The following is a 225,049-nucleotide window of genomic DNA, read 5'->3' on the forward strand; positions in this document are numbered from 1 at the left end:
CGCCGTCATGCGAAACATCATCGTCATCCTAAATGCAAAACTCAGAGACGGACTCGCAAAACAGAGTTGATGACGCCTGTGTGTATGGAACGGCAGGCATTTCAACCTGCAAACCCCATCACTCCGGCGTCGGCAGCTTCAGGTCCGGGGCCTTTTCGATCACCTGGGTGATCGCCATTTCGAAGTTCGGTGCCTTGGTGTCGTAGGCCGCCTTGACGATGAAGCCGTCGTCGGGCCGGACCCAGTATTTGTAGTGGTTTTCCGTCACCATGCCCTGGGACACGGTGAGATCCGCCTCCAGCGTGTCATGGGCGACACCGTCGATCTCCTCCGTGCCGCAGGCGGCGTTACGGATGGTCTTTGCGTTTTCCGCCTTGGCGGCGATGGCGCCTTCCGCATTCTGGCTCGCGTCGAGATCGCGCACCTTCGCCCAGCTCTTGCCCTCGTCCGACGACTGATACATGACGTTCCGATAGGTCAGCACCCAGGCCTGGGGCGGGTCGATCGGCACGCTCATGTGATGATCGTGATTGAGATAGAGAAAATCGTTGGTCATGGGCGGGGCGCCCTTGAACGCGGTCGTGACGAAGGTCTTCGTCGGCACGCCCTGATCGAGCTGCTTGTAGAGTTCGACGAACCGGTCGTGGCACGGATCCGCCATACCGGCCTGAACGGTACCAAGCAGAAGGCCCACGGCTGCAACGGCTGATTTCATCGACAGCCCCTCTTTGAAAAGCGCTTTGTTCAAATCCAACGAACCGGAGAATACCGACTTCTCGTCGGCAAACATCACACAAACGTCGTATGCGCAGATCGCGAGCCGCCGAAACTTAGCCCAGCACGACAACCTTGGCGCCGACGTTCACCCGATCGTAGAGATCGATCACGTCCTGCTGCCACATGCGGATGCATCCGCTGGACGCATTGGTGCCGATGCTGCTTGGCGCATTGGTGCCGTGGATGCGGTAGAGCGTGTCCTTGTTGCCCTGCCAGAGATAAAGGCCGCGGGCGCCGATCGGATTGCTCGGGCCGCCCGGCTGACCGTCCCGGTATTTTTCCAGCTGGGGATCCCGGTCGATCATTTCATCCGGCGGGAACCACTTGGGCCACTCCCGCTTGAACCCGATCCGCGCCTCGCCGCTCCAGGCAAAACCGGCGCGCCCGACACCGATGCCGTAACGGATCGCCCGCCCGCCGGGCTGGACCAGATAGAGGAACTTCTTCTTCGGATCGACGACGATCGTGCCGGCCGGATAGCGCGAGGAATAGGAAACGGTCTGGCGCAGGTATTGCGGATCGAAATTCTGATACTGGATGGCGGGTAACGAGAATCCGCCGTCGCGGATCGGCGCATAGGCCGCGGCATAATCCGGCGTCCCGTCGGCGCGCAGGTCGAGCCCCGCCTGGCGGATCCCGCTTTCCTTGCTCTGGCACGCGGCCAGAAAGCAGGACAATCCCACCACGAAATTCCGGCGGCTCACCTTCAACGCCATGATTGCTTTCCTCGTTCCCGGCCCGACCGGCCGCGTCAGATCCATGATCCGACAGATGCACTGGTTCAGGTTGAAAGCAACATGATTATGGTAAACGGATGGTGAATTTTTGACCTAGAGGCAGGTTATTCGGTGCATAGCTCCGGGGAATTGACCCAGCCTTCAGCAGCTAGCAAAAAGGGCCGCCCGAACGAACGGCCCTTTCGTGTTTTCAGGGTCGGGAATAGGAAGAACCCACTCCCGAGTCCCCTTAGCTGTTGACCAGGTTGCGCAGCACGTAGTGCAGGATGCCGCCGGCCTTGATGTAGTCCAGTTCGTCCACCGTATCGACGCGGCACAGGCACTCGATGGTCTTGGTCGTGCCGTCCTCGTAGGTCACTTCCACGTCCATCATCTGGCGCGGCTGGATGTCGGCGATGCCCTTGATGGTCACGCGTTCCTTGCCGGTGATGCCGTGGCTCTGCCAGCTCTCGCCTTCCTTGAAGGTGAGCGGGATGACGCCCATGCCGACCAGGTTGGAGCGGTGGATACGCTCGAACGACTGGGCGATCACGGCGCGCACGCCGAGCAGCTTGGTGCCCTTCGCAGCCCAGTCGCGGGACGAGCCGGTGCCGTATTCCTTGCCGGCGAAGACGACCAGCGGGGTGCCTTCGGCCTGGTATTCCATGCAGGCGTCGTAGATCCACTCCTGTTTGCCGTCCTTCATGGTGACGCCGCCTTCGACGCCCGGAACCATCTGGTTCTTGATGCGGATGTTGGCGAAGGTGCCGCGCATCATGACCTGGTGGTTGCCGCGCCGCGCGCCGTAGGAGTTGAAGTCCTTCGTGGCGACCTGGTGCTCGGAGAGGTAGGTCCCCGCCGGGCTGTCGGCCTTGATGTTGCCGGCGGGCGAAATGTGGTCGGTGGTGATGCTGTCCAGGAACAGGCCCATGACGGCGGCGCCCTCGATATCCTCGAGCGGCTTCGGCTCCATGGTCATGCCTTCGAAGTAGGGCGGGTTCTGGACATAGGTCGAGGAAACCGGCCAGCCGTAGGTCATGCCGCCTTCCACCTTGATGCCCTGCCAGTGCTCGTCGCCCTTGAAGACGTCGCCGTAGCGTTCGCGGAACATTTCGTCGGTGATGGAGGAGCGGATGAGATCGGTGATCTCCTTCGTCGACGGCCAGATGTCCTTCAGATAGACCGGGTTGCCGTCCTGGTCTTCACCGAGCGGATCTTCGGTGATGTTGACGTTCAGGTTGCCGGCGATGGCGTAAGCAACGACCAGCGGCGGGGACGCCAGGTAGTTGGCGCGCACGTCCGGGTTGACGCGGCCTTCGAAGTTGCGGTTGCCGGACAGAACCGAGCAGGCAATCAGGTCGTTGTCGTTGATGGCCTTTGAAATGGCCGGATCGAGCGGTCCGGAGTTGCCGATACAGGTGGTGCAGCCGTAGCCGGCAAGGGTGAAGCCCAGCGCATCAAGATCGTCCTGGACGCCGGCCTTGTTGAGGTAGTCAGTGACGACCTGGGAACCTGGTGCCAGAGAGGTCTTGACCCACGGCTTGACCTTCAGGCCCTTGGCGAGCGCGTTGCGGGCAACGAGGCCGGCGCCGATCAGCACGGACGGGTTGGAGGTGTTGGTGCACGAGGTGATCGCGGCGATGACAACGTCGCCGTTGCCGAGATCATGATCCTTGCCCTCGACGGCAACCCGCTTGACAATTTCCGCCCCCTTCTTGAACTCGTCTTCCATGGTCCTGGCAAAGCCGGCGGCCGCATCGGACAGGTTGATGCGATCCTGCGGGCGCTTCGGACCGGAGATAGCCGGAACGACCGTGGAGATGTCCAGTTCGAGCGTGTCGGTGAAGACCGGCTCTTCGCCGGAGTAGCGGAACATGCCCTGCGCCTTGGCATAGGCTTCGACCAGGGCAACGCGGTCCGCATCGCGGCCGGTCGCTTTCAGATAGCCGAGGGTCTCGTTGTCGACGGGGAAGAAACCGCAGGTCGCACCGTATTCCGGCGCCATGTTGGCGATGGTGGCGGCGTCTTCGAGCGACAGATTGTCGAGGCCCGGGCCGTAGAATTCCACGAACTTGCCGACCACGCCCTTCTGGCGAAGCATTTCGACCACGCGCAGCACCAGGTCGGTCGCGGTGATGCCTTCATTGAGCTTACCCGTAAGCTTGAAGCCGACGACTTCCGGGATCAGCATGGAGATCGGCTGACCGAGCATGGCGGCTTCCGCCTCGATACCGCCGACGCCCCAGCCGAGAACGGCAAGACCGTTGACCATGGTGGTGTGCGAATCGGTGCCGACCAGCGTGTCCGGATAGGCGACGGTTTCGCCGTCTTCTTCCTTGGTCCATACGGTCTGAGCCAGGTATTCCAGGTTCACCTGGTGGCAGATACCGGTTCCCGGCGGCACGGCGCGGAAGTTGTCGAAGGCCGACTGGCCCCAGCGCAGGAACTCGTAGCGTTCGCCGTTGCGCTCGTATTCCAGCTCGACGTTCTTCCTGAACGCATCCTGGGTGCCGAAATAGTCGATCATGACCGAGTGGTCGATGACGAGGTCGACCGGAACCAGCGGATTGACCTTCTTCGGGTCGCCGCCGAGCTTCACGGCGGCATCGCGCATGGCGGCAAGATCGACCACGGCCGGGACGCCGGTGAAGTCCTGCATCAGCACACGGGCCGGACGGTAGGAGATCTCATGGGTGGACTTGCGGGTCGTCAGCCACGTGGCGACAGCGCGGATATCGTCTGCGGTCACCGTGCGGCCGTCTTCGAAGCGCAGCAGGTTTTCCAGAACGACCTTCAGCGAAAACGGCAGCTTGGAAACGCCGTTCAGGCCGTTCTTCTCCGCGTCGGGAATGGAAAAGTAGGTGTAGGTCTTGTCACCGACGGTCAGTGTTTTCTTGGCTTTAAAGCTATCGAGGGACTGTGGCACGACTGGCGATCTCCTTCAGGGTCCGTAGCCGCCTCCCGCATTCGGGCCGCGGCCGGTCATGAAAATCTCTGGATGGTCCGTCAAGACAACGGACGGGAGCCCGTTCGGTTTCCTTGATTTGAAACTCTGCTTTATCACGGCTGCGACGAACCTAACGTTTTCTCTTTATATTTAAAAATAAATCTCCAAAAACAACCGCCGCGGCCGGAATGGCCGGTTCGACGGAGCATCCATGTGTAGACGCTCTCGGATTGTTGCCGGAAAGCAGCTGGGGACGACTGCCGTTTTCCACGGCTGTGATACAATCAGGCCCGGAAAAGCAGGTCCATCGATATGCGCGGGCCCGCGCATCGCAATCCATCCTTCATCAAGTGGCGGAAAATTTATTGCATACCATTGTATACTCAACTAATACACCCTCAGCCAGCTTGACCCGGCTCGCCAGAACCGTATGAGACCGGATGTTCAAGACACACATTACACCAGGACGCGGGATCATCATGAGTTTGTACACAGACTACCTGAACGAGATTGAAAGCCGCAAAGGCCAGGGCTTGCATCCGAAGCCCATCGATGACGGCGCGCTTCTGAGCGAGATCATCGCCCAGATCAAGGATCCCGCGAACGAGCACCGGAAAGCCTCCCTCGAGTTCTTCATCTACAACACCCTGCCGGGCACGACGAATGCCGCGGGTGTGAAAGCGAAGTTTCTGAAAGAAATCATTCTGGGCGAAGTGGCCGTCGAGGAAATTACTCCGGCTTTCGCCTTTGAACTCCTGTCTCACATGAAGGGCGGACCGTCCGTCGAAGTCCTGCTCGATCTGGCCCTCGGGGACGACGCGGCGATTGCCAGGGACGCCGGCGAAGTCCTGAAGACCCAGGTGTTCCTGTACGACGCGGATATGTTCCGGCTGCGCGATGCCTTCAAGGCCGGCAACGAAGTCGCCAAGGACGTGCTGGAAAGCTACGCCAAGGCAGAATTTTTCACCAAGCTTCCGGACGTAGAGGACGAGATCAAGGTCGTGACCTACGTCGCCGCGGAGGGCGACATCTCGACCGATTTGCTGTCTCCCGGCAACCAGGCACACTCCCGCTCCGACCGCGAGTTGCACGGCAAGTGCATGATCTCGCCCGAAGCACAGCAGGAAATCGTCGCGCTGCAGAAGCAGCACCCGGACAAGCGCGTCATGATGATCGCCGAAAAGGGCACGATGGGCGTCGGCTCGTCGCGTATGTCCGGCGTCAACAACGTCGCCCTGTGGACCGGCAAGCAGGCCAGTCCTTACGTCCCGTTCGTCAACTTCGCGCCGGTCGTTGCCGGCACCAACGGCATCTCCCCGATCTTCGGCACCACCGTCGACGTGACCGGCGGCATCGGCCTCAACCTGAAGAACTGGGTCAAGAAGCTGGACGCCGACGGCAAGCCGATCCTCAACAATGACGGCAATCCGGTCCTGGAGCAGAAATACTCCGTGGAGACCGGCACCGTTTTGACCATCAACACCAGGAGCAAGAAGCTCTTGAGCGAAGATGGCAGCGAAGAGCTGACCGATATCGCCGCCGCCTTCACGCCGCAAAAGATGGAATTCATGAAGGCCGGCGGCTCCTACGCCATCGTGTTCGGCAAGAAGCTGCAGACCTTCGCCGCCGAAACGATTGGCGTCGAGGCGCCGCTCGTGTTCGCCCCGTCCAAGGAAATTTCCAATCCGGACCAGGGCCTGACCGCTGTTGAGAAGATCTTCAACCGCAACGCCGTTGGCGTGACCCCGGGCAAGGTTCTGCACGCCGGCTCCGACGTCCGCGTCAAGGTCAACATCGTCGGCTCGCAGGACACCACCGGCCTGATGACCGCCCAGGAACTGGAAGCCATGGCGGCAACCGTCATTTCGCCGCTTGTCGACGGCGCCTACCAGTCCGGCTGTCACACCGCGTCCGTCTGGGATCTGAAGGCGCAGGCCAACATCCCGAAACTCATGAGCTTCATGAACAAGTTCGGCCTGATCACCGCGCGCGATCCGAAGGGCGAATATCACCCCATGACCGACGTGATCCACAAGGTGCTGAACGACATCACCGTGGACGACTGGGACATCATCATCGGCGGCGACAGCCATACCCGCATGTCCAAGGGCGTCGCCTTCGGCGCCGACTCCGGCACCGTGGCTCTGGCTCTGGCGACCGGCGAGGCGACCATGCCGATCCCGCAATCCGTGAAGGTGACCTTCAAGGGCGCCATGAAGGACTACATGGACTTCCGCGATGTGGTCCACGCCACCCAGGCGCAGATGCTCCAGCAGCATGGCGACAACGTCTTCCAGGGCCGGGTGATCGAAGTGCATATCGGCACGCTGCTTGCCGACCAGGCCTTCACGTTCACCGACTGGACCGCGGAGATGAAGGCCAAGGCCTCGATCTGTATCTCCAATGACGAGACCCTGATCGGCTCCCTTGAGCTGGCCAAGTCCCGCATCCAGGTGATGATCGACAAGGGTATGGACAACGCTGCCGGCACCCTGGCGGGTCTGATCGCCAAGGCGGACAAACGGATCGCCGAGATCAAGTCCGGAGAAAAACCCGCCCTGACCCCGGACGACAACGCCGAGTATTTCGCCGAAGTCGTGGTCGATCTGGACGAGATCTCCGAGCCGATGATCGCCGACCCCGACGTGAACAACACCGATCCGTCGCGCCGCTACACCCACGACACCATCCGCCCCGTGTCCTACTACGGCGGCGAAAAGAAAGTGGATCTTGGCTTCGTCGGCTCCTGCATGGTGCACAAGGGCGACATGAAGATCGTCGCCCAGATGCTGAAGAACCTCGAGAAAGCAACCGGCAAGGTGGAGTTCAAGGCTCCGCTGGTCGTCGCCGCACCGACCTACAACATCATCGACGAGCTGAAGGAAGAGGGCGACTGGAGCATTCTTGAGAAGTACTCCGGCTTCGAATTCGACGACAACGCTCCGAAGAACACGGCCCGTACGGAGTACGAAAACATCCTTTATCTGGAACGCCCCGGCTGTAACCTTTGCATGGGTAACCAGGAAAAGGCCGAGAAGGGCGACACCGTTCTGGCCACGTCCACACGCCTCTTCCAGGGCCGCGTCGTGGAAGATTCCACCGAGAAGAAGGGCGAATCCCTGCTCGCCTCGACCCCGGTCGTCGTCCTCTCCGCGATCCTCGGCCGTACGCCGAGCATCGACGAGTACAAGACCGCCGTGGAAGGGATCGACCTGACCAAGTTCTCCCCGCCGCTCGAAAAGACCGCCACCGCCCGTTCGGTTCACTTCTAAGGGTCTCTTTAGAGCATCGGGCGATAAGCGCTGAAATCTGCGGCCGCTGACCGGTCATCTGCCTTGCAACAAACGCAGGCTGGTGACGGTCAGCGGCCGTTGACTTGGGGACAGGACAATCCCCGTCCTTTCCCTCTCCGGCCGGGCCGCACAAGCTGCGGTGGCACCGCTGTCTATTGCGTCCTTCCGGGCTTCCAATTAATAAAATTCGGTATGCGCCCGTATTTTCTGCTCATTGTCTTTTTTAGTTTCTTTGGAGTGTCTGCCCCGTCCTACGGGCAGGAAGCCGTCCGGGAACCGCTGGAAGTCGGAGACGCCGGCAACGCCTATCTTCGCTCGATCCGGTTGCGCGGCATCGACGCCGACGTCGCCTATTTCGATCCGTCCGCACCGCCTCCCGACCTGGACACCGAGCAGGAACCGGCCAAACCGAAACCGGAGGAAAACGGCTCCCGGACCAGGATCGACTGGCCGACCGGCCTCATCGCCGGCGCCATATTGGCCATCATTGCCTATGTTTTCCTGCGCTATGGCGGAGGCATCGCCGTTTCGCTCAAGCGGGATGCGCAAAATCCCGACCGGAAACACGGAAGATCCCAGGTCGCGACGCCCGCCTGGGCCGAACGGCTGGGCTCCTACCAGGAAATCGTCGGCATGAAGGACCGCAGGCGGGCGCTGGTCCTTCTGACCCAGAAGGTGCTGGCCTCGGTGGTGGCCGCAAATGGCGTACTGATGCAGCGCAGCTGGACCGGACGGGAGGCCCTGCAGCATATCCCCGCCACCTGGACGCAGCGCGACACCTTGCGCGCGCTCATCATGACGAGCGAACGCGTCCAGTTCGGCGGCTACGATGTCAGTGACCACGAATTCCGCGAACATGTTTTCGCCTGCAGGCAAATACTGGGGCCGGCAGCCTCATGAGCGATACCAGGGCCACGTCCTCGCCCAGCGGGCCCGCCTTTCAGGGACTGCGTCTCGAAACAATCGTCATTGCCGCGGTCTGCGTGATTGTGCTGGCTGCCGGATGGTATCTTCTGGCGCAGCGGCAGCAGACCTTGCGCCGGTCCCCGTCCGGACTGGACGGATTGCAGATCTGGCTGGCGTCGAACGGTGTCGGCGCCCAGAACTTTTCCGGCGGCTGGCTCATGGACCAGACCTCTGTCGGGCTCCTGATCGTGCCTGTCTATGACACGGCGCTCAATGAGGACCGAAAGGCGCCCACGACCAAGGAAGAGCTTCTGGCGCAGCAGGACGAGTACGACCTCACCACATCCGTGATCTCGATCAAGGCAAAGAAGGTCCCGACCCTCCTCGTCCTGCCGAAATGGCGCACCGGCATGCGCCTGACCGGCCTCGCCCATCCGATCCTGAACGTGGAGACGAAGCGGCTGAAGGCGACCGTTCAGAAGCTGACCGGGGACGGCAGTTTCACACCCGTCTTTGCACGGACGCCCTTCACCCGGTTCCCGTACCGATCGGATGACGACAAGAACCTGAGCGCCGAGATCTATGCCGCCCAAATGTTCCGCAGTAAGCTCTGCGCACCGTTGCTTGGAACCAAAGACGCCATGATCCTCGCCGAATGCCCCCTTGACGGAGGCGCGGACCCAAAGGCCAGAACGGTTCTCGTCCTGTCCGACCCGGATCTTGTGAACAATCACGGCCTGCGCCTTGGCGACAACGCGACCATCGCACTGGACTTTCTGCGCTCGAAAGCGGGCAAGAAGAACATCGTGATCGACTACAGCCAGTCCGACTGGCTGCGCGATCCGTCCGCCGAACCGAAGCGCGAACGCAGCTGGGACGACCTTCGCCGGTTTTTTGGCCCGCCCTTCCTGACGCTCTGGATCGGCGCAGCGCTGGTGCTGGGTCTGTTTCTCTGGCGCTCCGCGCTGAGATATGGCCCGATCCGGTCCGACGCAGCAGCCCCGGGAGCGTCCAAGAACCTCGCGGTGCGCGCCCGGGCAAGGCTCATGCGGATGTCGGGCCAGGACGGCGCCCTGGTGGGCGATTATGCCGCCGCACGGCTTTCGGCCACTGCGGATGCGCTGTTCGGCCGCGTCAACGCACATGACTACGCCAGCGAGGACGGCTTCCTGAAATTCGCGGACCGGCGGCATCCGGAACAGGCAGTCCGCCTGCGCGCGGTCCTGTCCAGGATCAGGCAGTTCCCCGCACGCCTTCCGGCCTCGGAGGCCATCCAGCTAATCGACGAATTGGAACAGGTTTTGGAGCAAATAACCAATGACGCTTGAAGCCCTGCGCGAACGTACAGACGCCCTGCGGACAGAGATCGGCCGAACCGTTCTTGGTCAGGACGAAGTTGTCGAACTCCTGCTGGTCGCGCTGTTCGCGCGCGGCCACGTCCTTCTGGAAGGCCCTCCGGGCACCGCGAAAACCCTGCTCGCCCGCAGTTTCGCCGCGGCCCTCGACCTCGATTTCGGCCGCATCCAGTTCACCCCGGACCTGATGCCTGGAGACGTGCTCGGCACCTCGATCTTCGATTTCCGGACCAACAAGTTCGTCCTCACCAAGGGACCGGTCTTCTCCCAGGTCCTGCTCGCCGACGAGATCAACCGGGCGCCGCCGAAAACCCAGGCGGCTCTTCTTCAGGCGATGAGCGAGCGCACCGTCAGCATCGACGGCACCGATCACCCGCTCGGCCGCGAATTCATCGTGGTGGCCACCCAGAACCCGATCGAGCAGCAGGGAACCTATCCGCTTCCCGAGGCGCAGCTTGACCGTTTCCTGTTCAAGCTGGTGATCGACTTCCCGCCGGAAGACATCGAGATGGCGATCCTTCGCCAGCACGCCGCCGCACCCCTGGAAGCCGGTCTGGAGACGACCGCCCTTTCAAAGGTTCTGGATGCGGCCGCACTGGCCGAAACGCGCGCCCTGGTCGACGGAATCACCCTGAAAGACGATATCCTGGCCTATATCCTCCGCCTGATCCGGGCGACCCGCGAAAGCTCCGAGATCGCCTTTGGGGCCTCGACCCGCGCGGCCGACGCTCTTGCCAGCGCGACCCGGGCCAGCGCGGCGCTGAGCGGCCGGGATTTCGCCATACCCGACGACGTCAAGCGGCTGTTCATTCCCACCCTGCGCCACCGGATCGTGCTCGGCCCGGCGGCGGAGATCGAGGGCCGCAGTCCGGCGCAGGTTCTGGAAAACATTCTCAACCAGATCGAGGCCCCACGCTGATCCGACCATCGAAAAGATTGCTGGCCTTCGGCGCGGCGGCCCTGGTCCTTTCGGTTTTCGCCGTAGTGGCCGGGGGCGCGGGACGGGAAATCGCGTTCCTGCCCTGGGTGGTGCTTGCGGCCCTGACCGGCCTGGATCTGGCACTCTCTTTCCGGCGTCCGAAGTCCCTGGCCTTTGACGTGCCGCCGGAAGTCTTCGTCGGAGAAACGGCCACCTTGCGCCTGACGATCGAGGGGGCCAGGCAGGATCTTCGAGCGAAGCTGGACTGGCCCGCCGGATTGAGCGGTGAAGGGGAAATCACCCTTCGGACCGGACCCGGCAACATCGCGGAAGCCGACGTCAGGTGCCTGGCAGTGCGCCGGGGGCTCTGGCATTTCGATCACCTCTGGCTGCTCTGGGGGTCCCGTCTCGGGCTCCTGGAATTCGTGCCGCGCCTGGATCTCGGGGCGGAACTCCGCGTCGTTCCCAACATCCGACTGGTTCAATCCGGCCAGATCACGACAACGGTCCTGTCCACCCTTTACGGGGTGAAGGAAAACCGGGCCATCGGCGAAGGCTCGGAATTCCAGCAGCTGCGCGACTTCGTTCCGGGCATGGACATCAAGACCGTCGACTGGAAACGCTCCGCCCGCCGCCGGTCGCTGGTCGCAAAGGAACTCAGGGCGGAGCGCAACCACCACGTGATCGTCGCCCTCGACAACGGCTACCTGATGCGCGAGGAGATCGGCGGTCTGCCGAAGATCGATCATGCCATCACGGCAGCGCTCGCGACAGCATGGGCCGCAGCCATCGGCGGCGATCTGGTCGGCTACTATTCCTACGACGTGCGGCCGCGCACCTTTGCCGCCCCCGCGCCCGGCCGCAATGCCTTCGCCCGTCTGCGTCACTGGACCGCCGAACTCTCCTATGTCAATCGCGAGACCAACCACACCCTGGCGCTCACGGAGCTTAACGCCCGCACCCCGAAGCGCAGCCTGATCATCATCTTCACCGATTTCATCGACACCACCTCGGCCGAGCTCCTGATCGAGAACATCGGCATTCTCGCCAAGCGTCATCTGCTGATCTTCGTCGCCATCCGCGATCCGGATCTGGAGACACTGGTGGAAACCGCCCCCGACAATCTGGACGGGGCCGCCACGCTGGTGGCTGCGAACCAGTCGATCAACGAGCGCCGCCTGGTCCTCGAACGCCTCACCCGCATGGGGGTTACCATTGTCGATGCCAAGCCGAGTGCCGTCACCGCGCGGCTGATTTCGACCTATCTGGAAATCAAGGCACGGGAGCTGATCTGATGGACAATCAGGATCTCATGCGCTCGGCGCGTTTCCGGAAAGAGAGAGAGGCCGATTGGCGTCGCCTGGAGGGCCTCGTACTCCAGGCCGAAGGCAAGGGCCTGCAGCGGATGGACTTCGCCGATGCGCGAGATCTCGCCTCTCTCTACCGTCAGGCAACGACATCCCTGGCGATTGCCCGCGAGATCTCCCTCGACAAGGCGCTTCTGGGCTATCTGGAGGCCTTGACCGCTCGCGCCTATCTTTGTGTCTATGCGCCCCAGGAACGGGTCGGCGGACTGGTCGAGCGGTTCTTTACCTTCAGCGCGCCCCAGGCGATGCGGCGCAGCTGGCCCTATATCCTGCTGGGTTTCGTCTGCATGGCGCTCGGCGCCCTGACCGGCTACCTGCTCTATTTCGAAAACAATGACTGGTTCTACGTCTTCACCCCGTCCGGCCTCGGCGGCGGCCGCGGGCCGGATGCCACGACGGAATCCTTGCGGTCGGTGATCTACGGAGGCAGCGGAAAGAGCGGTTTCGGAGCCTTCGCGACCTACCTCTTTTCCCACAACACCCGGATTGCGATCTTCGTCTTCGGCCTCGGCGTTTTCGCCTGCGCACCGGCGATCCTTCTCACCTTCTACAACGGCCTCATTCTCGGGGCCTTCCTGGCGCTCCACGTCGACCGCGGCCTGGGTCTGGATCTCGCCGGCTGGCTCTCCATTCACGGGGTGACCGAGATCTCCGCGATCTGCATTGCCTGCGGCGGCGGACTGCAACTCGGGATGGCCGTTCTTTTTCCCGGCGACAGATCCCGGTCGGACGCGCTTCACCATACCGGCCGCGACGCGGTGAAACTCGCCCTCGTCGCAGCGATCATGCTGGTTGCCGCCGCCTTTCTGGAAGCCTTTGCCCGGCAGATGGTTCAGGATCTGACCGCACGCTTCGTGATCGGCTGGGGCGTCGGCGCGCTCTGGTTGGCCTGGTTCGTCTTCACCGGACGGAGGCGGCCATGATCTCCCGCCGGAAAATCTCACTTCTTCGGCGCAAGAAGAAGGACAGGCCTTCGCCCGACATCCTGATGCCGCCCGAAGGGGTGCCGCTGACCCTGCCGGTCGCGGGCGTGGGCGTCCGTATCGCCGCGCAGATCACCGATGTCTTGATCACCTCGATCGGGGCCATTTGCCTGCTGGTCCTGCTTTCCGCCCTCAACCTGACGACCCCGCGAACGGTTTTCGCCATCGGCGCCCTGCTCTTCTTCGTGATCCGGGTTCCCTATTACGTGATTGCCGAACTCGGCTGGAACGGCCAAACGCTGGGCAAGCGGCTCATGAAGATCAAGGTCGTCTCCCATGACGGTGGACCGCTGACCGCCCATGCGCTGGTCCTGCGCAATCTGATGAAGGAAGCGGAAATCTTTCTGCCGGCCACGCTTCTCCTGACCCTGGATATGGCCTCCCCTCTGGCATCGATCGCCTCCCTGGCCTGGATCACGATGGGTCTCATGGTGCCGATTCTCAATCGCTACCGCCGCCGTCTCGGCGATATCATGGCCGGCACCCACGTGATCCACCTGCCCGTGCCGGTACTGCTGAAGGACCTGGCAACCGAAACCCCGGTCTTGACGGAAGACCGGAAAAAAATTGTCTTCCTGTCCCATCAGCTCGATCACTACGGCGCCTTCGAACTGCAGACGCTTGAAACCCTCCTGCGCGCCCAAAGCGTGCGTCCTTCGGCCGGCGCCGAACAGCAGCGACAAGCGACCATCGAGACAATCGTGGAAAAAATCCGCAAGAAGATCGGCTATGCGGACCCCGTTCCGCCCGCTGACCGCCTGCGGTTCCTGCAGGCCTTCTACAACGCCCAGCGCAAGCATCTCGAACAGCGCCAGCTGTTCGGCGACAGGCGCGAGAACAAGCACTACGCTCAGGCAGACGAGGATAACCAGGCCGGGAAATAGTCAACGCCACCCGCCCTGCTTGCAGCGTTATGGAAATCTGTCTATCGTCAGAAATGTCAATGAGATAAAACTTTTAGGACGATTCTTAGAATATGCGAGAAAGTGACAATACATCCGCCGAGAACGTTCTTCCCAAACACGGAAATCAAAAAAAAGACCCTTCATCCCAGCAAGAAAAATTACCGCTTGGCGTTAATTCAATCATCAACGGCACTATTTCGATCCTTTTCAGGCACATCGGCCGGGTATTTTTGATCGGTTTGCTGCCACTTTTCCTCAGTCAGTTAGCGTATGAATTTCTGCCGACACCAAATTTTGCGTATTTATCCAGCAGAGAGCTATTTTCTCCCAACACAGCCACCACAATCACAATATTGAATGCTGTTTTTCAGATTGCCATCCATGCGGTCACGTTCGCTTTCCTTGTACAGCTGGCTTACGATGCCAACCTTGAGCGCTCGGTGAAAATCAGACGGTACATACAGCCGGCTTTGACCTCGGTTTTCTTCCTGTCGGTGCTGACTATTGTCCTTGGCGTTATCTTTCTAGGTTCAGTGATTGCCATTACAATTCTTACTCAAAAACTGGGTCAGGTTATCTTTCTCGCAATTCCGGCATGCTTCGCACTTCTTCTATGGATCATGGCAGTGTTTTCGGTAACGGCATCGGTCGTGGTCATCGAACAGGTCAGTTTCCGCGGATTAGGTCGCAGCCTGGCGCTGACAAGGAACTATCGATGGGCGATCGCCGGTACGCTGTTTCTGACATTCGTCATCGTATCGCTCTTACAATACGTTTTCACGTTTCTGTTCAAGTTAGTCGGAGAGGCAGGTAGCTTGATTCCGGCATCGATATTCTTCTCGGCATTCGGCAGCCTCAGCCTGAGTTTTGTCAGTATCCTCATAACGCTTTTTTATTCGCGCCTGCGCGAGATCAAGGAAGGCATCGGCGTCGGCCGGATCGACACCGTGTTCGACTGAGAATGACGCGAGGCATCGCCCCACCGAGGAGGGTGGAATACAGACACCCGCCGCCTCGCTCTCCGCTTGAGCCTGCCACCTAAAATACATACGGTGAAAAATTACGATAAGGGCGCGAAACGAGGACAAATCCTGTGCTTATTGGAATTCAGGAAAACCTCTCATTTGAAAACTTTTTCTCGGAGCAACAAGAATGACCGACACGACCCTGGGCCAACCGAAACCCCCTCTCGGAGTTGGCGAAATCATTAGCGACAGCTTTTCGATCCTCTTTGGAAAATTCATTCCGGTCATCATCGTCGCCTTCGTGCCGAGCCTGATCGGGTTGCTGCTTTCCGGCATGCTTGTCGGCTTCGGAGCCGTCCTTGGAACCGAGACACCGCAATACACCGGCCCGGGAATGGCGGTGGCCAACGTGCTGTCGGGAATCATCGATATCGTTGTCTATTCCATTTCGGCCGCCCTGCTGGTGCAGCTGGCCTATGACGCCAAACTCGGTCGCCCCGTGCAACTCGGGCGCTATTTCGGCCCGGCCTTATCCGCCTTGTTTCCGCTTGTCGTTTTGAGTCTCGTTGCAGGTATCCTGGCCGGCCTCGCCACGATTGTGTTCATCATTCCGGGTCTCTGGGTCTATGCGGTGTTTTCCGTCATGGTACCGGCGATCGTTATCGATCGCGTCGGGTTCGGTGGTCTGGGCCGCAGCGCATCCCTGACAAAGGAATACAGATGGCCGATCGTCGGCGCCATGATCCTGATCGTGATCTGTGCCGTCCTCATCACCTTGGCAGCCGCGTTCATCATTGGCCTTATCGTCAACATCGTCCCCTTCGGCATGGTCCTGGGCATTCCGCTTTTCGCGGCCCTTTCCGCCATCGGAGCCGGCATCTTGGGTATCTTCGTCGCCCTGCTCTATGCCCGGCTCCGGGAAATCAAGGAAGGCGTCACCGTCGATCAGATCGCGTCCGTGTTCGACTGATCTGACAGTCCCCGACAAAGCAAGCGGGTGCATCAGGCACCCGCTCGACAATCCTCTGAGGCGGCATTACGGGCGCTCTTTGCCAACATTTGCAGATAACGCAGTGCAGCTCGAACGGAAGCCGCGTAACCACAACAGACTCCCGCCCTGCCAAGTTTTCTCGGAGCAGCACGAATGCCTGACACCAACACGGGACGGCCCAAAGCCGCACTTGGCGTCGGGTCTTTGATTGGCGAAAGCTTTTCGATCTTTTTCGCACATTTCCTGCAAGTCATGGCTGTTGCCTTCGTACCGATCGTTCTCGGCAGCGTGATCTCGGGCCTATTGATTGGCTTTGATGTCTCTATCGGCATAAAGTCCGCCGATTTCACCAGCGTCGGCAGCTCGGCTGTCTATTTATTTTCGACGGTCATAGAAATGGCAGTCGGTAACATCGCGGCCGCCCTTCTTGTTCAGCTGGCATATGACGCAAAGCTCCGGCGGCCCGTACGGCTTGGCCGTTATGTCGTCACGGTTTTGAACATGATCGTGCCATTGGCCGTCCTGAGTTTCGTGGCAAACGCTCTTATGGGCATCGGACTGGTTCTGCTGATCATTCCGGGCCTCTGGATCAATGCGGTCTTCTACGTCATGGTGCCCGCCGTCGTTATCGAACGAAAGGGTTTCTACGGACTGGGCCGCAGTGCCTCCCTGACGAAGGATTACGTCTTGCCGGTCATGGGATTGGTCATTCTGGGTATTGCCTATTTCCTGACCGTCGGCACCACCTCAGGAATTTTCATCGAACCCCTCCTAAACACGGTCGGCACTGTTTTCACCTTCATCCTGCTCTCGGTGCTTGCGTCCATCGAGGCCGGTCTGGCCGGCATACTCGTCGCCCTGACATACGCCCGCCTGCGCGAGATCAAGGAAGGCGTCAGCGTCAATCAGATCGCTTCCGTGTTCGATTGACGATGGTGGCAGGTGCTATTTCGCGGGAACAATACAAATGACTGACACGACCTTGGGCCTGCCCAAAGCCGCACTTGGTGTCGGCTCACTGATCGGCGAAACCTGTTCGATCTATGCCAGATACTTCATTCCAATCACCATTGTGGCTTTCGTGTTTGGCGCAATCGGCCTCGTAATTTCGATCCCGATCGTGGGTTTCGATACCGCTATCGGCATCGAACGCCCCCCGGTCACAGATTTCGACGCCACGATCTTTTCCTATGCGTCGACCGTCGTGAAAATAGCGATAGGCTCCTTCGCAACCGCCCTGCTTCTTCAGCTGGCGTATGACGCGAAACTTGGCCGGCCTATACAGTTTGGCCGTTATTTCGGTCCGGCTCTGAGCGCCATTGTCCCATTGGTGATTTTGAGTCTTGTTCAATCGATCTGCTTCACGATCGGGCTCGTTTTTCTGATTGTACCCGGTCTTTGGATCTTCGCGGTCTTTTCCGTCATGGATCCAGCGGTCGTTATCGAACGCGCCGGATTTCGCGGTCTGCATCGCAGTGCTTCCCTGACCAAGAACTATCGCTGGCTGCTCGTCGGCCTGTTCGCTCTGATGCTGATCCTCATTTTCTCTCTCGGCTTCGCGGCAACATTTCTTGCCAAAATCATCGTTCCCGCGGCCGGAATGGCCACAGGCCTCATCCTCACCGCGGCGCTGAACGCCCTGGGAAAAGGCTTCGCCATTGTTCTCACTACACTGATCTACGCTCGGCTGTGGGAGATCAAGGAAGGCGTCAGCGTCCACCAGATTACCTCCGTGTTTGATTGACGAAGGTGGTAGGTGCCAATCTGCGGGAGCCGGCCGAATGACTGGTTCAACTTTTCGCCCGCCCAAGATCTCGCTCGGGGTCGGCTCATTGATCACCGAGAGTTTTTCGCTCTTGTTCAGGAATTTCGTCCTGATTGTCGCGATTGCTTTTGCACAAAACCTGCTCGGCAACCTGATTTCGGGACTTTTGGTTGGTTATGAAGTGGCAATCGAGGTGAAGGCGCCGAACATAACCACGACCGGCGAGGCGGTCGCCTATGTGCTGTCCTTTCTCTCCAAAACAATAGCCGATTGCCTTGGGACCATTTTACTCGTCCAACTGGTCTATGAAATCAAACTCCGCCAACCGGTCCGGCTTGTCCGCCTTTTCGATCGGGTGCCGAGCGTGATTTTGCCAATGTTTGGCCTGAACCTCGCCTTTAGCCTCCTGGCGATCGAGGTTCTCCTGGAAAATATCACTAGGCTGTCCCTGGGGAGCGTAGGGTACCTCCTGCTTTGCATTCCGCAGTTCTGGCTCTATTCGGTATTTTTCGTCATGGCTCCCGCCATCGTCATCGAACACTTGGGCGTTAACGGCCTTGGCCGCAGCGCAGGCCTGACCAAGGGTTATCGCTGGCCAATTATGGGATTGGTCACGCTGATAAACGTCGTTTTCTTGGCAGTAGCCATCGGCATGATTTATGTGATCGACGTTGTCATAAACCTGGGAGGCAGTGCTGCAGGCATGATCCTGTACTCGATGGTTCTAGCGCTCGATTCGGGTTTTGTCTGTGTCCTATTCGTGCTGACCTACGTTCGCCTGCGCGAAATCAAGGAAGGCGTCAACGTTAACCAGATCGCGTCGGTATTCGATTGAAACCAAACCGGAATGAGGCTCCGGGACTTAAGGCCAAGGATACCCTTTGACACACCTTTCGACCCGGATTTTCCTTGCATGATGTCCGCCTTGCCAACTAACAAGGCGGACGTTCATTTTCCTCCGGAGTCTGTTCCCTGAAGCTGATTGCCGAAAATCTTGCCGTGGACCGCGGAGACCGACGGGTTTTCTCGGATCTGGCCTTCTCCCTGGAAAGCGGCACCGCTCTTGTGGTGACCGGGGCCAACGGTGTCGGAAAATCCTCGCTTTTGAGGACGCTTGCGGGCCTGGTCGCGTTGAAGGAAGGCGTCATTTCCCTTGAGGGCGGAGAGGACGACCGGACCGCCTTCGAGCATTCCCATTATTTCGGCCATCAGGATGCGGTCAAATCCGCGCTCACCGTGCTGGAAAACCTGACCTTCTGGCAGGCCTTCACCGCGCCGATCTCCACCGAAGTGTTTCAGACCGCAATCCACGAACCGGCCGAGGCGCTGGAGTTTTTAGGCATCGGACATACCGCCCGGCTCCCAGCCGCCTATCTGTCGGCCGGCCAGAGACGCCGCCTGTCCCTTGCCCGCCTCATGGTCTCCTCCCGCCCGATCTGGCTCATGGACGAGCCGACATCGGCGCTCGACCGCCATTCGGAGGCGCAATTGCTGGGGCTCATGAACGCCCATCTGGACCGGGGCGGCATGATCGTGACCGCGACCCACACGGACCTTGCCCTCAAGTCCGTGCGCACGCTCCATCTGGAAGCACCGCAGGACGTACGGATCGTGGAGGAACTGTCATGACCGGCTGGGCACTTGCCCTCTTCCGCCGCGAACTCCGCCTGGCGGTCCGCGTCGGCGGCAGCGCCATGGTCGGCGTGCTGTTCTTCCTGGCGGTCGTCACCGTCATTCCCTTCGGCGTCGGCCCGGATCTGAACCTTCTTGGCCGCATCGGTCCCGCCATCCTGTGGATCGGCGCGCTGCTGGCAACGCTGCTGGGCCTCGACCGGCTGTTCCAGGCCGACCGGGAAGACGGTGCGCTGGATCTCTTTCTCATGTCCGGCCGCTCGCTGGAGCTGCTCGTCCTGATAAAATGCCTGGCCCATTGGATGGCGACCGGACTGCCGCTGGTGATCGCGGCCCCCGTGCTTGCCATCTTCCTCAACCTGGAACCGCTCGCCATCGGCGCGGTCACCCTGACACTGCTTGTCGGCACGCCGGCGCTGACCCTGATCGGCGCCGTCGGCGCGTCGCTGACCGTATCGCTGCGCCGAGGCGGCCTGCTGCTGGCCGTCCTCGTCATTCCGCTTGCCATCCCGGTGCTGATTTTCGGCGTCAGTTCGGCGGATGCCGCAATTCACGATCCGGTGCCCTTCATGACGCCGTTCCTGATCCTGTGCGCGCTCACCCTGATCACCGCCGTGGTCGGACCGCTGGCCTCCGCGGCCGCCCTCCGGTTTTCGTCGGACTGACGATCTGGTATTTTCCCTCTCAGGAAACCATGCGGCACTGTTGGCCATTGAAGGTTGAACGGCTCTACATTAGAACGGTTCCATGGCTATCTGGGATTATGCAAATCCGACACGGTTTCTGAGGCTGGTGCAGATCATTCTGCCCTGGCTCATCGGCTTGTGCGTCATCGCCTTCGCCGTCGGCCTCTACATGACCTTCTTCACGACCCCGGACGACTACCAGCAGGGCGCCACGGTCAAGATCATGTACATCCATGTGCCGGCCGCCTGGCTTGCCATGATGTGCTACTCCGTCATGGCGCTTTCCTCGCTTGGCACGCTGGTATGGAAACATCCGCTTGCCGACGTGTCCGCCAAGGCCGCAGCCCCCATCGGGGCCGCCTTCACCTTCATGTCGCTGGTGACCGGCTCGCTCTGGGGCAAGCCCATGTGGGGCACCTACTGGGTCTGGGACGCGCGCCTGACCTCCGTCCTGGTGCTGTTCATCATGTATCTCGGCCTGATCGCCCTGTGGCGGACCATGGAAGACCCGATCAAGGCCGGCAAGGCCGCCGCGATCCTGACCCTGGTCGGGGCGCTCAACCTGCCGATCATCAAGTTTTCAGTGGAGTGGTGGAACACCCTGCACCAGCCGGCCAGCGTGATGCGCATGGATGGTCCGACCATCGATGCCTCCATGCTGATCCCGCTGTTCGTGATGGCGATCGCCTTCACGCTCCTGTTCTTCGTGCTGCACCTGATGGCCATGCGCAATGAAATCCTGCGCCGCCGGGTGCGCGCCATGCGCCTGAAGGCGGCCGCCACCGCGCGTCCCGCCGCCATTGCGGCCACAGCCCAGCCGGCGGAGTAAGTTTCATGGATCTGGGAACCCACGCCGGTTTCATCGTCGCCTCCTACGCGGTCTGCCTCGTTGTCGTTATCGGCCTGATCCTCTGGGTCGTCATCGACCGGAAGCGGCAGGAAGCGGACCTAGAGGAGTTGGCGGATCAGGGGATCACCCGCTCTGCAGCGGCCGAGGAAAATTCACGGCCGGCAGGACACAAAGCGTCAAAGGCCGCCAAAGCATGAGTGAGCAGACAGAGACATCGCAAAAGCGCCGCATCCCCGTGCTGGTGCTGCTTCCGGTCGTGATTTTCGCGGCCCTGGCCGCGCTCTTCCTGTTCCAGCTTACCTTCGGCGAGGATCCGCACACGATTCCCTCCGCCCTGATCGGCAAGAAAGCTCCCGAAACCGACCTTCCTCCCGTCGCCGGTCTGACCGACAACGGCACGCCCGTCCCCGGCGTTTCCAGCGCGGATCTCATGGGCAAGGTCTCCGTGGTCAATGTCTTCGCCTCGTGGTGCGTGCCCTGCCGCCAGGAACACCCGCTCCTGGAAGAGCTTGCCAAGGTGGACGGCATCCAGATGATCGGCATCAACTACAAGGACAAGCCTGAAAACGCCCGCCGCTTCCTCGGCAGCCTCGGCAATCCTTACGACCGCGTCGGCGCCGATGAAAAAGGCCGGGTTTCCATCGATTGGGGCGTCTACGGCGTTCCCGAAACCTATATCGTCGACCCTGAAGGCACCATCCGCTACAAGTTCATCGGCCCGCTGACGCCGAAGGCCTATCAGGAAGTTTTCCTGCCTCAGCTCGAGAAGGTGAAGTCCGGCAAGGACTGATCCTGATCCGCGCCAATCTCTTTGCAAATTCTGGCCGGTCACCGCCTCGTGACTCGCTCTTTATCCGGCATGTGCCTATTTTGGCGGCATCGCAAAAGCCATAAGGACGAGCGCCCATGGGCAAGCTCAAAGGATCGGCAAGCGCCCTGCTTCGCCGCACGATTTTCGTTTCCTCGATTGTTACAGCTCTGACGGCCGCCGGACCGGTATCGGCCGAACCCCAGGCGGTTGCGGAACTCTTCACCAGCCAGGGATGCTCCTCCTGTCCACCGGCCGACCGGTTGGTCGAGAAAATGGTGAACACTCAGGATGACGTCCTCGCCCTGGTTCTGCCTGTCGACTACTGGGACTATCTCGGCTGGAAAGACACGCTGGCCCGGCCCGCCTACTCGGCCCGGCAACGTGCCTATGCCGCCCGGCGCGGCGACCGCTCGGTTTATACGCCCCAGATCGTGGTCAACGGTGACGAACATGTCGTCGGCAGCAACAAGACCGCCGTCGGCAGCGCGCTGAAACGTGCCGCGCCCTTCACGGCCCATGTCAGCCTGAAAACCAACGACATGGCGATCGAGGCCACGGTGGACGGCGCCCTGCCGGAAGGCGCGCATATGGCCACAGTCCTGTTTCTCAGGATCAAGGATCATAAGGAAGTCGCCATCGGAAGGGGAGAAAACGCCGGCGCGACAGTCAACTACGTCAATGTGGTGCGCAGCCTGCAGCCGATCGGCATGTGGGACGGCAAGACACAAACCTTCCGCATGCCGAAAAGCGAGTTGACACGATCGGGTGACGAGCGCTGCGCCGTCCTGATCCAGCTCGAGGACGACGACGGACCCGGCCAGATCATCGGCGCCGCCGTCATGGATATACCGCCCCATTCGTGAGTTTTCGCGAGCACCCTCTCTCCAAGTCCTGAGGACGAGCGAAACTCCAGGGTTGTTTCCGGGCTGAAAACTGCTACCCCTTGCCGCGTTCACGGCGCTTCTCAGGCGCATCCGGCTAGACGGGGACAAATCATGAGTCTCAGACTGCGCATTGCTTTTGCCAGCATAGGCGTCGGCGTGATCGTGCTCGGTCTGAAGTTCGCAGCCTACTGGCTGACCGGGTCGGTCGCCTTGTATTCCGATGCGCTTGAAACGGTGATCAACGTCGCATCCTCCATCGCGGCCGTCTTCGCCGTCTGGTTTGCCTCCAAACCGGCCGATTCCAATCACCCCTACGGACACGACAAGGCGGAATATTTCGCCGCCGTTCTGGTGGGCGTGATGATCGTTCTGGCCGCCATCTCGATCTTCCAGTCCGCCTGGCACGGCTTCATCGCCAATGAGCCGGCCAACTATTCTCCGCTGGGTCTTGGAGTGAATGCGGCCGCGGGGGTCATCAACGGCGGCTGGGCCTGGTATCTGATCCGGTTCGGCAAGAAGCACCGGTCGCCGGCTCTGGTCGCCGACGGCCGTCACCTGAGAACCGACGTGGTCACGTCCGTCGGTGTCCTGGTCGGCGTGGTCCTCGTCGCCCTGACCGGCTGGACCCGTCTCGATCCGATCCTGGCCGGCCTGGTAGGCCTGAACGTGATGTGGACCGGATGGGAAATCATGAAGGAATCCATCAGCGGCCTGATGGACGAAGCCGCCTCCGCCGACACCCTGGACAAGATCCGCGCCCTCATCTCCGAGCAGGGCGAAGGCGCGCTGGAAGCCCACGACCTCAGAACCCGGATCGCCGGCCGGACGACCTTCATCGATTTTCATCTGGTCGTACCGGGGGAAATGACGGTGGATACGGCCCACGAAATCTGCGACCGGATCGAGCAGGCCATCGGAAAGGGCCTGCCGGGCTCTCACGTGACCATTCACGTGGAACCGGAACACAAGGCCAAGCATTCCGGCATCGTCGTCCTGTAGTCAGCCACCGGGCCGTCCGTCCCGAACATCGGCAGCATGAAATCAGGGAACTTGAGCTCCGGTTTCTGCGCAGGTTCATCAAAGGCCTGTACGACGGCATGCATCAGTTACGACCTTGCCGGGGGTGGGCATGCATTTTTCCGCGATTCTTTTCGACTGCGACGGCGTGCTCGTCGATTCTGAAATCATCTACATCGACGTCGAGCGCGAACATTTGAGCAGGCTCGGCCTGAACTACAGCCTCCGGGATTACCAGGAGCGCTTTGTCGGACTGACCAGCACCGATTTCTACAAGGCCATCGAAGACGACTATGCCGCGCTCGGAAAGGGGCCATTACCGATAGGCTTCGCTGACGGGCTGGACAGGGCAACCAGGGAGCATATGGACCGGGATCTGGTAGCCGTCGACGGGATCAAACCTCTTCTGGAGGGGTATCGGGGCCGAAAAGCCGTCGCCTCTTCGACACGCCTCAGTCGGTTGAACGAAAAATTGCGGCAAACCGGACTGCATCCCTATTTCGACCCGCATATCTATTCCGGCGAGCAGGTCCGGAACGGCAAGCCCGCACCGGATCTTTTTCTCTTCGCCGCGGTCAAATTGCAGGCCACCGCAAATGAATGTCTGGTCATAGAGGACAGTGTCAACGGCGTCCGGGCCGGCTGCGCGGCAGGCATGACCGTCTGGGGGTTTACCGGCGGCAGTCACGGCGACGATGCGTTGAAGGACCGCCTGCTTGAAGCCGGCGCGTCCGAAGTCTTTGCCGGCCACAACGACCTGGCAAAGCGCCTTCGATCATAATGGAACACCCGGGCCATTCACCCGGGAGTTCTCCAATCCAAGGAAAGGATGCCGGATTTCAACGGCCCAGATCGTGCTCCGGATTGGCGCTGATCTTGTGGATGGCAAGGTCGGCCCCGAGGTGTTCGTTTTCGGCCGACAGACGAATGCCGACGAAACGCTTCAGCACGCCGTAAACGACAAATCCGACGACAAGGGCATAGGCCACGCCGGCAAGCGTACCGGCAATCTGGGACAGCGGGGACACCCCGCCGAGACCGCCGAGGCTTTCCAGACCGAACACCCCCGCGGCGAGACCGCCCCAGGCACCACAGATGCCATGGAGCGGCCAGACGCCGAGCACATCGTCGATCTTCAGCCGGTTCTGGCAGAACTCGAAGCCCTTGACGAAGATCACGCCGGCAATACCGCCGACGATCAGGCTGCCGATCGGGTGCATGATATCGGACCCGGCGCAGACGGCGACGAGACCGGCCAGTGCGCCGTTATGGACGAAGCCCGGATCGTTCCGGCCCGCGATCAGGGCAGTCAGAATCCCGCCGACCATGGCCATCAGAGAGTTGATGGCAACCAGACCGGAGATCCCCGACAACGACTGCGCGCTCATCACGTTGAATCCGAACCAGCCGACACACAGCATCCAGGAGCCCATGGCAAGCCAGGGAAGCGAGGATGGCGGAATCCCGATCGGTTTGCCGCGGCTGTCATACCGCCCCCTGCGGGCGCCGAGGAGCACAACGGCGCCGAGCGCGATCCAGCCGCCGACCGCATGAACGACGACGGATCCTGCAAAGTCATGGAAAGGGACGCCGAAGCTCGCTTCCAGCCAACCTTGAAATCCGAAGTTCGAATTCCAGACGATCCCCTCGAAGATCGGATAGACAATACCGACCAGAACCGCGGTGGCCAGGCACTGCGGCAGGAATTTCATCCGCTCGGCGATGCCTCCCGAAATGATGGCCGGGATCGCGGCGGCGAACGTGGTCAGGAAGAAGAATTTCACCAGGGTCAGGCCCTGCAGCTCGAAGCCACCGCCTCCGCCGGACAAGGTTGCCGCATTCACGAAGAAGCTGGTCCCGTAGGCGACGGCGAACCCGACGAAGAAATAGGCGACGGTCGAGATCGCGAAATCGACCAGAATTTTCACCAGGGCATTCACCTGGTTCTTCTGGCGGACGGTGCCGACCTCCAGAAACGCGAAACCGCCATGCATCGCAAAGACGAGAATGGCACCCATAAGGACAAAGAAAACATCCCCGCCCACGTTCGTGTCGGTCATTACCTGGCTCCCAATTATGCAGATGCCCATTATCTGGGCGTATTTTTGGAAGCTATTGCTTACAAGCTGCATGCCAAACAGGCATGTGCGCTAAAAACAGATCATTCTGCGGGAAAATTGATTGAAGCCTCCGCCCAAAGCATCGATCAGTCTAATAATTAGGCATATTTGATAGGCAATCTGATTATTTTCTAATCAATTTCGGATTTATTCGACCTTGAGCATCAACCGGAACTGATTTGACCTGACCCTGTCGACTTGGCATGGTACCGGCATGATCCGCGGCATCCTGATCGACCTGTCAGGGGTGATTTACATCGGCGAAGGACCTGTTGCCGATGCCCGGGACGCTTTGTCCCGGATACGAGAATCCGGCCTTCCCGTCCGCTTTCTGACCAACACCACGCGCACGCCGAAACGAAGTCTGCTGGAACGCCTGTCGAGAATGGGCTTCGACATCGCGGCCGAAGACATCTTCACGCCGGCACAGGCCGCGCGTGAACGATTGATCGAACGAAGGCTGACGCCTCACCTTCTGATCCATCCCGCCCTGGAAGAGGATTTCCGTAATCTGCCATCCTCGACAGACGGGGACCGTGCCGTGGTTGTCGGAGACGCGGGCGACGGCTTCACCTACAAGGCCCTGAATGCGGCCTTCCGGGAATTGGCGAAGGGCGCGGACTTTCTGGCCCTCGCCCGAAACCGGACGTTCCTCGATGCGGATGGAGAACTCAGCCTCGATACCGGCGCCTTCATTGCCGCCCTCGAATATGCCTGCGGCCGCACCGCCACCGTCCTCGGCAAGCCATCGGCCGACTTTTACGCTGAAGCCGCCCGGGACATGGACGTTCAGTTGGACGACCTGGTGATGATCGGCGACGACGTGGAAAGCGACGTGTCCGGAGCGCTTGCCACCGGCGTGGGGCAGGCGCTTCTGGTCAGGACGGGGAAATACACCCCCGGCGCGGAAGCCGCCGCCGACCCGGAACCGACTGCGGTGGTGGATGATATCGGCGCCGCTGCCGACTGGATCCTGGCTCGCCTCTGACCTGTACGGTTCACTGCACGAAACACGCACTTTTCGAAAGCCATGAAAAAAGCCCGGGGCGTGAGCCCCGGGCCTCAAGTTTGCGGTCTGAGCCAGTTAGACCGCTTTGGGAGATGTTAGGGTCAGACCCGCTGGGAGCCCGTACCGAACTCCGGATAGGCTTCGACACCGATCTCGGCCTTGTCGAGACCCATGGCTTCTTCCTCTTCGGACACCCGGATACCGATGGTGTACTTCAGGATGAGCCAGACGATCGCGCTGACGACCACAACGAACGCGCCGTAAGCCACGATACCGATCAGCTGGGTGCCGTAAGAAGTGTCGCCGTTGGAGAACGGAACGATGAAGGTGCCCCAGATACCGGCCAGCAGGTGGACCGGGATGGCGCCGACAACGTCGTCGATCTTCAGCTTGTCAAGCAGCGGAACCGCGAACACCACGATGGCTGCACCGACGCCGCCGACGATGACCGACTGCAGGACGGTCGGAGCAAGCGGTTCGGCCGTAATGGAAACCAGACCTGCAAGCGCACCGTTGAGCGCCATGGTGACGTCGACCTTCTTGTAGAGGATCTGGGTCAGGGCCATCGCGACAACCACACCGGCAGCCGCAGCCATGTTGGTGTTGGCGAAGATACGGGACACGTCGGTAACGTCGCCAATGGTGCCCATGGCGAGCTGGGAAGCGCCGTTGAAGCCGAACCAGCCGAGCCACAGGATGAACGTACCGAGCGTTGCCAGCGGCATGGAGGAACCCGGCATTGCGTGAACGCTGCCGCCTGCACCGTACTTGCCTTTACGCGCCCCCAGGATCAGGGCACCGGTCAGAGCTGCCCAGCCACCGACGGAGTGAACCAGGGTGGAACCTGCGAAATCGGAGAAGCCCATTCCATCGAGCCAGCCTGCGCCCCACTTCCAGGAGCCGGCGATCGGGTAGATGAAGCCGGTCAGGACGATCGTGAAGATCATGAACGGCCACAGCTTGATGCGCTCGGCCAGCGTACCGGACACGATCGAAGCCGTGGTGGCACAGAACACCATCTGGAAGAACCAGTCGGAAGCCGTCGAATAGCCGGTGTCGAGGGCGTTACCGCCGACGGCATCGAACGCATAAGGTCCGAACGAACCGATGTAGCCACCGTCAACGCCGGTGTACATCAGGTTGTAACCGGTGATCCAGAACATAAGGCCGGCGACCGAGTAGAGCGCAATGTTCTTCAGGCACTGCATGGACACGTTCTTGGAACGAACGAGACCGGCTTCCAGCATGGCAAAGCCCGCGGCCATCCACATGACGAGGAAGCCGCCGATCAGGAAGAGCAGGGTGTTGAAGATATACTGGGTTTCCGGCGAAACCGCCGGAGCAGCATCCTGGGCCAATGCCGGCACGGCCATCAGGCCGAGGGCGCCGAGGGAAGCCGCGCTTTTAGCGACAAGTTTGTTCATCTTGGTTTTCCTCACAACAATCAAAGAGCTTCGGCGTCGGTTTCGCCGGTACGGATACGCACGACCTGGTCGATCGAGTAGACGAAGATCTTGCCGTCGCCGATCTGACCCGTCTTTGCCGCTGAGGAGATAACTTCGACGACTTTGTCGACAGCATCGCTTGCGACAGCGACTTCGATTTTCAACTTGGGCAGGAAGCTCACTGCATATTCAGTGCCGCGGTAGATCTCGGTGTGCCCTTTCTGGCGGCCATAGCCCTTCACCTCGGTCACCGTCAGGCCCTGAATGCCGATGCCCGTCAGCGCGTCACGCACTTCATCGAGCTTGAACGGCTTGATAATGGCCATCACGATTTTCATTGCTCGTTCCCATTCCTCTTTTTTGCCTCTTCCCGGCGAAGAGGCTCGCTTGACCGTCCCGTCTGGCACCCCCCTCAAGGTTCCACCCTGCCGAGAACCCTTCGGTTCAAATCAGAGCCCGCAAACGCAAGAAGCCGGGTCGGTTTCACGCCCTTACAAACAAGGACCGTGCCAACTTTGAAAATAGAGTCTGGGAATGGCAGTATTCTGCGGGTTTCAAGGGATTGGAACACCAGCCCGGCCGTCAATTCCAATGAAGCGCCCGAAATTGAGTCACTGCACAGGCCTATTTTTTGTGCAAAATTCAAATTTTGCACAAAAAATGTGCGTAAATCCTAAGCGAAGCTTAATCCCGATCAATAAAGAGGCAAAAAATCGGATGAAAACCCATTGTTGACGCTCGGAAGGAGAGCTTGCCGGCTCCCCTCTTCACCCTACAACACCCGATTTTCATCCGCAGCGCCCTGCAAACGCAGCGTCATGCGGAAAATCCGCCATCGTCCAGAAACGCCTGTTCCTCCGGCGTGGTTTCCCGTCCAAGAACCGCGTTGCGATGGGGGAAGCGGCCGAAACGGCGGATCACGTCCAGATGGATCAGGGCATAGAGATGGTATTCCCGATCGCCTGTCTTGCGGAAAAGATCGACGCTTTCCTGCTGCGCATCCATGTCTTCGGCATGTTCGAACGGGAGATAGAAGAAGGCCCGGGCATCCTTTGGAAAGGCCTTGTCATAACCGGCGGCAACCGCCCGCCTGGCATGGTCCAGCGCCCGTGCGTCCGCCTCGAAGGCGCGCGCGTCGTTGCGAAACACATTTCTTGTAAACTGATCAAGCAGCAGGATCAGGGCTAGGGATCCGTGGGCAGTGTCGGCCCAGGCATCGAGTTCGCCTTTTTGCGCGGCCTCGATCGTCGTCAGGAAACGCTCCCGGATTTTCCGGTCGAAATTGTCATCACGGGCAAACCACTTGGAAGCCCCCGCCTGCCACCAGAAATCGAGAACATCGATCGGATTTGCCAAAGTCTCGGACATGGTGGACCCTTCCTGAGTTGAAGACAGATGCAGCGTATTGCGTCTATATATGACCTAGGGTACGGAAACCCGATCAGACAAGGAACCCGTTTTAAGTGAGCGACGACATCCTGCTGGACTTGAAGGGGCTGAAATGCCCGCTGCCGGTTCTGAAAACCCGCAGGGCCATGGCTACCCTGGAAACCGGGACCCTGGTCACGGTGCTGACGACCGATCCCATGGCCGCGATCGACATTCCCCACTACTGCCAGGAAAACGGCCACCGTCTTGTGAGCGCCGAAATGGCCGGGGAGGCCGGGCGTTTCGTTCTGGAAAAGGGCTGAGCCCGATTTCCACGCCCTGCGTCAGGATCCCGCGAACTGATCCATTTTCCTTGCCAGCTTGATATCCAGCTCCGTCAACCCACCCGCGTCATGGGTTGCCAGCGTGACGTCGACCTGCCCGTACACATTCGACCACTCCGGATGATGGTTCATCTTTTCGGCAACCAGCGCCACACGGGTCATGAAGCCGAAGGCCTCGTTGAAGTCACGAAACCGGAAACTGCGGGTGATCGCTTCGCGCCCGTCCACCAGGCGCCATAGCGGCAGGCTCTCCAGTTCCCGTGCCCGTTCCACGTCCGTCAACCGTTCAGCCATCTGCTGGCCCCTCCTCTCCTGCTGGTGTCTCCGGTCCATCCTCGACACTGTCCTTCTCGCCCACGAGGAACGCCGTCTTCATCCAGCCAACGCCCTTGACCTCGATCGGTTCACGCTCCTGAAACGAAAACACATGCTGAGTCCGGCTTCGGAATGCTTCCGTCACCTGGATACGGCCGGCTTCCGAGTGCGATTCCATACGGCTCGCCACATTGACCGCATCGCCCCACACATCATACGAATAACGCCGTTTGCCGATCACCCCGGCAATGGCCGGGCCGGTATGGATACCGATACGCAGATTGAGCCGCACCCCGTTCAATGGCGCGCAGTCCTCGATCGCGTGCAGCATGGCAAGCGCCAGCCGGCCGACGGCAACCGCGGCTTCATCCGTCCCGCCTTCGAGGCCGCCGACGACCATATAGGCATCGCCGATGGTCTTGATCTTTTCCGCCCCCGCCTGTTCGACCAGACGGTCGAAGGACCGGAACAGGCCGTCGAGATAACCGACGACCTCATCGGGAGAAAGAAGCCGTGCCGCAGGCGTGAAACCGACCAGATCGGCAAAGAGCACGCTGACATCCTCATGGCGATCGGCGATGCGTTCCTGGGGATCGGTCTTCAGCCGGTCGGCAATCGGGCGCGGCATGATCGTCTCCAGGAGGGTTTCCGACCGTTCATGCTCGGCCTGCAAGGCGGTTTCCGCCCGATGCAGGGCCGTCAGCGCATAGACGATCAGGACCGTGGAAATGATCAGCACATTGACCATCACCTGCGCCGCGAGATGTCTTCTGAATTCCATGTCATGCGGCATGACCGGTCCGACCTCCGGCGCAAACTGGTAGGAAACAAGCAGGAGCAGGAGCGCCACCATGAAGACGCCCATATAAATGCGCCAGTGATGAACGCCGAAAAAGATGAAGGCGGCTCCACCAAGCGCGAAATAGGCCTGGGTTCCGCTTTCGAGGCCAAGTGCCCAGACAACGAAGAGATTTCCGATCGCTGTGACCGGAATGAAATAGAGAGCCGCCGCATTGTCGCCGAAACGATGAAATCGAGACGTCAGCGAAAACAGGACGATCATCACCATGCCGTAGATACTGATCGGCATCAGCTCGAAAAACGAATGGAGGAGGTTCTGGGCCGTGTGGAGGATATTGTCGGCCACGCCGACCAGCGCGGACACATTGACCACCATCTGACGGCGGCGGACATATCTGTCCTTGGAATGAATCCCGGCCGCCGCAAGACGGCGCAGCCAGGATGGAGGACGAATCCCCCCGGCAATCCCGAGCAAGCCCGATGTGGACCGGTCCTTCATGAATTGCATGCCTCCGAACCGGCGGACGACCCTGCCTCTCCAGAATCCGCGAATGTCCGCTTCCTACAGCAAAAGCCGCCCGCGCCCATTTATCAAGGCCGGATAGTGGTAACGCCATGCCTGAGCCGGACCGGATCTCCGCCGACCCGTTGACAGGGTCGCAGCAAACCGCTTTTTCTACCCGATGACCTCCGTTCTGTTCGTCTGCCTTGGAAACATCTGCCGCTCGCCCCTTGCCGAAGGCGTCTTCCGGCAGACCGTGGAACAAACGGGACATTCGGACAGGGTCCTGATCGATTCCGCCGGAACCGGGAACTGGCATCGCGGCAATCCGCCCGATCCCCGTTCTGTCAGCGTAGCCGCCGCAAATGGCATCGATATTTCGGGCCTCAAGGCGCGGCAGGTGGAAAAAAACGATTTCGACCGGTTCGACCTCATTCTTGCGATGGACCGCGACAACCTGGCTTTCCTGCGGAGAATGGGCGCAGCGGAGCAGACATCCAGGATCCGCCTTTTTCTCCAAGGTCCGGAGCGGGATGTCCCCGATCCCTACTATGGCGGCAAAGACGGCTTTCAAAACGTATACGAATTGGTGAAGCGCGGCTGCCTAGACCTGCTGGACGACCTGAAGCTCGCCTGAACCGCATTGCCGGCAAATTCACACGCACGTCTTGATCGCGATGCTATCCGGAAGGAATCCACGTTCCGGAGACCATGTCATGAAGCTTTTTTGGTGGATGCTCGCGGCTGTTCTGATTGTCCTGGGGCTTGCCACCGTCTGGATGCCGATACCCACCGGTGTTCCGCTCCTGGCCCTCGGCGGCATTATCATCATCGGCAGCAGCCGCAGTGCAGCCCGCATGATCCGCAAACATCGCAGAAGCCGCGAAACCCTGGACAGGGTCTTCCTTTTTTTGGAGGAGCGCGCGCCCCTGAACCTCGCACGAATCCTCAGGCGCACGCGGCCAAGAAAAAGCAGCGCCGGAAATCCGGAGACGCCGCGAACTTGATCCGCCTCAAAGCAGCCCCAGATAGAAACTGTTTCTCTTTGAGCAACAACACACCGGACTGAAGAGGAGTTCACTATGGCCGGGATTCAAATCGCTCATGACGCGTGGGTACTGGTTGGCGATGGTGAGAAGGCGTTGGTGTTCCGAAACGAAGGCGATGAGAAGTTTCCGAATCTCCAGGTCATTCAGATCATGGAAAACGAAAATCCGCTGACGAAGGATCAGGGCACGGACGAACCGGGACGCCGCAATGACGGTCCGGGACCGCAGAAAAGCGCCATGGAACCGACGGACTGGCACATGATCGAAAAGCACCGGTTTGCCAAGGAAATGGCCGCCGCGCTTTACAAGGCCGCCCACAAGGGCCGGTTCTCCCAGCTGGTCGTCGTCGCGCCGCCGATGACGCTTGGCGATCTGCGCAAGGAATTCCACAAGGAGGTCAAGGACAGGGTCGTCGCGGAATTCGACAAGACCCTGACCGGCCACCCGCCGGCGCAAATCGAAAAAATCCTGACGAAGGCCGGTTGAGCCGGCAGCCCGATCAACTGTGATCGTGGAACATCTTCTGGAACCGGCGCGCGGACGCACGTATCCGCGTCCCGGTTTTTTTTACGACCACATGCAGGAGACGGCCTTTCCGCGTGAACGCTTCATCCAGGGCCCTGTCCCTCAGGAATGCCGGAGGGCGGACATAGAACAGCTGATACGTCGCGAGGATGACAAGCAGCGTCAGGCCCCAGGAAATCATCGTATCGGACAGAAAATGCCCGCCGAAGGCGATCCGGTTGACGGACAGGACAAAGGCAAGCGGCAGCACGAAACACAACATCGCGAACCGCCAGGCAACCGGCACCAGAAAGACGACCGCCAGCAGCCATATGCCGGCCGACGCCTCGCCGGACACGAACGAGCAGTTCGTATCGCACAGGTTCGTCGGCCACCACACGGGCTGGTAGGGCAGATCTCCGCCGAACTGATCGACCATGACCGGCCTCGGCCGGCCCCAGTTGTTCTTCAGGATGAGATTGACCAGAACGCCCGGTCCCAGGATCAGCGTTGTCAGCAGGAACAGCGGCGCCCGCAAAGGCACCAGCGGCCGGCGACCCGGCGCCAGGATCTTCAGGAGCAACACCGCACAGCTTGCGATCGCAATGATCCTGACGAGATAGGGCCCGAGATACCGAAGACGGCGCAGGAACGGGTCGGACTGCGCCCAAAAGCCGGTGTCATCGGCATAAAACAGGGCACTGACCCACAGATCTACGGAAGGGAACACCAGAAAGAATGCCGATACCAGGACGACATAGACCGTGACGGCAGCGATCGGGTGCCGTTTCGCCCAGTCGATGGCCTTGCGCCACATGCCATGCAGCGTATTGTGTCGGTAACGTCGGGCGCTCATGCCCTGCTGTTTATACCATTCATTTCGCGCGGCCAATGCTTCAACCCTGAAGCATAAGGCTTTCGCCCGGGTCCGGCTGCCGTATCACCAAAAAACCCATGACCGATCATCCCTCCGACCCCACACACTCCGAGCCGGCCCGGCCCCTGCTTCATTTCTGGTTCGAATTCGGCTCCACCTACAGTTATCTGTCGGCAATGCGTGTCGAAACGGTCGCCCGCGACCGCGGTGTCCAGCTTGTCTGGCATCCGTTTCTGCTCGGACCGATCTTCAAGAAACAGGGCTGGGACACGTCGCCCTTCAATCTTTACCCTGCCAAGGGCCGGCACATGTGGCAGGACATGGAACGGCAATGCGACAAGCTTGGCCTTCCGCTGATGGTGCCGGATCCGTTTCCCCAAAACAGCCTGATGGCCGCCCGCATCGCCCATGCCGGCCGGCAGTCGCCCTGGATCGGCGCTTTCGTGCGGGCCGTCTTCGACGCCGAATTCGGTCAGGGACAGGATATTTCCGATCCCGCCCTTCTGGCCGGACTGCTGCAGGAAGCAGGCGCGGATGCAAAGGCCGTCATGGAGGAGGCCGAGTCCATCGACGTCAAGATCGGTCTACGCGCCGCCGTTTCCGAAGCGGAAGCCCTCGGCATCTTCGGGGCGCCCAGCTTCGTGACCGTCAACGGCGACCTTTACTGGGGCCACGACCGGCTGGAAGACGCGCTTGACGACGCCTTGTTGCTCACGCGTTAGGCCATTCCTTCATAAGACAGGCGCATCCGGCGTCATATTGCTCTCCCGATAGTCCCGGGCATGTTCCAGCGCCTGGAACAGAAGGGACGGCGACAGGGGTTTTGTCAGCACTTCGAGAAAGCCGGCATCCTTCAGTCTTTTGTCTCCGACCGATTCCATGGCGGCGGTCACGGCAATCAGCGCAAGCTTCTCGCCCGCCCGCACTTCCAGAAGTTTTTCCGCAACCTCCAGCCCGCTCATGCCGGGCATATGCAGGTCCATCAACACGGCATCGAAGGGGGCAGCCTTAAGCATCTCAAGAGCCGCCGGACCGCTCTCCGCCTCTTCGCAGGTCATGCCGAAGGATTCCAGGAGAGCAGACAGGAGCCGCCGGTTGGTTTCATTGTCATCGACAATCAGGACATGCTGTTCGCCAAGCGGAAGGTTTATGGGCTCTTCCCCGTCCTCCAGGCCGGAGGCCGGTTCCAGCGTCTTTGCCGGCGGCGCCGTGATCTCAAAACGGCAACCTCCCGACTTCGGGCTCACCAGGCGGAGCTTGCCGCCAAGACGCCGGATCAGGCGAGCCGCACCCCAAAGACCGAGCCCGGAGCCTTCCCCCGACGCCCGGCCGGTCTTGCCGCGAACGAAAGGCGCGAACAGCCGATCCCGCTCGACCGGGTCGATCCCCGGTCCGGTATCCGCAACGCTGATGAATATGTCTGCGCCATCCCGCTCCGCCGAAGGGGCGGACCGCACGGCAATCGTAATGCTGCCTTCGGCGGTATATTTGATGGCGTTGTCGACCAGCGTCGTCACCACCCTGCGCAAGGACGCCCCTCGCGCTGCCTCGATCGGCATGCCGGCTGCCTCGGACACCAGCTCGAAGCGAAGTCCTTTCTGTTCGGCCAGAGGGCGGAACAGATCGAAGACCTCGCGCACCAGCGCCGGTGCATCCTTTGGAGCTTTTACGCGCCGCCGGTCGGGAAAATCCGGCCGGATCAGGTCTTCAGTCAAATCGCTAAGCGCATCGATGGACTGTAGAAGAATGGAAAGATATTCGCTTTGCTCCCGGCTCAGCTTACCCTTCGCGATCAACTCCGCCGTGGTCTTCATGGCAGCCAGCGGTGTTCGCAGGTCATGCGCGAGCAAGGCGGTTTCATTGCCGTTTTCAGCCTTCATATCGGCCAGGACCTGTCTGTTCGTTGCGAGTGCGCATTCGGCCCTTGCCAAGATCTAGAGCATCGGACGATAACTTTGAAGCATTTGATGTCTGAAAGCAGTTCATTCGGCCAGGCGCGTCGCGAAGTGCGATGCGGTGCATCGTGCAAGCGGCGCAACGCAGCCGATGGGCTGCTTTCAGACACCCGAAGGGCCGGGCTCTTTTGCCCGCTGACTGCGTTGGCCCCCGTGTTTTTGGGGCTCGCGCTTGTGGTGGGAAACACCATCGCGCGCGACCCGCCTTGTCAGCAGACAAAAGCGCACCGGTCAAATGGTTCAAAGTTATCGCCCGATGCTCTAGCCCTGTCGTCATGCTGCAGTCTTCATTTCCCACCCTCACCGACCTAAGGCTACCTCTCAAGACCCGCTTGAGGTGTTTTCGTCGCCCGGCGAGCTTTACCCGGACACCATCATGCCCGAAGAAGGGTTAGCAAACCTGAAAATCTGCCTGAGCGAAAAAGTAGAATAAGTCATGACTGGCCAAGTTCTGAGCATCGTCCTCCCGGTCTTCATCCTGATCGGGGTCGGCTATCTTGTCGCCAGGGTCGGACTGATGTCGCAAACCGTCGGCGAGGCGCTCGGTCAATACGTCTACGTGATCGCCATTCCGGTCCTGGTCTTCAAGACACTGGCCGTCGTCAATCTGGACGGCCAGAGCCCGTGGGCGATCTGGGCCGCCTATTTCAGCGGCATGGCGGCCACCTGGATCGCCGGCAATCTGATGATCCGCAAGGTGTTCGGGCGTGAAGCCAGGGCCGGCGTCATCGGCGGCATTTCGGCCGCCTTTGCCAATACGGTCATGGTCGGCCTGCCGCTGGTGTCCCAGGTCTACGGCGATGCCGGCCTGGTGCCGCTGCTTCTGATCATTTCCGTCCATCTTCCGGCCATGACCGCGGCAACCGCCGTCCTGATGGAACGGGCAGCGGCGCTCGACGGGGTCAGCACGCCGCCGCCGATGCCCGAACTCCTGAAACGCATCGGCCGCAACCTGATCGTCAATCCGATTGTCGTCGCGATCACCTGTTCCCTGATCTGGCGCGGCACCGGCCTGCCGATCGAGGGGCTGTTCCAGGATATTCTGAACCGGATTTCGGCGACCGCCCTGCCGGTCGCCCTCCTGTCCCTGGGCATGAGCATGGTGACTTACGGTATTCGCGGAAACGTGTTGCCCGGATTCCTGCTGAGCGTCCTGAAGCTCGGCTTCATGCCGGCCGCCGTCTTTGTCATGTCCGCCTATGTGGTCCATCTGCCGCCGCTGTGGACGGCGGTGGCGACCTTGACCGCAACCTGCCCCACGGGCGTCAACGCCTATATTTTCGCAAACCGCTACGGCACGGGCCACGCCATGTCGACCAACGCGATCACCCTGACGACGGCAGCCGCCGTCGTCACCAGCGGGCTCTGGTACGCCTTTCTGGAAACCTGGCGGGCCTTTTGAACACGGATACGCGGTAATCGTTACGCGGTCGCATCCATCGTCGCGGCAGGGTTCAAACCGTTGCGGACCATCCCGGCGAATGCCGCATATTCCACAGGCGGGCTCCACAGGTAACCCTGGGCGTAGGATGCGCCCCAGGTACGCAACTGGTCGAACTGGAGCGGTGTCTCGATGCCTTCGGCGACCGTTTTCATCTTCAGCTGCCGGGCCATCATCAGGATCAGCTGCACGATGGCGCGCTGGTTTTCGTCCGCGGCCATATCGCGGATGAAGGACCTGTCGATCTTGATCGTGTCGAACGGCATGGTCGCGAGCGTGTTCAGGCTGGAATAACCGGTGCCGAAATCGTCGATCGCCAGGAGAACGCCTTCCTCCTTGATGGGCATGATCTGGTCCATGACTCGAGCGGGATCGTCCATCACGCTGGACTCCGTGATTTCCAGTTCCAGGCGGTCCAGCGGGAACCCGCTTTCACCAAGGATACCGAGCGTCCGGTCGGTGAAATAGACGGACTGGAACTGCACCGGTGCCACGTTGACGGCGATCTTCAGATCATGCCCCTCCGCCAGCAGGCGGTTCATGTCTTCCAGAGACTGGCGCAGCACGAATTCACCGATCGGGGTCATCAGTCCGCACTCCTCCGCGATCGGTACGAACTTGAAGGGCGGAACGTTGCCCAGTTCCGGATTGGTCCACCGAAGGAGCGCCTCGGAACCGATGATGTTTCCCGAAACCAGATCGATTTTCGGCTGATAGAACACCCTCAGTTCATTATTATCGAGCGCGCTCATCAGGTGGCGTTCTATTTTCTGCCGCTCCAGCGCTTGTTCCCGGATCTTTTCATTGAAGATCGTCGCCTGGTCCCGCCCGTCTTCCTTGGAACGATACATGGCCATGTCGGCACAGCGCAGAACGTCATCCGCCACCTGCCCGTCTTGCGGGTAGAGGGCGATACCCATGCTGGCGCGCACGATCAGGCTCAACGGGTCGACGCGGACCGGCCGGCCGATCTTCTCGATCACAATTTCCGAGAGTTCCACCAGCTTTCCGGCGTCGGTCATGCCGGGCAGGACGGCGACGAATTCATCGCCGGCAAACCGGGCGACAAACGGCGCCGATGTCGTATGCGGTTCGAAATACTCGGCGACGAGAGACCTGATCCGCTCTGCGACATGCTTGAGCAGTTCATCGCCAACCGCATGGCCATGCATGTCGTTGATCATCTTGAACCGGTCGAGATCGATGAAGAGCACGGCCCCTTCCGCCCGCGGCGACAGGTCGATCAGCTGTATGGCCGTGTTTTCGAATTTCAGCCGGTTGGGAAGCCCGGTCACGCCGTCGACGTGGGCAAGATACTCGATGTGCTTGATGGTCTTGCGCAGGTTGACGGCCATGGCCTTGAAAGCTTCCTGAAGCTCTCCGACCTCGCCGTTCGCATCGACGACCATGTTTGGATCGAGGAACCCTTGCGCGGCCTCGTTTGCAGCCTGCGTCACCCGGCTTATTCCCCGTGTCGACCGGTACATCATGTATGTCCCCAGCGGCACGACGGCGACGATCAGGATTCCGAACAAGACGAGCACCTGAAGCAGCACATCGCCCCGGACGGCCTGAAGCTCTCCATTCGACATTTTCACGAGAACGGCACCGACCGCCTCGCCCTCGCGCAGGACCGGCAGGTAATAGTCCGTGAAATCCGCATTCCTGCGTGAGACCGGCTCCCTGGATCCGACGACCCGGCGTGCTATCGGATCCGAAGCCGGCGACACCCCGGTTTCACGCGAGCTGCTGTCGAAAGCAATCATATTCCCCGACGCGGAAAAGATCTTTGCCGCAACCACTTCGGGCTCGGAGGCAAGCGCATTCAGGAGGGGTTGGAGCGGCGCGAAATCATTTTGTTCGATCTTGTCGGCCGTTAAAGCTGCAATCAGCTTCGCATGCCCCCTCGCTGCGCGTTCGATCCCGTCTTCGACGGCCTGCATTTCATCCCGGTAATTGATGAAAGCCATGATCAGCGAAAAGGAAATCATTAAAACAGTCAGGTATGCCGTGGAACGGATAAACACCCTCCCATATGCGGCCTGCATCCGGCGGAAAAATGCCCCGATTTTCTTCAAGCAAAACCCCCGCAATCCTGCGAAAACAACATCTGTCCGAATGAGCGGCCTTACATCCGCCTGCTCCCGCGTTTCAATGGCAGGAAAATTCTGTTCGTAACACGCAAAGGCTGACTTTCACGCTACCGGAACGCCTGCCGCGAGTAGAGCAAAGAAACATGGAACGCGTATATAAAGTTATAACTCCCAGATACGGTCGCTTTATTTCATGTATTTCAATGATGTTTTCTTAAAGAGAATTTTTATTTAAGTTTTTATAAATGATATTTTTAACTAGTTACTTCATGATTTAACGTCACGCCAGATACCAATCCGCTCATGGATGCTCATTGCCGTTGCTCCTGCCAGGCGTAATTCCCTCAGGCTGGTGCTCCGGTCGGATTTCGCAAGCTTGCGGCCGGTATCATCCAGTATCAGGCGATGGTGCCGGTATCGCGGTTCCGGCAACCCGAGCAGGATCTGCAGGACCCGGTGCACCGACGTCGCCTGATAAAGGTCCCGTCCCCGCATGACGTCGGTCACGCCCTGCCCGGCATCGTCGACGACGACAGACAGATGGTAGCTCGTCGGCGTATCCTTTCGCGCCAGGATCACATCGCCCCAGGCAGCCGGGTCAGCGGTGATCTCATTTGGCTCGAACCATTCGGGACCGGCCGGGCTTGAGGGTATTTCAGCGCTGCATTCGCGCCAGGTCACCGGCTCCCGGACCAGATCCAGGGCGCGGCGCATATCAAGGCGCACGGCGAATGGCGCATCGGATGCCCTCCGCTGACGGCATTTTTCGTCACTCAGAACGGCACGGTCGCCCGGATAATGCGGCGCGCCGTCAGGGTCCCGCGGCCACGAAGCGCCGCCAGCCTCCTTCTCCGCAACGAACCGCTTGATCTCGGCACGCGTCAGATAGGCGCGATAGGTAAGACCCATGCGCTCCAGCTTCTGAAGCGCATCCTCGTAAGCGGAGAAATTCTCCGACTGCCGCAAAACCGGCGTTTCCCATGTGAGACCGAGCCAGGCGAGGTCTTCCAGCATATCCCGTTCCAGCTCCGGCGTGCACCGCACCGTGTCGATATCCTCGACCCTGAGCAGGAACCGGCCGCCGGTCGCAAGGGCCGAGCGGTAATTCAGAAGCGCGGAATAGGCGTGCCCGAGATGCAGATGGCCATTGGGCGACGGGGCAAATCGGAAAACCGGAACTGTCATCGGCAGGGATCTTATAGCAATGTGCTCGGGTTTGGCTCATCCAGTGGATTTGAGCCATAGCAGGTGGACCGGAGCAGACAAGGAATTTTCATGAAGGCGATTGAAAGCCTGGACGATATCGCGGAAGGCGTGGCGGCCCTGCAGCGACTGGACCGGCGGCTGGTCCCGGTCATCGCGGTGTCGGGGGACATTCCCCTGCGCCGGCGTGCGGCCGATTTCGCAGGACTGGCCCAGATCGTCACCGGCCAGCAGGTCTCCGTCGCCAGCGCCGCGGCCATCTTCGCGCGGCTCGAGGAGCGTGTCCGGCCGCTGAATGAACACGGACTGGCTACCGTGAGCGACGAGGATCTCGCAGCCGTCGGCCTCTCCCGCCCCAAGATCCGGACCCTGAGGGCAATCGAGGACGCCTGCCGCAACGGACTGGACCTCTCGCACCTTGCCGAACGACCCGGCGCGGAAGCCCATGCGGAACTGTGCGCGATCAAGGGCATCGGCCGCTGGACGGCGGATATCTTCCTGCTCTTTTGTGCCGGACATCCGGATGTCTTTCCAAGCGGCGACCTGGCGCTTCAGGTTGCCGTTCAGGGCGCCCTCGGACTGGAGGGCAGGCCGAAACCCGGCGTCCTCGACGAGATTGCCGAGGCCTGGGCCCCCTGGCGCGGTGTCGCGGCCCGCGTCTTCTGGGCCTGGTACCGGGTCCAGAAACAGGGCCGCGAAACCATGCCGCTCTAAAACAATGCGGCGACCGATTTCAGCAGCAATGCGATGTCCTGCGGCCGGGACAGCCGGTGGTCGCCGTCCGGAACAAGCGTCAGCGTGACATCGTCTTCCGGCAAGGCCTCCGCCAGGCGCTCCGCATGGCGCCAGGGGACGTCCGGATCCTGGACCCCTTGCAGGATCGTCACCGGACAGCCGGTCGCTATTCGTTTGTCGAGGAGGAGATGCTTACGCCCGTCCTCGATCAGCTTGGCGGTAATCACATAAGGATCGTCCGAATAGGCGGACGGCTGCTGCCAGCGCCCCTCGCTCAGGATCGCTTCGCGGATCTCATCGGTGAACCGCTGCTTCCACATCAGTTCCTCGGTGAAATCCGTCGCCGGCGCGATCAGCACCATGCCCTTGATGAGCCCGATCTCCCGCCGCGCCAAAGCCAGAAGCAGAGCAATCCAGCCCCCCATGGAAGACCCGATCACGACGGTCGGCCCATCGCAGAAGCGGTCGAAAACAGCAAGAGCTTCCTCCAGCCAGTCGGACACGCAGGCGTCTTCGAACGCACCTTCGGAAATCCCGTGGCCGGAATAATCGAACCGGGTACAGGCAAGGCCTTGCTTCCTGGCCCATTCGTCAAGTTCCACGGCCTTCGTGCCGCTCATGTCCGACTTGAAGCCGGAAAGCCAGAACAGGCCGGGGCCTTGTCCCGCGCGATGACGCACGGCGATCCGGCGGCTCCCGCCCGTCTTTACGCCCGCTTTTCCAATCTCGATGAATTGCGGTTCGGCGGCGTTCATATTAAGGCTCTGCCCAGTTTCATGGTTTCAGGTCCCCTTTGGCACAGACGGGGACAAATGAGAAGCCTCACCGCCGGAGCCCTCCTTGGCCATCAAAGCGAACGTCATCCTGCAAGTCATCCCGGACCTCGTGACCGGCGGCGCGGAACGCACCACCGTCGACGTTGCAGCAGCCATCGTCCGGGCCGACGGCACCGCTCTGGTAGCAAGCGAAGGCGGACAGATGGTGGCGGAGCTTGAAGCCGTCGGCGCAAGGCACATCATGCTGCCGGTCAAGTCGAAGAACCCGGTCACGATCTGGAAAAACGCGGCAAGACTGCAAAAGATCATCGTGGCGGAAGGCGTCGGCCTGATCCATGCCCGCAGCCGGGCCCCGGCCTGGTCCGCGCTCCTGGCCGCGCGCCGTTGCAACATTCCCTTCGTGACCACCTATCACGGCATCTACAATCAAAAGGGTCCGCTGAAGGCGCTTTATAATTCCGTGATGGCCCGCGGCGACGCGGTGATCGCCAACTCCGCCTATACCGCCCGGCTGATTGCCGGGCGCCATCCGTTTGCCAAAGACCGGATCGACGTCATTCACCGGGGTTCGGACCTGTCCGCTCTGGCGCCCGGCGCCGTGACCGACGACCGCAAAGCGGCACTAACCGCCGCATGGGGCCTGGAACCCGGACGCCCGGTGATCCTCCAGCTTGCCAGGGTCACGGGATGGAAAGGCCAAAGGGTCGTCATCGATGCCATGGCCGAGCTGAAAAACGCAGGGCTGACGGCGCCGGTCGCGATCCTTGCCGGCGACGCTCAGGGCCGTGACGACTACGCCGCAGAGCTGAAAAGCAAGATCGCCGATCACGGCCTGGAAAATCAGGTCAGGATCGTCGGCCACTGCGCCGATGTCCCGGCGGCCCTGGCCCTGGCGGATCTGTCCGTCGTCGCCTCGACAGCCGCGGAAGCCTTCGGCCGGGCGGCTGTGGAAGCACAGGCCGCATGTGTGCCCGTCATCGTCTCCGATCTCGGCGCCGTTCCCGAAACCGTGCTCGCACCGCCGGAATTCCCCGAAGCGGACCGCACCGGCTGGCGCGTGCCGCCGGGCGATCCGCAGGCCCTTGCCGAGGCGATCAAGCATGCGCTGGACATGTCGGAAGACGAACGAAATGCCCTGATCAGCCGCGCAAGGGCCCATGTGACAGAGAAATTCTCGGTCGAGGCCATGTGCGCAAAAACGCTGGCTGTTTATGAGCGGCTTCTGACCGCGAAAGACTAGGGCAAATCACGCGGCAAGCGGATAGGCTTCTTCCACCAGATAAGGCCCGCCTCCGACGCTCGCCTTGGCGGAAAACAGGACGAAGCGCCCGGCGACGAAGGGTGGCGCCTGGAAGTTCCCTCGTTCCGACAGCCATTTGGCCACGTCCTCGTTGGACGAGGTCCGGCAGCGGGCAATGGTGACGTGAGGCATATACTTGCGCCGCTCCGGCGGCAGGTTGAGACGCTGGATAATCCGTTCCTGCTCGGCCTGAAGCTCGTTGAGCTCCGGTGTCGGTTCGACCCGAGCCCAGACCGCATGCGGCTTGCCGTTGCCGAAGGACCCGAGGCCCGTCAGCCGGATCTCCACCGGCTTGCGGCGGACACGGTCGAGCGCATCGGCAATCTCGTCGGCGGTCCGATCGTCGATATCGCCGATAAATCTCAAGGTGATGTGATAGTTTTCAGGGTCGATCCAGCGGGCGCCCCGAAGGCCTCCCCTGAGCATGGAAAGCATGAGACCTGTCTGGGACGGGATCTCGAGACCTGTAAACAATCGCGGCATGGGGCACCCCTCCGCTGACGCTGATGGGTCCATGAGGAATCAACTTTGCCGCTGGTGCAAGAAGAAATCGTAACCTATTGAAATAGCGAAATAAATCAGATATGAAGCAAATTAATGACTTCTATTTTATCGTACTGGTATTTAGCTTAGACACACTAGATGATTCGATTGGATAGACGGCAAGCTAATTCAACTGCAACAACGCTTCTTATGCGAACTGTCGAAATTTATCTAATTTGGCGCACTTTTGAATGTCAAAATATGGGGGAGAATTATGAAATTCTACATATTAGGAATTATTATTTCTGGGATAATACTATCCTTTTCGATATATCTCTCACTTGAATATTCGCCAGAATATAAAGAATATTCAACTTCTATTATTATACTTTGTGCGGGATTCCTACTATCACTTATAGCAATATTAATTGCAGATAAGCTCTCCACTACAAATATGATTTCCGAGGCGGCAGAAAGCGCGAAAATTGATTTTCAATCGATGCTGCCAAAGGTTTCCAGTTTAAGACGCTTCGAGAACGCCGACGACGCCTTAACTCAGATTGAACAGCAGTTATCCAGGGCAAAAATAGCGTGGAATACGCGTATATCACCAAATCTCAGCCCTGAAAAAAGTAATAAACTAGTTAAATTTGAAGAATCAATTTTAAAGGCAACAAAAATTGGTCTTATATACTATGATGTTGTAAGTGAAAATCATATGCTCTATGCAAAAAGACTGAAGGAAAACACCGAAGATAACAAAGGTAGATATATTCCTTCTATACTCCCAGAGTGCCCACCTACGATAAATTTTATAGCAATTAAATTTAACGACGATGAATATGATTTATATTTTGGCTGGCCTGTGAGCAACATCTCTGGGCAAGAACGCCCCGTATTCCTCACAAGAGACCGCAGGATTGTAGAATACTTTATTGAGTTCCATGGAATACTCCAGCATAATGGATCAAAAATATGAATTTTGGTGCATATTATAATTTTTTCTCCCAATTTATACATGTTTACGAGAAGCACACTAACTTAATAAAAGAATCTATTGAAAACAAATACGATACGGTTATAGATCTATGCTGCGGCCCAGGAATAAATACATTAATATATCAAAAATCGTTAGAATTTGATAATTTTATCTGCATTGACAGCAATACTGAATATTTGGAAGTGGCAAAAAAATTAAATTCAGGAATTAATAATATAAAATACTACAATATTTTGGCGGAAGAATATTTAAATCAAAATAATAATATTAGAAATTCGCTAATTATAATTAGAGGATCGTATCATTTTATTGAAAATGCAATAAGCTTAGATGTATTTCAAAAACAAAAAAGATTATATAATAATTCAACTATAATTATAGAAAGATCAAATCTTTCTGCTGAAATGTATCCATTGAAGGGAGAGGCGAAGGAAAATTTATTAGGTCTAACATCTCCAATTCGACAGAGAAAATTTATCCAAGAAGGTAATAAATGGAAAGATTTTAAAGTCGTTTCTTATGGAGAGACGGAAAATACTGATAAAATAAAATTCTATGAAGCCGTAAAAAGTAGATCAATGTCGTATTTAAACGACATTGAAGATATTGATCTCAATGTATGTATCTCTGAATACGAAGGTTCAATTATCCCTATTTATGAGGAGTACGTAGCATATATTTATGAGTAAATAAAATTCCTAATTAACTCGAGAAATAAGGTCTTCGACCGCAGGTAACATATTCTGCACGATGATGGAAACGCCCTCGCCGGTCGGGTGCATGCCGTCGGCCAGATTGAGCTCCGGCTTCATGGCAACTCCCTGCAGAAAGAACGGATAGAGCAGCGCGCCGTGGATCCGCGACACATCGGCGAAGATCGGATCGAAGCTGGACGCGTAGTCGTCTCCCAGATTGCGGGGCGCCAGCATGCCGGCAACTAGGACCTTCACGTTGCGCTCCGTCAGCCGGCTGACGATCTCGCTCAGGTTCTCACGGGTCTTTTCCGGCGGCAGGCCGCGCAAGGCGTCATTGGCGCCGAGTTCGACGATCACCGCGTTCGCATCCGGTCCCACCGACCAGTCGAGCCTTGCCAGTCCGTCGGCGGTCGTATCCCCGGAAACCCCGGCATTGACCACTTCAACGTCATGCCCGCGCTTTTGAAGCGCGGCCTGCAGCTGCGCCGGGAAAGCCTCGTCAGCCGGAAGCTGATAGCCGGCCGACAGGCTGTCGCCCAGGACGACCAGCTTCAAAGGCTCGGCCGAAACCACAGGACTGAAACCAAGCACCAGAACCGCTGCGGCGAGAAGTTGATACATTTTTGACCACATAAGAAGACTAGCCTACTCCGTGCTTGAGCCCCATATGAGCAGACGTCGCGTCCGCAGGGGCGTCGTGAAACCAGTTTGGGCCGAGGCTCGGTCCGAACCCTTATATAGGACTGAAGATGACGAACGGACCAGTGATCGCCCTGAAAGATGTTCATCTTGCCCTCGGCGAAGGCGCTGGCCGGGTTCATATCCTGAAAGGGATCGATCTCGATATTCAGCCGGGAACCTCCGTCGGGCTGGTCGGTCCCTCCGGATCCGGAAAATCCACATTGCTGATGGTCATGGCCGGTCTGGAACGGGCCGATACGGGTACGGTGAAGGTGGCCGGTTCAGATCTCGGGCCCCTGTCGGAAGACCAGCTGGCCCAGTTCCGCGGACGCAATGTAGGCATCATTTTTCAGTCGTTTCACCTCGTGCCGAACATGACAGCGCTCGAAAACGTCGCCGTTCCGCTGGAACTGGCCGGCGACGGGCAGGCTTTCGACAAGGCCCGCCAGGAACTCGATGCGGTCGGCCTCGGCCATCGCCTGCATCACTATCCCGCGCAGATGTCCGGCGGCGAACAGCAAAGGGTGGCCGTTGCCCGCGCCCTGGTGGTCCGGCCTGAAATCCTGATTGCCGACGAGCCGACCGGAAACCTGGACGATGCGACCGGGACCCAGATTGTCGACCTGATGTTTTCCGCCCAGAAGGAGCGGCACACGACACTCGTTCTCGTGACCCACGATCCCGCCCTGGCGGAGCGATGCGACCGGGTCATCCGGGTCCGCTCCGGAGAGGTTGACGAAAAAGCGCCCGAACCTGTCACGGTCGGCAACGAGGCCAGTACCGGGGCAAGCGCATGAGCGGCTTCGTGGCCAATCCGTCGGGGAGCGGTCTGCGTCTGGCGATCCGTTTCGCCCTGCGCGAACTGCGCGGCGGCCTTCGGGGATTTTACATCTTCATCGCCTGCATCGCGCTCGGCGTCGCCGCCATTGCCGGCGTGACCTCCGTTTCCCGCGCGCTGACGGAGGGCATTTCCGCCGAAGGCCAGTCCATTCTCGGCGGTGATCTGTCCTTCTCCCTGATCCACCGTCAGGCCGACGAAGCGGAAAAGGCCTATCTGAATTCACTCGGCAAAGTCTCCGGCGTTGCCACCATGCGTGCCATGGCGCGGCTTCCCGACGGCAGCGATCAGGCACTTGTCGAACTCAAGGCGGTTGACGGCAATTTCCCCCTGTACGGCCGGATGCAGCTGCAGGACGGTCGGGACCTCGCCGAAGCCCTGTCCCGCAAGGACGGCATCTGGGGCGCTGTCGCGGATCTGTCCCTGCTGGCCCGGCTGAACATCTCGGTCGGAGACGTGCTCGACCTGGGTCGGACCAGGATCCGGATCAACGCCGTCATTGAAAACGAGCCGGACAAGCTGGCCGGCGGCCTGGAATTCGGGCCCCGGCTGATGATTTCCGAGGCCGCGATCGGCGACACGAAACTGGTGCAGCCGGGAAGCCTGGTGCGCTGGCACTACCGCATTCGGCTGCCGAGCGATCCCTCCGATGCAACCCTGGAACGGGTGATCGCTTCCGCCGAAGCCGACATGCCCAAATCCGGCTGGCGGATCCGCTCGCGGGCGAATGCGGCGCCGGGCCTGCAACGCAACATCGACAGGTTCGCCCAGTTCCTGACCCTGGTCGGACTGACCGCACTTGTCGTCGGCGGGGTCGGGGTCGCCAATGCGATCCGCGCCTACCTGGAAACCAAGCGCAACGTGATCGCCAGCTTCAAATGCCTGGGCGCGACCGGCGGCTTCGCCTTTCAGGTCTATCTGGTGCAGATGCTCATCCTGGCCCTGATCGGCATTGCGATCGGTCTGGTCATCGGGGCTATCATTCCCTTCGCGGCCGGCGCGGCCCTGTCCGGTGTCCTGCCGGTTAAACTGGTGACATCGATCTATCCCATGGAGCTGGGTCTCGGCCTCGTCTATGGGCTTCTGACCGCGCTCGCCTTCGCGCTCTGGCCGCTCGGACGCGCCCATGACGTGCCGCCCAGGGCCCTTTTTCGCGACATCGTCTCCGGCAAAGCCCGGCTGCCGCGCAAGCGCTATCTCTTCGCCACCGCCGTCACGGTTCTTCTGCTGGCGGCAATTGCCGTGACCCTTGCCCACGACAAGCGCATCGCCACCATCTACATCGGCGCCTCCGCCGGCGCCTTCATCCTCCTGGTGCTGGTCGCCAGGGGCATCATGGCCATTGCCAGACGGCTGCCCTCGGTCCGCTCCACCGAACTGAGACTCGCCATAGCCAATATCCACCGGCCCGGAGCCCTGACGCCGTCGGTGGTCCTGTCCCTCGGCCTGGGGCTCAGCCTGCTGGTCGCCCTTGCCCTGATCGATGGCAATCTGCGCCGGGAATTGACCGCGACCATCGCCGACCAGGCGCCGAGTTTCTTCTTCATCGACATCCAGGGCTCCGAGCGCGACGCCTTCCAGGCGCTGCTGGAGCGCGAAACCAGGGACGCCGACCTGCAGAGCGTTCCCATGCTGCGCGGCAGACTGGTCGCCCTGAAAGGCGTACCCGTCGATCAGATCGAGGCTCCGCCCTCGGCCGCATGGATTCTGCGCGGCGACCGGGGCATCACTTATGAAGCCCAGCCGCCGAAGAATTCAAAACTCGTCGAGGGCGATTGGTGGCCGGAGAATTATTCCGGAAAACCACTCGTCTCCTTCGAGGCCGAGGCCGCCCGTGACCTCGGCCTGACCATAGGCGACGAGGTCACCGTCAATGTGCTCGGCCGGGAAATCAGCGCCGAGATCGCCAATCTCCGCGAGGTTGAATGGCAGTCGCTTGCCATCAATTTCGTCATGGTCTTCTCCCCCAACACCTTCGCCGGCGCGCCCCACGCCTTCCTCATGACCCTTGGCTGGGACAAGGAGGTCGGCACGGACGAAGAGCTTGGTCTATTGCACTCCGTGGCAAATACCTTCCCGACCGTGACCGCCATCCGGGTCAAGGACGCCATTTCCCAGGTCAACGATCTCGTCGCCCAACTGGCGTGGGCCATTCGCGGCGCGTCCTCCGTCACTCTGATCGCCAGCGTTCTGGTGCTCGCCGGCGCGCTGGCCGCCGGGCACCGCAACCGGATCTACGACGCGGTCATTCTGAAAACCCTCGGCGCCACGAGAACCCGGCTGATGGTCGCCTACGGCCTTGAATATGCCCTGCTTGGCCTGGCCACAGCCGTCTTCGCTTTGATCGCCGGCGGACTGGCCGCCTGGTTCGTGATTTCGGAAATCATGAATGCAAGTTTCACGCTGCTGCCCGTCACCGCTGTGAGCGCGGCCCTGATCGCCCTGGTCCTGACCGTGGGCTTCGGCCTGATCGGCACATGGAAAGTTCTGGGTGAAAAACCGGCTCCGGTTTTGCGTAATCTGTAATCAGCTTGAGACAAGCTGCGAAGTACAGTTATCCTGACGCCTCGCAAGAAGACGATCAATCGGGATGGAAACTGGAGACCGATGCTTAGAAAGACCTTGAGCGCAATCGCCGCAGGAGTGGCCATTGTTGCCGCCACCGCAATCACCACACCGGGTTACGCGGAATCGCCGTTCCATACCGGTGTCTGGCAGCTGAATACGCCGGACGGGCCAAAGGGACTGGTCGTCAGCGACTGGCTGGTGTTCGAAGACGGCCTGCCCAAGCGCTGGCTTTACCGCAGGGCCGGCACCAACGATGCCAACCAGTTCGATTTCTTTACCCGGACCATGGGCACCTCCGAATATGCCCCTTATGGAATCCGGGTCTATCGCACCGGCGAACACGAGATGAAATACACCATCGCCGAAACAGGCAAGGACCCGATCGAGGTCAGCGCCGTGCGCCTGTCGATCCCGAATTTCGAGAATTCCTGCCTGTCCGTGGAGAACAAGGGCGAACGCCTGTTCGGCACCTGGAACGGTACCAAGGCCTCCAATCTCAAGAAACTGCGCCTGACAAAGACCGGCCTGACCATCGACGGCAAGACCATGAAGGTGACGATCGAGCCGGTTCGCACCGGGCGCCTGGGTATCGTCCAGGATGGTAAGGCATTGGCATTTCTGACCGACGCGGGCGGCGATTACGCGGTTCTGCAATGGTTCAACGATGGCATCACGCCGGACCACATGCGCGACCCGAAGCGGGAAATCCTGGACTTCAAGGCTGAGGAGATTGTCCGGACCCCGGGCGGCACATGCGACGGTCAGATCAAGTCGCGTCTCAAGGCCATGAAGAAATAATCCGGGCCATGAAGAATTTATTGGGGCCGGAAACCGGAAATTAAGGCGAACATTGCCAAAATTTCATAATTGCTGTCTTGTCCTGACATCAGGCTTTTCCCATATAGAAAGGGAAAACCGCCGACGGGCCGAAATCCGCGGTAAACTGTAATTGAGAGGATTTTCGAATGTCGACCTTCGACCGGAACACTCAGGCTTCTTATTCGGTGGCCGGCGCTCGTGCCGAAGCTGGCATCGATGAGGGCCTGCGCGCCTACATGCTGGGCGTCTACAACTACATGACCTTCGGCCTGGCCCTGACGGGACTGTTCGCCCTGGGCACCGTATACCTGGCTGTCGACCAAAGCGCTGGCGGAATGGCTCTGACCCAGTTCGGCATGGCCCTTTACGGCAGCCCGCTGAAATGGCTCGTGATGCTCGCGCCGCTCGGCTTCGTCATGTTCCTGTCCTTCCGCATCCAGTCGATGAGCGCATCGACGGCGCGGACGACCTTCCTGGTCTATGCCGCGATCATGGGCATTTCCCTGTCCTCGATCTTCCTGGTTTATACCGGCGGATCGATCGCCCGCGTGTTCTTCATCACGGCTGGTGCCTTCGGTGCGCTGAGCCTCTTCGGCTACACCACCAAGAAGGACCTGTCGGGCTGGGGCTCGTTCCTGTTCATGGGCCTGATCGGCATCGTGATCGCGTCTCTGGTGAACATCTTCCTGGCCTCCAGCGCCCTGCAGTTCGCCATTTCCGTGATCGGCGTCCTGGTCTTCGCCGGCCTGACCGCCTACGACACCCAGCAGATCAAGGAAATGTACTACGAAGGCGACGGCCACGAGGTCGCCACCAAGAAGTCGGTCATGGGCGCCCTTCGCCTCTACCTCGACTTCATCAACATGTTCCTGATGCTGCTGCAGCTGTTCGGCAACCGCAACTAAGCGGTACGCATCCAGACAAACGAAAGCCCGGCCATCGTGCCGGGCTTTTTTGTGCCGATCTCATTAAGAACTGCGAAGTTCGGAATGCAGCCGGAAAGGTCGCATAAGAATGCGCTGCCTCCCGACGTCAGGCGTCGACCAGCCTCAGGTGCTTTTTCTTTTCCAGAACCTTCAGGACCTGCGCAAGATCGTGGCCGCGCTTCAGGATCATGCCGCCGGTCGCGATGACGGAATAGGCGCCCTGCTTGCGAGCGAGCTTCGGATCCTTTTCGATCCGGTACAGCGGCATTTCGGAGCTGCGGCGAAAGACGGAAAAGACCGCCCGGTCTTTCAGGAGATCCATCGCATAGTCGCGCCATTCACCATCGGCAACCATGCGGCCATAGAGCCGCAGAATTGTATCCAGTTCGCGCCTATTGAAGGAAACAACCGGTTTGACCGGAGCCTGGGATGTCTGAGCATTGGGAGAATGCGCGGCAGCCGGCCCCTGGCCGGATCCGCGCAACGACGCGCTGTCTTCGGTTTCGTTCATTCCGCCTCCTGTTCTCCACCAAGGACACCGTCATCGGCCTTGAAGGCAGGATGAGGCCGGTGCGCCTTCGTTCCCACGTCATCTGTTTGTCATGATGCACCCCACGTCGAAGTCTTGGCAAGCCCGGGAAAGAGCAAGCCTGCCTGCGACACCCTGTCTACCGCTCCAAAATCGGGCATATCCAATTCAAAAATCACGTTTTTGCCGCAATCCAGCCCTTGGCAAGCCATTTTGGCCTACCATATTTCACTCATACCCTGATGGGTCGAACGACTTGGGTCTCGGAACGCATTAGCCCCCCAGCCCCCCGATATCCGGGTTTGTTCGAACCAGAGTTTCAGTATCAAACATCAGGGCAACTGAAGGGCCGGCGATCAGCCGGCCCTTTTCATATTCGGGCCCGCGAACTTCAAAACCGGCCCGAAGCAGGGCATTTTCAGACTTCCCCAAACCGCCCGGTATAGTATCCTGTCTTCATGACAACCGCGCTTATAGACCTGCGTCCGGCGACGCCGGAGGATTGCGACGCTCTGGCCGATATACACAGCACGGCCTGGCTCGGGGCCTATCGCGGCCTGCTCAACGGTGTCGAACTCCAAAGGCTCGTCTCCCGGCGAACCGCGCCCTGGTGGCGCGCGGCTCTGTCTCGCGGCGTGCAGATCAAACTGCTGCAGGTCGCCGACGAGCCGGCAGGATATGCCACCTTCGGCACCTGCCGCATCCGGGATCTTGCCAGCGAAGGCGAGATCTACGAACTCTATCTGAAACCGGAATACCAGGGCCTTGGCTTCGGCCGCAGCCTGTTCGAGTCCGTCAGGGCGGAACTCGCCGCCCGCAACCTGTCCGGACTGGCCGTGCAGGTCCTCAGCGACAATGACCCGGCCTGCACGTTCTACAAGGCCCTGGGAGGCAAGTTTGCCGCAAAATCCTGGTACCGCAGCGCCGGCAAGCGCATGGGCTTGTCGGTCTATACCTGGCCGGCGCTGACATGAGCCGGATTGGGCCGGAGCTTCAGTTGAAGTTTCCCGGCCGACCGATGACCAACGGCGCCTGGCTGCAGTCGAAACCGGGGGCGAGTTCGTCGGCGGCCTGACGCGCCAGGACATTGGCATTCGCATTGACCTGCGCATCGACCCGCGCGACCTGACAGGTGGCCCCCGGTGCGATCCGGGTGACGATCAGGATATTGCCTTGCTTGCCGCCGCTGCCCTCGCTCGGGAACCAGCGCAGGATGGTAGCGAAGGGCCGGCCGTCGCGCAGGCGCCATTCGAGCGTGTCGTTGACGGTGTTGAAATTGGGCAGGGTCTGACGGGCGGCCGGTTCGTTTTCCGCATCCGCTCCGAAGGAGACGAACATGCGCAAGTCACCCTCGGTGACATAGACCGGGATACCGGCATAGCCCGGACAGTCCGCTTTGCCGCCGTCGACGCCCTCCTGCTCCTCGCCCGTCGGCTGGCGCCACTGGCAGGCGTCCAGATTGAGCTTGGTGTAGGCGCTGGTGATGTCGGCGGCCCCGGAAACGGCGGGCAAGGCCAGCGAAAGCAAAGCCGCGAGAATCGGTCTTGTAAAAATCATGTTCACCTCAACGCGGCAAACCCGCCTGAAATCGAAGACCCGGGCGCCGTTCGGGCCTATCGGGATTCATCATATCGTTGCAATGCAACAAATTGGGGCTTGCGCTTGCCCGGTCAGGCTGCAATAGACCCATCAACAGCGAACAGGAGTCAAGCAGCATGCGTATCGATGCGGTGCCGATCGGCAAGAACCCGCCCGAAGACATCAATGTGATCGTCGAAGTCTCCGTCGGCGGCGAGCCGATCAAATACGAAATGGACAAGGAAGCCGGCGCCATGTACGTCGACCGCTTCCTCTACACTCCTATGCGCTATCCCGGAAACTACGGCTTCGTCCCGCATACACTGTGCGGCGACGGCGACCCGATCGACGTCGTGGTGGTCAACCAGCGCCCGATCGTACCGGGCGCCATCATGAACTGCCGGCCGATTGGCGTTCTGATCATGGAAGACGAATCCGGCCAGGATGAGAAAATCATTGCCGTTCCGAGCCACAAGCTGACCAAGCGCTACGACAAGGTTCACAGCGTTGCGGATCTGCCGGAAATCACGATCAGCCAGGTCAAGCATTTCTTCGAGCACTACAAGGATCTGGAACCGGGCAAGTGGGTCAAGGTCAAGACCGTCGAAAGCGCCGAAACGGCAAAGCGCATGATCATGGAATCGATCGAGCGCGCCAACAAGCAGGCTGCCGAATAACAGGCACCGGCACTTCGCAGGTCTGACGGATTTATCGGGGCCGCGGCGGATCTTCAGAGGTCGGCCGCGGCCTCGATGCCTTCCATATCCTCGTCCGACAGGCCGAAGTGATGGCCGATCTCATGGACGAGAACGTGTGAAATGATATCGCCGAGACTGTCCTCGCCGCCGGCCCAGTAGTCGAGAATCGGCCGCCGGAACAGCCAGATCCGGTTCGGCCCCTGCCCGGTCCGCAATTCGCCGCCGCCCTGGGCAAGACCGATCCCCTCGAACAATCCGAGAAGACCGTAGAAATCATCGACGCCGACGCTGTCCAGCATCTCCTCGCTGGCCCAGTCCTCAACGGTGATGACCAGATCCCGGCACCTGTCGCGGAATTCATCCGGGAGCGCATCGAACGCGTCCGTCGCGATCTGTTGGAAAACCTTCAGGCCGGGAGGCTGGCGGAGATGCCAGTTGTCCGGGCTTTTCATCGTCCGGGCATTTTCCAGGCCGTCCTTCACCCAATCTTCCATACACCTCTCCTGATGCCGGCCCGCACCGGATCCGACGCCGGGCCTCTAAAGGAGATAGGTCGTGATCAGATAAATGACGAGGCCTATGGCGAATAGAAGCCCGGCGGTCCGGCCGATCCGTGTGCCCCAGACCTCGATCCGATCGGTCTCGTCCGCATCGGCGCCGGCCATATGGTGCTGCGCCCGCTTCGCCATGCGCGCGAGCGTGGAGCCGGTGATCGTCTCGCTTTCGGCGTCCGCGCGATCGATGGCCCGCAAGGCCTCTTCCCGCTTCGCTTCCTGCCGATCCCGATGACTGGTCACGCTTGGCTCTCCCTGACGGCCCCTTTCAGCGAGATTGCCCCGATCAACGCCAGAAGCGCAAGACCGGCCGATGCCACCGCGTTCCAGCCGGCAAAGGAGAGACCGAGAATGCGCAACGCCGCCTCGGTGCAGCTGACGAGCCGGTAACCGTCCAGGTCTCCCAGCAGCGACACTGCCGATGAGGGCGCACCTCCGGTGCCGCCGCAATCGGTCGGACCGGTCCAGAAGTTCCATTCTGCCCCGGCCTGATAGACCCCGAGACCGGAGCCGTAAGCAAAGACAACGACGGTCACAAGCATAACAAGCGCGGCCACCCCGCGACGCCCGGTGGATCCCAGAACCAGGGCCAGTGCCGTCAGCGGCAGTCCGACATAATAAGGCACGCGCTGTTCAAGGCAGAGCTTGCAGGGATCATAGCCACCGATGAGCTGGAAGCCCCAGGCCGTCGCGATGACGGCCAGCCCGCCCAGAAGAAGCACGATCATGGCGGCTTTCGCGGTCGTCTTATTCGTCATTGGTCAATTCACCCCGTCCAGAAGCGGCTTGCTCACGGCAACCTGCCTAAAGCAGCTTTATTGCCGCAAACCCGCCGACCAGCAATACAACAAATACGGTGAACATGAGGCCGAGGCGTTTTTCGATAAAGTCGCGGATCGGCGGCCCGAAGAAGTAAAGCAGCGCCGAGACCACGAAAAACCGGATCCCGCGTGACACCACGCTCGCCAGCATGAAGATCGGCAGGCTGAGACCGGTAACGCCGCTGGCGATCGTGATCACCTTGTAGGGGAACGGCGTCAGGCCGGCGAAGAAAACGAACCACCAGCCCCATTCGTTGAAGAGCCGGCTGAACTCGTCGAACTTGTCGAGATAGCCATAGAAGGACAGGATCGGTTCCGCGATCTCGTAAAACAGGACCGAGCCGATGAAATAACCGAGCAGGCCGCCGATCACCGAGGTGACGGTGCACAGGAACGCCAGATACCAGGCCTTTTCCCGTTTCGCGATCACCATCGGGATCAGCAGCAGGTCCGGCGGGATCGGAAAGACCGAACTCTCTATGAAGGATACGGTTCCAAGCGCGAAATTCGCTCTCGGCCCCGCGGCAAGAGACAGGGTCCAGTCGTAAAGGCGTCTCAACATTCCGGTTACCTCAGCCCGCAATTCCCGCAATCGCTGCGCCCTGCGTCGATTGCGGGCGGGCCGGATGCGCGTGGAAAACGCCTAGAGCCAGATGGGGCCTCGGTCAAGCGGCTTTCGGCCATCCGCATAAATGCGACTGCGTGGACGAAGCCCCATCACAAAATGATCATAATCGAGTCCTAAGCAAACCGCCTCTCGCACTTTCTGCGTCACGAAAATTGGCATCGCAACCGTCATGGCATCGTCGAACAAACCCGGCAAACCGGGATCGAACATGACCAAAGTCCGTTTTCGGCCCGCGTTCAAATTTCCCGGCGCAGTCCTCCTGTGTTTTGTCTTTCTGGCCGCCTCGGCCTTTGCCTTGCCGGCTTCCGCGCAAGGCACTCCGCGCGACGGAGCAATCTCCTCTTCCCGGCTCGAACATTCCGACGCCTCCGCTGCGCGGAACACCGCCCCCGCCGATGATGACGGAACCTTAGATACCGGTGACCGGGGCCTGCTCGATTCCGAGGCCCGGGCTCCCGCCGATTGCAGTGACGGTTTCGATGATGTCGCTGCCACTGCTTTCTCACAGGCTGGCGGCACGGATTTCATCCGAAGCCTGAGCCTGCTCGAAGACAATCGCATTCGTGCCATCTGGCTCGGCCACCGGAGCCCGGTCGCATGGATCGATGACGGATCCCCGCGCATCTACGCCCGACCGCCTCCGGTCATCTCTTAAGGCGCTCCGCGGACGGCGGGTTTGCAATCCATCAGGCGATCATCCCAGGTCGTCACCCGCACCAGTCGCAAGCCTGCCGCTCCCGGCGCTCTTCTTCCTGTGAAACCGAACGGCAAGCCGTCGTCCACACTTCCGGGTCCACCGGCCGTGAGACCGGCGAAGCTTCAGCGTGAACGAGACCGAAGGCCCTCCCGCCGGGCAATCCGGTCGGGCAGATCCCGGCATTTCAGGTTGACTTAAGAGAACATCGAACATGAACCGCATTTCTCACCTCAAGTTACCGGCTAAGTCACCGGCCAAGTCACTGGCCAAGTCCCCAGTCAAATCCTTTGCCAGGGCGCTGGCCGTCATGCTGCCGATATCGGCGGCAGTGCAGCTTGCGACGGGCGCCCCGTCCCTTGCCCAGGACATGCAGACCCGGGACCTCAAGGGGTTCTGGCTGACCACCCCATATCCGGAACTCGCGCTTCGCCCGGGCGAAAAGGAAAACATCCAGCTCACCCTGAAAAACGCCGACATGCCGCCACAGCGCGCGGAACTCGACGTCTCCGGCATTCCCGACGGCTGGGACTGGGCGCTTGAAGGCGGCGGGCGCGAAGTAACCGCGGCCATAGTTCAGCCGAACGGCAGCGAGCGGCTGATGCTCAAGGTAACCCCGCCGGCATCGAGCGCCGACAAGTCCTTCCCGATCAAGGTCACCGCCCATTACGGCAACGCGGTCGCCACCCTGCCGATGACCCTCAAGGTGTCCTCGGCCGCGGCCGGTGGCGTGAAGCTCACCCCGCAGCTGCCCGCCCTGCGCGGCACTGCCAAATCCACCTTCACCTACAAGCTCAAGGTGGCCAACAACGGTGCCGAGGATGCCCTGTTCAACCTGGCCGCCCAGGTTCCGGACGGCTTCCAGACCCGCTTCAAGCAGGGCTACGGCTCCGAGGAAATCACCGGTCTGCCGGTCAAGGCCGGCGCCACCGCCGATCTGACGGTGGAAGTCGTGCCGCCCCATGCCGTCGAGGCCGGGCGCTACCCGATCAAGGTTGCCGTCGCCGACGGCGAAAATGTCGCCAACACCGACCTGAGCCTTGAGGTCACCGGCCAGCCGGAGATCAGCATGGAAGGCCCCCAGGGCCGGCTCAGCGGATCGGCGGTCGCAGGCAAGGACACCAACTTCAGCTTCACCGTCACCAATACCGGAAGCGCGCCGGTCAGCGACATCGCCTTGAGGGCGTCGACGCCCCAGGGCTGGAAGGTGAGCTACGAACCCAAGTCGATCCCCATGCTGGCGCCTGACGCCAAGCAGGAGGTCAATGTCTCGATCCACCCGTCGGAAAAGGCCATTGCCGGCGACTACATGCTCAACCTGACGGCGTCCTCCGGCGCTGCCTCCGACACGGAAAAGTTCCGCGTGACCGTGGAAACCTCGACCATCTGGGGCCTTGCCGGGCTCGGCGTGATCGCGGCCTCGGTGATTGTCCTCGGCGTCTCTGTCACAAGGTACGGCCGGCGATGAGCGACACAGTCATTGAAGCCAGGGGGCTGACCAAGCGCTACGGCAGCAACGTGGCCGTCGCCGGCATCGACTTTTCGGTCGAGGCCGGGGAAGTCATCGGACTGCTTGGGCCCAACGGCGCCGGCAAGACCACCACGATCCTGATGCTGCTCGGCCTGACCGAGGCGGACGGCGGCGATGTCGTCATTCTCGGCAAGGACCCGGTGCGCCAGCCCCTGCAGGTCAAGAGCGACGTCGGCTACCTGCCGGATTCGATCGGGTTCTACAACAACATGACCGGCCGGGAGAACCTTGCCTATACGGCGCGGCTTTCCGGCCAATCGCAAGCCCAAGCGGCGGAGAATATCGCCGCCGCCGTGGAAAAGGTCCGGTTGACGGACGTGGCCGACAAGCGGGTCTCGACCTATTCCCACGGCATGCGCAAGCGGCTCGGCATCGCCGAACTGCTCATGCGCAAGTGCCGCATCGCGATCCTGGATGAGCCGACCTCCGGCCTCGACCCGCAATCGACCCGGGAACTGCTCGACCTGATCCGCAGCCTCAGCAGGGACGGCATGACCATCCTGTTGTCCTCGCACATCCTGGATGCGGTCCAGTCGGTCTGCCACCGCATCGCGTTGTTCAACAAGGGCCGGATCGGGTTCCTCGGCACCACCGAGGAACTGGCCGGCAAACTCGGCGGCGGCGCCTTTGTCGTCGATGTCGAGGCCGATGGCATCGATCTCGTCAAGGCGGCGAAAGCCGCGGACGGGGTCAAGTCGATCACCCCGGACGGAGACGGGCAGTGGCATATCGAGGCGGTACAGGACATCCGCCCCGACCTCGGCCGCCTGATCGTCCAAGCCGGCGGCGACCTGCGCAACATGGACCTGCGCCGGACCCGGCTCGACGAAGCCTACGACCGTTTTTTCAAGGAGTACGGCCATGAAGCGTGAAGGTTCTCCCTTCAAGGGGGTGATGACCGTCGCCTTGAAAGAGGCGGCCGACCACATGACCAGCGCGCGCATGCATCTGATCATGCTGCTCGTGCTGCTGACAGCGATCGGCGCCGTCTACGGCGCCATCACCCACATCCGCGACACCACGTCGGAAGATCCGTTCCTGTTCCTGAAGCTGTTCACCACCGCCCAGCAACCCCTACCGTCTTTCGCCTCCTTCCTCGGCTTTCTGTTGCCGCTGGTGGCGATCGCACTCGGGTTCGATGCGATCAACGGTGAATACGGCAGGCGAACCATGAGCCGGCTTCTGGCCCAGCCGATCTACCGGGACGCGCTCCTGTTCGGGAAGTTTCTCGGCGCGCTTCTGGTGATCGCGATCGCGCTTCTGACGCTGTGGCTTTTGATGACCGGGCTCGGGATCCTGTTCCTCGGCCTGCCGCCATCTGGGCCCGAGCTGGTGCGCGGCATCGCCTATCTGGCGGCGACCCTGGTCTATGCCGGGGTGTGGCTGGCGCTGGCGATGGCGTTCTCGACGCTGATCCGCTCGGCGGCGACAGCGGCCCTTGCCGCCCTTGCCCTGTGGCTGATCCTGAGCGTGTTCTGGAGCATGATCGCCCCGCTTGTCGCAGGCGTCCTCTCGCCGGTCGATCCGTATAACCCGATGACCCTGCTCTCCAATTTCGAGACCCAGCAGGTGATCGCGCGGATCTCGCCGCAGACGCTCTACGGCGAGGTGTCCAGCATGCTGCTCGACCCGGCCAACCGCTCGGTGGGGCCGATCTTCATGAGCCAGCTCCAGGGCGCGCTGATCAACGCCCCGCTGCCGACCATGCAGAGCCTGGTCATCATCTGGCCGCAGATCTCCGGGCTGTTCGCGGCGATGGTGCTCCTGTTCACCCTCGCCTACACCGTCTTCCAGCGTCAGGAAGTCCGAGCCTGACCCTGGCGGAGCGGCGCGCTTTCCGAGGGCGCGCCGCTCCACTTCTAGCAAGCAGAAGAATTTAGAAGCTCGGACCGGCATTAGCCAAGTCTGGACTGTATTCTCTGACGCATTCCGATCAGGAATCGTGATAACGAAAAGAAAACAGGTAATAGTACAAGATTTTCGCCCTGAATCAACCCGTAGTCCGAGAGCGTAGAATAAGAAAATATACTCATTAGGACCATTAAAATTAAATACAATCTGATGCTCATCAGAATTTTAAGCAGAAAATTGCCCCGATATTTCAAATATTCTTGCGTATTAATTCCCCACCGTTTCAGCTGATCGCAAAAGCGGCCAATTTAACTTCGGAACAGTGGACACAATTTTGCGTTGATGATACCGGATAGCATTTCAGATCGAAGGCAAAAAACTCGCCGTGCCCAATCGCTTTCTATTCAGAATGACGTACTTTCAAAATCTGCGGAGATATCTGGCAGATGGTCGAGTCTATGCCAAAAATCATCGGAACATGCAGCCCGGCTTTAGGATTTCATTCAGCGATATTGTGCAGCGTCGCGGAACAGCACAGTTCACAACACCTTGCGGTTCGAACGTGAATGATTTTGTGCCTTTCTATTTTTCACCAATTACAAAAATGGCCTACACGATTCATGTGGGCAATGTTCGCGCAATTAGCCCAACCAATGCCGATCTTGGCATTGCTCAGATGGAAGATGTTGCCTATCTGGTCGTTGAACCGAGCGCACTTTTTGGTAGTGGTCGCGACTGCTGGTTCACCGACTTAGCTTGTAACTCTGCAATCCCACCTTCTTACCAAAATCAGCCGGCCCAGCTCGCCAGCCATGTGAATTGGGCATTATTCGATGAAGCGCCACTAACAGCGACCATTAATGAAATAGGCTACGCTGGTGTCTGCCGTTGGCAGCACGACCGCGATCAACCTGTTCGATATCAAATGCGCAGTAAACAGCGTATGGCCGAATTCATGGTGAAGGACTATTTGAGTATGGACGAGGTTTTGTGCATCATACTGAAAAACGACGCACACCTTGCAACAGTTCAAGGGTGGGTGAACGAGTCAGGCGCAAGCATACCTGTTTATGTCAAACCCAGATGTTATTTTTGAATGATGACAATCGAATACAAAAACGGCGACATGTTCGATGAGCCTACAGAGGCAATCGTAAACACTGTCAATTGCGTCGGTGTCATGGGCAAAGGCGTAGCGCTAGAATTCAAACGACGCTGGCCTGAAAATTTCAAGGCATACAAGAAGCTCTGCGATGCGAAAAAAATCTCACCGGGGAGCATGTTTATTTTTGAGAACCACGACATCCTCAGCAACGGAAAACATCGATACCTAATCAATTTTCCGACCAAACAGCACTGGCGAGCAAAGTCTAAAATCGAATACGTCCGCGAAGGTTTGAGCGACTTTGTAAATCAAGTCAGAGAACTCGGCATTAAATCCGTCGCGCTCCCTCCTCTAGGGTGCGGCAACGGTGGCTTGGATTGGTTAGAGGTGAGGCCGCTCATCGAGAAAAGCCTTTCTGAATTACCGGACGTAAAATTCGTTGTTTTTGCCCCAGTGGCAGAGACAATGAAGCCCGAGCAAGTTTCAGTCCCCAACGATTTGACAGTGGAACGTGCCACAATGATGGTAGCGTTTGCTGAGCTAGAAAAATATTTTGGTGGTCATCTTACGCGCCTGACCGCGCAAAAACTTGCGTACTTCCTTCAAGTCCTAGGAACCGAATTTGGACTAAAATTCTCAAAACAAAAATTCGGACCTTATTCCGAAGCTTTGCATCACGCCTTCAAAGCCATGGAGCTAAAGCATTATATCTACGGCTATAGCAGTGAAGAAAAAACCGTTGTTGTTACACCAGCAACTTATGCTGCGGCAGATGAGTTTTTGAAATCAAGAGACATAGATACTGCCGAATTAATATCAAAGCTTTCACTTTTAATCGATGGTTATGAAACGCCGTATGGAATGGAACTTTTATCTAGCGTTCATTTCCTATCCGTTTCAGAGGGCATAAAGACCCAACCTGAAATGTCGGAAGCTCTGGAAGCATGGAACGACCATAAACGGGACAGCTTCCCTAGAGCAGCAGTGACAGCGGCTATGGATCGACTGAGAGCCGATGACTTGATCAACTAGCCTTCAGGATGTCCGAGCCTGACCCTGGCGGAGCGGCGCGCTTTCCGAGGGCGCGCCGCTCCACTCCGATCCGCTCCCCGCGAACAGGTCCCTCGGCCCTTCCGCAATTTAATTTTCCGGCACACGACGAACTCCGCCCCATCGCCCTTCGCGAGTTCAATCGCGGGCCGACCCGTTTTCGGATGCCTGACACCGCAAACATCAGCGAAGCCGACACGGGACCTTCATGACACATCGACTACATTTGTGTGATGCCCTAGGCTGGCGTGATCAGACCTACTCGTGACCGGCCGTGAAGCGCCGGGAACTGCGGAAACGATGCAAGACCTTGTCGTCAACAACCTCGTCCTGCTGTCTGCGGCAGCCATTATCGTGCTCGGCATCCTGTCGAGCATTGCCGCCGTTCGTTTCGGCGCCCCCCTGCTTCTGGTCTTTCTGGGCATCGGCATGCTGCTCGGCGAGGACGGACCGGTCGGACTGAGTTTCGACAGTTACATCATTGCCTATCTGATCGGCTCGGCCGCACTGGCCGTGATCCTGTTCGATGGCGGCATGCGTACCCGCCTTTCCACGATTCGCTCGGTTGCCGCGCCCGCCCTGGCGCTTTCCACGGTAGGCGTCCTTGTCACGGCCTTTCTCACCGGTGTGTTCGCCCACTATGTCATCGGGTTCGGCTGGATCGTCAGTTTCCTGCTCGGATCCATTGTCGCATCGACCGATGCCGCCGCCGTGTTCTTCCTGCTGAAGGCCGGAGGTCTCAAACTCCGGGGCAGGGTCGGGCCGGTGCTGGAAACGGAATCCGCCACCAACGACCCCATGGCCCTGTTTCTCACGCTCGCCCTGCTGGAATTCGCCCTGGTGAGCGCCGCGCCCAATGCCGCCAATCCCCTTGCCGGAACCCTGGTTCTGTTTTTCCAGCAGTTTGCCCTCGGGGCCCTGATCGGGATCGCCGGAGGGTTCGCCCTGGTCTGGATCCTGTCCCGAATGCCGTTGTCGGGAGGACTGCTGCCGCTTTTCGTTCTTGCGGCCGCAATCGTGATCTTCACCGTCTCCGCGTTGCTCAATGCCAGCGGGTTCCTGGCCGTTTACCTGGCAGGCCTCGTCCTCGGCAACCGGCCTGTTCGGGCATTTCCTTCCTTGTTGAACTTCATGGACAGTTCCACGTGGATGGCACAACTGGTCATGTTCGTGATGCTCGGTTTGCTGGTGACGCCAAGCAAAATGGCCGACTACGCCTTCACGGCGGTCCTGATCGCCGTGTTTCTGATGCTGGTGGCACGGCCCCTTGGCGTGCTGGCCTCGCTGGCGCCGTTCCGCTTCACAAAGTCGGAAACCATTTACGTGTCATGGGTCGGCCTGCGCGGTGCAGTGTCCATTTTTCTGGCCACCTTGCCGGTTCTGGCGCATTTGCCGGGCGCACAGCTGTTTTTCAACCTGGCGTTCGTCGTGGTCCTGGTTTCGCTGATTGCGCAAGGAGCGTCTCTGGGCTGGACCGCGCGGCTCCTCAAACTGGCCTTGCCGGATACGGCGCCCGCCGTGAAGCGTTTCGAGATCGATCTGCCGGGTCAGCAGCAGCTGGAACTGGTCGCCTATCCCGTGGAGGAAGGGTGCTCCTACCTAACAGCATCCTATACGCCCGTCTGGCTCAAGCCGGTTTTCGTCGTCAGGGGCGACGAGGTCGTATCGACGGAACAGGCCGGCCCGCTGACCCCCGGCGACTATGGCTACTTCCTGGTTCCGCCCAAAAGAATCACACGCCTCGATGCGCTGTTCGACACATCCGCCACGGCCCTGAAAACCGCCGATTTCCAGGGCTTCGCATTCAACAGCACCGTCGCCCTCAACGCGCTCGCGGAAGAGTACAAATTCGAGCTTCCCGACCAATACCGGGAATTGACCATTGCCCAGGCCTTCGCGGAGCGGTTCGGCGAGGTTCTTCGTGTCGGAGACCGGCTTGAACTGGACAATCTTGATCTGGTCGCGGTGGACCTCGAAGGCGACACTGTTTCCCGGGTTATTCTGGAATTGCCGGAGGAACCGGAATGGCCGGATCGTGCCAAGGTTCACCTGGCCAGAATTGCAGCTTTTCTGCGTATCGGGCTCAGCAAATGGCGGACGGCGAAGGAGCAGCCCCAGTCCCCCGATTGAAATAGCGAAAGCAGCGCAAGAACTACGCGCTCAAGCAGGCGAAGCCGATAGCGCAAGAAAACTGCGCTCAAGCAGGCTGAAGGCCGGTAGCGGAATAACAACGCGCTCAAGTAGCCCAAAGGGCGGTAGCGCATATAAGGATGGTGCCCCCCGCCGGAATCGAACCGGCACTCCCGAAGGAACGGGATTTTGAATCCCGCGCGTCTACCAGTTCCGCCAGAGGGGCAACTGACACCGAAATCGGTCTCTATCACGCCCTTGAGGTTTTGCGCAAGAACGACCGCACCGGTTCTCACGGGGTTTCTTGGCCCGAAATTACACGCCTGCCGGTTGGCCGGAAAGCCGACAGGGCGCCTGTTGGTGAGGATCTGTTTACCGCGTCTGGAAAATGTGCCCCGCGAAAGCCGGAAAACGCCCCTGAAGACCCCGATCGTAAGGAGGCTTTCAATGAATTGCGTGGCAGGTTCCGGCAATTGTTTACGACCGAATTTTTCAGGGGGACATACCATGGGAACTGTTCATTCGGGAGGCACCGGCCTCAGAGCGATCGCCAGAAACCTGGGATTTGTGGCACCGGTCCCTGACATCGACCGGCGCAGCGCGCCGGGAAAATTCACCCAGGCCGTCCTCGATGTCAGCAGACTGGAGCCGCGTCCGATCCGGCCGGAATGGGTCCTCGAGGGTCAGCCGGAAGCCCGTTGCGCAAATCTTTCCATCGGCACCCGTGGCTGGGGCAGCACCGATCATTGGTCCTGCACCGCCGGCAAGTTCCGCTGGCATTTTGGGTGGGACGAAACCGTTTTGTTTCTGGAAGGCGAAGTCCGGATCACCGACGAGACCGGAAAGGTCTATCTGGGCCAGCCCGGCGTCAGCGTTTTCTTCCCGGCAGGCACATCGTCGGTCTGGGAAGTGCCGACTTATATCCGGAAAATCGCCTTCAACCATCGCCCGGTTCCCCGTTACGCCCATCTGGCGGATCGCATCGTGAACAAGCTGCAGCGCATGACCGGGCTGGTTCCGGCGGCAAAGGGCGGCCTCGGCTAGGCTCCTGCGACAAAGGCGCAAATTGTGCGCTTCATCTGGACAGCGATTTTGCTCTTGGGTAAGTAGAATTCATGAGCAAATCGCCCAAGGAAATCGAGCTGAAGCTCGAAGTGTCACCAGACGTTCTCGATCAGCTGAAACGCGGCGGAGCATTGCAACGCTTCGCCGGCGGCCGGGCCGTCACCAAACCCTTGCTGTCGATCTATTTCGACACCCCCGACCAGGCGCTGCGCAAGGCGAAAATCTCGTTGCGCGTCCGCAAGGTCGGGCGGTCCTGGGTGCAGACCGCGAAGCTTGGAACCGGGGTAAGGGGGGGGCTTTCCAGTGCCGTGGAAGCGGAACATCCGGTGCGCGGACGGGCGATCGACTTTTCGGTCATCGAGGACGCCGGCGTTCTCAAGACCCTCACCGATGTCATCGGTGACAAGCCGCTTACCGAGTGCTTCGAAACCGACATCCGCCGCACGACCCGCCTGCTGACCTCAAAGGAAGACGGCAGCGAGATCGAGGTTGCCTTCGATCTGGGCGAGGTCAAGGCCGGCGAGCGGACCCAAACCCTGGCCGAGGTCGAATTCGAACTGAAAACCGGTTCCGGCGCCCGCCTGCTCGAAGCGGCGCGCGAGATTGTGGGCGCGGCCCCGTTCCGCCTGTCGCCCTGGTCCAAGGCCGAACGCGGCTTTCGTCTTGCCGAAGGCGCGGCGGAAACCGGCATCCGGCCGAAAAGCGCCGGGGATATCGCCTTGCCGCCGGATGAAACCGTCGAGCTGGCCTTCCGGGAAATCCTGCGTTCCTGCCTGACGCAGATCGCGGACAATCGGGTCGCCATTCTGGAAAGCGACGATCCGGAGGGTCCGCACCAGTTTCGGATCGGACTGCGCCGGCTGCGCAGCGCCTTCCGCTTGTTCAAGCCGGTCCTCAATCCGCAGACCCTCAAGGACCTCGACGCCCAGGCCCGCGTCCTGGCAACGGAAGCCGGCAAGGTGCGCGACCTTGACGTGCTGACGGATGAAATCGTTTCGCCGCTGGCAAAGGTTGCCCCGCAAGGCATCGGCCTTGAGCCGCTTCTTGAGCATCTTCGCACCATTCGCGAGGAAAGCCGCGCCGCCCTGCACGCCCATCTGAGCGCGCCGGACGTCAACGCCTTCCTGTTCGATCTGGCCGCCTACACGGAAGGCCGGGGCTGGCTCGACATCGACAATTTCGATCAGACCGCCCGGCTCGCCCAGACGATCCGCGTCTATTCGCGCAAAGCGCTCGACAAGCAGTGGAAGAAGGTTTCCAGCTACGGCTCCAGGATCGACGATCTGACGATCCCCGAACGCCATGAAATGCGCAAGGCGCTCAAGAAGCTGCGCTACGGCGTCGAATTCTTCGGCAGCCTATATCCGAAGTCGGACCTCAAGCCGTTCCTGAAACGCATGAAACGGCTGCAGGACATCTTCGGCTATCTGAACGATGTCGCCATGGCGGAAAAACTCGCTGCCCTGCCCGATATCGACGGCAAGTCCTCACGACAGGTGCTGCTGGCGATCGGCTTCGTCATCGGCTGGCACGAGGCGCAGTCCTCCGGCACATGGCCGCACGCCAAGGGCTACTGGCAGGACACGAAAAAGGTGCCGAAGTTCTGGCTCTGACGAGGTCTCAGCTTTCCACGACGAGCTGGATCCGGTCCGCAGCCATGCGGGTCCGCGTGTACTGCATGGGCTCGCCCTCCGCGTCGAGGTTCAGGCTTTCCACGACCAGGACCGGCTGGCCCGATGCGACATTGAGGACCGCGACGTCCTGCGGGTCGACCAGTTCCGCCGTCACCCGGCTTTCCTTGCGCCGGTAGTCTTCGACACCCGCCTTTGCCAGCGCCTTGGTAATCGATCCGGTTTCCGCGTAGTCGGCGACCAGATTCGGGAACCGGCTCTGTTCGAACCAGCTGGTGCCGATCATCACCGGTATCCCGTCGGCGACCCGCAGGTTTTCGATCCGGATCAGCAACGTTCCGATGGGCACCTTCAACCAGTTCGCCAGCAAGGCATCGGCTTCTTCCGTTCCCGAGCCGATCAGCCGGCCGCTCGGCGCCTTGTCCTGGCCGGAAACAATTTCGGAAAACCGCGTGCGTGACGTGATCGGATAGCTGATCGGGGCGGCCGCGACGAACGTGCCCCGGCCCTGGTCGGCGCGCAAAATCCCTTCCGCCGTCAGCGCGGCGATGGCCCGGCGCACCGTATGGCGATTGACGCCGAAGCGGGCGGCAATCTCCGATTCCGGCGGCAGGCGACTGCCTTTCTCGAAGGCGCCGCTGGCGATTTCCGCTTTCAGCCATTCCATGATCTGACGCCAGATGGCGATTCCCGCGCCCCGATCAAGTGTCGTTCGTATTGTCATCTGTCCGTCATCAAAGGTCTGTAGTCAGGAAGCAACCGAAAAATTCGTCTATACAAATAGACAAATTCGTTCTAACAAACAACCCATCAGACACAGGCGCCCCACCTCCAACCAAGGCGACCCCCTATGACCGATACACCTGCTTCCCCCTCCGCATCCGACCAGCCACCCGGTCTCGACCGCAAGGCGGTCATGTCCGTCCTGGCCTCCGCCTCGGCAGAAGATCTCGAGACGGTCTATGCCCGCATCGGCACGCCGCCGGCCTTCGAGATGGTCCGCCAGCCGGAAACCGGCCTCGTCATGGTCCGTGGTCGCATGGGCGGCACCGGCAGCCCCTTCAACCTCGGCGAAGTCACGGTGACACGCTGCGTGGTCCGCCTTGAGAGCGGCGAGGCCGGCAGTTCCTATTGTCTCGGCCGGCACAAGCAGAAAGCCTTGCAGGCCGCCGTCATCGACGCTCTTTGGCAGCGCCCGGACGACCGCGAGCGGGTCGAGACGGAAATCGTCGCCCCGCTCGCGCGGATCCGCTCAAAGGCCGATGAGGACCTGAAAGCGGAGACCGCAGCCACCAAAGTCGATTTTTTCACCATGGTGCGGGGAGACAACTGATGACCGCCCTCAACCAGACTTCCGGCCCGAACGGCAAGACCGCGCCCCTGGCCGCCGGTTTTGCCGACCCGGTTCACGATGCCCAGCGCTGCTTCCGCACGATCATGAATGCCATGGCCCGTCCGGGCAGCCTGCAGGCAATCGACACCGGCGGGCTGAACCCGCCCGCGCCGCTCTCGGCCGTCGCCGCCGCCATCGCGCTGACCCTGTTCGACTACGACACGCCGGTGTGGCTGGACAAACCGTTTGCCCGGTCCGAAGCGGTGAAGACCTTTCTGCGCTTCCACACCGGCGCGCCCATCGTCAGCGAGCCGGTTGAGGCCGCTTTCGCGCTGATCGCCGACCCGGCCCATCTGAGCAGCCTGGGCAAGTTCCATCAGGGCACGCTGGAATATCCGGACCGTTCGGCCACCCTGATCCTGACAGGGCAGACCCTCACCAACGACGGCCCCGTCCAACTCTCCGGTCCGGGGATCGAAACCGAAACCGCGTTCTCCGCTGGTCCGGTTTCCCCCGCCTTCTGGGATCAGGTGAAGGCCAACAATGCGCAGTTTCCGCGCGGCGTCGACCTGATCTTCACGGGATCCGCAGAGATCGCGGCCCTGCCCCGTTCCACGACCGTCACCATTCGGGAGGCCTGAGCCATGTATGTTGCAGTCAAGGGCGGTGAGAAGGCGATCCGCAACGCGCACCAGCTTCTGGCCAAACGCCGCCGGGGCGACACCAGCATCCCCGCCCTCACCCTGGACCAGATTGCCGAACAGCTGGCGATCTCCGTCGCCCGGGTCATGGGCGAAGGCTCGCTCTATGACGAACAGCTCGCAGCCCTTGCCATCAAGCAGGCGCGCGGCGATCTGATCGAGGCGGCGTTCCTGATCCGCGCCTACCGCACCACCCTGCCGCGCTTCGGCTACAGCCAGCCGATCGATACGGCGGCAATGCTGGTCGAGCGCCGTATCTCGGCAACCTACAAGGATCTGCCGGGCGGCCAGCTTCTCGGGCCCACCTTCGATTACAGCCATCGCCTGCTGGATTTTGCGCTGGCCGCCGAAGCCGAAGGCGAGATCGAAGCGCCCGTGCGCCGGGAGCCCGCTGATGAGGCCATGCCGCGCGTGACCGATCTTCTGGACGAGGAAGGCCTGATGGAGGCCGATCCGGTTTCCAGCGAAGGCTCGCCGGTCGGCGACCTCACCCGCGAACCGCTGTCCTTCCCGGCGGACCGGGATCTGCGCCTGCAGAACCTTGCGCGCGGCGACGAGGGTTTCCTCCTCAGCCTCGCCTATTCCTCCCAGCGCGGCTACGGACGCACCCACCCTTTCACCGGAGAGATCCGCTACGGCGCCGTCGAAGTGGAGTTCTTTGCAGAAGAACTGGGCTTCGCCGTCAGCCTCGGCACCATCAAGGTGACCGAGTGCCAGATGGTCAACCAGTTCCAGGGAACGGCCAAGTCCTCGCCGAAATTCACCCGCGGCTACGGCCTCGTCTTCGGCCAGGTGGAACGCAAGGCCATGGCCATGTCGATGGTCGACCGGGCGCTGCGATGGGAAGAACTCGGCGAGGAGCAGGTCGCGCCCGTCCAGGATACGGAATTCGTCATGTCCCATTCCGATAACATCCAGGCGACCGGCTTCGTGGAGCACCTGAAGCTTCCCCACTATGTCGATTTCCAGGCCGAACTCGATCTCGTCCGCCGCATGCGCGACGAGTGGTTCGCCGCACGCGAGGCGGAAGAAAAGGCCTCCAGAGACCAGAAGGAGGCCGCGGAATGACCGCTCAGCCCAAGCCCCTCGACGAGGGCGAATACAACTTCGCCTATCTCGACGAACAGACCAAGCGCATGATCCGCCGGGCAATCCTGAAGGGCATTGCCGTACCCGGCTACCAGGTGCCGTTTGCCTCCCGCGAGATGCCCATGCCTTATGGCTGGGGCACCGGCGGGGTCCAGGTCACCGCCTCCATTCTCGGCGCCGACGACTGCCTGAAGGTGATCGACCAGGGCTCCGACGACACCACCAACGCGGTCGCCATTCGCGGCTTCTTCGAAAAGACAGCCGGGGTCGAAACCACCTTCGAGACCTCGAAGGCGTCGATCATCCAGACCCGCCACCGGATCCCGGAAAAGGATCTGCGCGAGGACCAGATCATCGTCTTCCAGGTGCCGATCCCGGAACCCCTGCGCTTCCTGGAGCCCCGTGAAACGGAAACCCGGAAGATGCATGCGCTGGAGGAATACGGCCTCATGCATGTGAAGCTCTATGAGGACATCGCCAAGAACGGCCACATCGCCACCACCTATGCCTATCCGGTGCTGGTCAACAACCGCTATGTGATGGACCCCTCGCCGACGCCGAAATTCGACAATCCGAAGATCGACAGAATGGCAGCCCTTCAGCTCTACGGCGCGGGGCGCGAGAAACGGATCTACGCGATCCCGCCCTACACCGAGGTCAAGAGCCTCGACTTCGAGGATTATCCCTTCGAAGTCCAGAAATTCGACAAGCCCTGCGGGTTGTGCGGCGCGGAGAACGTCTATCTCGACGAGGTCATCCTCGACGACAGGGGCGGGCGCATGTTCGTCTGCTCCGACAGCGACTTTTGCGAGGAACGCCGCGAGGCCGGGCACCTCGGCCCCATGGCCGCCGATCCGAATGCCATGACCCTTGCCGGCGGCACGTCCGCCGACCGCACCGAGGAGCCGGCCCGATGACCGATTTTTTCAGCAATGACCCGCTGCTTCAGGTCAACGGCGTCACGCGCTACTACGGCGACCGCATCGGCTGCCGGAACGTGTCCTTCCAGCTCTGGCCGGGCGAAGTTCTCGCCATCGTCGGCGAGAGCGGATCCGGCAAGACCACTCTGCTCAACTGCCTGTCGACCCGGTTGGCTCCGACCGCCGGCGCCATCGAATACCGCATGCGCGACGGCGCCATGCGCAACCTCTATCAGCTCGGCGAGGCTGAACGCCGCCTGCTGATGCGTACCGACTGGGGCTTCGTTCATCAGAATGCTGCCGATGGTCTGCGCATGACCGTCTCCGCCGGCGCCAATGTCGGCGAACGGCTGATGGCGGTTGGCGACCGCCACTACGGCCATATCCGTGAAACCGCGACCGACTGGCTCGGCCGGGTGGAAATCGAGTCCGATCGGATCGACGACGACCCCCGCTCCTTCTCCGGCGGCATGCGCCAGAGGCTCCAGATCGCCCGGAACCTGGTGACCCATCCCCGTCTCGTGTTCATGGACGAACCGACCGGCGGTCTCGATGTCTCCGTTCAGGCCCGGCTTCTGGATTTGCTCCGGCGCCTGGTGGCGGACCTGGGTCTGTCCGTGATCATCGTGACCCACGACCTCGCCGTCGCCCGGCTCCTGTCGCACCGGATCATGGTCATGCGCCACGGAGAAGTCATTGAAACCGGGCTGACCGATCAGGTACTCGACGATCCGCGCGAGCCCTATACCCAGCTTCTCGTATCTTCCATCCTCCAGGTCTGAGGCCGAACCATGCCAGTGCGTCTTTATCTCAGCCATGTCGGCAAGTCCTTCACCATGCACCTGCAGGGCGGAACGACCATTCCGGTCGTCTCCGGCGTCGACTTCTCCGTCGGTGCGGGTGAGTGCGTGGTTCTCGGCGGACCGTCCGGGGCCGGCAAGAGCTCGATCCTCAAGATGATCTACGGCAACTACCGCTGCGATCAGGGTCAGATCCTGGTGACCGTGGGCGACGAGATCGTCAACGTGGCGGATGCCGAGCCGCGCAAGATCCTGCAATTGCGCAAGGATGTGATCGGCTACGTCAGCCAGTTCCTGCGGGTGATCCCGCGCGTGCCGGCGGTGGAAGTCGTCGCCGAGCCGCTGATCCTGCAGGGCACGGACGAAGGAAAAGCGCTTGCGAAGGCGCGCGATCTCCTGACCCGGCTCAATGTGCCGGAGCGGCTCTGGGGCCTGCCGCCGGCTACGTTTTCCGGCGGCGAACAGCAGCGCGTGAACATCGCCCGCGGTTTCATCGCTCATTACCCGCTGCTGCTGCTCGATGAGCCGACAGCCTCGCTCGACGCCGCGAACCGGTCCGTCGTGGTCGAGCTGGTTGCGGAAAAAAAGCAGGACGGCGTTGCCATGGTCGGCATTCTGCACGACCAGGATGTGCGCGACAGAATTTCCGACCGGATCGTAGACGTCACCGCCTTCCGGGCGGAGGCAGCCTGATCCGATGAACACATGCAGGGGATAGCGTCACAGGATCGACATGGAATAAGACTAGGCGAATATTTCGTTTCGTTCCCGCGACCCTTCCCCATCCGATGACTTTGAAGATCTGACATGCGCTATGCGGTTTATTACGCGGCTCCGGCCGATGATCCCCTGATGGAGCTTGGGGGCACCTGGCTCGGACGAGACCCGTTTTCAGGCCACGACCTGACCCAGCCGGCCATTCCCGGTCTGGAGGCAGAGACGGTCCGCACCCTGACTGCGGACCCGCGCCGCTACGGATTTCACGGCACGCTGAAGGCGCCATTTTCCCTGAAGAGCGACGCCAGTGAAGCGGATCTCGTCGAGGCTTGCGAAAGTTTCGCCGCGCAAGTGGCCCCCTTCTTCGTGAACGAATTGTCGGTCAACCGGCTGGGCAAGTTCCTGGCGCTCACCCCAACGGGGCCGGAAGCGGAATTGTCCGCCTTCGCCGGCCTCTGCGTGCGCGCGTTCGAGCCTTTGCGCGCGCCTCTGTCTGACGCCGATATCGAGCGCCGCCGCAAGAGCGGGTTGACGCCGAAACAGGACGGCTATCTGACCGGCTGGGGCTATCCTTACATTTTCGACGAATTCCGCTTCCACATGACCTTGAGCAACAAGCTCGAGGACGAAGCGCAGGCCGCGGGCCTGAAAGACGCCGCCGAAACCTTTTTCGCGCCTGTGACCGGTGCCCCCCGGCAGATCGCCTCATTCGGTCTCTATACCGAGGCCGAACGCGGCGCGCCCTTCACCATCAGGAAAATCTATCATCTGACCGGCGACGTGCTGCCTACGGCAGCCTCCGCCCTCGAGGAAGTCCAATGAGCGCCGAACCGACCGTTTTCAAGAACGCCCGACTGATCCTGCCCGACAGCGTGATCGACGGCAGCCTGACCTGCGATCGTGGCAGGATCGCCGATATCGACGGCGCAACCTCCGTCGCCGGCCACGACTGCGAGGGCGACTACCTTCTGCCCGGCCTGATCGAACTGCACACCGATCACCTGGAGGTCCACTATGCGCCGCGCCCGAAGGTGCGTTGGAATCCGGTGTCCGCCGTGCAGGCCCATGATGCCCAGATCGCCTGTGCCGGCATCACCACCGTGTTCGATGCGCTGCGTGTCGGCATGGACGAGGATGCGGACCTACGCGCGCCGGACATGCGCCAGCTCGCCGATGCCATCGAGCAGGGCCAGGACGAAAACCGCCTGCGCGCGGACCACTTCATCCACTTGCGTTGCGAGGTTTCCGCGCCCGACGTTCTCGAAGCCTACAAGTTCTTCGAAACCGACAGCCGCGTGCGCCTGATTTCGCTGATGGATCACACGCCAGGCCAGCGCCAGTTCGTGTCGCTGGATGCCTACAAGATCTACTACCAGGGCAAGAAGGGCTTTTCCGATGCGGAGATGGAGGCCTTCATCAAGGACCGCCAGTCCCGCGCCGGCGACATTGCGCCGAACAACCGCAAAGCCATTGCGGCCGATGCCCGTGAGCGCGGCATTTCGATCGCCAGCCACGACGATGCGACCCCAGAACATGTGGTGGAAGCCGTCGACCTCGGCACCCGCATTGCCGAATTCCCGACGACCATCGAGGCGGCCCGCGCTTCGCGCCAGGCGGGCATGAGCGTGCTGATGGGCGCGCCCAACGTGGTGCGCGGCGGCTCGCACTCGGGCAACATCTCCGCCCGGGAACTGGCCGAAGCCGGCTGCCTCGACGTGCTGTCCTCCGACTATGTGCCTGTCTCCCTGGTCCAGGCCGCCTTCCAGCTGGCCGACGAGGTCGACAGCATCAGCCTGCCGCAGGCGATCGCAACCGTGACCGCGACCCCGGCCAGGGCAATCGGCCTCGACGATCGCGGAACCCTGGAAACGGCTAAGCGTGCCGACCTGGTTCAGGTCAAGCTCGTCGGCAATGTCCCGATCGTGCGCGGCGTATGGCGCGAAGGCCGCAGGGTTGCCTGAGGAACGAACACGGAAAATCGAGACAGTGATGACCGGAACCGGCATTCAGGCGGACAACGATAGGAAACTCGGACCGGGCAAGATGGTCCTGGTCGTCGGGCCGAGCGGTGCCGGCAAGGACACGCTGCTGAATGCGCTTAAGGAGCGCCTGGCGGATGATCCCGGCTTCCGCTTCGCCACCCGGCAGATCACCCGCCCTGCGGATGGTGCCACCGAAACCCATATTCCGATCTCCGAGGCCGACTACGATGAGGCCGTGACGGCCGGTCGCTACGCGCTCGCATGGCGCGCCCACGGCCTCGGCTACATCCTGCCTGCGGAGCTGGACGACGTTATAAAAGCAGGCGGCACAGTCGTCGCCAACGGCTCCCGTCACGCCCTTCCCGACGCGCTGCGCAAATATGAAAACCCTCTGGTCCTGCTGATTACCGCGCCGAAGGCCGTTCTGGCCGAAAGGCTTGCGGCCCGCGGACGTGAAAGCCGTGCGGAGATCGAAAGGCGTCTGGAGCGGACGCAATTGGACATGCAGGACATTCCGAACCTGGCCCGGATCGAGAACACGGGAACGGTCGAAGAGGCGTTGGAAAAGATACTTGGAAAATTAGCCTAGCCTCGTAAGGCTTTACAAACCGAGTTGCTTAATCGGAAATTGAGCAGACTGTGCCATTCTCCCCCGACATGCATTTGTATTTGGGGGCACTTACAATGTTTCAGGCAGCTGATACTGTTCTTTCGAATTACTTCACATTTTCCGGTCGCGCCAACCGGGCCGAATACTGGTGGTGGATGCTTTTCATGTTTCTCACCGCCGTGGTCATGGTGCTGGTAGACGCTTTCTTCATCGCCCCGTCCTTCAGCCAGAGTCCGATCGCCCTGGACGGTAAAAGTCCCGCAAGCCTCGTCACCAATCTTCTGCTGTTCTTTCCAAGCCTCACCGTCAGCGTGCGCCGGTTGCACGACATCGACAGGTCCGGCCTGTGGATCCTCATTGTGCTGGTGCCGCTGATCGGCGCGCTGCTGCTGTTCATCTGGTCCCTGCAGGGCGGAACCCGGGGCTCGAATTCCTACGGCCCCGCGCCCTATTGAGGATGCTTTCTACTCGTCCTTCTTTTTCTTGCCGAAGGATCCCAGCAGACCGGAGGGCAGTCCGAAGCCTTCTTCGACCGCCTTCAGCACGTCCTGATCGTTGACGTCGCCTTCGATGACTTTCTGAATGTCGATCTGTGTCTTGCCGCCGGTCGCCCGCTTGATCGCCTCATTGGCGACGTCCGCCAGCGCATCGTCGGGTTTCTTGTCCTTGAGCGCCTTCACCAGATCGCCGCCCATGCTCTGCAGCTGTTTGTAGGCAGCTTCCGGGTTTTCCAGGATACCAGCGACATCGGGATAGATCCGCGGATTGTCCCAGGGTCCCTTGGCGATCACGGGCACACCCAGGCCGGCCAGTTTTTTGTCTTCGCCCTTCGCCCGCGGCGCCGGCGCCTGGCCTTCCAGGGTCGGTACAATTCTCGGTTCCACGCGCCAGTCGAGCGTGCGATCCGGCATGTTCGTCGTTCCGCCGCCGCTCACCCGGACCAGCGGTCCGACGAGCGAGAAGTCGTCCGTGACGGCTATGCCGTTTGCAATCTTGAAATTCGCCGACATGGAACTGAAATCGGTCTTTTCTTCCGAGCCTCCCGCCCAGCCGAGCAGCGTTTTGACCGAAAGACCGCGTACGATCTGCGGAATATTGATGCCCCGGAGCGACCCGTCGGCGAATTCGACGCGTGCCGTGCCGTTGAGATTTTCAACCAGTTGGCGCTCGGAGCCCCCGACGGCCGCCAGGTCCAGATCCATGAAGGCCCGTCCGTGCAGCCAGCGTGTGTCCGCCGCATCGCGCAGGAACGGATGGGCGTCGAGATTTTCAAGATGGAACGAGGCCTTGACGCCTGCCGCCGTTCCCGCACCGTTCAGGGTCAGATTGCCGGATGCATTGCCTCCGTAAAGGCTGAGCTTCTGCAGATCCGCGGTGAGAACACCGTTCTGGATCTTCGCTTTGAGCACGCTGCTTCCGATTTTAAGCGCGTCCCAGACGATTTCCTTGCTTGTCACCGAGAAGTCGGCGTTGACGGTCCTGAGCCCGGAAAAATCGATCGGCGCCGTGCTCCAGCTCCCGCTGGCGCCGGAAGATCCGCCATTGCCGCCAGTATTGCCGGACGCCTTCCCGCCGCCTGAAGACGATGATCCGCTCCTGCCTCCGGAACTGCCGCCCAGATAGGGATCGAGAACCAGCGTACCGAGATCGAGGCGGGCAGTCACCGTTGGCGTCTTGCCGAAGGTCACGCGACCGGTCGCCTTGCCGGAGGTCTGGTCCAGAACGAAGCTCGTTTCCTCGAACCCGACCGCATTTTCCTGCGCAGAGAACAATCCGGAAACTTTGAACGTCTTCAGACCGCTGCCCGCCGAGACCGGCTGGCCGACCCAGGCGAGCAGGGACCGCAGATCCGCGGTTTCCAGCGACAATGCCCCTTCCAGATCGCCCCTGCTTTGAAACCGGCCGTCGAAACCGGCCGAAAAACGTTGTCCCTTGATCTGTGCGGAAACCGGTGCAGCGATACCGGCCAGAAGCGGCGCGGGCGTTGCCTTGCCGGTGACCGTAAAGCCTTCGCCGCGCCAGGACATGCCGCCGTTCAGGGCAAGCGGACCGTCCAGACCGTCGATGTTGAGGGACAGGGATATATTCTTGATCGTATCCGCCGCCGGATCGCCGCCGGCAACCGAGGCGAGGCCAAGGCCCGAAACTTCGCCGGCATCCAGATGGGCATTCCCCTTGAGGTTCAGACTGGCGAGCAATTCAGGCGTGTCCACCCCGCTCGCGGTAAACGCCAGATCCGCCTTCAGATTGCCCGAGGCGGCCAGATCCTGGCCGGCAAGCGCGAGAAGATCTGCAAGCGACCCCTTGTCGAGCACCATGCGTCCGGAAAGCGCCGGAACCTGGCCGGCCAGATCCGCATCGAAGGATCCGCCGAGACCAAAGCTGCCCATGGTCGCCTTGAGATCGTTCAGGACGATCGCTGTCTCATTGCCCGCGAGATGTCCTTCCACGGCGAAACTGCCCGGATCCCGGGGAAGCGGCTTTCCGAACAGGGCGGCCAATTGGCTGACCGACGGCCCGGACGCCGAAATCGTCACATCGGCCTGTGCGGGGTTGAGACCTGCCTTGCCGGCTACCGCAAAAGACGCATCGCCGCTGGAAACCTCCAGGGATACCGGCACTTCCTCGCCGCCGATGAATGACAGCGGCGCGGACATGGAACCGGCGACGGCAACCGGATTGTCCTGCCAGTCGAACCGGCCTTCCAGATCGACATCTCCTGCCAGATCCGGAGCGGAAACGGTCAGATCAAGCGCTTTGATCTCCACCCTTTCACCGGTTTGGCGGTTCGAATAGACCAGGTTGCCCTGGGAGATCCCGAACCGGTCGACGCCGATCTTCCTGATGAACCCGGCTTCGCGGGTGGCGGCGGGTTCGCCGCTTTCAGGTGTTGAGGGCGCCGGTGTTTCCGCGGTTTGTCCGGAGGACGGATCCGGGCTTTCCGCTTCCCCGAACCGGCGGCGCGGCTGCCAGCTCGTCGTGCCGGAGGGTCCGATTTCCAGAAAGATATCGGGTTTCGTGAGGTCAATCCCGGTCAACCGGATCTCTCCGCCGAACAGGCCTTCCCAGGCCAGTCCGAAATTGACCGCCTCAGCCTTGGCGAACTCGATCCCGTCAGCGCCCGCCTCGCCGGAGAGGCCGACGTTTTCCGCGGTCAGCGAAAACCCGGGCAACAGGGACAGGCTGACCGGTCCGTCGAGACGAAGACGCCAGCCGAGCTGGTTCTCCACCGCCGAAACGACCTGCTGCTTGATGGCGTCCTTCGGCAGGAAGAACGGTAATACCAGCAGGACTGTTACCAGCAGAAAGAAAAACGCCCCTAGTCCGATCAGTAGCCGCCGCATACCTTTCCCCATCACGATTCGAGGCCGTGTGGCGGAATTGAAACACGCCTCATTTCAACGGCGGATGCCGGGGCGCATTTCAAATCCAAAAACCACATTAAAAACAAATACTTGCTAGTCACCCCTTTGAATCTGAAGTTCGTTCAGATCAGGCCAAACAATCAGACGAACGCCAGATTCGGGTGACCAGTCTATGACAAGCCCGCAATAAGTGTGAGGCTTCATTTTGGCAAGAACGCGACGGGAAGCTTGTGTGGACCTTACAAGGCCACCATGTGGTTGTCCCAGGAGACGCCAGGAGGCCGAGCCAGGATTTCAGGCAAAGACTGCGGATCTTCCGCATAGCGCAGCCCGCCCGTGCCATCGGAAATCAGGAAGCCCGACGCATCGAGCGGTGCCAGACCGCAACCGTCGACCACCTGATCGGCTCCCAGAAAGGCTCCGGTGTCCGCTGCCCAGAACAGGACCTGCCCGCCGCGCGGAGCCGATGTGGCGATCACATCGCCAGAGGCATTGGCAACGACCGAACCGATATAACTCTGCAACCCGGACGCCAGTGTCAGGGGGATCTCCGTGAATTCAGGTCCGCTGTCGCGGGTCATGCGCGCCACCAGAGGCGGTGTCAGGCTCTTGTCGCCCTCGAACTGACCGCCAACCCAGACCTTGCCCTCTCCGTCCATCGCCATATGGCGCAGGGACAACTGATGCAGATCCCGGCTCAGGCTGTGCCCGGCAAGCAGATCGCCGCTCTCCCTGTCCAGAAAGACGACCGACGGCTGCATGGTGTCGAGATTGAGCTTTTCGCGCGGGCGCGACGGATGGGTCTCGATGCCGCCATTGGCAACGACCAGAACCTTGCCGCCTTCGGCAAGGAGAATGTCGTGCGGACCGATCCCGCCCGTCTCGATCTCGCCGATCCGCCGGATCTGCCGGCCGCTGACGTCATAAACGCCCAGCACGCCGCGCACGGCGTCGTAGTCATTCTCCACCGCATAGACCAGACGGCCGTCCGGCGAGAAACAGCCATGGCCGTAGAAGTGCCGGCCCTCGATGGAAGTCAGCACCTGCGGCTCGGTTCGCTCGAACGGATCGATCAGGAGGGCAAAGGTACCCGGGCGCCGGGCAAAGGCCATGACCCGCCGCCCGTCCGGAGAGACCGCGATACCGTGACCGCGGCCCGGCAGCGCGACACGGGCAAGCTCCTGACCGGCGTCATCGATGATCGCAATTCCGTAACTGCCGTCGGCTTCCCGGCGTGCGCTGGCAAAGAGCGGAGTGTCGAGCGCGCTTTCGTCAATCAAACCCGCACCGCCGGCGAAGGCGGGAAAAGGACCGGCGCTGATCGCTGCGATCCCGCCAAGGCCTGCCAGCAAGGCGCGCCGGCTGATGGTTACACGGTCAGTCCCCATCCAGCGCATTGAAGCCTCCTGATAAGGAAAGAGCCCCGGCAAGCTCTCCTGCCATCGTATCCCGCAGGCTGTTGACGGTCAGGGTCAAAACCTTGAGCCGTTGATAATTGTCGCCGTCCTCGAGGGACTGTCGGATCGGCGGCGCGATGCCCGCCAGAAGGGTCTGGGCATTGCCGAACTCGAAATAGATCGAATCCGGGATCCAGGCATAATCCTCGCTCAACAGCGGCTCAAAATCCGCCGCCCGCAATGCCTCTTCGATCCCCTTGAGTTCCGCGCCCAAATAGGCAAGTCCGTTGCCGGAACGGGAAAAGGGAACCCGGTTCGCTTTCGCGCTGTCCGGACCCTTGCCGAGCGCCGGCAGAACATCCTGATCCTTGGCAATGATCAGCCCGGTGACCAGCGCGTTGAAGATCACTTCGATCGCATCCTTGCTGGTCCGCACGTGGTCGTTCCTGGTGCCCGGCATCAGCAGGTCCGAACTGTAACCGTCCGGATCCTCCCAGGCCGCGGCGACCTCGCCGGCAACCTGGGCCACATTGACGGCAATCGCCTTCGCATAACCGCAGATGAACTCCCGCAACTTGCCCGGTTCGCCGAGCACCACCCGGCCGTCCTTGTCGAAGGCGATAAGCTGCAGGGCCGCCAGCCCCTGGACCGCGACGCTCTTGTCCTTGAGGGCCACGGCATCCGTTGCCGTGACGTCCTTCTGGGCAAGGATCTTTCGGATCTGCCTTTGAGCAATCCCGCGCGGATCGGGCATGAACGCCAGCCGGTTCAGGCGATCCTCCTCAAGCAGCGGCCCGTAGCGGAGAAAGGAAATCCTCGCGAAGGCGGCGACCGCCTCAGCATATTGGCTCGCAAACGCCGCCCTGGTTTCGGCGGTCGCGTCCCTGCAAACCGTATCGATGACGGGCGCGAGCTCATCCGCCGTTCCGGCAAATCCCTCCGCCACCGGACGAATATAGTCCTCGATACTGTTCTTGATATTGGCCGAAAAGTCCTGCGCCGTCGCCGGTCCGGCCATGATGCACAAACAGGCGGCGTAAATCAGAAAACGCATCAAAGCGACTCCAGGAAACGAATGAGGGCTGCCCGGTCGTCCGGATCAAGTTCGACGACCTGATCGCGCGCCGGCTGGGCCTCTCCGCCATGCCATAACACGGCTTCGAGCAAATTGCGCGCCCGCCCGTCATGCAGGAAACGGGTGTGATCGTTGACGGTTTCCGTCAGCCCGATCCCCCACAGCGGAGGCGTCCGCCATTCGCTGCCCGAGGCATCGCCGACGGGACGGTGATCGGAGAGGCCTTCGCCCATGTCATGCAGCAGCATGTCCGAATAGGGCCAGATCAGCTGGAACCGGTGCGCCTTGTTTTCCGCCTTCCGGCTGGTGACGAATTTCGGATTATGGCAGGAGATGCAGCCGATCTGGTGAAACAGTTCCTTGCCGCGCAGAACGACCGGATCGTCGAAATCGCGCCGGGCCGGAACCGCAAGATTTTCCGAATAGAAAGTAACCAGCTCCAGGACCGGATCGGGGGCTTCGGTATCGCCAAGCTGGGCCTGCTCTCCGGTCGGCAATTCCCGGCAGGCCGTCTGCGCTCCGGTGCAGTCCCCGTAAGGGTCGGGCCGGTCCGGCGTGCCGATCCCGATATCGCCGGAAAAGGCATCCCCCGACTGCGCCCGCACGGTCGGGTTTGACGCCTTCCAGCCGAAGCGGCCGATCGTCAATTCACCGGCCCGATGGTCCCGCACCCGGCTCACCTTGCCGGAAATACCGTCGCCGTCTTCGTCATCCGGATCGGCAAGAGCCTCGATGTCACCCGGATGAATGGCCTGCAGCAGCCCCATGCCGATCATCGGCGGCGCCACGCGCGGCGAGATCATCGCGTCCGGGTGCATCGGGCCGAAGCCGAGATCGCGGATCCTGTAGGTCGGCTTTTGCAGGACAGCCACCTCACCGCCGTTGAGCGGCACCTCGATCTCTTCCAGCTCGATATCGAACCGACCTTCGCCGGGCAGTCCGGGCACCGCAAAGGTCTGGAACTGACCGCCGTAGGTCGGCTCCGGGATGCGCAACTCCGCCTTGGAGGCAAGGGCTGCTTCCTGTTCGGCAGTCTGCGGCGGGATCGACAGGCGCAGGAACAGCGAGACGGCGTCCTCCCCGTCGCGCGGCGGGCGCCCGCGGCCGTCTTTCAGGTGGCAGCCCTGGCAGGACCGGGCGTTATAGAGCGGCCCCAGCCCGTCCGAGGCCTGCGTAGAAGACGGGGACGAGGCCCACATCTTCTTGAACAGGCCGTTGCCGACCTTGAAGGTCTGTTCTTCCTCGAACGTGATGTTCGCGGAGGAGTGGGAATATGCGTCCCGATTGATCAGTTTGGTTGAGGTGGCCGCCCCGCCGGACATGGGCTCGAACATTTCCGGTTTGGAAAAATCCGTTGCCGGGTCAACGACACGCGCAACGCGCTTCCTGTCCTTGGGCGTCAGGTCGTCACGATGAGCCAGGACATCCTTTGCGCTCGCCGGGCCGAGAGTCGCACCAAGGGCGAATACGGCGGCAAGGATGGGTGCGCACCATTTGGTAGAGGTCATTTTTCGAGGCCAATCTGTTCGCGTCACTTTCCGGCACCGTGCGCCCCAATTAAGGGTCAGGACCTATTCATTTTATGCATTCTGCGGGAGTGGCTTTGTCTACTGACAAGGAAGAGAGCCGCAGGAAACCATCCGGTTTTCAAGGGTCTCTGACGCTGTCAGCAGGCAAAGACGCCCCGCAGAATGCATAAAATGAATAGGTCCTGACCCTAACACGGCACCTCTAAAAGACCGGCGGGACATAATGCCCCGCCGATCATCGTATCTTACTGGAACACAGCGTTCGGGTTGTCGAGGCTGTCGGACCCTTCGAAGGCGATTTCCTCAAGCTCCAGAGCCTTGACGACCCGCTCGATCGACTTCGTCTGGTCGACCAGCGCATCGACGGCCGCCTGGACGACGGCATTGCCCTCGTCATTGCCTTCGCCGATCATCTGATCATAGGCCTCGCCATTCTCGGCGCGGGCCTTCATGGCTTCGAAAGCAGCCAGAGACGCATCGAGCTTGGCCTTCATTTCCTCAGCCAGCGCCGGATCCTTTTCGGCAACCAGCTCTGCGAGCGAAGCGCCGGCAACGTCGTTCTTGCCGTCCAGGCTCTTGTAGGTGCCGAAATAGACGTTCCGCATGCCGACGACATCGTTGTAGTGCGACATGTGGGTGTTGTCGGAGAAGCAGTCATGCTCTTCTTCGGGATCGTGCAGCATCAGGCCGAGCTTGATGCGCTCACCGGCCAGTTCGCCGTAGGAAAGCGAGCCCATGCCGGTCAGGATGGTTGCCAGACCGCCGGCTTCGCCCTTGCCGGCCAAGTCCGCGCGGGCTTCTCCGTCCGGTGCCCAGGCGGCGACCATTTCTTCCAGATCCGTAATCAGAAGAGCCGTGGCGGCCTTCAGGTACTGGATACGGCGTTCGCAGTTGCCGCCGGTGCAGTTGGCGGGATCGAAATCGGTCGCGGGACGGTTGCCGGCACCGGCGTCGGTCCCGTTCAGGTCCTGACCCCAGAGTAGGAATTCGATCGCATGGTAGCCGGTCGCCACATTGGCTTCGACTTCGCCTGCTTCCTGGAGCTCTTCGGCCAGAAGCGCCGGCGTGATCTCGGTGGCGTCGATGGTCTCCCCGCCTACCTTCAGCGTCGGGTTGGCAATCACGTTGGCCGTGTAATAAGCGTTCGCTTCGGAACTGTCGCCGTAGGACACATCCACGTAGTCGATCAGGCCCTCGTCGAGCGGCCAGGCATTCACCTTGCCTTCCCAGTCGTCGACGATGGCGTTGCCGAACCGATAGGCTTCGGTCTGCTGGTAGGGATTGCGCGCCTTGACCCATGCGGCCCGGGCGGCAGCAAGCGTTTCGTCGTTCGGGTTCGCAATCAGCGCGTCGATCGCGGCCTGCAGGTCTTTCGCCGAGGTCAGGGAATCGCTGTAGGCGGCTTCGGCGACATCGCCATAGGTCTTCAGGACATCCTCGGGCGTTGCGGCCAGGGCCGGCAGTGTCATGAAGGCGGCCGCAGCCATCAGGCCGTACTTCAAAGATTTCATCAGATGTTTCCTCTCGATTTTCAACAACAATGGATGGGTTTGGGAGGCCGTCTTGTCCGGCACGTGATCGGTCAGTGCATTCTGACGGGTTTCAACCGTTTCAAGGGACATTCTTCCAGCGGAAGGCTCGACAGATCCACGGGCTTGAGCATCAGGCCGCAGTCTTTCAGGGCGCCTGCGAATTCGCCGGCGGCATAAAGCGTTTCCCCGACGCCCTCGTCGAAAACGAGAGCGGCGCCCGCGGCTTCAAGCACCGCGGCATCGCCTGCCTGCGCGGCGGCGACGAGCGAGGCGACCAGGCACTCGTCCTGGCAAAGTCGGGGGCAATCATAGGGAAACAGACACAGAGCCCGCTTCCCATGGGTCTTGAGCGCCCGGGCATAATGGGCAAGCTCCGAACTCGGCTTTCTGGCATGATCGACACCGAGTTCGACCGCGTAGAGCTTCCAAGCCATTTCCCAGCAGCCCACATCCCCGGTCGCATATCCGGCCATGAGACGGCGCACGCCCTCCACAACGAGCCTTTCGGCCTTTCGGGACATATCGATGGACGTGGGCGTTCCGGTCATTCCGGGCGTTCCTGGTGCAGCGGCAATGGATCGATGGCCGCAGGAATCAATTTATGAGGATAAAAGTCAAGTATAAAATTAAACAAAATCAATAGTTTAGAATAATTCAAAACTGGAAGATCAGATGCAGGTTTTGATTCTGTCCAAGTTTTTCCAACATGTGAAGAAAAGATCAAGTGTTTGATGATACGAGAGGATTGTCGTCAGATGGCCGAGCCATTAGGTTGATGTCGAAGAATAACTCCGGACTTCATACATGCTGAAATCATTCAAGCAGTTCATTCGCGAAATCACTCTCGGTGACAGCGCCAAGAAAACCTTTGCCGAGGACGACCACCGGCTCGCGGCGGCCGCGCTGTTATTTCATCTCACCGATGTTGACGGAGTTATTGAGGACAGCGAAATCCGGAAGTTGCGGGAAATCCTCCAGAACCACTATCAGCTGACCGACGACGAGACGAAGGAACTGATCGACACCGCCAAGCTCAAGGACAGCGAGGCCGTCGACCTTTATGGCTTCACTTCCGTTTTGAAGCGACGGACGGACGAGGCGGAACGCCTCGCGATCGTCGAGATGATGTGGGAAGTCGTCTATGCGGACGGCCATGTCCATGAATTTGAAGACAACACCATCTGGCGGGTCGCCGAACTGCTGGGCATTTCAACCCGGGACCGGATGAACCTGCGGCGCAAGGTGGCCAAATCCACCGAGGAGCCGGACCAGGACTGACGGAGCTTTCGCGATATTGCACCGCAAAAGGGCTCGACCGCGTGCGCGAAGTGTTTCATATTTGGTCCCATGAGATTGGAAACCTTCGCTGACTCACCCCGTCCGAAAGTTCTGGTGATCCTCCATCAGGAGCATTCCTCACCCGGTCGCGTCGGGCAGGAACTCATCAAGCGCGGCTTTGCTCTCGACATTCGCAAACCCCGCTTTGGCGACACGCTTCCCGAGACCATGGCCGGCCATGCCGGAGCTGTGATTTTCGGCGGTCCGATGAGCGCCAACGATCCGGATGCCTATGTCCATCGCGAGATCGACTGGATCAAGGTGCCGCTGTGCGAGGAAGTCCCGTTCCTCGGGATCTGTCTCGGCGCCCAGATGATGGTCAAACAGCTTGGCGGCACCGTTGCGGGTCATCGCGACGGACTGGTTGAGATCGGCTACTATCCGCTGCGCCCGACCGAAGCGGGCAAGGCGCTGATGAATTGGCCCGACAAAGCCTATCAATGGCATAGCGAAGGCTTCGACAAGCCTGCCGGCTGCGAACTCCTGGCCACGAACCCCACCTATCCGAACCAGGCGATCCGCTATGGCAGCAATGCCTATGGGATTCAATTCCACCCGGAACTGACCCACTCCATGCTTGTCCGCTGGACGACCCGCGGCGCACCGCGGATGGCCCTGCCGGGTGCCCAGCAGCGCCGGGATCACTTCGCCGGCCGCTATGTATACGACCTTGCCGTGCGCCGCTGGCTCGACTCGTTTCTCGATCTGTGGATCGGACGCGCCGACGGAAAGCATGTCCACTGCATTGCAGCCGAGTGACGTTTGCCGTTCCGTACAAGTCCGAATCGCACTAAAAAGACGTCCTGGTTTCGTCCGAACCTCCCCACTCCATCCGGGAAAGCATCATGAATGCAGGACGGCTTCATCTTTGAACCCGCTCTGCGGATATCCGGCATAAGGAGGGATTGCGGAACACGTCCGTGGCAGGAGGTTCGTCCATGAAACTCTCAGCACCCGTCTATGTCCTGAAACGCAAGGCGCGGCTATTGTCGCGCGAGACGCAAATACCGCTGCATGAAGCGCTTGACCGGATCGCAGCCGGAGAAGGCGTCGAAAGCTGGAGCCTGCTTTCCGCCAGGTTTGCGACCGCTTCCCCGGCTGTCAAACTCTATCCGAAACTTTTCCCTGGAGACCTCGTCCTCATCGGCGCCCGCCCGGGTCAGGGCAAGACGCTGTTGAGCCTGGAACTTGCCGTGGAAGCGATGAAGGCAGGAAACCGAAGCACCTTCTTCACCCTCGAATACACGCAGGTCCATGTGTTGGACCGATTTCGGGCGATCGGCGTGGACCCCAATCGGTTCAAGGGCCTTTTCGATCTGGATATGTCCGATGCCATCAGCGCGGACTACATCATCGAAAAGATGGCCGGCACGCCCTCCGGCAGCCTCGCGGTCGTGGATTATCTGCAGTTGCTCGACCAGAAGCGGGAGCATCCCGACCTGATGCAACAGGTGCACGCGCTGAAAGCCTTTGCGGAAAAGCGCGGCACGATCTTTGTCGTCATCTCGCAGATCGACCGCGCCTACGAGTTGTCGGCAAAAAGCTGCCCGGACCTCGACGATGTCCGGTTGCCTAACCGTCTTGACCTCTCCCTCTTCTCCAAAACCTGCTTCCTGCAGGAAGGCGAAGTGCACTTCAGAGCCGCCGGCTGACGGTTCACCGCGTGGGATTCCGGCCACTGGACAACAGCGGCCGGTTTTTTCATGGCTAAGCCGGATCAGCCCGAATAGACGATCAGGAGATCCTTGGCGTCGATCTGCGCGCCCGGCGTCACCAGCACCTCTCCGATTGTCCCGTCGCGCTCCGCGTGGAGGGCGGTTTCCATTTTCATGGCCTCGATCGACAGGAGAACGTCGCCGGCGGACACGGTCTGGCCCGGCTTGACGGTGACCGTGGAAATGACGCCCGGCATCGGTGCGCCGACATGGGCCTCGTTTCCGGCGTCCGCCTTGCGCATGGCGGCAGACCCTGCCGCTCCGTGCGCCCGGTCAGGGACCTTGATGATCCGCGGCTGGCCGTTGAGCTCGAAAAAGACCTTCTGCTCGCCCTTCTCGTCCGTTTCGCCGAAGGCCTGGCAGCGCAGCACCAGCGTCTTGCCCGGCTCCAGATCGACAAGGATCTCATCGCCCGCCTCCAGCCCGTAGAAATAGACCGGCGTCGGCAGGACCGAGGTCGGGCCGTATTGCTGCTGGGCCTTTTCGAAGTCGGTAAAGACCTTCGGATACATAAGATAGGCGGCAAGATCCGCGTCATCCATGTCCCGCCCGGTCGCTTCCGCGGCCTTCGTCCGCTCCGCGTCGAGATCGGCCTGTTCCAGCAGGGAACCCGGACGCACGGTGATCGGTTTTTCGCCCTTGAGCACCTTGTCCTGGATCTTCTTCGGCCAGCCTCCGGGCGGTTGGCCGAGATCGCCATGCAGCATCTTCACAGCGGAATCCGGGAAGGCGACATCCTTGGCCGGATCCTCGACATCGGCCACCGTCAGCCCCTGGCTGACCATCATCAGCGCCATGTCGCCGACGACCTTGGACGACGGCGTCACCTTGACGATATCGCCGAACATCATGTTAACGTCCGCATAGGCCTGGGCGACCTCATGCCAGCGGGTTTCGAGCCCCAACGAGCGCGCCTGCTCCTTCAGGTTGGTGAACTGGCCGCCCGGCATTTCATGGAGGTAAACCTCGGACGCGCCGGAGCGCAGGTCGCTCTCGAACGCCCGATACTGGCTGCGCACCGCTTCCCAGTAGAAGGAAATCTCGCGGATGGTCTGCGGGTCCAGCCCGGTATCGCGCGGACCGCCGCGCAAGGCCTCCACGATCGAGCCGAGGCACGGCTGCGAGGTCAGGCCGGAGAGTGCGTCCATCGCCGCATCCACCGCATCGACTCCGGCCTCGACGGCGGCAAGGACGCTCGCGGCCGAAATTCCGGAGGTGTCATGGGTGTGGAAATGGATCGGCAGGCTGACCTCGTCCTTCAGCGCCTTCACCAGGATGCGGGCCGCTTCCGGCTTCAAAAGGCCGGCCATGTCCTTGATGCCGAGGATATGCGCCCCGGCCGCTTCGAGTTCCTTGGCCAGTTCGACGTAATACTTCAGATCGTATTTCGGCCGGGCGCTGTCGAGCATGTCGCCGGTATAGCAGAGCACGCCCTCGCACAGCTTGTTGGCCTCGACGACCGCATCCATGGAAACGCGCATGTTCTCCACCCAGTTCAGGCAGTCGAACACGCGGAACAGATCCACGCCGTTTTCCGCCGCCTGGGCGACGAAGAACTTCACCACATTGTCCGGATAATTGGTGTAGCCGACGCCGTTTGAGCCGCGCAGAAGCATCTGCAGCAGAATGTTCGGCGCCTTTTCCCTGATCAGCCGCAACCGCTCCCAGGGGCTTTCGGTCAGAAAGCGCATGGCGACGTCGAAGGTCGCCCCGCCCCAGCATTCCAGCGAGAACAGCTGCGGCAGGCCGGAGGCATAGGCATCGGCGATCCGTACGATGTCATGGGTCCGCATGCGGGTGGCAAGCAGGGACTGGTGGCCGTCGCGCATGGTGGTGTCGGTCACCAGCGTCCGCGTCTCGGCCTTCATCCAGTCGGCGAAGCCCTTTGGGCCAAGCCGGTCGAGAAGCTGCCGGGTGCCTTCCGGCTTGTCGTTGCCGTAGGCCGGCACGACCGGCAGGGCAGCGTCCTTCGGCGGGCGGGCCCGAGAGCGGGTTTCGGGATGACCATTCACAGAGACATCGGCAATGTAGGTCAGAAGCTTGGTCGCCCTATCCTTGCGCCGGGTCTGTTCGAACAGCTCCGGCGTGTCGTCGATGAACCGGGTGGTATAGGAATTCGCCCGGAAATCCGGGTGGTCGATGATGTTTTCCAGAAACACCAGGTTGGTCGCGACGCCACGGATACGGAATTCGCGCAGCGCCCGGTCCATGCGCTTGCAGGCTTCCTCGGCCGTCGGCGCCCAGGCCGTCACCTTTTCCAGGAGCGGATCGTAGAAACGGGTAATCACCGCCCCGGAATAGGCGGTCCCGCCGTCGAGCCGGATGCCGAAGCCGGTCGCGCCCCGATAGGCGGTGATCCGGCCGTAGTCGGGGATGAAGTTCTGGTCCGGATCTTCCGTCGTGATCCGGCACTGCAGCGCATGGCCGTTCAGTTGAATGTTTTCCTGGGCCGGCACGCCGCTTTCCGGCGTTCCGATCTTCGCCCCGCCCGCAATCTGGATCTGCGCTTTGACGATATCGATGCCGGTGACTTCCTCCGTCACCGTGTGTTCCACCTGAACCCGCGGATTGACCTCGATGAAGTAGACGGACCCGGTATCCGCATCCATCAGAAACTCGATGGTCCCCGCACCCCGGTAATTGACTTCTCGGCCGATCTTCAGGCCGTAGCCGCAAAGCTCCTGGCGCTTCGCCTCGTCCAGGTACGGCGCCGGCGCCCGTTCGACCACCTTCTGGTGCCGACGCTGGATGGAACAATCGCGTTCGAACAGATGCACCAGACCGCCCTGACCGTCGCCGAGGATCTGCACCTCCACGTGACGAGCCCGCTGAACCAGCTTTTCCAGGTAGATTTCGTCCTTGCCGAAGGCGGCCCGCGCCTCCCGCTTGGCGGCCACCACGTCGCGCATCAGCGTGGCTTCATCCGGAATGACGCGCATGCCGCGGCCGCCACCGCCCCAGGAGGCTTTCAGCATCACCGGATAGCCGATCTCGGACGCCAGCCGCTTGACTTCCTCCATGTCGTCGGGCAGCGGATCGGTTGCCGGCATGACAGGCACACCAGCCTCGATCGCCAGGTTGCGCGCGGCCACCTTGTTGCCGAGGCTGCGCATGGTCTCCGGCTTCGGGCCGATGAAGATGATGCCCGCTTCCTCGCAGGCTTCGGCGAATTCCGGACTTTCCGACAGAAAGCCGTAACCCGGATGGATCGCGTCGACCTTCGCGGTTTTGGCAACGCGGATAATCTCGTCTATGGCCAGGTAGGCTTCGATGGGACCCAGACCCTGACCGACCTGGTAGGCCTCGTCCGCCTTGAAGCGGTGAAGGGCCAGCTTGTCCTGTTCGGCGAAGATCGCCACGGTCTTCAGACCGAGTTCGTTTGCGGCCCGGAACACGCGGATCGCGATTTCGGAGCGGTTTGCGACGAGAATTTTACCGATTGCCAAAAACAGTCCTCCCACGACGGTTTACATTGCAGTGCGGCAAGAAGCCGGATCTGTTTTCTACTGCGATTTTTATCGATTTAGAAGTGCGCATCCCGCCGCGCCTGTTGCCGCAATGCGATAGTCGGCACAGAAGATGTTTAGAGTCAGGGCCTTACCCGATAATCCCGTTACGGAAAGCGAGTGCGACCGCATGGGGGCGGTTGGCCGCGCCGAGCTTGCGCGACGCTTCTTTCAGGTACCAGTCCGCCGTGTGACGCGAAATGCCCAGCTTGTCGGCGATCCCGGCACTGGTCAGGCCTGCTGCTGACCACTTCAAACACTCCGCTTCCCGTGCGGTGAGACCGAACTCGGCACCGCGTTGCGGCAATTTCGGCTTCGCCAGATCCATGACATGAGAATAAGCGCACATGCCGGCCAGATGCAGCGCCCGCAGATCGTCGGGGGTCAGGTCGGCTCTTTCTCCGCCGAACATCAGGGATCCGATCAGCCCCCGCGGACCGTGTATCGGCATCAAAACGCCGTCATTCATTTTGAAGGCGCGCGCCTCGTCCAGGATCCGAAGGCCCTCGGGGGTCACATCCTCGTCGTTGCGGGTATCGGCCCAGAGAAACGGTTCGGCCCTTCGCGTTGCACGCGCGATCACCGGATCATGTCGGATATAGTTTTTCCGCAGATACCGGCTCTCCCATTCCGGATCCCAGCCCGACGACAGAACATAAGGAGCGCACATCGAACCCGGTCCGGTGAAAGTCGCCAGCACGTAGGACGAAAACCCGTAATGTCCGGCAAGGTCAGACAGATCTGCCGCCGCGGCTTCGACAGTCCCGCGGCTGGACACCTTCTCCGCGAACGCGAACACCTTGTTTAAATGCCCGTCCTGCATTCAGCGCTCCGAAAATTCCGCCGGACAGCTACCGAGGAACCGTACCCCTGACCCAAAAAGAAACACTTGCCTTAAACAGCCAACTCCTGCGCTCATTGTCAGGATCTTTCGGGATCAGGATGTTGATTTCAAATATTCAGAAACACCATATTTGGCAGGAACAAATCAAAAACCCTGCAAAATAAGTGATTCGTCGCGGTTCTGTTCCCAGTTCGTCCAACCGTTAAATCACAATGCATTCATTATTGTATTTCCATTTACGAAATATCCATGATTGACAGAATTATCAAGCCGGACGGGAAATCCGCTCCGATTCTCCTAAAGCATTGGCCAGATTCAGCATTTTGTAGCCGCTCCGGGCCCGCAACCCAGATGTCGTAGAGAACGAATCCTGAATCCCCGCGAGTCGCCGATTCGGTCGAGCTTTGTTCCCGAGTCGTTCCTTTCAGCCGATTTTGAACGCCTCCAATGGCTGAATTTCCCGATACACAGTCCTGAAAAAGACGCGGGACAGGAAACCGATGCCGTGCTAGACCGCGCAGGCTATTCCGATCGGGCCATGACGGCCCGCGATACAGACGAACCCAACTCTCGCCAAATGCCCCGTCCTCACAACATGCCGCTCCCGCCAGCTGCCCGCTCGAAAACCGTTACCGCGGTTCTCGGGCCGACCAATACCGGCAAGACCCATCTGGCCATCGAGCGCATGCTGGCACAGAAGTCCGGCCTGATCGGCCTGCCTTTGCGTCTTCTGGCGCGGGAAGTCTACGGCCGGATTGCGGAGCGCGCCGGCGCGGACGCGGTCGCCCTGATCACCGGCGAAGAGAAGATCCTGCCGAAGTCCGCGCGCTTCTACGTTTCCACGGTCGAGGCCATGCCGCTCGATCTGGACACGGAGTTCGTCGCCATCGACGAAGTCCAGCTTGCCGGCGATCTGGATCGGGGTCATGTCTTCACCGACCGTATTCTGAACCTGCGCGGACGGTCCGAAACACTTCTTCTGGGGGCGGCGACGGTCCGCCCGCTTCTGGAAAAGCTGATCCCGGGGCTCAACGTGGTCACCCGGCCGCGCATGTCGGTCCTTGCCTATGCCGGCCAGAAAAAGGTGTCGCGTCTTCCGCCCCGGTCCGCCATCGTCGCCTTTTCGTCCGATGAGGTTTACGGCATCGCCGAGCTGATCCGCCGCCAGCGTGGCGGCGCCGCTGTCGTTCTCGGCTCGCTCAGTCCCCGGACACGCAACGCCCAGGTCGAATTGTTCCAGAACGGCGACGTCGAGCACCTGGTGGCGACCGACGCCATCGGCATGGGGCTCAATCTGGATGTCGACCACATCGCTTTTGCCGGCAACCGCAAATACGACGGCTATCAGTACCGCCAGCTCACTGCCGCGGAGATGGGCCAGATCGCGGGCCGCGCCGGCCGGCACACCCGCGACGGCACCTTCGGCGTCACCGGCCGCGTCGATCCTCTGGACGACGATCTGGTGGAACAGATCGAAAATCACCATTTCGGCGCCCTGAAAGTGCTGCAATGGCGCAACAGTCATCTGGATTTTTCATCCACGACGGCCTTGCGGCGGACCCTCGACAGGCCTCCGAACGAGGACGGTCTGGCCCGTGCGCCCATCAGCGAGGACATTACCGCCCTTGAGAACCTGTTGCGCGATTCCCTCATTCAGGACCTGGCAAAGGGCCAAAAAGCGGTCGAATTGCTCTGGGATGTGTGCCAGGTGCCCGATTACCGCAAGATCGCGCCGGCCAATCATGCGGAACTGCTGAACACGATTTACACCCATCTGATGCAGGACGGAGCGATCGCGGATGACTGGTTCACCCGTCAATTGGCCTTCGCAGATCGCACCGATGGTGATATCGACACGTTGGCAAACCGGATTGCCCATATCCGGACCTGGACATTTGTCGCGAACCGTCCCGACTGGCTGGCCGATCCGGCCCATTGGCAGGGCGTGACGCGCGATATAGAAGACAGGCTGTCCGATGCCCTCCACGATCGCCTGACGCAAAGGTTCGTGGATCGGCGCACAAGTGTATTGATGCGACGTTTGAGAGAGAACGCCATGCTGGAAGCGGAAATTACATCGAGCGGTGATGTGCTCGTGGAAGGTCAGCACATCGGGAATCTGCTTGGCTTCCGGTTTGCACCCGATTCATCGGCCGAAGGCCAGGACGAGAAAGCCGTGCGCGCTGCCGCCCAAAAGGCCCTGACGACGGAAATCGAAAACCGTGCCGACAGGCTGTCGCGTTCCGAAAACGGCGACTTCATTCTGGCCTCCGACGGTTCGATCCGGTGGCGCGGCGAGGCCGTCGCCAAGCTGACCGCCGGCGAGGACGTTCTCAGCCCCACCGTTCTCCTGCTCGCGGACGAACATCTGACCGGCCCGGCCCGGGACAAGGTCCAGGAACGGATCAACCTGTGGGTCCGGTCCCAGGTCGAAACCCTTTTGAAACCGCTCACCGACCTGAAGGCCGCCGAAGGCCTTGCAGGCCTCGCCCGTGGCATCGCCTTCCGCATCGTCGAAGGTCTCGGCGTCCTGGAACGCCAGGAAGCAGCCGATGAAATCCGCCAGCTCGATCAGGACATGCGTGCTTCCCTGCGCAAGCTCGGCGTTCGTTTCGGCGCCTATAACATCTATGTCCCTGCTCTCCTGAAGCCGGCGCCCAGCCAGCTTCTGGCCCAGCTCTGGGCGCTCAAGCACGGCTCGCTCGACATGGACGGCCTGTCGGAACTGCCGCAGCTTTCCGCGTCCGGTCGAACCTCCATCCCCGTCGATCCGACCATCGACAAGGCGCTCTACAAGGTCGTCGGGTTCCGCGTCTGCGGACCGCGCGCGGTCCGCATCGACATCCTGGAACGACTCGCCGACCTGATCCGGCCCCTGATTGCCTGGAAGCCGCTCGATGCGGAAGTATCCCCTCCCGACGGCGCAATCGCCGAAGGCGGCGGCTTTACCGTCACCGTGGCCATGACCTCCCTGCTCGGCTGCGCCGGCGAGGATTTCTCCGCCGTTCTGAAGTCCCTCGGCTATCGGCTCGAGAACCGCGAAGTCCAGCGCCCGGCAGCGCCGAAAGCGGAAGAGCCCGGTCAACCGACAGAAGCGGAAGTTCCGGCGGAAGCCGCACCTGAAAACGCTGAGGCTGCCGGAGAAACAAGCGAAACGCCGTCCGCGGAAAGCGCATCGCCCGAAACAACGGCCGAACCGGCTCCAGTCGAAGCGGAAGCCCCGGTGGAAGCAGGCGCGGAAGTCGAAGCCGTTACCGGGACTGAATCCGCAGAACCTGCTGCGGAAGCCGAAGCAGCTCCGACGCAAGAAGCCTCAGCCGCGGAAGCCCCGGCCGAAGCCGGCGAGATGGAAACGGTCACCATCGAGATCTGGCGCCCGGGCCGCTCCGACCGCCGCCCGCGCGGCCGCAGCCAGGACAACCGGCGCGGTGCCGAGGGGCGGAAAGGCGCCGGTCAGAAACGTCCCGCAGGCCCGAAGGGCAAGGGCGGCAAGCCGCAGCGTGGCGGAAAACCGTTCGAAGGCGGACAGGGGCGGCGGGACAAGGCGCCGCAGCGCGACAAGCCGATCGATCCCGATTCCCCGTTTGCAGCCCTCATGGCGCTGAAAACCGACATGGACAACAAGGGAAAGAAGTAGATTCCGGGAGACGACGCAATTGCAGCCGGCGCGACGGCCGGTCTGAGGGTCGACAAGTGGCTCTGGTATGCCAGGGTCGCGAAATCCCGGACGCTTGCCCAGAAGCTGGCCACCTCCGGCCATATCCGGATCAACAAGGACAAGATCTCCTCAGCCAGCAAGACAGTGCGGGTCGGCGACGTCCTGACCATCGCTTTGGAACGCCGCGTCCTCGTCTTGAAGGTCGCAGCCCTCGGCACCCGGCGCGGCCCGTTTGCCGAAGCGCAGAAACTTTACGAGGATCTGTCGCCGCCGCCACCGCCACGCGAAGCCCCTGCGCCACAGCCTCCCGGACAGCGCGAAGCCGGCGCCGGACGCCCGACAAAGCGCGATCGCCGACGGATCGACTCCTTCCTGGACCCGGATTGAAACAAAAAACCCGGCATCGCGGGATTTGCGGGTAAGGGATTTCGCAGAGTGACTTTTTGCGCAGCGCGCAACGCTTGCGCTCAATTCATAAAAGGGCTACCCAAATCCCCGAGATCGTTGCGGCACTCCGTGCAGCCGCGACACACTGGTAAAGCGCGGTCCCGGACCGCCCAAGCCGAGCATGACAGAGGATTGAGATGACATACGTCGTCACTGATAATTGCATCAAGTGCAAGTACACCGATTGCGTGGAAGTCTGCCCCGTTGACTGTTTCTACGAGGGCGAAAACATGCTGGTGATCAATCCGGACGAATGTATCGACTGCGGCGTCTGCGAGCCGGAATGCCCCGCCGAAGCCATTCTTCCGGACACGGAGCCCGGCCTGGAAAAATGGATCGAGCTGAATGCCGAATATTCGGAAAAATGGCCGAATATCACGGAAAAAAAGGACCAGCTCCCGGAAGCGGAAGAATTCGACGGCAAACAAAACAAGCTGGAAGAATATTTCTCGCCTAATCCTCCGGCTTGAGGCGATCGAAGTTTTGTCGATCGCCGATTGCGTCCGAATGTCTGGCTGAACGGCAAGAGGTCGGGAGCGGATGATTTGCCTCGCCCCGGCATTTATTGATCGGGGCGGCGGGCTACTGGGAAAATTGACAATTTTTGCTAACCTGCATTTTGTGCATGGCAGCGTGGCGCTGTTGCGCACCGCGATAAGACTTTAATTTTTCATCCGACTGTGTTATATATGCAAAACTGTCGTTCAAAAACCCGTTAACTCCCCCAGCGGAGATAACCAGCCGCGCAGTCCGGGGCCTCACAGTCCGGGCAGGATTGTGAACAGGATCACATGCTTCGTATGACTGAGCAGGCTTTTAGAGTGAATTTGAACGACTGACTACCCAGCCACGCCACTCATCAACAGGCGTTCCATCAAAGGATCGCCAGTTTGGTTTGCGTGTCGAAACCACATCAAGCAGCCGGCCCCCGGCTCATCTTCGGTCGAAACGACCGGCAACTGCGCAGGAGAACATACGCGAATGGCAACAAACACGAAAAAGGCCGCGCAGCGTCAGGGATTTAAAACGGGCGAACATATTGTCTATCCGGCACACGGAGTAGGCCAGATCACCGCCATTGAAGAGCAGAGTGTCGCAGGACATACCCTGGAGCTTCTGGTCATCGTTTTCGAAAAAGACAAGATGACCCTGCGTGTACCGGTCGCCAAGATCGCTTCCGTCGGCATGCGCAAGCTCGGCGACCCTGCGGTCGTCAAGAAGGCAATGGAAACCGTCCGCGGCCGCCCGCGCATCAAGCGCACCATGTGGAGCCGTCGTGCCCAGGAATACGAAGCCAAGATCAATTCCGGCGATCTGATCGCGATCTCGGAAGTGGTCCGGGATCTGTTCCGCTCGGAAAACCAGCCGGAACAGTCCTATTCCGAACGCCAGCTCTACGAAGCCGCGATCGATCGCATGGCGCGCGAAATCGCCGCCGTCAACAAGTGCTCCGAAACCGAAGCGACCAAGCAGATTGAACAGAATCTCGCCAAGTCGCCGAGCCGGATGAAGGCTGCTGCGGCCGCCGAGGCATCGGAAGACGACGACGAAGACCAGGAAGCGGCCGCTTAATCAGCGCCAAACCCTTCCCCTTCGAAAATCAACGGGACCCGGCTTCGGCCGGGTCCTTTTGTTTGTCCGCCTGATTTATGCGGCGGCCCGCGCCGGTCATCACATCTTTGTGCACGGAACTGCACTGCTTAATTCCGTCAAACTGATCTAATATAAGTGGTTAGACGTAATAGCTCCCATACGTAACCTCGGAGCAGCAGGCCAATGTCGATTACCTCGAGCGACCGACGTCAGATGGTTCGGGCGGCCATGAAAGCGCCCTATCTCTCCCGCGAAGAAGAACACGAGCTAGCCTTGCGTTGGCGCGATAATCGCGATGAAAAGGCGCTGGAGAAACTTTCCATCGCCCATATGCGGCTGGTGATTGCCGTCGCATCCCGCTTCCGGAATTTCGGATTGCCCATCGTGGACCTGATCCAGGAAGGCCATGTCGGCCTGCTGGAAGCCGCGGCCCGGTTCGAACCGGAAAGAGAAGTCCGGTTCTCGACCTATGCCACATGGTGGATCCGGGCCTCGATCCAGGACTACATCCTGAGAAACTGGTCGATCGTTCGCGGCGGCACGTCCTCCTCCCAGAAATCGCTGTTTTTCAACCTGCGCCGACTGCGGGCGAAGCTGAACGGCAGCCGGCAAAGCATGTCCGATTCCGAACTGCATCAGAAGATTGCAGATGCCATCGGCGTCAAGCAATCCGATGTCGCCTTGATGAACGCACGCCTGTCCGGTCCCGACACCTCCTTGAACCAGCCGATGATCGACAATGAAGGCGCCAGCGCGGACCGCCAGGACTTCCTCGTTTCCGAAGCGCCGCTTCCCGATGAAATCGTTACCGACACCATCGACACGGAGCGTCGCCGCCGCTGGCTGTTCTCCGCCCTCGGCGTGCTGTCTGAACGGGAGTTGAAAATCGTCCGGGAACGACGGCTGACGGAAAATGGCGCAACGCTGGAATCGCTCGGCGAAAAGCTCGGTATTTCGAAGGAGCGTGTCCGCCAGATCGAGAGCCGCGCAATGGAGAAGCTGAAAGCCGCGCTCCTGAAGTCCAAGCCGGACCGGATGGCCTATTCCGGCTGAGACCGGCCCGGCCAGCATCTGCAGGCGGAGCTATCGCCCGATGCTCTAATCGGTCACCAGCTTGATAGATATGCCTGCCGGGATCGTCCTGTCTTCGTCCAGTCCGTTCAGGATGGAGAAGAAATCCAGGCGGCGCGAGGCTTCGATCCCGCTCATGCCGATCGCGAGCCTGCGCGGCGTATCGCCCGGCTGCGACTTGACAACCTTGATCCGCAGCGAGCGCAAACGGGCGCGTTCCGTCGGCGTCAGCTGACGGAAGCTTTCAATGGTTTCATGGAACTGTGCGCCAAAACTGTCGGTCGGGGTCCGGCTGGCGAAAATGAACCGGTAGCCTGTCCGGCCGATCCTGAGGACCGCGATCCGGAACGACCAGCCTTGCGTGATTGCGGCGCCGGTGACGCCCGGAATGCCGCCGATTGTCGTCTCGCGCACGCTTTGCGGCAGGAGGCCGTTGATCCAGCCGGCGTTCATGTAGTCGGTCAGGGAATCGTAGCCGCTCAGATCCGCACCGTCGAACCGCATGGCGGTGCCGTCACCGTTGCTGGCCAGCACCGCTTCGGGTGAATTCTCCATAATATAGCCTTTGGGCACGGTGAAACCGATGCCCAGCGCCTTGTGCAGGAAGGAGCGTCCGCGCACGAAGCCTTCCAGCGGATCGTCGCCGAAGAGCATGCCGTCGATGCGGGCGAGATAGGCGTCCCGGTCCCGTTCGCCGAAGCCAGGCGCCCCGATCTGGCGGGCGGCCCGGATCGCGAGCGACACCCGCTCCGGCGTGGACGGGTGCGACGACAGGAAGTCCGGCGCCCCCGAATTGGCCTCGTTCGCCGTCTGATAATCGGAATAAAGCTTCATCGACCGCAGGAACCGGGCCGCCGCGTAAGGGTCGAAACCGGCCTTGGCCAGGGTTTTCACGCCGATCGCATCGGCCTGCAATTCCTGGGTCTGGGAAAACCGGGCAAAGGACAGCTGGGACGAAATGATCGCCTGACGCGCCTTCTCGCTGTCCTGGACCACGTTGGTCAGGATCTTGTCGGCCAGTTCACGCGCTTCGGCCCGCTGCTGGCGCTGGATCGCGTGGTTTGAAGTCACGTGGGCCATTTCGTGGGCAAGGACGGCGGCCAGCTCGGAGGTATCGTTGGCAAGCGCCAGCAGGCCGCGGGTGACATAAAGATAGCCGCCCGGCAACGCAAAGGCATTGATAGCCGGGGAATTCAAAATCGTGATCTTGTAGGACTGCGCGGGATCTTCCGACGCCTCCACAAGACGCCCGACGACGCTTGCCACCGCACGTTCCGCACCCGGGTCCTTGTAGACGCCGCCATAGGTGGCAACCACGCGCGGATGTTCCCGGGCGCCGATATCGGCGGCCAGGTTCGGCCTGAGCGTACCCGGCGCGATGGTGCCGATCGACGGACCATCGCCAAGAAGCTGGCAGCCCGCAACCGCAAGCATGAGTGCGCCCGCGAAGCCGAAGCGGAAAACGCCCTGCCTTCTTGTCCTGTTCTGCCTTGCCCGGAAGATGCGCGTCACTCTACACCCTTCTTGAAATCGATCACATCGAGCTGGCCCGGATGCGTCAGCTCCATATAAGGCCCGTCCTGGACCTGAATCACACCTCGCACCAGGACCGCCGCGCCCTCAAGATCGGCGACGCGCACGCCCTTTTTTGCAAGAAGAGCGTCGAAAGCCTCTTCTTCCGACACTTTCAAGGTAACGGTAAAATCACTTTTCCAGCGGAACCCGAAATTGAGATAACGAGTACGTGCCGTTTTTCCAAGAGAAACAATACGGCCCGCCGCCACGACATAATGCCCTGCCTGATCCAGGAGGGCCGTGGGCGTGCGCGTACTCAGGACCTTGCCATCGTGCCAAAGGCCGCGGCCGGACCGCCGGGCAACGGCTTCCGACCATTTCAGCGCCGACGTGCAGTCAGCCGCTCCAAGGTTCGGGGCAACGAGGGCTTTGCCGGAACCCAGCAAGTCCTGCTGGACGAGGATCCGTTCGCTTCCCTTTTCCGATACCACCCAGGCCGGCGCCAATCCCCAGCGGTTTTCCGGCCCCGCGCGATACGCCAGATACTTAGCCCCGTCAGCATTCAAGGCAACATGGCTCGTTAATCCCTGGTCCGTCCCGCCCGATGTCACCACATCCGCAAGCACAAAGCCTTCGCCGGCGGCGCTCTTGAAAATGAGGCCGTCTTTCCCTGCGGTCACAGGCACGGGTTCGGAAGTCTCGGCTGCATCGCCGAGACAAAGACGCAATGCCCGATCGGGATTTTCCTGCGCAAGGCCTTGGGCCGGCAGCAAGATAAAACACAAGGCAAACGGAATCAGACGTCCGCATCCGGCCGGTTTATCCGTCGCCGCAGTTTTTCTTCCCGGAAAAAGGCCCCTTCGCACAAGCGATGGAGTTTTTCTGTACAGACCCTTCAAGTTTTTCCCGCCGCCCGGATCACCGATCAACAGCATCCCGTTACCTGTCAAATAAGGCAAGGCAAAGATGATGACAGGAGAGCCCTCCAAAAGCTTCGCTGGAAAGCGGCCCGAGTTTTCCATCAGGGCTCGCAACCGCGCCGGTTTCATGCTAATCGGACCTTAAATGGCCCCGTAGCTCAGCAGGATAGAGCATCAGATTCCTAATCTGAGGGTCACGCGTTCGAATCGCGTCGGGGTCACCAATTTTCTCAAGACATTCCGAAGCCTGGTGCAGTGTACATTGCCGCTCTGAGATATCGTTTCCGGTAATATCCAAGCGTAGGCCGGCGCCGGTTAGCAAACCCTCTTCCTTGCTTGACAGCCGATAAGGCGCACCACAGGCTGGCATCCCTTTTGAGATCTTTTTTCAGGCGCCTTTGCATGGGTTCTTTCCTCCGCTCCGAACTGGCCTTTTTCGCCGCGGCCGTGACCGCTCTTGTCCTGTACACGGTCGGCGCGCACTGGGAGGAGCATCTTTCCAGCCCGCTCGTCATGTTCGCGATGTTCATCTGGATTTTCGGCGTGATGGCCTGGGCCTCCTTTGCCGCCGTCCATCATGCAGACGGTCTCGCCGAACTCCTGGGCGAGCCCTACGGAACTCTGATCCTGACGTTTTCAGTGACCTGCATCGAAGTCTCGATCATTTCGGCGGTGATGCTCAACGGGCCTGTCGACCCGACCGTTCCGCGCGACACCATGCTGGCGGTCATGATGCTCGTCCTCAACGGCATGGTCGGCGTCTGTCTGTTGGTCGGCGGGTTGCGTTACGGCGAACAGGATTTCAATCTTCAGGGCGCCCGCGCATTCCATGCCGTGCTGCTGACCCTGGCGACGATCACGCTGATCCTGCCGCGCTTCACCACCTCCACGTCGGATCCGAGCCTGACACCGCTGCAGGCCCTGCTGTTCAGCGCCGCGACCATCGCGCTCTACGCCGCCTTCCTGGCCATCCAGACGGTCCGGCACCGGGGGTTCTTCATGGAGCCGGAACTGAAAGGCATTCCCGTTGCCCAGCAACAAGGCAAGCATCCCGAAGGACTGGAAACACGATCGATCCCCTACCATGCAGTCATGCTGGTCCTGCTGCTCGTTGCGGTGGTTCTTCTGGCGGAGAAACTCGGAACACTCGTCGAGGGGCTGATTGCGGCTCTCGACGCGCCCCGGGCGCTCGGTGGCGTCCTGATCGCATTGCTCGTGCTCGCGCCCGAAGGTCTGGCCGCGTTCCGGGCCGCGGCATCGAATCATCTGCAGCGGGCGGTCAACATCTGCCTCGGGTCCGCCCTGGCAACGATCAGCCTGACCGTTCCCGCCGTCGTTGGGGTCGGTTTCTTCACCGGAGCGCATCTGGTGCTCGGCCTGGACGGTACGGAAATGGTCCTGCTCATCCTGACACTGATGCTCAGCATGATGACCTTCGGCGGCCCGCGCACGAACATGCTCCAGGGCATCACCCATCTTGTCGTGCTCTTTGTCTATTTCGTCCTGATTTTCGACCCGTAAGGCTGCCAGCCGCGCAGGAGAAACCGATGACCACCCCGCACCGGACCGGAAACAAGACAGCGCACGGCCATCATGCCGGCGACGACCATCACGGGCATGGCCACGGCAGCGGACACAGCCATTCCCATGCACCCGACGTGAATGACAGGAACGCCCGCGCGGTGGCCTTGGCCGGTCTTCTGATCTGCTCCTTCATGTTCGCCGAACTGATCGGCGGTTATCTGTCCGGCTCGCTCGCTCTGATGGCGGATGCGCTGCACATGGTGACCGACGCCGCCTCCCTGGGCCTGGCATGGTGGGCGTTCCAGCAGACGAAGAAGGCGCCGACGGCATCTCTGAGCTATGGCCGCCACCGGCTGCCGGTTCTGATCGCCTTCGCCAATGCGATCTTTCTTCTGATCGTCACCGGCTGGATCTGCGTGGAGGCGGTCGGGCGCTTCATCACGCCGGAAAAGGTGCTGGCCGGCCCCATGATGGTCATCGCCATCATCGGGCTTCTGGTAAATATCGCCGCCTTCTTTGTGCTCCGGCAGGGCGGCGACAATTCTCTCAATATCCGCTCCGCGATCCTGCATGTGCTCGGCGACCTGCTCGGATCCGTCGCGGCGATCGCGGCAGCCATCGTGATCGCCCTTACCGGCTGGTATCCGATCGACCCGATCCTCTCGGTCTTCGTCGCCCTCCTGATCGTGCGGTCCGCGGTCGCCATCCTGCGCCAGTCCGGCCACATCCTTTTGGAAGGCACGCCGGAGGAGATCGACTGCCGGGACATCATAAACAACCTGCCGCGGAAAATTCCGGGCCTCGAACAGGTTCGTCATGTCCATGTCTGGACGCTTGCCGAAGGCCGCCTCAACGCCACGCTGCACGCCGGGGTGCGGACGCCGGAAGACGGACCGTCCGTCGCCGCCGCCATTCGAGAGGAGCTGTTCCGCAGCTACGGAATCGGCCACGCAACGATTGAATGCGAAATCGTGAGCGCGGCGTCCTTGGCCCCAGGAACGGACCTCGGGTCGGCCCCAGAGTCGCCTTCGGGGCCGGCTTCGGGATCCGGCAGCAATTCGGCCTGACTTCTCGGGGAATTGCAGAGCATGGGTAGCGCCGCGCAGCAGCTCCGCCAATCATGCCGACGGATTTGTGATCTCGAGCCAAAGGTTCATCACGTCAGGTCAAGTCTATGTCCAAGGCCTGGATGCCGGGCTTCAACTCGACCCAGTCCGAGTAGGACATGCTTTTGCCGTCCTTCTCCGCGAAGGCCTCGATCTTCGTCGCTCCGGTGGGCAGAGGGTTCAGCGCGAAAGACGTTTGTGAAAACTTCGCCGTTTCGACGTTCTCGACCGCAACGCGGATCTCGCCATCAAACGCGGTCTTGACCGTGACCTTCACAAGAGCGGGCTTTTTCGCGGCTTCCTCTGCGGCCGCTTCCTGCTTCGCCTGGTCTCGTGCGGACTTCAGTTCGGTGATCGCCTCGGAAATGCTCTGCTCCACGGAGGTCTTGCCCTGCTGGGCAAGCGTGTCGAGTTCCGAGATCGAGGTTGTGTATTCGTTCTGCCAGGTCTGCAGCTCCTCCCGGGTCAACTTTCCAAGATCCGTACAAAACGCCTCGGCAACAGCAAACACCTTTTTCCGAAAGGCTGTCTTCAGGGCCGCATCGCTCTCCGACGACAATTGCTGACCTTCGAAAGCCAGATCGAGCAACGAGAACTGAAGTTTGGTCGACAGATCCCGGATTGCCAGGATCGTGGCGAGTGCGCGGAAGTAACGGCTTGAAATATCTCCGGTCTTTTCGGCGATCAGCAGGGCGCCCATTAACGCGTAGAACAGAAATGCGACCGCGAACAATCCGATATCCAACTGCTTGCCGGCAAGCGTTTCGACATTCGTAATGCGAATGACGGCAGCACAGGCCGTCAGGAAACTCGCCGCGCTTGCCAGAAAGACCAGGGATCTGCGGATCCTGTTTGCCGAACTGTTTCTCAGACGATCCTTGTAGAAGCCAAGCCGTTGGTTCCGAAGTTCTTCCAGCCTGGTTTCAATTTTGCCGACCAGTTCAGCGGGAGGGCATGCCAAAAAATCTTTACGATCAAAATTGATCGGCTGAAATGTAGTTCCGTTCGCCATCTCGATCCTCCCAGCCGAAAATACGAGAAATTAAACCAGAGCACGAATATTACGACAAGCTAAATCCAAGGATGCAGACAGCATCATTATGAGACTTCTCAGATCTGCCCTCCCCGGAGAAATCAATGCGATCAGACCGGAGTAGCTGTACTTTCCGATGAATGGTCTGCATGCCGGGGAAGCCGTAGACTGGAAGTCCAAGATCGCCTGACCGTGTCAACACGGGGAAATTTGCTCTCATGAGATTGTGGCACTGCTACAACGCCAGATCCCTGCGTCCGCTTTGGGCGCTGGAAGAACTGGGTCTTGATTACGAAATCCAGACCCTGCCGTTTCCGCCCCGGGTCTTTCAGCGCGACTATCTGGAGACAAATCCGCTCGGGACGGTGCCCTATTTTATCGACGACGGCATCAGCATGACGGAATCGACCGCCATCTGTGTGTATCTGATCGAAAAATACGGGCGAAACGACCTGGGCATCGCTCCCGGCCATCCGGACTATGCGGACTACCTGAACTGGCTGTTCCAGAGCGACGCCACGCTGACGTTCCCGCAGGCGCTGGTGTTCCGTTATTCAAGCCTCGAACCAGAAGACCGCCGCCAGCCGCAGGTCGTGACCGACTACGCCAAGTGGTTCCTGGCCCGGCTCAAGCGGCTGAACGCCCATCTGGAAACCCGGAGCTATCTCTGCGGCGACCGGTTCACCATTGCCGATATCGCCATCGGATATGCGCTGCATTTCGGCGAGATCATCGGGTTTTTCGACTATTACACCCCGCAGGTTCAGGCCTATCTGAAACGGCTGAAGGAACGGGATGCCTTCACGCGGGCACTGAAGGTGGGCAAGGACCTCGACCCGTTCAAGGATCTCACACCGGACCTGACGCCCTATCTGGCGACCTGACGGAAGCGCGTCTCAGCCGTCATCCCGAGGCGCCCGCCTCAGGGCGGCCAGCTTGCGGGTATAGGCGGCGAGCCGGTCAAGCTTGTGCTGCGCGGTTTGTGCGTCGCGAGCCTCGAGCGCATCCGCCATCGCCTTGTGCAGGTCGGCGATGCTTTCCCGGTCACGCAGGCGGTAGACCAGCATGTTCATCAAGGGCTGCATCGCCTCGACCGCGCCTGAGACCTGAAATCCGAGCAGCGGATTACCGCTCGACCGCGCAATGACGGAATGAAACCGCACATCCGAGGCGCAGAAGTCCTCGTCGCTCAGGTCCTTGTCCCTCTGCTTGTAGACTTCGTCGCGAAGCGCGGACAGATCCTCCTCCGTCCGGCGTTTGGCCGCCAGCGGCAGACAGGATGCTTCGAGGGTGAAGCGCGCCTCGATGGCGTCTTCCAGGGGAATGTCGTTCATGCCGATCAGGAGCCGGCAGGTGGAGACGAGATCGTCCTGCGCCTCGTCCCAGGTGATCCTGTTGACGAAGGCCCCGCCGGCCGCACCGCGCTCGGACCGGATCAGGTTCTGCGCCGCGAGCCGCTTCAGCGCTTCGCGCACCGTTGCCCGGGATACGCCGAAACGGTCGGCGAGTTCCGTCTCGCTCGGCAACTTTTCCTCAACGGCGAGATGACCGTCGACGATGGCCTTTCGAATGGCATTGGCGATTTGGGTCGACAATCCTTCCTTCCGGATTGCCTGATATTCGATCGCCAATTGCACCTCCTGAGCCGTTCCGGAAAGCCCGGGTAGAAACGCTTCCCGGGCGGTTTGCGCAAGCCTAAGAACGCCGGCAGCTAACGTCAATGCGAAACAATCAATTGTCTGACAATTAATTGTTTGACTTTTATCGCCTTCCGGATCAGCTTCACCTGAAAAGAAAAACGGGAGGAAACACATGGGCTTGAGCGCAAGCCTGGTGCCCAGTCACCAATTGGGCCGCCAGCTGGTCTGGGGTCTCTTTTTCGCGGGCATTCTTGCCGCCTGGGGTCTGCTGTTCGTCATGCAGCCCGGTCTTGATCTGCCTGCCGGCTGGCAGGATCTCGGCGCCGATTACCTCGCCTCCCTGTGCCGGAGCACGGCCGGAACGGCCGGTTATGCCCCCGTCCTGGCCATGTGGGCCCTCATGGCGCTGGCGATGATGGCACCGACCACCGTTCCCGCGTTGAAGACCTATACGGATCTCGGCCACGCAGGCGCGGCCTCCGCGTCCGGCCTAGCCGCACTCATCGGAGGTTACCTTGTCGTCTGGCTCGGCTTTTCGGCCGTCTGCGCCGCAGCCCAGGTTCTGCTGTCCGGCTATGGCCTGATCGATCCGCTGGGGCGGAGCACCGCAACCCTTTTGAACGCAGGCCTCCTGGCAACCGCCGGCGCCTATCAGTTCAGCCGTCTGAAACAGGCCTGTCTCACCAGCTGTCAGAGCCCGATGATGTTCTTCATGGCCCATTGGCGGCCGGGCGCCAAGGGCGCCTTCCGCATGGGTCTCAAGCTCGGCGCCGTCTGCCTCGGCTGCTGCTGGGCGCTGATGCTGCTGGCCTTCGTCGCCGGCACCATGAATCTCGCCTTCATGGGCCTCGCCATGGCGCTGATGACCCTCGAGAAACTGCCCGTTATCGGGCGCACCCTCACGGTTCCGGTCGGCATCGCGCTTCTGGCGGGTGCCGTGCTGACCGTCTTTTTCGCACTACCGATAATAAACTGAAAGGGAGAGGCGCCATGAGCGGATGGGCCATAAAGGGCGAATTGATTCTCAACTGCAATTGCACGGTCTTCTGTCCGTGCGTGGTCTCGCTCGGCAAGCATCCCCCCACGGAGGGCTATTGCCAGGCCTGGGCCGGGGTTCGCATTGATCAGGGCCACTATGAAGGCGAAGATCTCTCCGGCCTGAATGTCGGTCTGGTTCTGGAAATTCCCGGGCTCATGGCCCGCGGCAACTGGAAGGCGGCCGCCTATATCGACGAACGCGCCTCCGATGCGGCCTATGATGCGCTTCTCAAGATCTTCTCGGGCCAGGCCCGCGGCACCACCGGTCTCTTCCGGGTGCTGGTCAGCGAATTTTTAGGGGCTGAACGCGCGCCCGTTTCCTATACCATGGAAGGCCGGAAACGCCGGCTGATCGTTGGCAAGGCGATCAAGGGCGAAGTCGAACCGATTTCTGGAACCAGGCCGGACGAGGAAGTCGTGGTGACCAACACCGAATACTGGATGGGTCCGGACATCACCGTCGCGACCGCCACTCAGGGGCGGGTCCGCGCCTACGGCCGGGTCTGGGACTTTGACGGCCGAAGCGCGGAAATCTGCCAGATCGACTGGTCCGGGCCGTCCGCCGAAATCGCCGCATGACCGAAAACGAACCGAAAAGGAGATTGCCGAATGACCTTCAAGGCGTTGCTCGTTGAAAAGGACGATGAGGGCAAGACCAGCGCGTCCGTTCAGGACCTGGACGACAGCCGGCTTCCCGACGGAGACGTGACCGTTGCCGTGGACTATTCCACCGTGAACTACAAGGACGGTCTGTGCATCGGCCCGGGCGGCGGCCTTGTGCGCACCTATCCGCACGTGCCCGGCATCGATTTCGCCGGCACGGTCGAGACGTCAAGCGACGATCGCTACAAGCCCGGCGACAAGGTGGTCCTCACCGGCTGGCGAGTCGGTGAAGTCTGGTGGGGCGGTTATGCCCAGAAGGCCTGCGTGAAGGCCGACTGGCTGGTTCCCCTGCCCGACGGACTGACGACCCGGGACGCCATGGCGATCGGCACCGCCGGCTTCACCGCCATGCTCGCGGTCATGGCACTGGAGGACCACGGACTGAAGCCGGGCAACGGACCGGTGCTGGTTACCGGCGCTGCCGGCGGCGTCGGTTCCGTGGCGACGGCCATTCTGGCCAATCTCGGCTACGAGGTTGCCGCCGTGACCGGCCGTCCGGAAACCGAAGACTATCTCAAATCCCTGGGCGCCACGCAGATCGTGGCCCGCGACGAGATCAACGAAACGGTCAAGCGGCCGCTGGAAAGCGAAACCTGGGCCGGCTGCATCGACGCGGTCGGCGGGGCGATGCTTGCCCGTGTACTCGGCCAGATGAAATACGGCGCTTCGGTCGCAGCCGTCGGCCTCGCCGGCGGCGCAGGCCTGCCGGCAACCGTCATCCCGTTCATTCTGCGCGGCGTGAACCTGCTCGGCATCGACAGCGTGATGCGGCCCCATGAAGACAGGATCCGCGCCTGGACCCGTCTGGCAAGCGATCTGCCAATGGAAAAGCTCCATGCCATGATCAAGCCGGCAACGCTCTCAGATCTTCCGGACCTGGGCGCCGCGATCCTGAAGGGCCAGGTCAAGGGCCGGGTCGTGGTCGACGTGAACGGCTGACAAAGCTCTCTTTCCATCGTCATCCCGGAAAAGCCGTCAGGCTTTTTCCGGGACCGGAGAGCCCCATATACTTCCGATTTCGACCTGAGCATCTAGTTGGGTCTGGGCTCTCCGGTTCCGGGGCTCACTAACGTTCGCCCAGGATGACCAAGTTAGAGTTTTTCCTTACCGTTCGAGCCAGAAATCAGGGGTCAGGATAACGATACCCGCGATGATCTCCAGCCGGCCGAGGATCATCTGGATGGCCAGCAGCCATTTCGCCGTGTCGGACAGGCTCTGGAAGTTGCCGGCCGGTCCGATGATCTCGCCGACCCCCGGGCCGACATTGGCAAGGGCGGTGATCGACGCGCTGAGCGCTGTTTCCAGATCCATGCCCAGAAGGCTGTAGATGGCGGCAAAGACGGCAAAGGTGCCCGCATAGAGGATGCTGAACACCAGCACGCCCTCGATTACCGAACTGCCGACCGGTTTGCCGGAATACCGGGTGTTGACCACCCTGTGCGGATGGATCATCCGCCTCAGCAGCGTGTGGATGAAGCCCAGAAGCACGGCGATACGGAACATCTTGAAGCCGCCGGCCGTGGACCCGCTGCATCCGCCGAGGAATGTCAGCAGGAAAAACACGGCAATGAAGAAAGGCCCCCATTGGAGATAGTCGTCCGTGGCATAGCCCGTCGTCGTCACCACCGAAACAACGTGAAATACGGAATCGGTAAACAGGCCCAGCGGCGCACTGTCGTTCTGCACGCGAAGGGACAGGAAAACGGCGAAGCTTGCGATCGTGACGATGGCCAGAAAATAAACGATCTGCGAGGTGTCCTCGAGCGGCTTGCGCTCGAAAAACCGGATCAGAACCAGGAACGGCACACTGGAGGCGCACATGAAGATGATCGCCACCCAATAGACCGCGATATTGTCGAACTGGCCGAAGGACATGTCGGAGGTCGAGAAACCACCGGTCGAAACGGTGGTCATCGCGTGATTGATCGCCTGGAAGGCGGTCATGCCGCACAGGAAATAAAGCAGGGTGCAGCTCAGCGTCAGACCCCCATAGAGGATCAGCAGGCGCGCAAGGAACGGCTCGATCCGGCCATAGGGCTTGGAGGCATTCTCCGACGACTCGATGGCAAACAGCTGGCTGCCGCCAACCCGAAGGCCGGGCAGAAGCCAGATGCCGATGACTACGATGCCGATGCCCCCGATCCACTGCAGCAGCGACCGCCACAAGAGAATGCCCGGCGGCATGGTGTCCAGGCCGGTCAGGACCGTGGACCCGGTCGTCGTCAACCCGGAAGCCGCCTCGAAAAAGGCATCGGCGAAGGAAATGTTCAGACCGCTGCCGTAGAGCGGTATGGCACCGGCAAGGGAGAAGGCCAGCCAGGCCGCATTCACGAACAGCAGGGTTTCCCGCGACCGGTAGGTGAACTTCCGCCCCGCCAGGGCCGCCACCATCAGGGCGCCGACGCAGGCGATCATGAGCGCTGAAGCCAGAAACACCACCCAGTCCGGATGGCCCGCGACGAGATCCGCGGCAGCCGGAATGAGCATGAAGCCCGCAATCAGGATCAGAAGCCGGCCAATGGGAAGCGCAATCGCGCGATAGTCCATATCAAGTACCCTGCGGAACCTCGTGATTGACCGGAACAGCGGAACCAACGACACCGGATTAGCGAGATCATTTCCCTATAGCCGAAGATTCCGGTTAGACATACCCGCAAAGCGGAGCACCGGGCAATCCGGCCCTTTTCCTTGACTCCGGCACCCGATTGCTTCATAGAGCGCGCACTCCATATGAGTGACTGACATTTAGATCCGCCGACCGGGACCCGCAAAGGTGTAAAGAGATCCCGGAGGTTCACATCCGACAGCGCGATGCGCCCTCGGATGTCAAACTGCTTTGCGCGGGTCCTTGTTCGTTCCCATATGGTCGGGAGATCCTCCCGAAACCTGAAATGCCAAGGACCAGTTAATGTTCGAAAGCCTGTCCGATCGACTAAGCGGAATTTTCGACAAGCTCACCGGCCGCGGTGCGCTGTCGGAAAACGACGTCAACGAAGCGCTGCGCGAAATCCGCCGCGCGCTGATCGAGGCTGACGTCGCGCTTCCGGTCGTCCGGTCCTTCACCGACAAGGTGCGCAACCGCGCGGTCGGCGCAGAGGTGGTCAAATCGGTCACCCCCGGCCAGATGGTGGTCAAGATTGTCCACGATCAGCTCGTGGAAATGCTCGGCTCCGAAGGCCAGGGCATCGACCTGAATGCGGCGGCCCCGGTGCCCGTGATGATGGTCGGCCTGCAGGGCTCCGGTAAGACGACCACCACCGCCAAGATCGCCCGCCGCCTGACCCAGCGCGACAAGCGCAAGGTTCTGATGGCCTCGCTCGATACGCGTCGTCCCGCCGCCCAGGAACAGCTTAAGATCCTCGGCGAACAGAACGGCGTCGACACCCTGCCGATCATCGAAGGCCAGGGGCCGGTCGAAATCGCAAAACGCGCCATGTCGGCGGCAAAGCTCGGCGGCTACGACGTGGTCATGCTCGACACCGCCGGCCGTATTCACATCGATGAGCCGCTCATGGTGGAAATGGCCGAGGTCAAGGCCGCGGCCAACCCTCATGAAATCCTGCTCGTCGCCGATGCGCTGACCGGTCAGGACGCGGTCAACCTCGCCAAGAGCTTCGACGAGCGCGTCGGCATTACCGGCATCGCGCTCACCCGTATGGACGGCGACGGCCGCGGCGGGGCGGCCCTTTCCATGCAGGCGGTCACCGGCAAGCCGGTGAAACTGATCGGGACCGGCGAAAAGTCCGACGCCCTTGAGGATTTCTATCCCAAGCGGATCGCCGACCGGATCCTGGGCATGGGCGACATCGTTTCGCTCGTTGAAAAAGCGGCAGAAGCCATCGACGCGGAAAAGGCCGCGCAGATGGCGAAGAAGATGCAGAAGGGTCACTTCGACCTGAACGACCTCGCCGAACAGCTCAAGCAGATGGAAAAGCTCGGCGGCATGTCGGGCATGATGAGCATGCTGCCCGGCATCGGCAAGATGAAGAAACAGATCGAGGCCTCCAATCTCGACGACAAGATGTTCAAGCGCCAGGTCGCCATCATCCAGTCGATGACCGCGAAAGAGCGCGAAAAGCCCGAACTCCTGAAGGCCAGCCGCAAGAAGCGGGTTGCCGCCGGGTCCGGCGTCGATGTGTCGGACGTCAACAAGCTTCTGAAGATGCACCGCCAGATGGCGGACATGATGAAGATGATGGGCAAGAAAAAGGGCATGCTCGGCAAGATGATGGGCGGCCTGACCGGAATGGGCGGCATGCCCGATGTTGACCCCAAGCAGCTTGAGGAAATGGCCAAATCCGGACAATTGCCCGGCGGTATGGATCTGCCCAAGGGCCTTCCCGGCGGGCTTGGCGGCCAAGGGGGCGGCATGCCCGGCCTTCCCGGTCTGGGCGGCCCGAAAATGCCGGGCGGCCTCGGCGGCCTTCCGGGCTTCGGCAAGGGCAAGAAAAAATGAGCATGAGCGACGCCGAAAACCGGCTGGGCGAAAGCCAGGCCATGGCCGAACTTCTGGCGCTGCGTGCCTCCATCGACAACATCGATGCCGCTCTGGTCCACATGCTCGCCGAACGGTTCAAATGCACCCAGAAGGTGGGTGTGCTGAAAGCAACAAACGACCTGCCGCCGGCGGACCCGGCGCGGGAGAAAATTCAGATCGAACGCCTGCGCCAGCTGGCTGTGCAGGCCAATCTCGATCCTGATTTTGCCGAAAAGTTCCTGAACTTCATCGTGAAGGAAGTCATCCGGCATCACGAAGCCATTGCCGCTGAAACCGGCAAATGAACAAACTGGAGAACTGAAAAAATGGCTACCAAAATTCGTCTGGCACGTGGCGGTTCCAAAAAGCGCCCGTATTACCGCATCGTCATTGCCGACATCCGCTCCCCGCGCGATGGCCGCTTCATCGAAAAGGTCGGTTCCTACAACCCGATGCTTCCGAAGGAGTCCGAAGAACGCGTCCAGCTGAATGTCGAGCGCATCCAGTACTGGCTCGGCACAGGCGCAAAGCCGACCGACCGTGTGGCCCGTTTCCTGGATGCCGCCGGCCTCATGAAGCGCGAGCCGCGCAACAACCCGAAGAAGGCCCAGCTCGGCCAGAAGGCCCAGGAACGCGTGGACGCCAAGAAGCAGGCTGAAGAAGAAGCAGCCGCTGCCGCCGCAGAAGCCGCTGCCGCTCCGGCAGCCGAAGAAGCTCCGGCCGAAGAAGCAGCCGCTCAATAAGATGCGAAACCCAGGTTGCGCCGGACGGCTTTGAGGATGACACCGAACAATGGGTGATGTCGGCAAAGACATGGTCCTCATGGCCGTTATCGGCGCGGCCCACGGCATTCGCGGCGAGGTGCGGGTCAAGCCCTATGGCGACGACCCGCTCTCCTTTACCGACTACGGTCCCCTGGTGACCGAGGATGGCAGCCGCACGTTCGAGGTCCTCAACGCGCGGGTCCAGAAAACCGTCGTTATCACCAGGTTCAAGGGCATCGACGACCGCAACCAGGCCGAAGCCCTGAACGGCATCAACCTGTACATCCCCCGCGACCGGTTTCCCGAGCCGGAAGAGGACGAATTCTATTATTCGGATCTCGAGGGGCTCGCCGTGATCTCGACGACGGGCGAGGAGCTGGGCAGGATCGTTGCCGTGCAGGATTTTGGCGCCGGCGACCTGTTGGAAGTCCGCCCGAAGCGGGGCCGGACCTTCTACATCCCGTTCACGAAAGCGTTTGTTCCGGAAATCGATCTGGCTGCAGGCCTCGTCAAGGCCGATCTGCCGGACGATTACTTGTCCGACGACCGATCGGAATCGGCAGACAAATCGTAATAGATGGGCTGCAGGCCCATCTGCTCCAGATCGAGCGGTACCGGCTTTTCTTCCATGACCTGCCGCGTTTCGGACCGGATCAGGGCGATGGCGGTCACGACCATGGCAATCCCCACCCCGTTGGCGAAGGCATCGGCAAGGGAGGATTCATGATTGGGAAGAAAGCCCTGAACGATCTCTCCGACCAGTCCCATGGAAAAGGCAGCCGCCGCCGAAATCCGCAGGCGGCAACAAAACAGGGCATGGATCGACAGGGTCAGAAGGGCGTAGAAACCCACATGGATGATCTTGTCATAGGGATGCCCGACGCCCGTATTGAAGACCAGTCCGGCCAGGACACCGAATGTCAGAAGGGCAAGAAGCGGCAGAACGCGGCTCAGCGAAAGATCCAGATAATGCTGGTCGACACGCTGTTGAATGAATTTCGGCAGCTTCAAGCGGAACACGGGCATTGGAAAACCTGACGCGAATACCTTCCCTGGGACTTGCCACACTATCCTGGGAGGTTTAATGCGCCCCTTAAAAAGCGCTGCTAAGGTGTTCAAAAGAATGGTAAACTTGTATTAACCCTAAGCATTCTTTACGAATGGCAGAACGATCCGCCGGTGACAGGACATGGCCTTCAAGGCAACCGTATTGACGCTCTATCCGGAAATGTTTCCCGGTCCCCTTGGCCAGAGCCTGGCCGGCCGCGGACTGGAACGCGGGCTGTGGGCGCTGGAGACAAGCCAGATCCGGGATTTCGCCACCGACAAACACAGATCCGTGGACGATACGCCGGCCGGCGGCGGCGCCGGCATGGTGCTACGCGCCGATATCCTGGCGAAGGCGATCGACGGGTCCGTCCCGGCGGATGATCCGCGGCCGAAACTGCTGATGAGCCCGCGCGGCAAGCCCTTTACCCAGGCCATGGCCCATGACCTGGCAGAGGGACCGGGCGCCGTCATCGTCTGCGGCCGGTTCGAAGGCGTCGACCAACGCGTGATCGACGCCAGAAACCTGACGGAAGTCTCGATCGGCGACTACATTCTGTCCGGCGGCGAAATCGCGGCGATCACTATGCTGGATGCTGTGGTCCGCCTGATCCCCGGCGTCATGGGTAACATGGAAAGCGCGGAAACCGAAAGCTTCGAAACCGGCCTGCTGGAGCATCCGCATTACACCCGGCCCGCCGAGTTCGAGGGCCGGACCATTCCCGACGTGCTCACCTCCGGCAATCACCGGAAGATCGCCGAATGGCGCCAGGAGCAGGCGGAACAGCTCACCCGGGAACGACGCCCGGATCTGTGGGAACGGTATCTGCTGCCGGAAAAGGACTGATCCCGCCTATTTTTTTCTCTCATGCTCCGGCGCGCCGGGCAGCCTTGCCAGGATCTGCGCGCCCATGCGCACCACCTCTGACTGGGACCGGGTGCCGGTCTTTGTGTGGACGCTGGCAAGCTGGTTGCGCGCGGTGTTGTAGGCAATTCCGAGCCGATCGGCGGCTTCGCGCAAGGTTGAGCCGTAGATCAGTTCCTGGATCAGCGCGCTCTCGCGCTCGCTGACGCCCAGCGCGCCGGCAAGGACGCCCCGAGCGGTTTTCGGCCGGTCTTCCGGATTGAAATAGGTGACGAGAAAGGGCGTTTTCAGCCCGAGGAGAGGTTCCAGCGGCAAATGCGTCTGGTCGGCATTCGAGATCGGAAGAACAAAGAAAAATCCGCGGCTCTTACCCGCTCGGCAAAGGAAAACCGGGCCGACCGGTGCAGATGTCGATCGGGCACAATCGACCGCGTCCTCAAGCCGTTTCCGAACAGCTGAATCGCACGATGTCAACGCAGCCGCGGGAGACGTCGTAAACACATCATTTTGCTCGAGCGTCCGTTCCGCAAAGGCGTTCATATGGACGATATGACGAGACCCATCGACAACGAAGGCGGGTGCAGGAATTTGATCCAGCCAGAATCCGTACCGGGTCGCGCTGACCTCCCGTTTGCGGACTTCAAGGAGAAGGTTGAAGGCGCCCTGGAAATGAGGCCTCAGAAACCGGAGCGCCTCATTGGCGCGATCCTCGTCGTCTTGGCTGTATTCCTTTGGGAAATTGGCTGCGACGAAGGCCGAATCCGCGCCCTGGCGATGCAGAATGATCCCCGTTGCCCGGTTGATATTGCAGTTTTCTCGAAAAAACTCGTCGTAAAAATCGGTCTTCTCGACCTCTTCGGGAGATATCACCGGCGCGGTTCGAACGATATCAGAGACATCGCACTTCAGGGCGATCGGCGGAAACGGATTGGCCGCTTCGACGCGGCTCAGTTTTTCCGCTATGCCGGATCCGAAATTGTATAAGGCGCAGTCGTAGAAGTCGTTCTGGTAGACGCACTGCGCCTGATAGGAGATCGGCAGATCCGGAAACGCCATCGCCAGATCGGCCAGCACACAGGACAGACCGCCGTCCAGAAGAGCAGCGGAATAGAGCTTTCGAAGTAGAACTTCCCGATCGAGCTGCATATGACCCCCGCCAGACCCAGCCCCTCCTGGCCGTCATCATATCGCAACGCGCCTAAACTTATAGTGCATTTGGATCATTCGGGACTATTCCCAATGCGATAATGTGAAAGTGCCGTTGGGAAGCAGGATGATTGGGGGGCTACGATTTTGGTCGCTCCGAATTTTCCTCCTCTGCAAGCCGCGATTGCCGAACTTGTTCGAGGAGATGTTTGCCTTCGGTTGTTTTTAAGGCAATTTCACAAGCATCAGCGGCGACCGGCATCCCCGGTCGCCGTATTTTTCATGGAAAGCCCGACCGTCAGGCCTCTGGATCTTGCGATTTTTCCAAAAACCGCATGACAAACGCCCTGTCTTCCTGTATCACGCGGCGCGAATGGATCGGATGGGAGAATTCCGCCCACCGGCCGGCAAATGTCACCATGGCCCAGAGACGGTGAACCCGTCCCCGCTCAGTTTGATGCGGAGGACGCTCTGACCGCTTTGTAAATTGAAAAGGGAAATATGCCATGAACATTATCGAACAGCTCAACGCCGAGGAAATGGCGAAAATCGAGGAAAGCCGCAAGCTTCCGGAATTTTCCCCCGGCGACACGGTCAAGGTCAACGTCCGCGTGACGGAAGGCAGCCGGACCCGTACCCAGGCTTACGAAGGCGTCTGCATCGCCCGTTCCGGCGGCGGCATCAACGAAAGCTTCACCGTCCGCAAGATTTCCTATGGCGAAGGCGTGGAACGTGTATTCCCGGTCTACTCTCCGATGCTGGAAGGCGTCGAAGTGGTCCGCCGCGGTAAGGTCCGTCGCGCCAAGCTCTACTACCTGCGCGATCGCCGCGGCAAGTCGGCCCGTATCGTGGAAGCCACCAACGCCCGCGCCAAGCGTCTCAACGAAGAAGTTCGTGCTGACGTAGCAGCCGTCAAGGCGGCCGCAGCCGCCGAGAAAGAAGCCGCCAAGGCTGCTGAAGCAGCGGCAGCGGCCGAAGCCGCAGCTTCCGCCGAGGGCGCCGCTGAATAAGCCGGGCAACGCTTCTTCAAAGCCGGAATTCGAAAGGGCAGCCCCACGGGTTGCCCTTTTTGCTTCCAGGTACGCTCCCGCGCCGCGTTTCAATCGCAGTTGAAGAATACTCAACTCAAACGTCTTGACCGCGCGGGCCCCTTTGGTTCATTGAAATGCGCAACGGCAGGGAGGACGGAAACGCGCGTCGTCCCGACAACAAAGACCGGTCCAAAACAGTCTGCGGCGGACGCAATGCCGGCGGACTGACAAGAAGACGGCCGGGTCCGGTTTCAGGAGAGAACCATGACGCAAGCCAGGACGCTTTACGACAAGATCTGGGACGACCATGTGGTCGATATGCAGGAAGACGGAACGGGCCTGCTCTACATCGACCGTCACCTGGTTCATGAAGTGACCAGCCCCCAGGCCTTCGAAGGCCTGCGCATGACCGGCCGCAAGGTCCGCCAGCCTCAGAAGACCCTGGCAGTCGTCGACCACAACGTGCCGACCACCGACCGCAGCCATGGCATCGACGATCCTGAATCCGCCCTGCAGGTCGAAACGCTGGCAAAGAACGCCGCCGACTTCGACGTCGAGTACTTCAACGAACTCGACCACCGTCAGGGCATCGTTCATATCGTCGGTCCGGAACAGGGCTTTACCCTGCCGGGCATGACCATCGTCTGCGGCGACAGCCACACCTCGACCCACGGCGCGTTCGGCGCGCTGGCTCACGGCATCGGCACCTCGGAAGTAGAACACGTTCTGGCCACCCAGACGCTGATCCAGAAAAAAGCCAAAAACATGCTGATCCAGGTGGACGGCAAGCTGCCGGAAGGCGTGACCGCCAAGGACATCATCCTGGCGATCATCGGCGAGATCGGCACCGCCGGCGGCACCGGCTACGTCATGGAATATGCGGGCGAAGCGATCCGCGAGCTCTCCATGGAAGGCCGCATGACCGTCTGCAACATGTCGATCGAAGGCGGTGCCCGCGCCGGCCTGATCGCACCGGACGAAAAGACCTTCGACTACATCAAGGGCCGTCCGAAGGCCCCGACCGGCGAAGCCTGGGACCAGGCAGTGGCGTACTGGAAGTCGCTCCACACGGACGAAGGCGCGCATTTCGACAAGATCGTCGAGCTTGACGCGGCCAATCTGCCGCCGACGGTCACCTGGGGTTCGTCTCCCGAAGACGTGGTTTCAATCACCGGCGTCGTCCCGAACCCGGACGACATCAAGGATGAAAACCGCCGGACCTCCAAGTGGCGCGCCCTGGAATACATGGGCCTGAAGCCCGGCACGAAGATCACCGACATCGAGCCCAACGTCGTGTTCATCGGGTCCTGCACCAACGGCCGTATCGAGGATCTGCGTGCCGCCGCCGCCGTCATCGGCAAGGGTAAGGTCAAGGACGGCATCCGCGCCATGGTCGTCCCGGGCTCAGGGCTTGTAAAGGAACAGGCGGAAGCCGAAGGCCTCGACAAGATCTTCCTGTCAGCCGGTTTCGAATGGCGCGAGCCGGGATGTTCCATGTGCCTGGCCATGAACGCCGACAAGCTGGCACCCGGCGAGCGCTGCGCGTCCACCTCGAACCGCAATTTCGAAGGCCGCCAGGGCTTCAAGGGCCGCACCCATCTGGTGTCGCCGGCCATGGCCGCGGCGGCTGCCATTGCCGGTCATTTCGTCGACATTCGCGAATGGAAAGCACCCTGATTCGACGCAAATTGACCTGAAACACGCGGGCGCCCGATGGGCGCCCGTTTGCATTTTGTCGCGGTCTCTTCCCATCGATTGGGAGCGGACAGCGTTTCATTTCGAAGATTCAATTGGTTAACAGGCATTAACCCGGCTTTGGGCCGGGCACCCCGGAAATGGAGCTTGTGTATTTATCAGGCTTCACAAGAGTGTCACAGCCGCTCTACAATACTCCCGTCTCATGAGGTCAGGCCCGCGTCCGGACAGCCGGATGGCAGCCGTCCAAGCAGGCATGAGGAGCGGAAGGTGACGATAGCGGTTTCGTCTGGAGCACACCCGGCTTTGGTGCTCAATGCGGATTACCGGCCATTGAGCTACTACCCCCTGTCTCTCTGGTCGTGGCAGGATACGATCAAGGCTGTGTTTCTGGACAGGGTGAACATCGTTTCCGAATACGACACCTGTGTCCGAAGTCCGAGCTTCGAATTCCGATTACCCAGCGTCGTTTCCCTAAAGAGTTACGTCAAGCCCAGCCGCTTTCCCGCCTTTACCCGTTTCAACGTCTTCCTCCGCGATAAATTCCAGTGTCAGTATTGCGGCTCCCGGGAGGAACTGACCTTCGACCACCTCGTTCCCCGGTCGAAAGGCGGACAAACGACTTGGGACAACGTCATCACCGCCTGCTCCCCCTGCAATCTCAAGAAGGCCAACAAGTCCTGCAAGCAGCTGAACATGTGGCCGATGCACATGCCGTTCCAGCCGACCATTCAGGACCTGCACAATAACGGCCGCGGCTTCCCGCCGAATTATCTCCACGAAAGCTGGCTCGACTTCCTCTATTGGGATACCGAACTCGAACCGTGATTTTCTCAGACGCGCGGTTTTCCGGGTTTCGCCCATCGAAGTAAGCATCACTTAACCGAGACTGCAGCTTCCTCGGCATTTCTTACAGATTTTAATAAATAAGAATTTGTTTTGGCGGACGCTCCGCGCAGGTCACATCCTGGAGAGTTCATCATGTTTTCAGCTGCCCGCCGACAGCTAAGGTTTTCTGCGGTCCGGTTCGTGGAGAATACAAACGGTTCCATGCTGCCCATGGTCGCGATCATGGCGGTCATCCTCCTCGTCATCGGCGGCGCTGCCGTGGATTACAGCCGGGCAATCGGCCAGCGAACCACCATGGCAAACGCGCTGGATGCGGCGGCCCTGACCATTGCCAGCCAGCTGTCGTCTTCCATCATGACCAATAAGGAAATCGACAAGAGCCTTGAGGACGCGTTCGCGGCCAACCTGAACAATATGGGCTATTCGGACGTCGCCATTAAAAACCTGAAGCATAAGGTCGACAGCGATGCCGGCACGATCTCCGTATCCTCCACGATCGCGATCCCGACCAAGTTCATCCACGTCGGCGGGATCGGGCCCAAGACGATTACGATCGGCGTGAATACCGAGGTGAACTACTCCAAATTCGATGTCGAACTCGCGCTTGTTCTGGATGTGACCGGCTCCATGGGCGGCGATATGGAAACGCTGAAGGACGCGGCGGGCTCGCTCGTCGACACGCTGATCCCGGACGGCACATCGGAATCCGACAGCAAGATCCGGATCTCGGTCGTCCCCTACAGCCAGGGCGTCAATCTCGGTGAATATGCGCAGGCCGTAACCGACGGCAACAAGGGAACCCGGAACTGCGTGACCGAGAGAGCCGGAGACGCCCAGTATACGGACGATCCGTACGACTATGACGAAGACAACGAAGAATCCTATTTCGGGGGCGGATCCAACAATTGCGCCGCAACACCGCAGATGGAGCCTCTGACCGCCAAGCGCAACAAGCTCACCTCGGCAATCAACAAATTGACCGCCAACGGCGCCACCGCCGGCCAGACGGGTATTGCCTGGGGGTGGTACTCCCTGTCGCCGAACTGGGCGAACCTTTGGCCCACGAAGAGTGCACCGGGCGACTACGATGACGATGAAATCCTGAAATTCGCCGTCATCATGACCGACGGCGATTTCAACACCTATTACAATTATGAAAATCAAACGAAATGCACAGGCTGGGGCTGGGGCCGGAAATGCTCGACGGTCAAGGAATGGACCGAGAACAGGGAATCGGAATACGCCTCCAATGTCTCCTCGACCCGTGCCAAGGCCCTGTGTGAAGCCATGAAAGACGAAGGCGTGGACGTCTATACGATCTATTTCGGATCGAACAGCAACTCGGCCGGCGCCAAGGTCATGAAATCCTGCGCCACCAGCGGATCGACCTTCTATATGGCTTCCTCCGATGATGAGCTTATCTCCGCCTTCGGCAACATCGCCAAAAAGGTGCAGGCGATCTACCTCGCAAAATAGGTCATTCCAGGTGCCGGGTCCTGCGCAAGCATCCCCTGGCGCCTGAATTGAAATCTATATCCGGAATTGTTCCAGTCCGATTTTCTACTTATAAGTGCGAGCTGATTATAAATAATACTCGGGTAATTATTCAGGCCCACCAAAAAAAGGGATTAATGTATATAACTTTATACATTTGATTTAAGAATCTGCCAATTTTTGTAACGTATGCATTGCTGGTTGACCTTGGAGTCGCCACGTTGAAACATGCATTCAGTTTAATACAACTACAAAAACTAAAAACAGATCAGCGCGGCTCGATCATGCCAATGTTCGCCATTATGGGCGTCATGCTGATGGTCATTGCCGGCGCGGCCGTGGACTATAGCCGGGCGGTGAACAACCGCGAAAAAATGGCCCATGCCCTGGATGCCGCCGCATTGACGCTGGCGACCCAGTTGTCGACATCGGTCATGACCGACAGCCAGATCGACGCCGAGCTTTCCGAAGCGTTTGCAGCCAATATCCAGACACTCGGCCTGAATGACGTCGCGATTTCCAACCTGAGCCACACGGTGGACCCCGACAACGGCATCATCGATATCGCGACGACCGTGTCGGTCCCGACCCAGTTCCTGAGCATGGGCGGAATCGGCCCGGAAAATCTGACGGTCCATGTCAAAACCGAAGTGAACTATTCCCGGTTCAACGTGGAGCTGGCGCTTGTCCTCGACGTCACCGGCTCGATGCGTTACGACATCGGCACGCTGCAGGACGCCTCGAACGACCTTCTGGACACGCTTATTCCCGAGGGCACAGACACGTCAGACAGCAAGGTGCGGATCTCGATCATCCCCTATAGCCAGGGCGTCAACCTCGGCAGCGATGCGTCCACCGTCACCAATGGTGACGCCTCCGGCAGCTGTGTGACCGAACGCATCGGCGAAGCCCAATACACGGATGATCCGTACAATTACACGCCTGAGGACACCAGCCTGGTCTCCTCCAGTTATTTCGGCGGCGGATCGGGCAATTGTCCCGGAAGCTCTATGAGCCTGCTTCCGCTCACAAACGACCGTACCAAGCTTCAAAACAAGATTACGGCACTGGACGACGGCGGCGGCACCGCGGGTCAGACCGGCGTCGCCTGGGGCTGGTACACGTTGTCGCCGAACTGGACCAACCTGTGGCCGTCGGACAGCGCGCCCGGCGCCTATGATGACGACGAACTGCTGAAATTCGCGATCATCATGACCGATGGCGACAACAACCGTTATTACGACCAGGACGTCGAAAAGTGCGGTTGGAAGTACAACTACTCCAAATATCAATACGAATATACGTGTTACACCGTCTCCGGCTGGTCGGAAGTCTCCGAGGGCGAAAGCTACACCAACGAATCCTCGAAGCGGCAGCGGGCCCTGTGTCAGGCCATGAAGGACGAAGGGATCACGGTCTACGGAATTTATTTCGGAACCAACACCTCGTCCGCAGGCGCGAAAAACATGTCGGCATGCGCGACGGACGAATCGACTTTCTATCAGGCAAATTCCAGCAGCGAGCTGGTCAGCGCCTTCGGCAACATCGCCAAGAAAATCCAGGCGATCTATCTCGCGAAATAGAGCGAACAAGCCACCCCGCACAAAAAAGCCCGCCATTTCGGCGGGCTTTCTTGTTCAGATGGGACGGACCGATCAGCCCCGGTTTTGCCGGTTCTCGATCAGGTCGTCGACCACGGCCGGTTCGGCCAGCGTCGAGGTATCGCCCAGATTGTCGAAGCTGTCTTCGGCGATCTTGCGCAGAATACGGCGCATGATCTTGCCCGAGCGGGTCTTCGGCAGGCCCGGCGCGAACTGGATCAGATCCGGCGAAGCGATCGGCCCGATTTCGGACCGTACATGAGCGACAAGCTCCTTCTTGAGCGCGTCGGTCGGCTCCTCGCCTTCCATCAGGGTGACATAGGCGTAGATGCCCTGGCCCTTGATATCATGCGGATACCCGACCACGGCGGCTTCCGAAACCTTCGGATGGGCCACCAGCGCGCTTTCCACTTCCGCCGTTCCCATGCGGTGGCCGGAGACGTTGATCACGTCATCGACACGGCCGGTGATCCAGTAGTAGCCGTCGTCATCGCGGCGACAGCCGTCACCGGTGAAATAGAGCCCCTTGTAGGTCGCGAAATAAGTCTGCACGAAACGTTCGTGATCGCCGTAGACCGTGCGCATCTGGCCGGGCCAGCTGTCCTTGATGACGAGATTGCCTTCGGTCGCCCCTTCCAGGAACTTGCCGTCCGCGTCGACCACGCCGGGCTGAACGCCGAAGAACGGCCGCGTCGCCGAACCGGGCTTCAGGTCGGTGGCTCCGGGCAGCGGCGTGATCAGGATGCCGCCGGTTTCCGTCTGCCACCAGGTATCGACGATCGGGCAGCGCTTTTCGCCAACCACGTTGTAATACCAGGTCCAGGCCTCCGGGTTGATCGGCTCGCCCACCGACCCGAGCAGGCGCAACGACTTGCGCGATGTCTTGGTGACATGCTCGTCGCCGGCGCCCATCAGGGCGCGGATCGCCGTCGGAGCCGTATAGAAGATGTTAACGTTGTGCTTGTCGCAGACTTCCCAGAACCGGCCCGGTCCCGGATAGGTCGGCACGCCTTCGAACATCAGCGTGGTCGCCCCGTTGGCGAGCGGCCCGTAGACGATGTAGCTGTGTCCGGTGACCCAGCCCACGTCCGCAGTACACCAGTAGACGTCGCCCTCATGATAGTCGAAGACATACTCATGGGTCATGGAGGCGTAGACGAGATAGCCGCCCGACGTGTGCATCACACCCTTCGGCTTGCCCGTCGACCCGGAGGTATAGAGGATGAACAGCGGGTCTTCCGCGTTCATTTCCACCGGGGCGCAATGATCGGACACGCGATCGGCTTCCTCGTGGTACCAGACGTCCCGGCCGTCCTTCATCGAGATATCGCCGCCGGTGCGCTTGACCACGATGACACTGTCGACCGGCGCCTTGTCGGCCGCCCGGTCCACATTGGCCTTGAGCGGCACCTTGCGTCCACCGCGCAGGCCCTCGTCGGCGGTAATCACGCACTTGCTTTCGCAGTCCTCGATGCGCTGCGCCAGCGAATCCGGCGAAAAGCCGCCGAAGACGATGGAGTGCACGGCACCGATGCGCGCGCAGGCGAGCATGGCGTAGGCCGCTTCCGGGATCATCGGCAGGTAGATGGTCACCCGGTCGCCCTTCTTCACGCCCTGGGCATGAAGCACATTGGCGAAGACATTCACTTCGTGATGAAGCTGCTTGTAGGTGATGACCTTGTGCTCGGAGGGGTCGTCGCCTTCCCAGATGATCGCCGGCTGGTCGCCGCGGGTCGCCACATGGCGGTCGACGCAGTTGGCGGAGACGTTGAGCGTCCCGTCCTCGAACCACTTGATGGAAACGTTGTGGTAGTCGTAGGAGGTGTTCTTCACCTTGGTATAGGGCTTGATCCAGTCGATCCGCTTGCCGTGTTCGCCCCAGAACCCGTTCGGGTCGTCCACGGAGCGCTTGTACATCTCCTGGTACTTGGCATTGTCCACGTGCGCGCGCGCTGCAACGTCCGCGGGCACGGGGAAAACATTATCCGACATGTAATTACCTCCCAAACACCACTTATGGGCATCGCCCTCGTCCGGGCACCCAACTTAGTCGGCGCCATTATGCTTACCGGCCTGCCAAGCGTCCATACGCAAGGGCTGGTACTTTCGTAGGCGTCAACTTTTGTCCAGATGACCGGTCGGAAAATCTAGCCGATGAGACCGATCACGGCACCCTGAATAAGGAGCACACCAAGCCAGTGGCCTCCATCGATCAGGGTCAAGGCCCAAGGAGCGCCCTGAAACCGGTGATTGACGATCTGAGTCGTCACCACGAAGCCTAACCATATCAGCACCGCCGAGATCAATCCCGCTTTCAGGGTGGTCTCGCCGGTATGATAGATCACGCCCGCCAGCACGAAGGCCATCAAGAGCTGGCAGAAGAATGTGAGAAGGAAGGTTTTCGGGTTCGGCCTTGTCTCTTCCTTCGTCAGACCGGCCGCCTTCATCCAGACCTTCCCCAGAACACCGTACCAGAGCGCGCCAAAGACAAAGGCAACGACGGCGGCAAGGGCGACCGAGACAAGGTTGATACCATCGAACATCGAAATTTCCTCCCGTGACTTCAGGGCTTTCTGATCATCCATCGGCGATAGGCAAACATCGCGATCAGCACGGCGATCGCAATGAACTCCAGGGCGAGAAAAGCGAATTTTGTCCGGGTGGCACTGCTGGCGAAGCGGACAAGGTCCGGAGACAGGTCTGCGGGAGTGCTGGTCAGAATACCGGCAACGGCCAGATTCTCCACATAATCGGTAACCAAAGCCGGGATAACGACAAGTGGCAGGAGATAGCGCCCCCGGCCCCATTCTCTCGGCACGAAACGCCGAATCGACCAGCCGATGGAAACCGCCAGAAGCAGCGGGAAAGCGAGGTCCAGCTTCTGCAGAACGTCCAGATATATCCGCTTTTCGTCGTCGGAGATCGCCGTCAGATACGTCCTTGCCGCGTCAAGGTCATAGCCGCCGGGCCGCGCATCGAAGATCGGCAACACCGCGCCTTGATAGCGGACCTCAGGTCTCGCCCAGATCCGCATTGCAACAAGGACAAGAACAGTCGCAATCAGGACGACCCAGAACAGGCCGGTCATCCAACGTGCTTGCCGTTTGCCCCGCATCACCGTCAACCCCCGGCATTTTTACCGGGCATCATAGAACGTCCGGTTGAATTCGCCGACCGTTTTCTGAATACGGCCGCTCAAAGGCCGCCCTTCTCCCTGATGAAATCGACCACCTGCTGAATGCCGTCCCCCGCCCGCATGTTGGCGAAGACGAAGGGACGCTCTTTCCGCATCCGAAGGGAATCCCGCTCCATGACGGAAAGATCGGCACCGACATAGGGCGCCAGGTCGGTCTTGTTGATCACCAGAAGATCGGATCGGGTAATGCCCGGCCCGCCCTTTCGCGGGATTTCCTCGCCGGCGGCGACGTCGATCACATAGATCGTCAGATCGGCGAGTTCGGGCGAGAAAGTCGCCGCAAGATTGTCGCCGCCGGATTCGATCAGGATCAGATCCAGATCCGGAAACGCCTGATTGAGATCGTGAACGGCCGCGAGGTTGATCGAGGCGTCCTCGCGGATCGCCGTATGCGGACAGCCGCCTGTCTCCACGCCGCGGATGCGGGCGCTCGGCAGGGCCTGGGAGCGCATCAGCGCTTCCGCATCCTCGCTGGTGTAGATGTCGTTGGTGATAACAGCCAGCGAATAGTCGTCGCGCATGGCCTTGCAGAGCCGGTCCGTCAGGGTGGTCTTGCCCGAACCGACCGGACCGCCGATGCCGACACGCAACGGGCCGTTGGGTGAGGTCATGAGGATACTCCAAGAAAGACAGCTGTGAACCCTGCGCCGAAAGCCAGGCACAGGGGAGAATAGAACCGGCGATCGAGCGAACGGAACGGCTCTTCGGAAAAATGCCGGGAAAAGGGTCCCAAATAACCTGCCAGTCCGCGCAGCAGAAACACCGCCGCAAAAGCGGCCGTCAGACACCGGCCGAAAACGACGTCCGGACCCGGCAAAGGGAAAAAATCCAGGGCTGCCCATGGGGCGAGCGCTCCGACACCGAGGGCGCCGGCGACGAAAAAACACGAAAGACCGGGCGGCATTTTCTCGATCCCGGTCTGGCCGACCACGGTCCGGGCAAGCGCGGTTTCGTCCGCAATCGGCCACCAAACCTTTGCACCCCACAGCGCATGAACCGCCGCGATAACCAGAAGCCCGAAAGAAAGAACCACGGCGAGAACGATCATGACCGGAACAGCCGCGAATATTTCGTTTCATGCGCCATGGAGGCGATGTCACCGAGAAAGGTGCTGCTGCCGAGATCGTCGAGACCGGAGCGAAGCGCGCCCTCGGTCACCCCGGCAACCGCCGGTTCCAGCCATGCAAGAACCCGCTGGCCGTCGCTCTGGCCGAGCGGCACCGCCCTGACCGCCGCCGAAATGACATTGGCCATGAAGGCGTGCAGAAAACCGGTCACGGTCGCCTCGACCGGAATCTCCCAGGCCGCGGCGACCAGACCGACGGCGACGGGATAGGGCCAAAGCTTCGGTCTGTCCACGGAAGAGGGATCGGTCAGCCGCGTAAACAGGACCGCCGCCGCCCCTTCTGCCTCCGGTACCCACGCCTTCAGGACCGCCTCGATGAAGGCCGAGCCTTGCGCGCTTGTTTCCAAGTGCCGCTCCCTTGACGGCTGCAGCGCGAGCCCGAGATCGATCAGCTCCCGCACGGCCGCCTCGTCACCCTGCTTCGCGGCACCCATTGTCTCCTTCAGGAGAATGGCATCGCTCCGCCCGGAGCCGTATTTCAGAATATCCAGAAGCCAGGCTTCAAGGCTTGCCGCGTCGGAGACATCGCCCTCCTCGATCACCTGTTCCAGCCCGTGGCTGTAGGTAAAGGCGCCGACCGGAAAGGCAGGGGACAGGAAGGCCAGCAGCCGATAGAGCGAGGCGAGCGAAACCGGTTCAGTGGTCATGGGAATGCCCATGACGATGGCCGTGCCCGTGCGAATGCCCATGGTCGTGATCGTGCCCCTGACCGTGGTCATGATCATGACCGTGGGTCTGGCCGTGTCCATAGGCACCGCCTTCCGGATCGAACCCGGCCTGCACGGGCGTCAGCCGGCCGCCGAGACGCACCACCATATCCTCGATCACATGGTCGCGGCGGATGCGCAGCGTCGTTCCCATGAGCTGGGTCGGCAGATGCCGGTTGCCGAGATGCCAGGCGATCTTCACAAGATGCCCCATGTCGTCGGCTTCGATTTCGACCAGATCTTCCGGTGCCGCCAGCACTTCCACGATCCGGCCGTCTTCCAGCTTCAAGCCGTCGCCGTGATGCAGGGTGACCGCACTCGGCTGGTCGAGCAGGAAGGAAAGTCCGCCCGCGCCGGTCATGACCGCCCGCCGCCGATGCCGGTCTTCTCGTTCCAGGGTGATCATATCGGCGGGCGCACCGTCCCAGGTTCCGGCGGTGAGAATCTCGGCAACGCGGATCATGACGCAGCCTTGACCTTGACCATCAGCCGCTGGAAGGCAGGGCGGGCGCGCAGTCGCATGAAGTAGTCGTAGAGCCGGCCTTCCTTCGGGAGATCGAACTTGGCGGCCAGTGCCCAACCGGAACAATGGCCGGTGATGATATCGGCGATGGTGAAGGTCTCGCCCATAAGGTAGGGGCCGTCGCCCAGGCGCTGCTCCAGGGTTTCCAGCGCCCTGCTGAATTCAAGCCTGCAGACCGCCTTGATCTCCGGAACCCGCACCTCCTCCGGATGAATGAAGGAATTCTTGGCCGCCGTCCAAAGCGCCCCGTCCAGTTCGTCGACACCGAACTGGGTAAAACTGTCCTGCCGGGCCCGCTCGACGGTGCCCGCCGGAAAGGTCAGCTTGCCGTGCTTGTCGGCCAGATAGGTGCAGATCGCGACGGAATCGGTCAGCACCGCGTCGCCGTCGATCAGGATCGGGATTTTTCCGGCGGGATTGAGGGCCAGAACGGTTTCCGAACGCGGCGCGGCCGGATCGTGTTCGTAAGCCTCGCCGAGTTCTTCAAGGGTCCACAAAACGCGCATGACGCGCGACTGAAACGCCCCGATGACCTTGTACATTCCGTTTCTCCCCTCGGACCTCAGTCCGGAGCTGGTTCTTTTGGCGCGGCCTGCGCGACGAAGGATCCGCCGCCCCGGTGCACCGGTCTCAGCATTGTTTTCGATGTCCCCGCGGTTTCCGCAAGCGCTTTTTGGACGCGGTGATCCCCGGCCGCAATGGCCTCCGCCAGTTGGCGGAAATCCGGCTCGCGGGCAGCGTCCTCACCCGTCAGCAATCGGCCGACCATGCCTACATCCCGCCACAGGCTCTGGTCCGCGTCGAAACCGATCCAGCGGGTGACGCCGTCAGCCGATCTTCCTCTGAAGGCCGCCGCGCGCCGATCCGCGGGCGTGCTGTCCTTTTCCCAGTTTCCGACGGAAATCAGCAGTTCGACGTACCCGCTCGCGCCAAAGTCCCAATCCACAAAGTAGATCGCATGCGGCCGACCGGCCTTGCTGACATAGCCTTGCGGAAAACACGCCTCCGGATCGCAGCAGGGGCAGCCTCCGGACGGAGCGCTGCCCAGCTCGATGGTGATGTCTGCCGCTGTCATTCCGAACACGCCGTTCCAGTGAATTTCCTGCCAGATTAGAACAGGAAGTATCGCTGTGCCATGGGAAGCACTTCCGCCGGCTCGCAGGTCAGCAATTCGCCGTCCGCGCGGACTTCATAGGTTTCCGGATGGACTTCGATATGCGGCATCGCGTCGTTGAGCACCATGGATTTCTTGGAAATCCCTCCCCGGGTGTTCTTCACCGGCAACACGAGACTGTCGAGGCCCGCCTTGTCCTTGACGCCGTTGTCATAGGCCGCCTGGGAAACGAAGGTGATCCGGCTCCGGGTCAGCGACTTGCCGAAGGCGCCGAACATCGGCCGGTAATGGACCGGCTGCGGCGTCGGGATCGAAGCGTTCGGATCGCCCATGGGCGCCGCCGCAATCGTGCCGAGCTTCAGCACCATATCCGGTTTGACGCCGAAGAAGGCCGGATTCCACAGCACCAGATCGGCAAGCTTGCCCACTTCCACGGAGCCGATGTGCTCATCCAGACCGTGGGCGATCGCCGGGTTGATGGTGACCTTGGAGATGTAGCGCTTGACCCGGTAGTTGTCGTTCTCGCCCGCTTCCTCGGAAAGCCGGCCGCGCTGAACCTTCATCTTGTGCGCCGTCTGCATGGTGCGGATGATCACCTCGCCGACGCGGCCCATGGCCTGGCTGTCCGAGGCGATGATCGAAAAGGCGCCCATATCGTGGAGGATATCTTCCGCCGCGATGGTTTCCTTGCGGATCCGGCTTTCGGCGAAGGCCACGTCTTCCGGGATCGAGGCATCCAGGTGATGGCAAACCATGAGCATGTCGAGATGCTCGTCGATGGTGTTCTTGGTGTAGGGCCGGGTCGGGTTGGTCGAGGACGGCAGCACGTTCAACTCACCGCAGACCTTGATGATGTCCGGAGCGTGGCCGCCACCCGCGCCTTCCGTATGGAACGCGTGGATCGTGCGGTTCTTGAACGCCGCCGTGGTGTTTTCCACGAAGCCGCTCTCGTTCAGCGTATCGGTGTGGATCATCACCTGGACGTCGTATTCGTCGGCAACCGCGAGACAGTTGTCGATCGCCGCCGGCGTCGTGCCCCAGTCCTCGTGCAGTTTCAGCGCACAGGCACCGGCCAGGATCTGTTCTTCCAGGGCCGCCGGCAGCGAGGCGTTGCCCTTGCCGGCAAAGGCCAGGTTCATCGGAAACGCATCGGCCGCCTGCATCATGCGGGTGATGTGCCAGGAGCCGGGCGTACAGGTGGTGGCATTGGTACCGGTCGCCGGACCCGTGCCGCCGCCGAGCATGGTGGTCACACCCGACATCAGCGCGTCATCGATCTGCTGCGGGCAGATGAAGTGGATATGAACGTCGAGCGCGCCCGCGGTGAGGATCTTGCCTTCACCGGCAATTGCTTCCGTGCCCGGACCGACAACAATATCGACATCCGGCTGGACATCCGGGTTGCCCGCCTTGCCGATGCCGACGATCCGGCCGTCCTTCAGGCCCACATCCGCCTTGACGATGCCCCAGTGGTCGACGATCAGCGCGTTGGTGATCACCGTGTCGACCGCACCTGCGGAACGCGGCTGCTGCGACTGGCCCATCCCGTCGCGGATCACCTTGCCACCGCCGAATTTCACTTCTTCACCGTAGGTGGTGAAATCCTTTTCCACCTCGATGATCAGGTCCGTATCGGCAAGACGGATCCGGTCTCCGGTCGTCGGACCGAACATGTCCGCATAAGCGGCGCGGGGCATCTTGTAAGGCATAGGTTTCTCCTGAAAGGTCGACCCTCTGGAAGTGTCTGGGTTCGGCTTGCTCTAGTTTCCAAGCCCGCCGATAAGGTCTTTGAGTTCTTCTATTCGTGCCCGGGTCATCGTCGCCATGCAGCCGTAGATCAGCATGGGTTCCATGGAGCCACCGCGGGCCTGAAAGCCATAGGATTTGCAGGCCTTGTCCCGGTAAGGGATCCACGCACGCTGCGCCTCCTTCAGCGCATCGGCGGCCCCCTTCAGCGAGGCGTCCAGATAACTGTCCATTTCCCGCATCTTGGCCATGGCGTCCTTGTAGACCGTATTCAGGTCCGCATCCGCCTCGTGCCAGCCCTGTTCGGCGCAATAGGTCATCTCACTCTGGGTAAGCGGATAGCCGCAGTCGATTTTTTGCTGGGCAGCGGCACCGCCCACGGACATCAATACAACTGCGATCGCCATGATCGTTCCGGTTTTCACAGTGCACCCATCACTTTCTGATTGAAGCCGTAGACCGTGCGGTCGCCGCGGAACGCCACCAGCGTCACCGACCGGCTCTGGCCGGGCTCGAAACGCACGGCGGTACCTGCCGGGATGTCGAGCCGCATGCCGCGCGCCTTTTCCCGGTCGAATGACAGGCCTTCATTGGTTTCATAGAAATGATAGTGGCTGCCCACCTGGATCGGCCGGTCGCCCGTGTTCGAGACGTCCAGCGTGACCGTTTCCAGGCCCGCATTCAGTTCGATCTCGCCTTCGGCGGGAAAGAGTTCTCCAGGAATCATTTGCTCGTCTCCTTGCGGCGGCGGTACCAGGCAACGGTGCCGCCGATGCTGAGACCGACGGCGAAGATCACCAGGGTCTCGATGGTGAAATAACTGGCGGCATCCCCATGAGGATGCGCGTGCTCCTGCAGGCCCGAATGAGCCAGAGCGGCTGTCGTTGAAAATCCGAGGGCGAAGAGGCCCGGGACGATCCGTTTCATCTCATGCTCCTTCGGGAAACTCAGCGAATCGGATCATGCACGGTGACGAGCTTGGTCCCGTCGGGAAAAGTCGCTTCGACCTGGACGTCATGGATCATCTCCGCAATCCCTTCCATCACCTGATCGCGGGTCAGCACCTTGGCGCCGGCTTCCATCAGGTCTGCAACCGTGCGTCCGTCCCGCGCGCCCTCGACCACGAAATCGGTGATCAGGGCAATGGCTTCCGGATGGTTCAGCTTGACGCCGCGTTCCAGGCGGCGTCGGGCAACCATGGCCGCGGTCGCGATCAGCAGTTTGTCTTTTTCACGTGGCGTGAGATTCAAAACGACCTCCCCTTCGGTGGTAGTCCAGTGTCAGCAATGCCAAACCCTCGGCAGGCCCGCTGAACGGTAGGTTTCAAGAAATGTCATCAGGCCGTCGCGCAGCGACCGGCCGTCGGCGCCGACGAATCGCACGACCAGAACGCCATTCCAGGCGCTCGCCGCGGCCCGTATCTTCAGTTGGCCAAGCGCATCGCGCGCAAGACCGAGGCGCGTATCGGCATCGACCGCGCAATCGACCAGCGTGGCGAAAGCCAGTCCGCCGCCGGCCGTCGCCGGACCTTTGAGAATATCGCTTGCGTCGCCTTCAAGCCGGACATCATCGGCAAAGACAAGACGGCCTTCCCGTTGGATGCGCCAGCGATCGCGAAAGCTGATCCGATCAACCGTTTCACCCATCGCCGTGCGTCCAAGAACGACCGATTCGATCGCAAGCAGCCGGGCATCACCGGAAAGATTCACGGTCATGGTCCGGTGCAGGCCGGATGCGTTGAACAAGATGGTTTCCTGCGGCAGCCATTCCAGGGTGGCGCCGTTTCCGGCGGTGAGACGGTTTTCAATTTCTGCCACGCCGCCGGAACTGCGATAGGCCCGTTCGGCCGCCTGGCTGGTCACGATCGCGTGCCCGCCGGCATCGACGCCTGCCTCGTAGGTCAGCCGATCGCCCCCGGTCAGACCGCCTGAAGTGTTGATCAATACGGCCACGGGAACACCGTCATAGACCTTGGGCAACCGGATTTTCGCCGAACCGCTCTGGTGAAGATCGCTGAGGCGCGTCCTACCCGACGCATGCTTAAAAGCCACATGTCCCCGTCCGCTCACCCGCTGCATGCGGGGCGCGTTGTCATTGATCGGATTCACGATTGCAGCGTCATACATAAATGAACTGGCCTTGCCGCAGACGAACCCCGACAGCGCGGGGAAGACGGTCTCCACTTGAAACAGGTTGCCCGGCGAATGCAAGCCGTCCGGCCGGCATCCGCGTTTTCACGCGTTTGATGCAAACAGGAGGCCATGTCCGCTTCTTGCGCACAATATGACGGCAACGATCGAAACCGATCCGGGAAAAGGGATGAATTTCTGGGCGAATGCCTAAAATCTCGCCAATTCCGCAAATTTCTTTAGGTTAGTTTTTGCATTCGGCCAACCGGATCGTTTATGAATGGGACTGGCCGGGAGCCAACCGACAATCAGGATCTTAAGCATAGCTTTAAAGCTGGGGCGTAAAACAGTCTCCGCCCGATACCTGAAATTCGGCCGGCAGGCGACCGAAGCCTGAGACCGTGAATCGATCAGCGAGGATATGGTGTTCGAAAGATTGCTGCACTCCCGGTTACACGTGTTCGGATTGGCTTTCGCCCTCTCGCTACTGGCGTTTTCCGCCGCACCGCTTCGCGCGGAAATCGGTACCTATATCCTTGTCGATGCCAGGACCGGAGCTGTCCTGGACGAACAGGACGCCACCCGCAAATGGTATCCGGCGTCGCTGACGAAGATGATGACCGCCTATGTCACCTTCAAGGCCATCCGCGACGGCAAGGCTTCGCTGAACTCGATCGTCGTGCAGTCGGCCAACTCGATCAAGGAACCGCCCAGCAAGATGGGGTTCAAGGTCGGTACGCAATTCACCGTCGAGACCGCGCTCAAGATCATCCTGATCAAGTCGGCGAATGACATCGCGGTTGCCCTGGGCGAAGCAATCGGCGGGTCCGAACCCGCCTTCATCGACATGATGAATGCCGAAGCCCGCCGCTTGGGGATGAACGACACGGTCTTCGTCAATCCGAACGGTCTGCCCGACAACCGCCAGATCACCACTGCGCGCGACATGGCGATCCTGGCCCAGGCCCTCCAGCGTGATTTTCCGCAGGCGCAGAATTATTACAACCACCCCGGCATCAAGTTCGGCAAGAAGACGCTGCGCTCCGCCAATCGGGAGTTTCTGATGCGGGTCCGCGGCGCAAACGGCATGAAGACCGGCTACATCTGCAACTCCGGTTACAATGTCGCGGCTTCCGTCACCCGCAATGGCCGCACGCTGATTGCCGTTGTCCTCGGCGCGGCTTCCGGACTGGAACGGATCGCCTTCACCCGCGACCTGATGGACAAGGGTTTCAGGAAACGGTCCGGTCGGTACACGCTCAAGACACTGCCCCGCCAGGGCGGCAATCCCCCGGCGGACCACTATTGCAAACGCAACGAAAAACCCGGTGCCGAAGGCATCATGGCGCAGTTCGACATGCAGAGCGGGAATAGCGGCGGTCCGGTCCTGTCCTACGCCTCCTCCGCCCGCAGCAACGACAGGGGACCGGCGATCCCCGGCCTCCGGCTCGGCAAGAGAAGCAAGTCCGCCGACACCGGCGGAAAGGTGGACGCGTCCGTCAAGCTCGCGAACGGCAAAATCGACTGGGGCAAGGTGATGGACCGCACGATCGGACCGCGCCGGATCGCCTATGCGCCTATACCGATCGATCTCAGCGTTCCGAAAGGCGCGGCGCCACCCGCCGCTGCGATTTCGGCCGACACGGACGACGACACCGGGTCCGGTCAACCCGACGGTGGACTGTCCGTCTCGGTGCCGCTTCCGACCCCCAATCCCATCCGGATCCTGGAAATCAAGCTGAAATCCGCGGCGAAGGCAGCAGCGCCCGGCGCAGTCGCCCAAAAGGATTTCGTCAAGGCCGAAACCGATGCCCCTATGGCAGCCCCGGGATCCCTGTTCCAGAAGGGCACCGGAATCGCCGTGCCGGCTCCGAAGCCTTAGGCCTTCGGTCGACGTCCCAAAAAACCCCGCATGTCCCTACGTTAACGCGATATTAACCGTTAAAATTAACAGTATGTTCAGAATAGCATCTGCTGCGGCGCCCTCCCGATCAGCTTCGGGAAAGTCTCAGTGGTCCATTCTGGGCAGAAGCCCTTTTTAATGGAGCATTTCCATGGCTGAACCGAACTCCTCCGCCACGATCCGGGCGCTGGCCGATCTAGCGGAGCTTAGCGCGACCCAGCTGGAGGAAGGCCGCTCCGTCGATGACATCATCGAAATCCTGCGCAAGGCCGCAAAATCCGTCCGTTCGGTTCTGGACCCCGACGCCGCAAAGTCTGAAGCCGCGGAACCGGAAACAGACGGCTCCGAAGAGGGTCTTGTTCCGGTCGATCTGAAGGAAGAGCTGGCGAAGGTCGAAAATCTGTCGGCCTAGTTGGGACTGGATTTTCCACGCCACAGTCCTTAGGTGACTGCCTGAAGGGTCCGGCATTGGCCGGAGCCAGAGGGTTGGAGCCACCTGTCCCATGACAACATCCCCTGCCGACGCCGCACCGGAAGCACCGCGCCGCGGTCCCAAGCCGCCGATCCCGCTGTCCGTCATCACCGGATTCCTGGGATCGGGCAAGACCACCCTTCTGAACCGGATCCTGAAGGACCCGGCCATGGCCGATACGGCGGTCATCATCAACGAATTCGGCGAGATCGGCTTGGACCACCTGCTGGTCGATCAGGCCAGCGACGGTATCCTGGAACTGTCCTCCGGCTGCCTGTGCTGCACCATTCGCGGCGACCTGGTCACCACGCTGGAAAACCTCCTGAGACGCCTCGACAACGGCCGCATGGACCGGCTGGCGCGGGTGGTGATCGAAACCACCGGCCTCGCCGATCCGGCACCGATCCTGCACACGGTCATGCTGCATCCCTATCTGGTCATGCGCTACCGGCTGGAAAGCGTCGTCACCCTGGTCGATGCGGTCAACGGCCTGGAAACGCTCGACACCCACGAGGAGGCCCGCCGCCAGGCGGCCGTCGCCGACCGGCTGGTCCTGACCAAGACCGATCTGATCGAGACGCAGGACGCGCGTGAAGGACTGACCGCCCTGAAGGAACGCCTTGCCCACCTTAATCCCGGTGCACGGCTGCTCGACAATCAGGCCGACGAGGCAACGCCGGACCGCCTGTTCGATGCCGGCCTCTACAATCCGGACACGAAAATACCCGATGTCGCCAAATGGCTGAATGCCCAGGCCTACGAAGCCGCGCACGATCATGCTCATGGGCATCACCATGATCACGATCATCACGGACACCATCACCATGGACACGGCCACGATCATCATGGGCATGACGTGAACCGGCACGATGACAAGATCCGCGCCTTTACCCTGTCCACCGACCGGCCGGTGTCAGCTTCCGCGCTGGAAATGTTTCTCGATCTGCTGCGCTCGGCGCACGGACCGAAGCTGCTCAGGGTCAAGGGCATCGTCCAGATTGCCGAGGATCCGGATCGTCCGGTCGTGATCCATGGCGTCCAGCACGTCTTCCATCCGCCGGCAACGCTCGAAGGCTGGCCCGACGACGATCACCGCACGCGCATGGTCTTCATCACCTACGACCTGTCGGAAGGCTTTGTGCGCAAGATGTTCGAAGCCTTCTCCGGCGCACTCTTGCCGGATACGCCCGATCCGAAAGCGATGACCGACAATCCGCTGGCGATTTCCGGTTTCACCAGCCCGATCCGTAATTAGGAATCACGGTTTCGTTCTGAGCCGCATCAGGCCTTCCTGAGTCGTGGACGCCACCAGCCTGCCGTCCAGATCGAACAGGGAGCCGCGGTTGAGGCCGCGCGCGCCGGAGCTCGACGGGCTGTCGCAGGAGTAAAGCAGCCAGTCATCAGCCCTGAACGGCCGGTGGAACCACATGGCGTGGTCGAGGCTCGCGCATTGAACCCGGTCGCTGAAGACCGACAGGCCATGAGGATGGAGCGCCGTATCCAGCAGCGTCATGTCGGAGGCGTAGGCAAGCACGCATTGATGGATGCGCGAATCGTCCGGCAACGTGTCGGTCGCCCGGACCCAAACATGCTGCATCGGAGGCAGCGGCTTGTCGGAGAAATAATGGGTCAGGTCGACGGGACGCATTTCGATCGGACGTTCCCGCTCCCAGTATCTGCGCACGTTTTCCGGCGCCATTTCGAGGAATTTCGCCTTCAGCTCCCTCTCGCTCGGCAGGTCTTCCGGCTTCGGCACATCGGGCATCTCGACCTGATGCTCCATGCCTTCTTCCATCACCTGAAACGAGGCCGACATGGAGAAGATCGCCTGGCCGTGCTGGATCGCCACCACACGTCGGGTGGTGAAACTGCCGCCATCGCGAATCCGATCGACTTCGTAGATGATCGGAACCGACGGATCGCCCGGGCGCATGAAATAGCCGTGAAGGGAATGCACATGCCGGTCTTCGACCACCGTTCTGGAGGCCGCCACCAGCGCCTGCCCGATAACCTGACCGCCGAACACCCGCTGCCATCCGACTTGTGGGCTGCGACCACGAAACAGGTTGTGCTCCAGCGGCTCCAGGTCGAGAATTTCAAGAAGTGTATCAATGGCCGTGTTCATCGGCGCGATCCCTGCTAAATAAGACAGTCGAAGCAAATGTTGATCGCCATATGGGGATGGCGTGCCCCTGAGATGGGCGAGCCGCGGCACATAAGTCAAGCTGCCCTTAAGGAACGGTCCGGGAGACGGATAATGGTAAAAACCGCCAAGAATACCGAAATGCAGGACGTCGTCGTCGCTGGCGGCGGCTATGTGGGTCTGTCGCTCGCACTTGCGCTCAAGCAGGCCGACCCCACCCTGAAAATCGCCGTTATCGACCCCAAACCGACCGAAACCCTTGCGAAGGACCCAAGAGCTTCGGCCATCGCGGCCGCGGCCTGCCGCATGCTCGACCAGCTCGGTGTCTGGAAGGAGATCCTCCCCTCCGCCCAGCCGATCAACGAAATGATCGTGACCGACAGCAAGCTGCGCGATGTGGTCCGGCCGGTGTTCCTGACCTTCGACGGAGAAACGGCCGAAGGCGAACCCTTTGCCCACATGGTGCCGAACGGCGCCATGTTGCCGGCGCTTTACGAGGCTGCCGCAAGTGCCGGCGTCGCCTTTCATGCCCCCGACAGCGCCGAAACCTTCCATAACACCAACGATCATGTTTCCCTGGACCTGGCGAGCGGTCGGACCCTGTCGACCCGCCTTCTGATTGCCGCCGACGGCGTCCGCTCGAAGTTGCGCGATCTTGCCGGCATCCGCACCGTTTACTGGGATTACGGCCAGTCCGGCATCGTGACCACTGTCCGGCACGAGCGGCCGCACAACGGCCGCGCCGAAGAACATTTCCTGCCCGCAGGTCCCTTCGCGATCCTGCCTCTGCCCGGCAACCGCTCGTCGCTGGTCTGGACCGAACGCACCGCCGACGCAAAACGGCTGGTGGCCAGCGACGATTTCACCTTCGAGATCGAGCTGGAGCGCCGCTTCGGCCATCATCTGGGGAAAATCGAACTCGACGGGCCGCGTCACGCCTATCCGCTGGGCCTGCGCCTTGCCCGTGACTTCGTCAAGCCGCGTTTCGCCCTCGCCGGCGATGCGGCCCACGGCATTCACCCCATTGCCGGCCAGGGCCTGAACATGGGCTTCCGCGACGTGGCCGCCCTGTCGGAGGTCCTGATCGAAGCGCGTCGCCTGGGCCAGGATATCGGGGCGCTCGACGTTCTGGAACGCTATCAGCGCTGGCGCCGGTTCGACACGTTCCAGATGGGCGTGGTCACCGACGTGCTCAACCGGCTGTTTTCCAACGACAACGACATCCTCCGTGGCTTCCGGGATTTCGGACTGGGTCTTGTCGACCGGATGCCGGGCCTTAAAACGCACTTCATCAAGGAAGCCGCCGGATTTGCCGGTCCCTCCCCGAAACTGCTATCAGGTCAGCCCCTGTAGCTCCCGTTGCGTTTTCCAGTTGTCACCTCCTTTGAAGCGATCGACGCCCGCGCATGTCTGACGATCTCTTGATGTACAGAAAACCCCGGACGCTCCTGATCACGGGATGCTCGTCCGGGATCGGCGAGGCTGCGGCGCATCTGATGCGGGGGCGGGACTGGCGTGTTTTCGCCACGGCACGCAAGGTCGAGGACGTGGACCGTCTGAAGCAGCAAGGCTTCGAGGCCTTCCGTCTGGATTACGAGGATCCCGACAGCATCATGAATGCCGCCGATTCGGTCCTGGAGGCCTGCGACGGAAAGCTCGACGCCCTGTTCAACAACGGCGCCTATGCGGTGCCCGGCGCCCTGGAAGACATGCCCGTTGCCGCCCTGCGCACCCTGTTCGAAGCCAATTTCATCGGCTGGCACGATCTGACCCAACGCATCATTCCCTCCATGCGGCTCAACCGGAGCGGCCGCATCGTGCAGTGCTCCTCGGTTCTGGGGCTGGTCGCCCTGAAGTACCGGGGCGCCTATACGGCGTCCAAATTCGCGCTCGAGGCCTATACCGATACCCTGCGCCAGGAGCTTTGGGGGACGGGAATTCACGTCAGCCTGATCGAACCCGGACCGATCGACACCCATTTCACGCAGAATGCCCTTGCCAATTTCGACCGCTGGATCGGACTGGAGGCCATGAAGGCGTCGCCCCATCGCAAATCCTACGAAAAGCGGCGCAAACGCATGGAGAAGGGCGAACCCGGACCGTTCAAGCTGCCGTCTTCCGCCGTGGTCAAACGCCTGATCCATGCGCTTGAAGCCAAGCGGCCGAAACCGCGTTATTATGTCACGATACCGACGACGGTCATGGGTGTGGCAAAACGGCTGCTTCCGACGAGACTCATGGACCGGGCTTGTCTGGCCGCTGCGAAGTCTGAGGAGTGATCCGATCCTCTCGCCGGCCCTATCTCTGAACCGGACACATTTTCGGCCGCGCGCGGTCAGATACAGGAATGGAAATGGAAACTCTCTATAACGCTCTGGTGCCGATCGGCATGGCGGCAGTCACCATCGTGCTCCTGCTGGGAATCTGGAACATGCTGCGGGGCGGTCCGGGCAACCGCTCGCAAATGCTGATGCGCTGGCGCGTCGGACTGCAATTCATCGTCATCGTCGTCATCATGACGGGGATTTATTTCTTCGGACCCGCGCACTAGGGGCATTCAGGCACATGGTCGTTCTGAACAAGATCTACACCAAGACCGGTGACGACGGCACGACCGCGCTCGGCACCGGAGAACGCCGGCCGAAGAACGATCTGCGCATCGAGGCCTACGGCACGGTTGACGAAACCAATGCCATCGTCGGCATCATCCGGCTGCACACCGCCGACGGCGCGGCCGACGTGGATGCGATTCTCGGCCGGATCCAGAACGACCTGTTCGATCTCGGCGCCGACCTCGCCACGCCGGAAACGGATGAGGACCTGGGCTACGAACCGCTCCGCCTGACCGACGGCCAGGTCAGCGCCCTGGAAGAGGCGATCGACCGGCTCAACGCCGATCTGCAGCCGTTGCGTTCATTCGTTCTGCCCGGCGGCAGCCCGGCTGCGGCCCATCTTCATCTGGCCCGCACCGTCTCGCGTCGGGCGGAACGCCTGATGGTCAAGCTGCAGACCCGCGAAAAGATCAATCCCTGCGCCATCCGCTACATGAACCGTCTGTCGGACTTCTTTTTCGTCGCCTCGCGATTCCTGAATTCGAAAGGCGACGGCGACGTGCTATGGGTTCCCGGTCAAAACCGCTGAACATGTGAGTATACCGCGGTTTCGAGGGGAGCCGCCGATGTTCATACCGTTGCACGACCACAACACGATCAAGCACGTTTACAAGCCGTTCGTGAACTGGGCTCTGCTCGCCGCGAATGTCTTCGTCTTTGTGGTCATCCAGCACGCCGGCATCGGCGAGGCGGCCACCATTTCCGATTACAGCTACGGTCTGATCTCCAGCGTCCTGTTCGACATGAAGGATCTGACGCCGGACCTGCAGGCGGTTCCCGATGCCGCAACTCTGGTCACTTACGCCTTCCTCCATGGCGACTGGATGCACCTGATCGGCAACATGCTGTTTCTGTGGGTCTTCGGTGACAATGTGGAAGACGCCATGGGCCACGTCCGCTACCTGGTGTTTTATCTCGCTTGCGCCGCGGGCGCCGGCTTTGCCTATGCGCTGAGCTCCTACGGCTCGGACGCGCCGCTGATCGGCGCCTCGGGCGCGACGGCCGGCATCATTGCGGCCTATCTGATGCTTCATCCGCATGTGAAGGTCTGGGTGCTTGCCCTCGGCCGGATCCCCTTGCGCCTGTCCGCCCGCTGGGTGCTGGGCGCATGGATCGTTCTGCAATTCTATAACGTGGTGATCGACCAGGAGACCAACATCGCCTGGTCCGCCCATATCGGCGGATTGATTACCGGATCGATCCTGGTGCTTGTGCTGCGCAGGAGAGGCGTACCGCTGTTCGACAAGGGAGTTTGACTGTGCTCCAAGATCGGAGCCTATAACTGCGGCCTATCGCCGGCCATCTCCGAAACCTATGGATGCTTCTGGTCGCTTATGCTGCGCTTCACGCCGGTTTTCAGGCCCGAATACGGTGTTTACCTGCCCATAATGAGGAATTGGCACGCCGGTCGGTCCCGGCTATGGTCCCGGCCGTGGAATGGAGCGGATGTTTGCAGGGGCCGAATTGACAGCCACGGGAAGTCAGAATGAAACCCGATTTCGCAAACTTACGCAAAGCCATCGTTGACACATGAACGACAGGTGATTACCGTCCCGCGTCATGCGCCAGGATTGGCCGAAAACTGCAGTTTATGACCCTTTGTCCCTGCGATGGCGAAGCCGAATGATGCGGTGCGGCATCCCTGCCCACCCAGCGGAGGTTGAAACCTTATGAAAATCCTAGTGCCCGTAAAGCGGGTGATTGACTACAATGTTAAAGTCCGTGTGAAAGCGGATGGTTCCGGTGTTGATCTTGCCAACGTCAAGATGTCGATGAACCCTTTCGACGAGATCGCCGTGGAGGAAGCCCTCCGCCTGAAAGAGGCCGGCAAGGCGGAAGAAGTCATCGTGGTTTCCGTCGGCCCGCAACAGGCGACCGAGACCCTTCGCACGGGTCTGGCCATGGGCGCCGACCGCGGCATTCTGGTCAAGACGGACGAAACCACCGAGCCGCTTGCGGTCGCCAAGATCCTGAAGGGCATCGTCGAGGCGGAAGAGCCCGGTCTTGTGATCCTCGGCAAGCAGGCCATCGACGATGACTGCAACCAGACCGGCCAGATGCTGGCCGCCCTGCTCGGCTGGGCCCAGGGCACGTTCGCGTCCAAGGTCGATCTCGGCGACGGTACGGTCGACGTGACCCGCGAAGTCGACGGCGGACTGCAGACGATCAAGCTGAAGATGCCGGCCATCGTGACCACGGACCTGCGCCTCAACGAGCCGCGCTATGCGTCCCTGCCGAACATCATGAAGGCGAAGAAGAAGCCGATCGACGAAAAGGCCCCGGCCGACTTCGGCGTCGACACCGCGCCGCGCCTGACGGTTCTGAAGACCGCCGAACCGGCAGCTCGCCAGGCTGGCGTCAAGGTTGGTTCCGTGGCCGAACTGGTCGACAAGCTCAAGAACGAAGCAGGCGTCCTTTAAGACGCGCCCAGGGAGAAAAATCATGACAACACTTCTTGTGGCCGAACATGCCGGCGGTGCGCTCAACGATGCCACCGCCAAGGCCCTGACCGCTGCTGTCGCCCTTGGTGGCGACGTTCATGTGCTGGTTGCCGGCAAGGATATCGGCCCGGTCGCCGAGGCTGCCGCCAAACTGACCGGTGTCGCCAAGGTTCTGACCGCGGACAGTGCCGACCTCGCCCACCAGCTCGCCGAGCCGATGGCGTCCCTGATCGTGGAGCTTGCCGGCGGCTATGACGCCATCGTCGCGCCGGCCACCGCCAACGGCAAGAACATCCTGCCCCGTGTCGCGGCCCTGCTCGACGTGATGCAGATCTCCGACGTCATCAAGGTGATCGACGCGGACACGTTCGAGCGTCCGATCTACGCCGGTAATGCCATTCAGACGGTGAAGTCCGGCGATCCGAAGAAGGTGATCACCGTCCGGACCTCGACTTTCGCGGCTGCCGAGGAAGGCGGATCCGCATCGATCGAGGCAGCGTCCGCTCCTGCGGCTTCCGGCCTGTCCGACTTCGTCGGCGAGGAACTGTCCAAGTCCGACCGCCCGGAACTGACGTCTGCCAAGATCATCATCTCCGGCGGCCGTGCGCTCGGCTCGGAAGAGAAGTTCCAGGAAGTCATCATGCCGGTGGCCGATGCGCTGGGTGCCGCCGTCGGCGCGTCCCGCGCCGCCGTCGATGCGGGCTATGCCCCGAACGACTGGCAGGTCGGCCAGACAGGCAAGGTGGTCGCTCCGGACCTTTATATCGCCTGCGGTATTTCCGGTGCCATCCAGCACCTGGCCGGCATGAAGGACTCGAAGGTGATCGTGGCCATCAACAAGGACGAGGAAGCACCGATCTTCCAGGTTGCCGACTATGGCCTGGTCGCGGACCTCTTCGACGTTCTGCCGGAGCTGAAGGCTGCCGTCGAGTAGACGGCGGAACATTATGCATACTCTCCCTTGGGCGGAAGTAACGATTTCCGCCCAAGGGTGCTTGCCGTTCGGCATTATACTTGCCAAAAATAGCCCGGCAGGACATCCGAACGGACTGTCACTCAAGGATCGGAATGGACGATGGTGGTCGAAATCAAGAAAGTCGGTGTGATTGGAGCTGGTCAGATGGGCAGCGGAATCGCCCATGTCTGCGCTCTGGCCGGGTTCGACGTGGCCTTGAGCGATCTCTCCATGGAGAAAATCGAATCGGGCCTCGCATCGATTAACGGCAACATGGCCCGGCAGGTTCAGAAAGAGCAGATTTCCGAAGAGGTTCGGACATCGGCCCTCGACCGGATCACGCCCGCCGTCGATCTCGACCTGTTGGCCGATGTCGATCTCGTCATCGAGTCCGCCGTCGAAAACGAACAGGTCAAGCGCAAGATCTTTTCCCAGCTTTGCCCGATCCTGAAACCGGAAGCGATGCTGGCGACCAACACCTCGTCCATTTCCATCACCCGCCTTGCGGCCTCCACGGACCGGCCGGAACGGTTCATCGGTATCCACTTCATGAACCCGGTTCCGCTGATGGAACTGGTCGAGCTGGTGCGCGGCATCGCAACCGAAGACGAAACCTTCGATGCGGCGAAAACCTTCGTCGACCGTCTCGGCAAGCAGATCGCGGTTGCGGAAGATTTCCCGGCCTTCATGGTCAACCGCATCCTGCTGCCGATGATCAACGAAGCCATCTACACCCTTTACGAAGGGGTCGGATCGGTGGAATCGATCGACAAGGCCATGAAGCTCGGCGCGAACCATCCGATGGGCCCGCTGCAGCTGGCCGACTTCATCGGTCTCGACACCTGTCTGTCGATCATGCAGGTGCTTTACGAAGGCCTCGCCGATAGCAAGTACCGGCCGTGCCCGCTTCTGGTGAAATACGTCGAAGCCGGCTGGCTGGGCCGCAAGACCCAGCGCGGCTTCTACGATTATCGCGGCGAAACTCCGGTTCCGACCCGCTAAGGCCTTCAAGGCCGGACAGAGCCCTGAATGAATCTTGCCCGCTATTGCCTGACCAACGCATCGCCCGCTCCCGGGGCGGGCGCGTTGGAGGTGGTCGGCCCGAACGGCGTCCAGAAAGAACTCTGGACTTATGGCGAGATTGAAAGAACCATCCTTTCCGTCGCCGGCGGACTGACTGAAAAAGGTCTGAAGCGCGGCGATCGCATCCTGCTTCGGCTTGGCCATTCCAGCGACTTTCCGCTGGTCTTCTTCGGCGCGATCGCCGGCGGCTTCATCCCGATCCCGACCTCCGAAATGCTGACCGCGGCGGAAGCGACCGCAATCCTTGAAGACAGCGCCGCAGCCGCCGTCATCCACGACGGGCGCACGGCCCTCCCCCGGGGCAACTCCCTGATCCTGGGTCCGCAGGACCTGTTGGCGCTCAAGGCGTTCGAAGGCGGCGACTACGCGGATACGACAGCCGACGACCCTGCCTTTCTGATCTATACCTCCGGCACCAGCGGCACGCCCAAGGGCGTCCTCCATGCCCAGCGCGCCGCCATCGGGCGCACGCCGATGTACAAGGGCTGGTACGGCATCTTCTCCGCCGACCGGCTGCTGCATGCCGGTGCCTTCAACTGGACCTATACGCTCGGCGTCGGCCTGATGGACCCCTGGGCCAACGGCGCCACCAGCCTGGTCTACGACGGTCCTCGCGACCCGGAAATCTGGCCCGGCCTCATCGAAAGCTGCAAGGCGACGCTGTTTGCCGCCGTCCCGAGCCTGTACCGGCGCCTGTTGAAATACGGCGATGTCGACACGGGGTCGTTTCCGTTCCTGCGCCACGGCCTGACTGCGGGTGAAGCCCTGCCGGCCGGTCTGCATGACGAATGGGTCGAGCGCACCGGACGCCCGCTCTATGAAGCGCTCGGCATGAGCGAGATCTCCACCTACATCTCCAGCGGCCCCTCGGTTCCGACCAGGCCCGGATCGCCCGGAAAACCCCAGACCGGCCGGAAAGTCGCCATCCTCACTGAGGACGGACAGGGCGAGGACTTCGCCGCGATCGATGAGCCTGGCCTTCTGGCGGTGCACGAAAGCGAAACCGGCCTGATGCTCGGCTACTGGAACCGCCCGGAAGAAACGGCAGCCGCCTTCCGGGCCGGCTGGTTCCTGACCGGCGATCGGGCGCGGGCGGATAAGGACGGTTACTACTGGTACGAAGGCCGCGCCGACGATCTCATGAACGCCTTCGGCTACCGCGTGGCGCCGGAAGAAGTCGAACGCACCCTCAGCGCGCACCCGGACGTGCTGGAGGTCGCGGTGACGGCCATGCCGGTGCGCGAAGGCGTCAGCCTGATCACCGCTTTCGTCGTCCCCAGAACGCCGGGCCGGCATGACGAAACCACTCTGGCCGCCTGGGCGCACGACCGGCTCGCGGAATACAAACGTCCGAAAGCCTATCGCTTCGTCGCCTCCCTGCCGCGAACGCCCTCGGGCAAGATCCGCCGAAAGGCACTGATTTAATGTTTCCGATAATCTATTGTTTACCTAGTCTTAACGGCCTTTAACCTAAAAACGGACGAACCCGTTGGAGACCGGAATGGACAGTACTGGCATTGCCGCGACCTACGCGGTCACGTCGCAGGCGCAAACACAGCAGGCCCTTGAGGCGCAAATGATGAAGATGGCAGCAGCCCAGGATGCGAGTGTCGTCGCGCTGCTTCAGTCCGGAGCCGAAAGCCTGGCGCAAACGACCAGCGCTCCACCACCCGGAATGGGCAACGGGGTCGACGTGACCGCCTGAGACATCCCGATCCGGAAAAGCATCAAAGCCGTTCAAATGAACGGCTTTTTTTATGCGCTTCTGATTGAAGTTATTTTCCTTCAAAAGCATAAACTTACCCAAAGTTCGATAAAATTTTATTCAAATATTAAATTAGAAGAGAACATATAATGAAGCTTGAAAACCAATATATTCCCGCCTTTACCTTTATTTACTTCTGATCGCTTTAAATAACTGGCAAGTCGGTTCCAAGAAGTGGAAAGAACGATGCCGGAAGGAATTGGATACGGCCCGCAGGCCGCTTCCGCCTCTTCTGCGGCGACGTCGCAACGCCAGAAGGTGGCGGAACAAATTGAACGGATCAGCGCCCGCAAGGAAAGAACCGTAGCGGAAGTCGTCCGGAGACAGGCGGATTTCAGCGCAAACAGGGCTGAAAACCTGACGCGGCAAGCCGAGAAGGCTCAAAACCGCGTCGAGTCCCGCGAAGCTCAACAAGGTCTGGGTCTCAGACTGGACGTCAGCGTCTGAAAAAGAGCGCGCACTCCCGGCGCGCCGAACAGGAGAAGAAACATGGATAGCGTTTCCAGCGCAGGCTCGTCTGCCGCTCAGGCCGCCAGCATCCGCAGTGAACTGGCCACCAACGCCATTCGCGATGCGAATGAGCAGGAACGGGCGGTCGCGGATCGGGTCGAAGACGCCCAGTCGACCGAACAGGAAGCCCGCCGCGAGCAGCGGCAGATTCCCGGTCTCGGTCAGGCAGTCGATATCACCGCCTGACGCTTCGAAATCGATTAATCGGCCTTCGTCTTCAAGGCGGCGGTCACAAGTGCCTTGGCCTCGCCGGATGCCCATTCGGCGGGGCCATACATTGTTCCGATCTCGCATCCGGAAGGTCCGACCAGAATCGTTGTCGGCAGGCCTGTCGCCCGGGCCTTCGCCTTGAGATCCTTGAGGATGCCGTTGCTGGCATCGCTGTAGTAATCGAGGCGGCTCACGCCGATTTCCTTCCAGAAGGCCTTCGGCTTCTCCGGACCGCCCCGGTCCACGTTCACCGCGACCACCTGGAAATCCTCACCACCCATGTCCGCCTGAAGCTCGTCGAGCGCCGGCATTTCCTTCCGGCAGGGCGCACACCATGTCGCCCACAGGTTCAGGAGTATGGTGCGGTCCTTGAAATCGCCGATGCTGACCGGATTTCCGTCCGGATCGTTGAAAGTCAGCTCCGAAAGCGCAAGCGGGCGCTCCGCGGGACGAAAGGCCGCGACCTCGCCGGTGGCAAACGGCGCGGTCTTTTCCGCAAGCGCCATTTCCAGCGCGCAGCTTTGCGTATCGTCCGTGTTGCCATGCGGCCCGACGATCACGTATACCGCCGCAAGTACGGCGGCTGTGCCGGCAATGCCTGCGGCGATCAGACGTCGATTGGAGCGTTGTCCGGGTTCGGGCGGCTTGGTCATTCTTCAAAACCTCGCAAGGGGCGTGATTAAAGGGACAGGGCATGAGCAATCGCATGTGGGGCGGCCGGTTTGCCGAAGGACCGGATGCCATCATGGAGGAAATCAACGCCTCCATTGATTACGACCGCAAGCTATATAGGCAAGACATTGCCGGATCGAAAGCCCACGTGCGCATGCTGGCGGCCTGTCAAATCGTCACGCAGGACGATGCAGACAAGATCGTTCAAGGTCTAGACACGATCCTGTCAGAAATCGAACGGGGCGAATTCAAGTTCTCCCGCGCGCTCGAAGACATCCATATGAACATCGAGGCGCGCCTGGCCGAACTGATCGGCCCCGCGGCCGGCCGGCTGCACACGGCGCGGTCCCGCAACGACCAGGTGGCGACCGACTTCCGGCTCTGGGTGCGCGACACGCTCGACACGCTCGATGAACAGCTCACCGACCTGATGCAGGCTCTGGCCGAAAAGGCGGAAACCCATGCCGGCGACGTCATGCCCGGCTTCACCCATCTCCAGTCCGCCCAGCCGGTGACCTTCGGCCATCATCTGTTGGCTTATGTGGAAATGTTCTCCCGCGACCGCGGCCGGGTCCGCGATGCCCGCAAACGCATGAACGAAAGCCCGCTCGGTGCCGCGGCCCTTGCCGGAACCTCCTTCCCGATCGATCGCCACGCGACCGCGAAAAGCCTCGGCTTCGACCGTCCGACGGCCAATTCGCTGGATGCGGTCTCCGACCGGGATTTCGTGATCGAGGCGCTGGCAGCGGCCTCGCTCTGCGCCATGCATCTGTCGCGCCTGGCGGAAGAAATCGTCATCTGGTGCTCGGCCCAGTTCGGCTTCATCAAGCTGTCGGACAAATTCTCCACCGGCTCCTCGATCATGCCGCAGAAGAAGAACCCGGATGCCGCCGAACTGGTGCGCGCCAAGACCGGGCGGATCTACGGCTCCCTCCAGGCGCTGTTGACCATGATGAAGGGCCTGCCGCTCGCCTATTCCAAGGACATGCAGGAAGACAAGGAACAGGCCTTCGACGGCCTGGCCAGCATCTCTTTGGCCCTGGCCGCCATGACCGGGATGGTGAAGGACCTGGAGCCGGTCATCAAGACGATGAAAAAGGCCGCAGGGTCCGGCTATTCGACCGCGACCGACCTGGCGGACTGGCTGGTTCGCGTTCTCGGACTGCCGTTCCGTGACGCCCACCACGTCACCGGCCGGATCGTCGCCATCGCGGTGGAGAAGAACATCGAACTGCACAAGGTTTCTCTTGAAGACATGCAGGCGGTGGAACCGAAAATCACGGCCGAAATCTTTTCGGTTCTGTCTGTCGACAAGTCGGTCCGGAGCCGGACCAGTTACGGCGGCACCTCGCCCGTCAACGTCCGCAAGCAGGCGCGCCGCTGGCTGAAAGACCTTGCCCGCGGCAAATAACGCACCGAAGGGTGAAATCGGCCTTGCCGAGCGACAGCGCCCGTGCGAGGAAAAAGATGAAATGCACGAAGTGAGCAAAGGGGCGACCATAACCATGCATCGCGGATCCAAGGCGCTGTTGTTGTGTGCGCTCGCGCTCACGCTGGCACTGGGCGGCTGCGGACGGCGTGGCGCCCTGGATGTCCCGGGAGCCCCCGCGGCGACGGGAACGTCTGGCGAAGCCGGACAGATCGACCCGGCCGGCCCGGCACCGGAGCAACAGGACGTCAAACCGGCAAGAGACAGCTTTCCGCTGGACTTCCTGATCAGGTAGCCGCAGCAACCACGCAACGCCCCTGCGCCTTCGTGCCCCTGGTTTATTCGAGGACATCCCTTGCACCATTTCGATTATAAAAACGGCGCACTCCATGCCGAGGACGTGCCGGTCGAAAAGATCGCGGCCGAAGTCGGCACGCCGTTTTACTGCTATTCGGCTGCGACGTTGACCCGTCACTACAACGTCTTTGCCTCGGCCTTCGGGGATATCCCCTCGCTTGTCTGCTATGCCATGAAGGCGAATTCGAATCAGGCCGTGCTGGCAACCCTGGCGCGCCTGGGCGCGGGCATGGACGTCGTCTCCGAAGGCGAGCTGCGCCGTGCGCGCGCCGCCGGCGTTCCGGGCGAGAGGATCCTGTTTTCCGGCGTCGGCAAGACCGAAGCCGAACAGGCCTATGCCCTCGATCAGGACATTCTCTGCTTCAATGTGGAATCCGAGCCGGAACTGATCCAGCTGTCACGGGTGGCGAGCGAAAAGGGCAGGACCGCGCGGGTGTCCCTGCGCATCAACCCCGACGTGGACGCCATGACCCACGCCAAGATTTCCACCGGCAAGGCGGAAAACAAGTTCGGCATTCCCTGGCAGCGCGCCCGTGAAGTCTACCACGAAGCCGCTGAACTGCCGGGTATTCAGGTGTCCGGCATCGACATGCATATCGGCTCGCAGATCACCAAGCTGCAGCCGTTCGACAATGCCTTTGCCCTTCTTGGCGAGCTGATCACCGATCTGCGCGCGGAAGGCCATGCCATCGATCACGTCGACCTGGGCGGCGGTCTCGGCATTCCCTACATGACCGACAACGAACCGCCTCCCCACCCGGACGCCTATGCGGAGGTGGTCAAGAAGCACGTCAAGCGCCTCGACTGCCGGGTCATCTTCGAGCCGGGCCGGCTGATTGCCGGCAATGCCGGCATTCTGGTGACCAGCGTCATCTATGTGAAGGAAGGCGCGGACAAGACCTTCGTCATCGTCGATGCGGCGATGAACGATCTGATCCGCCCGACCCTTTACGACGCCTATCATGAAGTGCGTCCGGTTCAGGACCTGACCGCCCGGACCCGCCGAATCAAGGCGGATATCGTCGGACCGGTCTGCGAAACCGGGGACTACCTGGCCCATGACCGGGACATGCCGGAAATCAGGGCAGGGGAAATGCTGGCCGTCTATTCCGCCGGCGCCTATGGCGCGGTCCAGTCGGGCACCTACAATTCACGCCTGCTCATTCCCGAAGTGATGGTAAACGAAGACCAATTCGCCGTTATCCGGCCACGGCCGAGCTACGACGAGCTGATCGGCCTGGACCACCTTCCCGACTGGCTCAAGAATTCGTGATCCCCGGGTTTTCCACTTAGTTGTTTCGACAACTTGCCGGAACCTCTCAATTGCCCCAGTCTAGACGGTAACATGTCCCTGCGCGGAAAGAGCGTATGGTCGGGGTACGATGGGGGGACAAACCGGAGGCACCCTGTTGGAGCAAAGCGGCAAACCGGAATCTAAAACCCGTCCGGCCGATCACGGCCTGACCAGGGCCCAGGTGGATGCGAAGCTGAACAGGCTCGTTTTCCGCAGCCGGATAGCCCTGCTCGTCGAAACCATCTGGCGCGCCTCCCTGCCTCCCCTTGTGGTTCTTGGCTTTTTCATCGGCCTGTCCTGGATCGGCCTGTGGCTCTACCTGCCGTTCTGGGCACGGCTGATCGGTATCGCCGGCTTTGCCGCCCTGTTTATCTGGTCCTGCCGCGATCTGCTCGCCGTGAAATGGCCCTCCCGCGAGGCGGCGCTGCACCGCATCGAACGCGACAGCGGGCAATCGCACCGGCCTCTGACCGCGATCGAGGACGATCTGTCCTCCGGTGAGAACAATCCGGAAACCGCCGCGCTATGGGCCCTGCACAAGAAGCGCATGATGCGCGCCCTGGCCGCCATGCGCACGCGCCTGCCCGATCCGCGGGCCTATCGCCGTGACCCCTACGCCCTGCGCGTTGTCGCCCTGATCCTGGTGGTCATCGGCTTTGCCTCGACCGGCGGCCAGCGCTGGGAACGCCTCGGTTCCGCCTTCCGCAGTCCGATCGATTTGGAAGAAATTGCAAGCCGGCTCGATGCATGGGTGACCCCGCCGCTCTACACCAGCGAGCCCCCGGTCTATCTGACCGGAGACAGTGCCGCGCTCAGAGATCCCGGCTCTGCCATCGGCATACCGGAAGGTTCGGTCCTTGTGGTGCGCTCCCAGGGCGAAACCGGCCTGTCCATGCGCTTCGTCAGCGATATTTCCGGCGAAGCGCCCATACCCGTTGAACCGGAAGCGGAAAACGGCGACCCGGAATCCGGTCTTCCCGTTGAGCGACGGCTGACACTGGCGGACTCCGGCCGCGTCGACATGCTGAAAGACGACACCGTCGTCCAAAGCTGGGCCTTCCAGGTCAAGCCCGACGAACCGCCGATGATTCGCCTGGACAACGACCCGGAAGAACAATTGAGCGGCGCGCTGAAGTTTTCCTATCTGGTCAAGGACGACTATGGCGTGGTTGCGGCCGAAGCCGGCATCAGCCCGGTTCCCGGCACGTCCGCAGGCACGAAGACACCGCGTCCGCTGGTCGAGGCACCGCAGTTCCCGCTGTCGCTTCCGGCCTGGACCGGGACGGCAAAGACCGGGGAAACGATCCGGGACCTGACGTCCCATCCCTGGGCAGGCTCCGAAGTCAATCTCATACTAACCGCACGCGATGAAGCGGGGCAGGTCGGAACCTCCGCACCGCACCGCTTCAAGCTGCCTCAGCGGCTCTTCCGCAAGCCGCTGGCGCGCTCGGTGGTCGAACAGCGCCGGGATCTGGCGCTTGACGCCAACAACATCGAGCGGGTGCTGATCGCCTTCGATGCCCTGATGCTTGCTCCGGACGTCTTCAACATGGAGACGCGTACCTATCTGGGGATGGATTTCGCCTACCGCCAACTGGTCAAGGCCAGAACCGACGAGGATCTGAAGGACCTCCTGCCACTTCTGTGGGATCTGGCGCTGACCATCGAGGACGGCGACCTGTCTGTCGCCGAACGCAATCTCCGCAACGCCCAGGAAGCGCTTCGCAAGGCTCTGGAAGAAGGTGCCAGCGAGGAGGAGATCGCCAAGCTCACCCAGCAGCTTCGCGAAGCCCTCAACGAATACATGCAGGCGCTGGCGGAACAGATGCGCCGCAACCCGCAGGTCATGCAGCCGTTCAATTCCAATCAGCAGACGCTCAGCCAGCAGGACCTGAACGAAATGCTGAACCGAATCGAGGAACTGGCCCGCACCGGGTCGCGCGACGCCGCCCGCGAATTGCTCGCCCAGATGCAGCAGATGCTGGAAAACCTGCAGGCCGGCCGGCCGCAGATGATGCAGGACCAGATGACCAGCGAAATGATGCAGATGCTCAATGAGCTCGGCAAGATGATCCAGCGCCAGCAGCAACTGATGGATCAGACCAACGAGTTCAACCGCGACCAGCAGCGGCAGGGCAAGCAGAGTCAGCAAGGCCAACAGGGCCAGCAGGACGGCCCGGGCCAGCGGATGACGGAAGAACAGCTGGGCAAGCTCCTGGAGCAATTGCAGCAGAGCCAGGGCGACCTTGCCGAGCAGTTGCAGCAACTCATGGACCAGCTCGCCCAGAACGGCATGGGCGAAAACAAGGAACTCGGCGAAGCCGGGGAGTCAATGGGCGAGGCGGAACAGTCGCTCGGCGAGGGCCAGGGCGAACAGGCCGTCGGAGAGCAGGGCAATGCGCTCGACGCCCTGCGCCGCGGGGCTCAGGGTCTCACCGAGCAAATGATGAACCAGGGTCAGGGCCCCGGAATGGCGGAAGGCCGAGGACCGAGCGACGAGGATCCTCTCGGCCGGCCGCGACGGACCGATGGCGCGGATTTCGGCAATCGCGTGAAGGTTCCTGACGAGATCGATGTCCAGCGTGCCCGCCGTATCCTCGAAGAACTGCGCCGTCGGTTTTCCGATCCGTCACGGCCGAAACTCGAACTCGATTATCTGGAACGGCTCCTGAAGCGGTATTAAAGAAAAAAGCCCCGGAATCGCTTCCGGGGCTTTTTAAAATGTCCGTTCGGATCAGGCGTAGTAGCGGGTTTCCTCATGCGCCGTACCGGACAGCGCATTGCGCACGGCACGGCGGATATCGGCAAGAGAAAACGGCTTGGTCACCACATCGCGGACGAGTTCGTCGAGACCGTTCGCCCGTTCACGCTGATCGGCAAAGCCCGTCATCAGGAGGATCGGCATGTCGGGCCAGTCGCGCGCCGTGTGCAGCGCCAGCGCAATCCCGTCCATGACCGGCATCTTGATATCCGACAGGAGCAGATCGAACTCGCCCTTTTCCCGGGTCAGAACCTCGACCGCCTCGCCACCGTCTTCGACGGCTTTCACACTATGGCCATCCAGTTCCAGAGCCCGTTTTACAAAGCTCCGGACGGCTTCGTCATCTTCCGTCAGAAGGACGCGAGCCATGGTCACTCTCCTCTGGTTTCGCCGGCCGACATTTCGTCGTCCGGAACGACATATCCGATAAACGGCAACTGCCGCCACGCATGCCCCATATCCATGCCATAACCGACAACGAATTTGTCGGGGCAGATGAAGCCGACAAAATCCGCGGAAATGGCGGCTTTGCGGTTTTCCGGCTTGTCCAGAAGCGCCGCGATCCGTACCGACCGGGCGCCGCGCTTCGCAAGCCGTTCCTTGGCGAAGGTCAGGGTCCGTCCGGATTCCAGGATATCATCCACCAATATTATATCCCGCCCGTTAACGTCGCTTTCCACATCCCGCAAAATACGGATCTCTTCGGACCCTTGCGTGCCGGCGCCGTAGCTCGACAGATGCATGAACTCCATCTCCGGGGTCAGTCCCGCCCGGTGCATCGCCCGGACAAGATCGGCCGCAAATATGAAACTTCCCTTCAGCACGGCCACCACCAGGAGGCGTTCCGGCCTCGTATCCGCGATCTCTGCGGCGAGGGCGTCAACCCTGGCGGCGATGGCATCTTCGTCAAAGAGCGTGTTTATAGTGACAGTCATCTTACTCAAGTATTACCTGTTTCCGGCCGCGGTCGATAAAGCGAACCATGATATCCGACGCGCCGTCCGGCGGGTTCGACAGGATGGTCCTGAACCGGGTTTCATCCAGTCCTTTTAACATGGTTGTCCGCGGTTCCACGGTCCAGGCATAAATTTCCTGCAGATCCGTCCCGCGAATCGACAGCCTGACGGCGGGAACCGATGTCTGTTCCTCTCCGATGTTGCGGATCGTTCCTTCCACGACAAGAACCGGCTTTCCTTCGGCGACCTCCGAAAATGTCCTCAAGTCCCGGAATTCGAGACCGCGCAGATTGACGTCCAGACCGACGAATTCAAACAGGCTCGCCAGGTCCGGCGCGTCCCGGACGATCTGATCGCGGATCAGCACCAGAAACGCGCAGATCGCGACGGCCGCGCCAAACAGGCCAACTCCGGCGATACGCCGGTAATTCCGCCGTGCCAGCCATTTCAGGACCGGACCGATCACACTCCGCTTGAACTTGTTCGGATTGACGATAATCTTCGGACGCTTTGCCAGTGTTTCGATGTCCACCGGCGGCTTTTTCGGATCCTGCTCGTCGTCGTCGTCATCGTCGTCTTCTGACGGCAGAGTTTTCCGCGGCTCGGGCGCGGGCTTGGAACCGGCCGGTTCTTTCCCGGCGTCTTCCTCGTCCTCGTCTTCGTCCTCTTCCGAGAAGCCGTCGCCGGTACCGGCGCCGTTCAGGCCGGCGTCCCGGTCATCGCCCTCGTCCTCTTCGTCCGCAGCCTCCCCTGAAAATTCCTTTTCATCAGCCGCGCGCATTTCATCGGCCTCGTCCTCCACCCAGTGGGCTTCGTCCGGATCGCTGGATGGCGAATCGGCCTCCAGCTCGAGGTCTTCCTTTGACTTCTTGGGGCTGACGAACCATCGGTTGCCGCAGCGCGCACATTTGACGCTACGCCCTTCTTCGCCAAGAATCTCGGGCTTGATGTCGTAGGCAGTCTTGCAGTCGGGGCATTTGATCTTCATCCGAGAAGACCCTTCGCCTTATGTGTTGTGAGGGCTTTCAAGTGTAGCCGATCTGGTCGAAATTTCGGTACAAATTCCGGTCAGGCAACATATCCACACACTCCGACCTTCAGGCTGTAGTTACCAATTAACGCTTGGCAGCGTTGGGCTAGAATCGTTCCTGAAAAGGAGAAAAGCGCAGGAAAGTGTGGCCCACTTTCGAGCATTTTCGACGCCTTCAGGGGCGATTTTGGCTCAACCCCGAAGGGGCCACAGGAAAAAACGGCCATTTCCGCGTCGTTCGTCGTCGAATATGCCCCGCATATCCTCCTCCTCACTCCTAAAACTGGCTCATTTTTCCTGTAGCGATGCCAACCGTTAATTTGTAACTACAGCCTATCGTTTCTAAAGGACCTTTATATGTTTAATGAAGCGTTAACGGGACCGCGGTAGCGTGTGCCGGTTTCAGGAGGTAATGGGTGATCCGCTTCGAAAATGTCGGACTGAGATATGGAATGGGGCCGGAAATCCTGCGGGATTTGTCCTTTGAGATCGAGCCTCAGTCATTCCAGTTCCTGACCGGTCCGTCCGGCGCGGGGAAAACCAGCCTGATCAGAATGCTTTTCATGTCCCTTCGCCCCACGCGCGGCCTGATCAAGGTTTTTAACAAGGATCTGTCGGTCATATCCAAGCAGGAATTGCCGGAACTGCGCCGCAAGATCGGCGTCGTGTTTCAGGACTTCCGCCTGCTCGACCACCTGACCACTTACGAAAACGTCGCCTTGCCCCTGCGTGTGCTCGGCAAGGAGGAATCCGACTATAGGGCCGACGTGATCGAACTTCTCAAATGGGTCGGCCTGGGCGACCGGATGCATGTGCTGCCGCCCGTTCTTTCGGGTGGGGAAAAACAGCGTGCAGCCATCGCCCGCGCGCTGATTACCCGGCCGGACATGCTCCTGGCGGACGAGCCGACCGGCAACGTCGATCCGCCTTTGGCGCGCAGGCTGCTGCGCCTCTTTATCGAATTGAACAAGCTCGGCACGTCCGTCGTGATTGCAACCCACGATATTGCCTTGTTGGAACAGGTGGACGCACGGCGTATGGTACTGGCGGATGGCCGTCTTTCCATATTCGATTAACACGAGCTCCTGAGTGAGGCCTGCCGAGATGGCCACGGTGAAAAAACAACCGGCACGGAAAAAGATCCGGAACGCCGTGATGGCGCCGCGCAAACCCGCGCGCCCGAAACTGCCGCCCAAAAACGCCGAAGCTGGTGGCAGAGCTTCCGCCGACGAGCGGAAGCTTCGGCCGACCGCCGCGATCGTACCGCCGCAATCGGTCGCCGGGCGCGCGTTGACGCTCGTGGTCGCCATCATGAGCTTCCTCGCCTGCCTGACCGTTGGCGCGGTTTCCATCGTCTGGGACGCCGCCGACGCCTGGCAGAACGACCTGGTTCGCGAAGTCACGGTCCAGATCCGCCCGGCAGACGGCGTCGACATGTTGCGGGAAATCGACAAGGCCGTCGCCCTGACCCAGGAATTCGCAGGCGTCGGCTCTGTCCGTGCCCTGTCGGACGAAGAAACGAAAGCCCTGCTCCAGCCCTGGCTCGGCGAGGGACTGGTGCTGGACAGCCTCCCGGTTCCGCGGCTCATCGAAATCACGGTAGACGACCCGGCCGCGCTCGATCTCAACCAGCTCCGCCAGGCCCTGGAGAGCCAGGTCGCGGGGGCGAGCCTCGACGATCACTCCGTCTGGACCTCGCGCCTGTCCGCCATGGCCGGCGCGGTTGTTATTGCCGGATTCGGGATCCTGGCGCTGGTGATGGCCTCCATGGTGTTGAGCGTGGTCTTCGCCACCCAGGCGGCCATGGCCGGAAACAAGGATGTCGTATCCGTTCTCCACTTCGTCGGCGCCGAAGACAGCTTTATCGCGCGGGAGTTCCAGCGCCATTTTCTGCTTCTCGGCCTGAAAGGCGGGGTCACCGGCGGAGCGGTCGCGTCGCTTTGCTTCGTTATGCTCGACTTGTTCACGCGCGAGACAGCAGGGCAGGCCAGTTCCGACCAGTTGTCAGCCCTTTTCGGTTCCGTTTCGGTCAGCCTGCCGGGCTATCTCGGGGTCTTCGGCATCGTCTTTCTGGTTGCCGTTCTGACCGCACTTACCTCGGGACTTGCGGTCAAGGCGCATCTGGCGAAGGCCGATTGAGAAAATGGTCTTCGGCTTTTTCCCAAAAGTGACCCATTTTGCCCGCAAAAACGCCGAATCATCTATGATAATGTCGTTATGAGCAGTATGCGGACTGCCGATGACGATCGGGCGGAAGCCTGCAACGTCAGCGGCATGCAGACACAAGCCGAACCGTATTCGGAAAGCGGCATGCAGACACTGGCAGGAAAGATCCGCCGGCGCAGGAAGGGTTTACGCCTTGTCCTGTCACTCCTGTCCGTGCTCCTGGTGGCGACCGTGACGGCGTCCTTCTTCCGTTTTGCGGACAAGGTCGCCTCGATTTCCATGCCTGACGATAGCAGGGCCGATGCCATCGTCGTCCTGACCGGAGGAACCGAGCGCGTCTCTCATGCGGTTCGCCTTCTGGAGGAAAATCGCGCCGAACGCCTGTTGATCTCGGGCGTGCACCCGGGAACAACCGTCGCCCAGATCTCCACCATGACCGGCAGCGACAAGGCGCTGTTCGAATGCTGCGTCGATCTCGACCGTCTTGCGCTGAATACGGAAGGCAATGCCATCGAAACCGCAAACTGGGCCCATAAGCATGCGTTTTCCTCGCTCCTGCTGGTGACCAGTGCCTATCATCTGCCCCGCGCCGAAGTGGAACTGCAGGGTGCCTTGCCGGATGTGCGCCTGATCCCCTATCCGGTGCAGCCGTCCGGAATGGATCTGAAGTCCTGGTATCGCCAACCGGCGACAATCCGGCTTCTCTTGCGCGAATATGTGAAGTATACCCTCGCAAGCTTTCGGATCCTCGGCCAGAACGCCCTGCGCTCGCTTCGCTCTTGACGGACGTGGCCGGCAGGGCCCGCGCTCTTCATTGCCCCAGGTGCCATGCTTTTTCTGCGTTCCTCAATCTTCCAGATCCTGTTTTACACGGTCACCCTTGCCCTGATGGTCATCGGATCCCCGGTGCTCCTGCTGCCGCGCAGGTGGGGCTGGTGGATCGTTCCGTTCTGGGCCAACGTCATGCTGTTTCTCCTGCGCATGATCGTCGGCCTCAAGGTTGAGGTCCGCGGCAAGGAAAACATTCCCCAGGGCGGCTATATCCTTGCGTCCAAACACCAGTCGGCCTGGGAAACCTTCGCCCTGATCCCGCATGTGCCGAACGCGACCTATATCCTGAAGCGGGAACTGCGCTGGATTCCGATTTTCGGCTGGTATACGGCCAAATTTCAGCAGATCCCGATCAACCGCGGCAAACGCGCAGCGGCTCTGGCTGCCATGATCGAGGCCGCCAAGAAGACCATTGCCGACAAACGCCAGATCATGATCTTTCCCGAAGGGACACGGCGCCCGGTGGGCGCGGAGCCGCAGTACAAATTCGGCATCGCCCATCTTTACAAGGACCTGAACTGCCCGGTTCTGCCCGTCGCGCTCAATGCCGGGCTCTACTGGCCGCGCGCATCCTGGATCATCTATCCGGGAACGGTGCTTGTCGAATTTCTGCCGCCGATCGCCCCGGGTCTCGGGCCCCGCGCCTTTCATAATACCCTCGTCGACACCATCGAGACCGCATCCATCCGCCTGTGCGAGGAAGCGCGAACCACCGAGAAGCCCACGCCCATGCTCTCCGTCTACGACCGGAACCGGAAGGCCGCGAACGCGGAAGCATCATAGGATTGCGCTGAATCGTTTCGATTCCCATATGAAAGAACAAGCGGCGAACGCGTTCAATTCGGGTTTGTCAATGTTCCTCTTATGTTCTAAGATGCGGCATGTCTACGACGTCAGTTACCGGTTCCGGTTCTTCTCCCGGCTTTCTGAGCGGGCTCGCCCAGGCGGAGCGTTATCGCTATTTCGCCGGCCGTGGCGGACAACGCTATATCTTCACGAAAATGTCCGTCGCCGATCTGGAGGATTGCCGGCAGGCCGTCGTGATCCTGCTCGAAAAGACAGACCCCCGGTCGGGGAAAAGAAAGAGCGATCGTCCCGTCTGGCTCGGAGAGATCGACCGGCACGGCAAGCGTCACGGCCCGCGCCTCACCAAGGGCAGGCTGGCAAGGTCGGATGTGTTCGTACATCTCCTGGCGGAAAATGCCGGAATGCGCCGTTCGATCCTGAACGACCTGTCGTTCCCGGAAGAGGCTGAATAGTCTGCGACCGCAAATCAGCCCTTCAACTGCTCGGCGAGCCAGCCGACGTTATGATCGACAATCCCCAGCTCTTCCAGGTGCGCCGCGGTGCTCAGCACGTAATCCGGATTGCGGCCGGATTTGCCGGCTGCACCGATAACGATGCCAAGCTGGTCAGCCAACGGCAGGGCACCGGCATATTGCGGATGCCTGCGGTCGACGACATAAGTCAGTGCGTCTACGGTTTCGCCGCCGCCAAGGGAAACCTTGCGCCAGCTTTCCAGATAGACGCCGGTCACCTGTTCGCGCGCCCTCAGGTAGGCGATGGTCTCTTCCCGGTTGCCGCCGTGAACCCGAAACGCCATCCCCCGGCAGGCTCCGCCGTGATCCAGGCCGAAGACAAGGCCCGGATTTTCCTCGGTTCCGCGGTGGACCCAGGAATAGACGCAAAGCGATCGATGCGCCCCGCGTAACAGGGCCGGCTGCGCCATGTCGTGGTCAAAGCCTGGATTCCACATCAAAGATCCATAGCCAAAGACCCAAAAATCGCTCATATCCGTCCGTTATATCGTCAGTGTTGCCGCTCACATAACAACGGCCGGCGGCCCGTGCAACGGGAGGGACCCGGCCACGGCAGATTTTTGAAGCAGGATCGCAGGAGACCGCCTTGAGCGCCGGACAGAAAAAAAATCTGAAATTCCGCTATACGCTGATGGTGGCAGCGGTTGCCGTTGTGATCGCAGCCTGGTCCGGCGGCTGGTTTTATATTCGCGGCCTCGTGGATCAGCGGATCACTTCCGAGCTCAGCGTCCTCAACGGGTCGGGCAACCGGATTGCCTGCGGTAAACGGGAAATCGCCGGATTTCCCTTCCGGTTCGAAATCGGCTGTCTCGAACCGGTCATCACCGACGCCTCCGGCCTGACGGTTTCGCTGAAGCGCCTGGAAGCCGTCGCCCTCGTCTACAATCCCTGGCACGTGATTCTCCAAGCGGACGGCCCGGCTTCCGCAGGCCTCCCGTTTGAAGGAGAAGCCCTCTCGGCCACCTGGACATCGGCGCTTTCAAGCGTTCGGGTATCCGGTAACGGCATTCGCAAGTTCGATGCCGCCGTCAAGGATTTCGATCTCGCATCGATCGGCGCCGACTTCGGCGGCCTCAACGCCAAAACGGTCGAATTTCATGCCCGACCGGTTCCCGAGACACCCAATGCCATCGAGGTCTTTGCATCGGCGGGCGGACTGCAGATCGAACAACCGGACGGGATTGGCGCTCCGGTCGATGCCCGTGTGCACCTGCGCCTGGAAAACGGCCTCGATCTCTTCTCAGGCGCGCCGCTGGCCGCGCTTCCTCGCGATGACGACGGATTCCTTCCCGTCGATCTTGTCTGGATGTCGTTGAAATCGGAACTGACCGAAATCACCACAAGCGGTCAGCTCCGGCTGGCGGTCGATGGCACCCTGTCGGGGAAGGTCGATCTGATGATCAAGGGCATAGATCAGTCGGACAACCTGCTCGCACGCCTGTTTCCCGCTGAAACCGGCATCCCGGCAACATTGAAGGGAACCGCCATGGCCTTCGGCGTCCGCGAAACGAACCCCGAAGGCGTGGAAGTTACCCGGCTGTCGCTGACGATCGACCGCGGCGCGCTCCGGGTCGGGATCGTGCCGCTTGGCATCACGATCCCCCCGTTTGCCGCAGGTATGTCTTAAGATCCCCCGTCCTGGGGTACAGACCCTAGTCGCCGGCGATCCGGTCGATCGGAATCACATAGCTCTTGCGGTGGTCGGGCTCGGCGATCTTTTCATAGAGCGTCACGGCGGGAACGTTCTTGCCCGGAACCAGCCAGCGCAGATGGAGCCAGCCGCGGCTCTGGCCTTCCGCCACCAGGGTTTCGACCATCTTGCGGCCGATACCCTGCTTTTGGAAATCCGGATGCACGTAGATATCCTCGAGCTGGCCGACGCGCAGGCCGGTGATCAGTTCCGGCAGGTCGAAGAACACCGCAAAGCCGATGAGCCGGTCCTCCCGATACGCTCCGATCACCTCGGCCGTCTTGTCGGCGAGAATGCGTTCCGCATAGTAGTCGTCGGGACGCCGCGGGGCGCCGCGTTTCAGAGCCTGGGCATTTTCGGCAATGAGCGGTGCAAGTTTATGGGCCTCGTCGGACCTGATGGCCCTGATGTCCGTTTTGCTCATAAGATCTCCGGGAGCTGATCGGTATTGAAAGCGCAAGATGTCCCGAAACGCGACCGACAATCAAGCGCCCCGGTAAAATTCCGGTTGCGAATTGGCACGCATGTCCGCCATATGCTCCGGCACTGGGCCGAAGGAACCTCCAACCCGAAGGAAACGCTCATTCATGTCAGCTCATGCCGTCCGGCTGCGCGCCACACTTGTCGGATTAAGCGCTATCCTGATGTGGGCGACGCTCGGCTTGTTCGGCGCCGGCTCGGGCAACGTTCCCCCGTTTCTGCTCAATGCCCTGTGCTTCGGCCTGTCAGGGTCTCTGGCCATTCTGTGGCTGGCCTTGAAGGGAAACCTGCGTCTGCTGCGCCAGCCGTGGCGGGTCTGGGCGTTCGGTACCCTGGGGCTTTTCGGCTTTCACTTTTTCTATTTCACGGCCATCCGCAACGCTCCGCCGGTCGATGCCAACCTGATCAACTACACCTGGCCACTCCTGATCGTGGTCTTTTCCGCCTTTCTGCCCGGCGAGAGGCTGGGACTGCATCACGTCATCGGAACCGTCCTGGGGCTGGGTGGCGCGGCGCTCCTGATCACAGGCGGTGAGGGCCTTTCTCTCGACGGCGGCTCCGCGCTCGGTTACGGCGCAGCCGTCACGTCGTCCCTGTTCTGGTCCTCCTATTCGGTCCTGTCCCGCCGGCTGGGCAGTGTGCCGACCGAAGCCGTCGCCGGTTTCTGCCTGATGACGGCCCTCCTGTCCGCCCTCTGCCATGTCTTTCTGGAACAAACCGTCTGGCCCGCCGATACGACCGAATGGGCGTCCGTCGCCGCTCTCGGCCTGTTTCCGGTCGGACTTGCCTTTTTCACCTGGGATGTCGGGGTCAAGCGCGGAGACATTCAGGTGCTGGGCGCTGCGGCCTATTCCGCGCCGCTCCTGTCCACCCTGCTTTTGATCGTCTTCGGTTTCGGCGCCTTTACGCTTTCGATCGGGCTCGCCTGTATTGCCATTACGGTCGGTGCAGTGATCGCGGCCAAGGACATGATTTTCCGCGGGTCCTCCCGGTCCGCACCAGCACCTGAAGCCTGACCCTATTCCGGTGCCCGCATACCTTCCGGCGGAAGCGGAGCATAGAAATATTCGCCGTCATCATGAACGGTCAGGCCGGTCCGGTAGGTCATGTGGATGTCTTCCGGCGCGCTCCCGGTCTTGTCCTTGAACAGATAGAGTGTCACGGAAACATTTTCGGCGGGCAGGTCGCGGTAATGCGTCAGGGAAAGAACGGCATCCAGCTGCTCTCCTGCCTCTACCTGAGCTTGGCGTTCCAACTCGCCCGAAAAGGTCTGCACATCCTCGGCTGAACGCCCCTGGATATGAGCCGCGAACCGGCCGGAAAACCGGAATTCAAGGGTCAGCCGGGCCCGTTTCGGCGTTCCGTCTGCCGGCTCCAGCCGCCATTCCACCAGCCGAACGGCATCCGCATAGCCCGCCCGTGCCTCCAGGTGCGCCTGCCGGGCGTTTGCCGCGAGATAGGATTCGACGCCGGAATAGATGAAGAAGCCGGCGATCACGACAACAACGGCAACCGGCGCGCTCGTGACATGGGTCCAGACCGGCTTCGGCTCCTTCAAAACCAGCAGCAGGCCGGTGGAAACCGCGATCTGGGCAATCAGCCAGAACACATAGACGGAGACAAAGGCTCCGCGCATGTCGACCGGCAAGGGACCGCCGCGTGGCGCGAGCAGATACAGGTCAAGCAACAGGACCGGCCCGACCAGAAGAGCCAGCAGACCTAATGCGATCAAATGGGTCCGCCACATAACCCCGTTTTCCCTCACTGCGGAACTGTCCCGCCGCAACATGCAACGGTTTCAGGGTCCCGCCCCCCTGATGCTACTCCTGATACCGCACGGAATTGCCGGAAACTGTGATGCGCAACAAGCTTTTGCGTAACCTGGCGGAGGCTTATCTCCGCACGTCCGTCTTCCACCCTTAGATGAATTCCATCCCGCATCGCCTTCCTCTAAGTTGGCTGCAAACAGCTCCGGTACAAAGAGACCCTCCGATGACGACATCCATTCGCCCGCGCCGTTCCGCCCTCTACATGCCCGGGTCCAATACCCGCGCGCTGGAAAAGGCAAAGAGCCTCGACGTCGACTGTCTGATCCTCGATCTTGAGGACGCGGTCGCACCCGACATGAAGGCGGAAGCCCGATCCCAGATCGTGACGGCGGTTCAGGGTGGCGGCTATGGCGACCGCGAAGTCGTCATCCGCATCAACGGCCTGGATACGGCCTGGGGGGAGGACGATCTCAAGGCGGCCATCGACGCGAAACCCGATGCGATCCTGATCCCGAAGGTCAATAGCCCGGCCGACCTGGAGCGGGCCGCCCACAAGCTGGCGCTCGGCAACGCGCCGCAGAACGTCAGGCTCTGGGCGATGATGGAAACGCCGCTTGCCATGCTCAACGCCGCCGCCATCGCCGCCTGCGGCCGGGACCCGGAAGTGCGCCTGTCCTGTTTCGTCATGGGCACCAACGATCTCGCCAAGGAAACCCGTGCGAAACTCAATCCGGGCCGGGCGGTGATGATGCCGTGGCTGATGACCTGCGTGGCGGCCGCCCGTACCGGTGGCATCGATATTCTCGACGGCGTCTACAACAATTTCTCCGACCTGGACGGCTTTACCGCGGAATGCGCCCAAGGGGTTGAAATGGGTATGGATGGCAAGACCCTGATCCACCCGAAGCAGATCGAGGCCTGCCACGCGGCCTTCAGCCCGTCTGAGGAGGAAGTCGCCTGGGCCCGGAAGATCAACGAGATCTTCGCCCTGCCGGAAAACGCCAGCAAGGGTGCGATTCAGGTGGACGGCAAGATGGTCGAGCGGCTACATGCGGACATGGGCCTGCGCGTCATCGCCATCGCCGATGCCATCGCATCCCGTTCCGAAGCCTGAGAAGAGACGGATATCATGAGACTTTACCGCTTCATCACCGGTGTCGATGACAGCGAATTCTGTCATCGGGTCACCCAGGCGCTCAACAAGGGCTGGGAACTGTCCGGCTCGCCGTCTCTCACCTATGACGCGGCCCGCGGCCGGACCATCTGCGGCCAGGCGGTGATCAAGGACGTTCCCGGCGAATACGCACCGGACATCAAGCTCGGCGATTATTGAGCCGTAAGCCGTCGTTTGACGGCGTCGAACACTTGGCAATAGGCGGCTTCGGCAACGGCTGCCTGTTCGGCCCCGAGCCGGTGCAGCTGGTTGAGGCCGGGCGCGGCGTTGACTTCCAAAATGGTGTAGCTGCCTGCCGGATCGGACAGGTCCCGCGCCAGCATATCCACGCCGAAATAAGTCAGGCCAAGAACTTCGCCGGCCTTGACCGCGATTTGCTTGAACGCGCCGCAAAGCCCGTCGGTCACAATCGATCCCGTCCCCCCGGACGACAGATTGGCCGCCGGCAAGAGACGGACCCTGCGTCCGGTTTCAGGTACGGAGTCCAGGTTCAGGCCCTGTTCGGAAAGCTCGCTCAAGAGTCGCCAATCCGCCCGTGTCTGGCCGGGCATGTTCGCCAGCAGAGCCTCGACCGTGCGGGCTCCGTCTCCACGAACTTCCGCCGGACGGCGCTCGATAGCGCAAAGCACCCTTCCCTCCAGGACGACGACCCGAAGATCGAGTCCCGAAACCGCTTCCTGAACGAGCAGGTGAGCGTGGTGCTCGAACAAGCGAATCAGAGAGGTCTCGAGCTGATAGAGGCTTGAGACCTTGACCACATCGACCCCTTCCTGGCCGTCGTTGGGCTTGACGAAAACGGGAAATCCCACCTTTGCGGCGAAGCTTGTCGCCTGATCCGGACCGGTCATTTTTGCCGCCCGCGCCGGGTTTTTCCGGCGTATGGCATCGATCATGGCCGGAGCACTGACAAGAACACCGCGTGGAACGTTAAAACCCGCCTGCTTTAGAAAATGTGCGGCATAGGCCTTGTCGCGGGCAATCTCCGCGGCACCCAGGGAATTGAGATCGAAATGGGTTCCCTTGAACCAGGACCGGTGCCCGTTCGGCGCCTCGATGTAGCCTGCATGGCCGACCTCAGGATCGATTTCGAGCCGCAGGCCGTTCTTGGCGCAATAATCCGCCAGGAGCCGGGCCACGAGAGGGGTCGGCCCGGCAGCGGTGTCAGCCTGCTTCGACAAGGCCAGGATATCCTGTCTGTGGCCTAGTCTCGGCCCTGCCGGGCGTTCGCCAGGTAGTCGATCTTGAACAGGTCCGGATTGGTCGGGCCGTTGGCAACGACATTGTAGACGGCGACAGAGGTCTCATAGCCCTGCGCATCACGCACTGTCCACTGTTTCAATTCATAAGTCTTGGCATCGAAGATCAGGGTCAACACGCCGGAATTGAAGGTCGTCTGGTCAGTCAGGGTCACCGTCACCAGGTCGTCTTCGACCAGGACGTTGGTGATGTTCGTGTCCTTTTGCAGATCGATGTCGTCCGCCAGAAGGAAACGCAACGGTGTCTGGCTCAGGGGCCAGATGTCCTGGGTTGCCATCTTCCGGTCCTTGACCGAGACGGACTTGCCGTCCGCGATGATGTCGAGCTTCGCCGGCGGATTGTAGTAGAAGCGCACCTTGCCGGGCCGGGCGATATAGAATTTACCGTCCGACTGGCTGCCTTCGGGGCCGAACTGGACGAAATCGCCGTTCATGGTTTTGACGGAATTGAAATAGGCGTTCACATCCTTGAGGGTCTTTGCCTCGTCGTCGCTGAGCGCAAGAGCCGGACCGCCGGCAATGAGCGCGAGACCGGCGGCGACAAGCAGCGTCTTCAGGACAAATGCGAATTTGCGGATCGGCATGTCGTTTCCTGCATCGGTAATGTGGTTTGTTCCTGCCCGTTTAGCCTGTTCTTGTGGCAAAGCTTGGGCATTCCATGACCTAAAGATCGTCTTCCACCCCATTCTGCACAAGGATTTCCCGTTTTCCGGCATGGTTTGCCGAACTGATCAGGCCTTCCTGCTCCATTCGCTCGATCAGGGAGGCGGCGCGGTTGTAGCCGATCGACAGCCGGCGCTGGACATAGGATGTCGAGGCCTTCTTGTCCCGCAGGACGATGGCAACGGCACGATCATAGAGGTCGTTGCCTTCGTCCCCGCCGGCAAGACCCCCGTCATAGGGGCTGTCCGCCTCGTCCTCTTCCTCTGTGACCGCTTCCAGATACTGCGGCGTTCCCTGGACTTTCAGGTGCGCAACGATCTCTTCGACCTCTTCGTCGGAAACGAACGGCCCGTGGACGCGCTGAATTCGGCCGCCGCCGGCCATGAACAGCATGTCACCCATGCCGAGCAGCTGTTCCGCGCCCATTTCGCCGAGGATCGTGCGGCTGTCGATCTTGGACGTCACCTGGAACGAGATACGGGTCGGGAAGTTCGCCTTGATCGTACCGGTGATCACGTCCACCGAGGGACGCTGGGTCGCCATGATCAGGTGAATGCCGGCCGCGCGGGCCATCTGCGCAAGCCGCTGGATCGCGCCTTCGATATCCTTGCCCGCCACCATCATCAGGTCGGCCATCTCGTCGACCACCACGACGATGTAGGGCATCGTTTCGAGCGGTAGCTCCTCTTCCTCGTAGACCGGCTGGCCGGTATCCCGGTCGAAGCCGGTCTGGACGGTACGGGTGAAGCTTTCGCCCTTTTCGAGCGCCTGCTTGATCCGGGTGTTGTAGCCGTCGATATTCCGAACGCCGACCTTGGACATCTTCTTATAGCGGTCCTCCATCTCGCGGACGGTCCACTTCAGGGCCACCACGGCCTTCTTCGGATCGGTCACCACCGGGGTCAGCAGGTGCGGGATACCGTCGTAGATCGACAATTCCAGCATCTTCGGGTCGATCATGATCAGCTTGCAGTCGTCCGGCGTCAGCCGGTAGAGCAGGGACAGGATCATGGTGTTGATCGACACCGACTTGCCGGAGCCGGTAGTCCCGGCCACCAGCAGGTGCGGCATGCGGGCGAGGTCCGCGACGACGCTTTCGCCGTTGATCGTCTTGCCCAGCGCGAGCGCCAGCTTGGACTTGGATTTCTCGAAGTCCTGCGCGGCCAGCAGCTCGCGCAGATAGACCGTTTCGCGTCGGGAATTCGGCAGTTCGATACCGATCGCGTTCTTGCCCGGAATGACCGCGACACGGGCCGAAATGGCACTCATCGACCGGGCGATATCATCGGCAAGGCCGATCACGCGGGACGACTTGATGCCCGGCGCCGGCTCCAGTTCGTAAAGGGTGACCACGGGACCGGGGCGCACCTCGATGATTTCGCCGCGCACGCCGAAATCCTCCAGGACGCCTTCCAGGATCCGGGCGTTCTGTTCCAGCGCGTCGGGCGACAGCCCGGGGATCTTGCCGCCGGATTTGGGTTCGGCAAGCAGGCGCAGGGGCGGCAGTTCGTATTCCTCCGGCGCGCCGAGGAAAGACGGCTGCGCCTCGGCGACCACCCGCTTGCCCTGTTTCGGCCGGGGGGCCGGCGGAATCACACGGCCGGGTGCCGCTTCGGGCTTCGGTCCGGCAATGCCGACCGGTGCCGCTGCCGGACGGTCGGAAACGGGACCCTTGTTGATCAGGAGATCGTCCGGTTCGAAATCCTCGCCTTCGTCGTCTTCAAAAATGTCCTCTTCCGGGTCGTCATGAGGCGCCGCGCGGCCGCGCTCATAGAATTCGGACAGTCCGTCATCGTCGTCCGGCATCAGCTTGCCCGCGAGGGCGCGGCGGAACGCATGCAGAGTACCCCGCTGGCGCGTATCTTCCGGTTCGTAGACCTCGTCTTCCTCGTCCCAGTCTTCCTCATGGGCCTGCCGGCCCATGGATCGTCCGGTGAGGCGGCGAACAAAGGAATATGCCATCAGCGACCAATGGCCGAGCAGACCCAGGGTGGCGGCCAGGAATAGCCCGACGCGCGAATCGCCGCCGTCCTCGTCATCGAGCCCGAGATCCTCTTCCAGCGACTTGCCGTGGCCCATTGCCTTGGCTTTGCTGCCGGCCGCTTCCATGTCCGCTTCCGTACGTCCGAACAGTCCTGTCGCGGATACCAGGAGGAAGATGGCAGGCAATCCGAGACCGAGCACACCGATGATGGTCGCTGCCCCTTCAGTGAAGTTGCCGGTAATCATTCCGGGAACGGAATGTACCGCATCGCCGAAAAATCCGCCCAGTCCGGTCGGCAGCGGCCAGCTTTCGGGAACCGGGAGGGCGGCCAGTGCGCCGGCCGCCAGAACGGAACCGGCAAACCAGTAGACGAGCCGCCTGCGGCCGATGCGCAGCGCATGGCCGGCAAGCAACCGCCAGCCCCACAACACAACGGGTACAAGAAAAACGGCGGTGGCCAGTCCGATGGTCTGCATCAGGATATCGGCGATAACCGCCCCCGGAGTGCCGAGGGCGTTCCGCACCGGCTCTTCCGTCGCATGGTTCAGGCTCGGGTCCGTGACTGACCACGTCGCCAGTGCGGCCGCCAGCGCGGCGGCAAACGCAATTACACAAAGCCCGCAGAAACCGGCAACATTACGTTTCACAAAGCGCTTGATCGGGCTCTGCGTGTCCAGCAAGTCGATGGAGGCGCGCCGCCCGTTGCCGCGCATGGCCGTTGCCCGTCTCATGCCCCGTTCCCCGTTGTCGTGTTTCTCAGTGTCTTGTCTCCGAACCAGTTCGCCAGCCGTTCAAGGGCCGTTTCCGTTATCTCAAGCGGCGCGCACAGACCGACGCGGATATAGCTCCGGCCCGGGTTTGTCCCGTCGGCCTGATCGGAGGCCAGGTAGCCGCCGGGAAGAACCTTGACGCCCACATCGCGCCAGAGATCGCGGGTGACCGAAACCGAATCGCCCCAGCGGGAAATGTCGAGCCAGAGGAAGAACCCGGCCTCCGGCGTTACCGGTCCGAGGATTGGCGCAAGATACCGTTCGGCGGCGGCGAATTTTTCGTTGTAGAGCCTGCGGTTTTCGATCACATGCGCCTCGTCGCCGTAGGCCCGCACCGCAACCGCCTGGTTGGGCAGCGGCACCTGGGGGGCTGCGAGACCGCGGAACTTTGCCCATTTTTCAAGGAAATCCGGATCTCCGGCAGCAAATCCGCAGCGGAGACCGGCCAGATTCGACCGCTTCGAAAGGGAATTCAGGACGATGATCTTCTCGAGCCCGCCACCGAGATCCTTTGCGGCTTCCAGAATACCCGGCGGAGGCGTATCGCGGTAGATTTCCGAGTAGCACTCGTCGGCAAAGATGAAGAAGCGGTGCTTGCGGGCAAGGCCGATCAACCGTTTCAGATAGCCGATATCCGCAATCGACCCTTCCGGATTGGTCGGGGAGGCAACGTAGAAGGCAACCGTCTGATCCAGCAGGCGCGGATCGAGGCTGTCGAGATCCGGCAGGAAGCTATGCCCTGCCACCGCGTCGAGCAACAGGCTCCGCGCATCCGCGATATGAGCGGCAGCCGCATAGGTCTGATAGAACGGATTGGGCAGGATCACTATCGGGTGGTCGATGTCTTTGCCCAGCTGGTCCCGCGCCGCGATCGCTCCGAACGACAGGCCTTCCCGCGATCCGTTGAGCGGCAGGACACCCCGGTTCCGATCGATCATACCGTCCAGGCCATAGCGCCGGTCCAGCCAATCGGCGACCGCACCGCGGAATTCCGGCGTTCCGCTGATCGGCGGATAGCGGCGGAAATCCGCCAGGTTCTCCATGAGAACCTCGCCGGTAAAATCGGGAATCGCATGCTGCGGTTCTCCGATTGTCATGACGATGGGCGGCATGCCGGGTTCCTCGCCGTCGAGCAGGGCGGCAAGGCGCTGAAATGGGTTTGAGTCCGGCAGGGCGGCACCGCGCCGGTAGCTGGCAATGGAGGCAGTCATGAATGTCCTGGCCATTCGATACGCGTAACTGCCCTACCCTAGCCGCAGCTTGGTAAAGCGCTTGTTAACCACGGCCTTTCCGCAAAACAACCGAACAGGAAAATTCACTGACTTGCTGGACGGTTCACGGCTGATTAAGGTCAGCCGTAAATGACTGTCAGAAGAAGGTCTTTTGAAAATGAGCCAGTCCGGCGAACCGGTCAGCGTCGTCTGTTTCGGCGATTCCCTGACCTGGGGCTTCAAACCGGGTGAGCGCACCCGTTATGGCCACGACGTCCGCTGGACACGGCTTTTGCAGAAAGAACTCGGTGACGATTTTTACGTGATCGAGGAAGGCCTCAACGGCCGGACGACGGTTTTCGAGGATCCGGTCCGCGGCGACAAGAACGGCCTTGCCCATCTCGCGACGGTCCGCAAGACCCACATGCCGATCGATATTCTGATCATCATGCTCGGCACCAACGACCTGCAGACCCGTTTCGGCATGAGCGCGGGCGCCATCGCGCACGCCATGTCCCGCCTTCTGGATTTTGCCCGCCAGCCGACGGACGATCCGGAGGGGCGCGCGCCGAAGGTCCTGCTCATGTCCCCGCCGGCGCTCGGCGATTTCTCCGAATCCCCGCTGGAGCCGATGTTTTCCGGCGACGCGAGCCGCGCCGAATCGGAAAAGCTGAAGGACGAATACAAGCGGATCGCCGCCGATTACGGCGCTGCTTTCTTCGACACCGGGTCCGTGGTCAAAGTCAGCAAGGTCGATGCGGTCCACCTGGATCCGGACATGCAGCAGCCGCTCGCGGAAGCAATCGCCGGAGAGGTCCGGACGCTTGCCTGGAAGGACGGGGATTCGGACTAGACCCTAAAAATCCGAGGTCAGTCCCTTGATTTCCCAATCGTCGTAGCGGGTCGGCTCAAGACCGCCGCGGCCGTTGAGTTCCTTCGCCATTCCCGCCTGCTTGGCGTCAATGTCCTTCCGGCGCGCTTCTGCTTCCTTCAGCGCCCGTTGGGCGGCCGGCGGCAGGTCCTCGAAGCGGCGCTTCGGGGCCTCGTCCACCTGCGTGCCGAGAGACGGCGCATCGGCGGCAACCTTGAACTCCGGATTTGCGTTGCTGTCCCCGGCCATCGCGGTACTCCCGATTTCTCCGGATCTGCCCCGCTTCCAGCTTGAAGGAACCGCGGAACATCCCCATTTCTAACTCGACATGAGGCTATATAAGGCCTCGCTCCCAATTGCAAAAAGGACCGTGCCCGCAAAGCACGACGGAAAAGACGAGATGAACTACATCAAGACGGCAATGCTCCTGGCGGCAATGACCGCCCTGTTCATGGGCATCGGCTTTATGATCGGCGGCCAGAGCGGCATGGTGATCGCGCTGGTGATCGCCGCCGCGATGAACATGTTCAGCTACTGGAATTCCGACAAGATGGTCCTGCGCATGCATCATGCGCAGGAAGTGGACGAGCGCACAGCGCCCGAATACTACCGCATTGTCCGGCAGCTGGCCGCCAACGCCGGCCTGCCCATGCCGAAGGTCTATGTGATCGACAACCCCCAGCCGAACGCTTTTGCGACCGGACGGAATCCGGAGAATGCTGCTGTCGCGGCAACCACCGGTCTGTTGAACATCCTGTCGGCGGAAGAGGTCGCCGGTGTGATGGCCCACGAGCTTGCCCACGTGAAAAACCATGACACCCTGATCATGACCCTGACGGCCACCATCGCCGGTGCGATTTCCATGCTGGCGAATTTCGCGTTTTTCTTCGGCGGCAACCGGGACAACAACAACCCGCTCGGTTTCGTCGGTGTGCTTCTGGCGATGATCGTCGCACCGCTTGCCGCAATGCTGGTCCAGATGGCGATCTCGCGAACCCGCGAATATGCCGCCGACCGCATGGGCGCGGAAATCTGCGGCGAACCGATGTGGCTGGCGTCCGCCCTCCACAAGATCGCGGGCGGCGTGGAACGCATTCACAATCCGGACGCGGAACACAATCCGGCGACCGCGCATATGTTCATCATCAATCCCCTGTCGGGCGAACGGATGGACAACCTTTTTTCCACCCATCCGAACACGGACAACCGCATCAACGAGCTGCGCAAGCTCGCGGCTTCCGGAATGAGCGGCGGCGGATACGGCCGGACCCGCGGCGGTTACGATGCCGAACCGGCGTCCCGCACCACCGGTCCCTGGGGAGCCGCTCCTCGGGAACCTCGCCGCCCGAAAGGCCCGTGGGGCTAGAAGCCCGCCGGAAGATACCAGACAAGAAAGCGCTTTTACGAAACGAAGCCTGCGCTTATGATCAATGTATGCACGCCGCGGCCGGCAATCGGTCGCGGCGCTTCTCTTTTTCGCTTCAAAAGCACAAATACCGGAAACGTCCTTGGCAAAGCCAATCCCCCCAAAACAAAAACAAAGCGCGCAAAAAGGCGCTGACAACCGAGAAAAGCCCGGATTTGCCGCGCGAAAGGTCGCCGCGGACATTCTCGGCAATGTGGTTCACAAATATCGCCCGCTCGACGGGGAGCTGGACACGGCGTCGGGCCATTCCGGTTTTCGCGCTCTGGCCGTCAACGACAGGTCCCTTGTGCGCGCCATCGTGGGCGCGGCCCTCCGCCACCGGGGGGAAATCTCCGAAATTCTGAACCGTCTGCTCGACCGGGATATTCCGGAGAGGACCGGGCGCGTCCTCGACATTCTCCATGTCGCCATCGCCCAGATGCTCTATCTCGATGTTCCCGACCGGGCGTCTGTTTCCCTGGCCGTCGATCACGCCTCCGTCGACAAGCGCGCACGTCCTTACAAAGGCCTCGTCAACGGCGTTCTGCGCCGGCTTGGACGGGAACGGGAGGATGTCACCGCCGATCTCGATGCGGACCGGCTGAACACGCCAGACTGGCTGTTCGAAAGCTGGACCGAGACCTACGGCGAAGACCGGGCCCGCGCGATTGCCGCCGCCCACAAGCGGGAAGCAGCCCTTGATCTCACCGTAAGGCAGGACCCGGAAACCTGGGCCGAACGCCTTGAGGGTGCCGTGGTCGCAGCCGGAACGGTGCGGCTGTCCCGCAAAGGCGCGGTCGACAAGCTGGAAGGTTTCGAAGAGGGCGCCTGGTGGGTGCAGGACGCGGCCGCCTCCCTGCCGGCAAAGCTTCTTGGCGACGTAACGGGCAAACGGGTCGCCGACCTGTGCGCGGCGCCCGGCGGCAAAACGGCGCAGCTTGCCTCTGCCGGCGCAGAGGTGACCGCCGTCGACATTTCCAAAAGCCGCCTGAAGCGGGTGAGCGAAAATCTTGCCCGGCTGAACCTGACGGCGGAAATCGTCGCATCGGATCTGCGCGAATGGGAACCGTCCGAGCCTTTCGACGCCATTCTCCTCGACGCGCCCTGCAGCGCGACCGGAACGATCCGCCGCCATCCGGACGTTGCCTGGATCAAGCGGCCCAGGGACATTGAAAAACTGGCCGAAATCCAGGCGGAACTCCTGCGCCGGGCGGCGGGTTGGCTGAAACCCGGCGGCTTACTGGTCTTTTGCACCTGTTCCCTGGAACGGTCCGAAGGGGAGAGCCAGATCGATGCATTCCTGTCGGAAACGACGGGTTTCGAGGTGGTCCCGGTCCTTGCCGACGAAATCGGCGGGCTTTCCCAGTGTATTACGCCGGACGGCTACCTGAGAACGCTGCCCTCCCATCTGACCGACACCGAAAACATCCCCGGCGGGCTGGACGGTTTTTTTGCGGCACGGTTGAAACGGCTTTAACGGCGCTTAAACCGTTCATTCCCTAATAATTGAAATGATTTGATAACCTTACCGTTTGGTATAAGCCTCCGTTGAAAGGGATTTCGGTATTCGCGCGTGCGTTCATAGAGTTGGCGGGTTTCCCCCATGACCATGGATACCGTCCTGGAAAAAAGCCGCATTTGGCGGCTGATGGCGCACTATGCCTGGCAACGCGGCCTCAGGTGGCTGCACGGCGGGCCTTTCTTCCGCCTGCAGCCCATGTCAAGGGCCCCGCAACGGCTGACGATCGCACCCCAGGACCTGCGCACGACAGATGCCACCAATGCGGCCGACATTTATGGTGGGCGGTTTCTGTTTTCCGGTCATCTGATCGAAACCCAGGGCCTTTCCCCGTTCGAAATCATGCCGGCGCACCCCGACTGGCAGCGCGAGCTGCACAGTTTCGGCTGGCTGCGCGATCTGAGAGCTTCCAACAGCCAGGTCGCACGGCAGAACGCCCGGGCGCTTGTGGACGACTGGATCAAACACTGCGGCCGGCGCCACGCCATCGGCTGGGAAACACCGGTCGTGGCCCGGCGGGTCATGTCCTGGCTCGCCCAATCGCCGTTTCTCCTGGAAGACGGCGACCACAACTTCTACGAACGCTTCCTGCGGTCCCTCGGACGGCAGGTCAAATTCCTGCGCAAGACGATCAACGAGGCCGATGAAGGCGTCGAGCAGCTTCATGTCGCCATCGCCATCACCGCCGCCAGCGTTTCCATGGCCGGGCAGGGGCGTTACATCCGCCAGGCCATCCGGCGGCTCGATCAGGAATTGAAAACACAGATCCTTCCCGATGGCGGACACATTTCCCGCAATCCCAGGGCCATTATCGACATCCTTACCGATCTTTTGCCCGTCCGGCAGGCTTTGGTATCGCAAGGCCTCGAACTGCCGGCGACCATGCTCCAGTCCGTCGATCGCATGATGCCGATGATGCGGTTTTTCCGCCATGGCGACGGCGCCTTCGCTCATTTCAACGGTATGGGATCCACGCCGAACGACCTTGTGGCAACGATCATGGCCTATGACGATGCCCGCGGCGCGGCACCGTCGAACGCCCCCCATTCCGGTTACCAGCGGCTGACGGGCGGAGAAACGGTCGTGCTCGCGGACACGGGCAAGCCGCCCGACCTCCTGCTGAGCGAGGACGCTCATGCCGGCTGCCTGTCCTTTGAATTTTCCAGCCGTCTCAACCGGATCGTCGTCAATTGCGGCGTCTCGCCCAAGTCGAACGATCTCTGGCGCAAGGTAAGCCGCTCCACCGCCGCCCATTCCACGGCAACGATCGAGGATACGTCCTCCTGCCGCTTTCTGTACGACCGGTATCTGAAACACTGGCTGGGCGCTCCGGTCATGTCTGGCCCCAAATCCGTGGAAGTCGACCGCTCGGACGATGACGCCGGCATTCACATCACCGCCTCCCACGACGGATACGCCCGGGAATTCGGCATCATTCACGTCAGGGACCTGCGGCTGGCCGGCGACGGGACCGTCCTCGATGGCATCGATACGTTCACGCCGGTCGGGCCGGTCGATCCCGATCACCATTATGCGATCCGCTTCCATCTCCATCCGCAGGTGCGGGCCAACCTGCTGCGCAGCGGAACATCGGTTCTCTTGATCTGCCGGGACGGCGAGGCCTGGGAATTCGATGCGCCGGGCTCCGAACTGTCCCTGGAAGAATCGATTTATCTTTCCGACGTCTTCGGCCATCGCAAGACGATGCAGATCGTTCTGTCGGGCCGGTTGGGAGAAGCCCCCGCCCAATCCTGGCAATTCCGCCGAACCGCCGTCGCCAAGCCCGGTCCGCTGGAAACCGAGATGGAACCGGAAGCAGAGCTTCCCTTCGATTAGAGCCTCAGTCGACAACCCGTTCGCCGAACGCTACGCCGAGAATGCCTGACGGGCGCCGCGTTCAGCCCTGACGCGTGTCCAGCCAGTCGCGAACACGCTGGTAACCGGACATCAGCGGCAGGAACCAGGGCGTCTGGCGATAGAGGGGAGCCGTCGGGAAATCCAGGTTCCAGAAGGCCGAGGGCGGCCTCCTCAGCATCGCCTCGCCGGCGCGATGGCCGAGATAGCTCAGCATCGCCACGCCGCTGCCATTGCAGCCGAGCGCATAGGCAATGCCGTCGCGGCGGCCGAGATGCGGCATGAAATCGAAGGTGAAGGCGATGGTGCCGGTCCAGGCGTGACTGATCGATACGGCCTCCAATTCCGGGAAAATGGCGACAAGGCGGTCGCGCAGGTCTTCCGCCACCGATGCAGGATCGCGCTGGCGCAAGGTCGCGCGTCCGCCGAACAGCAGGCGCCGACCGTCCGGCGTCGGCCGGAAATAGTTGAGCAGCCGCCGCGTATCGGCATAGGTGCGGCGCTCGGGCAGCAGCCGGTCCATCATCCCGGCTGGCAGCGGCTCGGTGACGACGATGTAGCTGGCAGCCGGGATGACCCGTCGTCGCAGCCACGGCAGCAACATGCCGGTATAGCCATTGGTGGCGATGAGGACATCCTTGCAGCGAATGGGTCCGCGCGCGGTCCGGATGACCAGGGCCGCACCCTTGCGTTCGATGCTTTCAGCCGCGGCCCCCGACACCAGAGCCGCGCCCTCCGCGCGCGCCAGCGCGACCAGGCCGTGCATATAGCGTGCCGGGTGAAGCTGGCCGGAACGCGGGATCACCATGCCGCCCCGATAGGCGGTCGAACCGATCTCGCGTGTCTGGTCGGCGCGCGCCACCAGATAGCCGCCAAGCCTCTCGGCCTTCTCGCCCAGCCCGTCGTAATGGCGTTGGCTGACCGCGCCGACGAACCGGCCGGATCGGCGATAGAATGCGTCGAGCGGCAGTTCGCCGACACGGGCTTCGAGAAAATCGAAGGAGGCGGCCGCTTCGGCACGAACGGCGGCGAGCAGGTCCGGCGCGAGGGTGCGTTCCATGGGCGAACGCACCGCCGAAGAAGACCCCTTGCCGAGATTGACGCCGCTGCTCACATGGCCGGCATTGCGGGTGCTGGCGCCACGGCCGAAATCCGTTGCCTCGAGCACGGTGACGTCCATGCCGCCACGACAGAGGGCGATCGCCGCATTAAGACCCGTGAAGCCTCCGCCGACGACCACTACGTCCGTTGTTTCGGGCAGGGGGTCGGGACTCGGTTCGGGTGGCGCATCCTCCCACCAGAAGGGGATAGTGGAAATGCCCCGCCCGGCGGCGGCGCCTGTCGTCAGAGCGTCGGCCATTCGTCCACCCAGGGATGGCGGGCCTCGCAGGCAGCGGCGATGGCGATCAGCCTTTGCTCGTCGAACCAGCGACCCACCACCTGCATTCCGGCCGGCAGACCGTCCTGCGTATAGCCCATCGGGATCGACATGGCCGGATGGCCGGTATGGTTGAAGGTTCCCGTGTAGCCATACCAGTTGGCGCGCAGAGGCCCGGCCAGCTCGTTGTTGATGGTGATCGGGTCGTCCTGCGTGTGCCGGAAATGGGGCGGCGGGGCGGAAACGGTGGGCGTGACGATCACGTCATACGGCTCGAACAAAGCCTGCACCCGGCGGAAAAGGCCAGAGCGTAGGCCCGGTGCGGCCTGCACGGCGGCGAGATCCTGATGCGCCGCCTCCTTGAGCGCGGCCGTGAGGACAGGATCCAGAACATTCTCATGGGCCTCGAGCAGCCAGCCCAGCCGGGCGCGCTGATAGGCGCGCATGGCAGTCAACTGGCTGGCCTTCGACCAGTCGAAGTCGTCCGGACCCTCCGAGATGTCCGCACCTTCCGCCTTGAGGAAGGCAAGGCGCGCGTCGAGCAGCGCCTCGACGTCATTGTCGACAAGCCGGTTGCCCATGCGGCGGAAGACCAGCACCTTCAGCCCCTTAAGTGCGCGATACGGGTTTTCGGGCACAGCGAAGACGGCGGCCGGCCGGCCAATCGACCAGGGGTCGCCGTCGTCGGGACCGCTCATCGCGGTCAGGCCCGCCGCCATGTCGGCGACGGTGCGGGTCGCAAGGCCCAGATTGACGAACGTCGAAAACAGTTCGATCGCGGTTTCGTTGGCGACCCGGCCAAGCGTCGGCTTGAGGCCCAGGACGCCGCAAACTGCGGCAGGGATGCGCGACGAACCGGCGCCGTCGGTGGTCATGCCGAGCGGGCCCATGCCCGCGGCGACGGCGGCCGTCGCCCCACCGCTCGATCCGCCCGGCGACCGTTCGAGATCCCAGGGATTGCGGGTGTAGCCATGGCGCGGGTTGTTGGTCAGCGCCTTGATGCCGAATTCGGGCGTATTGGTCTTGCCGATCAGGATGGCGCCGGCTTGGCGCAGGCGCGCGACCGCGACGGCGTCCTTGTCGGGCACGTTGCTCGCGAAGACATGCGAACCGAAGGCCGTTTCCATGCCGGCCGTCTCGACCAGGTCCTTGACCGAGAAAGGAACGCCGGCGAGCGGACCGGGATCCTCGCCGCGCGCGACCGCTTCGTCGACGGCGGCCGCGCCGCGCAGTGCCTGATCGGGATCGACCGTGGCATAGGCGTTGACCCTGCCGTCGACATCGGCGATGCGGGCAAGCACCGACTCCATCACGGCGCTGGCAGAAAGTCTGCCGGTGCGTACCTCCGCCGCGATCTCGGCGGCGCTTTTCATCCAGTGGGCCGTATCCTGCGCCATCCGGTTTCCTCCTGTTCCTGCCGGTCGGTCGTTCCGTGCGGGCATGATTGCATCAATCGCGTTCGACGAAGAATTCGATGCCGACGAACCGGTCGAGCACGAAAACGAGCAACATCGTGAACAGCACCAGCGTTGCCGAGACGGCGGCAACCACCGGGCTGGCGCTTTCCAGGACCTCGCTGAAGACCTGCACCGGCAGCGTCATCACAAAGGGGCCGACCAGGAACATGCTTACAGTCACCTCGTCGAAGGAGATGATGAAGCTGAACAGCAGCGAGGTGATGAGGCCGGGCCGCGCGGCCGGCAGCGTGACCAGAAAGAAGGTGCGCAGCGGGCGCGCGCCGAGGCTCATGGCCGCCTCTTCCAGGGACGGGTCGGATTTGCGCAGCGAGGCGGCTATGGGCCGGTAGGCGTAAGGTATGGTGAGAATGCAGTGGACGAGCACCAGGCCGATGAAGGAGCCCAGCCAGCCGATTGTCGAAAGGATGACGATCATGATCACGCCGATAGCGGCATGGGGGAAGATCAGCGGGGTCAACAGTGCCGTTTCGTAGGCAGCGCCGCCGCGCATGCCGCCGCGCACGATCGCCCAGGCGGCGGCGAAGCTGGCCGCTGTGCTGACGAAGGCCGCGATGAACGCCAGCAGCGCGCTGGTGCCGAGCACGGCCAGCCAGTCGGCGGACCCGAGAAACTCCACATACCATCGCAGCGACAGGCCGGGGATGGGAAAGGAAAGGTAGCCGGCCGAGGTGAAGGAGACGATCACCACGATGACGATGGGCAGCGGCAGGAACAGAAGCGTGCCGATCCCGACGACGCGCGATAAGGAAAGCCGGGTCATCGCGACACTCCCTCGCCATGGCGGTGGTTGATGCGCCGTTCGAGCCATTGCAGCGGCAGGACGACGGCAAGCGCGGTGATCAGCAGGACGGTCGCGAGCGCGGCCGCCTTGGGATAGTCGAAGAAATGCATGACCTCCTCGAAGATCTTGGTGCCCAGCATCGTGTTCTGGAGGCTGCCGAGCATCAGCGGCGTGACGATGGCACCGGTGGCCATCAGATAGACCAGCGTTACGCCGGTGAGGATGCCCGGCATCGCCAACGGCAGGATGACGTTTCGGAAGCTGTGCAACGGTTTGGAGCCGAGGCTGGCGGCCGCCTCTTCCAGCGTGCGCGGAACCTGCATCAGCACCGACAGGATGGCGATGATCATGAAGGGCGCGAGCACATGGGTCAGGCCCAGGACGACGCCGAACAGATTGTACATCAGCTTGACGGGGGCATCGGTCAATCCGATCGCCGACAGCAGCCAGTTGACCATGCCGCGCGGACCGAGGATCACCATCCAGCCATAGGAGCGCACGACGATGCTGACCAACCAGGGGAAGATCACCAGCATCAGCAGGAAATTGCGATTGGCGCGGTTGCGGGCGATGAAATAGGCCGTCGGAAAGCCGATCAGCAGGCTGAAGAACGTCGTCAGTCCGGCGATCAGCAGCGTGCGGGCCAGCATGTCGAGGTAATCCTGCCGTTCGAGAAAATCACGATAGTGCTTGAGGTCGAAGGTACCGTCGATGACCACCGACGCCTTGACCAGCGCCAGCAGGCCAATGGCGAAAATGCCGATCAGCGCGGCGGAGGGCAGAAGAAGCAGACCGGTTGAGAGCTTGCGGTTCATTTTTCCAGACGGGCGTTGGAGAGGAGGCGGACGGGCGGCGGCCGGATTCGGCGGCCGCCTTTGTCTTGTGTAAGGGCCTTACAGTTCGGCCATCATCTTTTCGATGGCGTCGACGCGTTCCTTCTGGTGCCGGGCAATGAAATCCCAGTCCGGCTGGTAGAGCTTGGCGCGCAAGTCGTCGAGGGGCATGCCAAGCTTACCGACGATCTCGTCCGTCGCCTTGGCATTGTTGTTGCCCGGGATGTAGCCCGACAGCGCGACGCCGCGTTCCTGCGGCGCGGCGCTGGCGATGTAATTGAGCCATTTAGCCACCATGTCACGGTCGGCGACGCCTTTCGGCGCGACGATGACATAGGGGAGCAGCAACGCGCCTTCGTCCGGAATGACGATCCGGACATAGTCGGCGCCGGCCTCGTTCAGGCTCCATACGCGCACCGAATAGAACGGCATGGCCGCCACTTCGCCGCGTTCCAGCATGGCGTTTTGCTGGGCAAGCGAACTGGCGACGCTCAGCATGTTCTTCGCCGTGCCCTTCAGCAGTTCCATGCCGCCGTCGATGTGGAATTCGTTGCCGCCCATCGCCTTCGACATGATCGTCAGGTCGTAGGTCGAGAGATAGATCGGCCGGGTCAGGCCGATGCGACCCATCCATTCGGGATCGGCGAGGTTTTTCCACGATGAGAAGTCCTCGACCTTGGCCTCGTTGGCGTTCATGCCGATGCCGTAATAGGCGAAATAAGGCGTGACGCCGGCCAGTTTTCCGTCCGGCGTGGTCAGCCAGTACTTCTTGTCGATGTTCTGCATCTCGGGCAGTTCTTCGGGGTCGAAGGTCTCGACCAGGCCGTCGCGCATCAGGTTGTTGGCCTGAACATAGGTGCAGATGCCGCTGTGGTATTGCGGCGCGCCGGCCTGGGCACGGAACTGCGCTTCGGGGTTCGGAATTTCGACGATGCGAACGTCGGTACCGGTATCGGTCTGGTAGGGGGTTGCGAAGGCCTTCTGCCAGGTGTCGCCGACGCCGCCGCCCCACGAGGCGTGCAGGATCGGGCCCTCGCCGGCGCGGGCAAAGCGCGGCAGTGTGGCCAGCGGTACCGCCGCGGCGGCCGCCCGGATGAGTGTACGCCGTGTAAGCTTCATGGTGTCCTCCTTTGTTATCAGTGCTCTTGACGTTGCGGTGATGCGGGGATCAGTCGAACCTGGTCCATGTCCCACCCGATTGTGACGGCTTCTCCGACCGGCAGGGGGTGGCGGCCGCCGGGCCTGAAAACGGCTTGCGCCAGAACGTCGCGACCACCCGTTCGGATCGTGTAGGTCAGGCTTGCCCCGGAGAAGCTGTGCGAAACCACCTGGCCGGTATGGCGAACGCAGTCTCCAGCGCCGTCGGCGGCTTCGATGCGGACATGTTCGGGCCGCACCGAAAGGGCGACCGCCTGTCCCGGTGCGAATTCCGGCGGGTCTTCTGGCAGGTCTTCCGGAAGGTTTTCCGGCAGCGCCATCTCGAAGGGCGGGTCGTCGAAACGCAGGACCCGCTTGCCGCCATCGTCGGTTGCCAGCCGGCCGTGAAACAGGTTGGTCTCGCCGACAAAGCGGGCAACGAATTCGGTTTGCGGAAAATGGTAGGTTTCCACCGCCGGACTGAACTGCTCGACGAGGCCGGCATTCATCACGGCGATCCTGTCGGACATCGACAGCGCTTCTTCCTGGTCGTGGGTAACGAAGATGAAGGTTATGCCGGTTTTCTGCTGGATCGTCTTCAATTCCGTCTGAAGCTGGCGGCGGAGCTTGAGGTCGAGCGCGGAAAGCGGCTCGTCGAGCAGCAGGACGTCGGGTTCGGTGACCAGCGAACGGGCAAGGGCGACGCGCTGGCGCTGGCCGCCGCTGATGCGGCCGACCGGCCGATGGGCGAAATCGGCGAGATCGACCAGCCCGAGCATGGCCATCACCTTGTCGGAGATCTCCGCTTTGCCGACGCCATGGGCGCGCAGGCCGAAGGCGACGTTGTCGAAGACGTTGAGATGAGGAAAGAGCGCCAGATTCTGGAAGACGAGGCCGACGGCACGTTCGAAGGGGCGCTTTTTCGAAATATCGGCGCCGTTCATGCGGATGGTACCGGAATTGGGCGTCTCGAAGCCGGCGATCATGCGAAGGATGGTGCTCTTGCCGCAGCCGCTGGGTCCGAGAAGGGTAACGAACTCGCCGCGGCGGATCTTTAGGGAAACGCCCCGGACCGCTTTGAACGCGCCAAAGGTACGGGTCACGTTGTTCAGTTCGAGAATGGTGTCGTCGGTCTTTGTGGGTGCCACCGGCCGGCTCATTTGTTTGTCCAAAATCATGGTGTCAATCATCACCCGCTGATGGGGGGGACAGTCAAAGATTGTTTTTTTCGAATGTCATTCCGAAAGGTAATGTTCTTCATCGCGCAGCGGACGGCGTGACGCTGCCCAGCGCCTCAACTGCCGATCTATCCACTTCGACGATCATGCTTTCTGGTTATAAGTTGGAAGTCATTCGGTATTTGTGGGCGCTTTCGGCGTCGCGTTAAACCTTCTGGAAGCCGCGGGCTGGCCCGTGGCCGATCTCAGACAAGGATAGCCGATTTCCATGCCCACCCCCGTGCCACTTACCCGCCCGGATCAAATGCCCGAAGAACGCCGCGCCATAATCGAGGCAGCCGAAATGCCAACCTCGATCGGCGATCTTCTGGACCAGGGCGCGGCGGACTCTCCCGACCGCATTCTATGGACCTTTTTCGACGAGGGCATTTCGCACGGCTATGGCGAGGTGGCGGAGACGAGCCGCAAGGTGGGCGCGGCATTGGCCCGCTGGGGCGTGGCGCGCGGCGACATGGTCGCGGTGATGCTGCCCAACGTGCCGGCGATGCCGCTGACCTGGCTGGGGCTCGCGCGCATCGGCGCGGTGATGGTGCCGGTCAACACGCGCTACAGCGCCCGCGAACTGCGCTATGCGGTGGAGAATTCGGGCGCTGAACGGCTGGTGATCCATCGCGACTATCTGGATCTGCTCGACGGCGAGATGCGCGGTGTCCTGCCCGACGATGCCGTGCGGATCGTCGGCGGCCAAGGCAACCGGGACTGGGAAGCGGATATCGCCGCAGCCGACCCCGCACACTGTCCGCAACCGGCGATCGACCGCGACGACCTGGTCAACATTCAGTACACATCCGGCACGACCGGCCTGCCGAAGGGCTGCATGCTGACCCATCGCTACTGGCTGACCACCGGCATGGTGAATGCCTGGCGCGACGGCCGGCGCTACGCCCGCATTCTGGCGACCACACCGTTCTCCTACATGGATCCGCAATGGCTGCTGTTGATGACGATCTATCAGCGCGGCACGCTGTTCGTCGGGCGCAAGCAGAGCGCCAGTCGTTTTTCGCGCTGGCTGGCCGAGCACCGGATCCAGTTTTGTCTCTTTCCCGAGGCGGCGACCAAGCAGCCGCCGGCCCCGCATGACAATCAAAACGAGGTTGTCCGCGCAAATATCTACGGCGTGCGTGCCTCGGCCCATACCGCGCTCGAGGCCCGCTACGGGCTGATCGCGCGCGAAGCCTTCGGAATGACCGAGATCGGCTCGGGCCTCTACATGCCGATGGAGGCGACCGACATGGTTGGTTCGGGCAGTTGCGGAATTCCGACGCCGTTTCGCCGCACGCGGATCGTCGACGAGGCCGGACACGATCTGCCCGATGGCGAGATCGGCGAATTGCTGATCGGCGGGCCCGGGTTGTTTCTGGGATATTTTCGCCAGCCCGAAGCGAGTGCGGCAGCACTCAGGGACGGCTGGTTTCATACCGGCGATCTCTTTCGCCGCGACACGCGCGGCTATCATTATATCGTCGGGCGAAAGAAGGACATGATCCGCCGCAGCGGCGAGAATATCGCCTGCCGGGAAGTGGAGGGCGTATTGCGCGACATGGACGAGATCGAGGAGGTCGCGCTGATTGCCGTGCCCGACGACATGCGCGGTGAAGAAGTCAAGGCCTATGTGAGCCTGCACAACGGGCATGCCGGCGACATTGCCATGGTCGAGCGGATCATGGCCTATGCGGCGCCGCGGCTCGCCAGTTTCAAGCTGCCACGCTATTTCGAATTTATTGCCGAAATGCCGAGAACTGCGTCTTTCAAGGTAGCCAAATCCGAATTGCAGAAGGCGCGAAACGACCATCGTACCGGTTCCTACGACCGGGTCGACGGCGTGTGGCGCTGAGAAAGGCGGTTGTTATGAACACTCCCATTATCGACTACGGCGCGACGCCGCCACTTCCGGAACTGCGGCTTCAGCAGGGCGAACACCTGGCGAATTACCGCCGGGTTTATGCCACGAGCGAACAGGCAGCCGGACGAAACGACGATATCGATCTGGAAACCTTTTTCGCCCAATGCGATGCGGCCGGGATTGTCCGAACGGTCATCAAGGCCCGCGACGTGGAGACGACCTTCGGCGGGCGGGTACGCAATGAGGATGTCTCGCGCATCTGCGCGGAATATCCGGGCCGGTTCATCGGTTTTGCCGGCGTCGATCCGAACAAGGGCATGGTCGCCGTGCGCGAGCTGGAGCATGCGGTTTGCGATCTGGGCTTGCGCGGCCTCAACCTGCAGTGTTTCGAGAACCGGCTCGCCATCGACGACCGGCGCATGTATCCGCTCTATGCCAAGTGCATCGAGCTGGATATTCCGGTCAACATTCACACGGGTGTCAATTTCTCTCTAAAGAGCTCGCCCGATTTCGGCCGGCCCGACGCGCTCGACCGGGTGCTGTGCGATTTTCCGGAACTGCGCGTCTGCGCCTCGCCGCCGGGCTGGCCGTGGGTGATGGAACTCCTGTCGGTCGCCTGGCGGCACGCCAATCTTTCCATCGGCCTCGTCGCGGTTCGGCCCAGGCTGCTCACCACCGAGCATTCGGGCTACGGCCCGCTTCTGCAATATGGCCGCACGGTGCTGAAGGACCGGATCATCTGGGGCAGCGCCTGGCCGATGATGCCGTTGGAACGGACGGTCGCGGAAGTGCGCGCCCTGTCGCTGCCGGACGATGTGCGGAACGGGTGGCTGGGCGGCAATGCCCGCGATTTCCTGCGGCTCGATCTCGATATGTGACCGACCTTCCGGCATCGCCAGCAAGATCGAACACCGGCTTTTCAGCCGGCGTTTTCGCGACGCGGGCGCGATTGCGGCAGTCGGACCGACAGGGTGGTCGAACTGTTGGCGGACGCCTCGGCCAGCAGCTTGATACGGCGGTTCAGCACGTCCATGAAGCGGTCGGCGATGGCGGCGTCGCCGCGATCCTGAGGTCGCATCACCGAGAAGGTGAATTCGAGTTTCGGTTCGAAGGGACGAATGACCAGATTGGGCCAGACACCGTGGTGAACGGCCAGCGGCTCGACGATCGCCACGCCCAGCCCACGGCTGACCAGCGAATTGGCCTCGGCTGAGGTGAACACCTCGAGCCGCATTTTGCGCGAAACCCGCTGTTGTTCGAACACCGCATCGGTCAGGTGGCGCATCCGGCTGTCGCGGGTAAAGGAAACGAATTCGGCGCCTTCGAGATCCCGCGGCCCGATAACCTCGCGCTCGGCAAGCGGATGGCCCACCGGCAACACGCAAACCGAAGCCGCATGAAACAGCGGTTCGGTGTGCAGGGACGGATGGTGGAACTGGGTGACGGAAAAACCAAGATCGACATTCTGACGCAACACATCGCTGCCAACGGCCGTCGAGGTGTCGATCTTGATGTAGACATCCGGAAATTCGGCGGCGAACTCCGCCGTTGCCTCGGCGATCAGTGTATGTCCGATGGAGGTCGCCGTGATGATCCGCAATTCACCGGTCCGGTACTCGCGCAGATCTCGCGCGAAACGTTCGACGTCGCTCAGCGAAGCCAGGAGCCGGCGCACTTCCTTGTAGAGGAGTTGCGCTTCATCGGTGGGCAAAAGGCGCTTCTTCTCGCGGTGGAACAGGGTCAGTCCGAGATCGATCTCCAGGCCGGCCAGCATCTTGCTCATGGCCGGTTGAGAGACAAAGAGGCGGCCGGCCGCTCCTGTGACCGTACCAACCTCCATAAACTGGACGAACGCCTCGAGCTGGCGGTGGGTGATGCGCATCGACAGATCCCGGTCTAAGTCACGAACGGTTTGATTGTTAGAACAAGACCTGGCCCCGCGCTACCTGGTTGATGGCCGAGGGACGGACAGGCTTGACAAGCCGGCCGCCCGGATTGCGCCGGCAGCGAACAGTCGTTCAGGGAATGGCTGTCGCGTGCACTATTAGCCACTCGATTTGAGCCAGGTATCTTCCGATCTACCGGCTTTCGTGATAGGGCGACGCCAAATCCCACATCACGAGGCAAATCGATGGCCATTGTTTCCAAAAGCGTCCCCGTTCCGCCGCTCGTTCCTGTCAAGCGCGCGCTTCTTTCCGTTTTCGACAAGACCGGGCTGATCGATTTCGCGAAAGCGCTTGCGGATCGTGGCGTGGAACTGGTCTCCACCGGAGGCTCCTACAAGGCGCTGAAAGAAGCCGGTCTTGCCGTGCTGGACATTTCCGAGGTCACCGGCTTTCCGGAAATCATGGATGGCCGTGTGAAGACGCTGCATCCGGCCGTTCATGGCGGCCTGCTGTCGATCCGCGACGATGCCGACCATCAGAAGGCCATGGCCGACCACGGCATCACCGGCATCGACCTGTTCTGCGGCAATCTCTATCCGTTCGAGGATGTCGTCGCCAAGGACGCGGATTACGCCACCGGCATCGAGAACATCGACATCGGCGGCCCGGCCATGACCCGAGCGGCCGCCAAGAACCACGCCTATGTCACGGTCGTGACCGATCCGGCCGATTATGACGAGGTGATCGCCGAACTCGATAAAAACAACGGCCAGTCGCCGATCGGGCTGCGCAAGAAGCTCGCGCTAAAGGCCTTCGCACGCACCGCCGCATATGACGCGGCCGTTTCCAACTGGATGGCGGACCAGCTCGGCGAAGAAACGCCGTCCTACCGCGCCGTCGGCGGCAAGCTTACCGAAGTCATGCGCTACGGCGAGAACCCGCACCAGACGGCCGGGTTCTACAAGACCGGCGAAGAGCGTCCTGGTGTCGCGACCGCCCGCCAGATCCAGGGCAAGACGCTCTCTTACAACAACATCAACGACACGGACGCCGCCTTCGAGCTGGTCAGCGAATTCGACCCGGCCCGCACCGCCGCCGTTGCCATCATCAAGCATGCCAACCCCTGCGGCGTCGCCGAAGCGACCACCCTCAAGGACGCTTACGAACTGGCCCTGCGCTGCGATCCGGTCTCGGCCTTCGGCGGTATCGTTGCCCTGAACAAGAGCCTCGATGCGGCCGCCGCCGAGGAAATCGTCAAGATCTTCACCGAGGTGATCATCGCGCCGGATGCCGATGAAGCCGCCCGGGAGATCATTGCCTCCAAGAAGAACCTGCGCCTGCTGCTCACCGGTGGTCTCGCCGATCCGCGCGCCAAGGGTCTGTTCGTGAAAACCGTCGCCGGCGGTCTGCTCGCCCAGTCCCGCGACAACGGCGTCGTCGACGATCTGGACCTGAAGGTCGTGACCAAGCGCGCGCCGAGCGAGCAGGAACTGTCCGACCTGAAATTCGCCTTCCGCGTCGCCAAACACGTCAAGTCCAACGCCATCGTCTACGCAAGGGACGGCGCCACGGTCGGCGTCGGCGCCGGCCAGATGAGCCGGGTCGATTCCGCACGCATCGCCGCGCGCAAGGCGCTTGACGCAACCGAGGCGGCCGGCTTGTCCGAACCGCTCACCAAGGGCTGCGTGGTCGCATCCGACGCCTTCTTCCCCTTCGCGGACGGTCTTCTGTCCGCGGCAGAGGCAGGCGCCACGGCAGTCATCCAGCCGGGCGGTTCCATGCGCGACGACGAAGTGATCGCGGCAGCCGACGAGGCCGGTCTCGCCATGGTGTTGACGGGCATGCGTCACTTCCGCCACTGATCTGGACGGATTAATTGTCGAAACGGAACCGCGCCGTCTGATCTCAGGCGGCGCGGTTTTCGTTTGTCAGGAAGAGCAGATAGCCGCCGACGGCGAAAAAGCCCAGGATGACGGACATGCCCGCCGCCTGGCTGCCGCTCCAGGCGGTCATCAGGCTGACCGAAAGCGGGGCCATGAAACTGGTCACCTTGCCAGACAGGGCGAGCAGGCCGAAAAACTGCGTCATTTGCTGCTTCGGAGCGATCGCGACCAGCAGGCTGCGCGATGCCGCCTGAAGCGGTCCGGCGACAGCCCCAATCAAGGCGCCAAGCCCCAGGAACATCTGCTCGGGCAGGGAACTGAACAGACTGCCCGGCGCGCCGGGTGTCGCCGGTATCACAAACAGCACCGTATCCCGGTCGATGGAGATCAGACCCAGGCCGCAGATGATCAGGATGCCCAGCGCGCCGAAGAGAACCGCTTTAGGGCCATAGGCATCGTCCAGGCGCCCGCCGACGACTGCGCCGATCGTTCCCGTGATCGTCAGCAGAATGCCGAAGCTGCCGATCTGGATCGAGCCCCAGCCGAGCTGGCCGGCGGCATAAATCCCGCCGAAGGCAAACAGCGCCACCAACCCGTCCTTGTAGATCATGTTGGCGATCAGGAAGGTGAACAGCACCTTGTTGGCCCGTGCGTCACGGAATGTCCTTGCAAGATTAAAGAAACCGGCCCGCACCGCCGGTCCGAGCCGTGCCTTTTTCGGTGCATCCGGGACGAACAGGAACAGGGGCAACACGAACACAAGATACCAGAGCCCGGAGAACGGACCTGCCGCCCGGTCGCCCTCGCGGGTCACAGGATCAAGCCCGAACAGGGGGTCCAGCCCGAGAAGCGTATGGCCGGTTTCCGGATTGGCGGCCAGAAAACCGAGGGCAATGACAAGGCTCACCAAACCGCCCGCATATCCCGTCGCCCAGCCGGCACCGGACAGGCGTCCGATCCGCTCCGGCGGCACAAGGTCGGGCATCATCGCGTTGTTGAAGACGGTGGCGAACTCGATCGACAAGGTTGCGACGGCAAACGCAATCAGCGCGGTCGTAACACCCGACGGCGCACCCGGCGCAGCATACCACAGCATCATGCAGGCCACGACGAAGGGTACGGAAAAGGCAAAAATCCAGGGCTTCCTGTGCCCGGTCGCATCGGCGACAGACCCGAGGACCGGGGCCAGGATTGCAATGGCGAGACCGGCCGCCGCCGTCGCATAGCCCCACAACGTCTGACCTTCTGCCGGTGTCGCCGCCAGCGCGGAAGCGAAATAGGGCGCGAAGACAAAGGTCGTGACCAACGTGAAAAACGGCTGCCCGGCCCAGTCGAACAGCGCCCAGGAGACGACGGCGAGGCGTCCCGCCCCTTTGCCCGCAATAGTCATGGTTCAAACCTTCGGAACGGAAAAAAGGCCGGCATCGCCGGCCTGGACTTCTTTCAAATCTCAACTCTTTCCATAGTCACCCCCCTCAAGCGACAGCGCGAACCGGGGCCGGGGAGGCAAAAATCTAACGGTTTCGAGACTGTCGTTCCGACGAAGGCCGTGGCTCGCCAGTCCCGGATCTCCGCTGACGCTCCGTCCGGGATGACGAGTTGAGGCTTGGTTATCATGTTCAGGCCTGTATCGCCCCTATTAGGATACCTCGGCCAGAAGGCTTGCGGCGACGGAGAATTTCGACACGGTCAGGTCGCCGTCGAGGATTTCATTGACGGTCCGGATGGTCCGTTCGACAACTTTTTCATGGGTCGAGAGCCAGGATTCAAACCCACCTGCGGAAATCGCCTGAACCGCCAGATCCCGATGCGCAAAGCCCAGCGCGGAGCGGGCCCGGTCGAGGGCAAGGCCGTCGTAGTAGTCATTCAGCAACAGATTGCGGGCGAGCGCGTGCATGTCTTCGATATGGAAGAATTCCGCCACTTCGAAAAAGGCCTTGGCGGCAACATCGAGCGCCGCTTCGGTTTCTTCCGCCACCATGATGATGTCGGGAATGGCGATTTCCACCGGCTGCCAGCCGATCCGCTGCGCCAGGGCTTCCGGAACCCCCGCCTCCTCGTAGCGCCGGGAGTCCGCATCGAGTGCCTCGGCCAGAGCATCGCTGACCGCTGTCCTGAGCCGCGGCCGCAGATCGGCAATCCCGCGGCTGAATCGGTCGACGACATCGGCCATGCCCTGCTCGAACGACACGTGACGCTTGAACCAGATCACCCGTTCGAGCAGGAGATCCTGGACCTTGGCATAGAGCTCAAGCTGGAGCGCACCGTCGATCCTGGCGTCCAGCGCATCGATCTGGTTGTTGAGATCCGTCAGATCGAAGCTGTTGCGGACGGCGACAAAACAGTTGGCGATGTCCTGCGTCGTCGCGCCGGTCTGATCCTTGAGCCGTGTGAGAAAGGTCGGCCCGCCCCGATTGACCATCGAGTTGGCGAGCATGGTGGCAATGATTTCCCGCCGAAGCCGGTGGCCGCTGATCTCGTCACCATAGGCTTCGGCCATTTCGTCGGGGAAATACCGGAACAGTTCCCGGCCCAGATAGTCGTCATCGGGAACCGTGCTGTCCAGCAATTCGTCGAAAAGCGTAATCTTCGCATAGGCCAGCAGCACGCCAAGCTCGGCGCGGGTGAGCGTCTGCCCGGCTTTCACCATTTCCGCCAGGGTCGGCTCGTCGGGCAATTGCTCCACCTGACGATCCAGATGCCCGGCCTGTTCGAGCCGGCGCATCATGCGCACCTGGAAGCCGAAATCCTCGGTTCCGCGCCGTTCGGTCATCGAAATGGCAAGCGTCTGCAGATAATTGTTTCTCAGAACCAGGTCGGCGACCTCGTCGGTCATATGCGCAAGCAGCGTGTTGCGCTCCTCGATCGTCAGCTTGCCGGCCTTCACCGCCGCGCCCAGCGCGATCTTGATATTGACCTCCATGTCGGAGGAGTTCACGCCGGCGGAATTGTCGATGGCGTCGGAGTTGCAACGCCCGCCCTTGCGGTGGAACTCGATGCGCGCCAGCTGGGTGAGGCCCAGGTTGGCGCCTTCGCCGATCACCTTGGCTCCGACATCTGGCGCCGTGATCCGGATCGGATCGTTGGCCCGGTCGCCCGCATCGGCATCCGATTCGGTCGTCGCGCGGATATAGGTGCCGATCCCGCCGAACCACAGGAGATCCACCTTCAGGCGCAAGATCGCCGACATGACTTCCTGCGGCGTGGCCTTGGATCGGCTGATGCCGAGCAATTCCTGCATCTCGCGCGACAGCTCGATCGACTTGGCGGAGCGGGAGAAGACCCCGCCGCCCTTGGAAATAAGCGACGTGTCATAGTCCTGCCAGGACGACCGGCCCATGTCGAACAGGCGCTTGCGTTCCACCCAGGTTGTCGCTGGGTCCGGATCCGGATCGATGAAGATATCCCGGTGATCGAAAGCCGCCACCAGCCGGGTGACCTTGGACAGGAGCATGCCGTTGCCGAAAACGTCGCCGGACATGTCGCCGACGCCCGCCGCCGTGAACGGTTCGGTCTGGATATCCCGGTTCATTTCACGGAAATGCCGCTTGACCGCTTCCCACGCGCCGCGCGCGGTAATACCCATCTTCTTGTGGTCGTAGCCGGCCGACCCGCCGGAGGCGAAGGCATCGCCGAGCCAGAAATCACGGCCCTCCGAAATCCCGTTGGCCGTATCGGAGAACGTGGCCGTGCCCTTGTCGGCGGCAACGACGAGATAAGGGTCGTCGTCGTCGTAGCGCTGAACGTCCCTGGGCGGCACGACCTTGTCGTCGACCAGATTGTCCGTGACGTCAAGCAACGCGTTGATGAAGGTCTTGTAGCTTTCGGTGCCTTCCTTGAAGATCGCCTCCCGGTCGCCGCCTTCCGGCAGGTGCTTCGGCACGAAACCGCCCTTCGCGCCCACGGGCACGATCACCGCGTTCTTCACCTGCTGCGCCTTCACCAGGCCGAGCACTTCGGTGCGGAAGTCCTGCGGCCGGTCGGACCAGCGCAATCCGCCGCGGGCAACCCGCCCGAAGCGCAGATGCACGCCTTCGACACGGGGGCTGTAGACGAAGATTTCCCGGAACGGGCGCGGCTGCGGCAGATCGATGATCTTTCGCGAATCCACCTTGAAGGCAAAGGTCGGTTTCGGTTGGCCGGCCTTGTCCAATTGATAGAAATTCGTCCGCAGAATCGAATCGATCGCGTTCTGGAACCGGCGCAGGATCCGGTCGTCGTCCAGGCTGGAAACCGCTTCCAGCGCATTGTTGATTTCGCTTTCCAGCCGGGCGGTGCCGAGCGTGCGGTCGTCGCCGTCCGTCGAGGGGGTGAAGCGCAGATGAAACAGCTCGACCAGCTTCGCGGCGATCGCGGGATAATTGTTCAGCGTGGTCCACATGTAGTCTTCGGAAAACCGGACGCCCGCCTGCCGCAGGTATTTGGACAACGCACGCACCACGGCGATATCCCGCCAGGCGAGATCCGCGGAAAGAACGAGGCCGTTGTAACCGTCGTTTTCGGCCCGGTTCTGCCAGACGGCCATGAACAGGCGCTCCAGGCGTTCCTTCAGATCGGCGGTCAGATCGATCTCTCCGCCACGGCTTGCCTCAAGCGTCATCTCGTGCAGATAGGAAAGGGTCCGGCCGGTCGGTGTGATCCGGTAGGTCCGTTCGTTAATGACCTTGAAACCCATGTTTTCCAGAAGCGGCACACGGGCCGAAAGCGGGATCGGCGCCCCCTGGTGATAGACCTTTAGCGAGAGCCGGGTGTCTTTTTCACCCTGATTTCGAAAGAAGGTCACCGCCGTATTGCGCTCTTCCGAGAGAGCCTCGACCTTGACCACATCGGACAGGGCGCTCTCGGAGTTGTAGACTTCCTTGTAGCCGCCGTGGAAGGCCAGCGCATAGCGTTCCGCCAGATGCCGGGCCGTGACCGGATCGAACCGGGCCCGCATCGCATCGCGCAGGCTGTCCGGCCAGGTCCGGATCAGGTCGGCGACCGCGCGTTCCAGCTCCTCCTGGGGCGGCGTCGGCGTCTTGCCCTTGTCGCGGCCGATGATGAAATGCACCCGCGCCAGCGGACCTTCCAGATAGGTCACGTACCAGGCCGAAAGCCGGCCCTCGTAGACCCCCGAAAGATAGGTGCTGATATTGAGGCGCACTTCGGTCGTATACCGGTCGCGCGGCACGAAACAGAGGATCGAAACGTAGCGGTCGAACTTGTCGACGCGCGGCAGGACCCGGACCCTGGGACGTTCATCGAGTTGCAGGATCGCAATCGCGAAGTCGAACAGGGTGTCCTTGTCGATCTGGAACAGCTCGTCGCGGGGAAACCCTTCCATCACATTGATCAGCGCCCGGCCCGAATGGCTGTCCGGATCGTAACCTGCGAGCGCAAGGACGCTGGCGACCTTCCGGCGCAGGAAGGGAATGGTGCTGGTCGGTTCCGTATAGGCCGTCGACGCGAACAGGCCGACAATGCGCAATTCGCCGACCATGGCGCCGTCGTCATCGAAGATTTTCGCGCCGACATAGTCCATATGAACCCGGCGGTGAACCCGGCTTTTCACATTCGCCTTTGCAATGATCAGCGGTTCCGGCTTCAGCAGGAATTCGCGGATTTCCGGCGTGATCTGGACGAATTCCGATCCCCGGCGCAGGACCCGGACATCCGGGTCGGCCAGGAGGCCCAGGCCTGTTCCCACATGAGGGGAGAGTTCGCCTTCTTCCACACCGCCTTCGAACTTGTACTCGCGCATGCCGAGGAAGATGAAGTTGTCCTTCGCCAACCATTCCAGGAAGTGAATCGCTTCCCACATCTCGTCGTTGCTGCCGGCAATCCCCGTGGTCTTGTAGGTATCGATGGCCTCCGCGAGGCGCTCCTGCATCGGCTTGAAGTCCCGGACCGCGGAACGAACATCGTTGAGAACCAGATTGAGCCGTTCTGCCAGCGCGGTTCTCGCCTCTTCGGAATCCATCCGCGCCACGTGGATATGGATGAGACTTTCCTGCCGGTCTGAGCGCTTCGCCTTACGTTTCGGCAGAACGGCGGACTGGAGCTTTCCCTTTTTGTCCCGCTCCACGATATAGGTCGGATGCAGCACAAGGTGGACTTCAAGCCTGCTTTCCTGCAATTCGTCCATGACGGAAGCAACCAGGAACGGCATGTTGTCGTTGACGACCTCGACGACGGTCAGTTCGCCGGCCTTCTCGCCCGGCGCGTCGAAATCGGGATTGGTAATACTGACCCGATGGGTGCCGAGCTCGTGGGACTGGAAGTCCCGCCACGCCAGTCGCACGAATCCGGACAACTCTTCACAGGTATAGGCGACAAGGTCTTCCGCGGCGCCACGGGCAAAAAAGGCGTCGGCGAAATCGGCGAGCGCCTGATCTTCCTTGGCGAGAGAAGCATGCACTTTTTCAATAAGCTGTTTCTTCTCCGCTTCACGCGACTCCGGCATTTCCAACCCTTTCGTATTTTTATCCCTTTCGGGACGACCATGCTAACCTGATATGGTGAACCGAATTAAAACGACGTCTGCGACGGGGAGATAAACGTGACGGACAAACCGACGGCTCTTGAAATTGAGGCAACTGCACCGCTGAGCGAAAAGACACAGGCCTATTTTGATTTATGCCAGGAGAAACTTGGCCTGGTTCCGAATGTTCTGAAAGCCTATGCCTTCGATGAAGCGAAGCTCAGGGCCTTCACGGATATGTACAACGACCTCATGCTGGCGGAATGCGGACTGTCGAAACTTGAGCGTGAAATGATTGCCGTTGCGGTATCTTCCGTCAATCGTTGTTTTTATTGCCTGACCGCTCATGGCGCCGCCGTCCGCGAACTCTCCGGAGATCCGATCCTCGGCGAGCTCATGGTCATGAACTACCGGGTAGCCGATCTTTCCACGCGCCACCGTGCCATGCTCGATTTCGCTGTCAAGTTGACCGAACGGCCCGCGGAAATTCTGGACGCCGACCGCCAGGGCCTGCGCGATGCCGGATTTACCGACCGGGACATCTTTGACATCGCCTCCGTCGCCGCTTTCTTCAACATGACCAACCGGGTCGCGGCGGCGACCGACATGCGCCCCAATCATGAGTATCACTCAATGGCGCGTTGAGTTCGTGCACCCCTAATAACGGTGACATTTTCACCGATTGGGTGTATGAGGCACGGGTTTTCGCGAGAAACGCAGGAGAGGGAGCCGGGACGATGGTCGCGCGGGTATTCATTGATGGCGAAGCAGGTACGACGGGTTTGCAGATCCGTGAACGCCTCGCCACGCGCCCGGACATCGAACTTCTGTCGATCCCGGAGCACCTGCGCAAGGACTCAAGCGCCCGCGCGGACCTTCTGAATTCCGCCGATGCCGCCATCCTGTGCCTGCCGGACGATGCCGCTCGGGAAAGCGTGTCGATGATCGAAAGCGACACGACCCGGGTCATCGATGCCTCGTCCGCCCATCGGGTGGCCGACGGCTGGACCTACGGCTTTGCCGAAATGGACAAGGACCAGACCGAAAAGATCAAGTCGGCCAAGCGGGTGACCAACCCGGGCTGCTGGCCCCAGGGCCTGATCGCCCTGATCCGGCCGCTGGTCGAGGCCGGTCTGCTGCCCGCGGACTTTCCGCTGACCTACAACGGCATTTCCGGCTATTCCGGCGGCGGCAAGTCCATGATCGCCGATTACGAGGCGGCCGGAACCGGCGCGAACATGTTCGCGCCCTACGGACTGACCTTCAATCACAAGCATCTGCCGGAAATGCAGCGCTATTCCGCGCTGACCTCCACACCGCTGTTCACACCGTCGGTGGGCAACTACTACAAGGGCATGCTGACCTGCGTGCCGCTGCAGTTGTCGACGCTTGACAAGGTGCCGACAGGCGCGGACCTGCACGCGGCCATCGCCGACCATTTCGCCGGCATTTCCGGCGGCTTCGTCGAGGTCGCGCCGCTCGCCCAGCTCGACCGGATGCCGGACCTCGACCCGCAAGCGCTGAACGACACCAACAGCATGCGCCTGCATGTCTTTGCCAACGACACGCGGGCGCAGGCCTGCCTGATCGCCGTCTACGACAATCTCGGCAAGGGCGCGTCCGGCGCCGCCGTGCAGAACCTCAACCTGATGCTGGGCGTCGACGAGGCCACCAGCCTGGCCGCCTGAGCGCACCAACCGGCCGAATAAAGACAAGAAACCACTGGAGTAATCGCCTTGGAAAAGTTCGAAACGCTGACCGGTGTCGCAGCACCGCTGCCGATCATCAACATCGACACGGACATGATCATTCCGAAGCAGTACCTGAAGACGATCAAGCGCACCGGCCTCGGCACCGCGCTGTTCAGCGAAATGCGTTATAACGAGGACGGCTCGGAAAACCCGGACTTCGTTCTGAACAAGCCCGCTTACCGGGATGCCAAGATCCTGGTCGCCGGCGACAACTTCGGCTGCGGCTCTTCGCGCGAGCACGCCCCTTGGGCGCTTCTCGACTTCGGCATTCGCTGCGTGATCGCCACGTCCTTCGCCGACATCTTCTACAACAACTGCTTCAAGAACGGCATCCTGCCGATCCAGGTCTCCGAGGACGAGCTGGAAAAGCTCATGGACGACGCTTCGCGCGGGTCCAACTCCACCATGACCATCGACCTTGAAAACCAGGTGATCAAGGGGCCGGACGGCGGCGAGATCTCCTTCGAACTCGATCCCTTCCGCAAGCATTGCCTCATGAACGGTCTGGACGACATCGGCCTGACCATGGAAAAGGCACCGAAGATCGACGCTTACGAAACGAAGTTGGCCGAAGCCCATCCCTGGGCCTGAGCGGAACGATAAACCCGATTTCGTCATTGCACGGATTGGGTGATTTAAATACAACCACGCCCCTTGCTCCATTCTGCCCCCTAGAGGGGGATAGAGATCACAAATTGAGCGACATCGTTGGCGACAGGTACCAGGTTACCTCTCCCGTTGGGAGAGGTCGGAGCAAAGCTCCGGGTGAGGGGGCAAGACTATCCGTATCCCTGAGGGTTTCGCGCCCCTCACCCCAACCCTCTCCCAATGGGAGAGGGAGCCGTGTTTCGCCAAATACGATTACCCTGCCCCTCAAGGGGGGAGACAGGGGCCGTGCCTTTTCCGGCTTTTGTTTTTTTACACGGTTGCTTCAAGCTCCGAACACCCGGCCATCACCGAGGCTTGAACAGGCTTTAGGTGAAAATTCGCTCATTGCCCTCTAAATGCAGGGCATGACAGTCGCTTCGACCCTGCTCCGCCATGCGCCCTGGACCGACCGGAAAGGTCGGCTTTCCCCGTTGCGGCTTGTGGTCTTTGTCGGCCTCTTTCTCCCTGCGGTCACGATCTTCGCCGATCTGATTTTCGGACCCATGCGTCCGGAACCCTTCGAATACGCGCTCCACGAAAGCGGCAAATGGGTCGTCCGTTTCCTGCTGCTTTCCCTGGCGATCACGCCGTTCCGCCGGATCCTTTCCTGGAACAGGCTGATCGGCGTCCGGCGGATGATCGGCGTCTCCGTGCTGTGCTATGCGCTCCTGCATCTGGGCTTCTACGCCGCCCAGGAGAACTGGCATCTCGGCAAGGTCGCGTCCGAAATCGTGTTGCGCATCTACCTGACCATCGGTTTTGTAGCCCTCCTCGGGCTGATCGGGCTCGGCGCGACCTCCTTCGATGCGGCCGTGCGCAAACTGGGACGCAACTGGACCCTCCTGCACAGGCTCGCTTATGTGATCGGTGTACTCGCCCTGATCCACTTCTTCCTGCAGGCCAAATCGGACGTCACCGAACCGACCTTGATGGCCGGACTGTTCCTCCTGCTGATGAGCTACCGGGTCGTCGGTGTGGCGAAACTGGATATTTCCCGCAGCTGGGTTCTAGCCCTGTGCGCAACTATCTCCGCGGCCCTGACCGCCGGCGTAGAATATGCCTGGTACGCCCTTGCCACCGGCATTCCGCCCAGGCTGGTTTTCCTGGCGAATTTTGATGTCGAGACCGCCATCCGTCCGGCCGTCTGGGTCGCGATCATCGGCATCGCCGTGGCAATGCTGCCTTTGATCCGTAAGGCTTTTGGAGGCATCGCACAGTTCAGACCCGCGAAGGCCTGACAACAGGTCTAACGCTCGACCTGTGGTAAAGTGGATTGGATCACCCGGACTTCGCCGTGTGATGACAGAGTGTGGGGAAGCGCAAAGACCTCTCCCCAGCGGGGTCATTGCCCGGCGCAGTCCGGGCAATCCACTCGCTTCGGCCAAACGGCAGTGCGATTAGAATTTTGTCAATCCGGTAGCGGCTTATGCAGAGGTGCCACCCCGTCTTCAGGTAGATAGCAATCAGCCGTCCTTGGTCCCGCGCAGGCCTCTGGACTGGTTGATCTTTTCCAGGTCCGCCATGCGTTCGCCGATCGGGGCAAGCGCACTGGCCGTCGTCTGGAACCGGGCGGCATGGACTTCAAACAGCCGTCGGGCGAGTTCCGGAAATTCCATGATCATGCGCTTGAACAAGGCCCGGCGGATCCGGATCACGCGTACATCGCCGATCGCGACCGCGCGGCACGGGCGGATGGCATCCACCAGCAGGGCGCTTTCGCCGAGCAGGGTGCCGGGACCGGCGACATCCACATCCTCGTAGGTCTTCTTGGCGCGCTTCTTCTGCAAGGCGACTTCGCCGCTCGCGACCAGCAGGGCTCCGTCGGCCCGGTCGGCCTCGTCGAACAGCAACTGTCCGTCCCGGAAATCGGCACTTTCCGCGCTGAAGGCAAGCAGCCGCAATTGTTCGTCGGCAAAATCCGACAACATCGGGACCTTCTGCAAGATTGCGATATCTTGTGCGAGACTCATGCCTCAGATTTACGACCTTTCACGGTCAGGGCACAAGCTTATATCCACCGGCTTCTGTGACCAAAAGCTCCGCATTGGACGGATCGCGTTCGATTTTCTGCCTGAGGCGGTAGATATGCGTCTCCAGCGTGTGCGTGGTGACCCCGGAATTATAACCCCAGACCTCGTGCAGGAGAACGTCGCGGGTGACCGGCTTTTCGCCCGCCCGGTACAGGAATTTCAGGATCGAGGTTTCCTTTTCCGTCAGCCGAACCTTGGACCCCTTTTCGTCGAGCATGAGTTTGGCGGCGGGACGAAAGGAATAGCGACCGATGGAAAAGGTCGCGTCCTCGCTCTGTTCGTGCTGGCGCAGATGCGCCCGGATGCGGGCGAGCAGGACGGCGAACTTGAACGGCTTGGGAACGTAGTCGTTGGCGCCGGCTTCCAGCCCCAGGATCGTGTCGGAATCCGTGTCATGGCCGGTGAGCATGATGACCGGCGCCTTGAAGCCGTTCTTGCGCAGAAGCTTCACCGCTTCCCGGCCGTCGATGTCCGGCAGGCCCACATCCATCAGAAGCAGGTCGACATGCTCATCCTTGGCCATGGCGATCCCGCTTGCGGCCGAATCGGCCTGGATCGTTTCGAACTCGTCGTAGAGCGACAGCTGTTCGACAAGCGCCTCGCGCAGTTCGGTATCATCGTCGACAATCAGTATTGTGCGCGCGGTCATCGCTTAAGTCCTCGCCAGTCAAGCTTTTTCGCCCCGTAGTCGGCGGCAAGATAACACATGGGGTGTGGTGACGCCTTTGTGAAAGGGAATTTTTCGACATACAAGCGTTTGCTCGTCAATTCTTGTTCACGCGGGCTTTAGTCCCGGTTTATCAGGGCTTTGCCACAGACCTCGCGGCGACGAAAAACCGAAGGGCGCAGAGATGAAAAATCAGGTGCAATGCTTGGAAGTCCGCCAGTTGCCGTGGTTGAAGACCCGGGGCGTTCTGACCTTCGGAGGGATCACGGTTCCGTGTGCGTTGGGGAGATCCGGCGTGACCCATGCAAAGCGCGAGGGCGACGGGGCAACGCCTGCGGGCACCTTCGAGCTCTTGAATGTCTATTACCGGGCCGACCGCCAGCCCCGGCCGCGCACCGCATTGCCGCTCGAAGCGCTGGCGCCGATAGACGGCTGGTGCGACGACCCCGGCCATCCGCGCTACAACCGCCCGGTGGAATTGCCGTTTGCCGCAAGCCACGAGAAGATGTGGCGCGACGACCGGCTCTACGACATCGTCGTCGTGCTCGACTGCAACATGTATCCGGCGGCTCCGGGCAGGGGCAGCGCCATCTTCTTTCACATCGCCAGGGAAGATTACACACCGACGGAAGGCTGTATCGCCGTTTCGCCGGAGCACATACGCCTGATCCTGGCGCAGGTTTCTGTCGGCACCGTCATGACCGTTTCCTGATCCCAAGCCATCTCACGCCGCGTCTTTTTAAATTCAAGACACCGGTCTTTCCTGCTATCCAGAACGGAACGATCCCGAATGCAGGTGAAATACGCCCATGCGCTGGAAAGGCCGACGCCAAAGCAGCAACATTGATGACCGCCGCGGCAGGGGTAGCACGCCGCGTCTGCGCCTGCCGGCCGGACGCCGGGCACGGACCGGCGGCGGGCTGGGCCTGACCGGGATCCTGGTGGTTCTGGTCATTGCCTGGGTCACCGGCATCAATCCGCTAACCCTGCTGAGCGGCCTCGACGGCGGCGGTTACGACAGCCCGTCCTATGAGACCGGAACCCCGCAAACACCGGCCAATGACGAAGGTGCCCAGTTCGTTTCGGTCGTCCTCGCCGACACCGAGACCACCTGGGACAAGATCCTGGCGGAGCACAATGCGGACTACCCGGAGCCGACGCTGGTCCTCTTCTCCGGGTCCGTACCGTCTGCATGCGGTTATGCCAGTGCGGCCACCGGGCCGTTTTACTGCGGCGCGGACCGGAAGGTCTATATCGACCTGTCCTTCTACAAGCAGCTTGCCGACCAGCTGAATGCGCCCGGGGACTTCGCCCGCGCCTATGTTCTGGCCCATGAGGTCGGCCATCACATCCAGAACCTGCTCGGCATCCTGCCGGAATACCAGAAGGCCCGCCGCACCATGAGCGAGCGGGACGGCAACGCGCTCTCCGTCCGCGTCGAGCTGCAGGCGGACTGCTTTGCCGGGATCTGGGCGCATTTTGCCGCCCGCCAGAAGGGCTTCGTCGAGGAAGGCGACATCGAAGAGGCGCTGAACGCGGCCAGCCGTATCGGTGACGATACCCTTCAGAAACAGGCGCAGGGCTATGTGGTGCCCGACAGCTTCAACCACGGAACCTCCGCCCAGCGCGTCCGCTGGTTCAAACAGGGCTTCCGAACAGGCGACATCCGCTCCTGCGATACCTTCAACGCAAAGAACCTCTGATCCGGCCTTTACCGCAATTCAATCTCGGGCGCGTCTGCCACTGGTAATTTGCCCGGCTTTCCGCCATATAGGGGGCAATATCCCCTATAGGGGACACAACCCCCTTAATCTTTGACGAAATGACACCGACATGGCGCACAGGCCATTTTTAAAAATGAACGGTCTTGGCAACGACTTCCTGGTCTGGGATGCGCGTAACGAGCCGTTGCGCCTGACGCCGGATGTCATCGCCGCACTCGGCGACCGGAAATGCGGGATCGGTTTCGACCAGATGATCACGGTGGAACGATCGACCGCGGGCGTCGACGCCTTCATGCGGATCCATAATTGCGACGGCACCCAGGTGGATGCCTGCGGCAACGCCACCCGCTGCATCGGCCGCCTGTTGATGGAAGAAGCCGGCAAGGACGTCGCCTCCATCGAGACCAATGCCGGTCTGCTGCATGCCTTTGCGGGCACCACGCCGCGCATGGTGACCGTCGACATGGGCAAGCCGCGCCTGAACTGGGACCAGATCCCGCTGGCCGAGGAATTCGCCGACACGCGCGCCATCGAACTTCAGATCGGCCCGATCGACGAGCCGATCCTGCATACGCCGGCGGTCGTCAACATGGGCAATCCGCACGCGATCTTCTGGGTCGACGACATCGAGGCCTATGACCTCTCCCGCGTCGGCCCGCTTCTGGAGCGGCACCCGATCTTCCCGGAAGGCGCCAACATCTCGCTCGCCCATGTCTTTGCCGAAAATCAGATCCGGGTGAAGGTCTGGGAGCGCGGCGCCGGCCTGACCCGCGCCTGCGGCACGGCCGCCTGCGCCGTGGCGGTGGCGGCTGCGCGCGACGGCAAGGCCGGACGCAAGTCGACCATCCATCTGCCCGGCGGTCCGCTTGAACTCGAATGGCGCGAAAGCGACGGTCATGTCCTGATGACCGGACCGACGGAAGTGGAATTCGAAGGCGACATCGACCTCGACACCCTTGAATGGACCAGGACCGCATCGGGCGACCCGGCCGAAGGGGCCGCCGCCTCATGAGCATTGACGTCGTCACCTTTGGCTGCCGGCTGAATTCCTACGAATCCGAGGTCATGAAGCGCGAGGCGGAAGCCGCAGGACTGGAAGACGCGGTCCTGATCAACACCTGTGCCGTGACCAACGAAGCCGTGCGCCAGGCCCGTCAGGCCGTGCGCAAGGCCCGGCGCGACAATCCGAACGCCCGCATCATCGTGACCGGCTGCGCCGCGCAGACGGAAACCGCGACCTTTTCCGAAATGGAGGAGGTCGATCTGGTGCTCGGCAACACGGAAAAGCTGGAACGCAACTCCTACGCCCGGGTCGCGAATTTCGGCATCGAGGAAAGCGAAAAGGTGCGCGTCAACGACATCATGAGTGTCGAGGAAACCGCCGGCCACCTGATCGACGGGCTGGAAGGCCGTGCGCGCGCCTTCGTCCAGGTCCAGAACGGCTGCGACCATCGCTGCACCTTCTGCATCATTCCCTATGGCCGCGGCAATTCGCGGTCCGTACCCATGGGCGTGGTCATCGACCAGATCCGGCGCCTGGTGGAAAACGGCTACAATGAAATCGTCCTCACCGGCGTCGACATCACCTCCTACGGCGCCGATCTGCCGGGTGCACCGAAGCTCGGCACGCTGACGGCCAAGATCCTCAAGCTGGTGCCCGACCTGAAGCGCCTGCGCCTGTCCTCGATCGATTCCATCGAGGCCGACGAGGACCTGATGCGCGCGATCGCCGAGGAAGAGCGGCTGATGCCGCATTTCCATCTCTCGCTGCAGGCCGGCGACGACATGATCCTGAAGCGGATGAAGCGCCGCCACCTGCGCGCCGACACCATTCGATTTTGCGAAGATGTGCGCCGGATGCGTCCGGACGTGGTCTTCGGCGCCGATATCATCGCCGGCTTTCCGACCGAGACCGAGGAGATGTTCGAAAACTCGCTCCGGATCGTCGACGAATGCGGCCTGACCCATCTGCATGTGTTTCCCTTTTCGCCGAGGCCCGGTACGCCGGCGGCGCGCATGCCTCAGTTGTCGCGCCAGCTCGTCAAGGAACGCGGCGCCCGGCTTCGGGCGAAGGGGGAAGAGGTCCTTGGCCTTCATCTGGCAGGCGAAGTCGGCAAGATCCGACCGGTCCTGATCGAGAAGGAAGGCCTCGGACGCACCGAACAATTCACGCAAGTGGAACTTTCCGGCGGCAGTGCCGGCGACATCCTGACCACCCGGATTACCGGACATACCGGCCGCCATCTCCTGGGCGAGGTCCTTTCCAGGGCGGCCTGACGGCTCAAACAGATCAAGGCGGGGAAATGAGCGAAAAGAAACGCGGGTTCCTGGGTCGGCTTTTCAGCGGCAAGGACAAGAACGAGACGCCGGAAGCCGAAAGGATTGATACGCCCGCCGAGAGCCCGGCTTTCGACGCATCCCGATCCGAACCGGAGCCGGCCGATACCGGTTTCGATGCGGCACCCGACCTGACGGAGCAGCCCGCAGAACCGCCGATCGCCGAAGAAACGCTTTTTACCGGCATCGGTGCAGAGGAAACTCTTGAACCGGATCTCTCCGAAAGCCTGAACGAACCGGCCGAACCCCAGGCTGACGTTCCCGAAACGCCTGTCATTGCGCCCGTCGCGACGGACGTACTGGTGGACACGCCACCGGCCGAACCGGAAGACAAGCCGAAACCCTCCTGGTTCCAGAAGCTGAAAAGCGGGCTGTCCCGCTCGTCCTCCGCGCTGACCGACGGTATTTCGTCGATCTTCACCAAGCGCAAGCTCGACGCCACCATGCTGGAGGAGCTGGAAGACGTGCTCATCCAGGCCGACCTCGGTGTCGATACCGCCATGGCGATTACCGACCGTCTGTCGCAAGGGCGCTACAACAAGGAAATCGAGCCGGAAGAGGTGCGCGCGATCCTGTCGGAAGAAGTCGAGAAGGTGCTGGAACCTGTCGCCCATCCGCTCAACCTCGACACGGGGCGGAAGCCGCATGTGGTCCTGATGGTCGGCGTCAACGGAACCGGCAAGACCACCACCATCGGCAAACTGTCGCAGAAACTCGCCGGCGAGGGCAAGAAGGTCATGCTCGCCGCCGGCGACACGTTCCGTGCGGCCGCCGTCGAACAGCTCAAGATCTGGGGTGAGCGCACCGGCGCGGAAGTGATTGCCCGCGATACCGGTGCGGATGCCGCAGGTCTCGCCTTCGACGCCATGAAGGAAGCGAAGGACAAGGCGGTTGACGTGCTCCTGATCGACACCGCCGGCCGGCTTCAGAACAAGGCCGAGCTGATGGACGAGCTGGAGAAGGTCATCCGCGTCATCAGGAAACACGACCCGGAAGCGCCCCACACGGTTCTCCTGACGCTCGATGCGACCACCGGCCAGAACGCCTTGAACCAGGTGGAAATCTTCGGCAGGGTCGCCGGCGTGACCGGCCTCGTCATGACCAAGCTCGACGGCACCGCCCGCGGCGGCATCCTCGTCGCCATCGCCGCCAAGCATGAACTGCCGGTGCATTTCATCGGCGTCGGCGAAGGCGTTGACGATCTGGAACCGTTCTCGGCCAAGGATTTCGCCAACGCGATTGCCGGGCTGGCTTGAATCCGGTTGATCTCAGATTATCGTTCCCGCGAATTAACAAGCGTTATTAGCTTAATTTAACGTGGTGATTTAGATCATTTCCATAATAAATTTATCAAATCTACTCAATCCAGGGTCTTTTCTTCTCATCAATTCAAACCTTCTTCTGTTTATCTCTTCTTCAATATTCTCAAATCCTAATATTTTTTCAATTGCAATTGATCTCATAGCTCTCATGAAATGAACCGGGCTGTGCATCCAAGCATTACTGTCGTCACTTGAAAGTATTTCATTTGCGGAAACAATTGATGAATACTTTTTCAAATATAGTTCACCTACCTGTTCATATAGGCTCATCATTGAATTGACAACTGGTTCAACTTGATCCCCAGAAGCAATCTCCCAAAGTTTGTATTCGCCAACGGATAGATTTCCAAGCTCTACGCCTAGGGAAACTGTTTTTTTCTTCATCTTTTCAGATATAAAATCATCACAGGAGTTTATCATATCCTCAACGTTATCAAATCTTATCAAAACGCTCATTGCTACTTGAAAATCATCCTTATGATTTATAGTTGATAAATGCACACCCTCCCAACCATTATTATTATATCGATGAAATATATGTCCTTTTGGCTTTTTATTATAGCCGTATTTAGCCAATCTCTCACCCAAGCACTTAAATAACTTCGACTTGTTTTCTTTATTGCTCATCAATCGATCCGAATAGTTTTGATCAGCTCCACATAAGTCGGTCCGCCGTTATGTTCAGCAAAATGGGGGATTCTGGATGGGGGAGGATCAGTCGTGGCGAAGCAAATCGCTGCGCCGAAAGATGATCAGGCCCGGTTTCAGTCCCTCTTTGCCGGTGATGAATGCCATAACGCCTCACTCTATCCAGAGGTTGCACAGATAATAATATAAAATCTTTAATAATAACAGTTATTTATATAAAATATGTCATCCTTGCGAAGGCAGGAATCCAGTAATCACAGAGGCTTGTTGCTTTGCGCCGGAGTTCACAGAGTACTGTTGGGGTGGACGGCCCCTACGGCATCGATGTGCCAGAATGAGGTTGTTACCGATCTCAAACGATGGAGCCGTCCATGAGGGATATTATTCGAGTTGGTATGGATACGTCCAAGACTGTTTTTCAGCTGCATGGGGTGGACGTTAGCGAGCAGCCGGTGTTGCGGAAGCGGCTTCGCCGTCGTCAGGTTCTCGACTTCTTTGCCGGGTTGCCTCCGGCGCAGGTGGGCCTTGAGGCCTGTGGAGCCTCGCATTATTGGGCTCGGGAGTTACGGAAGTTGGGGCATGAGGTCGCGCTGATCCCGCCGCAATACGTCAAGCCCTATGTGCAGCGGAGCAAATCGGACGCGGCGGACGCGGAAGCGATCTGTGAGGCGATGAGCCGTCCGAAGCTGGCCAAGAGCTTCGTGGCCGTCAAGAGCCCTGAGCAGCAGGCGGCGCAGATGCTGGCTAAGCTGCGCACGCAGTTCCTTGGTCGGCGCACACAGCTTTCCAATTCGATCCGTGGGTTTGCAGCGGAGTTCGGTTTGGTTGCCCCGAAGGGCCTGTTCCAGATCAACCGGCTTGTTGATCAGATCCGTGCGGACGAGACACTGCCGGAGATGGCACGGGATATGTTCGAAACGCTGGTGCGTGATTACACACGGGTCGACGAGGAAATCGCCGAGCTCAATGCAAAGCTGCGGAAGCTCCACCGTGCCGATGAACTCAGCCAGCGGCTGGCCGGCATCCCGGGCATTGGTCCGGTTGGCGCGACCCTGCTGGCGATCAAGGTGTGCGATGCGCAAGCCTTCAAATCGGGGCGCGATTTCTCTGCCTGGCTCGGCCTGACGCCGAAAAACCATTCCACGGCAGGCAAGAACCGGCTCGGTGTGATCACCCGCGCCGGGGACGAGATGCTGCGCGCCACACTGGTTGCCGGAGCAAGCGCGGTCCTGTTGCAAGTGCGGCGGGGACGGATGAAAACCCTCTGGCCCTGGCTGGACAAGCTGTGCGCGCACAAGCCCCATAAGCTGGCTGCCGTCGCGCTCGCCAACAAGCTGGCGCGCATCGCCTGGAAGCTGATGGTCAGCGGCGAAACCTATCACCCGCGGTCACCGAAGGAGCAACCGGTGCTCGCCTGACGATAGACAAAACACTTGCCCCGGCCAAAGACAGGCTGGCGCCACAGAGGAACTTGCAAGGGAAGATGAGAAGGTGTGTTCGGTCGAACCGAGGCGGATGGGAAATACCGTGGGATCCAGTGGCGGCTTCAAGGCCGATATCGCTGTACTGTTTGGATCCCATCCGCTGCGGAACCCATCTTGGCCAGCGGCAAAACGGCCGCAAAGCAGGCCGTACATATGACCGCAAGCGATCCGGAACACCTGAGAACTTCAACCTTGCAACCACGGGGCCGTCCACATATGGATCCCGGTCGCGCTTCGCTCCAAACCGGGATGACAAAAACGTATGGTGCAGGAAGGCCTCTCCTCAATACCTGACCGGGCAGATATATTTCGAATAGACCCAGCCGCGCGGACCGGAATAGCTCTGGTCCTGCAGGCTGTTGAGCACAATCACTTGCCGCCAGCCGCGCTCGCCATAAGGGTCTGTTGAAATCATGAACGTATCCGGCCCAAGCCGGGCGATTTCCGGACACCGGCTCGAACCGCAGGATCGGAGCGACAGGAAATTGTCGCCGTAAGGGTCGAGATTACAGGTGACGAAATATTCGCCCGAATAGGCGAGGGCCGCATTGGATGTGCCCAGCGCCAGTAGTGCCGCAATGATGAATGAAGACAGAAGTTTCATCACAATCTCGCCTCCGCTTTCGTCCAAACAAACTACGCGGTGACCGTCATCTTTCATTGAGCAAGGTCAAGCTGATCCCCACCCCGGCTCCCAGCCTTCCGGCGCCATTTCGAAGCCCTCGAACTGAAACCCGGGCGCGACCGTGCAGCCAACAAGGGTCCAGGCGCCCAGGGACCGCGCCTGCTGCCATCCGTCCCGGGGGACAATCCCTTGCGGGCGCTGGCCGGCGGCCAGATCGGCGCCGAGAGTCAGGACATCCACCGCCTTGCCATCCGGGCTGATCGAAAGTTCCAGTGGAGCCCCGGCGTAATGGTGCCAGGTCTCCACCGCATCGACCTTGTGCCAGCGGGACGTCACGCCTTCGGGCAGAAGGAAATAGATCAGCGTCGAGGCTGCTCGACCATTTGCGTCCGTGACTTCGTCCCGGAAGGTCTCGACATAGAACCCGCCTTCCGGATGCGGCTGCATCTTCAGAAGATCGACGACCTGAACGGCCGTCAGATCGCTTTTCGTCGGGCCGGGCATCGGATTACGCGTTGTCCTTGCGTGTCCGGATTTCGGCGAAGACATCCGCATCGGACGCACTTTCCAGCCCAAGGTTCTTGCGGATGCCAGGATCGTTCGCCCGCAGGAACGGGTTCGTCGCCAGTTCCTGGCTCATGGTGGTCGGCACGGTCGGTTTGCCTGAATACCGCAGGGTGTCGACTTCGGCGGCGCGTTTTTTCAGCGCCTCGTTTTCCGGATCGATGGTCAGCGCGAACTTCGCATTCGCTGCAGTATATTCATGACCGCAATAGATCGTGGTGTCGGCGGGCAGCTTCCGGATCAGCCGTGCCAGCGAAGCCCACATCATTTCCATATCGCCCTCGAACACCCGGCCGCAGCCGAGCGAGAACAGGGTGTCGCCGGTATGGGCGACCTTGAGGGAGGGGATGTACCAGGAGATCTGGTCGAGCGTATGCCCCGGCGTTGCGATCGCCTTGATCTCGAACGGTCCGGCGAGAATGTCGTCATCGTCTTCCACGGTCTTGTCGAGACCGGAAATTACCTCCCGCGATCGTTCGGGCCCGGTCACTGTCGCCATGGTCTTTTGCTTCAGCTCGGAAAGCCCCTGGACGTGGTCCCAGTGATGGTGGGTGATGAGAATATCGGTCAGCTTCCAGCCGGTTTCCTCCAGAACCGCCAGATAGGGGGCCGCGTCCGGAACATCGATCGCGATGGTCGTGCCGCTGTCGGGATCGTGAATCAGGACGCCGTAATTGTCGGACAGGCAGGAAAACTGGCGGATTTCAACGTTGGATGCGGACATGAAACGAACCTTTGTCAAACGGTTGTCTAAACTCGGGCCAACAGTGACAAACTGCGCCGGACCCGACAAGTGCGAAACCCTTGCGAAACGATCCGGTTCACGTTTCAATCGCGCGACCTGAACGGAAGCCCGCATGTATCTCGACGTTGCCGATCTGAGAACCTTTTACGATCTGCCCATCGGCCGGCTTCTTCGGGTGCTGATCGGCGGACAGATCCGCACGTTCTGGCCGGACATGAAAGGCCGGAGCTTGCTGGGCATCGGCTACGCCGGGCCCTTCATGCGGCCCTACCTGCCAACCGCGGAACGCTGCATCGCCGCCATGCCGGCGCAGCAGGGCTGCGTTCCCTGGCCGCGGGAGGCGGACAACGCGGCAGCGCTCGTGGAAGATGACCGGCTGCCGTTTTCCGATGCGGCCTTCGATCGCGCGCTCGTGGTTCATGCGCTCGATCATTGCTCCAACCCCGGCGAACTGCTCCGGGAAACATGGCGCGTGCTGGCCCCCGGCGGGCGGATGATCGCCGTCGTGCCCAACCGGCGCGGACTGTGGTCCCAGTCGGAACTCTCGCCCTTCGGCTATGGCCGGCCTTATTCGCGCAGTCAGTTGAAGGCGCTTCTGCGCGGGTCTCAATTCGAGGTCATGGGCGATGCGGAAGCGCTGTTCATGCCGCCGACGCGCGCCCGTTTCGTCCTGCGCTCCGCACGAACCTGGGAAGGCATCGGACGGCGCTTCTGGCCGGCCTTTGGCGGCCTGCTGATCATGGAAGCGGAAAAACAGGTTTTCCGGGGGATACCGGCTGATGGCAAACGCCACCCGTTGCGCGTCCTGAAACCGGTCTTCATTCCCGATGGCGCACCGGCCGGCATGAAGCCGGTCCGGAACACGGCGGGAAATCCCGATCTCATGAAAGAGGCCGATTAGCGCTTCAACAGGAAAACTGCCTGTTCGGCCACGATGTTCCAGAACCACCAAGGAGCCTGGACCGAAATCTTGTTGCCCTGACCGTTCAAAATCACCGCATCGACGACCGTCGCATCCAGCTCCTCGCACAAGGCGATAAAGTCGCTGAGCGAACAGAAATGGATGTTCGGGGTGTCGTACCATTCGTACGGAAGATACTTGGTGACCGGCATCCGCCCCCGGAACAGGAGCTGTATGCGGTTGCGCCAAAAGGCGAAATTCGGAATCGAAACCAGCACCTGATCGCCGATGCGCAGGAGTTCCTGCAGGACGACTTTGGGATCGTAGGTCGCCTGCAGGGTCTGGCTCATGATGACAACGTCGAAAGCGCCGTCGGGATAGTCGGTGAGATCCTCATCCGCATCGCCCTGCACGACGGATAGTCCCCGTTCGACGCATTTGTTCACGCCTTCCTGGGATAGCTCCATTCCGCGCCCGTCCACCTGGCGTTCACGGACCAGAATATCGAGCAGGGCACCGTCGCCGCAGCCGATATCGAGCACCCTGGCACCTTCCGGAACAAATTCGGCCACCACGCGGTAGTCGCCGCGAACGTCATTTCCGATTGTCAGTTGGGATGTAATCGACATATCAGTCGCCCCCTCCCGGAGCCGGTATGCCGCGCGCGGCGGCAGCCCCGGTCACAAAGCCGCGAATGGTCGAAAACATTTCCGGCACGTTCAGCAGGAAGGCATCGTGGCCGCGGTCGCTCTCGACCTCCACGAAGGAGACATTCGCCGCTGCCGCGTTCAGCGCCTTTACCACTGCCTTGCTCTCCGACGTCGGAAACAACCAGTCCGACGTGAAGGACATGATGCAGAACCGGGTTTTCGTATCCTTGAACGCTTTCGAAAGCGTGCCGAATTCCTTTGCAAGATCGAAATAATCCATCGCCCGGGTCACATACAGATAGGAATTGGCATCGAACCGGTCGACGAAGGTCATACCCTGGTGCCGCAGGTAGCTCTCGATCTGAAAATCGGCATCGAAACCGAAGGTCAGGCTGTCCCGATCCTGCAGGTTACGGCCGAATTTCCGGTGCAGCGATTCGTCGGACATATAGGTGATATGCGCCGCCATACGCGCAACGGCCAGGCCTTTGGTCGGCCGCACGCCCTTTGAAAAATAATCCCCGCCGGCCCAGTTCGGATCGGCCATGATCGCCTGCCGGCCGACTTCGTGAAACGCGATGTTCTGCGAGGAATGGCGCGCGCCCGCGGCAATCGGAATGGCCGAAAACACCCGCTCCGGATAGCTCGCCGCCCATTGCAGCACCTGCATGCCGCCCATGGAGCCGCCCGCAACGGCGAACAGCGTGTCGATCCCCAGGTGATCGACCAGCCGGGCCTGCGCCCGCACCATGTCGCGGATGGTGACCACGGGCATGGCCAGTCCGTAAGGCTTTCCCGTTTCCGGATTCGTGCTCGCGGGGCCCGTGGTGCCGAGGCAACCGCCGAGCACGTTGGAGCAGATCACGAAATACTTGTCCGTATCGATCGGCTTTCCCGGACCGACCATGAGGCTCCACCAACCGGGCTTGCCGGTTATCGGATTGGTCGAAGCCACGTATTGATCGCCTGTCAGCGCATGACAGATCAGGATGGCATTGGACTTGTCCGCATTGAGCGTGCCGCAGGTTTCATAGGCAATCTGCCATGGTCCGATTTCGCTTCCCGAATCCAGCGGCAAAGCCTGGTCCGCTCCGAAACGGACACATTTGCTGGATGGCGAATTCGCCTCTAACAGAGGATCGGGTGAAGCGTCACTATCGGATATTTCCACGGCCATCTTAGTTGTTGCGAACTCGCTTGTTAGGTGTTCGAAAGGATTGTCAGGAGCGGTCACGCGCATTCACGGAGGCAGACCGCGCATCGCATGGATCATGCAATGCAAGAAGCGGTCCACTCGACAAGATGCGGGGCGGAGCGTCGGTCAGATGTTGCAATCCGAATTCAACTCGCCATAGACCATTGGTACAAACGACCTATGGGCGCCTTAGGGTCGGTGTCAATGTTTTCTTTTGCCTTTGTAGCGGCAGATGCCTATGACTATGCGCCGCAAACCATGGTGATACACGGACTTCAAAGAGGTTTCAGGCCAGTCATGAGCCAAACGCAAGATCACGTGACATCGCTGGATACGCTTCGCGCCCGAATCGACGAAATCGATGCCAGTCTGCACGAGGCGTTGATGGAGCGTGCCCGGATCATCGACGGGATCGTGGCGGCAAAACGGGCAAGTGGCGCCGATGGCGTCATGTTCCGGCCCGACCGGGAAGCCGACATGATGCGCCAACTGGTCGAGCGACATGAAGGCTCCCTGCCTTTGGCGATGATCGAGCACATCTGGCGCGACATCATCTCCACCTGCACTTTGCTGCAGGGAGCTTATACGGTTCATCTGGACGGCAGCGCCGATCTGGCCGAAATGCTCGATCTGGCACGCTTCTATTTCGGTTTCACCGTCGATCTGGAGCCTTGCGGCGATTCCGCCGATGTGGTCGGCTCCGTTGCCGCCTCTAAGGGCGATCTCGGCGTTGTTGCGCTCGAGGAGCGTTCCGAATTGCCCTGGTGGCGCGGCCTGAGCGACACCGGCGCGCAGATCATTGCCCGCCTGCCGTTCTTGATGATCGAGGAACGCCCCGCGGACCTGCCGGCACTGGTCATCTCGAGGGCGATCCCGGACGGCTCCGTTCCCGATACGCTCGTATTCGACGCCCGCTGGAATGGCGTCCTGCCGGGCCGCCTGATGGACCACGGCATCGAGGTCATCAGTTTCCACCGTTCGGCGAGCGGTGTGGATGCGCTTCTGGCGGTTTCCTCCGATCTGGATGAAGCCGCAATCCTGGCAGCCTGCGCCGAAGCCGGCGCGGAACCGGATGTATTGAGACAGGTCGGCGGCTACGCCTCGCCGATCGATGTGGAGGGAGACACGGATGAGGACTTCGCTTCCGAAGAACCCGCCGTCTCCGAAGGATGACCAAAATGACTGACGCAGCGATGGAAACGGAAAACGAGTCTTCAAACCGGCCGATGCCACGCCCCGGCGTGCTCGACATCGCGCCCTATGTCCCGGGCAAATCCAAGGCGACAGGCGGCGGAAAACTCTACAAGCTGTCCTCGAACGAAACCCCGCTTGGTGCCAGCAAAAAAGCCCAGGACGCCATCGCCCGCCTGGCCGGAACCCTGGAATTCTATCCCGACGGCGCCGCCACGGCCCTGCGGGAAGCCATCGGCGACGTCTACGGCCTGAATCCCGACCGGATCATCTGCGGTGCCGGATCGGACGAAATCCTGAGCCTGATCGCCTATGCCTATCTGGGCCCGGGCGACGAAGCGATCTATTCCCAGCATGGCTTCCTGGTTTACGAGATCGCCATCCGCGCGGCCGGAGCAACCCCGGTCGTGGCGCCCGAACAGGACCTCAAGACGGACGTCGATGCGATCCTGGCGAAGGTCACTGACAAGACCAAAATTGTCTTCATCGCCAACCCGAACAATCCGACCGGCACCTATCTGCCGTTCTCGGAAGTCCGCCGATTGCACGAAGGCCTGCCGTCGAACGTGGTTCTTGTCCTGGACGCTGCCTACAGCGAATACGTCCGCCGCAACGACTATGAAAGCGGCATGGAACTGGCGGCCACGACCGAAAACGTGATCATGACGCGGACATTCTCCAAGATCTACGGCCTGGCGAACCTGCGTCTCGGCTGGGGCTTCGGTCCGGCACATGTCATCGATGCGCTGAACCGCATTCGGGGACCGTTCAACGTCTCCGGCCTTGCCATCGCCGCCGGCATTGAGGCCGTCAAGGATCGGGCCTTTGTCGAAAAGGCGGTCGATCACAACGAGCAGTGGCTGCCCTGGGTGACGGAAGAGCTGGAAAAGCTCGGCCTGACCGTGACCCCCAGTGTCGGCAACTTCATTCTCATCCACTTCCCGGAAGTGGAGGGCAAGAAGGCGACCGATGCGGACGCCTTTCTGTCGTCGCGCGGCTGCGTGTTGCGTCTGGTGGGCAACTATGGCCTGCCGAATGCGCTGCGCATGTCGATCGGCAGCGAAGAAGCCAACAAGGCGGTCGTCGACTACCTCGCCGAATTCCTGAAGCAATAATCCGAACTGTGCTGTCTGTTTTATGTCCGAACCGCTTTTTGACCGCATTGCCCTGATCGGGATCGGCCTGATCGGCTCCTCGATTGCCCAGGCCGTCCGCACCCGCGGTCTTGCCCGCGAAATCGCGATTTCCACGCGCTCGCCGGAAACCCTTGCGCGCGCCGAGGAACTGAACCTGGGCGACAGCTATTCGCTGGACGCAGTCGATGCGGTCGAAGGCGCCGATCTGGTCGTCCTCTGTGTCCCTGTCGGCGCTTATGGCGCGGTGGCCAAGTGGATCGCCCCGTCCCTGAAGAAGGGCGCGATCCTCACCGATGTCGGTTCAACGAAAGCCTCCGTGGTCCGCGACGTCGGCCCCCATGTGCCCGAAGGTGTTCACTTCATACCGGGCCATCCCATTGCCGGCACCGAGCATTCCGGACCGGACGCCGGTTTTCCGACCCTGTTCGAAAACCGCTGGTGCATCCTGACGCCGCCGGAAGGAACGGATCCGGACGCATTGGCACGGTTGACGAAATTCTGGGAGGCCTGCGGCTCCAATGTGGACGTCATGGACGTTCAGCATCATGACCTGGTGCTGGCCATCGTCTCCCATCTGCCGCAGTTGATCGCCTACAACATCGTCGGTACCGCGGACGACCTGGAGACGGTCACCAAGTCGGAAGTGATCAAGTATTCCGCCTCAGGTTTCCGCGATTTCACCCGGCTCGCCGCCTCCGACCCGACCATGTGGCGGGATGTGTGCCTCAACAACAAGGACGCCATTCTGGAGATGCTGTCACGGTTCTCCGAAGATCTGTCGGCGCTCCAGAGGGCCATCCGTTGGGGCGACGGAGAATCTCTGTTCGATCTCTTCACCCGGACCCGCGGCATCCGCAAATCGATCATCGAGGCCGGCCAGGACACCGCTGCACCGGACTTCGGCCGTTCGCACGGATCGAAATAAGCCGGACGCTTTCGCCACAAACCTTAGACGATCACATTCGCCGGGATGCTGATCTGGACTGTCGCGAGGTTGGCGGGAATACCGGCACCGATTGAAACGTTTGCAGCCGAACTGCCTGCGTCCGCCGCCGAAGGCGCTTGAGCGGTCGTCGTATCGCTCGCCGACGTCGGGTTTTGCGGAACCTGAGCTGCACCGTTTGCGGATTGTTGCTGCCGCTGGAACTTGTCGAGCTCTTCGCTTCCCTTGCGCAGTTCCTTTTCAGCCGCCTTCAGTTCCTTCTTGGCGTCTTCGTCGTCCCGTTTGGCCAGAGCCTTGATCCGCGCGGCAATCGCCTTGAGGTCCTGTTCGATCTTGCGCAGCTCCTCAGCCTGCTTTTTCTTTACCGAGTTCCCATCGTATCCACCCTGGCCCTGGGTCGAGGCGATCGCGCTGGTATAGGCATGGATCGCCGCATCAAGGGCCTGATTGTCAGAAGAGGATTCCCGGTCGCCCGATTGCGCTTCGGAAGATGCTCCGGCTTGCCCGTCGTCCTGCACACCGGCAGCTGTCGTCTGAGGCTCCGATCCGGACGGATCGGGTTCAACCGTTGCAGGGGCCACAGGTTCCGGCCGGGCGGTCGCTATATCCGGCGTCCCTTCCGTAGCCGTCAGCGCTCCGGTTGCAGCCGGACCCGCAGCGTTTAATGCGGTTTCTCCTCCAGCCGGAACGGCCGCCGACAATTGGGCCAAAGATGCGGCACCGACGGCCTGCGTCGCCGAACCGCCATCCGAAAGAGAGGCAGCCGCAAGTTTGAACTCCTTGCCAAGCCGCTTCAGCTCCTGGGCCAGAGCCCGCGCCTGCTCAGGCGTGGCGTATTTCAACCGCTCCTTGAGCTGCTCGATCCGCTCCTTCAAGCGGGAAATTTTCTGTCCGCGCTCGCTGTCCTTCTGACTTTCCGCGGCATCCTTCAGGGAACTGGCGACCTGAACGCTTTCTTCGAGATCCTTCAGAAAGTCGTCGGCCTTGCCTTTGGACGCTTCGTCCCGGCTTGCCGAGAGAAGGGTTTCCGCTGCCGCCCGCAAGCTTTCGATCAGCGTCTCAGACCGGTTCTGCCCGGCACCTCTGGATCTTCCGGTAAAGCTGGCCTGCTGATTGATGTTGCCAAATCCACTGGCAAACGACGCAACCATCGTTTTGGCCTCCTGGACAAAATGCATCCGCGGTCCGGATGGGAGTAAAGCTAAAAAAACAGGAGAACCGTGCTTTAAAAAGGTAAATAAAATTTAAAAGCGCGGTGCAGAAGGTAGGATTTTATTAACGATCCCGCCGTGCCACATAGTCGGCGATTTCCGATAGCATCCGCGCTTTCTCACCAAAGGGCGCAAGCAGTTCTTCCGCCTGGCCGAGAAGGGCGTTGAGCTCTTTGCGCGTCTTTTCCACCCCGAACAGCCCCACCAGCGTCGCCTTGCCGGCAGCCGCATCCTTGCCCGTTGCCTTACCGGTCACCTCCGGGCTCGCTTCGACATCGAGCAGATCGTCGGCAAGCTGGAAGGCAAGGCCGATGATGTCCCCGAAGCGCGTCATGCGGTCGATATCGTCTTCAGAAGCATTCGACAGGATCGCGCCGGCCCGGCAGGCATAACGCAGCAGCGCACCGGTCTTCATGGCCTGCAGCGTCCGGATCTCGGTTTCGGTCCGGTCACGGCCTTCCGATTCCAGATCGAACATCTGGCCGCCCGCCATGCCGCCGATCCCCGCCGCCCGTGCCAGATCCCGGTTGAGGCGAAGCCGGACAGCAGGATCCGGATGAACCTCGTCATCGGTGATCACGTCAAAGGCAAGGGTCAACAGCGCATCACCGGCAAGAATGGCTGTTGCCTCGTCGAACGCCTTGTGAACCGTCGGCAGACCCCGGCGGAGATCGTCATCGTCCATGGCCGGAAGATCGTCATGAACGAGCGAATAGCAATGGATCATTTCGAGCGCCGCAGCCGTCAGGGCTACGCCGTGATCGGCCCGGCCGAAAAGAGCCGCGGTTTCCATCACCAGGATCGGGCGCAGCCGCTTGCCGCCGCCCAGCGCCGCATATCGCATGGCGGCAAGGAGACGTTCCGGGCGCTCGGTCTCGCCCTCACGAACCTCCGCGGACAGAATGTCTTCCAGGACCGTTTCGACCCGATCGGCCGCTTTCGCCAGGTGTGCCTGAAACTCGTCCGTCAAAGGTCCGTTCCAATCATGGTGCTGCTGACCGCGGCGCTTCGAGGGCAGGGCGGCCGCAAAAGGGGTGAGATCTTCACCGGTTCCCTGTCCTGAAAATCAGGTCCCGTCAAGCCGTCCCGACAGAATTTGTTAATAAGCGTGGTTGCATTGATAAATATGGCAGTATTAAGCTAGTCGCTTCTCCATAGGGAAACAGTGATCATGCGTATGCTAGCAAGCTTACTGAAGTCCTGCGTCAAGCGAGGCCGTCTCCGGGTCGTCGATGCGAATGGAAAACAGCATGATTTCGGCTCTGGCTATGACGGGCCGGAAGTATTCATTCGTTTTCACGATCCCAAACTCCACTGGAAGCTGGTACTTCACCCCGAACTCGCGGCAGCGGAAGCCTACATGGACGGCACGCTGACGCTGGAAGAGGGCACAACCTGTCTCGATTTCATCGATCTGTTTTTCATCAACCCTGCGCCTGAAGGCCTCTATCCTCTTCAGGAACAGATCGCGCGCATCGGGAACAAGCTGCACAGGTTCCACGAAAAATCACTCGTCTCGAAGACAAAGCGTCATGTGCAGCATCATTATGACCTCTCCACGGAGCTTTACCGGCTGTTCCTCGACGAGGGGCTGAACTACAGCTGCGCCTATTACCAGTCGCCCGAAGACAGCCTTGAAGAGGCACAGGCGGCAAAACTCGACCACCTGATTGCCAAGCTCGACATCGAGCCGGACATGCGGGTGCTGGAGATCGGCGGCGGCTGGGGGTCCCTGGCCATGCGCATCGGGCAGGCGGGTGCCGATGTGACCTCCCTGAACGTCTCGGGAGAGCAAGTCGCGATCGCCGAACAACGGGTCGCAGCTGCCGGACTGGACAGAAAGGTCCGCTTCGTCAAACAGGACTACAGGGAGTTTACCGGCAAGTTCGACCGGATCGTCTCGGTCGGGATGATGGAACATGTCGGCGTCGGCAATTACGACGGCTACTTCAGCAAGGTCCGCGACTGCCTGAAACCGGACGGATATGCCGTCATCCATTCGATCGGTCGCATGGCGCCTCCCGGCACGACCGGACCGTTCATCCTGAAGTACATCTTCCCCGGCGGCTATTGTCCGGCCCTGTCGGAAGTCATGCAGTCAATCGAACGGCTAGGGCTTTGGGTCTGCGACACGGAAATTCTGCGTCTGCACTATTACTATACCCTCAAGGCCTGGCGGGAGCGGTTCGAGGCCAATTGGGACAAGGCGGCCGAACTCTACGATGAACGCTTCTGCCGCATGTGGGAATTTTACCTTTGCGCATGCGAAGTCAGTTTCCTGCATGGCAACAACATGGTGTTTCAGCTAATGCTGTCGCTGGAACGCGACGCGGTCCCGATCGTGCGCGACTTTATCGTCGATAATGAAAAGGACCTGCGTGAAAAAGCCTCGAAAATCCGGAAAACAGCCTGACGGGACGAAGAACGCTTCGAAGCCCGCCAACAAGGCACAGCCGGTCACACTGAGGCGTATAAGGCGCTGGATCCTGAGAAGCCTTGCGGCGGTGATCATACTGCCGCTTGTCCTGACCGTCCTCTACGCGGTCGTGCCCCCGGTCAGCACCTTGATGCTTGCCCGCTATGCGCAACTGCTCTGGGTCGACCGGCAGTGGCGCCCGATTGAAGACATTTCCCCGCATCTGGTGCGCTCGGTCATCACCTCCGAGGACAGCAGCTTCTGCGACCACGGCGGCATCGACTGGTCCGCCCTGGAAAAGCAGATCGACACGCTCGTCAACGAGGGAGAAGCTCCGCGCGGGGCCAGCACCCTGACCATGCAGACCGCCAAGAACCTGTATTTGTGGAATGGGCGCAGTTACATCCGCAAAGGCCTGGAACTTCCCCTGGCCCTTATGATCGACGGCATTCTCACCAAGCGGCGCATCATGGAAATCTACCTGAACATTGCCGAATGGGGGGAGGGGATCTTCGGGGCGGAAGCCGCCGCCCAGGCCTGGTTCGGAAAATCCGCGAAGGACCTCACCCGTGTCGAGGCGGCACGACTCGCCACGGCCCTGCCCAATCCGCTCGGCCGGAATCCCGCGAAACCGTCGTCCGGACACCGGAAACTCGCCGCCACCAACCTTGCCAGGATCAAATCCGCCGGCCCCATTTTTAATTGCGTCCTCAAGCCCTGACCGGATGCTTCGGGGGGCATTTATGAGCCTGCAAGAAAATTTGCGCTTTGGGGTGGCAAAACGCCGAGGTTCCCTGTATAACGCCGCCCATTCCAACACACTGCGTGATGCCACGCCCCGGGCTTTCCCGGTCCGGGCCGCGCGACGATGGACCACGGAGAAGAACAAAATGGCCGTTCCGAAGAGAAAAACCTCGCGCATGAAGCGCGGTTTTCGCCGTTCCGCGGACGCCCTGAAGCAGCCGGCTTACGTTGAGGACAAGGATTCGGGCGAACTGCGTCGCCCGCATCACGTTGACCTGAAGTCCGGCATGTACCGGGGCCGTCAGATCCTGAGCCCGAAAGACGACGTCTGAGCTCGGGATTGCCGCACGGCAAACAGATTTAGGCCGGCCCTTACGGGGTCGGCCTTTTTCATATCCGCTCTCAGGCTTTTAATGCCTCTTGTACTTCCGCGGTTCGATTGGATATGTGCCGCTATCTGATTTTTGGATAGGCTGGCTCCAATAGGCTGGCCCCAACCGGCCCGTCTTTGCCGTTTTCCGGAGGATTTTATGAAGTTTCTGCTATCCCTGCCGCTCACGATCCTGCCGCTGATCGCCTACAACGTCTTTGCCTTCTCCAATGGCACCGCGCCGCCAGGAGACCTCTGGAGCTCCGTCGTGTTCGAATTTTCCATGGTTTCCGGCGCGAATTTCGCCATGGTCGCAGGCGATGTCATGATCACCGCCGCGCTCTTTCTGCTGTTCATCGAAATGCTGAAGGCAACCCGCACCGGTGTCGTCGCGCTGACCGACCATATTTTCTCGATGGTGGTGTTCGTTATTTACCTGGTGGAATTCCTGGTGGTACGCGAAGCGGCGACGTCCGTGTTCTTCATCCTGATGACGATCACCCTGATCGATGTGATCGCGGGCTTTTCCATCACCATCTCCGGTGCCCGCCGGGACGTCAGCTTCGCCCACGGAGAGAGCCATCACTGACGGCCTGAAGGGTCAATCGTCCCCGGTTTCTTCACTGATCGCGTGTCTCTGGATCAGCGGCAACTGTGTCATCGTGAACAGGATGGTGATCGGCATGATCCCGAACACCTTGAAATTCACCCAGAAATCGGTCGAAAAATTGCGCCAGACGATTTCGTTGAGCGCCGCGAGTACGAAAAAGAACAGGCCCCAGCGGAAGGTCAGCTTGCGCCAGCCTTCATCGGTCAGCCGGAATGCGCTGTCGAAGACATAACCGAGCAGGGATTTGCCGAACAGCAATCCCCCCAAAAGAACGGTCCCGAACAGGCAGTTGACGATGGTCGGCTTCAACTTGATGAAAAGATCGTCGTGCAGCCACAATGTCAGCGCTCCGAAGACGAGAACGACCGCACCCGATACCAGCGGCATGATCGGCAGCCGCCTTGTCAGCCAGAACGAGGCGATCAGCGAAATCGAAATTGCGACCATAAAGGCGGCGGTGGCGACAAAGATCGGCTTGCCCAGCGCCTGAAGCATCGGAAAGGCATTGGCGATCTGCTCGCCTCTGGCATTGAACAGGAAGAAGACGCCCAGCGGGCCGAGTTCAAGCGCAAATTTCAGGAGCGGAGAGAGTTCCTTGCGCGTCGGGTCGTTCGGGGCGTGTTCAAATTCCATCGGCTATGCCTGCTCCTTGAAAGGCCGATCCGCACGGGATCGTAGAGCCCCGAGATAGGGGCTTCTACCGGCACCGGTCAAGACCGCTGCGGCAATTCGGTTCCCGAAACGAAAAAAGGCGCTCCAAAGAACGCCTTTCTCTCAAATCTCCCGGAAAAAAGTCTTACCCGTTGGCGATGTACTGGCCGCCGTTGATGGTCATCACCGCACCGGTCATGAACGCGGCTGCATCGGAAGCGAGGTAGACGACGGTCGCGGCGATCTCCTCCGGGTGGCCGAGACGGCCGACCGGGATGCCGGAAACGATGGATTCCAGAACCTTTTCCGGCATGGCCGCAACCATGTCCGTATTGATGTAGCCCGGGCAAATCGCATTGACCGTGATGCCCTTGAAAGCATTTTCCTGCGCCAGCGCCTTGGTGAAGCCGATCACACCGGCCTTCGCTGCCGAATAGTTGGCCTGGCCCATCTGGCCCTTCTGGCCGTTGATGGAGGAAATATTGATGATCCGGCCGGCGCCACGGCTGCGCATGCCCTCGATCACGGGCCGCGTCATGGTGAACATGCTGTCCAGGTTGGTGGACAGAACCTCGCGCCAGTGCTCGAACGACATCTTGTGGAACATGCCGTCGCGGGTAATCCCGGCATTGTTGACCAGAACCTCGACCGGACCGAGTTCCTCTTCCACCTTGGCAATGCCGGCGACACATTCGTCCGGATGAGCAACGTCCCACTTGTAGACATGAATACCGGTTGCGGCCTTGAAAGCTTCCGCCTTTTCCGTGTTGCCGTGATAGGTGGCGGCAACCGTGTAGCCTGCATCCTTGAGCCCTTTGGAGATGGCCTCGCCTATGCCGCGCGTTCCTCCGGTGACAAGTGCAACCTTACTCATGATTCCGCTCCTCCGACTTTCATTTTTCAAGACCGGTCCGAATGCCGGGACCGTTTCCGATGCCTATATGCACGTCTGCCATGACAAAGCATTGAACGCCCTGCCATGACAGATAGCAATTCTGGCTAATCCGAACGGATTAGCGCTCCAGGCACATAGCAACACCCATGCCACCGCCGATGCACAAGGTGGCAAGGCCCTTCTTGGCGTCCCGGCGGCCCATTTCGTGCAGCAGGGTGACCAGAATTCGGGCACCGGATGCACCGATCGGGTGCCCGATGGCAATCGCACCGCCATTGACGTTGACGATGTCCGGGTTCCAGCCCATGTCCTTGTTCACCGCACAGGCCTGGGCGGCAAAGGCTTCGTTGGCCTCGACCAGATCCAGGTCGGAAACGGACCAGCCGGCCTTTTCCAGGGCCTTGCGGGACGCCGGGATCGGACCGGAGCCCATGATCGAGGGATCGACACCGGCCGTCGCCCAGGAAGCGATACGGGCGAGCGGGGTCAGGCCGCGCTTTTCGGCTTCCGCCGCGCTCATCACCACGAGAGCCGCCGCGCCGTCGTTGATGCCCGAGGCATTGGCTGCCGTCACGCTGCCGTCCTTGGTAAAGGCCGGGCGCAGTTTCTGGACGCTTTCAAGCGTCGCGCCGTGACGGATGTACTCATCGTCTTCCACGATCGTGTCGCCCTTACGGCCCTTGATCGTCACGGTCGTGATTTCGTCCTTGAACTTGCCGGCGGTCTGCGCGGCTTCCGCCTTGTTCTGGGAGCTGACGGCGAATTCGTCCTGCTGGTCGCGGGAAATCTGCCATTTCTGGGCGACGTTTTCGGCCGTCTGACCCATGTGATAGCCGTTGAAGGCATCCCACAGGCCGTCCTTGATCATGGTGTCGATCATCTTGTAATCGCCCATCTTGTAGCCGGCACGCATCGGAGCGCAGTGCGGGGAGAGCGACATGTTTTCCTGGCCGCCGGCGATCATGACGCTGGCGTCGCCGCACATGATCTGCTGGGCGGCGATGGCGACGGTGCGCAGGCCCGAGCCACAGACCTGGTTCAGACCCCAGGCGGTCGCGCCTTCCGAAATGCCGGCCGCGATTGCCGCCTGCCGGGCCGGGTTCTGCCCCTGACCGGCGGTCAGCACCTGACCGAAAACAACTTCGTCCACGTCATCGCCGCTGACACCCGCCTTTTCCATGGCGGCTTTCATCACGACGGCACCGAGCTCGTGAGCAGGGGTATTTGCAAAGGCGCCGTTGAAGGATCCAACGGGCGTGCGCGTTGCACTGACAATTACGACATCGGTTGAAGCGCTCATGTTTCTCTCCAGGCTTTCGACCATATTCTACCGGACCGAACGGGCACTGAAACGGGTGCGCACGCGGACCGGTTGTTTCGCTCGCGACTAGAGACTCTGGTTAATCGGGAGTCAACCGGAATGGCCCTTACAAGGATCAAGTTTTCGCACGTGCAGTATCCTCCTTT

The 225,049-nt window shown here is 61.0% G+C and carries 221 protein-coding genes and 2 tRNA genes; 134 read left to right on the plus strand and 89 right to left on the minus strand.

Annotated elements, in window-relative coordinates:
• Positions 1-118: 118 nt before the first annotated feature.
• From ACN0SO_RS10860 to acnA, 3 genes are all read right to left on the minus strand, one after another.
• Complete coding sequence (locus ACN0SO_RS10860; protein WP_417677487.1) at positions 119-715, minus strand: hypothetical protein; 597 nt, start codon at positions 713-715, stop codon at positions 119-121.
• Positions 716-830: 115 nt separating this feature from the next.
• Positions 831-1,493 carry a L,D-transpeptidase gene (locus ACN0SO_RS10865; protein WP_417677489.1) on the minus strand — a complete coding sequence of 221 codons (663 nt, stop codon included), beginning with the start codon at positions 1,491-1,493 and terminating at the stop codon, positions 831-833.
• Between the two features lie 250 nt (positions 1,494-1,743).
• Positions 1,744-4,419, minus strand: a complete 2,676-nt coding sequence (acnA, locus tag ACN0SO_RS10870) for an aconitate hydratase AcnA (RefSeq protein ID WP_417677491.1) — start codon at positions 4,417-4,419, stop codon at positions 1,744-1,746.
• A gap of 500 nt (positions 4,420-4,919) precedes the next feature.
• Between acnA and ACN0SO_RS10875 the strand changes: the two genes are divergently transcribed.
• The 20 genes from ACN0SO_RS10875 to ACN0SO_RS10970 all read left to right on the plus strand — a co-directional run bounded on the left by ACN0SO_RS10875 (position 4,920) and on the right by ACN0SO_RS10970 (position 24,550).
• Complete coding sequence (locus tag ACN0SO_RS10875; protein WP_417677493.1) at positions 4,920-7,712, plus strand: bifunctional aconitate hydratase 2/2-methylisocitrate dehydratase; 2,793 nt, start codon at positions 4,920-4,922, stop codon at positions 7,710-7,712.
• Between the two features lie 258 nt (positions 7,713-7,970).
• Entirely contained in the window at positions 7,971-8,633 is a 663-nt protein-coding gene (locus tag ACN0SO_RS10880; RefSeq protein WP_417677495.1) for a DUF4129 domain-containing protein, read from the plus strand.
• On the plus strand, positions 8,630-9,967 hold the full coding sequence (locus tag ACN0SO_RS10885; protein ID WP_417677497.1) for a hypothetical protein: 1,338 nt from the start codon (positions 8,630-8,632) through the stop codon (positions 9,965-9,967). The genes ACN0SO_RS10880 and ACN0SO_RS10885 overlap by 4 nt, the downstream gene beginning before the upstream one ends.
• Complete coding sequence (locus ACN0SO_RS10890) at positions 9,957-10,913, plus strand: AAA family ATPase (protein WP_417677499.1); 957 nt, start codon at positions 9,957-9,959, stop codon at positions 10,911-10,913. The genes ACN0SO_RS10885 and ACN0SO_RS10890 overlap by 11 nt, the downstream gene beginning before the upstream one ends.
• A gap of 17 nt (positions 10,914-10,930) precedes the next feature.
• Positions 10,931-12,208 (plus strand): DUF58 domain-containing protein, encoded by a 1,278-nt coding sequence (locus tag ACN0SO_RS10895; RefSeq protein ID WP_417677501.1) that lies wholly within the window; start codon positions 10,931-10,933, stop codon positions 12,206-12,208.
• Positions 12,208-13,203: a stage II sporulation protein M gene (locus ACN0SO_RS10900; RefSeq protein WP_417677503.1), complete on the plus strand. Its 996-nt coding sequence runs from the start codon at positions 12,208-12,210 to the stop codon at positions 13,201-13,203. Before ACN0SO_RS10895 ends, ACN0SO_RS10900 begins: the two co-directional genes overlap by 1 nt.
• Positions 13,200-14,147, plus strand: a complete 948-nt coding sequence (locus tag ACN0SO_RS10905) for an RDD family protein (RefSeq protein ID WP_417677505.1) — start codon at positions 13,200-13,202, stop codon at positions 14,145-14,147. The genes ACN0SO_RS10900 and ACN0SO_RS10905 overlap by 4 nt, the downstream gene beginning before the upstream one ends.
• 92 nt (positions 14,148-14,239) lie before the next feature.
• A complete protein-coding gene (locus ACN0SO_RS10910; protein WP_417677507.1) occupies positions 14,240-15,127 on the plus strand; it encodes a hypothetical protein in 888 nt (295 codons plus the stop codon).
• 193 nt (positions 15,128-15,320) lie between these two features.
• Entirely contained in the window at positions 15,321-16,103 is a 783-nt protein-coding gene (locus ACN0SO_RS10915; protein WP_417677509.1) for a hypothetical protein, read from the plus strand.
• Between the two features lie 174 nt (positions 16,104-16,277).
• Positions 16,278-17,054 (plus strand): hypothetical protein, encoded by a 777-nt coding sequence (locus tag ACN0SO_RS10920; RefSeq protein WP_417677511.1) that lies wholly within the window; start codon positions 16,278-16,280, stop codon positions 17,052-17,054.
• A 37-nt stretch (positions 17,055-17,091) separates the two neighbouring features.
• Entirely contained in the window at positions 17,092-17,868 is a 777-nt protein-coding gene (locus ACN0SO_RS10925) for a hypothetical protein (RefSeq protein WP_417677513.1), read from the plus strand.
• A 37-nt stretch (positions 17,869-17,905) separates the two neighbouring features.
• A complete protein-coding gene (locus tag ACN0SO_RS10930) occupies positions 17,906-18,724 on the plus strand; it encodes a hypothetical protein (protein WP_417677515.1) in 819 nt (272 codons plus the stop codon).
• A gap of 137 nt (positions 18,725-18,861) precedes the next feature.
• Positions 18,862-19,518 carry a heme ABC exporter ATP-binding protein CcmA gene (gene ccmA, locus ACN0SO_RS10935; RefSeq protein ID WP_417678208.1) on the plus strand — a complete coding sequence of 219 codons (657 nt, stop codon included), beginning with the start codon at positions 18,862-18,864 and terminating at the stop codon, positions 19,516-19,518.
• A complete protein-coding gene (gene ccmB, locus ACN0SO_RS10940) occupies positions 19,515-20,186 on the plus strand; it encodes a heme exporter protein CcmB (protein ID WP_417677517.1) in 672 nt (223 codons plus the stop codon). Before ccmA ends, ccmB begins: the two co-directional genes overlap by 4 nt.
• Before the next feature lie 82 nt (positions 20,187-20,268).
• Positions 20,269-21,036 carry a heme ABC transporter permease gene (locus ACN0SO_RS10945; RefSeq protein WP_417677519.1) on the plus strand — a complete coding sequence of 256 codons (768 nt, stop codon included), beginning with the start codon at positions 20,269-20,271 and terminating at the stop codon, positions 21,034-21,036.
• Between the two features lie 5 nt (positions 21,037-21,041).
• On the plus strand, positions 21,042-21,254 hold the full coding sequence (gene ccmD / locus ACN0SO_RS10950; protein ID WP_417677521.1) for a heme exporter protein CcmD: 213 nt from the start codon (positions 21,042-21,044) through the stop codon (positions 21,252-21,254).
• Positions 21,251-21,847 carry a DsbE family thiol:disulfide interchange protein gene (locus ACN0SO_RS10955; RefSeq protein ID WP_417677523.1) on the plus strand — a complete coding sequence of 199 codons (597 nt, stop codon included), beginning with the start codon at positions 21,251-21,253 and terminating at the stop codon, positions 21,845-21,847. The genes ccmD and ACN0SO_RS10955 overlap by 4 nt, the downstream gene beginning before the upstream one ends.
• A gap of 116 nt (positions 21,848-21,963) precedes the next feature.
• Positions 21,964-22,731, plus strand: coding sequence for a DUF1223 domain-containing protein (locus ACN0SO_RS10960; protein WP_417677525.1), 768 nt, complete (start codon positions 21,964-21,966; stop codon positions 22,729-22,731).
• Between the two features lie 132 nt (positions 22,732-22,863).
• Positions 22,864-23,751 carry a cation diffusion facilitator family transporter gene (locus tag ACN0SO_RS10965; RefSeq protein ID WP_417677527.1) on the plus strand — a complete coding sequence of 296 codons (888 nt, stop codon included), beginning with the start codon at positions 22,864-22,866 and terminating at the stop codon, positions 23,749-23,751.
• A gap of 130 nt (positions 23,752-23,881) precedes the next feature.
• Complete coding sequence (locus ACN0SO_RS10970; RefSeq protein ID WP_417677529.1) at positions 23,882-24,550, plus strand: HAD family hydrolase; 669 nt, start codon at positions 23,882-23,884, stop codon at positions 24,548-24,550.
• 58 nt (positions 24,551-24,608) lie between these two features.
• Here ACN0SO_RS10970 and ACN0SO_RS10975 read toward each other — a convergent pair whose 3' ends face one another.
• On the minus strand, positions 24,609-25,829 hold the full coding sequence (locus ACN0SO_RS10975; RefSeq protein WP_417677531.1) for an ammonium transporter: 1,221 nt from the start codon (positions 25,827-25,829) through the stop codon (positions 24,609-24,611).
• Between the two features lie 274 nt (positions 25,830-26,103).
• Here ACN0SO_RS10975 and ACN0SO_RS10980 point away from each other — a divergent pair, with 274 nt between their 5' ends.
• On the plus strand, positions 26,104-26,877 hold the full coding sequence (locus ACN0SO_RS10980; protein WP_417677533.1) for a TIGR01458 family HAD-type hydrolase: 774 nt from the start codon (positions 26,104-26,106) through the stop codon (positions 26,875-26,877).
• A 122-nt stretch (positions 26,878-26,999) separates the two neighbouring features.
• On the opposite strand, the gene ACN0SO_RS10985 is transcribed toward ACN0SO_RS10980, so the two are convergent.
• From ACN0SO_RS10985 to ACN0SO_RS10995, 3 genes are all read right to left on the minus strand, one after another.
• A complete protein-coding gene (locus ACN0SO_RS10985; protein WP_417677535.1) occupies positions 27,000-28,322 on the minus strand; it encodes an ammonium transporter in 1,323 nt (440 codons plus the stop codon).
• A 20-nt stretch (positions 28,323-28,342) separates the two neighbouring features.
• The gene (locus ACN0SO_RS10990; RefSeq protein ID WP_190291594.1) at positions 28,343-28,681 is read right to left on the minus strand and encodes a P-II family nitrogen regulator; all 339 of its coding nucleotides are present in this window, start codon (positions 28,679-28,681) and stop codon (positions 28,343-28,345) included.
• A 478-nt stretch (positions 28,682-29,159) separates the two neighbouring features.
• Entirely contained in the window at positions 29,160-29,711 is a 552-nt protein-coding gene (locus ACN0SO_RS10995; RefSeq protein ID WP_417677538.1) for a DUF924 family protein, read from the minus strand.
• A 95-nt stretch (positions 29,712-29,806) separates the two neighbouring features.
• Here ACN0SO_RS10995 and ACN0SO_RS11000 point away from each other — a divergent pair, with 95 nt between their 5' ends.
• The gene (locus ACN0SO_RS11000; protein WP_417677539.1) at positions 29,807-30,034 is read left to right on the plus strand and encodes a sulfurtransferase TusA family protein; all 228 of its coding nucleotides are present in this window, start codon (positions 29,807-29,809) and stop codon (positions 30,032-30,034) included.
• Between the two features lie 21 nt (positions 30,035-30,055).
• Here the strand turns inward: ACN0SO_RS11000 and ACN0SO_RS11005 are convergent, their stop codons facing one another.
• Positions 30,056-30,349, minus strand: a complete 294-nt coding sequence (locus ACN0SO_RS11005; protein ID WP_417677541.1) for a 4a-hydroxytetrahydrobiopterin dehydratase — start codon at positions 30,347-30,349, stop codon at positions 30,056-30,058.
• Entirely contained in the window at positions 30,342-31,670 is a 1,329-nt protein-coding gene (locus tag ACN0SO_RS11010; protein WP_417677543.1) for an adenylate/guanylate cyclase domain-containing protein, read from the minus strand. The genes ACN0SO_RS11005 and ACN0SO_RS11010 overlap by 8 nt, the downstream gene beginning before the upstream one ends.
• A 184-nt stretch (positions 31,671-31,854) precedes the next feature.
• Between ACN0SO_RS11010 and ACN0SO_RS11015 the strand changes: the two genes are divergently transcribed.
• The 3 genes from ACN0SO_RS11015 to ACN0SO_RS11025 all read left to right on the plus strand — a co-directional run bounded on the left by ACN0SO_RS11015 (position 31,855) and on the right by ACN0SO_RS11025 (position 33,208).
• Entirely contained in the window at positions 31,855-32,310 is a 456-nt protein-coding gene (locus ACN0SO_RS11015) for a low molecular weight protein-tyrosine-phosphatase (RefSeq protein WP_417677545.1), read from the plus strand.
• Positions 32,311-32,389: 79 nt separating this feature from the next.
• The gene (locus tag ACN0SO_RS11020) at positions 32,390-32,680 is read left to right on the plus strand and encodes a hypothetical protein (protein WP_417677547.1); all 291 of its coding nucleotides are present in this window, start codon (positions 32,390-32,392) and stop codon (positions 32,678-32,680) included.
• A 75-nt stretch (positions 32,681-32,755) separates the two neighbouring features.
• On the plus strand, positions 32,756-33,208 hold the full coding sequence (locus ACN0SO_RS11025; protein WP_417677549.1) for a host attachment protein: 453 nt from the start codon (positions 32,756-32,758) through the stop codon (positions 33,206-33,208).
• A 13-nt stretch (positions 33,209-33,221) separates the two neighbouring features.
• On the opposite strand, the gene ACN0SO_RS11030 is transcribed toward ACN0SO_RS11025, so the two are convergent.
• Positions 33,222-34,082, minus strand: a complete 861-nt coding sequence (locus ACN0SO_RS11030) for a phosphatase PAP2 family protein (protein ID WP_417677551.1) — start codon at positions 34,080-34,082, stop codon at positions 33,222-33,224.
• A gap of 98 nt (positions 34,083-34,180) precedes the next feature.
• Between ACN0SO_RS11030 and ACN0SO_RS11035 the strand changes: the two genes are divergently transcribed.
• Complete coding sequence (locus ACN0SO_RS11035; protein WP_417677553.1) at positions 34,181-34,825, plus strand: 2-hydroxychromene-2-carboxylate isomerase; 645 nt, start codon at positions 34,181-34,183, stop codon at positions 34,823-34,825.
• 9 nt (positions 34,826-34,834) lie between these two features.
• Here the strand turns inward: ACN0SO_RS11035 and ACN0SO_RS11040 are convergent, their stop codons facing one another.
• A complete protein-coding gene (locus ACN0SO_RS11040) occupies positions 34,835-35,983 on the minus strand; it encodes a hybrid sensor histidine kinase/response regulator (RefSeq protein WP_417677555.1) in 1,149 nt (382 codons plus the stop codon).
• 511 nt (positions 35,984-36,494) lie between these two features.
• On the opposite strand from ACN0SO_RS11040, the gene ACN0SO_RS11045 reads away from it, so the two are divergent.
• Entirely contained in the window at positions 36,495-37,460 is a 966-nt protein-coding gene (locus tag ACN0SO_RS11045) for an AEC family transporter (RefSeq protein ID WP_417677557.1), read from the plus strand.
• A 20-nt stretch (positions 37,461-37,480) separates the two neighbouring features.
• Here the strand turns inward: ACN0SO_RS11045 and ACN0SO_RS11050 are convergent, their stop codons facing one another.
• Positions 37,481-39,490, minus strand: a complete 2,010-nt coding sequence (locus ACN0SO_RS11050; protein WP_417677559.1) for a putative bifunctional diguanylate cyclase/phosphodiesterase — start codon at positions 39,488-39,490, stop codon at positions 37,481-37,483.
• Positions 39,491-39,859: 369 nt separating this feature from the next.
• Entirely contained in the window at positions 39,860-40,777 is a 918-nt protein-coding gene (gene gluQRS / locus ACN0SO_RS11055) for a tRNA glutamyl-Q(34) synthetase GluQRS (RefSeq protein WP_417677561.1), read from the minus strand.
• 90 nt (positions 40,778-40,867) lie between these two features.
• On the opposite strand from gluQRS, the gene ACN0SO_RS11060 reads away from it, so the two are divergent.
• On the plus strand, positions 40,868-41,509 hold the full coding sequence (locus tag ACN0SO_RS11060; RefSeq protein ID WP_417677563.1) for a DNA-3-methyladenine glycosylase family protein: 642 nt from the start codon (positions 40,868-40,870) through the stop codon (positions 41,507-41,509).
• Here the strand turns inward: ACN0SO_RS11060 and ACN0SO_RS11065 are convergent.
• The gene (locus tag ACN0SO_RS11065) at positions 41,506-42,285 is read right to left on the minus strand and encodes an alpha/beta hydrolase (protein WP_417677565.1); all 780 of its coding nucleotides are present in this window, start codon (positions 42,283-42,285) and stop codon (positions 41,506-41,508) included. The genes ACN0SO_RS11060 and ACN0SO_RS11065 overlap by 4 nt on opposite strands.
• Before the next feature lie 85 nt (positions 42,286-42,370).
• Here ACN0SO_RS11065 and ACN0SO_RS11070 point away from each other — a divergent pair, with 85 nt between their 5' ends.
• Positions 42,371-43,546, plus strand: a complete 1,176-nt coding sequence (locus ACN0SO_RS11070; protein ID WP_417677567.1) for a glycosyltransferase family 4 protein — start codon at positions 42,371-42,373, stop codon at positions 43,544-43,546.
• Positions 43,547-43,552: 6 nt separating this feature from the next.
• Here the strand turns inward: ACN0SO_RS11070 and thpR are convergent, their stop codons facing one another.
• Positions 43,553-44,089 carry an RNA 2',3'-cyclic phosphodiesterase gene (thpR, locus tag ACN0SO_RS11075; protein ID WP_346906421.1) on the minus strand — a complete coding sequence of 179 codons (537 nt, stop codon included), beginning with the start codon at positions 44,087-44,089 and terminating at the stop codon, positions 43,553-43,555.
• Between the two features lie 274 nt (positions 44,090-44,363).
• Between thpR and ACN0SO_RS11080 the strand changes: the two genes are divergently transcribed.
• Positions 44,364-45,068 carry a hypothetical protein gene (locus ACN0SO_RS11080; protein WP_417677570.1) on the plus strand — a complete coding sequence of 235 codons (705 nt, stop codon included), beginning with the start codon at positions 44,364-44,366 and terminating at the stop codon, positions 45,066-45,068.
• On the plus strand, positions 45,065-45,778 hold the full coding sequence (locus ACN0SO_RS11085; RefSeq protein ID WP_417677572.1) for a class I SAM-dependent methyltransferase: 714 nt from the start codon (positions 45,065-45,067) through the stop codon (positions 45,776-45,778). Before ACN0SO_RS11080 ends, ACN0SO_RS11085 begins: the two co-directional genes overlap by 4 nt.
• Positions 45,779-45,787: 9 nt before the next feature.
• Here ACN0SO_RS11085 and ACN0SO_RS11090 read toward each other — a convergent pair whose 3' ends face one another.
• Positions 45,788-46,405 (minus strand): arylesterase, encoded by a 618-nt coding sequence (locus ACN0SO_RS11090; protein WP_417677574.1) that lies wholly within the window; start codon positions 46,403-46,405, stop codon positions 45,788-45,790.
• A gap of 128 nt (positions 46,406-46,533) precedes the next feature.
• Between ACN0SO_RS11090 and ACN0SO_RS11095 the strand changes: the two genes are divergently transcribed.
• From ACN0SO_RS11095 to ACN0SO_RS11110, 4 genes are all read left to right on the plus strand, one after another.
• The gene (locus ACN0SO_RS11095; RefSeq protein ID WP_417677576.1) at positions 46,534-47,262 is read left to right on the plus strand and encodes an ABC transporter ATP-binding protein; all 729 of its coding nucleotides are present in this window, start codon (positions 46,534-46,536) and stop codon (positions 47,260-47,262) included.
• Positions 47,259-49,829, plus strand: coding sequence for an ABC transporter permease (locus tag ACN0SO_RS11100; RefSeq protein WP_417677578.1), 2,571 nt, complete (start codon positions 47,259-47,261; stop codon positions 49,827-49,829). Before ACN0SO_RS11095 ends, ACN0SO_RS11100 begins: the two co-directional genes overlap by 4 nt.
• A gap of 81 nt (positions 49,830-49,910) precedes the next feature.
• A complete protein-coding gene (locus ACN0SO_RS11105) occupies positions 49,911-50,669 on the plus strand; it encodes a hypothetical protein (protein WP_417677580.1) in 759 nt (252 codons plus the stop codon).
• Between the two features lie 167 nt (positions 50,670-50,836).
• Positions 50,837-51,595, plus strand: coding sequence for a Bax inhibitor-1/YccA family protein (locus ACN0SO_RS11110; RefSeq protein WP_417677582.1), 759 nt, complete (start codon positions 50,837-50,839; stop codon positions 51,593-51,595).
• A 127-nt stretch (positions 51,596-51,722) separates the two neighbouring features.
• On the opposite strand, the gene ACN0SO_RS11115 is transcribed toward ACN0SO_RS11110, so the two are convergent.
• Entirely contained in the window at positions 51,723-52,127 is a 405-nt protein-coding gene (locus tag ACN0SO_RS11115) for a DUF2794 domain-containing protein (protein ID WP_417677584.1), read from the minus strand.
• 476 nt (positions 52,128-52,603) lie between these two features.
• Here ACN0SO_RS11115 and ACN0SO_RS11120 point away from each other — a divergent pair, with 476 nt between their 5' ends.
• Entirely contained in the window at positions 52,604-53,119 is a 516-nt protein-coding gene (locus ACN0SO_RS11120) for a GNAT family N-acetyltransferase (protein ID WP_417677586.1), read from the plus strand.
• A gap of 19 nt (positions 53,120-53,138) precedes the next feature.
• On the opposite strand, the gene ACN0SO_RS11125 is transcribed toward ACN0SO_RS11120, so the two are convergent.
• Positions 53,139-53,702, minus strand: a complete 564-nt coding sequence (locus tag ACN0SO_RS11125) for a hypothetical protein (RefSeq protein ID WP_417677588.1) — start codon at positions 53,700-53,702, stop codon at positions 53,139-53,141.
• Between the two features lie 158 nt (positions 53,703-53,860).
• Here ACN0SO_RS11125 and ppa point away from each other — a divergent pair, with 158 nt between their 5' ends.
• Positions 53,861-54,400: an inorganic diphosphatase gene (ppa, locus tag ACN0SO_RS11130; RefSeq protein WP_417677590.1), complete on the plus strand. Its 540-nt coding sequence runs from the start codon at positions 53,861-53,863 to the stop codon at positions 54,398-54,400.
• A gap of 53 nt (positions 54,401-54,453) precedes the next feature.
• Here the strand turns inward: ppa and ACN0SO_RS11135 are convergent, their stop codons facing one another.
• From ACN0SO_RS11135 to ACN0SO_RS11150, 4 genes are read right to left on the minus strand one after another with little or no spacing between them, the layout of a single operon-like run.
• Complete coding sequence (locus tag ACN0SO_RS11135; RefSeq protein WP_417677592.1) at positions 54,454-54,915, minus strand: metallopeptidase family protein; 462 nt, start codon at positions 54,913-54,915, stop codon at positions 54,454-54,456.
• Between the two features lie 45 nt (positions 54,916-54,960).
• A complete protein-coding gene (locus ACN0SO_RS11140) occupies positions 54,961-55,218 on the minus strand; it encodes a hypothetical protein (RefSeq protein ID WP_417677594.1) in 258 nt (85 codons plus the stop codon).
• Positions 55,215-55,733 carry a disulfide bond formation protein B gene (locus tag ACN0SO_RS11145; RefSeq protein ID WP_417677596.1) on the minus strand — a complete coding sequence of 173 codons (519 nt, stop codon included), beginning with the start codon at positions 55,731-55,733 and terminating at the stop codon, positions 55,215-55,217. The genes ACN0SO_RS11140 and ACN0SO_RS11145 overlap by 4 nt, the downstream gene beginning before the upstream one ends.
• A gap of 46 nt (positions 55,734-55,779) precedes the next feature.
• Entirely contained in the window at positions 55,780-56,358 is a 579-nt protein-coding gene (locus ACN0SO_RS11150) for a YqaA family protein (RefSeq protein ID WP_417677598.1), read from the minus strand.
• A gap of 274 nt (positions 56,359-56,632) precedes the next feature.
• Between ACN0SO_RS11150 and ACN0SO_RS11155 the strand changes: the two genes are divergently transcribed.
• The 7 genes from ACN0SO_RS11155 to ACN0SO_RS11185 all read left to right on the plus strand — a co-directional run bounded on the left by ACN0SO_RS11155 (position 56,633) and on the right by ACN0SO_RS11185 (position 64,785).
• The gene (locus tag ACN0SO_RS11155; protein ID WP_417677600.1) at positions 56,633-57,079 is read left to right on the plus strand and encodes a hypothetical protein; all 447 of its coding nucleotides are present in this window, start codon (positions 56,633-56,635) and stop codon (positions 57,077-57,079) included.
• A 253-nt stretch (positions 57,080-57,332) separates the two neighbouring features.
• A complete protein-coding gene (locus ACN0SO_RS11160) occupies positions 57,333-58,586 on the plus strand; it encodes an NEW3 domain-containing protein (protein ID WP_417677602.1) in 1,254 nt (417 codons plus the stop codon).
• Positions 58,583-59,521: an ABC transporter ATP-binding protein gene (locus ACN0SO_RS11165; RefSeq protein WP_417677604.1), complete on the plus strand. Its 939-nt coding sequence runs from the start codon at positions 58,583-58,585 to the stop codon at positions 59,519-59,521. The genes ACN0SO_RS11160 and ACN0SO_RS11165 overlap by 4 nt, the downstream gene beginning before the upstream one ends.
• On the plus strand, positions 59,511-60,464 hold the full coding sequence (locus tag ACN0SO_RS11170; RefSeq protein ID WP_417677606.1) for an ABC transporter permease: 954 nt from the start codon (positions 59,511-59,513) through the stop codon (positions 60,462-60,464). Before ACN0SO_RS11165 ends, ACN0SO_RS11170 begins: the two co-directional genes overlap by 11 nt.
• Positions 60,465-60,909: 445 nt before the next feature.
• A complete protein-coding gene (locus ACN0SO_RS11175) occupies positions 60,910-61,596 on the plus strand; it encodes a DUF4433 domain-containing protein (RefSeq protein ID WP_417678210.1) in 687 nt (228 codons plus the stop codon).
• Entirely contained in the window at positions 61,597-62,637 is a 1,041-nt protein-coding gene (locus ACN0SO_RS11180; RefSeq protein WP_417677608.1) for a macro domain-containing protein, read from the plus strand. It abuts the gene before it with no gap.
• Positions 62,638-62,955: 318 nt separating this feature from the next.
• Positions 62,956-64,785, plus strand: coding sequence for a potassium/proton antiporter (locus ACN0SO_RS11185; RefSeq protein ID WP_417677610.1), 1,830 nt, complete (start codon positions 62,956-62,958; stop codon positions 64,783-64,785).
• A 141-nt stretch (positions 64,786-64,926) separates the two neighbouring features.
• On the opposite strand, the gene ACN0SO_RS11190 is transcribed toward ACN0SO_RS11185, so the two are convergent.
• Positions 64,927-65,011, minus strand: a tRNA-Leu gene (locus ACN0SO_RS11190).
• Between the two features lie 281 nt (positions 65,012-65,292).
• On the opposite strand from ACN0SO_RS11190, the gene ACN0SO_RS11195 reads away from it, so the two are divergent.
• The gene (locus tag ACN0SO_RS11195) at positions 65,293-65,829 is read left to right on the plus strand and encodes a cupin domain-containing protein (protein ID WP_417677611.1); all 537 of its coding nucleotides are present in this window, start codon (positions 65,293-65,295) and stop codon (positions 65,827-65,829) included.
• 71 nt (positions 65,830-65,900) lie between these two features.
• Positions 65,901-67,463 carry a CHAD domain-containing protein gene (locus tag ACN0SO_RS11200; RefSeq protein ID WP_417677613.1) on the plus strand — a complete coding sequence of 521 codons (1,563 nt, stop codon included), beginning with the start codon at positions 65,901-65,903 and terminating at the stop codon, positions 67,461-67,463.
• 7 nt (positions 67,464-67,470) lie between these two features.
• Here ACN0SO_RS11200 and phnF read toward each other — a convergent pair whose 3' ends face one another.
• A complete protein-coding gene (gene phnF / locus ACN0SO_RS11205; RefSeq protein ID WP_417677615.1) occupies positions 67,471-68,205 on the minus strand; it encodes a phosphonate metabolism transcriptional regulator PhnF in 735 nt (244 codons plus the stop codon).
• A gap of 126 nt (positions 68,206-68,331) precedes the next feature.
• On the opposite strand from phnF, the gene phnG reads away from it, so the two are divergent.
• The 10 genes from phnG to ACN0SO_RS11255 all read left to right on the plus strand — a co-directional run bounded on the left by phnG (position 68,332) and on the right by ACN0SO_RS11255 (position 76,088).
• Positions 68,332-68,814, plus strand: coding sequence for a phosphonate C-P lyase system protein PhnG (phnG, locus tag ACN0SO_RS11210; RefSeq protein WP_417677617.1), 483 nt, complete (start codon positions 68,332-68,334; stop codon positions 68,812-68,814).
• Positions 68,814-69,455: a phosphonate C-P lyase system protein PhnH gene (gene phnH / locus ACN0SO_RS11215; protein ID WP_417677619.1), complete on the plus strand. Its 642-nt coding sequence runs from the start codon at positions 68,814-68,816 to the stop codon at positions 69,453-69,455. The genes phnG and phnH overlap by 1 nt, the downstream gene beginning before the upstream one ends.
• A gap of 3 nt (positions 69,456-69,458) precedes the next feature.
• Entirely contained in the window at positions 69,459-70,583 is a 1,125-nt protein-coding gene (locus ACN0SO_RS11220; protein WP_417677621.1) for a carbon-phosphorus lyase complex subunit PhnI, read from the plus strand.
• Entirely contained in the window at positions 70,580-71,521 is a 942-nt protein-coding gene (locus ACN0SO_RS11225; protein ID WP_417677623.1) for an alpha-D-ribose 1-methylphosphonate 5-phosphate C-P-lyase PhnJ, read from the plus strand. Before ACN0SO_RS11220 ends, ACN0SO_RS11225 begins: the two co-directional genes overlap by 4 nt.
• Positions 71,518-72,306 (plus strand): phosphonate C-P lyase system protein PhnK, encoded by a 789-nt coding sequence (gene phnK, locus ACN0SO_RS11230; protein ID WP_417677625.1) that lies wholly within the window; start codon positions 71,518-71,520, stop codon positions 72,304-72,306. Before ACN0SO_RS11225 ends, phnK begins: the two co-directional genes overlap by 4 nt.
• A gap of 9 nt (positions 72,307-72,315) precedes the next feature.
• On the plus strand, positions 72,316-73,017 hold the full coding sequence (gene phnL, locus ACN0SO_RS11235) for a phosphonate C-P lyase system protein PhnL (RefSeq protein WP_417677627.1): 702 nt from the start codon (positions 72,316-72,318) through the stop codon (positions 73,015-73,017).
• Between the two features lie 114 nt (positions 73,018-73,131).
• Complete coding sequence (locus ACN0SO_RS11240) at positions 73,132-73,863, plus strand: DUF1045 domain-containing protein (protein ID WP_417677629.1); 732 nt, start codon at positions 73,132-73,134, stop codon at positions 73,861-73,863.
• On the plus strand, positions 73,860-75,002 hold the full coding sequence (locus tag ACN0SO_RS11245) for an alpha-D-ribose 1-methylphosphonate 5-triphosphate diphosphatase (RefSeq protein ID WP_417677631.1): 1,143 nt from the start codon (positions 73,860-73,862) through the stop codon (positions 75,000-75,002). The genes ACN0SO_RS11240 and ACN0SO_RS11245 overlap by 4 nt, the downstream gene beginning before the upstream one ends.
• 28 nt (positions 75,003-75,030) lie before the next feature.
• Positions 75,031-75,612 (plus strand): phosphonate metabolism protein/1,5-bisphosphokinase (PRPP-forming) PhnN, encoded by a 582-nt coding sequence (phnN, locus tag ACN0SO_RS11250; RefSeq protein ID WP_417677633.1) that lies wholly within the window; start codon positions 75,031-75,033, stop codon positions 75,610-75,612.
• 95 nt (positions 75,613-75,707) lie between these two features.
• A complete protein-coding gene (locus ACN0SO_RS11255; protein ID WP_417677635.1) occupies positions 75,708-76,088 on the plus strand; it encodes a DUF805 domain-containing protein in 381 nt (126 codons plus the stop codon).
• A gap of 9 nt (positions 76,089-76,097) precedes the next feature.
• Here the strand turns inward: ACN0SO_RS11255 and ACN0SO_RS11260 are convergent, their stop codons facing one another.
• The 6 genes from ACN0SO_RS11260 to ACN0SO_RS11285 form a co-directional block, all read right to left on the minus strand.
• A complete protein-coding gene (locus tag ACN0SO_RS11260) occupies positions 76,098-78,977 on the minus strand; it encodes an AsmA family protein (protein ID WP_417677637.1) in 2,880 nt (959 codons plus the stop codon).
• Positions 78,978-79,237: 260 nt separating this feature from the next.
• Positions 79,238-80,386: a DUF1513 domain-containing protein gene (locus ACN0SO_RS11265; RefSeq protein WP_417677639.1), complete on the minus strand. Its 1,149-nt coding sequence runs from the start codon at positions 80,384-80,386 to the stop codon at positions 79,238-79,240.
• Positions 80,376-81,449 (minus strand): imelysin family protein, encoded by a 1,074-nt coding sequence (locus tag ACN0SO_RS11270; protein WP_417677641.1) that lies wholly within the window; start codon positions 81,447-81,449, stop codon positions 80,376-80,378. The genes ACN0SO_RS11265 and ACN0SO_RS11270 overlap by 11 nt, the downstream gene beginning before the upstream one ends.
• The gene (locus ACN0SO_RS11275) at positions 81,449-82,978 is read right to left on the minus strand and encodes a di-heme oxidoredictase family protein (protein ID WP_417677643.1); all 1,530 of its coding nucleotides are present in this window, start codon (positions 82,976-82,978) and stop codon (positions 81,449-81,451) included. The genes ACN0SO_RS11270 and ACN0SO_RS11275 overlap by 1 nt, the downstream gene beginning before the upstream one ends.
• 266 nt (positions 82,979-83,244) lie before the next feature.
• Entirely contained in the window at positions 83,245-84,510 is a 1,266-nt protein-coding gene (locus ACN0SO_RS11280) for an imelysin family protein (RefSeq protein ID WP_417677645.1), read from the minus strand.
• A gap of 71 nt (positions 84,511-84,581) precedes the next feature.
• Positions 84,582-85,079, minus strand: coding sequence for a hypothetical protein (locus tag ACN0SO_RS11285; RefSeq protein ID WP_417677647.1), 498 nt, complete (start codon positions 85,077-85,079; stop codon positions 84,582-84,584).
• 256 nt (positions 85,080-85,335) lie between these two features.
• Between ACN0SO_RS11285 and ACN0SO_RS11290 the strand changes: the two genes are divergently transcribed.
• The 3 genes from ACN0SO_RS11290 (at position 85,336) to ACN0SO_RS11300 (ending at position 87,521) form a co-directional block, all read left to right on the plus strand.
• Positions 85,336-85,809, plus strand: coding sequence for a TerB family tellurite resistance protein (locus tag ACN0SO_RS11290; RefSeq protein ID WP_417677649.1), 474 nt, complete (start codon positions 85,336-85,338; stop codon positions 85,807-85,809).
• A gap of 69 nt (positions 85,810-85,878) precedes the next feature.
• A complete protein-coding gene (locus ACN0SO_RS11295; RefSeq protein WP_417677651.1) occupies positions 85,879-86,628 on the plus strand; it encodes a glutamine amidotransferase in 750 nt (249 codons plus the stop codon).
• Positions 86,629-86,807: 179 nt separating this feature from the next.
• Positions 86,808-87,521, plus strand: a complete 714-nt coding sequence (locus ACN0SO_RS11300) for a DNA helicase (RefSeq protein WP_417677653.1) — start codon at positions 86,808-86,810, stop codon at positions 87,519-87,521.
• Positions 87,522-87,586: 65 nt separating this feature from the next.
• Here ACN0SO_RS11300 and pyc read toward each other — a convergent pair whose 3' ends face one another.
• Together pyc and ACN0SO_RS11310 are read right to left on the minus strand one after the other, a co-directional pair.
• Positions 87,587-91,030 carry a pyruvate carboxylase gene (gene pyc, locus ACN0SO_RS11305; protein WP_417677655.1) on the minus strand — a complete coding sequence of 1,148 codons (3,444 nt, stop codon included), beginning with the start codon at positions 91,028-91,030 and terminating at the stop codon, positions 87,587-87,589.
• Positions 91,031-91,181: 151 nt separating this feature from the next.
• Entirely contained in the window at positions 91,182-91,913 is a 732-nt protein-coding gene (locus ACN0SO_RS11310) for a LuxR family transcriptional regulator (protein WP_417677657.1), read from the minus strand.
• A 598-nt stretch (positions 91,914-92,511) separates the two neighbouring features.
• Between ACN0SO_RS11310 and ACN0SO_RS11315 the strand changes: the two genes are divergently transcribed.
• From ACN0SO_RS11315 to ACN0SO_RS11335, 5 genes are all read left to right on the plus strand, one after another.
• Positions 92,512-95,571 carry a helicase-related protein gene (locus ACN0SO_RS11315; RefSeq protein ID WP_417678212.1) on the plus strand — a complete coding sequence of 1,020 codons (3,060 nt, stop codon included), beginning with the start codon at positions 92,512-92,514 and terminating at the stop codon, positions 95,569-95,571.
• A gap of 18 nt (positions 95,572-95,589) precedes the next feature.
• Complete coding sequence (locus ACN0SO_RS11320; protein ID WP_417678214.1) at positions 95,590-95,979, plus strand: RNA-binding S4 domain-containing protein; 390 nt, start codon at positions 95,590-95,592, stop codon at positions 95,977-95,979.
• A 197-nt stretch (positions 95,980-96,176) separates the two neighbouring features.
• Positions 96,177-96,509, plus strand: coding sequence for a ferredoxin FdxA (gene fdxA / locus ACN0SO_RS11325; RefSeq protein WP_417677659.1), 333 nt, complete (start codon positions 96,177-96,179; stop codon positions 96,507-96,509).
• 511 nt (positions 96,510-97,020) lie between these two features.
• The gene (locus tag ACN0SO_RS11330) at positions 97,021-97,611 is read left to right on the plus strand and encodes a CarD family transcriptional regulator (protein ID WP_417677661.1); all 591 of its coding nucleotides are present in this window, start codon (positions 97,021-97,023) and stop codon (positions 97,609-97,611) included.
• A 204-nt stretch (positions 97,612-97,815) separates the two neighbouring features.
• Entirely contained in the window at positions 97,816-98,685 is an 870-nt protein-coding gene (locus tag ACN0SO_RS11335; protein ID WP_417677663.1) for an RNA polymerase factor sigma-32, read from the plus strand.
• A 45-nt stretch (positions 98,686-98,730) separates the two neighbouring features.
• Here ACN0SO_RS11335 and ACN0SO_RS11340 read toward each other — a convergent pair whose 3' ends face one another.
• Together ACN0SO_RS11340 and ACN0SO_RS11345 are read right to left on the minus strand one after the other, a co-directional pair.
• Positions 98,731-100,137 (minus strand): M48 family metalloprotease, encoded by a 1,407-nt coding sequence (locus ACN0SO_RS11340; protein WP_417678216.1) that lies wholly within the window; start codon positions 100,135-100,137, stop codon positions 98,731-98,733.
• A 74-nt stretch (positions 100,138-100,211) separates the two neighbouring features.
• Complete coding sequence (locus ACN0SO_RS11345; RefSeq protein WP_417677665.1) at positions 100,212-101,267, minus strand: hypothetical protein; 1,056 nt, start codon at positions 101,265-101,267, stop codon at positions 100,212-100,214.
• Between the two features lie 18 nt (positions 101,268-101,285).
• On the opposite strand from ACN0SO_RS11345, the gene ACN0SO_RS11350 reads away from it, so the two are divergent.
• From ACN0SO_RS11350 to ACN0SO_RS11360, 3 genes are all read left to right on the plus strand, one after another.
• Positions 101,286-101,362: transfer RNA gene (locus tag ACN0SO_RS11350), tRNA-Arg, on the plus strand.
• A 178-nt stretch (positions 101,363-101,540) separates the two neighbouring features.
• Positions 101,541-102,659: a calcium:proton antiporter gene (locus ACN0SO_RS11355; RefSeq protein ID WP_417677667.1), complete on the plus strand. Its 1,119-nt coding sequence runs from the start codon at positions 101,541-101,543 to the stop codon at positions 102,657-102,659.
• A gap of 26 nt (positions 102,660-102,685) precedes the next feature.
• Entirely contained in the window at positions 102,686-103,729 is a 1,044-nt protein-coding gene (locus ACN0SO_RS11360; protein WP_417677669.1) for a cation diffusion facilitator family transporter, read from the plus strand.
• 94 nt (positions 103,730-103,823) lie between these two features.
• On the opposite strand, the gene ACN0SO_RS11365 is transcribed toward ACN0SO_RS11360, so the two are convergent.
• Positions 103,824-104,729: a hypothetical protein gene (locus tag ACN0SO_RS11365; protein ID WP_417677671.1), complete on the minus strand. Its 906-nt coding sequence runs from the start codon at positions 104,727-104,729 to the stop codon at positions 103,824-103,826.
• Between the two features lie 290 nt (positions 104,730-105,019).
• Between ACN0SO_RS11365 and ACN0SO_RS11370 the strand changes: the two genes are divergently transcribed.
• Entirely contained in the window at positions 105,020-105,685 is a 666-nt protein-coding gene (locus ACN0SO_RS11370) for a glutathione S-transferase family protein (RefSeq protein WP_417677673.1), read from the plus strand.
• A 12-nt stretch (positions 105,686-105,697) separates the two neighbouring features.
• Here the strand turns inward: ACN0SO_RS11370 and ACN0SO_RS11375 are convergent, their stop codons facing one another.
• Complete coding sequence (locus ACN0SO_RS11375; protein WP_417678218.1) at positions 105,698-106,438, minus strand: FadR/GntR family transcriptional regulator; 741 nt, start codon at positions 106,436-106,438, stop codon at positions 105,698-105,700.
• Positions 106,439-106,613: 175 nt separating this feature from the next.
• Between ACN0SO_RS11375 and ACN0SO_RS11380 the strand changes: the two genes are divergently transcribed.
• Genes ACN0SO_RS11380 through acuI form a run of 3 tightly spaced genes read left to right on the plus strand, consistent with a single transcriptional unit; the run spans position 106,614 to position 109,081 of the window.
• Positions 106,614-107,417, plus strand: coding sequence for a DUF2182 domain-containing protein (locus ACN0SO_RS11380; protein WP_417677675.1), 804 nt, complete (start codon positions 106,614-106,616; stop codon positions 107,415-107,417).
• Positions 107,418-107,431: 14 nt separating this feature from the next.
• The gene (locus ACN0SO_RS11385; RefSeq protein ID WP_417677677.1) at positions 107,432-108,058 is read left to right on the plus strand and encodes a DUF1326 domain-containing protein; all 627 of its coding nucleotides are present in this window, start codon (positions 107,432-107,434) and stop codon (positions 108,056-108,058) included.
• 30 nt (positions 108,059-108,088) lie between these two features.
• Positions 108,089-109,081 (plus strand): acryloyl-CoA reductase, encoded by a 993-nt coding sequence (acuI, locus tag ACN0SO_RS11390; RefSeq protein ID WP_417677679.1) that lies wholly within the window; start codon positions 108,089-108,091, stop codon positions 109,079-109,081.
• Between the two features lie 165 nt (positions 109,082-109,246).
• Here acuI and ACN0SO_RS11395 read toward each other — a convergent pair whose 3' ends face one another.
• Positions 109,247-110,689, minus strand: a complete 1,443-nt coding sequence (locus ACN0SO_RS11395; protein ID WP_417677681.1) for a TrkH family potassium uptake protein — start codon at positions 110,687-110,689, stop codon at positions 109,247-109,249.
• Between the two features lie 361 nt (positions 110,690-111,050).
• On the opposite strand from ACN0SO_RS11395, the gene ffh reads away from it, so the two are divergent.
• Genes ffh through rimM form a run of 4 tightly spaced genes read left to right on the plus strand, consistent with a single transcriptional unit; the run spans position 111,051 to position 113,957 of the window.
• Positions 111,051-112,598, plus strand: coding sequence for a signal recognition particle protein (gene ffh, locus ACN0SO_RS11400; protein ID WP_417677683.1), 1,548 nt, complete (start codon positions 111,051-111,053; stop codon positions 112,596-112,598).
• A gap of 2 nt (positions 112,599-112,600) precedes the next feature.
• Positions 112,601-112,924: a chorismate mutase gene (locus ACN0SO_RS11405; RefSeq protein WP_417677685.1), complete on the plus strand. Its 324-nt coding sequence runs from the start codon at positions 112,601-112,603 to the stop codon at positions 112,922-112,924.
• Positions 112,925-112,945: 21 nt separating this feature from the next.
• Positions 112,946-113,362 (plus strand): 30S ribosomal protein S16, encoded by a 417-nt coding sequence (gene rpsP, locus ACN0SO_RS11410; protein ID WP_417677687.1) that lies wholly within the window; start codon positions 112,946-112,948, stop codon positions 113,360-113,362.
• Between the two features lie 49 nt (positions 113,363-113,411).
• Entirely contained in the window at positions 113,412-113,957 is a 546-nt protein-coding gene (gene rimM, locus ACN0SO_RS11415) for a ribosome maturation factor RimM (RefSeq protein WP_417677689.1), read from the plus strand.
• Here rimM and ACN0SO_RS11420 read toward each other — a convergent pair.
• Positions 113,915-114,409, minus strand: a complete 495-nt coding sequence (locus ACN0SO_RS11420) for an antibiotic resistance protein VanZ (protein WP_417677691.1) — start codon at positions 114,407-114,409, stop codon at positions 113,915-113,917. The two genes, rimM and ACN0SO_RS11420, sit on opposite strands and share 43 nt — an antisense overlap.
• A gap of 163 nt (positions 114,410-114,572) precedes the next feature.
• Here ACN0SO_RS11420 and trmD point away from each other — a divergent pair, with 163 nt between their 5' ends.
• Positions 114,573-115,277 (plus strand): tRNA (guanosine(37)-N1)-methyltransferase TrmD, encoded by a 705-nt coding sequence (trmD, locus tag ACN0SO_RS11425; RefSeq protein ID WP_417677693.1) that lies wholly within the window; start codon positions 114,573-114,575, stop codon positions 115,275-115,277.
• A 6-nt stretch (positions 115,278-115,283) separates the two neighbouring features.
• On the opposite strand, the gene ACN0SO_RS11430 is transcribed toward trmD, so the two are convergent.
• Entirely contained in the window at positions 115,284-116,441 is a 1,158-nt protein-coding gene (locus tag ACN0SO_RS11430) for a helix-turn-helix transcriptional regulator (RefSeq protein ID WP_417677695.1), read from the minus strand.
• Between the two features lie 506 nt (positions 116,442-116,947).
• Here ACN0SO_RS11430 and rplS point away from each other — a divergent pair.
• The 5 genes from rplS (at position 116,948) to ACN0SO_RS11455 (ending at position 123,093) form a co-directional block, all read left to right on the plus strand.
• Positions 116,948-117,451 (plus strand): 50S ribosomal protein L19, encoded by a 504-nt coding sequence (gene rplS / locus ACN0SO_RS11435; protein WP_417677697.1) that lies wholly within the window; start codon positions 116,948-116,950, stop codon positions 117,449-117,451.
• 285 nt (positions 117,452-117,736) lie between these two features.
• On the plus strand, positions 117,737-119,149 hold the full coding sequence (gene leuC, locus ACN0SO_RS11440; protein ID WP_417677699.1) for a 3-isopropylmalate dehydratase large subunit: 1,413 nt from the start codon (positions 117,737-117,739) through the stop codon (positions 119,147-119,149).
• Positions 119,150-119,437: 288 nt separating this feature from the next.
• Positions 119,438-119,995: an HNH endonuclease gene (locus ACN0SO_RS11445; RefSeq protein ID WP_417677701.1), complete on the plus strand. Its 558-nt coding sequence runs from the start codon at positions 119,438-119,440 to the stop codon at positions 119,993-119,995.
• A gap of 153 nt (positions 119,996-120,148) precedes the next feature.
• A complete protein-coding gene (locus ACN0SO_RS11450; RefSeq protein WP_417677703.1) occupies positions 120,149-121,492 on the plus strand; it encodes a pilus assembly protein TadG-related protein in 1,344 nt (447 codons plus the stop codon).
• Between the two features lie 302 nt (positions 121,493-121,794).
• Positions 121,795-123,093: a pilus assembly protein TadG-related protein gene (locus tag ACN0SO_RS11455; RefSeq protein WP_417677705.1), complete on the plus strand. Its 1,299-nt coding sequence runs from the start codon at positions 121,795-121,797 to the stop codon at positions 123,091-123,093.
• Between the two features lie 72 nt (positions 123,094-123,165).
• Here the strand turns inward: ACN0SO_RS11455 and acs are convergent, their stop codons facing one another.
• The 15 genes from acs to ACN0SO_RS11530 form a co-directional block, all read right to left on the minus strand.
• Positions 123,166-125,103: an acetate--CoA ligase gene (gene acs, locus ACN0SO_RS11460; protein WP_417677707.1), complete on the minus strand. Its 1,938-nt coding sequence runs from the start codon at positions 125,101-125,103 to the stop codon at positions 123,166-123,168.
• 155 nt (positions 125,104-125,258) lie between these two features.
• Positions 125,259-125,654, minus strand: coding sequence for a DUF1761 domain-containing protein (locus tag ACN0SO_RS11465; protein WP_417677709.1), 396 nt, complete (start codon positions 125,652-125,654; stop codon positions 125,259-125,261).
• 20 nt (positions 125,655-125,674) lie between these two features.
• Positions 125,675-126,199, minus strand: coding sequence for a hypothetical protein (locus ACN0SO_RS11470; RefSeq protein ID WP_417677711.1), 525 nt, complete (start codon positions 126,197-126,199; stop codon positions 125,675-125,677).
• A 107-nt stretch (positions 126,200-126,306) separates the two neighbouring features.
• The gene (gene ureG / locus ACN0SO_RS11475) at positions 126,307-126,918 is read right to left on the minus strand and encodes an urease accessory protein UreG (protein ID WP_417677713.1); all 612 of its coding nucleotides are present in this window, start codon (positions 126,916-126,918) and stop codon (positions 126,307-126,309) included.
• Positions 126,915-127,355 (minus strand): DUF3995 domain-containing protein, encoded by a 441-nt coding sequence (locus ACN0SO_RS11480; RefSeq protein ID WP_417677715.1) that lies wholly within the window; start codon positions 127,353-127,355, stop codon positions 126,915-126,917. Before ACN0SO_RS11480 ends, ureG begins: the two co-directional genes overlap by 4 nt.
• Complete coding sequence (locus ACN0SO_RS11485) at positions 127,352-128,182, minus strand: urease accessory protein UreF (protein ID WP_417677717.1); 831 nt, start codon at positions 128,180-128,182, stop codon at positions 127,352-127,354. The genes ACN0SO_RS11480 and ACN0SO_RS11485 overlap by 4 nt, the downstream gene beginning before the upstream one ends.
• Complete coding sequence (locus tag ACN0SO_RS11490; RefSeq protein WP_417677719.1) at positions 128,070-128,603, minus strand: urease accessory protein UreE; 534 nt, start codon at positions 128,601-128,603, stop codon at positions 128,070-128,072. Before ACN0SO_RS11490 ends, ACN0SO_RS11485 begins: the two co-directional genes overlap by 113 nt.
• Positions 128,600-129,205: a glutathione S-transferase family protein gene (locus tag ACN0SO_RS11495; protein WP_417677721.1), complete on the minus strand. Its 606-nt coding sequence runs from the start codon at positions 129,203-129,205 to the stop codon at positions 128,600-128,602. Before ACN0SO_RS11495 ends, ACN0SO_RS11490 begins: the two co-directional genes overlap by 4 nt.
• Positions 129,206-129,225: 20 nt before the next feature.
• The gene (locus ACN0SO_RS11500; protein WP_417677723.1) at positions 129,226-129,738 is read right to left on the minus strand and encodes a hypothetical protein; all 513 of its coding nucleotides are present in this window, start codon (positions 129,736-129,738) and stop codon (positions 129,226-129,228) included.
• Between the two features lie 35 nt (positions 129,739-129,773).
• Entirely contained in the window at positions 129,774-131,486 is a 1,713-nt protein-coding gene (gene ureC / locus ACN0SO_RS11505) for an urease subunit alpha (RefSeq protein WP_417677725.1), read from the minus strand.
• Positions 131,487-131,537: 51 nt separating this feature from the next.
• The gene (locus tag ACN0SO_RS11510; RefSeq protein ID WP_417677727.1) at positions 131,538-131,930 is read right to left on the minus strand and encodes a lysozyme inhibitor LprI family protein; all 393 of its coding nucleotides are present in this window, start codon (positions 131,928-131,930) and stop codon (positions 131,538-131,540) included.
• A gap of 14 nt (positions 131,931-131,944) precedes the next feature.
• Positions 131,945-132,250 carry an urease subunit beta gene (locus tag ACN0SO_RS11515; protein WP_190291120.1) on the minus strand — a complete coding sequence of 102 codons (306 nt, stop codon included), beginning with the start codon at positions 132,248-132,250 and terminating at the stop codon, positions 131,945-131,947.
• Positions 132,247-132,450, minus strand: coding sequence for a hypothetical protein (locus ACN0SO_RS11520; protein ID WP_417677730.1), 204 nt, complete (start codon positions 132,448-132,450; stop codon positions 132,247-132,249). The genes ACN0SO_RS11515 and ACN0SO_RS11520 overlap by 4 nt, the downstream gene beginning before the upstream one ends.
• Positions 132,451-132,470: 20 nt before the next feature.
• Positions 132,471-132,773 (minus strand): urease subunit gamma, encoded by a 303-nt coding sequence (locus tag ACN0SO_RS11525; protein ID WP_190291122.1) that lies wholly within the window; start codon positions 132,771-132,773, stop codon positions 132,471-132,473.
• A gap of 30 nt (positions 132,774-132,803) precedes the next feature.
• On the minus strand, positions 132,804-133,649 hold the full coding sequence (locus tag ACN0SO_RS11530; RefSeq protein ID WP_417677732.1) for an urease accessory protein UreD: 846 nt from the start codon (positions 133,647-133,649) through the stop codon (positions 132,804-132,806).
• A gap of 427 nt (positions 133,650-134,076) precedes the next feature.
• Between ACN0SO_RS11530 and ACN0SO_RS11535 the strand changes: the two genes are divergently transcribed.
• The 3 genes from ACN0SO_RS11535 (at position 134,077) to ACN0SO_RS11545 (ending at position 137,282) form a co-directional block, all read left to right on the plus strand.
• Positions 134,077-135,534 carry a D-alanyl-D-alanine carboxypeptidase family protein gene (locus tag ACN0SO_RS11535; protein WP_417677734.1) on the plus strand — a complete coding sequence of 486 codons (1,458 nt, stop codon included), beginning with the start codon at positions 134,077-134,079 and terminating at the stop codon, positions 135,532-135,534.
• Positions 135,535-135,706: 172 nt separating this feature from the next.
• The gene (locus tag ACN0SO_RS11540; RefSeq protein ID WP_417677736.1) at positions 135,707-135,967 is read left to right on the plus strand and encodes a hypothetical protein; all 261 of its coding nucleotides are present in this window, start codon (positions 135,707-135,709) and stop codon (positions 135,965-135,967) included.
• A gap of 91 nt (positions 135,968-136,058) precedes the next feature.
• On the plus strand, positions 136,059-137,282 hold the full coding sequence (locus ACN0SO_RS11545) for a CobW family GTP-binding protein (protein ID WP_417677738.1): 1,224 nt from the start codon (positions 136,059-136,061) through the stop codon (positions 137,280-137,282).
• A gap of 3 nt (positions 137,283-137,285) precedes the next feature.
• On the opposite strand, the gene tesB is transcribed toward ACN0SO_RS11545, so the two are convergent.
• Complete coding sequence (gene tesB / locus ACN0SO_RS11550) at positions 137,286-138,152, minus strand: acyl-CoA thioesterase II (protein ID WP_417677740.1); 867 nt, start codon at positions 138,150-138,152, stop codon at positions 137,286-137,288.
• A gap of 132 nt (positions 138,153-138,284) precedes the next feature.
• On the opposite strand from tesB, the gene ACN0SO_RS11555 reads away from it, so the two are divergent.
• The 12 genes from ACN0SO_RS11555 (at position 138,285) to ACN0SO_RS11610 (ending at position 147,722) form a co-directional block, all read left to right on the plus strand.
• Positions 138,285-139,523: a ubiquinone biosynthesis hydroxylase gene (locus ACN0SO_RS11555; protein WP_417677742.1), complete on the plus strand. Its 1,239-nt coding sequence runs from the start codon at positions 138,285-138,287 to the stop codon at positions 139,521-139,523.
• Positions 139,524-139,576: 53 nt separating this feature from the next.
• A complete protein-coding gene (locus ACN0SO_RS11560) occupies positions 139,577-140,449 on the plus strand; it encodes an SDR family oxidoreductase (protein WP_417677744.1) in 873 nt (290 codons plus the stop codon).
• A gap of 74 nt (positions 140,450-140,523) precedes the next feature.
• Positions 140,524-140,721 (plus strand): twin transmembrane helix small protein, encoded by a 198-nt coding sequence (locus ACN0SO_RS11565; RefSeq protein ID WP_346912141.1) that lies wholly within the window; start codon positions 140,524-140,526, stop codon positions 140,719-140,721.
• A 14-nt stretch (positions 140,722-140,735) separates the two neighbouring features.
• Entirely contained in the window at positions 140,736-141,311 is a 576-nt protein-coding gene (locus ACN0SO_RS11570) for a cob(I)yrinic acid a,c-diamide adenosyltransferase (RefSeq protein ID WP_417677747.1), read from the plus strand.
• Positions 141,312-141,348: 37 nt separating this feature from the next.
• The gene (locus ACN0SO_RS11575; protein ID WP_417677749.1) at positions 141,349-142,038 is read left to right on the plus strand and encodes a rhomboid family intramembrane serine protease; all 690 of its coding nucleotides are present in this window, start codon (positions 141,349-141,351) and stop codon (positions 142,036-142,038) included.
• Between the two features lie 414 nt (positions 142,039-142,452).
• Positions 142,453-143,202, plus strand: coding sequence for an electron transfer flavoprotein subunit beta/FixA family protein (locus tag ACN0SO_RS11580; protein WP_417677751.1), 750 nt, complete (start codon positions 142,453-142,455; stop codon positions 143,200-143,202).
• 22 nt (positions 143,203-143,224) lie between these two features.
• Positions 143,225-144,157, plus strand: a complete 933-nt coding sequence (locus tag ACN0SO_RS11585; RefSeq protein ID WP_417677753.1) for an electron transfer flavoprotein subunit alpha/FixB family protein — start codon at positions 143,225-143,227, stop codon at positions 144,155-144,157.
• Positions 144,158-144,298: 141 nt separating this feature from the next.
• The gene (locus ACN0SO_RS11590) at positions 144,299-145,180 is read left to right on the plus strand and encodes a 3-hydroxybutyryl-CoA dehydrogenase (protein WP_417677755.1); all 882 of its coding nucleotides are present in this window, start codon (positions 144,299-144,301) and stop codon (positions 145,178-145,180) included.
• 27 nt (positions 145,181-145,207) lie between these two features.
• Positions 145,208-146,686, plus strand: a complete 1,479-nt coding sequence (locus tag ACN0SO_RS11595) for a class I adenylate-forming enzyme family protein (protein WP_417677757.1) — start codon at positions 145,208-145,210, stop codon at positions 146,684-146,686.
• Positions 146,687-146,762: 76 nt separating this feature from the next.
• Positions 146,763-146,966 carry a hypothetical protein gene (locus ACN0SO_RS11600; protein ID WP_417677759.1) on the plus strand — a complete coding sequence of 68 codons (204 nt, stop codon included), beginning with the start codon at positions 146,763-146,765 and terminating at the stop codon, positions 146,964-146,966.
• 246 nt (positions 146,967-147,212) lie between these two features.
• On the plus strand, positions 147,213-147,473 hold the full coding sequence (locus ACN0SO_RS11605; protein ID WP_417677761.1) for a hypothetical protein: 261 nt from the start codon (positions 147,213-147,215) through the stop codon (positions 147,471-147,473).
• A 42-nt stretch (positions 147,474-147,515) separates the two neighbouring features.
• Positions 147,516-147,722 carry a hypothetical protein gene (locus ACN0SO_RS11610; protein ID WP_417677763.1) on the plus strand — a complete coding sequence of 69 codons (207 nt, stop codon included), beginning with the start codon at positions 147,516-147,518 and terminating at the stop codon, positions 147,720-147,722.
• A gap of 14 nt (positions 147,723-147,736) precedes the next feature.
• Here the strand turns inward: ACN0SO_RS11610 and tlpA are convergent, their stop codons facing one another.
• Entirely contained in the window at positions 147,737-148,399 is a 663-nt protein-coding gene (gene tlpA / locus ACN0SO_RS11615) for a thiol:disulfide interchange protein TlpA (protein WP_417677765.1), read from the minus strand.
• A gap of 41 nt (positions 148,400-148,440) precedes the next feature.
• On the opposite strand from tlpA, the gene argH reads away from it, so the two are divergent.
• The 4 genes from argH to ACN0SO_RS11635 all read left to right on the plus strand — a co-directional run bounded on the left by argH (position 148,441) and on the right by ACN0SO_RS11635 (position 154,181).
• Positions 148,441-149,829: an argininosuccinate lyase gene (gene argH / locus ACN0SO_RS11620; protein WP_417677767.1), complete on the plus strand. Its 1,389-nt coding sequence runs from the start codon at positions 148,441-148,443 to the stop codon at positions 149,827-149,829.
• A gap of 61 nt (positions 149,830-149,890) precedes the next feature.
• On the plus strand, positions 149,891-150,142 hold the full coding sequence (locus ACN0SO_RS11625) for a lipoprotein (RefSeq protein ID WP_417677769.1): 252 nt from the start codon (positions 149,891-149,893) through the stop codon (positions 150,140-150,142).
• Between the two features lie 60 nt (positions 150,143-150,202).
• Positions 150,203-151,477: a diaminopimelate decarboxylase gene (lysA, locus tag ACN0SO_RS11630; RefSeq protein WP_417677771.1), complete on the plus strand. Its 1,275-nt coding sequence runs from the start codon at positions 150,203-150,205 to the stop codon at positions 151,475-151,477.
• A 136-nt stretch (positions 151,478-151,613) separates the two neighbouring features.
• Entirely contained in the window at positions 151,614-154,181 is a 2,568-nt protein-coding gene (locus ACN0SO_RS11635; protein ID WP_417677773.1) for a TIGR02302 family protein, read from the plus strand.
• 51 nt (positions 154,182-154,232) lie between these two features.
• Here ACN0SO_RS11635 and ACN0SO_RS11640 read toward each other — a convergent pair whose 3' ends face one another.
• The 3 genes from ACN0SO_RS11640 to ACN0SO_RS11650 are packed head-to-tail and all read right to left on the minus strand — an operon-like array spanning position 154,233 to position 156,203.
• On the minus strand, positions 154,233-154,628 hold the full coding sequence (locus tag ACN0SO_RS11640) for a response regulator (protein ID WP_417677775.1): 396 nt from the start codon (positions 154,626-154,628) through the stop codon (positions 154,233-154,235).
• Between the two features lie 2 nt (positions 154,629-154,630).
• On the minus strand, positions 154,631-155,194 hold the full coding sequence (gene hpt, locus ACN0SO_RS11645) for a hypoxanthine phosphoribosyltransferase (RefSeq protein ID WP_417678220.1): 564 nt from the start codon (positions 155,192-155,194) through the stop codon (positions 154,631-154,633).
• 1 nt (position 155,195) lies between these two features.
• Positions 155,196-156,203: a zinc-ribbon domain-containing protein gene (locus tag ACN0SO_RS11650; protein WP_417677777.1), complete on the minus strand. Its 1,008-nt coding sequence runs from the start codon at positions 156,201-156,203 to the stop codon at positions 155,196-155,198.
• Between the two features lie 458 nt (positions 156,204-156,661).
• Here ACN0SO_RS11650 and ftsE point away from each other — a divergent pair, with 458 nt between their 5' ends.
• From ftsE to ACN0SO_RS11675, 5 genes are all read left to right on the plus strand, one after another.
• A complete protein-coding gene (gene ftsE, locus ACN0SO_RS11655) occupies positions 156,662-157,321 on the plus strand; it encodes a cell division ATP-binding protein FtsE (protein ID WP_417677779.1) in 660 nt (219 codons plus the stop codon).
• Positions 157,322-157,349: 28 nt separating this feature from the next.
• The gene (locus ACN0SO_RS11660) at positions 157,350-158,384 is read left to right on the plus strand and encodes a cell division protein FtsX (protein WP_417677781.1); all 1,035 of its coding nucleotides are present in this window, start codon (positions 157,350-157,352) and stop codon (positions 158,382-158,384) included.
• A 78-nt stretch (positions 158,385-158,462) separates the two neighbouring features.
• Entirely contained in the window at positions 158,463-159,194 is a 732-nt protein-coding gene (locus tag ACN0SO_RS11665) for a YdcF family protein (RefSeq protein WP_417677783.1), read from the plus strand.
• A 45-nt stretch (positions 159,195-159,239) separates the two neighbouring features.
• Positions 159,240-160,025 (plus strand): lysophospholipid acyltransferase family protein, encoded by a 786-nt coding sequence (locus tag ACN0SO_RS11670; protein ID WP_417677785.1) that lies wholly within the window; start codon positions 159,240-159,242, stop codon positions 160,023-160,025.
• A gap of 98 nt (positions 160,026-160,123) precedes the next feature.
• Positions 160,124-160,501 (plus strand): hypothetical protein, encoded by a 378-nt coding sequence (locus ACN0SO_RS11675; RefSeq protein WP_417677787.1) that lies wholly within the window; start codon positions 160,124-160,126, stop codon positions 160,499-160,501.
• Positions 160,502-160,515: 14 nt separating this feature from the next.
• On the opposite strand, the gene ACN0SO_RS11680 is transcribed toward ACN0SO_RS11675, so the two are convergent.
• Entirely contained in the window at positions 160,516-161,034 is a 519-nt protein-coding gene (locus tag ACN0SO_RS11680; RefSeq protein ID WP_417677789.1) for a gamma-glutamylcyclotransferase, read from the minus strand.
• A 113-nt stretch (positions 161,035-161,147) separates the two neighbouring features.
• On the opposite strand from ACN0SO_RS11680, the gene ACN0SO_RS11685 reads away from it, so the two are divergent.
• A complete protein-coding gene (locus tag ACN0SO_RS11685; RefSeq protein ID WP_417677791.1) occupies positions 161,148-162,188 on the plus strand; it encodes a DUF2125 domain-containing protein in 1,041 nt (346 codons plus the stop codon).
• A gap of 25 nt (positions 162,189-162,213) precedes the next feature.
• On the opposite strand, the gene ACN0SO_RS11690 is transcribed toward ACN0SO_RS11685, so the two are convergent.
• Positions 162,214-162,675: a GNAT family N-acetyltransferase gene (locus ACN0SO_RS11690; protein ID WP_417677793.1), complete on the minus strand. Its 462-nt coding sequence runs from the start codon at positions 162,673-162,675 to the stop codon at positions 162,214-162,216.
• Between the two features lie 163 nt (positions 162,676-162,838).
• Here ACN0SO_RS11690 and ACN0SO_RS11695 point away from each other — a divergent pair, with 163 nt between their 5' ends.
• Positions 162,839-163,747 carry a DMT family transporter gene (locus tag ACN0SO_RS11695; RefSeq protein ID WP_417677795.1) on the plus strand — a complete coding sequence of 303 codons (909 nt, stop codon included), beginning with the start codon at positions 162,839-162,841 and terminating at the stop codon, positions 163,745-163,747.
• A 2-nt stretch (positions 163,748-163,749) separates the two neighbouring features.
• Here ACN0SO_RS11695 and ACN0SO_RS11700 read toward each other — a convergent pair whose 3' ends face one another.
• Positions 163,750-164,478: a hypothetical protein gene (locus tag ACN0SO_RS11700; RefSeq protein WP_417677797.1), complete on the minus strand. Its 729-nt coding sequence runs from the start codon at positions 164,476-164,478 to the stop codon at positions 163,750-163,752.
• 245 nt (positions 164,479-164,723) lie between these two features.
• Between ACN0SO_RS11700 and ACN0SO_RS11705 the strand changes: the two genes are divergently transcribed.
• Positions 164,724-165,614, plus strand: coding sequence for an HpcH/HpaI aldolase/citrate lyase family protein (locus ACN0SO_RS11705; protein WP_417677799.1), 891 nt, complete (start codon positions 164,724-164,726; stop codon positions 165,612-165,614).
• 15 nt (positions 165,615-165,629) lie between these two features.
• Positions 165,630-165,833, plus strand: coding sequence for a DUF1737 domain-containing protein (locus ACN0SO_RS11710; protein ID WP_417677801.1), 204 nt, complete (start codon positions 165,630-165,632; stop codon positions 165,831-165,833).
• On the opposite strand, the gene ACN0SO_RS11715 is transcribed toward ACN0SO_RS11710, so the two are convergent.
• From ACN0SO_RS11715 to ACN0SO_RS11730, 4 genes are all read right to left on the minus strand, one after another.
• The gene (locus ACN0SO_RS11715) at positions 165,827-166,852 is read right to left on the minus strand and encodes an ATP-dependent carboxylate-amine ligase (protein ID WP_417677803.1); all 1,026 of its coding nucleotides are present in this window, start codon (positions 166,850-166,852) and stop codon (positions 165,827-165,829) included. The two genes, ACN0SO_RS11710 and ACN0SO_RS11715, sit on opposite strands and share 7 nt — an antisense overlap.
• A 23-nt stretch (positions 166,853-166,875) precedes the next feature.
• Positions 166,876-167,514, minus strand: coding sequence for an outer membrane lipoprotein carrier protein LolA (locus ACN0SO_RS11720; RefSeq protein WP_417677805.1), 639 nt, complete (start codon positions 167,512-167,514; stop codon positions 166,876-166,878).
• Positions 167,515-167,593: 79 nt separating this feature from the next.
• Entirely contained in the window at positions 167,594-170,308 is a 2,715-nt protein-coding gene (locus ACN0SO_RS11725; RefSeq protein WP_417677807.1) for a DNA translocase FtsK 4TM domain-containing protein, read from the minus strand.
• Positions 170,305-171,558 carry an aminotransferase class I/II-fold pyridoxal phosphate-dependent enzyme gene (locus ACN0SO_RS11730; RefSeq protein ID WP_417677809.1) on the minus strand — a complete coding sequence of 418 codons (1,254 nt, stop codon included), beginning with the start codon at positions 171,556-171,558 and terminating at the stop codon, positions 170,305-170,307. The genes ACN0SO_RS11725 and ACN0SO_RS11730 overlap by 4 nt, the downstream gene beginning before the upstream one ends.
• Before the next feature lie 178 nt (positions 171,559-171,736).
• On the opposite strand from ACN0SO_RS11730, the gene ACN0SO_RS11735 reads away from it, so the two are divergent.
• Positions 171,737-172,411: an SGNH/GDSL hydrolase family protein gene (locus tag ACN0SO_RS11735; RefSeq protein ID WP_417677811.1), complete on the plus strand. Its 675-nt coding sequence runs from the start codon at positions 171,737-171,739 to the stop codon at positions 172,409-172,411.
• Positions 172,412-172,414: 3 nt separating this feature from the next.
• Here ACN0SO_RS11735 and ACN0SO_RS11740 read toward each other — a convergent pair whose 3' ends face one another.
• Positions 172,415-172,678 (minus strand): DUF1674 domain-containing protein, encoded by a 264-nt coding sequence (locus tag ACN0SO_RS11740; RefSeq protein WP_417677813.1) that lies wholly within the window; start codon positions 172,676-172,678, stop codon positions 172,415-172,417.
• A gap of 151 nt (positions 172,679-172,829) precedes the next feature.
• Here ACN0SO_RS11740 and htpX point away from each other — a divergent pair, with 151 nt between their 5' ends.
• From htpX to ACN0SO_RS11755, 3 genes are all read left to right on the plus strand, one after another.
• Positions 172,830-173,795 (plus strand): zinc metalloprotease HtpX, encoded by a 966-nt coding sequence (gene htpX / locus ACN0SO_RS11745; protein WP_417677815.1) that lies wholly within the window; start codon positions 172,830-172,832, stop codon positions 173,793-173,795.
• Between the two features lie 142 nt (positions 173,796-173,937).
• Positions 173,938-175,311, plus strand: a complete 1,374-nt coding sequence (gene rsmB, locus ACN0SO_RS11750; RefSeq protein WP_417677817.1) for a 16S rRNA (cytosine(967)-C(5))-methyltransferase RsmB — start codon at positions 173,938-173,940, stop codon at positions 175,309-175,311.
• A 126-nt stretch (positions 175,312-175,437) separates the two neighbouring features.
• A complete protein-coding gene (locus ACN0SO_RS11755) occupies positions 175,438-177,189 on the plus strand; it encodes a heparinase II/III family protein (RefSeq protein WP_417677819.1) in 1,752 nt (583 codons plus the stop codon).
• 61 nt (positions 177,190-177,250) lie between these two features.
• Here ACN0SO_RS11755 and ACN0SO_RS11760 read toward each other — a convergent pair whose 3' ends face one another.
• The 6 genes from ACN0SO_RS11760 to ACN0SO_RS11785 all read right to left on the minus strand — a co-directional run bounded on the left by ACN0SO_RS11760 (position 177,251) and on the right by ACN0SO_RS11785 (position 183,962).
• A complete protein-coding gene (locus ACN0SO_RS11760; RefSeq protein ID WP_417677821.1) occupies positions 177,251-178,567 on the minus strand; it encodes an NAD(P)/FAD-dependent oxidoreductase in 1,317 nt (438 codons plus the stop codon).
• Positions 178,552-179,895, minus strand: coding sequence for an amidase (locus ACN0SO_RS11765; protein WP_417678222.1), 1,344 nt, complete (start codon positions 179,893-179,895; stop codon positions 178,552-178,554). Before ACN0SO_RS11765 ends, ACN0SO_RS11760 begins: the two co-directional genes overlap by 16 nt.
• A gap of 139 nt (positions 179,896-180,034) precedes the next feature.
• Complete coding sequence (locus ACN0SO_RS11770) at positions 180,035-180,823, minus strand: ABC transporter permease (RefSeq protein ID WP_417677823.1); 789 nt, start codon at positions 180,821-180,823, stop codon at positions 180,035-180,037.
• Positions 180,820-181,659, minus strand: a complete 840-nt coding sequence (locus tag ACN0SO_RS11775; RefSeq protein ID WP_417677825.1) for an ABC transporter permease — start codon at positions 181,657-181,659, stop codon at positions 180,820-180,822. The genes ACN0SO_RS11770 and ACN0SO_RS11775 overlap by 4 nt, the downstream gene beginning before the upstream one ends.
• Positions 181,660-181,737: 78 nt before the next feature.
• Positions 181,738-182,796, minus strand: coding sequence for an extracellular solute-binding protein (locus tag ACN0SO_RS11780; protein ID WP_417677827.1), 1,059 nt, complete (start codon positions 182,794-182,796; stop codon positions 181,738-181,740).
• Between the two features lie 17 nt (positions 182,797-182,813).
• A complete protein-coding gene (locus tag ACN0SO_RS11785) occupies positions 182,814-183,962 on the minus strand; it encodes an ABC transporter ATP-binding protein (protein ID WP_417677829.1) in 1,149 nt (382 codons plus the stop codon).
• A 298-nt stretch (positions 183,963-184,260) separates the two neighbouring features.
• Between ACN0SO_RS11785 and ACN0SO_RS11790 the strand changes: the two genes are divergently transcribed.
• A complete protein-coding gene (locus ACN0SO_RS11790) occupies positions 184,261-185,886 on the plus strand; it encodes a class I adenylate-forming enzyme family protein (protein ID WP_417677831.1) in 1,626 nt (541 codons plus the stop codon).
• 14 nt (positions 185,887-185,900) lie between these two features.
• Complete coding sequence (locus ACN0SO_RS11795; protein WP_417677833.1) at positions 185,901-186,773, plus strand: amidohydrolase family protein; 873 nt, start codon at positions 185,901-185,903, stop codon at positions 186,771-186,773.
• A 41-nt stretch (positions 186,774-186,814) separates the two neighbouring features.
• Here the strand turns inward: ACN0SO_RS11795 and ACN0SO_RS11800 are convergent, their stop codons facing one another.
• Positions 186,815-187,777 (minus strand): LysR substrate-binding domain-containing protein, encoded by a 963-nt coding sequence (locus ACN0SO_RS11800; protein ID WP_417677835.1) that lies wholly within the window; start codon positions 187,775-187,777, stop codon positions 186,815-186,817.
• A gap of 249 nt (positions 187,778-188,026) precedes the next feature.
• Here ACN0SO_RS11800 and purH point away from each other — a divergent pair, with 249 nt between their 5' ends.
• Positions 188,027-189,643, plus strand: a complete 1,617-nt coding sequence (gene purH / locus ACN0SO_RS11805) for a bifunctional phosphoribosylaminoimidazolecarboxamide formyltransferase/IMP cyclohydrolase (RefSeq protein ID WP_417677837.1) — start codon at positions 188,027-188,029, stop codon at positions 189,641-189,643.
• Between the two features lie 43 nt (positions 189,644-189,686).
• Here purH and ACN0SO_RS11810 read toward each other — a convergent pair whose 3' ends face one another.
• A complete protein-coding gene (locus ACN0SO_RS11810) occupies positions 189,687-191,054 on the minus strand; it encodes an MFS transporter (protein WP_417677839.1) in 1,368 nt (455 codons plus the stop codon).
• Positions 191,055-191,303: 249 nt separating this feature from the next.
• The gene (locus ACN0SO_RS11815; protein WP_417677841.1) at positions 191,304-196,106 is read right to left on the minus strand and encodes an NAD-glutamate dehydrogenase; all 4,803 of its coding nucleotides are present in this window, start codon (positions 196,104-196,106) and stop codon (positions 191,304-191,306) included.
• A 96-nt stretch (positions 196,107-196,202) separates the two neighbouring features.
• Between ACN0SO_RS11815 and ACN0SO_RS11820 the strand changes: the two genes are divergently transcribed.
• From ACN0SO_RS11820 to ACN0SO_RS11835, 4 genes are all read left to right on the plus strand, one after another.
• Positions 196,203-196,769, plus strand: coding sequence for a peroxidase-related enzyme (locus ACN0SO_RS11820; RefSeq protein ID WP_417677843.1), 567 nt, complete (start codon positions 196,203-196,205; stop codon positions 196,767-196,769).
• A 92-nt stretch (positions 196,770-196,861) separates the two neighbouring features.
• Complete coding sequence (gene argC / locus ACN0SO_RS11825) at positions 196,862-197,812, plus strand: N-acetyl-gamma-glutamyl-phosphate reductase (protein ID WP_417677845.1); 951 nt, start codon at positions 196,862-196,864, stop codon at positions 197,810-197,812.
• 48 nt (positions 197,813-197,860) lie between these two features.
• On the plus strand, positions 197,861-198,466 hold the full coding sequence (gene leuD, locus ACN0SO_RS11830) for a 3-isopropylmalate dehydratase small subunit (RefSeq protein ID WP_417677847.1): 606 nt from the start codon (positions 197,861-197,863) through the stop codon (positions 198,464-198,466).
• A 422-nt stretch (positions 198,467-198,888) separates the two neighbouring features.
• Positions 198,889-199,761 carry a sulfite oxidase heme-binding subunit YedZ gene (locus ACN0SO_RS11835; RefSeq protein WP_417677849.1) on the plus strand — a complete coding sequence of 291 codons (873 nt, stop codon included), beginning with the start codon at positions 198,889-198,891 and terminating at the stop codon, positions 199,759-199,761.
• Positions 199,762-199,986: 225 nt separating this feature from the next.
• On the opposite strand, the gene ACN0SO_RS11840 is transcribed toward ACN0SO_RS11835, so the two are convergent.
• Both ACN0SO_RS11840 and ACN0SO_RS11845 read right to left on the minus strand, forming a co-directional pair.
• Positions 199,987-200,451, minus strand: coding sequence for a cyclic nucleotide-binding domain-containing protein (locus ACN0SO_RS11840; RefSeq protein WP_417677851.1), 465 nt, complete (start codon positions 200,449-200,451; stop codon positions 199,987-199,989).
• A 67-nt stretch (positions 200,452-200,518) separates the two neighbouring features.
• Positions 200,519-201,202 carry a response regulator transcription factor gene (locus tag ACN0SO_RS11845; protein ID WP_417677853.1) on the minus strand — a complete coding sequence of 228 codons (684 nt, stop codon included), beginning with the start codon at positions 201,200-201,202 and terminating at the stop codon, positions 200,519-200,521.
• 202 nt (positions 201,203-201,404) lie between these two features.
• On the opposite strand from ACN0SO_RS11845, the gene ACN0SO_RS11850 reads away from it, so the two are divergent.
• The 5 genes from ACN0SO_RS11850 (at position 201,405) to ftsY (ending at position 206,537) form a co-directional block, all read left to right on the plus strand.
• Complete coding sequence (locus ACN0SO_RS11850; RefSeq protein WP_417677855.1) at positions 201,405-201,932, plus strand: L,D-transpeptidase family protein; 528 nt, start codon at positions 201,405-201,407, stop codon at positions 201,930-201,932.
• 97 nt (positions 201,933-202,029) lie between these two features.
• Positions 202,030-202,923: a neutral zinc metallopeptidase gene (locus ACN0SO_RS11855; protein ID WP_417677857.1), complete on the plus strand. Its 894-nt coding sequence runs from the start codon at positions 202,030-202,032 to the stop codon at positions 202,921-202,923.
• Between the two features lie 154 nt (positions 202,924-203,077).
• Positions 203,078-203,956 (plus strand): diaminopimelate epimerase, encoded by an 879-nt coding sequence (gene dapF, locus ACN0SO_RS11860; protein WP_417677859.1) that lies wholly within the window; start codon positions 203,078-203,080, stop codon positions 203,954-203,956.
• Positions 203,953-205,221: a tRNA (N(6)-L-threonylcarbamoyladenosine(37)-C(2))-methylthiotransferase MtaB gene (mtaB, locus tag ACN0SO_RS11865; RefSeq protein WP_417677861.1), complete on the plus strand. Its 1,269-nt coding sequence runs from the start codon at positions 203,953-203,955 to the stop codon at positions 205,219-205,221. The genes dapF and mtaB overlap by 4 nt, the downstream gene beginning before the upstream one ends.
• Before the next feature lie 26 nt (positions 205,222-205,247).
• A complete protein-coding gene (gene ftsY / locus ACN0SO_RS11870; protein ID WP_417677863.1) occupies positions 205,248-206,537 on the plus strand; it encodes a signal recognition particle-docking protein FtsY in 1,290 nt (429 codons plus the stop codon).
• A 69-nt stretch (positions 206,538-206,606) separates the two neighbouring features.
• Here the strand turns inward: ftsY and ACN0SO_RS11875 are convergent, their stop codons facing one another.
• Positions 206,607-207,230, minus strand: coding sequence for a hypothetical protein (locus ACN0SO_RS11875; protein ID WP_417677865.1), 624 nt, complete (start codon positions 207,228-207,230; stop codon positions 206,607-206,609).
• Between the two features lie 392 nt (positions 207,231-207,622).
• Between ACN0SO_RS11875 and ACN0SO_RS11880 the strand changes: the two genes are divergently transcribed.
• Entirely contained in the window at positions 207,623-208,669 is a 1,047-nt protein-coding gene (locus tag ACN0SO_RS11880) for an IS110 family transposase (protein ID WP_417676329.1), read from the plus strand.
• Positions 208,670-209,018: 349 nt separating this feature from the next.
• Here the strand turns inward: ACN0SO_RS11880 and ACN0SO_RS11885 are convergent, their stop codons facing one another.
• The 3 genes from ACN0SO_RS11885 to gloB form a co-directional block, all read right to left on the minus strand.
• Positions 209,019-209,339, minus strand: coding sequence for a hypothetical protein (locus ACN0SO_RS11885; RefSeq protein ID WP_417677867.1), 321 nt, complete (start codon positions 209,337-209,339; stop codon positions 209,019-209,021).
• Positions 209,340-209,405: 66 nt separating this feature from the next.
• Positions 209,406-209,864 carry a cupin domain-containing protein gene (locus tag ACN0SO_RS11890; protein WP_417677869.1) on the minus strand — a complete coding sequence of 153 codons (459 nt, stop codon included), beginning with the start codon at positions 209,862-209,864 and terminating at the stop codon, positions 209,406-209,408.
• A 4-nt stretch (positions 209,865-209,868) separates the two neighbouring features.
• Positions 209,869-210,648 carry a hydroxyacylglutathione hydrolase gene (gene gloB / locus ACN0SO_RS11895; protein WP_417677871.1) on the minus strand — a complete coding sequence of 260 codons (780 nt, stop codon included), beginning with the start codon at positions 210,646-210,648 and terminating at the stop codon, positions 209,869-209,871.
• Between the two features lie 133 nt (positions 210,649-210,781).
• Between gloB and ACN0SO_RS11900 the strand changes: the two genes are divergently transcribed.
• A complete protein-coding gene (locus ACN0SO_RS11900; protein WP_417677873.1) occupies positions 210,782-211,570 on the plus strand; it encodes a class I SAM-dependent methyltransferase in 789 nt (262 codons plus the stop codon).
• Here ACN0SO_RS11900 and metW read toward each other — a convergent pair.
• Positions 211,567-212,199, minus strand: coding sequence for a methionine biosynthesis protein MetW (gene metW, locus ACN0SO_RS11905; RefSeq protein ID WP_417677875.1), 633 nt, complete (start codon positions 212,197-212,199; stop codon positions 211,567-211,569). The genes ACN0SO_RS11900 and metW overlap by 4 nt on opposite strands.
• 1 nt (position 212,200) lies before the next feature.
• The gene (gene metX, locus ACN0SO_RS11910) at positions 212,201-213,397 is read right to left on the minus strand and encodes a homoserine O-acetyltransferase MetX (protein WP_417677877.1); all 1,197 of its coding nucleotides are present in this window, start codon (positions 213,395-213,397) and stop codon (positions 212,201-212,203) included.
• A gap of 315 nt (positions 213,398-213,712) precedes the next feature.
• On the opposite strand from metX, the gene ACN0SO_RS11915 reads away from it, so the two are divergent.
• The 3 genes from ACN0SO_RS11915 to ACN0SO_RS11925 are packed head-to-tail and all read left to right on the plus strand — an operon-like array spanning position 213,713 to position 216,667.
• A complete protein-coding gene (locus tag ACN0SO_RS11915; RefSeq protein WP_417677879.1) occupies positions 213,713-214,588 on the plus strand; it encodes a chorismate mutase in 876 nt (291 codons plus the stop codon).
• Positions 214,585-215,721 (plus strand): histidinol-phosphate transaminase, encoded by a 1,137-nt coding sequence (hisC, locus tag ACN0SO_RS11920; RefSeq protein WP_417677881.1) that lies wholly within the window; start codon positions 214,585-214,587, stop codon positions 215,719-215,721. The genes ACN0SO_RS11915 and hisC overlap by 4 nt, the downstream gene beginning before the upstream one ends.
• 22 nt (positions 215,722-215,743) lie before the next feature.
• The gene (locus ACN0SO_RS11925) at positions 215,744-216,667 is read left to right on the plus strand and encodes a prephenate/arogenate dehydrogenase family protein (protein ID WP_417677883.1); all 924 of its coding nucleotides are present in this window, start codon (positions 215,744-215,746) and stop codon (positions 216,665-216,667) included.
• 23 nt (positions 216,668-216,690) lie between these two features.
• On the opposite strand, the gene ACN0SO_RS11930 is transcribed toward ACN0SO_RS11925, so the two are convergent.
• Together ACN0SO_RS11930 and ACN0SO_RS11935 are read right to left on the minus strand one after the other, a co-directional pair.
• Positions 216,691-217,836 carry a hypothetical protein gene (locus ACN0SO_RS11930; RefSeq protein ID WP_417677885.1) on the minus strand — a complete coding sequence of 382 codons (1,146 nt, stop codon included), beginning with the start codon at positions 217,834-217,836 and terminating at the stop codon, positions 216,691-216,693.
• Between the two features lie 124 nt (positions 217,837-217,960).
• Entirely contained in the window at positions 217,961-218,866 is a 906-nt protein-coding gene (locus ACN0SO_RS11935; RefSeq protein WP_417677887.1) for a polyprenyl synthetase family protein, read from the minus strand.
• 201 nt (positions 218,867-219,067) lie between these two features.
• On the opposite strand from ACN0SO_RS11935, the gene ACN0SO_RS11940 reads away from it, so the two are divergent.
• From ACN0SO_RS11940 to ACN0SO_RS11955, 4 genes are all read left to right on the plus strand, one after another.
• Positions 219,068-220,309, plus strand: a complete 1,242-nt coding sequence (locus ACN0SO_RS11940) for a class I SAM-dependent methyltransferase (RefSeq protein ID WP_417677889.1) — start codon at positions 219,068-219,070, stop codon at positions 220,307-220,309.
• Entirely contained in the window at positions 220,260-221,033 is a 774-nt protein-coding gene (mtgA, locus tag ACN0SO_RS11945) for a monofunctional biosynthetic peptidoglycan transglycosylase (RefSeq protein ID WP_417677891.1), read from the plus strand. Before ACN0SO_RS11940 ends, mtgA begins: the two co-directional genes overlap by 50 nt.
• A gap of 169 nt (positions 221,034-221,202) precedes the next feature.
• Positions 221,203-221,388 (plus strand): 50S ribosomal protein L32, encoded by a 186-nt coding sequence (rpmF, locus tag ACN0SO_RS11950; RefSeq protein WP_190291185.1) that lies wholly within the window; start codon positions 221,203-221,205, stop codon positions 221,386-221,388.
• A gap of 198 nt (positions 221,389-221,586) precedes the next feature.
• Positions 221,587-222,015: a hypothetical protein gene (locus tag ACN0SO_RS11955; protein ID WP_417677893.1), complete on the plus strand. Its 429-nt coding sequence runs from the start codon at positions 221,587-221,589 to the stop codon at positions 222,013-222,015.
• A 12-nt stretch (positions 222,016-222,027) separates the two neighbouring features.
• Here the strand turns inward: ACN0SO_RS11955 and ACN0SO_RS11960 are convergent, their stop codons facing one another.
• The 3 genes from ACN0SO_RS11960 to ACN0SO_RS11970 form a co-directional block, all read right to left on the minus strand.
• Entirely contained in the window at positions 222,028-222,669 is a 642-nt protein-coding gene (locus ACN0SO_RS11960; protein WP_417677895.1) for a septation protein A, read from the minus strand.
• A gap of 163 nt (positions 222,670-222,832) precedes the next feature.
• Positions 222,833-223,561 carry an acetoacetyl-CoA reductase gene (gene phbB, locus ACN0SO_RS11965; RefSeq protein ID WP_417677897.1) on the minus strand — a complete coding sequence of 243 codons (729 nt, stop codon included), beginning with the start codon at positions 223,559-223,561 and terminating at the stop codon, positions 222,833-222,835.
• A gap of 139 nt (positions 223,562-223,700) precedes the next feature.
• Positions 223,701-224,882: an acetyl-CoA C-acetyltransferase gene (locus ACN0SO_RS11970; protein WP_417677899.1), complete on the minus strand. Its 1,182-nt coding sequence runs from the start codon at positions 224,880-224,882 to the stop codon at positions 223,701-223,703.
• Positions 224,883-225,049 lie beyond the last annotated feature (167 nt).

It is taken from the genome of Roseibium sp., from assembly GCF_048260565.1.
Taxonomy (GTDB): domain Bacteria; phylum Pseudomonadota; class Alphaproteobacteria; order Rhizobiales; family Stappiaceae; genus Roseibium.

Bases quoted from the DNA above. Each gene is read 5' to 3' on its own strand.
- ACN0SO_RS10860 (WP_417677487.1), bottom strand. From the start codon at position 715: ATGAAATCAGCCGTTGCAGCCGTGGGCCTTCTGCTTGGTACCGTTCAG.
- ACN0SO_RS10865 (WP_417677489.1), bottom strand. From the start codon at position 1,493: ATGGCGTTGAAGGTGAGCCGCCGGAATTTCGTGGTGGGATTGTCCTGC.
- ACN0SO_RS10875 (WP_417677493.1), top strand. From the start codon at position 4,920: ATGAGTTTGTACACAGACTACCTGAACGAGATTGAAAGCCGCAAAGGC.
- ACN0SO_RS10885 (WP_417677497.1), top strand. From the start codon at position 8,630: ATGAGCGATACCAGGGCCACGTCCTCGCCCAGCGGGCCCGCCTTTCAG.
- ACN0SO_RS10890 (WP_417677499.1), top strand. From the start codon at position 9,957: ATGACGCTTGAAGCCCTGCGCGAACGTACAGACGCCCTGCGGACAGAG.
- ACN0SO_RS10900 (WP_417677503.1), top strand. From the start codon at position 12,208: ATGGACAATCAGGATCTCATGCGCTCGGCGCGTTTCCGGAAAGAGAGA.
- ACN0SO_RS10905 (WP_417677505.1), top strand. From the start codon at position 13,200: ATGATCTCCCGCCGGAAAATCTCACTTCTTCGGCGCAAGAAGAAGGAC.
- ACN0SO_RS10910 (WP_417677507.1), top strand. From the start codon at position 14,240: ATGCGAGAAAGTGACAATACATCCGCCGAGAACGTTCTTCCCAAACAC.
- ACN0SO_RS10915 (WP_417677509.1), top strand. From the start codon at position 15,321: ATGACCGACACGACCCTGGGCCAACCGAAACCCCCTCTCGGAGTTGGC.
- ACN0SO_RS10920 (WP_417677511.1), top strand. From the start codon at position 16,278: ATGCCTGACACCAACACGGGACGGCCCAAAGCCGCACTTGGCGTCGGG.
- ACN0SO_RS10925 (WP_417677513.1), top strand. From the start codon at position 17,092: ATGACTGACACGACCTTGGGCCTGCCCAAAGCCGCACTTGGTGTCGGC.
- ACN0SO_RS10930 (WP_417677515.1), top strand. From the start codon at position 17,906: ATGACTGGTTCAACTTTTCGCCCGCCCAAGATCTCGCTCGGGGTCGGC.
- ccmB (WP_417677517.1), top strand. From the start codon at position 19,515: ATGACCGGCTGGGCACTTGCCCTCTTCCGCCGCGAACTCCGCCTGGCG.
- ACN0SO_RS10945 (WP_417677519.1), top strand. From the start codon at position 20,269: ATGGCTATCTGGGATTATGCAAATCCGACACGGTTTCTGAGGCTGGTG.
- ccmD (WP_417677521.1), top strand. From the start codon at position 21,042: ATGGATCTGGGAACCCACGCCGGTTTCATCGTCGCCTCCTACGCGGTC.
- ACN0SO_RS10955 (WP_417677523.1), top strand. From the start codon at position 21,251: ATGAGTGAGCAGACAGAGACATCGCAAAAGCGCCGCATCCCCGTGCTG.
- ACN0SO_RS10960 (WP_417677525.1), top strand. From the start codon at position 21,964: ATGGGCAAGCTCAAAGGATCGGCAAGCGCCCTGCTTCGCCGCACGATT.
- ACN0SO_RS10965 (WP_417677527.1), top strand. From the start codon at position 22,864: ATGAGTCTCAGACTGCGCATTGCTTTTGCCAGCATAGGCGTCGGCGTG.
- ACN0SO_RS10970 (WP_417677529.1), top strand. From the start codon at position 23,882: ATGCATTTTTCCGCGATTCTTTTCGACTGCGACGGCGTGCTCGTCGAT.
- ACN0SO_RS10975 (WP_417677531.1), bottom strand. From the start codon at position 25,829: ATGACCGACACGAACGTGGGCGGGGATGTTTTCTTTGTCCTTATGGGT.
- ACN0SO_RS10980 (WP_417677533.1), top strand. From the start codon at position 26,104: ATGATCCGCGGCATCCTGATCGACCTGTCAGGGGTGATTTACATCGGC.
- ACN0SO_RS10985 (WP_417677535.1), bottom strand. From the start codon at position 28,322: ATGAACAAACTTGTCGCTAAAAGCGCGGCTTCCCTCGGCGCCCTCGGC.
- ACN0SO_RS10990 (WP_190291594.1), bottom strand. From the start codon at position 28,681: ATGAAAATCGTGATGGCCATTATCAAGCCGTTCAAGCTCGATGAAGTG.
- ACN0SO_RS10995 (WP_417677538.1), bottom strand. From the start codon at position 29,711: ATGTCCGAGACTTTGGCAAATCCGATCGATGTTCTCGATTTCTGGTGG.
- ACN0SO_RS11005 (WP_417677541.1), bottom strand. From the start codon at position 30,349: ATGGCTGAACGGTTGACGGACGTGGAACGGGCACGGGAACTGGAGAGC.
- ACN0SO_RS11010 (WP_417677543.1), bottom strand. From the start codon at position 31,670: ATGAAGGACCGGTCCACATCGGGCTTGCTCGGGATTGCCGGGGGGATT.
- ACN0SO_RS11015 (WP_417677545.1), top strand. From the start codon at position 31,855: ATGACCTCCGTTCTGTTCGTCTGCCTTGGAAACATCTGCCGCTCGCCC.
- ACN0SO_RS11020 (WP_417677547.1), top strand. From the start codon at position 32,390: ATGAAGCTTTTTTGGTGGATGCTCGCGGCTGTTCTGATTGTCCTGGGG.
- ACN0SO_RS11025 (WP_417677549.1), top strand. From the start codon at position 32,756: ATGGCCGGGATTCAAATCGCTCATGACGCGTGGGTACTGGTTGGCGAT.
- ACN0SO_RS11030 (WP_417677551.1), bottom strand. From the start codon at position 34,082: ATGAGCGCCCGACGTTACCGACACAATACGCTGCATGGCATGTGGCGC.
- ACN0SO_RS11035 (WP_417677553.1), top strand. From the start codon at position 34,181: ATGACCGATCATCCCTCCGACCCCACACACTCCGAGCCGGCCCGGCCC.
- ACN0SO_RS11040 (WP_417677555.1), bottom strand. From the start codon at position 35,983: ATGAAGGCTGAAAACGGCAATGAAACCGCCTTGCTCGCGCATGACCTG.
- ACN0SO_RS11045 (WP_417677557.1), top strand. From the start codon at position 36,495: ATGACTGGCCAAGTTCTGAGCATCGTCCTCCCGGTCTTCATCCTGATC.
- ACN0SO_RS11050 (WP_417677559.1), bottom strand. From the start codon at position 39,490: ATGATTTCCTTTTCGCTGATCATGGCTTTCATCAATTACCGGGATGAA.
- gluQRS (WP_417677561.1), bottom strand. From the start codon at position 40,777: ATGACAGTTCCGGTTTTCCGATTTGCCCCGTCGCCCAATGGCCATCTG.
- ACN0SO_RS11060 (WP_417677563.1), top strand. From the start codon at position 40,868: ATGAAGGCGATTGAAAGCCTGGACGATATCGCGGAAGGCGTGGCGGCC.
- ACN0SO_RS11065 (WP_417677565.1), bottom strand. From the start codon at position 42,285: ATGAACGCCGCCGAACCGCAATTCATCGAGATTGGAAAAGCGGGCGTA.
- thpR (WP_346906421.1), bottom strand. From the start codon at position 44,089: ATGCCGCGATTGTTTACAGGTCTCGAGATCCCGTCCCAGACAGGTCTC.
- ACN0SO_RS11080 (WP_417677570.1), top strand. From the start codon at position 44,364: ATGAAATTCTACATATTAGGAATTATTATTTCTGGGATAATACTATCC.
- ACN0SO_RS11085 (WP_417677572.1), top strand. From the start codon at position 45,065: ATGAATTTTGGTGCATATTATAATTTTTTCTCCCAATTTATACATGTT.
- ACN0SO_RS11090 (WP_417677574.1), bottom strand. From the start codon at position 46,405: ATGTATCAACTTCTCGCCGCAGCGGTTCTGGTGCTTGGTTTCAGTCCT.
- ACN0SO_RS11095 (WP_417677576.1), top strand. From the start codon at position 46,534: ATGACGAACGGACCAGTGATCGCCCTGAAAGATGTTCATCTTGCCCTC.
- ACN0SO_RS11100 (WP_417677578.1), top strand. From the start codon at position 47,259: ATGAGCGGCTTCGTGGCCAATCCGTCGGGGAGCGGTCTGCGTCTGGCG.
- ACN0SO_RS11105 (WP_417677580.1), top strand. From the start codon at position 49,911: ATGCTTAGAAAGACCTTGAGCGCAATCGCCGCAGGAGTGGCCATTGTT.
- ACN0SO_RS11110 (WP_417677582.1), top strand. From the start codon at position 50,837: ATGTCGACCTTCGACCGGAACACTCAGGCTTCTTATTCGGTGGCCGGC.
- ACN0SO_RS11115 (WP_417677584.1), bottom strand. From the start codon at position 52,127: ATGAACGAAACCGAAGACAGCGCGTCGTTGCGCGGATCCGGCCAGGGG.
- ACN0SO_RS11120 (WP_417677586.1), top strand. From the start codon at position 52,604: ATGACAACCGCGCTTATAGACCTGCGTCCGGCGACGCCGGAGGATTGC.
- ACN0SO_RS11125 (WP_417677588.1), bottom strand. From the start codon at position 53,702: ATGATTTTTACAAGACCGATTCTCGCGGCTTTGCTTTCGCTGGCCTTG.
- ppa (WP_417677590.1), top strand. From the start codon at position 53,861: ATGCGTATCGATGCGGTGCCGATCGGCAAGAACCCGCCCGAAGACATC.
- ACN0SO_RS11135 (WP_417677592.1), bottom strand. From the start codon at position 54,915: ATGGAAGATTGGGTGAAGGACGGCCTGGAAAATGCCCGGACGATGAAA.
- ACN0SO_RS11145 (WP_417677596.1), bottom strand. From the start codon at position 55,733: ATGACGAATAAGACGACCGCGAAAGCCGCCATGATCGTGCTTCTTCTG.
- ACN0SO_RS11150 (WP_417677598.1), bottom strand. From the start codon at position 56,358: ATGTTGAGACGCCTTTACGACTGGACCCTGTCTCTTGCCGCGGGGCCG.
- ACN0SO_RS11155 (WP_417677600.1), top strand. From the start codon at position 56,633: ATGACCAAAGTCCGTTTTCGGCCCGCGTTCAAATTTCCCGGCGCAGTC.
- ACN0SO_RS11160 (WP_417677602.1), top strand. From the start codon at position 57,333: ATGAACCGCATTTCTCACCTCAAGTTACCGGCTAAGTCACCGGCCAAG.
- ACN0SO_RS11165 (WP_417677604.1), top strand. From the start codon at position 58,583: ATGAGCGACACAGTCATTGAAGCCAGGGGGCTGACCAAGCGCTACGGC.
- ACN0SO_RS11170 (WP_417677606.1), top strand. From the start codon at position 59,511: ATGAAGCGTGAAGGTTCTCCCTTCAAGGGGGTGATGACCGTCGCCTTG.
- ACN0SO_RS11175 (WP_417678210.1), top strand. From the start codon at position 60,910: ATGACGTACTTTCAAAATCTGCGGAGATATCTGGCAGATGGTCGAGTC.
- ACN0SO_RS11180 (WP_417677608.1), top strand. From the start codon at position 61,597: ATGATGACAATCGAATACAAAAACGGCGACATGTTCGATGAGCCTACA.
- ACN0SO_RS11185 (WP_417677610.1), top strand. From the start codon at position 62,956: ATGCAAGACCTTGTCGTCAACAACCTCGTCCTGCTGTCTGCGGCAGCC.
- ACN0SO_RS11195 (WP_417677611.1), top strand. From the start codon at position 65,293: ATGGGAACTGTTCATTCGGGAGGCACCGGCCTCAGAGCGATCGCCAGA.
- ACN0SO_RS11200 (WP_417677613.1), top strand. From the start codon at position 65,901: ATGAGCAAATCGCCCAAGGAAATCGAGCTGAAGCTCGAAGTGTCACCA.
- phnF (WP_417677615.1), bottom strand. From the start codon at position 68,205: ATGACAATACGAACGACACTTGATCGGGGCGCGGGAATCGCCATCTGG.
- phnG (WP_417677617.1), top strand. From the start codon at position 68,332: ATGACCGATACACCTGCTTCCCCCTCCGCATCCGACCAGCCACCCGGT.
- phnH (WP_417677619.1), top strand. From the start codon at position 68,814: ATGACCGCCCTCAACCAGACTTCCGGCCCGAACGGCAAGACCGCGCCC.
- ACN0SO_RS11220 (WP_417677621.1), top strand. From the start codon at position 69,459: ATGTATGTTGCAGTCAAGGGCGGTGAGAAGGCGATCCGCAACGCGCAC.
- ACN0SO_RS11225 (WP_417677623.1), top strand. From the start codon at position 70,580: ATGACCGCTCAGCCCAAGCCCCTCGACGAGGGCGAATACAACTTCGCC.
- phnK (WP_417677625.1), top strand. From the start codon at position 71,518: ATGACCGATTTTTTCAGCAATGACCCGCTGCTTCAGGTCAACGGCGTC.
- phnL (WP_417677627.1), top strand. From the start codon at position 72,316: ATGCCAGTGCGTCTTTATCTCAGCCATGTCGGCAAGTCCTTCACCATG.
- ACN0SO_RS11240 (WP_417677629.1), top strand. From the start codon at position 73,132: ATGCGCTATGCGGTTTATTACGCGGCTCCGGCCGATGATCCCCTGATG.
- ACN0SO_RS11245 (WP_417677631.1), top strand. From the start codon at position 73,860: ATGAGCGCCGAACCGACCGTTTTCAAGAACGCCCGACTGATCCTGCCC.
- phnN (WP_417677633.1), top strand. From the start codon at position 75,031: ATGACCGGAACCGGCATTCAGGCGGACAACGATAGGAAACTCGGACCG.
- ACN0SO_RS11255 (WP_417677635.1), top strand. From the start codon at position 75,708: ATGTTTCAGGCAGCTGATACTGTTCTTTCGAATTACTTCACATTTTCC.
- ACN0SO_RS11260 (WP_417677637.1), bottom strand. From the start codon at position 78,977: ATGCGGCGGCTACTGATCGGACTAGGGGCGTTTTTCTTTCTGCTGGTA.
- ACN0SO_RS11265 (WP_417677639.1), bottom strand. From the start codon at position 80,386: ATGGGGACTGACCGTGTAACCATCAGCCGGCGCGCCTTGCTGGCAGGC.
- ACN0SO_RS11270 (WP_417677641.1), bottom strand. From the start codon at position 81,449: ATGCGTTTTCTGATTTACGCCGCCTGTTTGTGCATCATGGCCGGACCG.
- ACN0SO_RS11275 (WP_417677643.1), bottom strand. From the start codon at position 82,978: ATGACCTCTACCAAATGGTGCGCACCCATCCTTGCCGCCGTATTCGCC.
- ACN0SO_RS11280 (WP_417677645.1), bottom strand. From the start codon at position 84,510: ATGAAATCTTTGAAGTACGGCCTGATGGCTGCGGCCGCCTTCATGACA.
- ACN0SO_RS11285 (WP_417677647.1), bottom strand. From the start codon at position 85,079: ATGACCGGAACGCCCACGTCCATCGATATGTCCCGAAAGGCCGAAAGG.
- ACN0SO_RS11290 (WP_417677649.1), top strand. From the start codon at position 85,336: ATGCTGAAATCATTCAAGCAGTTCATTCGCGAAATCACTCTCGGTGAC.
- ACN0SO_RS11295 (WP_417677651.1), top strand. From the start codon at position 85,879: ATGAGATTGGAAACCTTCGCTGACTCACCCCGTCCGAAAGTTCTGGTG.
- ACN0SO_RS11300 (WP_417677653.1), top strand. From the start codon at position 86,808: ATGAAACTCTCAGCACCCGTCTATGTCCTGAAACGCAAGGCGCGGCTA.
- ACN0SO_RS11310 (WP_417677657.1), bottom strand. From the start codon at position 91,913: ATGCAGGACGGGCATTTAAACAAGGTGTTCGCGTTCGCGGAGAAGGTG.
- ACN0SO_RS11315 (WP_417678212.1), top strand. From the start codon at position 92,512: ATGCCCCGTCCTCACAACATGCCGCTCCCGCCAGCTGCCCGCTCGAAA.
- fdxA (WP_417677659.1), top strand. From the start codon at position 96,177: ATGACATACGTCGTCACTGATAATTGCATCAAGTGCAAGTACACCGAT.
- ACN0SO_RS11330 (WP_417677661.1), top strand. From the start codon at position 97,021: ATGGCAACAAACACGAAAAAGGCCGCGCAGCGTCAGGGATTTAAAACG.
- ACN0SO_RS11335 (WP_417677663.1), top strand. From the start codon at position 97,816: ATGTCGATTACCTCGAGCGACCGACGTCAGATGGTTCGGGCGGCCATG.
- ACN0SO_RS11340 (WP_417678216.1), bottom strand. From the start codon at position 100,137: ATGCTTGCGGTTGCGGGCTGCCAGCTTCTTGGCGATGGTCCGTCGATC.
- ACN0SO_RS11345 (WP_417677665.1), bottom strand. From the start codon at position 101,267: ATGAAACCGGCGCGGTTGCGAGCCCTGATGGAAAACTCGGGCCGCTTT.
- ACN0SO_RS11355 (WP_417677667.1), top strand. From the start codon at position 101,541: ATGGGTTCTTTCCTCCGCTCCGAACTGGCCTTTTTCGCCGCGGCCGTG.
- ACN0SO_RS11360 (WP_417677669.1), top strand. From the start codon at position 102,686: ATGACCACCCCGCACCGGACCGGAAACAAGACAGCGCACGGCCATCAT.
- ACN0SO_RS11370 (WP_417677673.1), top strand. From the start codon at position 105,020: ATGAGATTGTGGCACTGCTACAACGCCAGATCCCTGCGTCCGCTTTGG.
- ACN0SO_RS11380 (WP_417677675.1), top strand. From the start codon at position 106,614: ATGGGCTTGAGCGCAAGCCTGGTGCCCAGTCACCAATTGGGCCGCCAG.
- ACN0SO_RS11385 (WP_417677677.1), top strand. From the start codon at position 107,432: ATGAGCGGATGGGCCATAAAGGGCGAATTGATTCTCAACTGCAATTGC.
- acuI (WP_417677679.1), top strand. From the start codon at position 108,089: ATGACCTTCAAGGCGTTGCTCGTTGAAAAGGACGATGAGGGCAAGACC.
- ACN0SO_RS11395 (WP_417677681.1), bottom strand. From the start codon at position 110,689: ATGGACTATCGCGCGATTGCGCTTCCCATTGGCCGGCTTCTGATCCTG.
- ffh (WP_417677683.1), top strand. From the start codon at position 111,051: ATGTTCGAAAGCCTGTCCGATCGACTAAGCGGAATTTTCGACAAGCTC.
- ACN0SO_RS11405 (WP_417677685.1), top strand. From the start codon at position 112,601: ATGAGCGACGCCGAAAACCGGCTGGGCGAAAGCCAGGCCATGGCCGAA.
- rpsP (WP_417677687.1), top strand. From the start codon at position 112,946: ATGGCTACCAAAATTCGTCTGGCACGTGGCGGTTCCAAAAAGCGCCCG.
- rimM (WP_417677689.1), top strand. From the start codon at position 113,412: ATGGGTGATGTCGGCAAAGACATGGTCCTCATGGCCGTTATCGGCGCG.
- ACN0SO_RS11420 (WP_417677691.1), bottom strand. From the start codon at position 114,409: ATGCCCGTGTTCCGCTTGAAGCTGCCGAAATTCATTCAACAGCGTGTC.
- trmD (WP_417677693.1), top strand. From the start codon at position 114,573: ATGGCCTTCAAGGCAACCGTATTGACGCTCTATCCGGAAATGTTTCCC.
- ACN0SO_RS11430 (WP_417677695.1), bottom strand. From the start codon at position 116,441: ATGCAGCTCGATCGGGAAGTTCTACTTCGAAAGCTCTATTCCGCTGCT.
- rplS (WP_417677697.1), top strand. From the start codon at position 116,948: ATGAACATTATCGAACAGCTCAACGCCGAGGAAATGGCGAAAATCGAG.
- leuC (WP_417677699.1), top strand. From the start codon at position 117,737: ATGACGCAAGCCAGGACGCTTTACGACAAGATCTGGGACGACCATGTG.
- ACN0SO_RS11450 (WP_417677703.1), top strand. From the start codon at position 120,149: ATGTTTTCAGCTGCCCGCCGACAGCTAAGGTTTTCTGCGGTCCGGTTC.
- ACN0SO_RS11455 (WP_417677705.1), top strand. From the start codon at position 121,795: ATGCCAATGTTCGCCATTATGGGCGTCATGCTGATGGTCATTGCCGGC.
- acs (WP_417677707.1), bottom strand. From the start codon at position 125,103: ATGTCGGATAATGTTTTCCCCGTGCCCGCGGACGTTGCAGCGCGCGCG.
- ACN0SO_RS11465 (WP_417677709.1), bottom strand. From the start codon at position 125,654: ATGTTCGATGGTATCAACCTTGTCTCGGTCGCCCTTGCCGCCGTCGTT.
- ACN0SO_RS11470 (WP_417677711.1), bottom strand. From the start codon at position 126,199: ATGACCGGCCTGTTCTGGGTCGTCCTGATTGCGACTGTTCTTGTCCTT.
- ureG (WP_417677713.1), bottom strand. From the start codon at position 126,918: ATGACCTCACCCAACGGCCCGTTGCGTGTCGGCATCGGCGGTCCGGTC.
- ACN0SO_RS11480 (WP_417677715.1), bottom strand. From the start codon at position 127,355: ATGATCGTTCTCGCCGTGGTTCTTTCTTTCGGGCTTCTGGTTATCGCG.
- ACN0SO_RS11485 (WP_417677717.1), bottom strand. From the start codon at position 128,182: ATGGACACGGCCAGACCCACGGTCATGATCATGACCACGGTCAGGGGC.
- ACN0SO_RS11490 (WP_417677719.1), bottom strand. From the start codon at position 128,603: ATGATCCGCGTTGCCGAGATTCTCACCGCCGGAACCTGGGACGGTGCG.
- ACN0SO_RS11495 (WP_417677721.1), bottom strand. From the start codon at position 129,205: ATGTACAAGGTCATCGGGGCGTTTCAGTCGCGCGTCATGCGCGTTTTG.
- ACN0SO_RS11500 (WP_417677723.1), bottom strand. From the start codon at position 129,738: ATGACAGCGGCAGACATCACCATCGAGCTGGGCAGCGCTCCGTCCGGA.
- ureC (WP_417677725.1), bottom strand. From the start codon at position 131,486: ATGCCTTACAAGATGCCCCGCGCCGCTTATGCGGACATGTTCGGTCCG.
- ACN0SO_RS11510 (WP_417677727.1), bottom strand. From the start codon at position 131,930: ATGGCGATCGCAGTTGTATTGATGTCCGTGGGCGGTGCCGCTGCCCAG.
- ACN0SO_RS11515 (WP_190291120.1), bottom strand. From the start codon at position 132,250: ATGATTCCTGGAGAACTCTTTCCCGCCGAAGGCGAGATCGAACTGAAT.
- ACN0SO_RS11520 (WP_417677730.1), bottom strand. From the start codon at position 132,450: ATGAAACGGATCGTCCCGGGCCTCTTCGCCCTCGGATTTTCAACGACA.
- ACN0SO_RS11530 (WP_417677732.1), bottom strand. From the start codon at position 133,649: ATGTATGACGCTGCAATCGTGAATCCGATCAATGACAACGCGCCCCGC.
- ACN0SO_RS11540 (WP_417677736.1), top strand. From the start codon at position 135,707: ATGGCTGAACCGAACTCCTCCGCCACGATCCGGGCGCTGGCCGATCTA.
- ACN0SO_RS11545 (WP_417677738.1), top strand. From the start codon at position 136,059: ATGACAACATCCCCTGCCGACGCCGCACCGGAAGCACCGCGCCGCGGT.
- tesB (WP_417677740.1), bottom strand. From the start codon at position 138,152: ATGAACACGGCCATTGATACACTTCTTGAAATTCTCGACCTGGAGCCG.
- ACN0SO_RS11555 (WP_417677742.1), top strand. From the start codon at position 138,285: ATGGTAAAAACCGCCAAGAATACCGAAATGCAGGACGTCGTCGTCGCT.
- ACN0SO_RS11560 (WP_417677744.1), top strand. From the start codon at position 139,577: ATGTCTGACGATCTCTTGATGTACAGAAAACCCCGGACGCTCCTGATC.
- ACN0SO_RS11565 (WP_346912141.1), top strand. From the start codon at position 140,524: ATGGAAACTCTCTATAACGCTCTGGTGCCGATCGGCATGGCGGCAGTC.
- ACN0SO_RS11570 (WP_417677747.1), top strand. From the start codon at position 140,736: ATGGTCGTTCTGAACAAGATCTACACCAAGACCGGTGACGACGGCACG.
- ACN0SO_RS11575 (WP_417677749.1), top strand. From the start codon at position 141,349: ATGTTCATACCGTTGCACGACCACAACACGATCAAGCACGTTTACAAG.
- ACN0SO_RS11580 (WP_417677751.1), top strand. From the start codon at position 142,453: ATGAAAATCCTAGTGCCCGTAAAGCGGGTGATTGACTACAATGTTAAA.
- ACN0SO_RS11585 (WP_417677753.1), top strand. From the start codon at position 143,225: ATGACAACACTTCTTGTGGCCGAACATGCCGGCGGTGCGCTCAACGAT.
- ACN0SO_RS11590 (WP_417677755.1), top strand. From the start codon at position 144,299: ATGGTGGTCGAAATCAAGAAAGTCGGTGTGATTGGAGCTGGTCAGATG.
- ACN0SO_RS11595 (WP_417677757.1), top strand. From the start codon at position 145,208: ATGAATCTTGCCCGCTATTGCCTGACCAACGCATCGCCCGCTCCCGGG.
- ACN0SO_RS11600 (WP_417677759.1), top strand. From the start codon at position 146,763: ATGGACAGTACTGGCATTGCCGCGACCTACGCGGTCACGTCGCAGGCG.
- ACN0SO_RS11605 (WP_417677761.1), top strand. From the start codon at position 147,213: ATGCCGGAAGGAATTGGATACGGCCCGCAGGCCGCTTCCGCCTCTTCT.
- ACN0SO_RS11610 (WP_417677763.1), top strand. From the start codon at position 147,516: ATGGATAGCGTTTCCAGCGCAGGCTCGTCTGCCGCTCAGGCCGCCAGC.
- tlpA (WP_417677765.1), bottom strand. From the start codon at position 148,399: ATGACCAAGCCGCCCGAACCCGGACAACGCTCCAATCGACGTCTGATC.
- argH (WP_417677767.1), top strand. From the start codon at position 148,441: ATGAGCAATCGCATGTGGGGCGGCCGGTTTGCCGAAGGACCGGATGCC.
- ACN0SO_RS11625 (WP_417677769.1), top strand. From the start codon at position 149,891: ATGCACGAAGTGAGCAAAGGGGCGACCATAACCATGCATCGCGGATCC.
- ACN0SO_RS11640 (WP_417677775.1), bottom strand. From the start codon at position 154,628: ATGGCTCGCGTCCTTCTGACGGAAGATGACGAAGCCGTCCGGAGCTTT.
- hpt (WP_417678220.1), bottom strand. From the start codon at position 155,194: ATGACTGTCACTATAAACACGCTCTTTGACGAAGATGCCATCGCCGCC.
- ACN0SO_RS11650 (WP_417677777.1), bottom strand. From the start codon at position 156,203: ATGAAGATCAAATGCCCCGACTGCAAGACTGCCTACGACATCAAGCCC.
- ACN0SO_RS11660 (WP_417677781.1), top strand. From the start codon at position 157,350: ATGGCCACGGTGAAAAAACAACCGGCACGGAAAAAGATCCGGAACGCC.
- ACN0SO_RS11665 (WP_417677783.1), top strand. From the start codon at position 158,463: ATGAGCAGTATGCGGACTGCCGATGACGATCGGGCGGAAGCCTGCAAC.
- ACN0SO_RS11670 (WP_417677785.1), top strand. From the start codon at position 159,240: ATGCTTTTTCTGCGTTCCTCAATCTTCCAGATCCTGTTTTACACGGTC.
- ACN0SO_RS11675 (WP_417677787.1), top strand. From the start codon at position 160,124: ATGTCTACGACGTCAGTTACCGGTTCCGGTTCTTCTCCCGGCTTTCTG.
- ACN0SO_RS11680 (WP_417677789.1), bottom strand. From the start codon at position 161,034: ATGAGCGATTTTTGGGTCTTTGGCTATGGATCTTTGATGTGGAATCCA.
- ACN0SO_RS11690 (WP_417677793.1), bottom strand. From the start codon at position 162,675: ATGAGCAAAACGGACATCAGGGCCATCAGGTCCGACGAGGCCCATAAA.
- ACN0SO_RS11695 (WP_417677795.1), top strand. From the start codon at position 162,839: ATGTCAGCTCATGCCGTCCGGCTGCGCGCCACACTTGTCGGATTAAGC.
- ACN0SO_RS11700 (WP_417677797.1), bottom strand. From the start codon at position 164,478: ATGTGGCGGACCCATTTGATCGCATTAGGTCTGCTGGCTCTTCTGGTC.
- ACN0SO_RS11705 (WP_417677799.1), top strand. From the start codon at position 164,724: ATGACGACATCCATTCGCCCGCGCCGTTCCGCCCTCTACATGCCCGGG.
- ACN0SO_RS11710 (WP_417677801.1), top strand. From the start codon at position 165,630: ATGAGACTTTACCGCTTCATCACCGGTGTCGATGACAGCGAATTCTGT.
- ACN0SO_RS11720 (WP_417677805.1), bottom strand. From the start codon at position 167,514: ATGCCGATCCGCAAATTCGCATTTGTCCTGAAGACGCTGCTTGTCGCC.
- ACN0SO_RS11725 (WP_417677807.1), bottom strand. From the start codon at position 170,308: ATGAGACGGGCAACGGCCATGCGCGGCAACGGGCGGCGCGCCTCCATC.
- ACN0SO_RS11730 (WP_417677809.1), bottom strand. From the start codon at position 171,558: ATGACTGCCTCCATTGCCAGCTACCGGCGCGGTGCCGCCCTGCCGGAC.
- ACN0SO_RS11735 (WP_417677811.1), top strand. From the start codon at position 171,737: ATGAGCCAGTCCGGCGAACCGGTCAGCGTCGTCTGTTTCGGCGATTCC.
- ACN0SO_RS11740 (WP_417677813.1), bottom strand. From the start codon at position 172,678: ATGGCCGGGGACAGCAACGCAAATCCGGAGTTCAAGGTTGCCGCCGAT.
- htpX (WP_417677815.1), top strand. From the start codon at position 172,830: ATGAACTACATCAAGACGGCAATGCTCCTGGCGGCAATGACCGCCCTG.
- ACN0SO_RS11755 (WP_417677819.1), top strand. From the start codon at position 175,438: ATGACCATGGATACCGTCCTGGAAAAAAGCCGCATTTGGCGGCTGATG.
- ACN0SO_RS11760 (WP_417677821.1), bottom strand. From the start codon at position 178,567: ATGGCCGACGCTCTGACGACAGGCGCCGCCGCCGGGCGGGGCATTTCC.
- ACN0SO_RS11765 (WP_417678222.1), bottom strand. From the start codon at position 179,895: ATGGAGTCGGTGCTTGCCCGCATCGCCGATGTCGACGGCAGGGTCAAC.
- ACN0SO_RS11770 (WP_417677823.1), bottom strand. From the start codon at position 180,823: ATGACCCGGCTTTCCTTATCGCGCGTCGTCGGGATCGGCACGCTTCTG.
- ACN0SO_RS11775 (WP_417677825.1), bottom strand. From the start codon at position 181,659: ATGAACCGCAAGCTCTCAACCGGTCTGCTTCTTCTGCCCTCCGCCGCG.
- ACN0SO_RS11780 (WP_417677827.1), bottom strand. From the start codon at position 182,796: ATGAAGCTTACACGGCGTACACTCATCCGGGCGGCCGCCGCGGCGGTA.
- ACN0SO_RS11790 (WP_417677831.1), top strand. From the start codon at position 184,261: ATGCCCACCCCCGTGCCACTTACCCGCCCGGATCAAATGCCCGAAGAA.
- ACN0SO_RS11795 (WP_417677833.1), top strand. From the start codon at position 185,901: ATGAACACTCCCATTATCGACTACGGCGCGACGCCGCCACTTCCGGAA.
- ACN0SO_RS11800 (WP_417677835.1), bottom strand. From the start codon at position 187,777: ATGCGCATCACCCACCGCCAGCTCGAGGCGTTCGTCCAGTTTATGGAG.
- purH (WP_417677837.1), top strand. From the start codon at position 188,027: ATGGCCATTGTTTCCAAAAGCGTCCCCGTTCCGCCGCTCGTTCCTGTC.
- ACN0SO_RS11810 (WP_417677839.1), bottom strand. From the start codon at position 191,054: ATGACTATTGCGGGCAAAGGGGCGGGACGCCTCGCCGTCGTCTCCTGG.
- ACN0SO_RS11815 (WP_417677841.1), bottom strand. From the start codon at position 196,106: ATGCCGGAGTCGCGTGAAGCGGAGAAGAAACAGCTTATTGAAAAAGTG.
- argC (WP_417677845.1), top strand. From the start codon at position 196,862: ATGGTCGCGCGGGTATTCATTGATGGCGAAGCAGGTACGACGGGTTTG.
- ACN0SO_RS11835 (WP_417677849.1), top strand. From the start codon at position 198,889: ATGACAGTCGCTTCGACCCTGCTCCGCCATGCGCCCTGGACCGACCGG.
- ACN0SO_RS11840 (WP_417677851.1), bottom strand. From the start codon at position 200,451: ATGTTGTCGGATTTTGCCGACGAACAATTGCGGCTGCTTGCCTTCAGC.
- ACN0SO_RS11845 (WP_417677853.1), bottom strand. From the start codon at position 201,202: ATGACCGCGCGCACAATACTGATTGTCGACGATGATACCGAACTGCGC.
- ACN0SO_RS11850 (WP_417677855.1), top strand. From the start codon at position 201,405: ATGAAAAATCAGGTGCAATGCTTGGAAGTCCGCCAGTTGCCGTGGTTG.
- ACN0SO_RS11855 (WP_417677857.1), top strand. From the start codon at position 202,030: ATGCGCTGGAAAGGCCGACGCCAAAGCAGCAACATTGATGACCGCCGC.
- dapF (WP_417677859.1), top strand. From the start codon at position 203,078: ATGAACGGTCTTGGCAACGACTTCCTGGTCTGGGATGCGCGTAACGAG.
- mtaB (WP_417677861.1), top strand. From the start codon at position 203,953: ATGAGCATTGACGTCGTCACCTTTGGCTGCCGGCTGAATTCCTACGAA.
- ftsY (WP_417677863.1), top strand. From the start codon at position 205,248: ATGAGCGAAAAGAAACGCGGGTTCCTGGGTCGGCTTTTCAGCGGCAAG.
- ACN0SO_RS11875 (WP_417677865.1), bottom strand. From the start codon at position 207,230: ATGAGCAATAAAGAAAACAAGTCGAAGTTATTTAAGTGCTTGGGTGAG.
- ACN0SO_RS11880 (WP_417676329.1), top strand. From the start codon at position 207,623: ATGAGGGATATTATTCGAGTTGGTATGGATACGTCCAAGACTGTTTTT.
- ACN0SO_RS11885 (WP_417677867.1), bottom strand. From the start codon at position 209,339: ATGAAACTTCTGTCTTCATTCATCATTGCGGCACTACTGGCGCTGGGC.
- ACN0SO_RS11890 (WP_417677869.1), bottom strand. From the start codon at position 209,864: ATGCCCGGCCCGACGAAAAGCGATCTGACGGCCGTTCAGGTCGTCGAT.
- gloB (WP_417677871.1), bottom strand. From the start codon at position 210,648: ATGTCCGCATCCAACGTTGAAATCCGCCAGTTTTCCTGCCTGTCCGAC.
- ACN0SO_RS11900 (WP_417677873.1), top strand. From the start codon at position 210,782: ATGTATCTCGACGTTGCCGATCTGAGAACCTTTTACGATCTGCCCATC.
- metW (WP_417677875.1), bottom strand. From the start codon at position 212,199: ATGTCGATTACATCCCAACTGACAATCGGAAATGACGTTCGCGGCGAC.
- metX (WP_417677877.1), bottom strand. From the start codon at position 213,397: ATGGCCGTGGAAATATCCGATAGTGACGCTTCACCCGATCCTCTGTTA.
- ACN0SO_RS11915 (WP_417677879.1), top strand. From the start codon at position 213,713: ATGAGCCAAACGCAAGATCACGTGACATCGCTGGATACGCTTCGCGCC.
- hisC (WP_417677881.1), top strand. From the start codon at position 214,585: ATGACCAAAATGACTGACGCAGCGATGGAAACGGAAAACGAGTCTTCA.
- ACN0SO_RS11925 (WP_417677883.1), top strand. From the start codon at position 215,744: ATGTCCGAACCGCTTTTTGACCGCATTGCCCTGATCGGGATCGGCCTG.
- ACN0SO_RS11930 (WP_417677885.1), bottom strand. From the start codon at position 217,836: ATGGTTGCGTCGTTTGCCAGTGGATTTGGCAACATCAATCAGCAGGCC.
- ACN0SO_RS11940 (WP_417677889.1), top strand. From the start codon at position 219,068: ATGCGTATGCTAGCAAGCTTACTGAAGTCCTGCGTCAAGCGAGGCCGT.
- mtgA (WP_417677891.1), top strand. From the start codon at position 220,260: ATGAAAAGGACCTGCGTGAAAAAGCCTCGAAAATCCGGAAAACAGCCT.
- rpmF (WP_190291185.1), top strand. From the start codon at position 221,203: ATGGCCGTTCCGAAGAGAAAAACCTCGCGCATGAAGCGCGGTTTTCGC.
- ACN0SO_RS11955 (WP_417677893.1), top strand. From the start codon at position 221,587: ATGAAGTTTCTGCTATCCCTGCCGCTCACGATCCTGCCGCTGATCGCC.
- ACN0SO_RS11960 (WP_417677895.1), bottom strand. From the start codon at position 222,669: ATGGAATTTGAACACGCCCCGAACGACCCGACGCGCAAGGAACTCTCT.
- phbB (WP_417677897.1), bottom strand. From the start codon at position 223,561: ATGAGTAAGGTTGCACTTGTCACCGGAGGAACGCGCGGCATAGGCGAG.
- ACN0SO_RS11970 (WP_417677899.1), bottom strand. From the start codon at position 224,882: ATGAGCGCTTCAACCGATGTCGTAATTGTCAGTGCAACGCGCACGCCC.